The organism is Helicobacter cholecystus, from assembly GCF_003364215.1.
Taxonomy (GTDB): Bacteria; Campylobacterota; Campylobacteria; order Campylobacterales; family Helicobacteraceae; genus Helicobacter_G; species Helicobacter_G cholecystus.
Genome location: NZ_NXLU01000001.1, coordinates 112,239 through 336,604, shown reverse-complemented (window position 1 = coordinate 336,604; position 224,366 = coordinate 112,239). Strand labels below are relative to the sequence as shown.

Below are 224,366 nucleotides of genomic sequence, written 5' to 3'. Positions count from 1 at the left end.
ATATATTGTTCTTAGAGAGATAAATAGGAGAAAAGAGAGTTAGGTTGCTGGATAAGTGCAACGTTTGCATTGCTCTTCTACTGCTGTGTTTGTTTTAAAGCCTTCAATAATTTTTAATGCCCTAGGAGAATTTAAGATTTCTTGCAAACTTTGGGTTTTTACATTTCCCAATTCAATCCCGCCATCACAATCAATACAACAAGGTACCACAACTCCATTTGCCAAGATTCCAATTTGAGAGAGGAGTCCATGGCATTTCTTTCTCACCTCTGTATTCCTGCTCTCTTCTTTTGCCCTCACCCATTTAAAGCTTTTGGTAAGAATTAAAAATACTTTATAAGCCAATCGCACTCTCTTTCTTTGCACTAAATCATTTTCTACACCAAAATGTCTCACCAATCTTTGAGCTAGAAGAGGGTTAAGTTTATCAGCATGCATACGTAAATTAATGTATGTCTGAGAGGAAAGTTCTTGATGAGTTGCGATAAGTTCTAAACACTCTTGCACGATTCTCTCTTGTGTCTGTTTGTTCAATACTTCTAAAGCACTTAATGAAATGCTTATTTGCTTAATAGGGGAGGAGAGGAGCAAGGATTTTTCAAATTTTGAAAGGTATACCCCACTTGTAACAATCTCAACATCTAAATTATAATTTTGCGCAATCTGCAAATATAAAGGAAAATTTGAAAGATAAAGAGGATCACCTAAAAGATGGAAGGTTACACTTTGAGTGAGTAAAGCTACCTCAGAACATACTCGCTCAAAAAGCTTCAATCCCATCTCCCCCCTTCTCCCTTTGGGAGCTGGACAAAAAGGACAAGAAAGTCCACAGAAATCACTAATTTCTATATAAGTGCGGATAAATCTCTTAGACATTGAAACGAAAATGCATGATATCACCATCTTTAACAATATACTCTTTACCCTCTACACGCATTGCTCCAGCCTCTTTAGCTTTGGCTTCTCCACCATATTTGATAAAATCCTCATAAGCAATGGTTTCTGCTCGAATAAAGCCTTTTTCAAAATCCTTATGAATCACCCCTGCTGCTACAGGAGCACTATCTCCACGATGGATTGTCCAAGCTCTTACTTCTTTTACTCCTGCAGTAAAGTAACTAATCAATCCAAGCTTCTCAAATCCTGTTTGGATAATTTGCTCTAAACCACTCATCTTGCAGCCCAAAGATTCTAAAAACTCAGTCCTCTCCACTTTATCCATTCCCACCATTTCTTCTTCTAATTTTGAACAAAGCTTAATCACTTCGCACCCATTCTGTCTTGCATACTCTTTGAGTGCCTTGACATAAGCGTTATCTTCTATAAGTCCTTCTTCTCCTACATTGGCTCCAAAGATTACTTCTTTATAGGTTAAAAATCTCAATTCTTTGTTGATCTGTAAAAACCCCTCATTCTCTTGATCTGCAAAAGTTCTAGCCGGTTTACCTTCTTCAAAATGCTCTTTTAAACATAAGGCAATATCAAGCATAGTCTTAGCATTTTTATCTGTCTTACTTTGACGCTCAAGTCGTTCGATTCGTTTTTGCAAGGTTTGTAAATCCGCAAACAAAAGCTCTAACTCAATAATTTCTACATCACTCACAGGATCTACTCTTCCTTCTACATGTGTGACATTCTCATCATCAAAGCATCTGACAATATGTAAAATCACATCTGTTTCTTTAATATTCCCTAAAAACTGATTCCCAAGTCCCTCACCTTTGCTTGCTCCTCGCACAAGTCCAGCAATATCTACAAATTCTACAACAGAGTGTTGAATTCTCTCAGGATGAACAATCTTTGCCAACTCATCAAGACGTTTATCAGGCACGGGCACCACAGCACGATTAGGCTCAATTGTGCAAAATGGATAGTTTGCCGCTTGGGCATTTTGGGTTTGACTCAATGCGTTAAAAGTTGTCGATTTTCCAACATTGGGCAATCCTACAATTCCAATTGAAAGTCCCATTACTTCTCCTCACACAAAGATAGAGCGAATTCAACACAAGCTCTCACTCCTGCACCACTTGCCCCATAAGGATTGATATCCCACTCTTTCTCTATATATGCTGGACCTGCGATATCAAGATGAAGCCATTTTTGCTCATTTTCTTTTCTAATAAATTCACCCAAAAACATTCCCGCACTAATCGCTCCACCATAGCGTGAAGAGGCAATATTACAAACATCTGCAATTTTTGAATCAATGAGTTTCTTAATGTGGGAATTAAAAGGCAGTTGTGCCACAAGTTCACCACTCTTAAGCGCTTCTCTCTCAAAAGAATTCTTTAATTCAGCATTATGTCCCATAATTCCAAAAGTATATTCTCCAAGTCCTACAACACACGCACCTGTCAAAGTTGCCAAATCAATTAAATAATCAGGCTTAAGGTCTTGGGCATAGCTAAGACAATCAATCAAAACAAGTCTTCCTTCTGCATCTGTATTTCTTACTTCAATACTTTTACCCTCTCGTGAGCTTAACACATCATCAGGCTTATAGGCATTCCCTCCAATCATATTCTCTACAGCCCCAATAATTGCATGCACCTCTAAGGGGAGCTTGAGTTTAGCAATTGCCAAGATGATGCCCAAAACTGCACAACCTCCACTTTTATCTGCTTTCATTGTAACCATAAAATCTGAAGGTTTTAGGCTTAAACCTCCACTATCATAGGTTAAACCCTTACCTACAAATACAAGCTTTGCTTTTGTATCTTCCCCCTTATAGCTAAGATGAATGACTTTTGGCTCTTGACTTGAAGCTTTTGAAACTGCAAGCAAAGAGTTCATGCCTTCTTTTTCAATCTCTCCTTTTGAGAGAATTTTGCATTCAATTCCAAGCTTTTGAGCTTCATCCCTACAACATTGAGCCAAGAAACTTGGCGTAGCCTTACAGGGTGGAGTATTCACCAAATCTCTAACTAAAGTTAAACTCTCATTTAAAACCTCTGCCTTTCTTAAAAGTTCTTTAGAGATATTGCTCAAATGCAATGTTTGTAGAGTCAAAGGTTTCTTCTCACTCTTATAGGCATCAAAGCAATAGGCTCCACTTAAAGCTCCAAGTAAGATTGCATAGTCTTCTTGTTCATTGCCAAGGGTTTGAATTTTTATACTCTTATATGTAAAATTTGTAAAAAATTTAATCGCTCTGCATGCAGCTTCACGTAAGAGATCACTTTGTTGCTTTGCAAGATTAATATAGAGGGTTTTACTTCCTTGGATAAAACACATCTCTTTGAAATTAAGCTCTTGTAATGTTTCTTTGTCTGCAAGCTTACTTATATCTTTATCCCATACCCATACCACAGAACAATCAGCTTGAATATTTTCAAAACTTTCTTTAAAAATTTCTATCTTCATCTTTTCTCCTTACTTTTTAGTTTTGTAGTGAAAATATGCCAAAATCCCTCCACCAAAAGCAATTGCTAATGGGATCAGTAAATAAGGATGAGTTTTAAACCATCCCAAAATATGCCAAACTACTCCTCCAAAATACCATACAAAGATAATCGTTATCCCTGCCCATACCCAAGCGCTTAAAAGATTGATGAATGCAAATTTAAAGGCATTGTAGCGAGTTAATCCAATGCTAACTGGGATAATCGTTCGCATTCCATACATATAACGCTGAATAAAAATAATAGGCCATCCATATTTCTTAAGCAACAAGTGAGCTAGGGCAAATTTTCTTCTTTGAGAGTGAAGCATTTTTCCCAAAGAACGTTTATTAAGCCTTCCAATATAAAAATAAATCTGATCTCCAACAAATCCTCCAAGTCCAGCAATAAAGATTGCTAAAAAAAGATTCATATGTCCATCATGACTTGCAAGTCCTGCGAAAATCAACCCAATCTCCCCTTCTAAAATGCTCCAACAAAACAAAATCAAATAGCCCCAAGTTCCTGCATGGTTATTCCAAAGCTCTATTAACCAAGCCTCCATCAATCAATCTCCAATATACTATACACCTTCACTCTTTTACTCAATTGTTGAGATCCATTTAAGGCAACAAGATCAAGCAAGAAACACGCTTCAACGCACTCTCCTCCAATTGCCTCAATTAATTCTACCCCAGCTCTAGCAGTCCCACCTGTAGCAATCAAATCATCAATAAGCACAACTCTTGCTCCTTTTTTATAACCAAAAGCATCAATATGAATTTCTACGCTATCTTCTCCATATTCAAGCGCATAACTTTTACAAATAGTTTTATAGGGGAGCTTTCCCTTTTTTCTAATAGGAACAAATCCTGCACCCACAGCATAAGCTAAAGCACTCCCAAAAATAAAGCCTCTTGATTCCAGTCCTACAATATAGTCAATATTCTGATTTTTATAGCGCTGACAAAGATGAGAGATAAACTCCGAAAAAACCTCTGCATTACCAATAAGAGTAGTAATATCTTTAAATAAGATTCCCTCTTTAGGGTAATTTGGAATCTCACGAATGCTTGAGAGTATTTTTTGCTTTAACATAGCTTATCCTTATAATAATGATTCAATTTTTTGTTCTAACTCTTTAATCCTTGCTTTATAGCGATCAGCCTCAATTTTATATTGAGAATTTCTTTGTTTGAGTGAACGAATATCACCCTTAAGAGCTGTGAGTTCTTGAGTAAGAATATCAATATCTCCCAAAGCTCTTTGGAGTTGGACTTGATGTTTTCTAATTAAAATTTCGGCATCTTGTAGAGTAAGTTTCATATTGACAGAATTTTTTTCTTCTCTTTGGGCAACTGAACGATAGTAAAAAGTTTTAATGACCATATAAAGTACAAAAATAATAAAGCCTGTGAGAAAAAACCACTGCCCCAATATTGACCAACTCATTGATCCATCTCCTCAATTTTGCAGATTCTTTGATAATGTCGTCCACCTTCAAACTCTGTATGAATAAAAGCCTCTAGGATTGATTCCATCTCTCCTAAACCACTAATTCTCTCACCCATACATAAAATATTTGCATCATTATGCGCACGTGTCATTTTTGCCATATATGCATCAGTGCAAAGTCCTGCACGGATACCTTTAAAACGATTGGCTGCAATACTCATTCCAATCCCACTTCCACAAACTAAAATCCCTCTTGAATCTGGATTTTTAAGTACCTGCACACAAACCTTTTTCGCAAAATCTGGATAATCTACTTTTTGTATTATATTTGGAGAAAGATCGATAAGTTCAATTCTATTTTTGGCAAAATACTCAACAATAAAATCCCTAGCATTCATTCCTGCATGATCTGTTCCTAAAAAATATTTCATTCCTCTCTCCTTATAATAAAAATCCTATGACAAAAAGTGCAGGATAAAGAATAAGATTATTTAATGGCGTAAAAAATACAATCAAAAGCACAAAAATCTGATAGGGTGCGAGAAAAGAATACAATCTTGCAAATAAATCACTTTGAAACTTCAATCCAATGTAGCTCAGAATACGTAACCCCTCATAAGGCAAAATTGGACAAAGTTTAATAAAGGCAAAAAAGATATTAAAAAGAATAATATATTGCAAAAAACTAGTGATTTGTGAATTGGGTGAAATATCTAAAAAAAGTGAAGAAAGAAATGCGATAAAAAAATGGAAAAAGATTCCAGAGCTTTCAAGTAAAATTGCCGAGTTAAATCCATAAGAAGAAATGACACGTGAGTAATCTACAAAAATATTTTTACTCCAACCAAACATAATGGGCGCTTGTAAGAGAATCATAATCGCAGGAAATAAACCACTTCCTATAGGATCAAAATAACGTGAGGGATTAAAACTTATTTTCGCTCCTGAGATGCTGCTTGTATCTACACAATCTTGTGCATAGCGATAAGCCACATACGCATACACAATTGCACAGCCCAAAATTGTAACAAGCAGTGCAAAATAACGTAAAAGAGCATCAATAAAATCAAAAGAATCAAACATTACCGCCCCTCCCTCATTTCACTCTCTAATTCCTCAACACTTTTAAATACCCTATTCCATCGCACTGTATATTTCCACCAATTTTCACTTTTTCCAAGCTCTATAGCCTCCTGCTGTGCTTCAACAGAATTTCCTAAATTAATAGAGAAATAAATAAGCCAAGGAGTTCCAATGATTCTGGAATAAGGCACACTCCCCCAATAGCGAGAATCAAGACTATTGTCACGATTATCTCCAATCATAAAAAACTCATCAGGAGCAATTTTTTTATAAAACACAATCTCTTCACCTCTATAAGTTTGATTAGGTTCAATAGCACTGCCATCAACCCCCATGGGCTTCATTGCAAAGCCTTGTCCTCCAAGCACTTTCCACTCTCTACCATCAAAGACAAGACTTGAAAGAGCTTCTTGGAATCTTAGATTATTAAGCGCATAATGGATTCCTGCATGCTCTTGCATATAAGGGTTTTTTACAAAAGTTTTTCCAAAAAATTGCTTAGTCTCAATGTTGGGAAAATGTTGTTTGATATAAAGATCTCCCTCGCTAGGACGCAAATAAAATCCATCATAAGCATAAATTACCTCATCTCCACCTATAGCAAAATTTCTCTTCACATAATAGGTTTTTTCAATATGAGGGGGAATAAAAACTACAATATCTCCTCTTTTTGGACGCTCCCCTTCAAAAATATGGCCATTCCCCTTAAAATCAGGAAGTACAGGAATTTCAAGCCAAGGGATTCTGGGTATAGGAATTCCATAAGAAAATTTTTTTACAAAAAGCATATCTCCTTCATACAATGTACTCACCATTGATCTTGAAGGGATGACAAAAGCTTGTGCAATAAAAAAAATGACAAAAGCAACAATAAGGATTGTTCCTGTCCAAGAAGATGAAAATCTATAAAGCTTTTTTAAAAATTCCATTTTTTACCTTTTATTTTAAAATTAGATTTTTCGTTTTGCGGATTTGAGTGTATTTTGAATCAATGAAGCAATTGTCATAGGCCCAACTCCCCCAGGAACAGGGGTAATAAAATCGCATTTTTGAGCAACATTTTCAAAATCCACATCACCTACAAGTCTTCCATCACTCAAACGATTAATTCCAATATCCACCACAATGGCATTCTCTTTAATCATATCTGCTGTGATGAGATTAGGTTTACCCACACCTACAAAAATAATATCCGCTATTTTTGTATAAACACAAACATCTTTTGTATCAATATGGCATACACTTACTGTTGCCCCAGCATTAAGAAGCAGGGTTGCCAAAGGCTTGCCTACGATATTACTTGCTCCAACAACTACGCAATCTTTTCCACGTAACTGGATTTGATACTCTTTTAATAAATGCATAATCCCCAAAGGAGTAGCGGGCACAAAACAATCAAGTCCCAAAGTCGCGCGTCCAACATTAAGCGCATGAAATCCATCAACATCTTTATTTGGATCAATTGCATCAAGAATCTTAGTGGCATTAATATGTTTGGGCAAAGGAAGTTGGACTAAGATTCCATCTATTTTATCATCTTCATTAAGTTTTGCAATTTTTGCAAGCAATCTATCTTCTTGTGTTTCTTCAGGCATTGCAAAAGTAAGCGTATTCATTCCCACGCGCTCACAAGCTCTTGATTTCATTTTGACATATGATGCACTTGCTGGATTATCTCCAACCAAAATCACGGCCAAAGTCGGATAAACAAATTTTGCATTAAGTTCTCGAACCTCTTTTTGAATCTGCTCTTCTAATTTGAAGGCAAGTGCCTTCCCATCAAGGAGTTTCATCTCTGTATCCCTTATATCCATTTGTGATATTTAATAAGCAAATATTATAGAATATATTTTCTCTGAATTAAATCCATTACCCCTAAATCTTTAGGAGGTTTCATTCTTTTTGCTTGAAATTCTTCAAAAAGTTGCTTTTCTGATAGAATAGCACATCTAAAAACCATTTTCATAAGGAAAACTGATGGGATTTGAAGATTTTTTTAAAAAAATCGGAATCAAAGGTTCAAATAAGTCATCTAAAGAAAGAGCCTCTAAAGACGAAGCTCCCAGTCATTGGGTCAAATGCCCAAACTGTAATGCAATTGTCTATTACAAAGAAGTTTTAGGACAAAATAATGTCTGTCCTAAATGCTCCTATCACTTTAAGATTAGTGCACAAGAGAGAATTGAATTGCTTTGTGATGAATTTATAGAATTTGATAAAAATTTAGCCCCCATAGATCCTCTCAATTTTGTTGACAAGAAAAGTTATAAGAAAAGAATTGAAGAAGGGGTTGCCAAGACTGGAAGAGCAAGTTCTGTGATCAGTGGTGAGGCAAAAATTCAAAATATTGGTGTTCAACTTGTTGTATTTGACTTTGCTTTTATGGGAGGAAGTTTAGGAAGTGTAGAAGGAGAGAAAATTTTACGCGCAATCAGACGAGCCATTGATCAAAAGCAAGCATTAATCATTGCTTCTACAAGTGGAGGAGCAAGAATGCAAGAATCAACCTATTCCCTTATGCAAATGGCTAAAACAAGTGCTGCACTTAATGTTTTAGCTGAACATAAACTTCCTTTTATCTCTTTGCTCACAGATCCAACTTTTGGTGGAGTAAGTGCAAGTTTTGCATTTCTAGGGGATGTCATTATTGCTGAACCTGGTGCTACAATTGGTTTTGCAGGTCCAAGAGTGATTAAACAAACAATTGGCACAGATTTGCCACAGGGTTTCCAAACAGCAGAATTCTTACTTGAACATGGACTGATTGATATGGTTATTGAAAGAAAACATCTTAAACAAACCCTCTATAACCTCATAAGAATCCTTAACCCTCACTATGAAAATCAATGTGTTCTCAATCGTTAAAAACGATCCATACCAAAGCCTCTACAATGAATTTATCAAACAATGCAGGGGTCTTGGGGCAAACTTAAATCTCAAGAATATTTTTAATCATCAAATTGCCAAAGCACAAAAAAATTTATCCAAAGAAGCCCAATCTTCTTATACTCAAGCTTTTAAGCCCTATCTTACATCTTGGAGTTTCTCACTTCATCCTCAGGGTAAAATACTTGATAGTTTTAAATTTGCCAAACTTTTTGAAGGGAGGCTTGAGGTCAATTTTTTTATTGGTGGGGCCTATGGATTTGATGAGGAATTTCTTTCTTTAACTCAACCCATTTCGCTCAGCCCCCTAACCTTTAGTCATAAAATTGTAAAAATTATTTTATGTGAACAAATCTATCGTGCATTAAGCATTAATGCTAATCATCCCTATCACAAGTAAGGAGTAAAAAATGAATAAAAAAATTTTAGAGAGATTTAAAAAGATTTTAGAGAAAAGAAAAGATATGATTCTTGCTCATATCAATACTGCCAATCACTCCATTGCTCAAATTCGAGAAGAATCCCTTATTGATCATGCAGATATCACTTCAGCAACTTCTCAAGAAATGCTCAACAATTCCTTGCTCATGCAGTATGAGACCGAACTTAAGCACATTGATCTCTCACTTGAACGTATTAAAAATAAAAGTTTTGGAATCTGCCAAATGTGTGGGGATGAGATTGATGAAGCACGACTAGAAATTAAACCTCATGCAAGATATTGTATCATTTGCCGTGAAATTTATGAGAAAAATCAAAAATAAGGAAGAAAAATGAAAGTCAAATATTATTTTGCATTTTTTATTGTTTTTATTATTATTTTTTGTGGAGGCTTTTATGCCCTTAATCCCGTATCTTCAAATATTACGCTTTCTATTTTTGGACATACAATCACTCAACATCCAGTCATTTGGATTGCTTTTTCGCTAAGTGTTTTCTTTCTTTTTACACTTTTATTCTTTGCAGGCAATTGGCTTTCAAATTTTGCAAATTCTTATCGCAATGATAAGGATTTTGATGATTTGCTCAATCAAATCTATACTCAAGCACTTTATAAAAAAGCTGAGCATTTTCACTTCAAAACTAAACACTATCAAACTCTCTCACAAATCCTTAAACGCTTTGATTTGCAAGCAAAACTTGACACCCAACCCTCCTCTTATGCAAAGATTGATGCTCTTTTTAATGCATTTACAGAAGTGCAAAAAGGTGGAATCTCCTCAATTAAGATTCCTGAAGAAAATGAGTTTTGGAATTTAAATGCAAAAAATACAATCCGATCAGATTATAAATTCGCTCAAAAAATCCTTGAGGGGGAATATGATGAAAGTCTTAAAATTTTGGCAATCCAAGAATTAGCGAAAAATAATCATTTAGGGGAAAAAACTCTTCATAAATTCCTTATCTCCTCTTCCACCCCCCTACTTGCAAGAACAATGTTAGACAGTCTTTTAGAGGCTGGTTATAAACTTCCACAAGAAGATATCAAAGCACTTTTACTCTCCTCAAATCTTTCCAATAAAGATTACCTTAAAAAACTCCAAATCTTTAAGACCCTCTTATCTCCTGATGAATGCATTGCTCTTTTTGAAAATTTAAGTATTCAAGATAAAGAAGCAAGAGAAGCTTATGTTTTTTTACTTCTTGATTTTTCAATGATGGAGAAAGCACAAGAATTTCTTAGAGATAATGAAGATCTTATCTTGGCACAAGTCTTTATCGATCTCAAAAAAATAGGAAAAAACTACTCTTTAGAGAAATTTTTTTAGTAGGGGATAAAGGATTGGACAAGGTACTTCAAGGCGCACTCAAATTTCAAGAAAAAGATTTTTTAGAACATAAAGAACTTTATGAGAAACTTAAAAAAACTCAAAATCCTGATACACTTTTTATTGGTTGCGCGGATTCAAGGGTCGTGCCTAGCCGTATTACAGGCACACTCCCTGGAGAACTTTTTGTTGTGCGAAATGTGGGGAATATTATTCCCCCCTTTACAAATAAAAACGACTCTTATCTCTCTACAACCTCTGCAATTGAATATGCCGTAGTTGTGCTTAAGGTTACAAATATTATTGTTTGTGGACATAGTAATTGTGGAGCCTGTCAGGCTCTTTATGACAATAATCTTGGACAAAACACCAAACATCTTCAAAAATGGATTGAACTTTTAAAGCCTGTTAAAGAGCAGGTTGCTCTTCTCTCTCCTAAAACTAAAGCTAAACGCACTTGGCTAACAGAACAAATTAATATTGAAGTGCAAATTAATAATTTACTTACTTATCCTTTTGTTAAAGAGAAAATTAATACTGGGGAGCTTAAGATTTTTGGTTGGTATTATATAATTGAGAGTGGAGAGATTATGAATTATGACTTAAAAAGCAAAGAATTTAGAGTAATCCAAAAAACAAAGGAGAAAGAATGATATTAATGAGTGGACCTTGTGTAATAGAAAGCTATGATAATTTAGCCAAAATTGCCTCAATGCTAGAACCTATTGCAAATCATCCAAAAATTGATTTTTATTTTAAATCAAGCTTTGATAAAGCCAATCGCACAAGCTTAGATAGCTATCGAGGGCCAGGACTTCAAGAGGGATTAAAAATCCTAGAGAAAATCAAAAATGAATTTGGATACAAACTCATTACTGATATTCACGAAAGTCATCAGGCTCAAGCTTTGGCACAAGTTGTGGATGTGATTCAGATCCCTGCTTTTCTCTGCCGTCAAACTGACCTTATTGTTGCAGTTGCACAGACAAAACAAATTATCAACATCAAAAAAGGGCAATTTATGAGTCCTAAAGATATGAAATACAGTGTGCTCAAAGCGATAAAAACTCGGGGGGGAAATAGTGCAAACTATGAAGAGAGTCAAAAATATGGAATCTGGCTTACTGAGAGGGGAAGCACTTTTGGATATGGAAATCTTGTGGTTGATATGAGAAGCTTAGAGATTATGAGGGAGTTTGCACCTGTTATTTTTGATGCAACACACAGTGTGCAAATGCCTGGGGCTGGAGATGGAAAAAGTGGGGGAGACAGTCGTTTTGTTCCTACACTCGCAAGAGCTGCAGCTGCTGTAGGTGTAGATGGATTTTTTATGGAAACACATTTTGATCCAAGCATTGCTTTAAGTGATGGACCCAATATGATTAAAACTCAAAAAATCCAAACTCTTGTTAACCAACTTTTGATAATAGAAGAAACATTAAAACAAGGATAAACAATGCAAGTTATTGAAGGAAAACTTAAGCTAGAAGGAAATGAGAAGATTGCAATTCTCTCTAGCCGTTTTAACCATATCATTACAGATCGATTAATTGAAGGGGCAAAGGATTGTTTTTTACGACACGGAGGAGAAGAGGATAAACTCTCATTAATCCTCGCTCCTGGTGCATATGAGATTCCTTTTGTTCTTCAAAGACTTCTTGCAAGCAAAGTTTATGATGGAGTCTGCTGTGTAGGAGCAATTATTCGCGGTGGAACCCCACATTTTGACTATGTTTCAGCAGAAGCAACTAAGGGGATTGCAAATATGGCATTACAATACAACCAAGCTGTAAGTTTTGGTGTGCTTACAACCGACAATATAGAACAAGCGATTGAGCGTGCAGGAAGTAAGGCTGGAAATAAAGGTTTTGAAGCAATGAGCTCGGTCATTGAACTCATCAATCTCTACAAAACTCTAAAGGTATAAAATGGCAACACGAACACAGGCTAGGGAAGCAGTAGTGAGTTTACTTTATGCATATGACAGCGGGAATCAAGAAATTACTACACTAGCACCTGAAATTCTTGATGAAAAAAAGATCAAGAATAAACAACAAGAATTTGCCCTCTCTCTTTTTAATGGTACACTCAAGGAGCTTTGCAATGTGGATGAACGAATTAGCGAACATCTTAAAGAATGGGATATACAAAGAATTGGAGGGATTGAGAGAGCAATTTTAAGACTTGGTGTTTATGAGCTCTGTTTTACTCCTATAGATGCTCCAATCGTTATTAATGAAGCCATTGAACTTGCCAAGCTTTATGGAAGTGACAATGCTCCAAGATTTATCAATGGTGTTTTGGATGCAATTATAAAGGAGGAAAAATAATGCAGCTTTGCATTGCGCTTGATATGAGTTCAAAGAATGAAAATCTTGCCTTACTCAAAGTATTACAAGAATTTAATTTATGGGTAAAAATTGGATTAAGAAGTTTTATTCGTGATGGAAAAGAATTTTTAAAAGAAATTAAAGCCATTAATCCTAATTTTAAAATTTTTCTTGATCTTAAACTCTATGATATCCCCAATACAATGGCAACTGCAACAAGCGAATGCATTGCTTTAGGGGTAGATATGCTGACAATTCATGCAAGTTCAGGAATTGAGGGAATGCAAGCAGTGAGTGCAGTGGCAAAAGATAGCTCACTTCTTGTATTCGCGGTTACAGCTCTCACAAGCTTTGAAGACAATACTTTTGTTCCTATTTACAATACTCCTATTGCTTTACATACCAAGACCTTGGCACTTTTAGCACAAGAGGGGGGATGCAATGGCGTAGTCTGCTCTGCCCATGAAAGCAAAGAAATTAAAGCTTGCACCTCACTTCTCACACTCACTCCAGGTATTCGTTTTAATGACAATCTAGCCCAAGATCAAAAACGTATTGCCACTCCAAAGAGTGCAAAAGAAGCAAACGCTGATTTCATTGTTGTAGGTCGTCCGATTTATCAAGCCCAAAATCCAAAATCCATTGTAGAAAAAATTTACAAAGAGATTCAATGAAATCCCCAATCATTTTAAAAACCACCCAAGAGTTACTAGACTGGAGAAAAGAGATCAAGAATTCTCTTGGTTTTGTCCCTACAATGGGGGCATTACATGCAGGACATCTGAGCCTATTGAAAGCTTCAATAGCCAAAAACTCCCACACCCTACTCTCAATCTTTGTTAATCCCACACAATTTGGAGGCAATGAAGATTTTGACAAATACCCTAGAACCTTACAAGCAGATATTATGTTGGCTAAAGGAGTAGACGCGATCTTTGCCCCAGAGATTTCTGAAATTTATTGCGGGGATGAGGAAACCACTCTTAATCCTCCAAAATCTATGGCAAATGTTTATGAGGGGTTTCATAGAAGGGGACATTTTGAGGGGGTTTTACAAATTGTACTCAAGCTCTTCAATCTTATTCGCCCCAATTATGCATACTTTGGACAAAAAGATGCCCAACAACTTCTTATCCTGCAAAAAATGGTCAAAGATTTTTTCTTACCTCTAGAGATTATTCCCTGCCCCATTGTACGAGATTATGATGGATTGGCATTAAGCTCAAGAAATATTTATCTTTCAAAGAATGAACGTGCTTTAGCACTTAAAATTCCTCAAACACTCCAAAAAATTTTTTCTCTCATCTCTCAAGGAGAAGATGATGTACAAACGCTTTATCATGTTGGAATCAGTGAGCTCGAGGGGATAGAAGTGGATTATTTGGCATTTTGTGATCACTCACTTAAGCCACTTAAACAAATTCTTCCCTCTCAAACCCTTGTCCTACTGACTTGCAAAGTAGGAAATACACGACTATTGGATAACTTATGGATATGAAAAAAACTTCTATGGCATTTTTGGCCTCTTGTTTAACTCTTAGTACATATGACAATATTGACGAAGCCCTTAAGAATGGGATTGCAAAAGGAGATGTAGGATTTTTTACAGATTACTATGATCCTTTTGCAACTCATATTGCAAATGATTTTGAAATGAAAGATGAGAGCTATGTAGCCTTAACTATGGGATTGCAGTATCGCTCAGCCTTCTATAAGAATATGCGACTTTCTGTAGGTTTTAGAGCCGCTTATCCTTTATGGCAATGGCATAAAGGTGATATCAATCTTGATTTTGATAGCTCTAATCCTATTTTGCTTAATAATACATTTTTGGAATATTTTGATGGAGATACCAGTGTCAAAATAGGAAGATTCTTTCTTGAAAATGAATGGACTTGCAACCAAGTTGATGGATTTTGGGTAAGAAATGCTTCATTAGAAAATCTACTTTTAGAAATGTATTGGATTAATGCCTATGGTGATGTCACCTCTACCTTAATGTCAGCTTTCACTCGTTATAACCCAAATTGGAGTGGCCTTACCCACGCAGCAGCAAAATACAATTTCACAATAAAGGACTGGATGCTTTGGGCAAAGCTTTATACAGGATTTGCTTATTCTGTCAATTATATATTAGGGGGAGGAACAGGTCTTGAGTATAAATTTGGTGAAAGCAAACTTGGTCTATCACTTAATACTGCAGGAAGTTTTGAGTTTAGCAATGGGGAAAGTGGAGGAAATGGTGTAGATTTTAATATGGAATTTTATGTAGAGGGAGGGGGCATTAAATTTAATCTTGGCTATATCCAAACAGGCAAAGAGGTTGGCTGGGGAAGCTTAGATCGTATCAATAACACTATTTCTCCTCTTGGAGTGGAAAATGTTTTGGATTCTTCTTATGCACTCAACACAAGTGTAATTTATACAGGAATCAGTGGTGAATTTAATGAAGTAATTCTTGGAATACTTTATGGCGTAGGACTTTTTACTTCCCCCCTTGTAGGAGGAAGACATATACAAAATGAAGTTAATCTTGCACTTGAAGTTAATTTCACTAACAATGTCACAATGTTTGCCAATTTCTATAATACTCATCTTGGCAATGATGCGATTCCCAATGTCATTCAAGTACAAGGAGGACTTACACTCTCCTTCTAATCTTTGCCCCTCTTTTTTGAAATCTTCAAAAATATAACGATTATCATATACAAAATGATAATCGTTATTATTTTATTGACAGAAAACAAAAAAATAAGTAAAATTTGTAGTTTAACATCTTCAAAAAAGGGTAAAGGGTAAAATGACAAAACATATCACCATTGTTCTTGCAGGACAGCCAAATGTAGGGAAAAGCTCCATTATTAACAAAATGAGTGGATCTAATCTTAAGGTAGGAAATTTTACAGGTGTTACTGTAGAAAAGGCTTATTCAAGCTTTGAATATGAAGATTATTCTATTACAATTATTGACCTTCCTGGAACCTATTCACTCAATCAATACTCGCAAGAAGAAAAAATTACTCAAGACTTTTTACTTAATGAAAAATATGACATTATTCTTAACATCGTAGATTCTACAAACTTGGAGCGAAATCTTGCACTAACAGCACAAATTCTTGAACTTGATAAAAAAACAATTGTTGCCCTTAATATGAATGATGAAGCACAAAAAGAGGGGATCGAAATTGATGAAAAACAGCTTTCAAATATTTTGGGTGTCCCTGCAATTAAGGTAACCTCGTCTAATGCATCCGATATGCAAACGCTCCTAGAAGCAATCATTAATCTTCATAAAAGACCTTTTTGTCCTTCAAAACGGACCTATTCTGAATGTATAGAAGAAGAAATCAAAATCTTAAGTGATCATTTCTATACCAAACAATACCCTAGTGTTCAACAGCTCCTCAAAGATGGGGTAGTCATTAACTATCGCAAACTTGCCATCTCTCTTTTACAGCAAAATGAAGACATCTATCAAATGCTTAGCACAAAACCTTGTTGGGTTGAGATTGCGCCTGTTTTAAATCAAAGCATTGCTCGTATTTGTAAAATTTTAGAAGATGAAAATTTAAGAAATATTTTTAAACTTGAACATTATGCCTATGCCAAAGGAGCAAGCTTAGAGGTTCAAAAGCAAAAACCTCGGCCCACTGATCGAACTCAAAAGATAGACAGTATTTTGCTTAACAAATATTTAGGTATCCCTATTTTCCTCTTTTTCATGTGGCTTTTATTCCAAGCTACTTTTACTTTGGGTGCAATTCCAAAAGATTGGATTGATGCGCAATTGAGCGATCTTAGCGATTTTGCTAGAAACTATATTCCCTCTGAAGCCCTTGCATCCTTAATCTGTGATGGAATTATTGGTGGAGTAGGCGCGGTGCTTAGCTTCTTGCCTGATATTTTAATTCTTTTCCTTGGGATTGTAATTTTAGAGGGAACTGGATATATGGCAAGAATTGCATTCTTGCTTGATGGACTATTCCATCGTTTTGGATTGCATGGAAAGAGCTTTATCCCCCTTGTAACTGGTTTTGGATGCAGTTTACCAGCATTTATGAGCACAAGAATGCTCAAAAATCGTGGAGATAAAATGCTCACGCTCTTTATCATCAATTTTATGAGTTGTGGAGCTAGGCTTCCTGTATATGTGCTATTCATCAATGCATTTTTCCCACAAGAGCAATCTGGAAATATCCTTTTTGCCATTTATATCTTTGGTGCATTAGTGGGGCTTGTGATGGCAAAGATTCTTAAACTCACTGCCTTTAAAGGGGTGGATGAGCCCTTTGTTATGGAAATGCCCAAATATCGCTTTCCTTCTTTAAAACTCATTGCCTATAGTGTATGGAATAAGGCAAAAATGTATATTAAAAAAGCTGGAACCTTTATCTTGGCCGCTTCAATGCTTATTTGGTTTTCCACTCAATATCCAAAACATCCTGAAATTGAAGAAAGATTTGATACCCAAATCAGCATACTTGAAGAAAAAGGTGGAAATGAAGAGGAAATTGTCAAACTTCAAAATGACAAAAACTCTCTTTTACTAGAAAAAAGTTATTTAGGATACTTTGGGGAAGCAATTTCGCCATTTTTTGCACCATTTGGTTTTGATTGGAAGCTCTCAGTTGCTATTGTTAGTGGGCTCGCTGCAAAAGAAACAATGATTTCTACGCTAGGAGTACTCTACTCTCTTGGGGAAGATTTAGATGAAGAAAGCCAATCACTCCGAGATACACTAGCTAAGCAGATCTCTATTCCTACAGCTGTCGCCTTTATTCTTTTTGTTATGTTTTATAACCCTTGCTTGGCTGCAACCGTAGTCTTTGGTAAAGAGGCTGGAGGGAAAAAATATATCCTTTATCTCTTCTTGCTCACAACACTTGTTGCCTATATTTTTTCACTTCTTGGTTTTTATACAACAAAACTCTTTATTTAATTTTGATGGGTTTTATCCATCAAAATTAGATTTTTATCTTTTAAGCACCTATTTGATAGTAAAATATAAGCTTTTTAATCCATCAAAATAAGGTTATATATGTTTGGAATGGGATTCTTTGAGATCTGTATGGTTTTAATCGTAGCAGTCATCTTCCTTGGTCCAGAAAAACTCCCTAAAGCAATGGTTGATTTGGCAAAATTCTTTAAGGCTGTTAAAAAAACAATGGATGAAGCAAAATCTAGCCTTGATGAAGAACTTAAGATTGAGGAACTTAAACAAGAAGCCTTAGAGTATAAAAATACTTTCACACAAGGCATTGATAATCTCAAAAAAGATAGCGGTCTTGATGATTTCCACTCTATTCTTGATGACACTCCCACACTCAAAACTCAAGAAAAAGCTACCCTGCAAAATGAGCTTAACGCGCAAAGTCTTAAAGATAAAGAACAAACTATAAAAGAGCAAAACCCTATCCCTCTCTCCTCTACGCAAGAAGTTGGATATAAAAAGGAGCAATAATGCTAGAAGATTTTAAGCCCCATATTCAGGAACTTCGAAAACGTCTTATCATTTCCTTTAGTGTTCTTGGTATTGTTTTTATGATTTGTTTCTCCTTTTGGGAGCATATTTTTATGGTAATTAAAGAACCCATTGAGCTTGCCTTTGCTCAAGATATCAAAGGCGAACTTGTCCAACTCTCTCCTGCCGAAGGCGTTTTTACGGCAATGAAAGTGAGCTTTTTAAGTGCTATTGTCATCTCTCTACCTGTCATTTTCTGGCAAATATGGCTTTTCATCGCACCAGGATTGTATAAACATGAAAAGATGATTGTCATTCCTTTTGTGCTATTTGCCACAATTATGTTCTCGCTAGGCGCAGGTTTTGCTTATTTTGTTGTTTTTCCTTTCATCATCAAATACATTCTAACATTTGGAAATGCACAATTTAGCTCAAGTATTAGCGTAGAGAGTTATGTAACTTTTTTTACGCGTCTTATTCTAGGCTTTGGCCTAGCCTTTGAGCTTCCTGTGATTAGCTATTTTCTTGGAAAAGTAGGATTAATTACAGATGCAACACTTAAAAGCTTTTTTAAATATGCAATTGTTATTATCTTTATTCTTGCGGCTATCCTTACTCCTCCAGATATCCTCTCTCAATTCCTTATGGCAATCCCATTAATTGGGCTTTATGGACTTTCAATCCTAATTTTAATTTTTGTCAATCCTGCCAAAGAGGAGGAGAGGGAGGAGTAATGTCTGACCTTTATTTGCAGAACTATGACTATATTCTTCCTCCAGAAAGGATTGCCACCTTTCCCGCTTCTCCAAGAGAGAGTGCGAAGCTTTTGGTGTATTTACGCCAAGAAGATAGAGTGATTCATAGTGATTTTTTTCACTTTTATGATTTTTTACCCAAAGATTATCTTGTTGTTTTAAATAACACAAAAGTGATTAAGGCAAGAATGTTTGGGCATAAAATCTTAGAGGAATCGATAGGAAAAAAGGTGAAAATGGGGGGAAAAGTAGAAGTACTTTATCATCGTTACCTTAAAGATGTAGAATTTTTAGTTCAGATTAAAGGACGAGTAAAAGTAGGAACACTTATCTCTCTTTCCCATAATTTTACTCTTGAGGTTTTAAGGCTTTTAGATAATGGTTTTAGGGTGGTGAGATTTTACGATCATCACTCTTTGCTTGGGATAAATGAGGTTCTTACTCGAGTGCAAGAAATTGGCCATATTCCCCTACCTCCTTATATTAAGAGAGAGGATCAAGGCAGTGATGAGAGTGAATATCAAAGCGTTTTTGCCCAAAAACTTGGTGCGGTTGCTGCCCCTACAGCCTCCCTACACTTTAGCGATATCTCTTATCTTAAATCTCATTATGAGCATTGTTTTTTGACTTTGCATGTTGGGGCTGGAACATTTTTAAGTGTTGAGAGTGAAAACATTACACATCATCAAATTCATACGGAATCTTTTGAGATTTCCCGCTCTTCTTGGGAAAAAATTTGTAATGCAAAACACACCCTCTGCGTTGGAACCACTTCTGCAAGAGTAGTAGAGTATCTCTATCGCAATCCTTTAGAATTTAAAGAGGAAATCTATAAAGGAGAATGCAATCTTTTTTTACATCCCCTTAATCCCCCCCAAAAACTTGATGCACTTCTGACTAATTTTCACCTACCCAAATCCACACTTATTATGCTTGTGAGCTCACTGGTAGGAAGACAGAAGTGTTTGGAACTCTATGATTTAGCCATTAAAAATCATTATCGATTTTACTCCTATGGTGATGGGATGCTGATCTTATGAATCCAAAACTCCTCCAATATGCCTCTTCGCTTTTAAAATGGAATCAAACCCATAATCTTAGTGGGGCTAAAACCATACAAGAGATCAACTCTCATATCCAAAATTGTCTCTTTCCTTTGGAATTTATCGCCCCCTTCTCTCATGCAATCGATATTGGTTCTGGCGCAGGGTTTCCTGCTATTCCTCTTGCGATTCTCCTCCCTCAAAGTCAATTCTCTCTCACAGAGCCAAGAAAAAAACGTGCAAGTTTTTTAAAAATACTTTGCATTGAGCTTGAACTTCATAATGTTAAGGTTTATCCCTCTCTTATTCAAGATGCCCCCATTAAAGATAGGGCCGATTTGATCACAAGCAAAGCTGTGGCTTCTACCTCTACACTCCTAGAGCTTGCCAAGCCTTTTATTGCACCTAATGGTGCATATCTTTTTTACAAAGGTTCTAATCTTTTCAATGAGGGGGAGGAAATCAAAGAAGAGGAAATTTATCGCTCTACTGGAGAACAAATTTATTTTTATCGGAGGTGCATATGCTAAAAACTGTGATGATATTGGCAATCCTAGCTTTAGTTATTTGGTTTTTCTTCATTAAAAAGCGTCCAAGCAAAAAGGGAGAAGAAACAATGGTGGAATGTAAGGAGTGCGGAACTTTTGTGACACAAAAAGAATGTATTTATAGCAATGGAGCTTATTACTGCTCTTATAAATGTCTCAAAAAGGGGGAATAATGAAAATTTTTGGCTTCCCTCCCATTACTTGCCCGACTTTTAAAAAAATCAACTCAATTAAAGAGGTGCAAAATACAAGTGCAAAAGATATACTTTATTTCCCACAAATCCTATCTCATAGTCTAGATCTTGGAGCATTTTTACAAGAAAATCATACACAATATGCCGTGCAGATACAAGATGTCCAAGGCTTTATCCTCTTTGCCAATCTCGGTGCAAAATATGCTTTAATCGCACAAGATCCTTTGGTGTATCAAACTTTGGCAAAGGAATATGTACTTGATATTGAAGTGCTTAAAATCATTACTTCCCAAGAAGAGATTCAAACCTATGCACTCAAAGGAATTGATGGGGTTGTATTCAAAAATCTTCTTGCAGAAAAATAAGAAATATTTTTATTATTAAACTTTGCCCTATAATGATGCCCAAATTAATCAAAAGGATATCTTATGGGTTCATGTTGCAGTTGTTCAAAGTCTACTTCTAAATCTTACAAAGAAATAAGCTTTTTACTCTCTTTAATTATATGTTATTTGATCTGCATTGCACTCTTGCATTTTGGATTTTTATGGGCATATTTAGGTCTAGCTGGAGTTTATATCAGTGCTGCAATCCCAGTTTTTAAGGGAACTTATGAAAACCTCAAATCAAAAGAATTTTTCACCGAAAATACTTTGATGCTCACTGCCACTCTTGCAGCTATTGGAATTGGAGCATATTATGAGGCTGTGGCTGTAATGATTTTCTTAAGGATTGGAGAATATTTTGAAGGTCTAGCACTCAAAACCTCAAACCGCAATATTCAAGCTCTTTTTGACATTACTCCTCAAATTGCAAGAAAAAAAGTGCAAGAAGAATGGATTGAGGTGCTTCCTAGCGAGCTAAAAAAGGGGGATATTGTTTTGGTGAGAGCTGGAGAGAAAGTCCCTAGTGATGCAATTGTCTTGAGAGGGGAAAGTGAGGTGGATTATCAAGCCATTAGTGGAGAAAGTCTTCCGATTTTTAAAAAAGAGGGTGATGAAATTTTGGCCGGAAGCATTAATCTTACCCACTCTTTGGAAATTACAATTTGTACATCTTATGAACAAAGTTCCATCACTCAGCTTGTTTCTTTAGTTCAAGAAGCTTCTAAGAAAAAAAGTAAGGTTGAAAAATTTATCACCTCTTTTGCAAAAGTTTATACTCCTAGTGTTTTTGCTTTTGCACTCTTGATTGCAATTCTCCCCCCATTATTTGGTTTTGGAGAATGGAAAGAGTGGGTTTATCGCTCTTTGGTTATTTTGATGGTGAGTTGTCCTTGTGCTTTGGTTTTAAGTGTGCCTTTGGGATATTTTGGGGGGATTGGCGGGGCTTCAAAAAGAGGGATTTTGATTAAAGGGGGAAATTTTATTGAGGCATTGGCAAAGCTTGAAAAAATCTTTTTTGATAAAACAGGAACGCTCACTCAAGGGAAATTTGAAATTGAAGGAATCTTTCCAGTCCAAGGAGTGAGCAAAGAGGAGCTCTTATCTCTTGCCTCCTGCGCTGAACACCTCTCCTCTCACCCAATTGCACAGGCACTCACCCAGCCCAACCTCTCCCACACGCCGCTCTCTCATCATCAAATTGGCGGTATGGGAATGGAGGCAAATTGCTGTGGGCAAGAAATTTTGGTAGGAAATTCAAAGCTTATGGAACAACATGCAATCCCCATAGAAGAAAAAGAAGACAGTGAGAGCATTGTGCATATTGCAAAAAATGGAATCTATCAAGGTTATATCCTCATACAAGATAAGGTAAGAGAAAATGCAAAAGAAGCACTGCAACAGCTTCAAGATATGCATATTGATCTTGCCCTTCTCTCAGGGGATAGGCCAAGTAGTGTGGAAAAGTTTGCTCAAAAAATGGGGATTAAAGAGTTTTTTGGAGGGCTATTGCCTCAAGAAAAGCTAGAGAAGTTTTTGGCAAACAAAAAAAGATTTAATGCATTTGTTGGGGATGGCATCAATGATGCTCCTGTTCTCTCTAGTGCAGAGGTAGGGATTTCTTTAGCAGATGCTGGAAGTGATTTAAGCAAAGAGAGTGCGGATGTAATTATCCTCAATGATGATTTAAGCAAGATTCCTCAAGCCATCACATATTCAAAAAAAGTTCAAAATATCATCAAGCAAAATATAGCCTTTGCACTGTTGGTTAAGGGGCTTTTTGTTATTTTGGGAATGATGGGAGTTGCAAATATGTGGGAGGCTATTTTTGGAGATGTTGGGGTATCCCTCATTGCCTTACTTAATGCAATGAGGGTGCTAAGAGATTAAAAGAATCCTAGTTTTTCAAAGACTGGGATCCATTCTTTGATTTTTTCTTCTTGAGAAGCAAGTTCTGCTTTAGTTTCATTCTCATTAAGTTCCTTGCCTTCTTTGATGATTTTTTCCTTATGAGAAGAGAGAAGTTCATAAACATAATCAGCCCATCCCGCTTTTTTTCCTTTATTTAAATAAGCATATACAAAAAGTAATTCAAAGCGATTGAGTACAACCCCCTCTCCTGTAACTGGTGAAATAAGGTGATGGATATAATCTGGAGTTTTCAAAGCTTCTTGCAAAATATGAGCATTTAATCTTTGCGTATAGGGCTTAGAGTTTGCAATCACTTCATCATCTTGAGCAAGTTTAATACATTCCTTAGAGGTTAAAGCAATAAGGGCTTCAACTAGCTCGTTATATACAATTTCTCTTTTGAGTTTTTTGCTCAAATGTTCTTTAATTTGGACAACTTCTACCGGAACATTCTCCTTGAGAAGCTCAAAAATTGGAGCATAGAAATTTTCATTAAGATTAAGCACGCCTCTTCGAGTATTAAGAGTGTAATTGATTTGTGAATAAGGGACAGTAAGCACCACGCGAAGCTTGAGAAGTTCTTCCATACATTGCGGAATACTTAATGAAACAGCCCCTCTCACCCAATAATCACTTCTAAAACTTGTTGCAAACATCAAATCTTTAAGCATTTCATACACAGGGCGAGAGTAACTCACTCGCTGAAGCATCTCTCTTTCTTGCTCAGAAAGCTGAATATTGCTTAAATGATCTGAAAAACTTGCATAAGTCCCAAACTGTAATTTTGCCCTTTCCATCTCCTCACCTATTTGCAAGAAGTTAAAGGCAACTTGATTTTCATTACAAAGTTCATGAGCTAGATAAGTATTATCCATTTTATTAAGCGTTTGAAGCATTGATGAGATTTGAGGATTAGTAATTGTTTCTGCACTAGGCAATTTCATAAATTCCTCAATAAATTCTAAGCCCTCTCTTGTCCTTACAGAACTTGTTTGGCCCACAGGTGTAATATAATTTGAATATGCCCTAATAAGATCTCTAAGCGGAGAGATTGCTGCCCAGCCACCTTGGGTATTGTAACTTACCATCACAACTCCTCCATACCGCAATTTCTTAGAAATAAACTCTGCAATCTGTTCTCTAACCTTATACGATACCCAGCTATAAATTCCATGCAAGCAAATAAAATCAAATTCTGGAAGATCACGATTTAAAAATTCTTCAAAACTATCATCATAAACATTAAGAGAAGTTTGAGAAATCTCAGAGAGATGGCGTGCAAAAGCTGCTTGAGATGGATTAAAATCTGTCCCATACCAAGTAATTGTAGGATTTGTAGCATTAAAGTTTAAGCTAATGCCTTGACCAAAACCAAGCTCACATGCATTTTTAATCTTTGGTGGCATCAAACCTTGGGCTAAGAAGCAAAGCTTAATTCTTAAAGGGTTAAGTGTAGAATAGTATCCTTTAGTGTAACTGATATCTGTAACATATCCTTGACTCCAACTGTGCATTTTTTCTCCTTAAATAGTTTTAAAGCCCAAAAATTGTATCTTAAATCCGGGGGGGGGGGGTGAAATTTGATTTATTTTATACTTTTTGAAATTTCATCACCCCAAACTGCAAATCTTTTTATTCTTTGATTTGAAGTTCTACTGGGCAATGATCGCTACCAAAAACTTCAGGATAGATTTTTGCACTCACTAAAGAATCTTGCAGTGCTTTTGAAGCTAAAAAATAATCAATTCTCCACCCCGTATTATTCTCTCTTGCCTTCCCCATATAACTCCACCAAGTATATGCTCCCTCTAATGTAGGATAAAAATATCTAAAAGTATCAATAAACCCACTCTCTAACAAAGTGCTAAATTTTGCTCTCTCTTCATCTGTAAATCCTGCATTTCTGCGATTAGTTTTTGGATTTTTAAGATCAATCTCTTTATGGGCAACATTAAGATCTCCACACACAATGACAGGTTTAGTTTTCTCCAAATCTTTTAGATACGCTCTAAAGTCATCTTCCCACTCCATACGATACTCTAGTCGTAATAGCTCCCTTTGAGAATTTGGGGTATAGACTGTAACAAGATAAAATTTTTCATATTCTGCACAAATGATTCTTCCCTCTTTATCGTGATGTTCAATTCCCATGCCATAAGCTATATTTAATGGCTCTCTTTTAGAGAAGATTGCTACACCTGAGTAACCTTTTTTTTGGGCTGAATTCCAATACTCTTCATAACCATAAAAATCAAAAGTTGCTTGATCTCTGTGCATCTTACTTTCTTGGATACAAAACACATCTGCATCAACATTTTTGAAGAAATTCATAAACCCTTTGTTCATACAGGCCCTTAAACCATTAACATTCCATGAAATTAATTTCATTATCCACTCCATTTTTTGTATGATTAAAAATCTACCATTTTACCTAACAGGATGGATTGATTTGATAAAATCGCGAGATTAAAACCTCAAAACAAAGAAGAAATGATGCAATACTATTTGGACTTTATCAACACTCAAGATATTACAAAATCTCAAATTTTCTCCTCTTTAAAATGTGATGAAGATGAGGCAAAGATCCTACAATATATGGCAAAAGCCTTGCTTAACTCTGAAGTAGAGATAATGGTGTTAGGCCTGATAGAAAATCTCTTTGGCCTTAAGGGTGAAGCCACTCTCTCCTATCTACCTAAAATCAAAAATCTTCTAGAGCTTGGCTGGATTTCTCAAAGCAATTTCTCACGTCCTACCAATACCCTACTTCTTGAACTTTTAAATGAAAACATCTATTTAACCCATAGTTTTTTAAGACTGCTTGAAGATGGTACATTAGAAGTCAAACTTCCCCAAGCCTATCCCTATCAAGATCATCTTGAATACCTCAAAGATCAGTTTTTAAGGATTGATCTCATTGTGCAAATCAATCACCTTAAACTCTCCTATAAACTTGACTCTCCCTCACTCTCTAGAATCCAATACCGCCTAAGCACCCTAGAGCAACAAATCAAATATCGCGTTGAACTCACACAAGCCCCTCTTCAAATCGTTTCCCTCATCAATGATGCACAATTAAGCAATAAGGAACAAATTCTCTTTTTTGCCCTCCTTAAAGAGGAATATTCTGGGGGAGAGGGCAATTTAAGAGAGATGAATGCACTCATAGACTTAATCAGTGAAGATGAATATGACAAAATCAAGAATCGCTCTTTGCTTGATGAAAAAAGCAATTTGATTGAAAAAAATTTAGTGGATTATGATGAGATACTTAGTCCATTTGGAGGAATTGCAAGGACATTTTTTATCAATGAGGAGATTTTACAAAAAATCATTTACCCCAACAAGAAAAACAAAAAAAGTAAAAACACCCTGACAAACCTCATCAAAGAGCAAGAAACCTTCCAGATTCTAGAGCCCAAAAAAGATCTTAAAGATATTGTACTTCCTCCTTCTACAAGAGAGACTTTAGAAGCACTGCTTAAGCAAATGGATATAAAAGTCCTTTCTCAGCTTAAGGCTTGGGGCATCAAAGAGAAAAAAAGTGGAATTGAAAGCAAGATTATTTTCTATGGTTGCGCGGGGACGGGAAAAACACTTACAGCCCTAGCACTCGCCAAAAGTCTAAAAAAACAAATCCTCAATTTTGACTGCTCTAAGATCCTCTCTATGTATGTAGGAGAGAGTGAAAAAAATGTAAGAAAAATCTTTGATAGCTATCGTGAAATCTCACAAAAAAGTAAAAGTGAGCCCATTTTACTCCTTGATGAAGCAGATCAATTCCTCAGTGCTAGAAGCACAGGGGGGAGTGGAGCAGATAAAATGCACAATCAGATGCAAAATATTTTTTTAGAACAGATTGAAAAATTTGACGGCATTCTCATTGCTACAACAAATTTGCTTGAAAGCTTAGATAGCGCATTTTCTAGAAGATTTAATTATAAAATTGAATTCAAACGTCCTACAAAAGAGCAAAGAAAAGAGCTTTGGGAGCTTCATTTACCCAAGAATGCAGAGTTTAAAGAAAATAGGGAGATTTTGTTAGAAAAACTCTCTATCTTTGATCTTAGCGGTGGACAAATCGCACTGATAGTCAAAAATACAGCCTACAAAGTTGCGACACAAAAGCACCCCATTTTTACCTTCGAAGACTTTAGCAAAGAAATTGCAAGAGAAAAAGATGGGAGCTTTGATGGGGAGAAGAGCATGGGGTTTGTGGTATAAGGGATTCAATAAGGGGCTTCTTAGGAAATGTCCACACCCCTATGCTCACCCCTCCTTCCTCTCAAACACTGAACTAGAGATACTATAAAATCTCTCAAAAAATCTCTGCAAGATTTCTGATATTTTTTCTTTTATCTCCCCACGATTGGAGGTTTTACTGAAAAATGAAGATTTTTCTTTAGGGAGAAGTTTAGGAAAGTCTGTCCCATTGAACTCCATTTGTCCATATTCAAACGCCCTTTGAATAAACTCATAGGCCTCATCTTCTTTGAGATTATTATCTCTAATAATCGCCTCAAACTCCTCACTACGCTTTTGCTTGATATACTCTTCAAAATCTTTGAATACATTCTCACTTTGATTATTGACACGCTCCACAAACTCCATAATCAAATCTTTTTTATTGCGCATCTCAAGACTTGAATTAATGCTTGTTTCAATCTCTTTTTTGATTCCCTGCCTCTCTTCATTGCAAGATTTTGCATATTTTTCAATCAGGGCTAAAATGTAGTCAATATTGATCTCCACCTGCTTAATCAGCTCAATCTCAAAAACTAAGTCATCATTGATTTCTTCTTTTTCTGCATTCCTTTCTCCCCTAAGCTCGCCATAGAGATCAAGATACATTCCCTGATAGTCTTGCAAATCCCTTGGTTCAATGATTTGATGATTTTTAAACTCATCAAAACACCCCAAAATATTTCTGATTTTTAAAATCTCTCCAAAAAGCTTAATGAATTCTTTTTGCTTAGCTTCAGAGAGGATTCTCTCCCCTAGAGGAAACTTCTTGAGAAGCTTCTCAATCAAGGTTTTATATCCCTCATATTCTTTGCCCTTTTCATCAGTATAGCCATAGAAGTAGTCCTCAAACTTTCTAAGCAACACAATCCCCCCAGCATCTTTGTTTCCAAAGAGTGCAAGGGCCTTATTAAGGTCCTCTTCCAAATCTCTAAAACACACAATATTTCCAAAAGTCTTAACACTATTGAGGATAGCGATAAATCTTTATAGTAGTTTTGAAACTTTACATCTGTTGTATCATAGCTTTTGCTATAGATGTCTTTTTTTTTGGGGGGGGGGGGGGATTAAAAACCTAGATTTTATCAGAAATCAAAGCTTAAAATTCACATATCTTAAGCACTCAAAGTCTATATTCCTTTGCTAGTGCAATATAGTGTTGAGCAGATTGATGAATAAAGCTAATCTCCTCTTCATTGAGTTCTCGCACGACCTTTGCAGGATTTCCCATAATCAAAGAGCGTGGGGGAAAGATTTTATTCTTAGTAATCAATGAATTTGCCCCCACAATACTTTGAGCCCCTATGATAGCCCCATCCATTATAATGCTTCCCATTCCTACTAGCACCTCATCGCTAATTTCACAGGCGTGAATAATGCAACGATGTCCTACTGTAACATTTTTTCCTATTCTCACCCCTTGGGTATAATCCACATGAATATTAGTGAGTTCTTGGATATTACTCCCCTCATCAATAAAAATACTGGCAATATCCCCTCTTATCACACTTCCAAACCAAATACTGCAATGCTTTGCAATCTTAACATCGCCGATGATTGAAGTTTGTGGGAAAATAAAAGTCTCTGCGTGAATGGCTGGAACTTTGTCCTTAAAGGGAAGAATAAGTGCCTTCATATTGCTCCTTTATATTTTGTAAAATGAAAATTCTTAATAAGAATAAAACTAGATTAGCGTATTTTAAACTTGATATAATCCAAATGAGTGCTAAAGAAGGACGCTTCCTTGTGAGAGGAGGTGGTAGCTATGGAGATAATAATCCTAGTTATAAAGCTCTTAGTCGCTTTGGTCGAGCTTCTAAGAGCTTTTCTTGAGCTTGTAATATAGCTCCGTATGATTAGACAAGAGGCATTATACTCAATCTAGCTCAAGTTTAGTAAATGCTTTAGCACCTCACAAAAAATACAAGGAAGAAAGTCCATAAATGGAGGCTAGATTGGGTTGGAGTTTTCTCCTGCCTCCCCTTGTATTATTTTTTATATAAAATTTTAATCAGTATTTATAGTTTAATTCTTTTTAATCTCAATGCATTAAGCACAACCACCAAAGAGCTTATGCTCATACTTAGGGCTGCAAAAATAGGAGCAATAAACCCTAAAACTGCCAAGGGAATAGTCGTAGCATTATAAAAAAGAGAGAAGAAAATATTTTGTTTAATATTTTTAAGTGTTTTTTGTGCAATACAGAATGTTTTAGAGAGAGTGTGTAAATCAGAATACAGCAAGACCACATCACTGCTCTCAATAGCCAAATCATTACGATTGGCCATTGAGATTCCCACCTCACTTTGCGTAAGGGCCAAAACATCATTAATCCCATCACCAATCATTGCAATTTTATACCCCCTCTCTCTTAAAGATTTGATCACTTCAGCCTTTTGAGTAGGAGAATGTTTAAAATAATACTGCTCCACATCAAGCTCTTGGGCAATCCTTTCTACTTCGCTTTGGGCATCACCACTTAAAATACACATCTCTAATCCAAAGCCTCTAAGTAAAGCAAGTGCTTCTTTTGCATAAGGTTTTAGAGAGTCTTGAAGAAAAAAGATACTTTGAAGCTCTCCATCAACACTCCAAGCAAATACACTCCCCTCTCCAGATATTTCCCCCACCTCTACACCTCTTTGCCTCAAAAACTCAACACTTCCTCCAAGTAAAATTTTTCCCTCACACTCTCCCTCTAATCCTTGGTGATTATGCACAATGACTTCACTGATTTCAAGGCTTGAGGGAATATGTAAATAAGAGAGAATTCCTTTAGCAATGGGATGGATATTTTTCTGCATCAAAGCCTCAAGCAAGGCAGGATTATAAGAGTGAAATTTTTGCTCACGAACTACTTGAGGCATTCCTTGGGTTAAAGTTCCTGTTTTATCAAAACAAAGATAATTCACCTTTGCCAAAGTTTCTAAAAACTTGCTTTGCTTAAAAAGTATGCCCTCTTGATAGGCTCGACTTAGCCCCACAATGCTTGAAATCGGAGTTGCAAGAGCTAGGGCACAAGGACAAGCAATGATAATCACACTTATAGCAACCCTTAAAGCCTCATTAAAAGGATGATGCAAGAAGAGATAAGCACAAAAAGTACAAATTGCACATATAAGGACAAATTGAGAAAATCTTGCAGAAATTTTATTTGCCAAAGCCTCAATGGCGGGTTTTTTTGCTGTAGCATTTTGCATAAGTTTAATCAGAGAATTTAGTGAGCTTTCTTCAAAACTTTTAGTTGCTCTGTAAGTGATAGAACGCATAAGATTAATACTCCCTGAGATTAAAAACTCTCCCTTAGTTTTACTGATAGGGTTTGATTCTCCACTGAGCGCTACTTCATCTAAAAGTGCCTCTTCACTCTCTAGTATTCCATCAATAACAATTCTCTCTCCTACAAGCACTTCAATTCTCTCTCCTACAAGCACTTCTTGAGGAGCAATTTCACAAATCCCCCCTTCTCTGAAAACCCTTAAACTTTGGGGAATTTGAGCACTCAAAGATTCTAAAACCTCTCCCGCTAAGTTCTTGCTTTTAAGCTCTAAGAATTTTCCAATCATCACAAATGTTAAAATCATACTTACAGACTCAAAATAAGTCTCCGCCCCACTTAAAGAGGCATAAATGGAATAGCAATAAGTGATCAACCCTCCACTAAAAACAAGTAAATCCATTCCTACAACCCCCCTCTTTAAACCCCAATATGCACTTTTATAAAAAATACTTCCACTATAAAAAAGCACAGGAGTACAAAGAAGAAAAGAAGCGATATTTAAAAGTAGGGAATACTCTTTTGTAATTCCCTGAAAATATCCAGAATACTGGGCAATTGCTAGCCACATAATATTCATCGAGCAAAAAATAGCCACAGTGAGCTTAATGAAGAAATTTCTTTTTTCCTCTTGACTTTTTTGCTCCATTTCCTCCCCTACACTCACCCCATAACCAAGACTTTCAATAAGTGCGACAATTTGAGCAACACTAAGCTTACTCTCATCAAAAGTAATCACAGCCTTATGATTGGTATAGTGGATATTTGCCTCAATGATTCCATCAAGCTTATTAAGCATAGTCTCATTGAGCCAAATACACGCAGAGCAGTGAATATTATGAATTAAAAAGAGCGTTTGAGAGTATCCGTCTTTAGTTTTACGAATGTATTTTTCTTTGAAAGATTGGGATTGATAATAGGCTGGAGAAAAGGTTTGAATCTTGTCTTTTGGGGTGAGAGCAGAACCTTGGAGCTTGTCATAAAAGCTTTGGACATGATGGTCTTTAAGAATAAAATACACACTTTTGCAACCATTGCAACAAAAATACAGCTCTTTCCCCTCATCATTGCAAACAAGCAATGAATCTTTGGGAAAAGTATTTTGGCAATGACTACATTTCATTGCCTATTCCAAAAAAGCTATTTATTGATTGTATGTTCAAATGGAACTCCCTGAATTCCCACTTTGGCAACATCTTCATTGTTTTGCTTTACAGCTTTTGTAGAGAGTTTTTTATCCTTTGGAGTGATTTTATAATCAGGATCATAGACTTCTCTTAGGATTTTTAATTTTTTAGCATTATCTTTAACACCAATAAGTTTTTCATAAATCACACTTGCTTTAGTGGCTGATTCTTCGCCCAAAAAAGCAACAAGTAGGATTTTTACATCACCTTCTTTAAGTTTATTTTCAATCTCTCCCAACTCTTTTCTACATCCTGGACATCTTGGATCTGAAACCATATAAATTGTTTTTTTAGACTCTTTGTTCTCTGATTTTAAAGAGATATAGCGAGTTTGTTTGAGTGAGGAGAAAAACTTATCCAAGGCCTTTGGGTCAGGATCTTTAATCCCCTCAATCTTTTTATATGTATCTTGAATAAGCTCTAAGTCTGTACTATCACTTGGGATAAGAACATTTGAAAGTCCTAAAATCATTTTGGCATCTGAGGTGATAAATACAGGGATTTTTGTCTTACTCACACTATCTTCTAAAATTACAAATTTAATACTGGGTGTGGATTTGAGATCATAAGCCTCAGTAGCGATAATTTTTTGTCCTGTTTTTTGACTGATATACGCTGATGCCTTATCCAAAAATGCTTTATCTGCAAATGCAAAACTTGCAAGTGCAAAAATAAGTGTGAGTAGTTTTTTCATTTTCCTTCCTTTTTGTTTGATTTAAAGATTAGCCTCAATGAGTGCATTGAGTTGATGGCAAAAATCCTGAGCATTGCCAAGATGACCACTTTCAAGCAATTTTGCATTTCCATACAAAAGTGTAATCATACCCTTAAGCTTCTCTTCATCATCAAGACTTTTAAGTTTTGTAATAATGGGGTGTGTGATATTAAGCTCCAAAATTCTCTCCTGTGGCATACTTTGCCCCATTTGAGCCATCAAGTTTGCCATCATAGGATTTTGAGCTTGAGTAAGCAAACAAAGTGGAGAATCTAAGTCTTTAGAGAGCTTAAACTCACTGATTGAATCTGTAATGCAGGTTTTAAACTTTTCAATTAAAGCCTCAAATTCTTTCCTTGTATTCTCATCAATCTCTTCTTGCACTTCTCCTAAAGCCTCTTTACTTGTAATATCTTTTAGAGGAGTTTTATCAAACTCACCTACATTTGGCATCACAAAACCATCAATCTCATCACTCAAAAGTAATACATCATATCCCTTTTTGGTGTATTTCTCAAGTGTTGGAGAGTTTTTAAGTACCTCAAGATTTTCACCCAAAAGAAAATAAATACTCTTTTGATCTTTGCCCATTGCATCTTTGTATTCTTTTAAAGAGATGTTCTTTGCTTCTTTGTAAGAGTAAAATCTTAAAAGCTCTAAAATTTTTTCTTTATTTTCAAAATCCCCATAAAGTCCTTCTTTAAGAACATTTCCAAATTGTGAATAAAAATCTTTATATTTCGCTTCATCTTTGCTTAAAGCTGTAATCTCACCTAAAATCTTCTTAGTAGAGGCAGATTTGATTGTGGAGAGAATTTTATTTTGTTGAATAATTTCACGGCTAACATTTAGGGGTAAATCCTCTGTATCTACAATCCCTCGAACAAATCGCAAATAAGAGGGGAGCAATTCTTTATCATCATCAGTGATAAAGACACGCTTGACATAAAGCTTTACACCTGATTTATAATCTACGCGATAGAGGTCAAAAGGGGCTTTGCTTGGAATATAAAAGAGGGTGGTATATTCTAGTGTTCCCTCAACTTTTGTATGAATCCAAGCTAAAGGATCGGAATTATCATGTGTTAAAGACTTATAAAACTCTTTATAATCCTCATCTTTAAGTTCTGCTTTACTGATTTTCCAAAGGGCTTTTGCAGAGTTGATTTGCTCATTTTTTTCTTCTTTGATTTCTTCTGTCTTACCCTCTTTTTCTTCTGTTTTTGTTTGTGTATATTCCAAGAAAATAGGGAAGGCAATATGATCAGAATATTTATCAATAATACTTTTTAACTCCCAAGTAGAAGCAAAATTTTTATCTTCATCTTTTAAATAGAGGGTAATATCTGTCCCATAGCCCTCTTTAGAGCATTCTGTAATTTCAAATTCACCTTTTCCATCACTTACCCAAGCATAGGCTTTATCTTCTGTGGCTTTTTTACTCTGAACAACAATTTTATCAGCCACCATAAAAGCTGAGTAAAATCCAACACCAAATTGTCCAATTAAAGCAGAATCTTTCTTTTTATCCCCGCTTAAAGCTTCCAAGAAACTCTTTGTTCCTGATTTTGCAATTGTCCCTAAATGCTCAATTAAATCTTTCTCATTCATTCCAATTCCATTATCACTAATAGTGATGCTTTTGTTTTCTTCAAATTTAATTGAGATTTTTGGAGAAAAGGAGAGAGTTTTGTATTTATCATCTGTGAGAGTAAGATAATTAAGCTTATCAAGAGCATCTGAAGCATTGCTGATAAGTTCTCTTAAAAAAATTTCTTTATTTGAATAAAGTGAATGAATCATCAAGTCAAGAAGTTGATTGATTTGGGTTTGAAATGTATGTTTTGCCATATTCATTTTCCTTTTGTGCTAAAGTCATTAAAGACTGCAATTATAGCAAAACTAAAAAATCAAGAACCAATCAGGGGGAGAGAGAAGGAATTTAGGGGAGTTCCAATAAGCTTAAGAACAATCAATATATTTTCTTGTTTTAAATTATTTTTGAAAATCTTTTTCTTCATCAATATCTAAGCTCACCTCTTTATCCATAACATAAGAGAGGGGATTATCATTAAAGCTTGTGAGAGGGTGAAGTCTTGAGGTGGCATTAATATAAATTGCACCATTGAGAATATAGTATTGTTGCAAATCCTGGCGACGCACAGAACTTGAGAGGGGCAGGAGATGCTCTAATCGCTCATTTTTAATTTTTCTCATTAATAATGGATTTTCCACACTCTCACATACACTGGCCAAATCCTCTTGATACTCTAAAAACTTAGCAAAAGCTTCTTGAATATGGATTTCATTTCTTAGAGGTGAAGTGGGTTGAAGCAAAATGATAGCTTCAAACTCCTCTCCTCTTTGTTTATACCCTTCCAATGCCTCAAGCACACACTCAATACTCTTGCTCTCATCCCTTGCACTCTGTTTGCTTCTAAGAAAGGGAACATGTGCTCCATACTCTTTAGCAATGCAAGCATACTCCTCACTATCAGTGCTCACAAAAACCTCATTGCACACTCCGCTCTTTAAGGCACTCTCTATGCTATAAGCCATAAGAGGCTTGCCACGAAAATTTTTGATATTTTTATTCTTTACTCCTTTACTTCCGCTTCTAGCCGGAATAATACCTAGCACCCTCATAATATATCCATAAATTTTTTTTGAAGCTTTTTGCTCCAAATCTTCTCGGTTTCTAATACCTTAATAAATTCCTGCGCACTTTTTCCTTTACCAAACTCCAAGCAAGGGGGGAGCTTAAGTCCTTGTACTTTTTTAATTGCTTGTAAAATCTCTTTTTCGCTCTCCTTAATACTAACAATCCCCCTACCTTCTTTATATCTTCCCTCTTGTCTTGAACCAAGGTTGATACAGGGGATTCCATAAATAGGTGCTTCTCTAATCCCTGCAGAACTATTTCCAATGATAAATTTACTGTGCTTTAACAAAGTAAGAAATGCTTCAAATTTAAGTGATTTAAAAAGTGCAAAATGAGTATCTGTTTGCAAGATTTTAAAAGCCTTTAAAATAGTTTTTGATCCAAGATCATTATTAGGATAAATCACAATGTAATTTTCTTTGCTTTTTTGTAGAGCCTTGAGAGTTTGAGTAATATGTTTATGCAAAAATTTTTCCTCAGTTGTCACAGGGTGGTATAAAAAAAGAGCATACTCTCCTTTAAAAGGCTTAATCTGATAGTAATGCTCTTGCACTTCTTGTATACTGGGCAGACTTCCAAGCATTAAATCAATATCAGGAGAACCTATAATAAAAATATCCTCTTCTTTTTCTCCTAATTGCATCAAACGCTTTTTAGCTTCAGCATTTGCCACAAAATGTAAATGAGAGAGTTTAGAGATACTGTGACGAATAGATTCATCAATCGTTCCACTCACCTCTCCCCCTTCAATATGTGCAACTAGAATATTATTAAAAGCTCCTACAACAGCTCCTGCAAACGCCTCAATCCTATCTCCATGCACTACAATCATATCGGGTTGATAGGCTTTAACAAAACTAGAGAATTGCTTAATGATATCACTGAGGGCTAGATCCATTCTTTCTTGATGACGATAGGCTTTGGCTAAAAAAACCTCATCAAATCCATCTTTGTAAATTTCAATAAAAGTCTTTCCATACAACTCTAAGAGATGCATTCCACAAGCAAAAATTTTATAATCAAACTTTTTGCTCTCTTTGACCCTTTGCACCAAGGCTTTGATTTTCCCCCAATCCGCTCTCGTTCCTGAAAGAAAAACTATTTTTTTCACTCAACCATCTCCCAAGTGAGATGTTCATCATTCCCAATATCACATCTTGCCCTCTTCCCTAAAATTTCTTCATAAAACTCTGCTCTAATTTCTCCTATACCTGGACGTTTTACCCATAAATTTTTTGCACTAAATACTTCCCCCTTTTTAATAGGAGCAATACTCACACAAGTAGAAAATGCAAAATCAATAGTAACCTGCTCCTCTTGTGTTGCTTCCTTTCTCCCTCCCCTCATCATAAAAATTTCTTTTGCAGAGAGAATTAAATCTCTTGCCTCCTCTTCATCCATAGAGCAAATGATATCAGGACCTCTACGATCTTTTCTATCTGTAAAATGCCTTTCTACAATGCTTGCTCCTAGTGCAATGGCACTTTTGCAAGCATTATTATTTAAAGTATGATCACTCAACCCAATCACAATAGAGGGAAAAGCATCCATCATCTCCTGCATCGCTCCAAGCCGCACAAGATTGGGAGGGGTAGGATAGAGATTTGTAGTATGAAGGAGTGCAAAAGGAACTTGATACTCTTGCAAAATCTCTACAGCCTTTTTGACACTTTGCATACTATTCATTCCTGTAGAAACAATCATTGGCTTACCAAAACTTGCAACATGTTTAAGCAAGGGATAATTATTCATCTCCCCTGAACCAATTTTATAGGCACTCACACCCATTTTTTCTAGCCTATCTGCTCCTGCACGAGAAAAAGGGGTAGAGAGAAAAATCATTCCCTGCTCTTGCACAAAATCCTTAAGCTCTCTCTCCTCTTCTTCGCTCAAAGCACACTCTTGCATAATGTCATAGATACTTTTTTGACTATTTCCTGGAATTGTTTTTTTAGCCAAAGAACTCATTTCATCACTGACGATATGAGTTTGATGTTTAAGAATCTCAACCCCTGCTCTTTTAGCCGAGAGAACCATTTCTTTTGCTACACTTAAAGATCCATTGTGATTAATTCCAAGTTCGGCAATCACTAAAGGTTCATACATATAACCAATTTTGCGATGCTGGATTTGAATAAAATTTGACATATAACGCCCTAAATCTATAGAATTTTCAAGTTTGATTGTAACAAATTATCTTTTTGCATATAATAGAAAGTGCAAAATGCCCTATGGCTTACTTAAGGAGGTTTTATGGAAAAGATGATAGGAATTCTAAGTAACATTAATGGTTTTGCTTATACTTACTATTTAGTGGGCTTACTCATCTTAGTAAGCATATTTTACAGCTTCAAACTTAGGTTTGTTCAAATCAGTATGCTCAAAGAAGCATTCCGTGTGATCACAGAAAAACCTGATGGCAAAAGTGATGCACTCAGTTCATTTCAAGCTCTTACAATCTCAGTAGCTTCTCGTGTAGGAATTGGAAATATTGCAGGAATTGCTGTGGCTGTCGCTACTGGAGGAAGTGGAGCCATCTTTTGGATGTGGGTAATGGCATTTTTTGGAGGAGCAAGTGCATTTGCAGAAAGCACACTAGCCCAAATCTATAAAAGTCATGATGGGGATGGATTTAAAGGGGGGCCTGCATATTATATGAAAAAAGCCCTACATCAGCCATGGATGGGGTCTTTATTCGCTGTAGTACTCATCTTAACCTATGCATTTGGATTTAATGGCCTACAATCTTATACAATGACCTCTTCTTTTGCTCTGTATTATCCTAATCCAAGCGAGTTTGAAAAAAGTCATTGGACCATTCTTATTGGTCTAATCTCATCTGCAATTTCAGCAATTCTATTTTTCGGTAAGGGGAATTTAATTGGAAAGGTTAATGCCTATGTTGTTCCTGCAATGGCGATCTTTTATATTGCTTTAGCACTTATAGCGACTGTATTGAATATTTCTTCTCTTCCTACTATTATCTTAGATATTTTTAAGAATGCTTTTGATTTTAAAGCAATTTTTGGAGGATTTGCTGGAAGTGCAGTAGTGATTGGAATTAAACGTGGCTTATTTGCCACCGAAGCTGGAATGGGTTCAGCTCCAAATGCTGCTGCTTCAGCTCATACCACTCACCCCGTTAAACAAGGTTTAGTTCAAGCCCTAAGCGTACTTATTGGTGTAATGATTTGCACAAGCACAGCCTTTTTAGTGCTTTTCTCACAAGCCTATGTGGAGAAAAAAGCCACAGCCCTACCTTTAGTGCAGATGGCAATGAGCGAATACTTTGGGCCATTGGGAATGCATTTTGTCAGCATTGCTGTTGTATGCTTTGCACTGACATCTCTTATTGGAAATTACTATTATGCACAGGCTAATATTAAGTATCTTACAAACTCTAAGAATGTCATGCTCATCTTTAATATTTGTGCTGTTGCAATGGTGTTTATTGGATCTCAAATGAATCTGAAGTTAGCTTGGGAACTTGCAGATGTACTTATGGCCATTATGACTACACTCAATATTATTGCAATTTTCTTCCTCTCTCGTATTGTCACAAAAACACTCAAAGATTATCTTGATCAAAGAAAATTAGGAAAAAATCCTGTCTTTGATCCCAAGAAGCTTAATATTCAAAATACTGAATGTTGGGAAGATGGTAAATATTAAAAATCCTCCTCTAAAAGAGGAGGAGAAAATCAAACCTATTATTATCGCGGGTAATGGTCCATCACTTGCACAAATTGACTACTCGCTTCTTCCTAAAGATTTCGATGTTTTTCGTTGTAATCAATTCTATTTTGAAAATTATTATTTTTTAGGCAAGAAGATTAAAGGTGTGTTTTATAATCCTTTTATTCTTAAAGAACAATTTTTTACCCTCCATCATCTCAAAGAAAGAGGGGAATATGAAGTAGAAGATGTATATTGCAATATCACAATGGGGATTTGGGATCGGCAAACCTGGGATGGAAAACCCAAAAATTTAGAACAAGAGCTTAGGTATGATTTTCCAAGTGTGCAAAGCACTTATCCTTTTTTAGAACAAATGAAAGAATTTAATGCTTTGCATAAATTTTATGCCCTTTATTATGAGAAACGCTTTACTGCAGGAATAATCATGCTCATTGTTGCACTGGCTCAAGGGTATAGAGAGTTTTATCTTACAGGAATTGATTTTTATGAAAATGGGGGATTAAGCTATGCGTTTAACACCACTCAAAAACCCCATCTGCTAGAAAAAATGCCCACCTTTGGGGAAGAAAATTTTCAAGATGGAGTTCATGAAAAAAATATTGATCTACAGGCCCTTAAACTTGCACTCCAAATCCCCAACATCAAACTTTACTCTCTCAATCCAGGAAGCTCAATAAGTCAAATTATTCCACTAGCTCCAAAACAAAATCACCCTTTTATTCTTCTGCACAAACCAAAAGATTATATTGATGATCTTCTTCCTTTGCCCCTATCCTCTCATTAATAAGGGGGATTTTCTTCTCCTGCAAATTTAAGCATCCACTCTCCACACCATGCCACAAATGCAAAAGCAAAAAAGCAATATCTTCCCACAAAATCTGCTTCCTCAATGACTTTTGAAGAAAAAGCAAAGAAGATAATACCCATACACAATAAAATAAGATTAACCCTCTGATAGAAACCAAATAAATACTTATGCTGCCTATAAAGCATAAGCAATGCAACAAAGGCTAAAAGAAACAGCACTAAATCAAGATAATAAATTCCCCTTGCTTTAGTAAAAAACCCCTGCAAGGCAAATCCCATCATAGCATAAATCACAACATTGATTGAGGGCATCAAATCAATCAAAAACTCTCCAAAAGAATTTCTTTTTACTCTTATCCCCAAAAGCAAGTAAAGTAATGGCAAAAAAACAAAACATAAATACACAACTCCTAAAATCAAGGGTGCATAAGGATCTTTTTCAAATCCACCGCCCCCCTTATCATTAAAAATCAAATCCAATAAATCCATATTATTTCTAAGCCCTGAGAGACTAAAACATAAAATAAAAGCAAAAATAAGACAAAGGGAGATAATACTTCCTTTATAATAAAATTGATATTTTTGATTCCAGCTTGAAAGGATCAAGGCCGCAATACAAAAAGCAAAACCCAAAAAAGAAAAACCATATAAAAATAAATCAAAAATTCTGCCACTTTGTGTAAGTAATAAATAAAGTTGAGAAAATGTTTCTGAAAAGGTTGAAACCAATACAGCCAAACTTACAAACACAAATAAAAAAAAGAAAACATATGAGAAGATAGGTTCTACTTTTATTTTCATATATTCTCCCTACAAATTCTTTGCAAAATACCCATCAATCCCATCTGCAATCCCATTAGCAAGCAAACTTTGGAAATCTCTATGATTAATTCTTCTTCCCTCATTGGGGTGGGAGATATAGCCAATCTCAATGAGGACTGAAGGCATTAAAGCCCCTGCAAGAACCCAAAAAGGTCCTTCTCTCACACCACCATCAATCAGATTAGGATAACGCTCTTTGAGCTCTCTGAGCATTCCACTTTGAATATCAATTGCAAGTTTATTGGATGCGATGATTCTATGAGTATTGACAGAATTAAGAAAGGAGAGCTTAGAGAAGTAATTCATAGAATCTATATCATCTTTATTTTCTTTTTCTGCAACCATCCTTGCTCTTTCACTTCGAGCAGTGGAAAGAAAGTAGGTTTCTATTCCATTGGCTGTTTTTGCAGATTTTTTAGGGACTGAGTTAGCATGGATGGAGATAAATAGATCCGCATCCTTAGCATTGGCAAAATCCGTTCTCTCTCTTAAGCCTAAATATATATCTTGGCTTCGTGTCATATAAACAATATAACCTCGTTTTTTTAACTCTGTTTGTAAAAGTTTTGCCACATTCAAAGTGATCACTTTCTCGCATATTTTCAAAATTCCTATTGCACCGCAATCTTTTCCCCCATGCCCCGCATCAATAACAATGCGTTTTTTATAGATTTTTTTTTGCTCTTTTTTTTCTTTTTTCACCACTTTTTGTGGGGTTTTACTTTTTTCGCCAAGAATGGGAAATTCAGAATCATGGGGATCAATATCAATATAAAGGTGTCGATCTACAAATCTAAGTCCATAATCTACTCTTTTAGTAGATGTAATGAGTACTCGTGTAATTTTTGGATTAAACTGCAAAATTTGTACTTGTGTTTTATTGGGAAAATGATAGGTTTTTTTATTAGTAGTTAAAATTGCTTGAATTTCTAATAATCCCTTATTGGGAGATAGAGTTTTTTGGGTGAGATCATCAAGTTGGATTTTACGATTAAAAGTGATTTTGACATTACTCTTGCCAAAGGGAACAATTTGAATAATGCGCAATGGTTGGGGTTTGCTTGCTGGATAAAGCCAACAAGCAATAAGCAATAAGAGTGCAAGAAATCTTGCCATTAGACCTACTTGGTCAACTCTTCAAAAATAGCTTTTACTGTGGTAATTTCATTGATCCTATAACCATTTGCCCCTGTAAAGAATAATCCATTCACGCTATCCCCCCTATACCCGGCACTTAAAGAATCAGCAATACAATATCCCACTGCCTTTGCCTCAACACCTCTATGACAAGGTGATACGCAATTACTCACACATCTAATCTTTGGAGCAGTACCTTCTTTAATACGTGCAAGCACCCCTGTTTGGATTACTCTTGCAGGATAACCTACAGGGGATTTAACCAATGTAATATCTTCTTTTCTAACCTTTGGCATAAGTTCACGATAATAGGTTGCATCACATTCATAAGTCCCCAAAAACCTAGTTGCCATCTGCACACCACTTGCACCTAAAGAAATCATTTTATTAATATCTTCTCTATCCCAGATTCCTCCTGCAGCAATAATAGGAATCTCTCCCCACTTTTTCGCCTCTTCAAGCATTTGAGGGACAAGATTTTCAAGTTGATTTTCTTCCTTAAAACAATCCTCATAGCTAAAGCCTTGATGCCCTCCACTTAATGGTCCCTCCACCACAACTGCATCAGGGATTTTTGCATAACGTTCGCTCCAACGTTTGCAAATAATTCGCAATGCTCTCGCAGAAGATACGATAGGAATGAGTGCAACATCAGGAAAATTTTTAGTAAATTCAGGCATATTTGTAGGAAGTCCTGCGCCCGTAACAATAAGATTTGCTCCTGCTTCACATGCATCTTTAACCACCCTGCCATATTCATTAATCGCATACATAATATTTGCGCCCAATGGATTTTCACCACAAATTTTTCTTGCATTTTTAAAAATCTCATTAAGAGCTTTCTTAGAATAAAAATTGATTGCTTCAAAAGGTTTAGAATTAACAATTTTTTCAACAAATTCAAGATTTTTATAGTAACCTGTCCCCACACAGCTAATAATCCCCAATCCCCCCTCTTTACTTACATTTCCTGCTAGATTATCCCAGCTAATCCCCACTCCCATTCCCCCTTGAAAGATGGGATGTTTGATGATATGTTTTCCAATTTTTAGTGGCTTGAGTTTAATCATTATTTCACCTTATTTAATTATTATCTTTGCAAATTTTCTCTTGCCGATTTGAAACACATATTCTCCTTCTTGGAGTTTAAGGTTTTCATCGTTATTTTTTTCTTGATTGATTCTAAAAGCTCCTGCTTTAATCTCACGGCGTGCCTGAGAAGTCGAATCACACATCCCACTTTCCTTAAGAATGAGACAAACCCACTCTCCAGCTCCAAAAGTAAAACTTGGCATATCAATTGGAATTTCATTTTTGCCAAACACACGATCAAAAGCATCTTTTGCATCTTTTGCATCTTTTGCATTATGATAACGTTCCACAATCTCTAATGCAAGATTTTCTTTTGCAACCTTAGGATGTAAAATACCTTTTAACACATTTTGTTTAATTTCTTCAATTTCTGCAAGAGTTTTTGAGCTTAATAGCTCAAAATATTTCCACATCAAATCATCAGAGATACTTAAAATCTTAGCATACATTTGTTTGGGCTCTTCTGTAATTCCCACATAATTCCCCAAACTCTTGCTCATTTTAGCTACCCCATCAAGCCCTTCTAACAAAGGCATCATTATCACAGATTGTTCCTTTCCAATCCCATAGACTCTCTGCAATGTCCTTCCCATTAAAAGATTAAATTTCTGATCGTTTCCACCTAGCTCAATATCACTTTTAAGTGCCACAGAATCATAACCTTGGAGTAAAGGATATATAAACTCTACAATAGAAATAGGCTGATTGCTTTTAAATCGCTTTGTAAAATCATCCCTCTCTAGCATCCTAGCCACAGAAAATTTTGAAGTAAGCTCAATCATTCCTATACTGCCCAAGCCATTAAGCCATGTTGAGTTAAACACTACCTCACAAAGTGAAGGATCTAAAATCTTAAATACTTGTTCTTTGTAAGTTTGAGCATTTTGCTCAACCTGCTGTGGAGTTAAAGGTTTTCGTGTTTCACTCTTTCCTGTAGGATCTCCAATACAAGCTGTAAAATCACCAATTAAAAACTTAATCATTGCTCCATATTTTTGAAAAGTTGCAAGTTTTTGGATAAGCACAGTATGTCCTAAGTGCAAATCAGGTGCAGTTGGATCAAATCCAGCCTTGAGAATATAGCGCTCACCTGTAGCAAAAAATCTCCTTACAAGCTCTTCTATTCTCTCAAGCCCAATAATCTCAACACTACCACGCTGAATTTCTGCCAATGCTTCTTGAATCTTTTCTTGCATAACTTCTCCTAAGCCTTAATGATAGACATCTTTTAGATTTTGAAATTCTACAATTTTATATTTGTTTGTTAAGTTGTTTTTGAGCTCTTTGTTACTTTTGCTCCCAGTTTCAAATACAATTTCAAAATGGGTAAGAAATTGATCTTTATGTCCGCCATAAGAAATTCCTAACAGATTGCAATCTTGTTTAGCCAAATCTAATAAGAACTTTGCAAGAGATCCTTTACTATCTTCAAGCAAAACAATGACACGATATTTCTCATACACTTCTCCCACCCAATCCACAAAAACCATCTTTGTTTTTTCTTCAAGCTTAATTTTTTCACATAAACGATGATGTAAGATAACCTTATCATTTTCCAAAACACCCATGACCTCATCTCCTTGTTTTGGATAACAACAATAATCGTATAAAATACCATCAACATGCTTATGCGAAAGGATTCTAAAATTCTCAAATACATATTCATTAAGTTTCCAATTTAAATAGCGTAAGCGTGTAAAAATTCTTCCTTCTTGTCTAAAAAATTCAACAAGATTTAAAGCATTTTCTTTGATGCACTCATAATTGAGATTCCATGATGCATTACCTATATTTTCAATTGCCCATAAAACTTCATCATAAGTTTTATTAAAAAAAGTTTTATAAATTTGCAAGGCAATATTTTTATTAACTTCTTTTAGACGATTTTGGCATTTTAATTTAATTTTATTCTTTGCCTTAGAAGTTTTTACAATATCAATCCAAGAGGATCTAAGCCCCCTGTTCTCTCCTGTTACAATCCTCACAATATCCCCACTTTTCAATCTCTCAAGCAAACTTACTTTCTGGTTGTTCACATAAGCCCCAATAGCATTGTCTCCAAGCTCTGTATGCACAGCATAAGCAAAATCTAGTGCTACAGCTCCTGCAGGAAGAGAGAATACATCTCCTCTTGGAGAAAAAACTGCAATATCCTCTTTATACAAATCACTCTTAATCAGTTCATAAAACTCTTCAATATTTTGATCTTTATATTCAATATTGCTAAGCCAATCGAGTGAAACCTGATTCCCCATTTTATATTTCCAGTGAGCAGCAAGTCCATATTCTGCACTCTTTTGCATATCAAATGTTCGAATCTGTACTTCAAAAATTGTACGCTCATCAAAAAGCGTAGTATGAATTGTTTGATAGCCATTTTCTTTAGGAAGTGCAATGTAATCTTTAAATCTTGCTACAATGGGCTTAAAATATAAGTGCACAATACCCAGTACCTTATAGCAATCAATTTCGTTTTTTACAATCACCCTCACAGCAAGTAAATCTAAAATTTCCCTAACACCCACGCCCTTTCTTTGCATTTTAAGATAGATAGAATAAGGGCGTTTGAGACGAGATTGAATGATAAAATCATCATCACCATATCCCTCTTGATACAAGAAGACTTTAAGTTTTTCGACAAATTCCTTAAGCTTCCCCTCAAGTGCTAAACGATTTTCCCCAAGAAAAGATTGAATCTTTTGATACTCTTCTTTAAAAAGAAAATAAAAACTACGATCCTCAAGTTCATTTTTAATACTTGAAATTCCAAGGCGATAAGCAATGGGTGCATAGACAACAAGTGTTTCTTCTGAAATCTTTTTTTGCTTTTCTTCTCTTAAAGATTCCAAGGTTAGCATATTATGCAGTCGATCACAGATTTTAATAAAAATTGCTCGTATATCTTTAATTGAGGCAAGAAGTACTTTACGGAAAGAGAGGGCTGAAGAGAGCATCTTGGTATTGCTCGCTCCTTGGGGGATATTCTCTTCTCTGAGTTCAACAATTTTTGTAAGGGCATCGACGATTTGTGCCACCTCATAGCCAAATTCCACCTCTACTTCTTGAAGAGAGAAATGCGTATCCTCTACCACATCATGTAAGAGTGAGGAGCAAATCATCGCCTCATCTCCTCCATAAAAAGCTACAATGCTTGCCACACAAAGGGGATGAACAATATAGGGTTCTCCGCTTTTACGACACTGTTCTTGATGAGCTTCCGTTGCAAAGTTAATAGCTTTTTGAATCTTTGGAGTAATTTGAATATAAGAAGAGAGGAGTGCCTGAGACTCTTGGATACTTTTACACCTTTTAAGAGTCTCAAAAAAATCCATATCTTACCTTGGTTGAATGTCTTGGATTGAAGTGAGTGTGATCTTTCCTTCTGCAATTTCCATCATTGCAATATCTGCAAGTTTATGCACCTTTAAATCCATGTCTACAAGAGGTTTTGCACCATTGCTGAGTTCTTTTGTACGTGCAAAAACAAGATTAGATAAAATATAGCGATCATTTCCAGTTTTTTCTAATGCCCTAGCAGCAATTTCTTCAGTTCTCATTTTCTCTATCCTTTTTATTTTTTATTTTACTATAAATTCTTATTTCACAGTAGAGCAGATTCCCTCTTCCCCATTAACAATCCTCATCAAATTGCCCTCTTTAAACATATTGCATACAATAATAGGAAGCTTATTGTCTTTTGCTAGTGCAATTGCTGTATCATCCATAACTTTAATATGATCTTTGAGCGCATCATCATAACTAAGAGATTGGAGCATGGTTGCATCTGAATACTTTTTAGGGTCTTTGTCATAGATACCATCAACTTTTGTAGCTTTAATAATCATATCTGCTTCAATTTCAACAGCCCTAAGTGTCGCGGCAGTATCAGTTGTAAAATAAGGATTCCCCGTCCCTGCACTAAAGATGACAACACGTCCTTTTTGTAAATGTCTAATAGCACGACGATAGATGTAGGGCTCACAAACCTCTTTAATTTCCATTGCACTTTGAACCCTTGTGCTAATTCCAATATGCTCCAATGCTTCTTGCATTGCAATTGCATTAATGACAGTAGCCAGCATCCCCATATAATCCCCACTTGTTCTCTTGATGACTCCGCCTGCACTTGCACTCATTCCTCGGATAATATTTCCTCCTCCAATAACAATTCCAACCTCAATCCCTCTTTCTATAAGAAGCTTAATTTCTTGTGCAATGAAGCTTAGAATCTGACTGTCAATTCCAAAGCCCTCTTCACCTGCCAAAGCTTCTCCTGAAAATTTGACCAAAACTCTTTTTGCCATCTATCCACTCCTTTTTCCATAAACATAACTTGTAATTCTAAAATAAAAAACTTAAAAACTCCACGCAAGTATAAACTCACTACCCTTTTTTAATTCACTTTTGCACTCAATTTGCACCCCAAATTCATCACAAATTTTCTTCACGATACTCAACCCCAATCCAAATCCCCCCTTAGAGCTATCAAATCGTGTATAACGCTTAAAAATATGCTCAATATCCCTAGGGGCAATCCCACAACCATTGTCTTGGATAGAGAGAAAATTCTTTTGCCCCTCCTTCCAAATCTTTATTGTTATAGTCCCATTTTTTTGGGTGTATTTATAGGCATTGCTCAATAAATTATCAATGACAAGCGTAATGCTTTTGAGATTAGCCCTAAGCAATACATCTTGAAAATCCGTTGAGATACAAAGATTTTTTTGTGCAAAAAGCATTTCAAAATAATCTAGCCTCTCCTTGATAAGATTTGATAGATTGATCTCTTCAATCTTATTTTCAAGACGCCCAAAAGAAGTATAAATCAAGGAATGATAAATACTCTCCAGTGTGCGTGCTGCAACTTGGATAGATTTAAATTTTTTTAAATCTTTTTCTTGAATAAGGGATTTATCAATTTGATCTACGCTCATTTGCAACACACTTAAAGGTGTATTAATTTCATGGGTTGCATCTTTGATAAACAGATTGAGTTCTTCAATTTTTTGATTAAGAGGTTTGAGTGCAAGGCGCACAAGGAAAAAACCAACAATTCCCATCATCACAAGCAGAACCCCAAAAATCCCCCAAATTCTAATTCTAAGTTTCCATAGCAAATTCCCCACATCCCCTCCATCAATAATAATTCTAAAATCATTTTCAGGCCTATAATGCATCATTTCGCGCTCACCAAAATTTCTCTTATATAAAAAATCAGGTCGTCCATAAGAACTTAAAATAGCGTGATTGTCAATGATATACACTCCATTTTCTTTGGGGACTGCAAAAGGATTGATCTTCATATTGCTATAAACAATCTCACCTTTTTGATTGAAAGCTGCAATAAGATAGCCCGATTCTAATGAAATAGATTGTAAGATTGCCTTTTGTCCTTCAAGTGATTGCACAAAAAAACCATATTTTTCTTTTTTAGCTAAAACATAAATAATACGTTTGCTTAGATTTTTAACTTCGTGAAAAGAACGTGTTTTAAGCAAATCCAATTCTCCGTAATACCATATTCCAAAAATAATACTCAAAAAAACTATAGTGCTGATCATATACAAAGCAAGAATACTTAGAATTGTCTTTTTTGCCTCATTCATAGCAATATCCTAGCCCTCTTTTTGTGTGAATACAGTCCTTTCCAATTTGTTGGCGAATATTTTTAATATACACACGTAAAGAGGTGAAACTCGGCTCTTCATATCCCCAAAGTCGATAAGAAATTTCCTCAAGTGTAAGATATTGACCCTTGTTTTCTATAAGCATGGCTAAGAGTTCATTCTCCTTATTTGTCAGTGGTAAAAGCGCATCATCTTTATATAAAAGCTTTTGAGACATATCAAATCTCACTCCATTTCCAAAATCTACACTCTCTTTCTTACTTCTGCCCAAAAGTTTTTCAACCCTTAAATACAGTTCTTCAAGTTCAAAAGGTTTTTTTAGATAATCATCACACCCACTCTCATATCCTTCTTGCAAATCTGCAATAGTATTGAGTGAGGTTGTAAAAATTGCAGGGGTTTGAATTTTGTGACTTCTAAGTTCTTGAAGAATAGAAAAACCATTTCCTAAAGGCACCTTAACATCAAAAATAAAAAGCTTATACTTCCCACTCATCGCCTCTTCAAGTGTATCATCAGCATTATCTACGCTATATACTTCAAATCCCTTAGAAATCAGAAATTCTTCGACCATCTCGCAAAGCACAATCTCATCTTCTAACAATAAAATCATCATTTCTCCTTGGATCAGATTAAGGTTTGCAATAAATTTCAAGCTCTCTGAAAATCTCTTTATGATAATGAGCGGAGTTTTAACCTTTAAGTTTTGGCTTACTGCATCTTTTCTAGATAGGGTTAGATGAATAGACTATTTAAAACTAATCTTTCCTAGCAAAAAAATCCAACGGATAATTCCATAGAGTACATATCCACTCATTGCAAAGGCAAGTGCTTCAATTGGACGATAGATAAGAATTCCACCAAGCACAAGCAAAACAATAAAAGTTCTTAAATCCCATTTAATTTTTTTAAATGAGGGATAACGAATATTGCTCACCATTAAAATTCCTGCAAGAAGCACTAAACAGAGCAATCCATATCCAAAAGTGCCTTCAAGGACAAGTTTATTATCCAATGCATCAAGTTTTGCACCTGAGGGAAGATGAAGGAGCTCATAAGTTTCATTAAATAAAATCCAAGCCACTAAAAAGATTGCTGCTGAGGGGATGGGAAGGCCTATAAAAGAGTTTGGTTCAGAGCTTGTGGTGATATTAAATCTCGCCAATCTGATTGCACCAAAAACTACAAACAACGCGCAGACTACTACACCCAATCGCCCATAATATTGCCCAATATAAAAATACACCAACATTGCAGGAGCTACACCAAAGGCTATAACATCTGCTAAAGAATCAAATTCCACACCAAATTTTGAACTCGTTCCTGTAAGTCTTGCCACGCGCCCATCAAGACCATCCAAAATCATTGAAGCTACAATCGCCCAACATGCTGATACAAAGCTCTCTTGAGAAGCCCAGATTAAACTTAAAATTGCTAAAAAAATACTCCCTGCCGTAAACGCATTAGGAAGCACATATAAAGGATTGATTTTCATTGCAAATACCCCAAAACGCTCTCACCCCCCTTAACCCTATCTCCTACATTAACCTTGGTTTCAATTCCCTCAATTTCAAGAATTATTTCACCTTTCATAAACCCCATCCTCTCTCCTCGCTCAAGTTCATTGAGATTTAAATTTAAAGGATAAAATTTGAAGATTTGTGGGTAGAAGATCATTTTATTTTCTCCAAAGCTAAAAACAATCTCTGAGTTAAAAAGACTTTTTTTGTTAGAAAAAAAAAGAGGTATCCCATGAATTTCTGAAAGTGTATATGCTTGGATATGCCGAGGAGAACGTATGACGCCCACATCAAAAAGTTGATTTTTGATTTTAATCTGACATCGGTTAGCTGTTGAAGAAATTTCTGTAACCACTCCATCAATAGGGGCAAGAAATGCATTTTCTGAAAGATGGAGTGCATTTCTCTCGGGATTTCTAAAAAGTATAAGCCAAAAAATAAGAAAAATAAGAAAAATAAAACACAAACTCCCTAGTCCAAAAAGCAATGAAACTCCAAGAAGAGCAACAAGCCAAACCGTCCCCTTGTAACCACTTTTAGCCAGAAAATTTATTTGCGAACCCATAATCCCTCCTTTATTCCTCCTCAACAGAAGTGAGTCTTGTAGGTAAATTATTTTTTTCTTCAAACTCCCTAATGATTTCACGAACACGCTCACCATCAATCACTTCTTTTTCTAAAAGTTCAGCAGTTATAGTTTCTACAGCTTGTGCATATTCTTTAAGTGTTTGTTTCACAACTTCAAACCGCTCTTGAAGAGTTTCTTGCACAAATTTATCAAGTTTTTCAGAAGTTTTTTCACTATATTCTCCACCACTTCCCCCACCATTAAGAAAAGAGTTGCGTTGTTTCTCTAAGACCATCAATCCACTAACTTCTGTCATCCCATAATAGCTTGCCATTGCCTTAAGAATATCTGTGGCACGCTCTAAATCATTACTTGCACCTGTAGAAATTTCACCCAAGAATACATCTTCTGCTCCTCTACCTCCAAGTAATACATCTATATCAGCGATAAGTTCGTGTTTTTGCACAAGATACTTATTTTCTTGTGGGGTATTAAGTGTATATCCAAGAGCTGCCATTCCACGAGGAATAATAGAAACTTTATTGACTTTATCCGCACCCTTTGTGAGCTCACTAATGAGTGCATGCCCACTCTCATGATAGGCTACGATTCTTTTTTCTTTTTTACTGATACGTCTTGATTTTTTCTCAAGTCCAGCAATTCCTCGCTCTACAGCTTCTTTAAGATCGCTTTGGGTGACTTCTTTTTTATTGACCCTTCCTGCAAGAAGTGCGGCTTCATTAATAATATTTGCCAAATCTGCTCCTGCAAGCCCTGCAGTCATTTTTGCAATTTCAGGCAAATCTACATCTTTTGCGGGTTTAATTCCTTTAATATGGACTTTAAGAATATCAAGCCTTCCTTTATAATCTGGTTTATCAACAAGCACCTGGCGATCAAATCTTCCTGGACGAAGTAATGCAGGATCCAAAATCTCAGGACGATTTGTGGCTGCAAGCACAATGACTGGTGCAGATTCACTTCCAAAACCATCCATTTCAGCTAAAAGTTGATTAAGCGTCTGTTCTCTTTCATCATTTCCACTAACAATCCCACCAGCTGCACGACTTTTACCAATTGCATCAATTTCATCAATAAAAATAATACTTGGAGCCTCTTTTTTTGCCATATCAAAAAGATCTCTTACTCGGCTTGCACCCATTCCTACAAACATTTCAATAAAACTGCTCCCACTCATTGAGAAAAAAGGAACATTTGCTTCTCCTGCTACAGCCTTAGCAAGAAGTGTTTTACCTGTCCCTGGAGGACCTACAAGAAGGACACCTCGAGGAATTTTTGCACCCAAAAGAGTATAGCGATCAGGATGCTTGAGAAAATCCACAATTTCTACAACCTCTTCTTTTGCCTCATCATTTCCTGCCATATCATCAAACTTAACCTTTGGTTTTTCTGCATTAACAAGGCGTTTGGCACTCCCCATACCAAAAATTCCATTACCCATATTTTTTTGCATACGACTTGCCATAAACATCCAAAAGATAATTAGTACAAAAACAGGAAGTAACCAACTCAAAATTTCTGAGAAAATATTGCTTTCACTGAAACCGCTGTATTTAATGCCATTTTCATCCAAAATTGGCACAAGGGTAGAATCTGGAACTTTTTTGGCAACATACAATGTCCTTCCATCACTTGAGATGGCTCTAAGCATAGTTTGTCCAATTTCAACATTTTCTAATTCTTTATTTTTTGCCATTTGTTTAAGTTCAAAATAGCTTACCTCTTTTTTTTCACTGACTTTGTTATCAAAAAATCCACCCTCGCGTGGGGACATAAAGCGAAAAACAATCATCGCAACTAAAACCAGAAGCGCAAAAAGAAGAATAGGATTTTTATTAAAAGATTTATTAGGAGATTGTTGATTCATTATTTAACCTTTAATTTTTAGTGTTATTTCTGTAATCTTACTTAACTTTGGCAAGTTTTATGGCTATCCATTCATCTTTTTGTAAGATTTTCTCTACTTCCCAATTTTTGAATTTTTCTAAAACTTGCTCTTGATACTCCTGCAAGATTCCTGAGAGGATAAGCTTTCCTCCAATCAATAAACGATCTAAAAAATCGCTTTGGAAGGCAATAAGGATATGTGCCAAAATATTTGCCACAATAATCTCATAGCTCTCTTGGGTATCCCCAATTGAACCTACCCAACTTTTTTCAAAAGTTTGAGAATTAAGTGCAAAATTTTTTTCACTCTCTTTAATGGCAAATTCATCAGTATCACAAATTTCTACCTTTGCACCCAAACTTGCCGCACAAATACTTAAAATCCCACTTCCACACCCTACATCAAGAAGTTTTTTTCCTTTAAGATTCATTTCACAAAGAAGTTCAATACACATCCAAGTTGTTGCATGATGCCCTGATCCAAAGGCAAGTGCGGGATCAATAATGATATCTTTTTGAGGATATCCAAGTTCTTGGGCATTTTTATGCCAAGAGGGGCGAATATAAAAATCTTTCACACAGATGGGTATAATTGATTGTCGATAAGCCTCTATCCAATCTTGATTTTTACAAATCTTGTACCCAAAACCAAAATCTACACTCATTCCTACTCTTTGAGAAAGAATTTTTGCAAATTCAGATAAAAGGGGCAAGATATTCAGTGGACTTTGGGTTGTACGGATAATAATCTGATTGTATTGTTGCTCATTCATTGGAAAAAAACAAGAGAGATCATAGGCAGAAAGATCATTTGTATACCCCTCAAAAGAATAAGGGGTTGAAATTTCTTCAAGTGTATCTTGGATATTTTGAGTAATAAAATCTAAAAAAATCTCATAAAAGCTTTGGGGTTGAACAAGAATTTCAAAATATTCCTCATCTAAGCTATTCTTCATTGACACCCAAAACAACTTCAAGTTTTTCTTTGAGAACTTGGGGAGTAAAAGGCTTAACAATATAATTATTTACCCCTGCCTTAATAGCAGTAATGACCTCAACCTTACCTCCTTCGGTGGTGATCATAATAATTGGAATATCTACAAATCGCTCATCAGCTCTAGTTTTTTTAACAAGCTCCAAGCCATTCATTTCAGGCATATTCCAATCTGTAATTAGCACGCCCATATCGCTATTTTTATCTAAGATATCCCAAGCTTCAATCCCATTTTCTGCCTCATAAATATCCTCATAGCCAAGTCGTTGAAGTGTATTTTTAATAATTCTTCGCATTGTTGAGCTATCATCGACGACAAGTAGTCTCAAATTTACTCCTCCTTAATACATAGTTGAACAAAGGTCATTTAATAATTATAACCTATCTCTTTAATTATCTACAAGACCAAAAAGCCATTCTTGATTGTTGATAATTTCTTTTCCACTTTTTTGAAATAGGCCCTCATAGATAGAACCAAGTGTTTTCATATCGACTTCTCTCATCATCTCTTTAGAAAGAATACTGGGATGTTTATCATCAATACGATTAAGTAAAGATTCAATCTCTTCTAAGATCTCTTCTCTCTCCCAAACTACACCATTGCTGTCTATGTATTGCATTTTTGTATTTCCTTAGTGATTGCATCAGAAAAAACAGAACTATAACTTTTATTTTGCGGAAGCTTTTCTCTCCAATCCCGCAAGATATTCACATAATCTTGCAAATTCATATTTCCTTTGAGAATCTCATATTTAAGATAAACCCAATAGGTATTCAACACATCACTTTGACAATATTCATCAATTTTAACTAAATCTCTTTCTTTATAATAGAGCTCAAAAACATTCTCACCACTAATATCATATTTCCCTGGCAAACCACACATAGAGGCAACATCATCAAGCTTGATCCCTCTTACACTTCCATAATGTCCCAAGCTATCAAGTAGGTCTGTATGAAACCTCTCACTGTAGCGTTGGCGATAATTGTCCCATTTATTTTTATTAAAGCTAGGATTGTCTTGCTCATAATAAGCTAAAGATTCAAGATTGTATTTCATTGCCCTAAGCATCATTACAGGAATATCATACCCTCTTCCATTAAAGCTCACAAGTTTGGGTTGGGTTTTATTAAACCATTTTAAAAACTCTTCTAAAGTCACTTTTTCTATCTCATCATCACTAGGTATCCCAGCTCTTCTACCAAATACACCTACTTTTTGAAATCTCCCAAACTCATCGCACATGACACTAGCTATTGAGATAATTTTATGAAAAGCAATGGGCAAAAAATTATTTCCACTAACCTCATTTTGTGCCTTAAAAGCTTGTAAACTCACTTCATAATCATCTCCACTATAAGAATATTTTTCTCTTAAGAATTCAACATCAGGGACACTTTCGATATCAAAAACACAAATCATTTTTACTCTTTCATATTGTAAGATTGACTGATAAGAATCATACCAAAAGGAGAGAATAATGTTTGCCTTACTTAGTGTGAGTGACAAGAGTGGGATTGTGGAATTTGCCAAGGGGCTAAGAGAGTGTGGATATGAAATTTTAAGCACAAGTGGGACATTAAAAATCTTGCAAGAGAATAATATTCCTGCTCTTGATATTGCAATGTATACTGGAGTAAAGGAAATGTTTGATGGAAGAGTTAAAACCCTCAACCCCAAAATTGCAGGAGGGATCCTTTATCGCAGAAGTATGGAAAATCACATTAAAGACGCACAAGAGAATGACATTAAGCCTATTGATTTACTCTGTGTCAATCTCTATCCTTTTAAGGATACCATTGAGAGAACAGATAATTTTGAGGAAATTATAGAAAATATTGATATTGGGGGGCCAAGCATGATTAGAGCAGGGGCAAAAAACTTTGAAAGCGTTCTTGTCCTTACAGATCCCAATGATTACTCTAAGATCTTAAAGAAGCTTAAACATAAAGAAAACACCCTAGAACTCAGAAGAGAGATGATGATTAAAGCTTATGAGCATACTGCAGGATATGATTGTTTGATAGCTAATTATATGAATGAGCGATTTAATGAAGGTTTTGGAGAACATACATTTATTATGGGTAAAAAGGTTATGAATACCCGCTATGGAGAAAATCCTCATCAAAAAGGTGCTCTGTATGCTCAAAATGAATATTTCTTTAAAGATTTTAAAGTCCTCAAAGGTGAGCCAAGTTTCAATAATTTTGCAGATATCGATTCTGCAATTAAAATTGCTGCCCAATTTAAAAATAGTGCCTGCATCATCAAACATGGCAATCCCTGTGGATTTGCACTTAAAGATAATGCATTTCTCTCCTATATCTCCGCCCTCTCTTGTGACAGCCTCTCAGCATATGGTGGGGTTGTGGCCATTAATGCAAAAGTGGATTTAAAACTTGCCCAAAAGATTGGAGAAACTTTTATTGAGGTGCTCATTGCTCCCTCCCTTACTTCTGAAGCCCTAGAATTTCTTAGTGCCAAGAAAACGCTTAAAATATTTTGTATGACTTCAGAAATGCAATATTTCTCACTGCCCCACAGTCAAAAAAGTTTTAAATCAATTTTGGGAGGATTTTTACTTCAAGAAAGCGATAGTGTAAATGAAGAAGAAGTTAAAGAAGCCAAAAAAATGGGAGATTATGAGGCAAGTGAAAGTCAAAAAAGAGACCTTGAAATTGCCTATAAAATTGTTGCACTCACAAAATCAAATTGTGTAGCTTATGTTAAAGATGGGGCATTGGTAGGGATTGGAATGGGAATGACAAGTCGAGTAGATGCTTCAAGAAATGCAATGCTCAAAGCTAAAGATATGAGATTAGACCTAAGGGGTTGTTCTCTTGCAAGTGAGGCATTTTTTCCTTTCAAAGACAGCATTGAGTTAGCCGTATCAATGGGGGTAAGCGCGATTATTGAACCAGGAGGAAGTATTAGGGATAATGAGGTTATTGAATGTGCAAATTCTCATAAAATCCCAATATACTTTACTTTTAAACGACATTTTTTACACTAACAATTTATAATAATTCTAAGGGGTAGATTTAAATTGGAGGAATTTATAATGAAAAAACTTATTTTAAGTGCATTTGTATCAATGGGGCTTTGTTTTGGAGCTAGTATTGATGCAAGCAAAATTGAAATGTATTGGGCAGGTTATAAATTTGCCAATAAAACTGCTGTGAAAGGAACATTCAAGGATATTTCTTACAAACTAAAGAAAAATCAAGGAAGCATTAAGGATATGCTTGAAGGTGCAACAGCAACAATTGCTTTAAGCAATCTTCATACAGGAAATCCTACTTCTGAAAAAAATCTTACTCAAGGATTTTTTTCAAATTTTGCATCTCCTGAAATTAAGGTAAAAATTACACAAGTCATGGAAGGTGATAATCAAGGGACACTACTTGCTAAAGTAACAATGAATAAAACATCTCAATCTATTCCAATGCAATATACAATTATGGATGGGAAGATTCAGGCAAAGGGTGTCCTTGATATTTTAAACTTCAAGCTTAATAAAGCATTAGAAGGTTTGATTCAAACTTGTGGACAACTTCACAAAGGATATACTTGGACACAAGTAGAAATTGGTTTTTCTGCTCCTATTCAATAACCTCTCCCTTCAGTAGGGAGGGAATGTAAAATATTTCTTTATCTTTTTTAGAAAATTTTTAAAAATTAAGAAAAACTTCATTCTTAAAATCACCAAGAAAATAAAAATTTGTTAGAATATCCTTAATGCTTAAGAATTAAGATTTCTTTCGTACAAACACAGAGGATTCTTTATTCTGCAGACAAATCTTTAGGAGGCTACATGTCAAATATAAATCGTCGTGATTTTCTAAAAAGTGCTGCGGTTGCAAGTGCGGCAGTAAGTGCTGGAATCTCTTTGCCTTCTAGTTTGGAAGCACAAGCCAAACAAGGAGAGCAAAACTGGAGATGGGATAAAGCAACTTGTCGTTTCTGTGGAACAGGTTGTGGGATTATGATTGCAACAAAAAATAATAAAATTGTTGCTGTTAAGGGAGATCCAGAAGCCCCTGTAAATAAAGGACTTAACTGTATCAAAGGATATTTTTGTGCAAAAATTATGTACGCACAAGATCGATTAACTCAGCCCTTGCTTAGAGTAAATTCTAAAGGTGAGTTTGACAAAAAAGGAAAATTCCAACCCGTAAGCTGGAAAAAAGCCTTTGATGTTATGGAAGAGCAATTCAAAAAAGTTTATAATCAATATGGTCCAACTGCAACAATGGTTTTTGGTTCTGGACAATACACTATCCCTGAAGGGTATGCGGCTGTTAAACTTTTTAAAGCAGGTTTTAGAAGCAATAATATTGATCCAAATGCTCGCCATTGTATGGCAAGTGCAGTTGCAGGATTTATGCAAACTTTTGGAATTGATGAGCCTGCAGGATGCTATAACGATATTGAAATTACAGACACTGTAGTCACTTGGGGAGCCAATATGGCCGAAATGCACCCAATCCTTTGGAGTCGTGTAACAGATAGAAAACTTACAAACAAAGATAAAGTCAAAGTCATCAATCTTTCAACTTATCGCAATAGAACTTCGGATCTAGCAGATATTGAAATTATCTTTAAACCTCAAACAGATTTAGCAATCTGGAATTACATTGCAAGAGAGATTGTATACAACAATCCCCAAGCAATCAATCAAGAATTTGTGCAAAAACACTGTGTATTTACAACAGGATTTGTCAATATTGGTTATGGACTAAGAAATAATCCTGATTCTCCTTATGTAGGACAAGCAGAAAAAGATACTGTTGCAAAAGAAGTAAGCAAAAAAGTCAGTGCTACTGAAGGTGTAACACTTCAATATCTTGGCCTAAAGGCTGGAGATGATCTTGAAATGAGCAATAACACAAAAGCTGGGGTCCACTGGGAAATTAGCTTTGAAGACTTTAAGAAAGGCCTTGAACCCTATACACTTGATTTTGTAGCAAAAATTGCAAAGGGTGATGATGATGAGAGTATTGAAGATTTTAAGAAAAAACTTCAAGCTCTAGCAAACTACTATATGGAAAAAGATCGCAAGGTAGTAAGCTTCTGGACTATGGGAATGAATCAGCACCAAAGAGGAACTTGGGTCAATGAACAAAGCTATATGGTACATATGCTTCTTGGAAAACAAAGTCAGCCTGGAAACGGTGCATTCTCTCTTACAGGTCAACCTAGCGCATGTGGAACAGCAAGAGAAGTTGGTGTTTTCTGCCACAGACTCCCTGCAGATATGGTTGTAGATAATCCCAAGCATCGAGAAATTACTGAAAAGATTTGGAATATCCCTGCTGGCACACTCAATGGAAAAGTAGGTGCACATTTTCTAGAGGGAATGAGACAAATTGAGGAAGGAAAAATCAAATGGGTTTGGGTAGCTGTAAACAACCCATGGCAAAACACTGCAAACCTTAACCACTGGATTAAAGCTGCAAGAGAAATGGACAACTTTATTGTCACAAGTGATTGCTATCCTGGGATTTCTGCAAAGATTGCTGATTTGATTTTACCTAGTGCAATGATGTATGAGAAATGGGGTGCTTATGGAAATGCTGAGAGAAGAACACAACATTGGCGACAACAAGTTGTTGCTCCAGGTGAGGCAATGCCAGATATTTGGCAAATGATGGAGTTCTCTAAACGCTTTACACTCAAAGAAGTTTGGGGTAAAGACTATCCTGAACTTGGCATAAAGTCTGTTTTGGCAGAAGCTAAGGCTATGGGATACAAAGAGAGTGATACACTCTATGATGTGATTTTTGCAAATACACAAGCTAAGAAAATCCCTTATGGAAAAGATGCTGTTACAAAAGGATTTGAAAATACTGAAGTTCTTGGAGATTTTAGAAAGGTTAAAGGTGGGGATGGAAAAGTGTATCAAGGCTGTGGATTCTTTGTACAAAAATATCTTTGGGAAGAGTATAGAAAATTTGGAACAGGACATGGACATGATCTAGCTCCATTTGAAGTTTATCATTATGTTAGAGGTTTAAGATGGCCTGTAATTGAAGACAAGAATGAAAAGCTTGGTTGGAGAGAGACTAAGTGGAGATTTAATACAGAGTATGATGTCTATGCTAAAAAAGCTGCAACAGAGGGTGAGAAGTTTGCATTTTATGGAAACAAAGGAAAATCTATCCCAACAGGAAGCCTATCAGCTCCAAGCAGTGAGAAAGTCGACATCAACAATAAGGCTAAAATCTTTTTAAGACCTTATATGGATCCTTGTGAAATGCCAAGCAGTGAATATCCAATGTGGTTATGCACAGGTCGTGTATTAGAGCATTGGCATAGTGGAACAATGACAATGCGTGTGCCTGAGCTTTATCGAGCTGTGCCTGAAGCGCTTTGCTATATGAATGATAAAGATGCTCAAGCAAGAGGCTTAAAGCAAGGGGATGTAATTTGGGTTGAAAGTCGAAGAGGAAAAGTTAAAGCAAGAATTGATGTGCGTGGAAGAAATAAGCCACCAAGAGGACTCATTTATATTCCTTGGTTTGATGAAAATGTGCTTATCAATAAGGTATGTCTTGATTCAACTTGTCCAATTTCCAAACAAACAGACTATAAAAAGTGTGCTGTAAAAATCTATAAGGCATAAATTTAAGTGAAAAAGTTCAATCCCGAGCGAAGAAAAACCATCCTTAAATGGGTGGGCAGTGTTGGAACATTAGGTGTAGGGGCAATGGTGTGGAGCATGTATCTTAAGGGTGCTAGCAAAACCGATGCCCTCCGTCCACCTGGGGCAGGAAGTGAGGAAGATTTTCTTTCAAGCTGTATTCGTTGTGGTTTGTGTGTAGAGGCTTGTCCTTATCTTACCCTCAAGCTTGCAACTCCTGGGAGTGGTATTAGCGCTGGAACACCTTATTTTGAGCCAAGGAAAATTCCTTGTTATATGTGCAAAGACATTCCTTGCACTTTTGCTTGTCCAAGCGGAGCCTTGGATATCAAACGTTTGGTCAAAGAAACTCAGGAACCAAGCATTAATGAGGCAAAAATGGGTGTAGCAGTGATTGACACTACTCATTGTATTGCTTATGGTGGGATTCAATGTGATGCGTGCTATCGTGCGTGTCCTTTAATCGGTAAAGCTATTTACCTAGAACTTCGTCATAGCAAATTCACAAATGAGCATTCTGAACTTTTACCAATGGTGAATGCTGAAATTTGTACAGGATGTGGAATGTGTGAGAGAGCATGTGTAACACAAAAACCTACCATTAGAGTTTTAAGAAGAGAAAGAGTGCTAGGAAGTGTAGGAGAGCATTATATCCGAAGCTGGAAGGCTGGTGATGAGGAAAGAATCCAAGAAAATACTGCCCCCTCAAGTCCAAGACAAAATGCACTGGATTATCTAAATAATGGAGGATTTTGATGGCTAAGGTATGGAAAGCAAAATACCTCTTTTTGCGTCGAATTGTACAAATAGGGATTTTGGCGTTATTTGTTCTAGGGAACTATGCTCTTTTAGAGTTAAAAACCCCCAATGGAATCATTGGCTCCAGTATGCTTAATACTGAGAATTCAAACTTTGAGGGAGTATTGGTTAATAGAGAAAACTTCAGTCATATCCTCAGTGGAGATTTAAGTTTTAGCAGAGTCCTCGATTCTATCCCCCTAAGCGATCCTTTTGCAACATTGCAACTCTTTGTTGCTGGAGGGGGATTGGCTTTTGATGTATGGCTTGGAGCTTTAATTGTAAGTCTTTTTTATGGCATTTTTGCTGGAAGGGCTTATTGTGGCTGGGTATGCCCAATAAATCTAATTACAGATTTAAGTGCATGGCTAAGGAGAAAATTCTCTATTACAACCTTATTTTTAAATATTCCTAGAGGATTTAAATATTTGCTTCTAGCCTTGAGTCTATTTCTATCTATGCTCTTTGGTGTAGGTGCTTTTGAAATGATCAATCCTGTAAGCATGTTCTCTCGTGGCATTGTCTTTGGGATGGGGTTTGGAATCTTAGGCATAGTGATGATTTTTTTATTTGATCTCTTTGTGCTGAAAAATGGATTTTGTGGGCATATTTGCCCTATTGGTGCAACTTTTTCACTGATTGGAAAATTTTCACTCCTCAAAATCAAGCATAAGGTACAAAATTGTACCAAGTGTATGAAATGTATTGAGGTGTGCCCTGAAAAACAGGTCTTAGATATGATTGGAAAAAAAGATGCAAGAGTCACACAAATGGCATGCATTAAATGTGGAAGATGTGTTGATGTTTGTAATGATGATGCATTAAGCTTTAGTATTTTAGGAGGAAAAAAATGAAAATGCATAAAATTGCAATTTTAGGAAGTGTATTGTTGAGTTTTGCTTTTGGTGCAAAAGCTATAAGTGACACAGATATTGGACTAAGAAATGTACCATTAAATAATGAGGAAAAAGTGCGGCTTCAAGATTTTAAATATGGAGATAAGGCTCCAGGAGAGAGTAAAGTTTTTGACCGAGCCTATGAGAATGCTCCTCCAATGATTCCCCATGATGTAGAAGGAATGACAGATTTTACTCAAAGTACAAATGCATGTCTTGATTGTCATTCTCCAGAAGTTGCAAAAGACGTGGGTGCAACTGCAGTTCCAAAATCTCATCTTTATGATTTAAGAAATGCAAAGGCAATTTCAGATGGAATTTCAGACAGTCGATGGAATTGTACTCAATGCCATGCTCCACAGGCTCAATTAAAACCACTTGTAGGAAATACATTTAAACCTGAATATCGCAATAAAAATAGCAAAAATAAATCAAATCTTTTAGATGTGATTAATGAGGGTGTGAAGTAATTGACATTTTTAAAACGCTTTGCAAGAGAGGGGGTCTTGCAAAATATGCCTTATGCAACCTCTGCCCTTTCAGAAATCTGTATTCATTGTAAAGATCAACCCTGTATAGCTCATTGTCCTGAAAATATTATCACTCTTAATCCTGACAACCTTCCCACGCTTGATTTTTCAGAGAATGGATGTGTGTTTTGTGGCAAGTGTGTAGAAATATGTTTTGAGCACAATGGGGAACATACAGGATTCCAAAGAGAAAGAGAGCAAACACAGGTGATCATGAAAATTTCTGTAAATGCCTGTTTAGCGTGGAATAAATCAATTTGCTACTCCTGCAAAGATGTTTGTCCTAAAGAAATCAAATATCTAGGAATGTTTTATCCTGAAATTATTTCTTGCAATGGTTGTGGTCTCTGTCTTTCGCGCTGTCCCAATGGAGCAATTAAAATAGAGAGGATGAAAGATCTTTTGTAATAGAAAAATTTTGGGTGAAGAATACTCAAGCCAACTCCCCCTCTTTAAGAGAGAAGAGGGGTATAAAATTATATTATTTGCGATTTTTTCCTGCAATAATAAATCTTAAAGCATTAAGTTTAATAAACCCTTGTGCATCACTTTGATTGTAAACACTATCTTCTTCAAAGGTTGAATATGCCTCATCAAAAAGAGATTTGGGTGATTTTCTTCCTACAACAATAACATTGCCTTTATAAAGTTTCAAACGCACCTCACCCTCAACATTCTCTTGGGTTTTGTCAATCAAAGCTTGAAGAGCCTCTCTCTCACGAGAAAACCAATAGCCATTATAAATCAATGAAGCATAACGTGGCATCAATTCATCTTTAAGATGCGCCTCCTCACGATCAAGAGTAATACTCTCAATAGCTCGATGTGCTTTAAGCAAGATTGTTCCACCAGGAGTTTCATAGCATCCACGAGATTTCATTCCCACATAACGATTTTCCACAATATCAAGGCGACCAATTCCATGTTTTCCTCCTAGAATATTGAGTTTTTCAAGTAGTCTTGCCGGACTTAGAGCTTCTCCATTGATCCTGACTGCATCACCACCCTTAAATCCAATAGTAATCTCCTCTGCACTATCAGGTGCATCTAAGGGGGAGGTTGTCCATCTCCACATACTCTCTTCAGGTTCAATATTTGGATCTTCTAAAATTTGTCCCTCATAAGAGATATGCAAAAGATTTGCATCCATAGAGTAGGGAGATTGATTGGGCTTTTTCTCAATAGGAATCCCTGCACTTTGTGCATAAGCTAAAAGTTTCTCTCTACTATTAAGATCCCATTCTCTCCAAGGGGCAATAACCCTTATAGAAGGGTTGAGTGCATAAGCCCCTAACTCAAATCTTACTTGATCATTCCCCTTTCCCGTTGCTCCATGAGCAATTGCATCAGCCCCTACCTCCTTGGCAATTTCTACAAGGCGCTTAGCAATAAGAGGCCGAGCAATACTTGTCCCCAATAAATACTCTCCCTCATAGATTGTATTTGCCCTAAACATAGGAAATACAAAGTCTCTTACAAACTCTTCTTTCAAGTCCTCAATAAAAATATTTGAAGGCTTAATGCCCAGTAATTGTGCTTTTGCTCTTGCAGGCTCAACCTCCTCACCCTGACCAATATCAGCAGTAAAGGTCACAACCTCACAACCATAAGCATCTGCAAGCCATTTAAGAATCACACTTGTATCGAGTCCGCCTGAATAAGCTAGAACCACCTTTTTAATCTCTTTCTTCATTTATTCCTCCTTAACTTATGATGAAAATATTATTCACAACAACTTGGAGCTTGTAGGGTTGTAGGATAACCCTGCTCTTTCCACGCCTTAAATCCACCTACAAGTAAGTAGACTTTCTCAAACCCTAGCTTTTTTGCCCAAAGACACGCCGTATCTGCACTTGAGCTCAAATAATGTGATCCACTGCCACTGTCATAAATTACAACAACTCCTCTTTTATCTCCCCCCATTTTTTCAGCAAATTGCTCTTGACTTCCCAATTGGTTATCCCATTGTAAGATCCCATTAGCATTTTTATTTGAAGCAGAAATCTCAAAATTTTTGGCCTTTGGAATCATTCCTAGTAAATACTCTCCCTTTGGAGAAACACTTAAAATTGAGAAAGCAGAATTTAAATCCATAAGCTTTTTTAACTCTTTGGGTGTAATAAGGGAGTAATGTCCTATATCTGCACGATTAATCATAATTTCTGCATCATCAATGAGTGCTTGAGGAGCATTAGGCTTTTCTCCAACCTGAAGCTTTTCTATAACTGCATCAATGCTCACACCAGTATCCTTTTTTTTCTCCCCACAACCTCCAAGAATTAAAAAAGAAATAAACAAAGCAAAAAGAGTTTTTTTCATAATCTATCCTTTAAGTGTCTCAAGTTCACAAAGCACTTTTTCTAGCTTTTCTTGTGCATTTTTTAATCCCTCTTGATGAGTTTTAATCACAGTTTGAGGAGCATTTTTAACAAAATTTTCATTTCCTAATATTGCACTGAGTTTCATCACTTCAGATTCTAACTTTGTTTTTTGATTTTCTAAGCGTTTTTTTATCCCACTTAAATCAATATTTTCAAGTGAAAGAAAACACTCACAGCTCTCTCCCACATCCCCAATACTATTTTGAGGTTTACTCTGCACAAATTCACAAACTTCAACTTTTGCAAGCTTTGTGACGAAAGTTTTAAATAGCTCTTGATTTTGACTTTGAGCCTTGATTGCTATGCTATGAATACTTTGATTTCCTAACTCAAGCAAGATTTTTAATCGTCTAATGGAAGTAATTGCATCTTTAATTAAAGTAAATTCTTTTTCTATGTTTTCATCTCTTTGTTTTGCATGTGGGAATGGGGCAATCATAATACTCTCCTCATTCTCCAAACTTGTGCCCAAAAGCTTATGATAGAGATATTCGCTTAAAAATGGCATATAAGGGTGCAAAAGTTTCATAGAGGTGATAAAAATACTTCCCAACTCTCTAATACTCTCTTTGCTTGCCTTAGCCAACTCAATTCCCCAGTCACAAAACTCTCCCCATAAAAAGCGGTAAAGCACACTTGCCCCATCATTAAAGCGATAATTCTCAAGTGCATCTCTAAATTCTTTAATCGTGTGTTGAAGTCTTGAGTTTAAATAAATCCCTAAAGGTGTGCTAAAACTCTCCAGCTCTTCAAACCTCTCTTTGCCTGTTTGATCCAAATACATCATCAAGAAATTATTTGCATTAAAAAGCTTATTTGCAAAGTTTTTAGAGAGATCTAATTCTTTTTCAGAAAGTTTGATATCTCTTCCTTGTGCACAAAGGGATGCAAGAGTAAATCTTAGGGCATCAGCTCCATGGGTCTTGATTTTTTCAAGGGGGTCAATGACATTGCCCTTGCTCTTACTCATTTTTTGCCCATGTTCATCTCTGACAAGTGCATGCAAATAAATATCTTTAAAGGGCACTTCTTTAAAAACAGATTCACCACTTAAAAGCATCCTAGCTACCCAAAAGAAGAGAATATCAAACCCTGTAATCAGTAGAGAGTTTGGGTAAAAATCTTTTAAATCACTCTCTCTCCATTTCTCTCCTTCTCCCCACCTGCCATTACCCCAACCAAGAGTACTAAATGCCCAAAGCCCTGAGCTAAACCAGGTATCAAGCACATCAGGATCTTGAACAACCTTAGAACTTCCACATTTTGGACAAGTTGGTTTGTCTTCAAGAGCGACAAATTGCTCTGTGCATTCACAATAAAATACAGGGATTTGATGCCCCCACCAAAGCTGACGAGAGATACACCACGGACGTAATTCCCTCATCCATGCATCATAATTATTCTTCCATTGTGCTGGAAAAAATTTACTCTCACCTCTATCCACTGCCTCTATAGCTCCACGAGCAACTTTTGGAGAAACAAACCACTGCTTAGAAATATAGGGCTCAACAATATTTCCACACCGATAACATTTACCAACTTGATTTTTATAATCCTCAATCTTCTCTACAAATCCCCCTTCTTGAAGCTTTTGCACAATCACATCTCTTGCCTCAAGCCTCTCCATTCCCCTAAACTCCCCAGCATATTCATTCAAGATTCCATTTTTATCAAAAATGGTGATAAATTCAAGATTATGACGTTTGCCCACCTCATAATCATTGACATCATGAGCAGGAGTGACTTTCACACAACCTGTTGCAAACTCCATGTCTACTGCTTCATCAGCAATAATTGGAATTTCACGATTAAGCAATGGCAAAACAACACTTTTTCCTAGTAAATGAGCATAACGCGCATCATTGGGATTAATCATCACCGCACTGTCACCAAAGAATGTTTCAGGTCGAGTTGTTGCAACAATAATAAATTCAGAACTATCTTTAATAGGATATTTGAGATGATAAAGCTTTGTGGTATTTTCTTCATACTCTACTTCAATATCTGAGAGAGCCCCATCATGTGTGCACCAATTAATCATATAATTTCCCTGATAAATAAGCCCCTGTTCATACCAAGATTTAAAAGCAAGCTTAACTGCACTCTTAAGCCCCTCATCCATTGTAAATCGTGTTCTACTCCACGCAGGGGTAATCCCTAAATGCTCCATTTGAGAGAGAATCATTCCTCCACTCTTCTCTTTCCACTCCCATACTTTTTCAATAAATTTTTCTCTCCCCAAATCTTCCTTTTTAATTCCCTGAGCAAGAAGTTGTTTTTCTACTACATTTTGGGTAGCAATCCCTGCATGATCCATTCCAGGCTGGTAAAGTGTGCGATAGCCATCCATTCTTTTATAACGTGTGATGATATCTTGGAGAGTAAAGGTGAGGGCATGTCCAATATGAAGGACTCCCGTAACATTGGGTGGTGGCATCATGATGGCAAAATTTTTTCCCTCTTGGGCAATTTTTGCATTCCCTTCTATTTCAAAATATCCCCTATTTTTAGTAATTTGATAAATAGTTTGCTCAATTTCTTGGGGATTATAAGTTTTCATTTTTTAACTTCCTTAAAGTAGCTTTTTTGTAAAATTATATCACTTGACAAAGACAAAGCTGTCCCTCCAGAATTAATAAACTAGGAAATTTGATGCCATTATCTAATCTTAATCCCGAACAAAAGCAAGCTGCTACTGCTTTACTGGGACATAACCTTATCATTGCCTCAGCAGGAACAGGTAAAACTTCTACAATTGTTGGACGTATTGCACACTTACTTTCTATTGGGATTAAACCTAATGAAATCTTACTTTTAACTTTTACCAATAAAGCAAGCAATGAAATGATTGAGCGCGTAGGAAAATATTTTGGTAAAGAAGTGGCCCAAAATATTGAAGCAGGGACATTTCATTCCGTAGCCTATCGTTACCTTAAAGAGCATTTTTCTGTTCTTCTTAAGCAACCCCGGGAACTCAAAATCCTTTTTAAAAGCATCTATGAGCGTCGGACATTCTTGCAAAAAGATCCTACGCCCTACTCCTCTCAATACCTCTATGATCTCTACTCTCTGTTTTTAAACTCTTCTCAAGAAAGTTTTGAACACTATTTAGAAAAAAAAACTCCTGCACAACTTGTATATCTCCCTATTTATGAGGGAATTTTTGAAGAATTTAATGCACTCAAAAGAGAGTATCACTATGTGGACTATAATGACTTGCTCCTGCTTTATAAAGAAGAAATGTGCAAGCTTACCAGCCATTCCCAATGCCCTTATGCTGAGATTTTATGCGATGAATATCAAGATACAAATCCTCTCCAAGAATCTATTCTCCATGCCCTAAAGCCTCAAAGTCTCTTTTGTGTAGGGGATTATGATCAAAGTATTTATGCCTTTAATGGTGCGGATATTTCCATTATTGCCAACTTTACTCAAACCTATCCTAGCGCACAAGTTTTTACTCTTGTCAAAAACTACCGCTCCACTGCTGCTATACTTGATTTAGCTAATCGTGTTATCAGTAAAAATCAAAGAATCTATCCTAAGAATCTAGAGGTCTTTAAACAAGGAGAAGCTCAAGAACCCAAACTTTTAGAATACAATGAGCTTTTTGAACAATATCAGGGTATTGCCAAAAAAATTGCTATGGGAAGATGTAATTATTCAGATATTGCCATTATTTTTCGCAACAATTCAAGTGCCGATGGGATTGAGGCAAGTCTAAGGGAAATGGGAGTAAATTCTAAACGTAAAGGGGGGAGTAGTTTTTTTGAGAGTAAGGAAATTGTGCTTTTACTCGATTTGCTCTCATGTTTTTTTAATCCTAAGGATATGATGGCCTACATTCACGCGCTCAGTTATGGCAAGGGAATAGGAAACTCGATTGCTAAAGATATTTATGAAGGCCTTGCAGTTTTAGGAGAGGGTAATATTATTCAAGGTTTGCTTTCTCCTAATGATAGACCTCCCTATACCCCTAAAGCCAAACAGAGTCAGGCCGGACTTTTTGATGATCTCTTTATGCTAGAAAATCGTGCAAGATTTGATTTTGCTTTAAGCAAAGAATTTGCTTCACATCCCATTTTAGAACATCCCAAGCTCAATATTGAAGGATGTAAATTTCTTAATGAATTCTACATCTTATTTAAACAATCCAAAATGCTTAAAAACCCTACAAAACTTATTGATGCAATCAGCACAAGCACTTTTTTTAAAGAAATTATCCAAACCTTGGCCAAAGAGCGTTCAAAAAACAAAGATGGAAGCTTTGATGAAAATCGTAAAAATGAGGCTTTGGAACGAATCTATCGTAAAATTGAACTTCTTAAAAACTTAAGCACCCCCTATGAAAACTTGGGAAGATTCCTTAATGCTATGATTTTAGGAGGAGCTGAAGCAAGTGAGGGGAGCGGGGTCAATCTTCTTTCCATTCATGCAAGCAAGGGACTAGAATTTGAAGAAGTGTATGTGATTGATCTTATGGATGGACGTTTCCCCAATACTAAACTTATGAGTAAAGGGGGGAGTTTAGATGAGGAAAGAAGGCTTTTTTATGTGGCAGTAACACGGGCAAAAGAGAAACTTTATCTAAGTTATGCCAAAAAAGATGCAATTAAAGATATTGAATATACCCCCTCTATTTTCCTCTATGAAGCAGGAATGATCAAGGGGAGAATTACTCCCCTGGAAAATAATTAGGATTTTTCCAAGGACCATATTTGGCCTTGAGATACTCTTGTGGATTTAATTGCTGTTGTGGAGAAGAAAAATACTCTGGCTTAAGAGATGGGGATTTGCTATAGGCCTTATCCAATCCTGCCCTATTTTCTGTACTCATCATAGGCATACGTAAAAATCCAGTATTAAGATAAGCAGCTAAATCAATTGCTTCTAAAGGTGTAAGTTCAGGATGATCTGCACTTGCGCCAAGTGGCATTGCAGATCTTAAAAATCTTGCCAAAACTGGAATCATTGCCATATGCCCTCCATCTGGCCAAATGAGCAATGAAGGGTACATATGGCCTCCCCCTTGTGCATAATCCTCATTTAAAACACCTTTTCCATCTTCTCCATGGCAAAATGAGCATTTTTGTCCATAGAGCTCTTTCCCCCTAACCGGACTTGCTGCTTGATTAGGAAATTTCATTTCTGCAAGATAAGTTCCTTCAAGTCTGACACCATCTTTAATTTCATAAGCCTTCTTAAGCCATTGAAAATAAGCGATAATGGCCTGCATCTCTTTAGAATCATCTGGAAATTTATGTGTATCAGTACCCCCCATACCACGGATACGATCTTGCAAAGAAATAATTTTCATTGTTTCAATATCAAGCTTGGGGTAATTATTAATTGCATTAATCAAAGGAAGCACATATTTTTTTGTTCCAGGAAGACCATTATCATCTTCCATATGGCAAGCCTTGCAATTGACTTCATTATTTGTCATTTTTAATTTACTCTTGGGACCAACTACCCCTTCTGTATTAGAGAGGATCTCAATCCCATAACGGATTAAATCTCCCTCTTTACCCTTAGGCACATCATCTATGCTTAAGTTTTTTGTCGGCCATTTCTGAACAGGACGTTTAGCATAGTTTTTGAAAAACTCTACACCCTCAACATCACTTAAACTATCTCCAACCTTATAATCTTTTGCACCTAAACAAAGAATGCTTATAAACACAATACTAAATAGTTTCCTCATCATATTCTCCTTGTATTTTATTTTGATTATACTCTCGCTTATTAAAGAAATAAATATTTTGTGACTTAATATAAAATCTTTTTATATTCTTTAAAATTGTAAATTTGTTCTCATAACTGAGGGATTTTTACGTATAATTATGCTCTTCTTGGTCGCGTAGCTCAGTTGGTAGAGCACTACCTTGACATGGTAGTGGTCGTTGGTTCGAGTCCAATCGTGGCCACCATAATTTTCCCTCTCTTTATTTATTTTTTACAATCTCATATTATTATCTATCTTTTATCTTGAATATTCTTGAATTCTCTTCAATCTTTCTATCATAAAACTTTAGTGTATATGAATAAAGCTTTATGATAGAATAACACTTAAATAGTATGGAATATTTTCTAAAATAACCAACAAATCTTTCAAGTTTTAGGAGTTTAAAAATGGCAAAAAGTCTTTATAGCACACTAGAAGTTAGTGAAAATGCAAGTATGGATGAAATCAAAAAAGCATACCGTCGTCTTGCCAGAAAATACCACCCTGATATCAATAAAGAATCTGGAGCAGAGGAAAAATTTAAAGAAATTAATGCAGCTTATGAAATCCTAAGTGATGAAAGTAAAAAAGCTCAATACGATCAATTTGGTGATGGAATGTTTGGGGGGCAAAATTTTAGTGATTTCACACGTGGAGCGGGAGCTAATGGAGTAAATCTTGATGATATTCTCTCTCAAATTTTTGGCAGTGGTGGGGGATTTAGTTCAAGAGGGGGAAGAGGGGGATTTAGTGGGTTTGAAGGGTTTGGAGGAGGATTTGGTGGGTTTGGTTCTCCAAATTTAGACCTACAAGACAGTATCACTATTCCTTTCTCTACAGCAATTTTAGGAGGAAAGTACCATTATAATAATTTTGATATTAAAATCCCAGCAGGAATTAAAGATGCTGAAACCATTCGGCTTAAGGGAAAGGGGAGAAGTAGTGGAGGATATAATGGGGATTTGCTCCTTAAAGTTAGAGTTGCAAATGATGAGAATTATGAGCGAGATGGGGATAATTTGATAAAAACTATTGATATTCCACTCAAGACTGCACTTTTTGGTGGTAGCATAGAGGTGCAAACTCTCTATAAAGATGTTAAACTCAAAATCCCTCAAGGGGTTAAAAATGCTCAAAAATTTCGTCTCAAGGAACTTGGAGCAATGAATAGAAAAAGTGGAGTTAAAGGTGATCTTTACCTTAAAGCTAATATTGTTATGCCAAGTGTGAGTTCATTCTCACCAGAGCTTATTGAACTATTACAAAAGGAGCTATAACGATGTACAGTTATGATGAACCTGTTTATCTTATTAGTGTTGTAGCAAAAATCTTAGAAATTCACCCTCAAACCCTACGTCAATATGAAAAAGAAGGCTTGATTCAACCTGGGCGAACTGATGGGAAAATGCGTCTTTACTCTCAAAGAGATATTGATAAGATTAAAACCATTTTACGCCTTACAAGAGATTTAGGCGTTAATCTTGCGGGTGTAGATATTATTTTACGCCTTAAAGAACGACTTGATGAGCTTGATGCTCTTACAGAAGAGCTTAGAGCCCAAACCCAACGTCCTAAACCCAAATCCGTCACTCTTAAACAAAGCTCTTATGAAATTATTTTAAAAAAATGAGAAACCTCTCCAATCTCCTGCGCCCTAATAAATTAGAAAATTTTGTAGGGCAAAGTCATATCATTGGTAAGGAAACACCTTTATACAATGCACTTTCTGCTAGAGTTTTACCCCATTGTATCTTTTTTGGTCCTCCAGGGTGTGGAAAAACAACACTTGCTCGAATCTTAGCCCAAAGCATTGGGAGTGAATTTTATGAGTTCAATGCCACGCACTTTAAACTTGAAGATTTAAGGAAGATCATTGCTCCAAATTCCTTGCTTAAACCTGCAATCTTTATTGATGAAGTCCATCGTCTCAGTAAAACCCAACAAGAAGCCCTACTTCCTATTATGGAGGAAAATCAAGCCTATATTTTTGCCTCAAGCACACTTAATCCTATATTCTCATTGACTAATGCAATCCGCTCTAGAAGTTTTATTTTTGAATTCCTCCCTCTCAGAAAGGAGGAAATGCAAAAACTCATAGACAAGGCATTAGAACTCTTAAAAATAGACATTACCCATGAAGCAAGGGAATATCTCATCTCTTCAAGTGGTGGGGATGCAAGAGCAATGCTTAACCTTCTTGATCTTGCTTCGTTGAGTGCTCCAATTACCCTTAAAACACTCAAATCTTTACGACCTACTCCAATGAAAGAGGGAGTAAGTGAAGAGGATACACACTACAATCTCTCAAGTGCGCTGATTAAATCTATTCGTGGAAGTGATGAGAATGCAGGAATTTATTATCTTGCTAGAATCATTGAGAGCGGAGAGAGTGCAGAGTTTATTGCTAGAAGATTGGTTATTTTAGCAAGTGAGGATATTGGTAATGCCAATCCCAATGCGCTCAATCTTGCTGTAAGCACACTTCAAGCAGTAAGAAAAATCGGTTATCCAGAAGCTAGAATCATCCTTGCACAATGTGTGATTTATCTTGCCTCAAGCCCCAAGAGTAATACAGCTTATGAAGCTATTAATCGTGCAATGGAATATCTTCAGAACAATCCTCCTCTACCTATTGTAGAAAATATTTTACCCACAAGTCCAAATTATCGCTATCCTCATGATTTTGGAGGATGGGTGGAACAGAGATATTTAGAAGCTCCTTTAGAGTTTGTTAAAAAGACTTCCAAAGGATTTGAAAAAACACTCAATGAGTGGTTGGAAAAAATTAGGAATAAACATTAGATTTTCTCAAAACAATTAAATTTACTCTTATTTTTTATTATAGGGACTTTGATTTTGATGTGCATGCTTCTCAACCTATTCAAACCCTAAGTGGTAAGAAACACTAATATTCCTAATGATAAGCATCAAAACATTAAGGAGTTTGCATTGGGACTAAATGCTAGTGAAGTAGCCAGTCTAATGGGGATAACTATTTCTGCAATGGGAGTCTTTATTGCAATAACCACAATTGTTGTAAGCTGTGTTGCTATCTATATTCAAAAATCATCAATCAAGAAAAATGAGCAAGAGTTTAAAGAACATTTTGACAAAATGCTTGATACAGTTTCACAAAATCCAATGGTTTTGGAAAATTTTATAAAATGTATTGTTGAAAAAGATGAGTTTAAAAAGAGATTTTTGGATTTAATACGCACAGAAACAGAAAATATTCTAGATTCTAGACAAACTATTAAATCAAAAGAACAAAATAACGTAGATTATGAGTTATCACAAGAAGAGTTAAAAGTGCAAAGCCAATTCCAAGGAAAGGAGTAAAAATGAATATAGAAGAATTAAAAAGTATCCTTTTGGGAAAAAGTGCAGAAGAAATTCTAGATATCTTAAAAATCAACAATGCTCCTGTAGATATAAAAACTATTCTAAGAGAAAAGCTTAATATCACTATTAGCGAAAAAATGGAGTGGGACAAACTTGCACTCGATGGCAGTGTATATCTTAAAAATGGCTATCCTGAAATTTGGCTTAACACCTCTTTTTCTGAGAATAGACAAAATTTTACACTTGCTCATGAATTGGGGCATATCGTTAATGATATTCTCCCTAATCTTGATCAAGAAAATATGTCAATAAATGATGATTACAACACGCTTTATCGCAGTGAATCGGAAGATCCAAGAGAATCAAGGGCAAATAGCTTTGCGGCAAAATTCCTAATGCCTCTAAGACTAATAGCACAGGAAGCAAAAAGGCTTACAGAAACTCCCGAGTTTAAAAATCTCAATCTGCAACAGGTTATCCAAAGAATGGCGGATAGATTTAGAGTATCTTATGATGCTATGAAATGGCGGCTTGTAAATTTAAAATATATTGATAAGTCAAAACTCTAATAAAAAATAGGGAGTATTTACAATAATAGAATTAAAAAACCTAAGAAGTGGTACGCCCAAGAGGATTCGAACCTCTGACCTACGGCTTAGAAGGCCGTTGCTCTATCCAGCTGAGCTATGAGCGCATATCAATAAGAGCTATGGTACGCCCGAAGGGAGTCGAACCCCTAACCCCCAGATCCGAAGTCTGGTGCTCTATCCAGTTGAGCTACGAACGCACGAAAAGCTTTTATGGGGTGGGTGATGGGGATCGAACCCACGACCCTCAGGACCACAATCTGATGCTCTAACCAACTGAGCTACACCCACCATAAAATCAAGAAGAATGGTCGGGGCGAAAGGATTCGAACCTTCGACCCCTTGGTCCCAAACCAAGTGCGCTAACCAGACTGCGCTACGCCCCGACAAGAAAATAAACATAAAACTTGCGATTATATCTCAACTCCCTTTTGTTGTCAAGAGATTTTCAAAAAACATAGGTATAACTCAACCCCAACATCCAAGTGGAGAATTCTGCACGATACACTCCTTCAAGTATGCCTTGTCTAAGTGGTGCTTTAACTTCTAGCTCAAAACGATTATTAAGATAAAGAGTATAGGCAAATCCTGCTGATATCATAGGCATTACAAAATAATCACTCACCACATCTGTGCCATCATTACCAAATTCATAACTTCCTACCCCCACACCAAATCCTCCAAAAATCCCAAAACTATGATTTTCTAGCACTACAAAATCATAAAGCATCTCAATATATCCACTATAATTAAGATTAGAGGTGGCAAAAATTTCTGTGCGCCTGCCTTGTTGAGCATCCCAAAAATTATCACTAAGCCTATCACTCCAATCTCCCAAATGCACATAAGAGCGAAGTCCAAGATAAGGGGTAAAATAATACTGGTATCCCAATCTAAAATACCATGTAAAATCATTATCATAGAATCGATGATTATCCCCGCTCCCCCCTATCCATACACGATTAAACATACCGCCTATACCAACACCTATCATCACTCCATTGCGATTGCGTATAAATAATGGCTCACTCTCATCATCGTCATACTGTTCTTGATAGATGGGTTGTGGCGGTGGGGAGAGTGGTTTTTTACTCTTTCGCGGGGGAAGTTTCATCTTAGGACGAGATTGGGGATAAAACATCATCTCCTGCGTAATAGGACGCGATTGCTCTACATCAACCTTGAGTTCGTGATTGTCTTTACGTGTTGTATTCCCTATTGTAGGGGGATAGACCTTAACCTTAAGTTCAGGAATTTGCACATTTTGCGCTCTTTCTTGTGTAGGGGGAATGACTTGGACAGGGATCTGTGTTGAAGCCATAGATTGAGAGAGGTGGCTGGGTATAGGAGTAATTTGCACAGGAAGAGATTGTGCTCTTCCTTGTGATTGCATTTGAGGCGCTGGCCGAATCTGAGTGGCAATTTGAGAATTTCCCACAACTTTCCTTGGTGCCAAAGAGGGTTGAATATTGATAGGAATATCACTTTTGGCTGTATAGCCATAACTTTTATTTGCCACAACTTTAGGTTGTAATTTCCCCCGATATTCTATTAAACCCTTATTTGTATCTCCACGATTATTGGCAGAGGTTACAGAATAAGAAATGGCTTCATTCCACCCAACAAGTAAAAGAACAAAAAAGATTATTCGCATATTCTTTTTGCCATTTCCACAATTCTATTAGCATACCCCCACTCATTGTCATACCATGCCATAATCTTAAGATGTTTCTCTTGAAGTATAAAAGTTAAATCCTTGGCAATAATTGCACTGAGTGGATTTCCTATAAAATCACTAGAAACTTTATATTTTTCATCAAATCCAATAATCCCTTTCATTTCTTTATGCATATATTCTTCAAAAATTTCATTTAATCTCTCTATCTCCAAAACTTTTTTTACCCTTACCCCTAAATCCACCATAGACACATCAGCTACAGGAACTCTTAGACTATGTCCATGCATTTTTCCCTTAAGATTGGGGAGAACGCGATAAAGAGCCTTAGCAGAACCTGTGCTTGTAGGAATAATGTTTAATCCTGCACATCTTGAACGACGAAAATCACTGCGATGCGCATTATCAAGTAAATTTTGATCATTGGTATAGGAGTGAATTGTGCTAAGTATTCCGCTCTCAATCCCAAAATGAGCATCTAAGATCTTGCAAATTGGGGCTAGAGCATTTGTTGTGCAAGATGCATTTGAGATAATAGATTCACCCCTGTATTCTTGATCATTCACCCCTAAAACAAAGGTATGAGTATCATCAAGTGCGGGAGCTGAGAGAATGACTTTTTTTGCTCCTTTTCGCAAATAATGAGAGGCGAACTCTTGGGTAAGAAATTTCCCCGTAGATTCAACTACCACATCAACAGATCCAAAATCAATATCACAAGGATTCTCAAAGTTAGAGAGGATAATTTTTCTACCCCCCACTCCAAAATACCCCTCATTAAATTCTACTTCATAAGGCAAGGCTTTGTGGATTGTATCATTGCAAAAAAGATAATGCAACACTTTCCAATTACTCACATCATTAAGAGCGACAAGCTCTACATTTTTGCTTTGTAAAATTACTCTTGCAATGCTTCTCCCCAATCTTCCAAAACCATTGATTGCGATTTTAATACTCAAAATTTCCCTCTTCTTTTTTAATTTTTTATAACTTTAAAGCAATTTTCAATCCAATTTCTTATCTCCCTACTTCAAGCAGTAATTAACTCAGTATTAGATAAAAGTAGTGTATGATTTTGTTGTATTTTAAAATTAAGGAGATGTTATGAGTCTTTATGACAGAGAATATACCCAATCATTTAACTATACACAAGCTAGTGACAATGCACTTGTAAGCTTTGTAAAAACAACTTATAAATTTTTTGCAGGAAGCCTTTTACTCGCAACTTTGGGGGCAATTATAGGTTTTATGTTTTTTGAAACTGTAATAACTTATAGATGGGCATTCTTTATTGCTGAGATTGCAGCATTTTTTGGATTAATGTTTAGTAGAGGAAAGGTAGGGATTAATCTTTTAATGCTGTTTGCTTTCACAACTTTGAGTGGAATCACTCTTGTTCCTCTCCTTGGCTTTGTCATTGCAAAAAGTGGTATTTGGGCAGTAGCTAATGCACTTGGAATGACAACAATTATTTTTGGTGCGATGAGCCTTTATGCCATCAAGACAAAAAGTGACTTAGCCAATATGGGAAAAATGCTTTTTATTGCATTAATTGTTGTTGTAGTTTGCTCACTGATTAATATCTTTCTTGGTTCTTCAATGTTCCAAATTATCATTTCTGGAGTCAGTGCAATTCTTTTTAGTCTTTATATTGCTTATGACACACAAAATATTCTTAGAGGTGCATACGAAAGCCCTATTGATGCAGCTATTTCACTCTATTTAGATTTTCTCAATCTTTTTATTTCCATCTTACAACTTATTGGACTTACAAGCAATAAGGAATAATCCTTTTCCTGCCCTTTTAAGGGCAGGAAAATTCCTCAACATTTCTAAGCCTGAAGAAAGAAACAAGGCCCCTTTTTTAATTTCAAGGAGTTTTGGTTATAATACTTAGTATTTCCTAATTCTTATTTTTCTAAGGTAAAAGAATGAAGCGCTATATTACAACTCCTATTTATTATGTTAATGATATCCCTCATATCGGACACGCCTATACAACAATTATTGCTGATTTTCTTAAGCGATTTTATGCTCTCAAAGGAGATGAGACTTTTTTACTTACCGGCACAGACGAACATGGGCAAAAGATTGAACAATCTGCAAGTGCAAGAGGAAAAACACCTATGGAGTATGCCACAGAAGTCAGTACAAAATTTAGACATCTATGGGATGAGTTTGGAATTGATTACGATCACTTTATAAGAACAACTGATGATTATCATATCAAGTCTGTCCAACTTGCATTTGAAAAAATGTTGCAGAAGGGGGATATCTATAAGGGTGAGTATGAAGGGCAGTATTGTGTGAGCTGTGAGAGTTTTTTTACTTCTACTCAGCTTAAAGAAGGAAAATTCTGCCCTGATTGTGGAAAACCAACAAATCAAGTCAAGGAGGAAAGCTACTTCTTTGCTCTCTCAAAATATCAAGATCAACTTTTAGCATGGTATGAGAGTAACCCTATCTTGCCAAGTTATCGTCAAAATGAAGTCATTAACTTTGTAAAACAAGGACTCAATGATCTCTCTATTACTCGAACAACCTTTGAGTGGGGAATTGAAATTCCTAAACAAAATGGAGAAAAAAAACATATTGTCTATGTTTGGCTAGATGCATTACTTAATTATATAAGTGCTTTAGGGTATGGGGGAAATGAAGAGAAAATGCATCTTTGGGAAGGGGCAATTCATCTTGTAGGGAAAGACATCTTACGATTCCATGCAATTTATTGGCCAGCATTCTTGCTCTCTTTGGGGATACCTTTGCCTCAAAAAATCTATGCTCACGGCTGGTGGCTTAATGAAGGTCAAAAAATGAGCAAGAGTATTGGTAATGTCATTAACCCCAAAGAAGTTAGTGATGAGTTTGGTAATGATATTTTCAGATTTTTCCTCTTACGTGAAGTACCTTTTGGGCAAGATGGGGACTTTTGTATCAATGCCCTTATTGAGCGTATTAACTCTGAATTGAGCAATGATTTAGGAAACCTACTCAATCGCCTTATAGGAATGAGCGAGAAATATTTTTCCCTCTCTCTAGCTTCCTCTGAGGCTCAAAAGTTCTTTCCTCAAGAAAGTCAAGAATTGCAAAATCTTATTGTTCAAGCGCTCTCTTTTGTAGAAAATGCACAATTTCATCGCTATCTTGAAGAAGTATGGAAAATCTTTTCTTTAGCCAATGCAATGATCACACGCTATGAACCTTGGAATCTCATGAAAAATGAGGAAAACCATAAAACGCAAGCCTTGCTCGTCTTTTTATGCAACGCCCTATATAAAGGGGCCTTGCTTTTTGCACCTATTATGCCAATCACTGCTAGAAAAATTGCCGATGCTCTAGGAATGAAAATTGCTCCATCAAACTTTCAACAAATGATCTTGAACCATCATTTTCAAAATCATTTTAAATTAGAAAAAATTGCTCCACTTTTTCCAAAAGTAGAAAAAAGAAAAAAGGAAGAGATACTGCAAGAAAATAAAAAAGAAGAGCCAAAACAACAAGAGAATAAAACCCCTCAAATTAAAATTGATGACTTTTTGCTCTCAGATTTAAGAGTAGGAGAAATTCTAGAGGCAAAAAATGTAGAAGGCAGTGAGAAACTTTTGCTTTTTAAGGTGGATTTGGGCGAAGAAAAGCCTAGACAAATCATTTCAGGAATTGCTCAATATTACAATCCTCAAGATTTAATTGGCACTCAAGTTTGTGTTGTAGCAAATCTCAAACCAGCTAAGCTTATGGGTCTTTTAAGTGAGGGAATGATCCTTTCTGTCAAAGATGCAAATGGTTTAAAACTTATTATTCCTCAAGAGAAAAGAAAAAATGGAAGCAAAATTGGCTAAGGAAAAAAATGAGAGTTAATGAAATTGTAGAAATCTTTCATGGAAATCTGCTGAATAATCCACCGCTTTCTATATTTGAAAATGTGACTACAAATCTTGCAAAAGTGCAAAGGGGAAGTCTTTTTATAGCAACTACCCCAAAGAGTGCCAAAGAAGCGATTGCTCTTGGGGCATATGGAATCGTATTTGAAGATGGTGATATGCCTATGATTGATAATGAAGTGGCATGGATTAGAGTGGATTTACTCCAAGATGCAATCACACGCTTTATTCGTTTTCATTTATTGATGAGAAATATCTCCTTGCTCTATCTCTCAAATATTGAATTTGATATTGCAAAAGAAATTATTGATGATGAAAGCACTTGTATTTTAGAAGGAGGATATGGGGATCTCTTAGAAGTGATCCAAAGAGAAAATCTTAAAAACCTCATTCTTAAAAACTCCACACTTCTTGAACTTTCTTTGGAAAATATTCCTATCCATCGTCCAGAAAATATCCCTTTTAGAGTGATTTCTTGCACACTTTTTGATAGCAAAATTTATTTTAATTCACAACGCAATACTCTCTCTCTTCCAAGTATTTTTCTCAATGAACTTGCAGCAGTGATTACAATGTGCCAAGCCCAAAATATTCACATTTCACTTGAAAAATTCCAAAGCATTCCACATCTTAAGCCCAATTTTGTAGATTCTAAAAATCATCTTTGTAAATATGGACAAACAGGCAGAGTCATTATTGCTGAGGAAGATTTAAATGCATTCAAAGAATACAGTGGTTACATTCTTGCCAATGCAAAATGGGCAAAAATTGCCCTCTTTATTCCTCAAGCATATTATGAGATTTTCTCAACAGTTGCCACCTGTTATGCCTATAACAGTCCTCAAAATCTTCTCAAAGAACTTCAGCGACCTTATAATTTTGCCATTATCTTGGGTGTTAATGATGATTTCTTACTCCAAAACCTCCAACCTCAACCTCAAAGTGGGAGCCTTTTTGATGATTGATTCTTTAAGGCAAGAAGCCCAAAAAAAGCTTCTTGCTAAGAATATTGTCCCCTTAATTGAGAAAATCAGTGCCCTTCCCTCACTACAAGCTTCTTTAGAGCTTAATGAAAGTATAAAAATCAATTTTACATCTTTAAATCAAAAGGAAAAAAAGCAGATTTTAGAATGTGCCTTGGCTTTAAAACCTTGGCGAAAAGGTCCTTTTGAGCTTGGAGATCTAAGAATTGAGAGTGAGTGGAATAGTTCAATCAAATGGAATCTTCTCACCCCTTATCTTAATCTAAGGGACAAAGATATTGCAGATATTGGATGCAATAATGGTTATTATATGTTTCAAATGCTCTCCCACTCCCCTAAAAGCATTACAGGTTTTGATCCCTATGCTCTATTTAAATGCCAATTTGACTTTATCAATCATTTTATTAAAACTTCTATTGTTTATGAAATGCTGGGGATTGAACATCTAGAGAAATATGGTAAAAAATTTGATATGATTTTTTGTATGGGCGTGCTCTATCATCGCACAGATCCTATAACTACACTTAAGACTCTTGCAAAATCTCTTAAAAACGGGGGGGAAGTAATTTTAGATACATTAATTTTGCAAACTCAAGAAGATCTTGCTCTCTGTCCTAGAGCAAGCTATGCAAAAATGAGTAATGCCTATTTTATCCCTTCCCCTTCTGCACTGCAAGGATGGTGTGAAAGGGCTGGATTTGAGAGCGTGGAATTGCTAGAAATTAAACAAACCCAAAATAATGAACAAAGAAAGACCCCATGGATAGATACAATGAGTTTGGAGGATTTTCTCTCTCCATATGATCTAAATTTAACAATTGAAGGTTATCAAGCTCCTATTCGTGGATATTTTAAACTTAAAAGGAAGTAATTATGGAAGAAAATTTTGAACAAAATAATATTGAGCTTCAAACCTGCACTGCTCTTAAATCTGAACTTTGTGGAAGTATTGTAAAAATGACTTATGAAGAAGTGATCACTAAATTTGTCCCTACAAAACAAATGATTAGTGATGAGAGCAATCTTATTCATTCTGGCTTTATTTTTAATGCTGCAAATTATGCTGCAATGTGTCTAGCCAATCAACCTCATGCTATTACCATTGGTTCAGAAGTGGAATTCTTAGCTCCTGTCGAGTTTGAACAAGAAATGATGTTTTTAGCCACAATCAAACAATCTAATAGCAAAAAATTTGAAATTAGCGTTAAGGGAACATTACTAGATATTAAGATTTTTGAAGGCACCTTCCATATTGCAGTTTTTGAAAAACAGCTATTCAAGCTTAATTTCAAAGATTAGATTAAATATTTTTTAACTTTTTTATATATATAAATTTTAACAAGAATATCTAAAAAGTTAAGATTTTAATTCTTTGTATTTATTTTGTAACATTTTGTATCATACCCCCACAATCTTTGAGAAAAATTTTCATTTTTTTGCTATTTAGAGTATTGTAGAGGGTTACTATCCTATTTACATCAATTCACAAATACGTAAAAAGGAGAAAAAATGAAACGAATTGAACATGATTTTCTAGGAGATCTAGAAATTGCTGAAAATGTCTACTATGGAGTACAAACCTTTAGAGCAATGGAGAACTTTAATATCTCTCATGATCGACTCCAAAACTTTCCAGGATTTATTATTGCACTTGCACAAGTTAAAAAAGCAGCTGCTTTAGCAAATAATGAATTAGGACTTTTGAGCAATGAGCTTAAGAACTATATTTGTCAGGCCTGTGATTTAGTAATAAGTGGAAAATATAATGACCAATTTGTTGTGGATATGATTCAAGGAGGTGCTGGAACAAGCACAAATATGAATGCAAATGAAGTAATTGCAAACATTGCCCTTGAGCTTATGGGACATAAAAAAGGTGAGTATAAATATTGTCATCCAAATGATCATGTTAATCTAAGCCAAAGCACAAATGATGCATACCCAACTGCAATAAGGATTGCAATCTATGATAAGCTTACAGAACTTGCTGAGAGTATGAAATTTCTTCAAGCTTCTTATGACAAAAAGGCTGAAGAGTTTAAAGATATTCTTAAAATGGGAAGAACTCAACTTCAAGATGCTGTTCCTATGACTCTAGGAGCCGAATTTAAAACCTTCTCCGTGATGATTGGAGAAGATATTGACAGAGTGCTTGAAGCAAGAAATCTTATTAGAGAAATGAATCTTGGCGGAACTGCAATTGGAACAGGTATGAATTCTCATCCTGATTATGCAAAGGTTGTAGAACAAAAACTCCAAGAAGTGACTGGAAAACCATTTATTACTGCTGGAAACCTGATTGAAGCAACGCAGGACAATGGCGCATATGTCCAAGTTAGCGGTGTACTTAAACGTGTGGCCGTTAAGCTCTCAAAAGTATGCAATGACCTACGACTTCTAAGCTCTGGGCCAAGAGCAGGGATCGGTGAAATTGTATTGCCTAAAATGCAGCCTGGAAGCACAATTATGCCTGGTAAGGTCAATCCTGTAATCCCAGAGGTCGCTAATCAAGTATGCTTTATGGTTATTGGAAATGATGTAACTGTCTCCTTTGCAGCTGAAGCTGGGCAACTCCAACTCAATGTCATGGAGCCAGTATTAGCCTATGCACTCTTTAACTCAATGGAAATGCTCTCAAAAGCAATGCGAACTCTTGCAAGCAAATGCGTAGATGGAATCATTGCTAATGCAGATGTGTGCAGGAGCTATGTCTTTAACTCGATTGGCATTGTAACAGCACTCAATCCTTATATTGGATATGAAAATTCAGCCTCTATTGCAACTGAAGCACTTAAGAGCGGAAGGGGTGTAAGTGAGATTGTATTAGAGAGAGGGTTACTCACTCAAGCTCAACTTGATGAAATTTTTAAACCCGAAAATATGTTGAAACCTCATATGACCAGTGAGGACAAAGCTAAAATGCAATGCTGATTTTAAAAGACAAGGAGAAAAAATGCTCGCCTTAGAAATTATTGTCCTCTTGGGGACAATTTTTATAGGAGTAAGACTAGGAGGGATTGGAATAGGCTATGCTGGAGGGCTTGGTGTAGTTATCCTAACTCTAATCTTTGGACTAAAACCGGGTGCAATTCCTACTGATGTCATTTTAATTATCGCTTCAGTGATTGCTGCAATTTCAGCAATGCAGGTTGCGGGGGGAATGGATTACTTAGTTGATTTAGCAGAAAAAATTTTGAGAAAAAATCCAAAATATATTAATTATCTGGCCCCATTAATCACTTATGCTTTAACACTTTTTGCAGGAACTGGACATACAGCATTTTCAATGATGCCTGTGATTGTCGATGTTGCAAAGAGTGCAAATATTAAACCCTCAGCACCTCTAAGTATTTCTGTTGTAGCCTCTCAAATTGCCATTACTGCCTCACCTATTTCAGCAGCAGTTGTATATATGACAGGAGTATTAGAGTCTTTTGGAATGAGTTATTTAACACTTTTAGGAATCTGGATTATTACAACCTTTAGTGCATGTATGCTCACAGCCTTTATCATCAGCACTTTTAGCTCACTGGATTTAAGCAAGGATAAAATCTATCAAGAGAGATTAGCAAAAGGACTTGTCAGCAAACCCAAACCTCAAAATGAACGTCATATCAGTGTTGAAGCAAAGCGCTCTGTCTATTTCTTTGCGCTAGGGGTTGTGTGTGTTGTCATTTATGCATGTGCAATCTCAAAAAATATTGGACTGATTGATCCTGTTGTTTTACCAAGAGATGGGGCAATTATGAGTTTTATGCTTACTGTAGCAACCCTGATTGTCTTTTTCTGCAAAGTTCCTCCTGCAAAAATCCCTGATAGCAGTGTTTTTAAAAGTGGAATGGTTGCTTGCATCTGTGTTCTTGGGATTGCTTGGCTTGGAGATACATTTGTAAAAGCTCATATTGAAGAGATCAAAACTTATGCTTCAGCCATTGTAACCGATTATCCTTATTTGCTTTCTGTTGGACTTGTCTTTGGTTCAATGCTCCTTTATTCTCAAGCTGCAACTTCAAAGGCTCTAATGCCTGCAGTTATTGCGGCACTTGGAATCAATGCAGGACACACAGAAAATATTTATATTATCGTGGCTTCATTCGCAGCTGTAAGCGCACTTTTTGTCCTCCCTACTTATCCCACACTTTTAGGGGCTGTGCAAATGGATGATACGGGAAGCACAAAGATTGGAAAATATATCTTTAATCACTCTTTTATGATTCCAGGATTGCTTGCTATTGCACTGAGTGTATTATTTGGCTTTATTCTTGCACCCATAATGCTCTAATGGAGGAAACCTCCTCCATTTTGGCTCTACTTTTTTGGGTATAGAAAGATTTTTGGATATTTTTGATTAGAAATTGACTAAAATTTAATTTTCAAGGGGTGCTTAGAGTTTTCTAGGCTGAGATCATACCCTCATAACTTGTCGGATAATGCCGTCGTAAGGAAAGAAAATATGGAATTTCTTAAACTCCAATTTACAAATCTCTCTTTGAGATTCTACACTTTGCTTTTTCTCACCTGCTCTTTTGTTGTTATGCTCTCTGTTTTAAATCATGGAGGAGTATTGAGTATCGTTGTGGCAGTATTGGGAATTATTTATGTATTTTTTGCAGGAGAAGGAAAATTTATTTGCTTCTTTTTTGGCATCCCCTATTCACTTTTATATGCCTATATTGCCTATGAAAATAAACTTTATGGCGATATGATGCTCAATATTTTATATCTACCCATCAATTTTGCTGGAATCTTTATGTGGAAAAATCACCAAAATCAAGCAAAAACAAAAATTACAATCACCTCTTTAAACATAAAAGAAATCATATTTTATAGCCTATTAATCACCTTTGCAACTTATATTTATGGAATGTATCTACAAAGTCTTAATGCCTCTTTTGCCTACCTCAATGCCTTTAGTGTAATGGCTCAGATCCTTTCTTTTTATCTACAAGTCAAACGCTATGTGCAAAGCTATCTTTTAGTCACCTTAGCCAATATCGCTACAATTATCATGTGGTGGCTTATTTATGATACAAGCAAAGAACAAATTGCACAATTACTTAATATCATCATTTTCTTTATAGCGGGGGTGTATTACTATTTTGTGTGGAGGGGAGAAATGAAGAAACAAGAGGTGGAAAATCAATGAAAGCTACAATTCTTGCCAATGGTGATTTTCCAACATTAAATTCGCTCATTAATGAGCTAAGAGAGGCAGAGTTTTTAGTTGCTTGTGATGGGGCCGTATGTCATCTTGAACAATTAGAGATTCAACCAGATATTATTATTGGTGATCTAGACAGCATTACAGAGAGACTCAAAGAAAAATACTCCCAAAAAATTATCCACATCAAAGAACAAGAAAGCAATGACTTATCTAAAGCTTTTTTTTACTGCGTGGATTTAGGATATGATGATTTTAGTATTCTTGGGGCCACAGGAAAAAGAGAGGACCATACGATTGCAAATATTTCTTTACTCTCTATCTATATTCATCATTGCAAAAGTGTTGTGATTAAAAGTGATTTTGGCACCTTTAGTGTCCATAAAACTCCTTGTAAAATTTCAAGCCAAAAAGGTCAGCAAATCTCAATTTTTACCCCCAATCCCAACACTCTACTTACCTCTAAAGGACTCAAATATCCCCTTCATCATCTTGCCCTACCCCTTTGGGCAAAGGGTACTCTTAATGAAGCAAGAGGAGAATATTTTACACTTCATTCTCAAAAAGAAGGAGAATGTGTCATCCTTTATCATGCATTGATTCATTAAAAATATTCCATTGGTTTTTTATTTTATAGATTTTTATCGCACGTCACCTGTAGAGTTTAAATCACAAAATATCAACTAAATATTAATTATTTTTTATAAGAATAGTAGAGTAACTTTAATTTCAAGGAACATTTAATGATTACACCCCAAGACCTATTTTTACAAAGACGAAAATTTCTATCTCTAGGGATAGGAGCAATGGTTAGCCCATTCTTAATCGATGAACTTATGGCACAAACTCCTTATGGCAAACCGCTTGATTATCTCAAAGATACAAATCCCTCACTCAAACCCACAAAAGAAAATGATGCAACAAGCTATAACAATTTTTATGAATTTGGTTTTGGTAAAGATGATCCAAAAGCTAGAAGCAAAGGATTTCAACCCACTTCTTGGGAGCTTACAATCAGCGGAGAAGTCCAAAATCCCCTCACAATTGAACTTGAGGATCTGCTTAAGCGAGTTAAGCTACAAGAGAGAATCTATCGTATGCGATGTGTAGAAGCCTGGAGTATGGTAATCCCTTGGATAGGTTTTGAGCTTAGAGAACTTATCAATCAAGTCAAACCCACCTCAAAAGCTAAATATATTCAATTTACAACCCTGTATGATCCTAATATATTCCCCATGCAAAGAAGCCTGTTTTCTGGGATTGACTTCCCCTATGTAGAGGGATTAAGATTAGATGAGGCCAATCATCCCCTAACCTTACTTGCTGTTGGAATGTATGGTAAACCTCTTTTGCCTCAAAATGGAGCGCCTATCCGCCTAGTTGTACCTTGGAAATATGGCTTTAAATATATCAAATCAATTAACAAAATAGAATTTACCTCAACCCAACCCCTTAGCACTTGGGAGAAGCAAAATTCTAGAGAATATGGATTCTATGCCAATGTCGATCCTCAAACCCCACACCCTCGATGGTCGCAAGCAAGTGAGCGCTTAATTGGAGAGCGTGGAAGAAAGCCCACCCTTTATCTCAATGGTTATGAAAAAGAGGTGGGGCATTTATATGAGGGAATGGATAGGAGCAAACTCTATTGAAAAAACTTCTTGGAATAGGAATTTTTCTAGCCATTTTAATGGGAGGATTTTATATTCTCCTAGAGATTGAGGGGAACCTTACAGATCCCACAAAGATTTTTTATCAATGGAGTGGCTGGATAGCTTATGGGGCACTGGTTGGAGGATTAGTCCTTCCCTTTGGAAAATGGTGGGGGCTTTTTGCATTGCTTATGGGACTTTTGCACTCAAGCGTCTTTGTGTTTTTTGATTTTTATTTTGATTGGGGATTGATGCTTGCAGAAATCATTAAAAAACCCTATATCTATGCTGGAGTTTTTGGACTTATTCTTATGATAATCCTTGGAATTTTCTCTTTAGGTAAAAAATTTTATTCTATTCTAAGATATGGAGTATATGGGGCAGTGATCGGCTCACTTGTGCATATTGTTATGATTGCCAAGGTCCTCTCTTGGCAGATTTGGGGAGTTATTCTTGTAAGTGTAGGGATATTAGGAATTAAAATGAAATTCATCCCCTTTTATCTATTGACCCCCACAAAAAAGAGAGTGACTAATCAAAATAAATCTATGAAAAAAAAATTTTCACCAAAAGAACATGATTTCTAACACGATGCTGATTATCGCATCAATAGAGCAACCCACCTTTTGTAAGCCTCAATAATGAGAATCTTACAATCATCTTTAAATTAAACTCTCATCAATAAAAAGAGAATTGCTAGGAAAATTTTCACGATCAACATAATCGTATTTCTAAAGAAACAATAATTGATACAATCATCGTATTATTAAGATATGAGAAACGTTACCTTTTTATGAATATTTTAAGTTTGGAAGATGGTGTTGGGGGGGGGGGGCATTTATATCTTAAAAGAGAAATGTTGAAGTAATGGATTTCAAAAATATAAATAATTCAAAACTTAAGATATAATCTTAAAATCAAAATCTAAAAAGTGTATTTAGTATTTTTAGATTTCGAGAATTTTAAAAGTGAGATTTTTATGAAAACAAAAATACTAAGTATCGCAGTAGCAAGCCTTGTGTGTGCAAGTATGGCAGAGGCTAGATTTTTTATTGGACTTGATGTGGGCTATACATCAGCAATCAGTGAAACTAATGGGGGTGTCAGCGGAAGTGGTAATACACGATTCTTAAGTGTAAAACCTAGTTCTTGGAGCAGTGCCTTTAAAACAAAAACTTGGAGTGGAACTTTTGGAACTCCAAGTGGGACAACTTCAACTTTTACCCAAGATCCTTATTCAGGCTTTAATATTAATCTTAATTTTGGAAGTGAGCATTTTTTCTTAGACGATTATTTGGGAATCCGAGTTGGGGGACTTGTAGGCTATACAAGCTATTCAAATTCCACTCGAATTGAAACATCAGCTCAGTATGGGAGAAATCTAATTGGGATTAAAGAAACTTATGACTTTTTGGATGCTGGAATCAACTTTGATCTGATGGTGAATTTTTGGAGCAATGGATCATACAGTTTTGGTGTTTTTGGTGGTGTAGAGGTAGATTATCATTATTTGCTTGATTTCAATAATTCAAAGACACGTGAGAGTGCAAAAGATTTTCCCTCTAGGCATGCCTTCGACCTTGCTGGGCGTGTAGGGGTTAGCACACTTATGGCAAATCATCATTGACTAGATGTTCTAGCAAAACTTCCAATTGGATCTGTTATTTCAGGAACAGAGACAAAAGCCAATCTCATCTCTGTGTTTCCAACTATTAACATCAATGTAGGCTATAAATATATTTTCTAATTTTTACTCAGATTTTTTCTGAGCAAAAATTCACACTTCTCCTTTTACCATCTGTAACAACATTACCTTTTATTTACTTTTTTCACTCTCTTTTCTTGACTTATGCTCAATAATCTAGATAAAATTTGAAAGTTGGGTTTCAGGGACTTTCTTTAAAGTCTTCTGAACTCTGCAGAAAACTTAAAGATAAGGAATCCCTATGTTAAGCCCTAAACAGAGAGTTTCTCTTGCACTCTCTTCACTACTGATTTCCTCACAAGTTTACGCTATTGATGTAAGTTATCAATCTCATATCAAGCCCTCTGCAGTGGCACTTGATGCACTAAGACACAAAGGAAATAATACTCCTAAAATTAAAGAATCTTCTAATGGTATCTCTGTTATAGATATTGCAGATGCAAATAATGCAGGAATTTCTAATAACTATTTCACAGATTTTAATGTGGGCAAAGAGGGCTTAATCTTTAATAATTCTAAGGATTTGTTTGTAAATACCACTCTTGCAGGTTATATCAATGGAAATTCTAATCTTAGTAATGAAGCTTCTCTTATTCTTACACAAGTCACAGGCTCAAATCCCTCCTCACTCCTAGGGGTAATGGAGATAGCTGGAAAAAGAGCTGATTTAATCATTGCTAATCCTAATGGAATCACTTGCAATGGCTGTGGGGTTTTAAATGCTAAATCTTTTACACTCTCCACAGGTGTAATTTCTCAAGAAGAAATCAATAGGGTTGATCATATTAATGAGCTTAACAAAACTCTAACAATGATGACTCAAAGAGGACATATCAATATTGAAGCTTTGAATACAAGCAATACAGCAAAGCTCAATATCATTGCTAAAAGTGCATCAGTCAAGGGAAACCTTATAGCAAATGATTTGCGGTTGATTTTGGGGGAGAATAAAGTCTTCTTTGATTTAAGCAATAAAAGTGATGCTTCCCTCCTCCTGTATGAAGCAATCACTACAAAGAATGCCAAGGGAGAAGAGCAAAAAGCCCTAGCTCTTGATGTGACTCATTTAGGAAGCGTGGTTGCCAATAGCATCTATCTAGTAGCCACAGATGAGGGAGTGGGAGTAAGAAACTCAGGAACTCTAGCAACAACTGGAAGTAAGATAAAAGGGGATGGAGGATTTGTTATTGATGTTAATGGGATTGTTACAATCTCTGCTCCTGAAAATGCAAAAAGCACACTTGATCAAGAGAGTATCTCCCCTACTCTTAGCTCTAGTGCAAATTTAGATATCAGAGCAAAAGAGCTTCATAATGGCTCAATCATCTCAGCAAATACGGATGTGAATATCACCGCAGAGAAGGTGGAGAATATTTCAAGGTATGAAGTCAAAGAGGTTGTAACAAGCTATACAGAAGATTCTTGGTATGTGAATATGGGGACAAATAAGATTTTTGATAAGCGATGGAAGGTCGAAGAACAAGTGCAAAACTACTCCCCCGCCATTATTCAAGCAGGAAATAATCTCACTATTACAGCAGGCAGTATTACAAATGATATGGGCAATCTCAATGCTACAAATGAGGCAGTGTTTAAAACAAAAGAGAGCTTTATCAACAAAGCTCCAGAGCTGAAAGTAAAAGTATATCGCCATCACTATAAGAGGCGAAATATTGATACAAAAATCGTAGAGACCTACCACGAGGAGATAGAGAACTCTTGGTATGCCCAAAACAATCTCCCCCAATATAATCTCCAAAACCTCCTCCTCTGCAATCAAGAAAAAATCCTCTCCAATGCCCTAATATTTGCTTCAACTCCAAACTACACACAAGAGAGTAGAGAAGAGTATGTAAGCCTCTCTTCCTATCTTGCCTCAGACTCTTATAAAGAGTATGTCAAATCTCACTACCACAGGGATCCAAACTACTCTAATGCACTTCTGCAAAAAGAAATAGAACTTGCCGTGCTAAAAGAGACCTACAGACAACAAAACACCCAAGCGCTCAATAGTGCATTTGAAAACCTAGAGAGAAGATTGCAAGAGATAAAAGAAGCAAAGCAAAATATTGACCCTAACACTCTTACAAGTGCAGGAATTAGTGCAGAGAGTGTGAAAATTGAAGGTGGAGAAATTACAAATAGCGCTCTCATAGAGGCGGGGTATATCGCAATCATCGGAGATAAGGTATTCAATGAGAATGGAGAGATTACCTCACGAGGAGATCTCAATATCCAAGCAGGAGATTTTAAAAACTTTGGAGCTGACTTAATTGCGGGGAATGATTTAACTATCAATGCTGATAATGTAGAAATTGGGACAATTCGTTTCAAAACTAGTGATCTTGGGAGTGTGGGCAATAAAACCTCAGATCTCTTTGGAAACAACATCACAATCACTTCAAACTCTGATGCAACATTCACATCAGTCAATATGGAAGCAAATAATAATCTCTCAATCAATGCAAAAGATAATATTCTCTTTGATACTGCCCAAAATATCTCAATCACTCAAACTTCAAGCTCAAAAACAAAGATTGGGTGGTTTAAAACGACAAAAACCACTATCACCACCACAACCACAACAAAAACAAATATTGCCAATTCCCTAAAAGGCAATAATATTTCTATCTCTGCAGGAAATAACTTAAAGGGCTTTAATATCAAAACAGATGCAAAAGAAAATCTAGCTCTAAATGCAGGAGGTGATCTCACTCTAAGCACTAAGGAAGATGAAAAAAATATTGAGGAGCATAAAGTAGAAAAGAGCTTTGGCTTTAAAACACATAAAGAAAGTAATCCTATTAGAAAAAGTGTGGGGATTTCTTTAGGCTATACACAAACAACAACGGATACAAACACAACAATCACTACTCATAATAATCAAACTCTAAGTGCAAAGAATATTAGCCTTACATCAGGAAAGACAGCAAGATTAGAATCTATTGATACAAAATCAGAAAATATCTCCATACAAGCAAAAGATATAACCATTACAGCTAAAGAAGATAAGTTTGAGGAAACGATTGATAAAAAAGAAGAGTTCTGGGGATTAGGAGTGAGTGTAGGGGTCAATACTTATATTCCTAGCTTAGAAGTTGGAGGAGGCTTTGCCAATACAGAGATTTCATCTCAAGACTCTCTGTATCGCACAAGTGCTTCAAGTGCCAATATCAATGCAAAAAATATCACAATCACTACAGCAGATAAAAAGGGTAATCCGCAAGGGGATATTAATATCATAGGCTCTAATCTTAAGGGTGATGAAATGGCTCTTTTGGGAAAAAATATAAGAATCAAAGCATATGAAACAAAATACAAGCAAACTCATACAAGCACTTCTAAAACTAAATTCCAACTAGGTATGTAAGCTGGGATAGGGGTAAATGGACTGACTGTAGGGGTTGAAGGGTATCAAATTGTAGGACAGCCTATTGTCGCAATCTTAAATGCAAGAAATGATACAAATACAAAACTCCCCCCTCAAAAACTCAACACTAGCTATGAGCAAACAAGTGGAACTTCTCACACAGGAAGCACTCTAGCAGGAAAGAATATTACTATCACTTCAGAGAGAAACACGGGCATTATTGGCTCTTCTATTCACGCCACAGCAGACACTACAATCACAGCTAAAAATCTCAATGCCATTGCAAGTATTGATACAAAAACAGGATATGCCTATAATCTAGACTATGGGATTAATAGTAATGTTGGCTACTCTTTTCCTTTTTATGCAGATTTACGAGCAGATGCCTATGCACAAGGAGGCGCTGTAGGCTCTGCTTCTACACATGTCAATAATGCCTCAATCCAATCAGCCAATCTCACAATCCACACAACAAAAACTCCAATCAATCTTTCTCAAGCAGAAGAAAATCATAAAAAAATAGGAAATAATCTTAAAAAGCTTGGCGAAAATATTAAGAAATATCTCCAAGCACAAAAAACAGGCAATAAATTCCAACAAACTATCGCTCTAGCAGGGATCACTTCAAATGCAGCAATAGCACTAAACAATATAAAAAAGAGTATAGCTCTTGATAAACAAAACCTTAGTGCCTATGTGGATAATCTCTTATTTGGCAATGTCAATCTATTGGGAGGAAATCTTAAAGCCAACAATATCAAGATGAATGTCGCAGGAGATCTCAATATTTCAAGCATACAATCCCACTCTGCAAGTGGGAGAGCTGATATTGAAGCAAAAACAGGAAGCATTATTTCTGCCCCACTTCTTCAACCCCTTGAAGCAGAAGGAAAACTCCAAGGCAATCTTAGTGCCACCATTCAAGAGCAAGCAGGGATAAAAGCTGATAAAGTTGAGATTACAACCAATCGCAATATAGGACTAACCAATGCTTATATCTCTGCTACAAATAAAGATTCTTCTATCAAATCTCATTCAATGACAAAATTAGATCTTAAAGATGTGAGTCTGGATATTCAGCAAGATGTTGGCGTTAAGGGAATTCTAACCCTTGACCAATGGTTGATACAAGGAATAATTATGGGAGGATTTGGAGATATTAAGGATAATTTTAATAATAGGAAAATAATTCCTGCATTTAAAAAGCTTAGCGATATAGCCCACCTTAAATTTGGAGACAATAGCTCTTCTCTCTCAGGCTCTATCACTTCTCGCCCCTCTAGCATCTCTAAAGATATCAAAGTAGAAATAGGAGATGATAAAAGAGAACCAAAGAATATCTTTAGAGGAGAAGCTCAAGAAGCAGTAAAAACACAATCAATCAAATTTAGCCATTCTAATAATGAAAAATTTTGGACTAAAAAATAAGGATAAACAATGAAAAAACTATTACTTACTCTATGTTTAATTTTTGGAATTGTAAATGCAGAAGACATTACATCAAATTCAGATATTGGGCAGTGGAGGACTTTTATAGGAGTTGAAGGGGGAGTGGGGTTGTATAGTATTATGACTTCAGCTTTTTTTGCGCACTTCAATACTTACTTAGGAGGAAAAAAGCCCTATGCTGATTCTTTGGGGTATAACCTTGCTCTGCAAGTGGGGTGGCAGAAGTATTACTCTGAGCATTTTGGGAAACGTTTTATTCTCTCTTTGCGTGGAGATTATATGCAAAATTATGGAAAGTATGATGATGGGGATAAGCAATTTCCTCTAGGCAATGGCTATGGCTTTATGTTCTCTTTTATTACCGATTGGCTTTTTGATTTCTCTGTGCAAGATAAGAAACGATATGGAATGTTTGTGGGGTTAGGGATTGATGTGTTGGGATTAGATTGGATTCAAAAAGCTTCTAATAGATTGGGAGTCGCCCTTTCTTTTGTGGCAAGATTTGGATTTAAAGCTCAAATTGAAAATGATGTATTTGATATTACTCTTAATATTCCAACTTTTGGGCTAGCTTCAGGACCTAGCCTTGATCCTAATTGGAAATTTGGAGACTTTCTTAATGTCCCTATCAACTCCACTCTAACTCTAGGCTACAAACACCTCTTCTAGGAGAAACAATGAAAAAAGTTATTTTATGCGCATTGCTTTTCACACAAAGTTTTGCAGTAGGGTTTATAGATAGTCTTTTTATGAGTGATGCAGAAAAAAGAGAACAAGCAAGAATTGAAGCAGAACAAAAGAAACGCACAAAGCACTTCTTTGGAGTTGAGGGGGGAGTAGGATACTATGATTTTGCATATGCTCTTTTTGCTACAGGCAATCCACTTCTTGCTGGTAAAACACTAGCATCGACTTTAGGTTATTCTGTAGGGATTTTAGGAGGTTGGCAACGCTATGATTATGAAAAAGTAGGGATTCGCCATACTTTTGGGGTTAAATATGATTGGGGATATGATATGGGGAAATTTGGAGGGAATGAGCAATTAGATTATAGAGGGAATGATTTTTATATTTTTGGACTCTTGTATTATGCAATAGATGGTTTATTTGATCTTGTAAAAACCAGTGGGAATAGATTTGGAATAAATTTGGGAATATCCTTTGATTTTAATATGAACTACAGCAAAAACGAGAAAGAGGGAAACAAACTAATTGGTGGAGGTGGCATTATCGGGCGATTAAGACTAGGGGTTTATACACAAGTAGAGAATAATATATTTGATTGTATTCTTAGCTTCCCAACACTTGGTGTTGGTTTTGGAGAAATGATGATGCCCTCCACCCTCACCCTTGGCTACAAACATCTCTTCTAACGAAATGATAGGGAACTAAGAAATAAGGAAAAACGATGAAAAAGCCATCACTCTCTAAGCAATTGGTAAATCTCTATGCTCTCACTCCCTAGATTTCTCTCCTTTGTTTTTATAGGATTCTCTTTAGGTCTTGCCTCTTGTTTTCCTATTAGCACCATTGAGTTTGTCCCCTCAGAGACTTCACTAAAAGTCATTGAAAAAGAAAAGATCTTTGATGAGCTTACTTTTTTAAACTCTTATCTCTCTTCCTTTGCTCACTCTTGCCTAAGTGTTTCAGAGATTTCTCTTCTTTTAGAAGAACTCAATAAGAGTGCGATTAAAGAGGGGTATATCACTACAAAATTTGGGCTTATTCCTCAAGATCTTAAAAGCGGGGTTTTAAAGATTGGCATAGAGGTGGGAATCATCGATGAATTAGAATTTAGAGATAACTCCACTTTAATGTTTTTCTCCAAAGATTTTGCAATTAAAAAAGGAGATATTCTTAATAATAAAGAAATTGAATTTGGATTAAGCAATATTAGAAGAAATAAATACCTAGACCCTAAAGTCATCATCACTCCCTTAGGAGAAGGAAGCCGAGTAGAGATTGTAGTGAATAAGAAAGCTTTGCCTCTCTTCTTTAGTGCCACACTTGATAATGGGGGAAGCACAGGAGTGAGAGACTATGGCTCAAGCTCTTTGGATAAATTTAAAAGCTTTTTGACTAGCAATATCCAATCAAGTTTTCTTTTTGGGATAGAAAATCCTACTTATCTAGGGGATACTCTCTCTTTTTTTATCAACAATTCCATTCCTTTTACTCAAGGAGCTCATTGCTTATATGCTTCTGCAAGTTATGCCCTACCCATTAGAAGAGCTCTTCTTGAGTTGAGTGGCTCTTACTCTCAAAGTGCCTCTACTTTAGAGCTTGATTTTAGCTCACCAATTAACTCTAGCAAATCTTGGAGCTTTAGCTCAAAGCTAAGTTATTTACTTCTAAGCAATGTATTTCACTCTTTGTCTTTAGGCATAGGGTGGAATATCAAAGATACTAAAAACTTCTTAGACAAAGTTGAGTTAGAAGTGCAAAGAAAATTTTTAAGTGATGTGTCTTTGTTTTTAAACTATAAGCATTACTTTGGGATTTCTGAGTTTATGATGACTCTCTCACTTCTTCAGGGAATCTCTGCCTTTGGAAGTAATAAAATTTTAGGAGATCATAACCCCTATCTCTATACGATCCCCACTCTTGATTTCTATCTCAATATCCCCTTTACTCTTGCAAATCAAAGCTTTAACTTTAGCTCAATGCTTAAAACTCAAATCTCTCAGAGTGATTTGTATGCCAGTGAGAAAATGAATATTGGAGGGAGAGCAAGTGTGAGAGGATTTGATGGATTATCTTTAAGTGAACAGATTGGAGTGATTTATAGAAATGATCTAGTGATTTATCTCCCAAGTGTTGCAGGAGTTATCTTTGCCCCCTCCCTAGGACTTGATGCAGGATATGTGCAAGATTTTAAAGAAAGTGTAGATCAATATAATTTTCTCTCAGGGGGAGGGGTGGGAATTAAGATGTTTGCATCTTATTTTAATATGGAGTTTTGGTGGTATTATCCAATCTATAACCCCTATAAGGTGCAAACACAGAGTTTTTATCTAAGCTTTGGGGTGAATGTGTGAAATGCTAGATTAAACACTGACCCTATCTCTTATTAAAAACTTAGCCATAGAAACAAATCACACAAACTCCCCCTAAATTTTAATCTTCACTCCACTTCTTTTCTAGCTCCAAAAGCCCTCTCTTTTTCTCCTCCCCTAGCACATAGTTTCCTATTTTTCCATTTTTGCAAATCACCCGATGACAGGGAATAAGAAGCAAGAGAGGATTCTTACCCAAAGCATTGCCTAGAGCTCTTGCAGAGTTTGGAGCATTGATTTTAAGTGCTAAGTCTTGATAACTCAAGGTCTGTGCATAGGGGAAAGAAGAGAGTGTTTGATAAATTTTTCTCTCAAACTCACTCCCACTCAAAGCAAAGGGGAGGGAAAAAGTCTTTAACTCTCCTTTAAAATAAGCCCTAAGCTCACTCATTGCCTCTTGAAGCAGCGGGGTTGGAGAGGCAGAAGCATTAGAGGGGAGAAGTGAGAAGTTTTGATGAAGTGCAATAATCCTCTCCTCTTGCTCTAAGATAAAAAACTCTCCTATAAAACTATGAAAAACTCCATAATTCACTCATTACTCCAAAGCTAGGTTTGTTAAAATCTTGAATCTGATTTTTTCTAAAGGATTTTACAATGGATTATAAAGAAAGTATGAAACTTCCTCAAACAGATTTTCCAATGCGTGGAAATCTTCCAAATAACGAGCCTCTTACCTATAAAAAATGGCAGGAGCAAAAAGCATTTTTACAAATGCAAAACCAAAGAGATCCGCTAAGAAGCTTCACACTCCACGATGGCCCACCTTATGCCAATGGACATCTTCATGTCGGACATGCTATTAATAAAATCCTTAAAGACATCATCATAAAATTTCATTATTTTCAAGGGGAATATCCCTACTATACCCCTGGCTGGGACTGCCATGGGCTTCCTATTGAACAACAGGTAGAGAAAAAAATTGGAAAAGAAAAAAAAGATTCTCTGCCCAAAGCAAAAATTCGTGAACTTTGCAGAGAGTGGGCAAGAAACTTTGTTGATATCCAAAGTCAAGAATTTCAATCCTTAGGGGTTTTGGGAGATTTTGAAAATCCCTATAAAACAATGGATTTTGACTTTGAGGCTGATATTTATCAAGTGCTTTGTCAAATTGCACAAAATGGACTTCTAGCCCAACGCTATAAGCCCATCTATTGGAGCTGGGCAGCTAAAAGTGCGCTTGCAGAAGCAGAGGTAGAGTATCAAGAAAAAATTAGCGATTCTATTTATGTCGCCTTTGCTCTTAGCCCTAAAAGTCTTGAAAAACTTGGTGTGCAAAAAGCCTCATTTGTGATTTGGACAACCACTCCTTGGACACTCCCTGCAAATGTAGCCATTGCCCTCAAACCTGATGAATGTTATGTGCTTACAAGTGAGGGATACATTATTGCAAAAGCATTGCTAGAAACCCTGCTTCAAAAAGATGTTTTAAAGGAGGGGAAAATCATCAAAGAGTGGAATTCAAGTGAGCTAGAAAAACTTGTTGCACTCAATCCTCTCAATGGCAGAGAAAGTCTCATCATCCTTGGAGATCATGTTGTGATGAGCGATGGAACAGGCTGTGTGCATACAGCTACAGGACATGGAGAAGATGACTATAGGGTGGGATTAAAATATGGCCTACCTGTATTTGTTCCTGTGGATGATGGGGGGAATTATAATGAGCTCATTATTCTTGAGGGGCTATTGGATAAGGAATTTTTAGGCAAAAATATCTTTGAATCTCAAGAGAAGATTATGACTCTTCTTGGTGCTTCATTGCTTAAGGCCCAAAAGATTAAGCACTCCTACCCTCATTGCTGGAGAACACACCAACCTGTGATTTTTAGAGCCACAACACAATGGTTTATCTTAATGGACAAGCCTTTTTATCAGGGCAAAACATTAAGAGAAATTGCATTAGAGCAGATAGAAAAAGTTGCCTTCTATCCTGAAAGTGGAAAAAATCGCCTTAAAACAATGATTGAAAATCGCCCTGATTGGTGTATTTCAAGACAGAGAGACTGGGGGGTTCCTATTGCCTTTTTTATTGATAAAAAAAGTGGGGAAGCCTTGCTAGATGCTGAAGTGATGAAACATCTTCAAAATATCTTTAGGACTGAAGGATGTGATGCGTGGTGGAGTAAGAGCATACAAGAGCTTCTGCCCTCAAATCTCAAACATAGGGCAGAAGAATTTGAGAAAAATTTAGATATTTTAGATGTCTGGTTTGATAGTGGAAGCACTTGGAAAGCAGTTTTACAATCTAGCAAATATAATAGCGGAAACTATCCCGCAAACCTCTATCTTGAAGGGAGTGATCAGCATCGAGGATGGTTTCAAAGCTCACTCTTGCTCTCTTGTGCACTTAATGGCAAAGCTCCTTTTTCTATGGTGCTTACTCATGGCTTTAGTGTCGATGAAAATGGAGAGAAAATGAGCAAAAGCAAGGGAAATGTTATTGCCCCTGAAGAAATACTCAAAGAGTTTGGGAGTGAAATTCTTAGACTTTTTATAGCAAGCAGTGATTATCAAAATGACTTAAAAATTTCAAAATCTATCCTTAAACAAGTCGCAGAGTCTTACCGAAAAATTAGAAATACTTTAAGATTTTTACTTGCAAATACCAATGATTGTAAAGAAATTTTAGGACTTGAACATTTCTCAAAAATTGATAAATGGGCATATCAAGTGGCGATGCAAACCTTTGATAGAATCCAAGAATGCTTTAGAGAATTTGACTTTGTCAAAGGAATTGCACTCTTGCAAAATTTCATCACCAATGAGCTCAGTGGAATCTATCTTGAACTCTGTAAGGATAGTTTGTATTGTGATGAGGTGGGAAGCAAAAAAAGAGAAGCGAGCCTTAGTGTGATGGCAATCATTGCAAGAGAGATGCTCTATTGTATCGCCCCAATCCTCACCTATACTGCCAATGAGGCTCTAGGCTACGCAAGTGAGGCTATCACAGAGGGGAAAATCAAAGATGTTTTCTCTCTTTCAAGAAGTCCCTATCGCTATGAAGTCAATGAAGACTTTAAGGAATTATTAGAGATTAAAAATGCTTTTGAATCTGCACTCAACACGCTTAAGCAAGAGGGAGAAATCAAAAGTTCCCTTGAACTTGCTGTAGTAAGTGAATATGAGTTTGAGGCCCTTGATGTATGGCTCATTGTCTCTGAAAGTCTTAAAGAGGGTTCTGGGGAGAAGGTCGCAGAGTTTGAAGTTAATGGCAAGATTTTCAATCTTCATAAAAGCACAAAACACAAATGTCCAAGGTGTTGGAGATATCTTTCTTTAGAGGAGAATACTCCTTGTAAGCGATGTGCTGACGTGCTAGAAAAAATGTGCTGAAGCTTTAGTGGGGGGGGGGGCTATAAATTAGCTCCCCTAGAAAACATATTTATAGCTCACAAGAGCTTGAATGTTTTGGTAAGTGAAGATGAATGTGTCATCAACTTTTATTTGTGTAGTGTTATTGAGCACATCTTCATAATCATAGTGTTTAGAGTTTATTGTTTTTGCCATAGGGATTTTTGCCATAACCTCAACCCGATGATTCTTATTCACCAAAGTGCTAAATCCTGCACGTAAAAATGCATCTTGAGCCACTATCTTATTACCCACATAAACATCAGTTGAGACATTATTGACAGTATATGTCAATCCCATGACACTTTGTTTTTTTGGGTTAAGATCTGTTATGGCATATTCGACACCTACAAAAAATCCACTTGTGAGTTTCTCTTCCACAAGAAAATTGACTAAGAAATCTGTGTTGAACCCATAATGTATAGTATTAAGCTGAGTTTTTCTACTTTCAACTTTGCCCCAACTTATTCCATATCCTCCAAAAATTCCCCATCTCCAGCCAAAATACTGCGATTGGATAAAATGTTCAGTCCCTAAAACAAGATTTCCCACCACTCCATTTTCTCTCAAATTTACTCTCTTGTTTTCTTGAACTGGACCATTGGGTGTTAGATTTATTGAATAATGATATATTTTGTTCTCAAATTGTGAAAGATTTCTAAGATACCCTCCCTCAACTCCTATGTAAAACCTAGCTTCTGCCACACCTACACACAATAAAGAAGATATAAAAACCCCTAATAATTTTGTTTTCATCTTTCGCTCCTTTAAAAAAGTCTCTCTATTGTAAGGAAAAAATACAGAAAATATAAGACAAAATTTACTTTTTGACAAGATTTTTTAAAAATTTCTTCTATCATTTGGATTTTTCTATTTTAAAATCATGATTTTATTTTGGAGTAAGTGTGTGAAAAATATTGCAATTTTATGTGACAGCAATCCAATGACCAAGCCACGTCCTGCACGACTTATTAGAATGCTTCAGGGCTTTTATCATCTTTTTGTGTTTGGCAAAGAATGCCCCTTAATTCAAGGAGTGAAAACCTTTTCTTTTCCCCCTAGCAAGAGTGCAGCCCAAAGAACCCCCCAAGAGCAAGAAGAATTACTCCAAGCTTGCAGAAATAAAAACTTTGACAAACTTCTCTATACTCCTAATCGTTTGATACTAAAAGATGCTCTTCTTAGCACTAAGGGGCTGGATTTATTGATTGTTGAAGATATCACTCTTTTGCCCTTTGCCTTAGAATATAAAAAAAATAATTTGAGAGCCAAGGTGATGATTGATTTAAGAGAATATTATCCCCTAGAGTATGAAAATGATGCAAAATGGTTAGAGAGTTTTGGGGCATTTTTTAAATATCTCTGCGATACATTTCTACCCCAAGTTGATCGTGCTCTTTGTGTAAGTGAAGGGATTGCACACAAGTATCAAGAAGTATATAACATTTGCCCCACACTCTTTCTCTCTCTTCCTCCATACAGCCCACTCACCCCCTCAAAAAATACTCATTTAGAGCTTATCTACCATGGACTAATCAGTCCTGATCGCGAGAGTTTCAATCTCTTAGAAATTGCTAAAGGGCTTAAAGAGGGGATAAGATTAAACCTCATCACCCTTAGCAATCACCCCTCTTTTTTAAAAGATTTTCACTCCCAAGCCCAAACAATCCCCACAATTAAAATTCATACACCAAAAAAGCTAGAGGAGATTATCCCCTTTACAAATGCCTTTGATCTTGGAGTCATTACACTTAAACCCAATGGATTTAATAACACTCATGCTCTGCCTAATAAATTCTTTGAGTATATTCAAGCTCGTCTTGGAGTGATGAGCACACCCCTACCTTCAATCACTCCACTGATAGAAAAATATGGAATTGGAAAAGTCTCAAAAGATTTTCAAACCTCTTCTTTAATTGCTTTAATTAACTCTTTGACCCTACAAGATGTTATCCACTTTAAATCCAATGCCCATAAAGTAAGCCCACTTTTAAGCACACAAGAAAACCAAAAAAAGATTTTACATCTCATTGCAGAGCTATTGGGAGAAAAAAATGATTTGGCTTGATATTACAGATCCAAAATATGTCCTTTTTTTTAAAGGCATGCTTCCTCTACTTAAAAAAATAGATGAAGTGATAATCACAACAAGAGGGAATGAGGACTATAGTGAAACTCATCGACTTTTAGAACTTTTTAAGATTGAGGCATACTGTATAGGGGGTTATGGAGGGGCGAGTAAGTTGGGGAAGCTCCAAGCAAGACTGCAAAGGCAAAATGGGTTCTTATCTCTTTTTAAGCGTTTGGGTAAAACCCCTCAAATATTTATTACAGGAGCAAGTGTTGAGGGAGTCCAAACAGCTTATGGGCTAGGAATTCCTGTGATTAACTTTGCTGACACCCCTATTGCAGGGCATATCTTCTCTCTACAGGCCCTCACCATTCTCTCTCGTCTTACCCTCCCTCTCTCCTCCCTTGTTTTTCATCCCTTTGTTGTCCCCGCTCAATGCTATGAAGCACTAGGTGTTGCAAAAGAAAATATTATTGCTTATGAATTTATTGATGTGGCTCTATGGCTTAGAGATCTTAAGAAAGGAAAAGATTTTAGAGAAGAGCTAGGGCTTGACTCCTCCTTGCCTTGTATCTTAATTAGAGAAGAGGAGTATAAAGCTCACTATGTCAAAGAAAAACTTCCTATTATTTATGAGAGTGTTCATCTACTCTCTTCCTCACTCAATGCTAATTTGGTGATTATGCCACGCTATGGAAGTGAGGGGCTTATTAAAGAATTTGGTGGTTTAAACAATGTCCATATTTTGGAGAAAAAGTTAGATCCTAGCGAGTTCTATCCCTATATTGATTTGCTTATTGGTGGAGGGGGGACAATGAATCTTGAGAGCTGTTATCTTGGGATTCCTACTATTTCTACACGCTCACTTTTTCTTTATCATGATATCTATCTTCTTGAAAATAGGTTAATGCATCATGCCAAAACTCCACAAGAAGTGCTATTTTTTGCACGCAATATCCTCAGCAAACTCACCCCACCTGTCCCAAATGCACATTTATTTGAAAAAGAAAAAGCAGGATTTGAAAAGATTGTAGAAACCCTTAAACAAAGATTTTTCACTCCCAACTAAATCACTCACTTTTCACTGATTGCCAAGCACAAAAAAGAATACTCCTTGGTGCATAAAACACAACAAAATCAATAGCTCTTTGTCATACCAATAGAATCTTACTCTCCTATTATCTTTCCCTTATTTTTTAACTTCAAACAAAACTCTCATCTCTTGGTTTTTTCTCAAACTCTGAGTAAAATCATCTCAAGCAAATTAATCAATATAAATTTTCAAAGAAAAGATTAAAGGAGAAAAAATGAGTGAGAGCAAACAACTTGTTTGTTTTGAAGCCTCTGCAGGAAGTGGAAAAACCTATAGCTTAGCAATGCGATATGTTTATTTGCTTTTTGAGGGTGCAAAAGTAGAAGAAATTCTCACTCTTACCTTTACAAAAAAAGCAGTCAAAGAAATGGGGGAGAGGATTGCAAGATTTCTAGAAATCCTTGCAGGAGAAGAATGTGAAGAAAAAAGCAATCTGATTAAAAATCTCAATCAACACTACGCTCTTCATCAAACCATAGTGCAAGAAAATGCAAAAAGGCTTCTTAAAAATTTCTATATCTCAACTCCCAAAATTATGACGATTGATGCATTTTTTAATTCCATTGCAAAACGCTTTTGTTGGTATATGGGTATTCCTTATAATTTTTCACCTCAAAAACTTGAAACTAAAGAAATCTATGAGCATTTTCTCTCCACTCTTCAAGACAAACAAAAAGAATTCTTGCTTGAGTTCTGCCTCTCTCACGACCAATCTCTCTCTCAGATTCTTAATATGATTGATCAAGTCAATGCAAACTATCCCAATAGTTTAAAACAATTGTTGCAAGGGGATCTTGAAAAGATTAAAGCAAAAATTCTACAAGAGGCTAAGAGCATTGCAGATCGAATTCTTAATCACCCTCAAGCCTCAGATACAGCAAAGAAAAATGTTAGTTTTAAAAATTTTGATGATCTTCTTTCAAAAAATTGGATTCTTAAAAGAGAGCAATACCATTATTTTAAAAACCTCAAACTCTCCCCTAGTGATTTTAATGAACTTACTCAAGCTTTAAAAGAGTATTTTTGCCTAAAAGAAAGCATCTCTCTAGGCTTTATTGAACAATTTCGTTTCCACTACAGCCAAAGCAAAAGCCATATGATTAAAAAACACAATGCGCTTGATTTCTCCGATATTACGCAAAAATGTTATAGCCTATTATGTGAGAACAAAATTTCCTCAGATTTTTTCTATTTCCGATTAGATGAGAAAATCTCACATATTCTTCTTGATGAATTTCAAGACACCAGTGTTTTGCAGTATAAAATTCTCTACCCATTAATTGTAGAGATTTGCTCTGGGAATGGAAGAATCAAGGAAAGAAGTTTTTTTGTTGTAGGGGATCAGAAGCAAAGTATTTATAGTTTTAGAGGGGGTGAGGGGAGATTGATGAGAGATGTGAGGGAAAATTTCTCACTCAAAGATTATGCACTTAATACAAATTATCGCAGTGGAGAGGTAATCGTAGAATTTGTCAATCAAGTTTTTGAGCAATGCATGAGCGACTATACCAAGCAAAATTCACAAAAAAGTGGAGGGTATGTTAAGATTTTCCCACAGATTCTCTTTGAAAAAGATACAGATAACAAATCTATTGTTTTTGATCAAATTCACTCTACCTTAGAGGAACTTTTACAAAAAGGCGCAAGACTTGATGAGATTGCAATACTCTGTTTTAACAATCAAGAAGTTCTAGAAATAGGTGATTTTCTTAAAAAATACTATCAACACATTACCACAGAAGAAAGTATTTCTTTAGATAAAAAAAGAGATGCACAAATCCTCTTAAATGCATTGCAATACTCTCTTAATCCTCAAGAGACAAATTCTCTAGCTCCCTATAATCTTGCAAAGCTTTTGGGTCAAGATATTGACTCTCCTCCTCCCTATATTGCTTGGAAAGATCAAAGCATTGAAGAGTTTATTTATCAAAGTATCAAACTCTATGCTCTTAATTCCTTGGAAGCACAAAAGATGCTTGAGTTGGCTTGTGAGAGTAAAAATATTGAAGAGTTTATTTGCAATGTCAAGAATTTTAATGGACTTGAAGAAGAAAAACAAGGATTAAGAATCCTTACAATCCACAAATCAAAAGGACTTGAATTTCCTCATCTTATTGTAGTGGATAAAATGAGTAAGGGAGGTAATGATAAAGATCCTCTTTTTTACCACTACGACCAAGAACTCAAAGCAACCCTCTTTTTAAAACAAAAAAATCGTGAAGAATTTGATGAAATCTATGCATATGCTAAACAAGTCAAAAAAGAGAAAGAACGGAAAGAGAAGCAAAATTTGCTTTATGTTGCACTCACACGAGCAGTGGAGAGTCTCTGGATTATGCCCATTCATCCCTATCGAGGAAATAGTGCATTTGAGAATATTGGTCTTGTTGATAAAGATGGGGTATTGCTTCTTAAGAGTGAATATGGAAAACTTGAAAATATCACAAGCATCAAGAATGAAAAAAATCAGCCTCTTTTAGAAGTCGTTACCCAAAAAGACTTTGGACGCCAAGAGAGCTTTATTAAAGTCAAAGAAAAAATTTATAAACCTAATCATATCCCAGCAATTAAGCGTGGAGATGCCTTTCATAAGGCTTTAGAGCTTTATCTTGGATACAAATGTCCTATCCTAAAAATAGGAAAATATCTAAAAAATCATTATGGAATCTACCTCAATATGGAGGAAGAGGGTAAAATTCTAGAGTCTTTGCAAAAAATCTCATCACTTTTTGTTGAAAAATTTCATTTTAGTGAATTAAAAACAGAAGTTTCTTTTATGGTTGAAGATAAACTTTATAGAATAGATTGTCTTTTACTTTGTAAGGATGAAAATCAGACAATCAAAAAAGCAATTGTCATTGATTATAAAAGTGGTGGGGAAAACAAAACTTATGAAGATCAAATCAGACGTTATGCAAATTTTGTCAAGATTATATACCCTCAAGCTGAGGTTAGAGGCTATTTGATGTATCAGCACAATCTTGACTTGCATCAAGTCATATGTGAAGGAGTATAAATGTTTGCATTAGTAAAAAAAATTATCCATATGGAGAGTTTTGGAGGAATCTTTTTATTTTTCTGTGCTCTTCTTGCAATGGTGGTAGCAAATAGTCCTATCGCCTCTTGGTATTTTGATTTATGGAATCAAAAACTAGGCCTTAGCTATGGAGATCACTTTTTGGGTTTTAGTCTCCATCTTTGGATCAATGATGTTTTAATGAGCTTTTTCTTTTTAATGGTGGGGTTAGAGATTAAAAGAGAATTCCTCTATGGAGGATTGTCAGGATTTAAAAAAGCAGCCTTTCCTGCAATCGCAGCCGTTGGAGGAATGATCTTCCCTGCAATCATTTATTTGATTTTTAATCTTGGTACTCCCACAGAACATGGGTTTGGGATTCCCATGGCCACAGATATTGCTTTTGCTCTAGGTGTTATCTTGCTTTTAGGAAAGAGAGTCCCCTCTTCACTTAAGCTTTTTTTAGTCACTCTTGCTGTTGTTGATGATTTGGGTGCAATTGTTGTGATCGCAATTTTTTATAGTTCAGGCATTGCATCTTTTTGGCTTCTTTGCTCAGTCTTTTTAGTAGGAATTCTTGTTGCACTCAATTATGCAGGAGTCCGATCTTTGACCCCCTATTTGCTTATTGGTATTGTGCTTTGGTTTTGTATACATGAAAGCGGAATTCACGCAACAATCTCAGCAGTAATCCTTGCCTTCTGTATTCCTATCGAACCTAAAATACAAACCAAGATCTTTATGGAAAAGATGAATAAAGAGCTAGAGCATTTCAGCAATAAAGACAAGGGGAGAAAAAATGTCCTCTTAAATCATGAGCAAATTCATCACATTGAAACTATGCACAAAGTAATGAGTGAAGTTCAAAGCCCTCTCTCTAAACTTGAACACTTTCTACACTCCTACTCTACTTATTTAATTATGCCTCTTTTTGCCTTTGCCAATGCGGGAGTTGCAATTAATGGAGGAAATATTGATCCAACAGCAAGCCATATTGTTTATGGTATAGGACTTGGCCTAATTGTGGGAAAACCTCTAGGAATCTTAATTCTTACTTATTTATGCGAAAAGTTTGGCATTGCCTCACGCCCAAGTCATCTCTCTTGGGGGTGTATTTTAGGAGCAGGAATGCTTGCAGGAATTGGATTTACAATGTCAATGTTTGTGACAAATCTAGCTTTTGAGAATGCAGGACATATTGATATTGCAAAAATTTCCATTCTTTGTTCATCACTTTTAGCAGGGATTTTAGGAAGTTTGACACTTTTGTTTTTATGTAAAAAAACTAATATGCTAAAATCTCAAGCTTAATTTTTAAATAAAAGGATACACAATGCAAGATGCAAATAGCCTTACAGGGATTCTAACTTCTCTTGTTCCATTTATCGCAATTTTTGCGATTTTTTATTTTTTATTTATTCGTCCCCAAAAAAATCAACAAAAAAAACATAAACAGATGCTTGAAGCACTACAGGTGGGAGATAAGGTTGTTTCTTATGGTGGGATTATGTGTGAGATTATTAAAAAGGAAGACAATCATTTTCTTGTAAGATCGGGTGAAAGCACAATGAAGCTTGTAAAGGAATACATCGCTTACAAAGTTGAGCAATAAGCCACAATGAACTTTCGACTTTTAATTTTTATTGCTTGCTCCATTTTTGGACTGCTACTCTCAATTCCTTCTTTTACAAATCTTCAAGGTCCCAAGATTAATCTTGGGCTTGATTTGCAAGGAGGATTGACAATGCTTTTAGAAATCAAAACTTCTGAAGCTATAAAATCTCGCTACAACTCTCTTGCAACTAGCCTTAATTATGAAGCCAAGAAACAAAAAATTCTCATTAGAAATCTTAAAACAAATGATCACTCTCTTTCTTTTAAATTGCTAGATATTGATGAAAAACCCAAAATTGATCAATTTCTCAAAGATTTTGGGGGACTAGAGATTAATTATTCTGATGGAGAATATTCTTTAAGTTTTACACAAGAGCAAATTACACAAATTACTCAAAATGCCATTGATCAAGCTATTGGAACAATCCGTAATCGCTTAGATTTATTTGGACTAAGTGAGCCTAGCGTTACACGACAAGGAAAAGAAAATATTCTTGTTGCTCTTCCAGGGATTAAAAATGCTCAAGAAGAAAAAAGGGCGATTGATTTAATTTCAAAATCTGCACATCTGCAGATGATGGCTGTTGATGAAGAAAGAGCAAGTAGAGCCAATATGATGAGTGAGAGTGAAGCACATAGACTAGGCGATGTGCTTTTACCCTTTGTGAATTCTCAAGAGAAAATTTTACTTAAAGCTGTGCCAATTATTGATGGAGAAATGATTACTGATGCAAAAGTTTCTTACGATCAAAACTCCCAACCTGTTGTAGCTTTCAACCTTGATTCAAAAGGGGCTAAGATTTTTGGAGATTTCTCTGGTGCAAATATTGGAAAAAGAATGGCAATTGTGCTTGATGGAAAAGTTTATTCAGCCCCTGTCATTCGCGAAAGAATTGGAGGCGGGAGCGGACAAATTAGTGGAAATTTTACTTCTGAGGAAGCGAGTGATTTAGCGATTGCTCTTAGGAGTGGTGCACTCTCAGCTCCAGTAGAAGTGATTGAGAAACGAAGTGTTGGGCCAAGCTTAGGAGCTGAGAGTATCAAGGCTTCGATGATTGCACTCTTTAGTGGTTTTGCCTTGGTGCTTATTTTTATGATTATGTATTATCATTTTGCAGGTGTCATTGCTGTAGGAGCTCTTCTTATAAATATCTTACTCATTATTGCGATTATGGCACTCTTTAATGCAACACTCACCCTCCCAGGAATGGCAGGAATTGTACTTACTGTAGGTATGGCAGTCGATGCAAATATCATTATCAATGAGCGTATTAGAGAGTGTTTTTATGAGGGAAAAAGCATTGCTCAATCTATTGAAGAAGGTTATGCCAATGCTTCAAGAGCAATTTTTGATTCTAACCTTACAACAATCATTGCAGCTATCCTGCTCTATGCCTATGGAACAGGAGCAATTAAGGGATTTGCCATCACAATGATTATTGGGATTGTCGTTTCTGTGGTTACAGCTATTTTTGGAACACATGGAATTTATCTTGCTATTCTTAAAAAAATTAACCCTAATCGCAAAAAGTTTTGGTTTGGGATTAAAGGATAAATATGCAATGGATTAAAAATCACACTGCCTTTAATTTTGTCAAATATAATTATTACAGCTTTTATCTTTCCTTATTTCTTCTTCTTGCTTCTTTGGGCCTGATTTTCATTAAAGGCTTTAACTATGGGGTGGATTTTGCAGGGGGGACTTTGGTGCAAATCAAATACAATTCCCCAGCTCCAATCACACAAATTCGCTCTATTCTTGATTTAAATGCAAACTTTAAAGGATCGCAAGTGAGTGAATTTGGGAGCAAGGAAGAAATTTTGATTAAAATTCCCTACTCTCCCTCTCTCTCTGCAGGAAAACTCAATGATGAAGTGAAAAGCATTCTTCAAAATACAGGGGAATTTGAAATTCGTCGCGTAGATTTAGTTGGTCCTAAAGTGGGGGCCGAGCTTAAAGAAAGAGGATTGACTGCTTTACTTTTGGCATTGATTGCAATTTTAATTTATGTTTCTTATCGTTATGAATGGAAGTTTGCTCTCTCTGCTGTTATTGCTCTTTTTCATGATGTGCTCATTAGTTCTGCATGCATCATTCTCTTTAAAGTTGATCTCAATCTTGAGGTAATCGCTGCACTCTTAACCATTATTGGATATTCCATCAATGACACAATTATTATTTTTGATCGTATTCGAGAACAAATCATTGCAAGAAGAGCAGGAAATCTTGATGATGTCATTAATGAGGCACTCAATTCTACACTCTCAAGAACCTCGCTCACTTCTTTAACAGTGCTTTTTGTAGTAGCCACTCTTTATATTTTTGGAGGTGAGATTATTGTTGGATTTTCACTGCCTATGCTTGTAGGTGTAATTGTGGGAACATATAGCTCAATGTTTTTGGCTCCAAGATTAATCGTATTATTTGGTTTTAATCTTGATGCTTATCGCCAAAAGCTCACCGACAAACAAAAAAAAGAAAAAGAGCGAGAAAAAATGCGTGAAATGTATCAAAATGGACAAATTTAAAATTTAAGGAGGAAAAAATGGATTGGGGTAGAGTATTTTTTATATTTTTTAGCCTAATGAGTTTAACATCAATTATTGGTTTTCTTTATGATCCAAGTCTCATCATGCTTTTTATTGCAGCAGCAGTAAATTTCATTTCTACAACACTTAAAATTGGAGTAAAAAATTTACTCTCTTCAGAGATGCTTGCAAGCTCTTTGGTCGTGGATTTGCATCTTATTCCTGCATTTTTAGTTCTTCAAATTTATCATAATCAAAAAGTTGCCAATGCCCTTGCAGTAGGTGCTTTAGCTGCATGTATATTTTCTGTGGCACTCATGTTGATTGAATGTGCAAAGAGCAAAGAATCTAATTTTTAGGAAAAACAATGAGTGAATACAATCCACGAGAAATAGAAAAAAAATGGCAGCAAACTTGGCTAGAGAAAAATACCTTTGAGCCTAAAGAAGACCATAGCCTTCCTAAAAAATACATTCTCTCTATGTTCCCCTATCCAAGTGGATCAATTCATATGGGACATGTGAGAAATTATTGTATTGGTGACGCACTTGCTAGATATTATCGCAAGAGTGGGTTTAATGTTTTACACCCCATTGGTTGGGATGCTTTTGGAATGCCTGCAGAAAATGCCGCAATCAAGCATAAACTTCACCCTAAAGATTGGACCTATTGCAATATTGCAAATATGAAAAAAGAGTTGATGAGCTTAGGACTCTCTTTCTCTCAAGAAAGAGAGCTTGCAACAAGTGATGAAGACTACACGCAATTTGAGCAAGAGATCTTTACAAAAATGTGGGAAAGTGGTTTAGTTTATAAAAAAAGTGCAAAACTCAATTGGTGCCCCCATGATCAAACTGTTTTAGCTAATGAACAAGTCATTGATGGGAAATGTTGGCGATGTGATACACCCGTAGTCCAAAAAGAGATGGATCAGTACTACATCAAGATCACACAATATGCCCAAGAACTTTTGGATGATTTGGATACTTTAGAGAATAAATGGCCTTCTCAAGTACTTAATATGCAAAGAAACTGGATTGGAAAATCAACAGGGTTAGAATTTGAATTTAAACTTTCTTCTCCCGTAGACAAAATCCAAACACTCAAAGTCTTTACAACACGACCTGACACAATCTATGGTGTCACTTATTGTGCAATCAGTGCAGAGCATCCTCTTACCCAAGCACTCCTCCCCTCACTCTGCCTTGAAGCACAAGAACAGATCAAAGCAATTGAAAATATGACTGCAAGAGAGCGTTCTATTGCCCCAAAAAGTGGTGTGCCTCTAGGGGTAAATGTCATCCATCCTTTAAGTGGAGAAAGTCTTCCTGTATGGGTAGCTAATTTTGTTTTGAATGATTATGGTTGTGGAGCTGTGATGAGTGTTCCTGCACATGATGGCAGAGATTTTGAATTTGCCTCTCTCTATAACTTACCCATTAAAAAAGTCATAGAATGTTCTGAGATTCCCTACACCCTTGAAGGAAAGCTTATCCAAAGTGGAGAATTCAATGGAATGTCCAACACTCAAGCCAAAGAAGCAGTAATTGAGTATTTTGAAAAAAATGCACTAGGAAAAAGAGTCACAAATTACAAAATCCGTGATTGGGGAATTTCACGTCAGCGTTATTGGGGAACCCCTATTCCACTTATTCATTGTCCAACCTGTGGAATTGTGTCTGAAACTCGCCTTCCTGTCACACTTCCCTATGATGTTGTGATTGATGGTGAGGGCAATCCCTTAGAAAAGCATCCAACTTGGAAGAAATGCACCTGTCCAAAATGTGGAATTGAGGCTAGTAGAGAAACAGATACAATGGATACTTTCATGGAATCAAGCTGGTATTTCTTGCGCTATGCTACACCTAAGAAATTACGCACCTTAAAGGCTTTAGATGAAGAAAGCACACGCTATTGGCTTAATGTTGATGAATACATTGGGGGAGTAGAACATGCTATTTTGCATTTACTTTATGCAAGATTCTTTACAAAAATGCTCAAAACTCTAGGCTATGTGCATATTAGTGAACCCTTTGAACATCTCCTCACTCAAGGAATGGTGCTTAAAGATGGTGCAAAGATGAGTAAAAGTAAGGGTAATGTGATAGATCCAAATTGCATTGTCTCAAAATATGGTGCTGATAGTGCAAGACTTTTTATTCTTTTTGCAGCACCTCCCACAAAAGAGTTAGAGTGGAATGATGATGCACTTGAGGGAGCCTATAGATTCATTAAACGCCTTTGGGATCGAAGCAAAAATGTTATTCCTTGCCAAACTCTTCCTCAAATCAACCCTCAATCACTCAGCAAAGAAAGCAAATTTGCAAGAAAAAAAGTTTATGAAGCACTTAAAAAAAGCAATGAAATTTTTAATAAAAAAATTGCAGGCTACCCCTTTAATACTCTTATTAGCTCATGTATGGAGGCACTCAATGCCTTAAGCAATCAAGATAATGCAGATGTGTGGAGTGAGGGATATTTTATTTTACTTAATCTTTTAGAGCCCATAATTCCACATATAAGTTATGAACTCTCCCAAGAACTTTTTTCTCTTAAGAATTTCATTCCTTTGGAAATTGATCAAAATGCCTTAGCAGATGAGACTTTAAACTTAGTTGTGAGTGTCAATGGCAAAAAAAGAGCTGATATTACAATCCCTTTAAATCTAGATAAACATGAAATCTTAAAACTTGCAAAAGAGAGTGTAAGCAAATGGCTAGAAGGGGAGATCAATAAAGAAATTTATATCCCTAATAAACTAGTAAATTTTGTCTTAAAATGAGAAAATTTTTTATTCTGGTTTTACTCTTCTTTCTTATGGGGTGTGGATATCGCCCCATTGGACATTTTGCTAAAGAGATTTTTGGTGAAAGTATTTATGTAGAAGTGGTGATTAATCCTAAATTTCCAAAATCTGGAATCTTTGCAAAAGATATGCTTAATAAAGCCTTTCTTGCTAGATTTCATCTCAATGTTGTTCCAAAAGACCAAGCCCAAAGTAATATTTTAATGGATTTAAGAAAGATTGACTTTACCTCAATTGCCCAAGATGATCAGGGCTTTAGCACGCATTACAGAATTACAGTGGATATTGATTTTAAATACAAAAGTATTTATGGGCAAGATTATGCGATCACTACAAGTGGAAGCAGTGATTATGCCTCAACAGACAATATGACCTCTATTGCCACAGAAAAAGCCCAGCTTGATGCAATTAATCTTGCAGTAGAGCAAGCAATCAATAAATTTGTTTCTCAAACCTTCTATCAAGGTGCAACTTATCTCAAAAAGCGTGGCAATGAATCTCGCTAAATTTTTAGAGAAAAAAGGGGCTGAATATGCCCCCTTTGATCCCAATCGTGCACCTCAAATCTTTGAACTTTTTGTAAAAGATTTTCTTCCCTATTTTCACCCTAAAGTCATTCATATTGTCGGCACTAATGGCAAAGGAAGCACAGGAAGAATGATTGCAAGGGGATTAAAAAATGTTCTGCATTTCACCTCTCCTCATCTCTTTTGCATCAATGAACGTTTTTATCTTAATGGAGAAAATATTGCACTCCAAGCACTTGAAGATGCACATACAAAGCTTTATGAAAAAAAATACATGCATAGGGCTAGTTATTTTGAATACTTGACATTTTTATGCTTATATTTGGCAAAAGATTGTGGATATTTAATTCTTGAGGCAGGGCTTGGAGGAGAGTTTGATAGCACCAATGTTATTAGGGAAAAAATTTCAGTCTTTACCCAAATTGGCCTAGATCATTGTGAGATCTTAGGGGAGAGTTTAGAACAAATTGCTACAACCAAGCTTAATTCTATGGGAAGAGTTGCATTTTTAGGAATTCAAAAATACCCTCAAGTGCAACATATTGCTAAAAATATTGCACAAAGTAAAAAAGCTCAAATTACAATCTTAAAAGACCTTATCACTCCCCCTTTTGCTATGCCTGAATTTTTAGTAGAAAATCTCACCCTTGCCTCAGAAGTATTAGATTTTCTGAATATTCAATACAATTTGGCACAAATTGCTACACTTGATTTGCAAGGGCGTATGCAAAAATACTCCTCCCTTATTACTTTAGATGTAGGCCATAATCCTGATGGTGCAAGAGCTATACTCAAAGAGTTTATGGGTAAAAAAATAATTTTAATTTATAATGCTTACAAACAAAAAGATGTCGCTCAAGTCCTCTGTATCCTCTCCCCTATTATCAAAGAAGTTCAAATCATTCCAATTAATGATCCTAGAGCAATAAGCAAAGAGGAGCTAAAAAGAATTTTAAAAGAACTTGGGCTAAAATTTTCAGATTTTAAAGAGGTTAAGAGGGGGGAAGAAATTCTTGTATTTGGTTCTTTTAGCGTTGTAAAAGCATTTTTGGAGAGTGTGGGTGAGAGATAGAATCTATATTAGCATCGTTGATGAAGAGGGATCAAAGCAGTTCAATCTGCATAAAGTTGCAAAAAAAATCTTTCTCTACTCGCTCATTGCTCTATTGATCACGATTGTGAGTGGATTTTTTTTAATGACTTATTTAATGAAGCAGATTCGAGATATTTCTGCTACAAAAATACAAATAACACAAAATTACAAAGACACTTTTTATCAAAATCAAGAGCTTAAAACAAAAATTAGCTCTAAATCCCAAGAGCTTATTGATATTACAAAAAGAGTGGATGATTTAGAGGAGATTGTCAATCTCTCCAAAAACACTGATGATCCAATCCAATACAATATCTCAAACCTTCAAACCACACAGGAGCAAAAAAAGATTCTGCTTCAAATCATTCCCAATGGTGCACCTATTGCAATTAGTGCAAAAATCGCCTCGGTCAAACTTCGCCCTCATCCCTCTAAAGGAACTTATGGTATAAACAGTGGGATTGACTACATTGTTCCACTTAAAACCCCAATTTATGCTACCGCTGAAGGGATTGTTGATCTTTCTAGAAATGGAAAAAAAGGTTATGGAAAGTTTGTTAAACTCACGCATGCCTATGGTTTTAGCTCGATGTATGCACATCTTTCAGAGATTTTAGTTAAAAAGGGGGATTTTGTTCAGAAAGGACAACTCATTGGATACAGTGGGAATAGTGGAAACAGCAATGGTGCAAGATTATATTATGAAGTAAGATTTCTAGAAGGCTATCAAAACCCACTCGATTACACTCAATGGGGTGAGGAAAATTTTGACAGTATTTTTGAAAAACAAACCCATGTGCATTGGGATAAGCTTTTATGGGCAATTGATGAGTTAAGACAAATTAAAAATCGTCTCAACAATAAGGGCTAAATATGTTTGATCATCGCTTAGTTTTAATGATTACAGATTCAAGAGGAAGCCGTATTTTCAATATCAAAGCCTTTTTTAAGCGGATTGCCTTTTATGTAGCAATTTTTATATTTACACTTATTTTTTTCTCTTTAATTTCAATCAGTATTTTCAGACAAGAACTCTTAGAGATTGAACAAAGCAATCAAACTCTCTTTAATGAGTATCAAAAACTTTTAGAAAAAAATACTCTCTTAAATGACAAAATTGAACAACGTATTGAAGAACTTGCACTTGTAGGTGATAGAGTGGAGCATTTAGAAGGGATGGTTGGAATCCCCTCAGACAGTGAAGAGTATGAGAAAATTAATTATGGACTCCAAGATAGACTTGAAATTGCCTCACTTGCAGGGGCACAAAAAGCCTTTGTTATGAAATTCATCCCCAATGGTTATCCTATGGATTATTACAGAAGAATATCAGATTTTTTTGGATATCGCTATCACCCAATTTTACAAAGAAAACACCTACATGCTGGGGTAGACTTTAGCGCAGAGATTGGAACACCGATTTATGCTACTGCTGATGGTGTTGTAGAATTTGCAAGGAAACATTATAATGGCGGATATGGAAATCTCATTAAGATTGATCACTCTTTTGGTTTTAAAACTTATTATGCACATTTAGATGAACTACTTGTAAAAAGAGGGGATTTCATTAGAAAGGGACAGATTATTGCTTATAGTGGCAATTCAGGAATGAGTACTGGTCCTCACCTACACTATGAAATAAGATTTTTGGGAGCTTATGTAGATCCTCAAATTTTTATTGAGTGGAATATGCGAGATTTTGATTCTATTTTTAAAAAGGAGACAAATATACCATGGCAGTCTTTGCTAACAACGATAAACAACTTGATGGAGCAAATGGAGCTACCATTATCTCAAGTGGCACAAAAATAAAAGGAGAAATTCATACTCATTGTCATTTACATATTGATGGTGATTTTGAAGGAGTGATTCACTCCAATAGCACTGTTAATATTGGCAAGAATGGTGTTGTCAATGGTGAGGTTTTCTCAGAAAAATTAATTGTAAGTGGCAAGCTCTTTGGAACTGTAAAATCTAAAATTGTTGAGATTATGCCTTATGGAAAAATTGATGGAAAAGTCTCAAGTCATGAGTTAGTGATTGAAAGAAAGGGGAATCTTACAGGGGAGAGTATTGTTGAGGATGGGGAGCAATTAGATTGATTTGTAGCATTTTATATGCCTTAACTCAAAATAAAGCTCTTAATTTTGAGCTTTTACTCACCCAAAACTATAAAGAAGCACAAATGGCTTTTGAAACCCTTGACTATCTTAGCCCTCAAAGTCAAATCAAGCCATTTTTACTTCCAGAATTACGTATAGTTTTTGGTGATGATTTGCGTTCCTACTTTCAAGAATTGAGTGCGCTGAGTCATACTCTTAGAAATTATTATGCCTTTGAAGGCAAAAAAATTCTCATTGCTCCAATTTTGAGCGTGATGTATGCACTTCCAAGCGCTCAGCATCTCCAATCTTTTTGGATACAAAAAGAACAAAACTACTCTATCCAAGAGCTTAAAGAAAAACTTTCTCTTTATGGTTATGAATTTGTAGATTTTGTAGAAACAGAGGGAGAGGTGAGCATTAGAGGGGATATTATGGATATTTTTATCCCTCATCACCCCAATCCTTATCGAATCTCCTTTTTTGATGTTTTTGTAGAAGAAATTAAAGAATTTGAATTAGAAAGTCAGTTGTGTTTAGAGGGAGAAGTGCAGAGTATTGAGATCACTCCCCCTTTCTTCTCTCTTTCAGAAGATGAGGAAAAAACTATCCAAGAGACAATACAAAAGCAAGACTTCCAATCTCTCAGTCAAGATGTTCAGGGTCTAGGATTTTGGTTTCTTCCACATAAAATCCTCCTTCCACAAGTTCTTAGCACAGCCCTGACACAAGAAGCAAAAAGTGAAGCTATAGAGTTTTTCTCTTTCCAAGAACAAAGCGATTTAGGAGAAAATGATCTTGAAAAGTGCAGAGTTTTAGAACCTATTGAAGGGTATAGTGATATTCTTTTTGATATTAAAAATCTTGAACTTCTTCTTGCTCATCAAGATAAACAAATCACTCTTCTTTGCAATAACTCCTCTGTCTTTGAAAATCTTAAATTTCACTACAATCTTGAGGGGGTTACACTCAAAACCTCTCCACACATCATCAATATCTTAACTCCAACAGAACTCATTCTCTCACTCAATACTTTTAGCTCTAAAACAAAAACCAAAAAACCCAAAATCTTGCTTGATGAACTAAAAATTGGAGAGTATATTGTCCATCAAGACTATGGTATTGGGATTTTTAGAGGGATTGTGCAAACTGAAATTATTGGAAGTGTAAGAGACTTTATCCAAATTGATTACCAAGGAGAAGATAAGCTCTTACTGCCTGTAGAAAATCTCCACCTCATTGATCGCTATATTGCTAATTCTGGAAATGTTCCCATTTTAGATCGGCTTGGTAAGGGGGCTTTCATCAAACTTAGGGACAAGGTTAAAACAAAGCTTTTTGAAATTGCTCAAGGCATTATTGCTCTTGCAGCAAAAAGAGATTTACTAGAGGGTTGCAAGATTGATATTACAAATCCAGAAATAAAAGTTTTTCAAAATGCCTGCAACTTTATACTTACCCAAGATCAAGAGAGAAGTATTTGTGAAATTTTTAACGATCTGTGTAGTGGGAAGGTAATGGATCGCCTCTTAAGTGGTGATGTAGGATTTGGAAAAACAGAAGTGGCGATGAATGCAATATTTGCTGTATGCAAAAGTGGCTATCAATGCGCACTCATTGCTCCTACTACCCTGCTCTCTTCTCAACATTTTGCCTCTCTACAAGCTCGTTTTGAAGGCTTTAATATTACATTAGCCAAGCTTGATAGCACGATTAAAAATAAATCTGCTGTGCTTAAAAATCTTGCTGAGGGCAATATTAATGTAATTGTAGGCACCCAAGCACTTTTAAATGCAACTTTTAAAAACCTAGGGCTTGTTGTTGTAGATGAAGAGCATAAGTTTGGTGTAAAGCAAAAAGAAAAAATCAAAGAGCTAAGTTCTAATGTTCACCTCCTCTCAATGTCTGCCACTCCAATCCCCAGAACACTCAATATGGCACTCTCACAAATTAAGGGTATGAGTTCGCTTCTCACTCCACCTAATGAAAGAGAGGGGGTGAGGACTTTTGTAAAAAATTACAGCGACTCATTGCTAAAAGAAGCTATCAGTCGAGAGCTAAGACGAGGAGGACAAGTCTTTTTCATTCACAATCACATTGCAAGCATTCAAAAGAGAAAAGAAAAGCTCTTAGAACTTATGCCTAGCCTAAAAATTGCACTTTTGCACTCTCAGATTCAAAACAGTGAGGAAATTATGGAGGATTTTTTCAATAAAAAATACAATCTCTTGCTTTGCACCTCAATTGTTGAATCAGGAATTCACCTCAGCAATGCCAATACAATGATTGTAGAAGGTGCGGATCGTTTTGGAATCGCTGATTTGCACCAGCTTAGAGGAAGAGTAGGAAGAGGGAATAAGGAAGGATTTTGCTATTTTCTTATAGAAGATAGAGAGTCTTTAGGTGAGGAGGCAAAGAAGCGGCTTTTAGCCTTGGAGCAAAATTCCTATCTTGGTAGCGGTGCTAGCCTTGCATATCATGATTTAGAGATTAGGGGAGGAGGGAATCTTTTGGGTGAAGCACAAAGCGGACATATTAAAAATATTGGATATGGACTCTATCTTAGAATGCTTGAAGAATGTATTAATGCCCTAAGTGGCAAAGAAAAACTACAGGCTAAAAGTGTTGAGCTCAAACTCAATGTCTCTGCTTATCTCAATCCCGAGCTTATCGCCTCTGATCGATTAAGGCTAGAGCTTTATCGCCGTCTCTCACTTTGCAAAAGTGTTGAAGAAGTTTTTAAAATCCAAGCAGAGATTGAAGATCGATTCGGCAAACCTGATATATATACTAAACAATTTTTAGATCTCATTATTATTAAGATTTTGGGCAGTCTGTGTAACCTCAAAATGATCTCAAACTATGGACAAAACATTACATTCCTTTATAATGATGGCACCAAAGAAACCTTAAAATCTGCAAGTAAAGATGACGATGATGTGATTGCGATGATTTTACAAACCCTAAGAAAAAAACAAAAAGCACTCTAAATTTTGCACCCCTACTCTCTTGCATTGCAGAGTGTGAGAGCAAAAAGAATCTCATTACTCTTTTCTTCAAGCACCTTTTTGGCTTCAAGCAAACTTGTTCCTGTAGTGAGAATATCATCAAAGATGATTAAATCTTTGCACCCCTTAAGAGAAGTATCAAACCCTTTGGGATGATCTTGGCGATACTTGAGTGTTTTTCCAGCATAACTCACCTTATTCTTAGCTAAAAGCTCTCCATAAATAGGCCTAATCCCACATTTTTTAAAAGTATGCAAAAAAATTCCATTATGTGAATATCCCCTTTTAATACAATCATCTATCCCCACACCCCAAGCTTGGAGAGAGAAATTCTCCCTAAAATATTCTTGTGCAAGATTGCATAAGATTTGATAAACCCTAGAGCCAATGGGGGTATATTTATAATAAAGTAAGGTTTCAATCTCACTATAAGCAAAAAAACTATAAACTTTAAGATCTCCCAATAAACGAATTGTAGGTTTAAAAACAATACATTCTTGGCATTTCTTACAAATTATCCTTAAACTCCATGCTCCACACACTAAGCATTTCAACTCAATGCCTTTTTAATCCTTGTATGAATTTCCTCAATCTCCAAAGTTGCATCAATTCTCTCCAATCTTATGCCTAACTTTTGAGCTGCTAACACCATTCTATTTTGAATCTCAAGCAAATACTCTAACCCTCTAAGCTCAATATTATCTTGCTTTTTGGCCTGTAATCTTTTACTTAATTCTTCTTTTTGAAGCTCTAAGAGAATGACTAAATCTGGCTTTATATTTTGTGTCGCAAAGAGATTAAGAGCAATGCTTTGCTCAAAAGACAAGGTTTGAGCATAAGCAATCCCTGAAATTAAAGAGCGATCAGAGATAATAAACTCATTGCTATGGGGAAGTAAAACCTTATGGGTATGTTCTGCTCGATCTGATAAAAAAAGCAAAAATTCTGCCCGATCACTTAAGTGCATTTCACTCTCTAATAAAATCTCTCTCAACCTTTTGCCAAGCTCACTTCCTCCTGGTTCTAAAGTAAAAAATGCTTGAGGAAATGCTTTTTGAAGCAGTGAAATTTGCGTGCTTTTACCTGCAGTATCAATCCCTTCAATTGCTACATACATTTATAACCCTTTGCTTTGAGATATTCTACTACACCCCTAGGAACAAGATGGGAAATTTTTCCTCCATAGCTTAAAATATTTCTTACAATTGAGGAGCTCACAAAAGCATTTTGCAATGTTGGCATCAAGTATAATGTTTCAAGCTTAGGATTTAAAGATTGATTAGCATAACCCATTTGAAGCTCATATTCAAAATCACTCACAGCTCTTAACCCTCTTAAAATCACACTCGCCCCTTCCTTTTTGGCAAAATCAGCCAAAAGTGTATCAAAAGCTTGCACCCGCACTCTTGCTAAATCTTTTAAGCATAATTCTAAAATTTCACAACGTGCCTTAAGGGTAAATAGGGGAGATTTTGAAGTATTTTTTGCTACTGCGACAATCACCTCATCAAAAATTTCAATACTGCGATACAAAATATCAAAATGCCCATTTGTGAGTGGATCAAAAGTTCCTGGATAAATTGCAATTTTTCTCATTTCTTATCTTCCCATCTTTGATATAAACTATTTTGTATTCCCAATACATCTAGCCATTTTCCTACCAAAAAATCTTCCATCAACTCTAAGCTCTTAACCTCTGAATAATATCCTAAAACTGGAGGTGCGATAATGACCCCCAAAGAAGCAAGTTTACTCATATTCTCTAGAGCGATAGCAGAAAAAGGCATTTCTCTAGGGGCTAAAAGTAGAGTTTTTTTTTCTTTGAGCATCACAGCCGCACAACGCGAGATAAGATCATCACTCATTCCACAAGCAATCTTTGCTAAAGTATTCATACTTGTAGGAATAATTGCCATGGCATTAACTCCAAAACTCCCTGAAGCAATTCCTGCCCATATTTCACTCTCTTGATAGACTTTTATCCCCATATCTTCAATCTTTTTTTGTAGATCCTCTCCTCTTTCTTTAAATGCGACGATTTTGGCACTTTCTGAGAGAATAGCATAGCAGTGTTGAGTTTTTTGAACCTCCTTGAGGAATTTTAATGCCAAAGTTGTTGCACTTGCCCCACTGATAGCAATCACAAGCTTTTTCATAAAACCTCCCCCTTACCCTCAGCAATCACCTTGATTTTTAAATTTTTTTTACTTGTGGGGTTTCTTGCGGGAATCACTTCGCCCAAAGAACCACTCTTTAAAGCTTCTACTCTCATCTCAACCCTTACTCCCCCCTCTTGCAACACCACATCAATCATCCCTCCTTTTTCAATCAAGGTTCTAGGGGAGAGTTTATTGCGCGTGATGATTTGAGCTTTTTTGATAAAACCTTTAGCTTGAGAATTCATTAAATCTTCATACAATGCGGGCTCTTGTAAAAATCCTTTAAAAGCAATATTTTGTTTTTGGATATTGCTTGGGTTAAATATTTGACGTGAACGAATATCCTCACTGGCTAAATAGACTTCAATCTCCCCTACAATTTCACAGGCAAAAATAATCCCCCCCTCTTTGGGGGTGCTTTTTGCTAAAAATTCAAATTTTGACTTTTTAAGCACAGAGGGGGTAAGTAAGGCCTCAAAAGAAGTGTCTGAAGCCTTACTTAAGGGTTTGAGATAAATTGTTTTAATTTTAAGTGAAGGATAGGCCTGTAAAAAAAACTTTTTCACCTGCTTTTGAAGATTTGCAAATGCTTTTGGAGTTTGATAAATAAACTTTGTCATATCTTTTGTTGCCTCAAGTTTTATTCCATAACGTTTAAAAAGAGCAATAAGATCAGCAGAGGGAATTTCAAATTCAAAAGTATCTCCAAAGCGAGCAATAAAAAATCTTGGAGCATCAGCAATAAGATCATTAGAATAAATCTCATTGCCTTTGACTTTGTATTCTTCTTGCAAATTCACCCCAAAAGCAAAAAATACAAATAAAAAAAATAAAGACAATCTCATAATAATTCCAAAAATGAGGCAAGGATCATTCTCTCACTGCCCCCAAAACTTACCCTCACTTTCATCTCTTTGCCCTTCCCACTCACCTCAAGAACTCTTCCAATTCCAAAAATCTTATGCCTTACCATTGCACCTACACTCATAATCTCTCCTCCCAAAGAGAAGACTTCTTGACAATCATCACTTAAGAGATTAGATTCATAGAGAAATCTTGAGGGGGGTAGATTTGAGGCTTTTCCACGATAATAGCGGGTGTGTGCATAACTAAGATAAAGCTCTTTTTTAGCTCGTGTAAAGGCCACATAACCCAAACGCCTTTCCTCTTCCATATCTCCACTCTCGCCTAAAAGTGGGAAAAATCCATTTTCACACCCTATAACAAAAACATAATCAAACTCCAATCCCTTGCTTAGATGAATACTCATACAAGAGATACTATTGGACATTTCTTTATCTGCATCAGAGCTTAAAGAAAGCTCATTAAGAAAATCTTCTAAGCTCTTGCCCTCTTTTATTTCCTCTTTTAAAGAAGTAAAAAGCTCCTTAAGATTACTTCCCCTCTCTTCTCTCTCTGCTAAAGGATATTCATTTAAAATATTAATCCTTTGACTAAAAAAATCTTCAAATTTTTCAAAAGATTCCAAAAGAGCATCTTTAAGCTCAGCAATTAGAATAAAAAACTCTTTAAGAATCTTGTAGTTTTTCTCTCCAATACAAGACTTGCACTCATTTTCATTTGCAAAAAATTCACTGATTTTTCTTCCCCTTGCCCCTGCAAGAAGTTTTTCTTCAGAAGCTTTGCCAAAACCTCTTTTAGGACGATTAAGCACTCTGAGCAAAGAAAAATCATCATCAATATTGACCATCACTCTGAGATAGCTCACCACATCTTTAATCTCTGCTCTCTCATAAAATCTCACAGTGCCTATCATCTTATAAGGAAGCCTAGCCTTAAGCAATCCATCTTCCACACCCTTTGACATTCCATTAAGGCGGTAGAGAATGGCAATATCTCCAAACTCTACCCCCTCTTGATGCAGGGCTTTAATTTTCTTGCTGATTGCCTCCATCTCAATTCGATCACTCTTATAAGAATTGACCTGCACCTCTCTTCCACTCTCAAGCATTGGCTCTAGCACTTTTCCCAAACGTTCAGAATTCTTCTCAATGAGTGCATTAGCAACTTTTAAAATCTCAGGAGTAGAGCGATAGTTTTGCTCAAGTTTAATCATCTTGGCATCTCTAAAATCTTGGGTGAATTCTAAAATATTACGAATATCTGCACCCCTCCAACCATAAATACTCTGATCATCATCGCCTACAACACATAGATTTTGATGAGTACAAGTAAGAAGCTTTAAGATTTTGTATTGCAAGGGATTGGTGTCTTGATACTCATCAACCATAATGTAGGAATATTTTTTAGAATAATCTTGTGCTAAGGAGGGATTTTGTTCTAAAACTAAATAAGTCAGATAGAGTAAATCATCAAAATCTACAAGATTATTGCGCTTAAGATAGTCTTGGTATTGTTCATAAATTTTAGCTATTTGTCTCTCTTGAGTATCTGAAACATTTTGTAAAACTTCAGAAGGTGAGAGTGTGGCATTTTTATAAAATGAAATTGCACTCAAGAGTGTTGAGGTTGCAATCTTACTCTCAAAACTCTTGATAATCTTTTTTGCATCATCACTATCAATAAGCACAAAATTGCATTCTCTATCCAAATAAGAAATCGAGTGTTTTAAAAATAAAAGTCCAAATTTATGAAATGTGCAAAGTAGAGGAGGATTTTTTACTCCCATTCCCTCATTTCTTAGAAGTCCTATTGCCCTCTCTCTCATTTCTACACTTGCTTTATTGGTAAAGGTAAGGCATAAGATACTGCTAGGATCAATCCCCACCACACCAATAAGATAAGCTAGACGGGAAATAAGAGTTTTGGTTTTACCACTTCCCGCACCCGCAAGAAGCAATAATGCCCCATCAATATATTCAACTGCTTCTCTTTGTTTAGAGTTCAACCCTTCCAAAAAAATCACTTCTGCTCTGCCTCTAATAAATCACTTGAATCAATTTGAAAATCAAAAAACTCAGATCTAAAATTTTTATTTGCAATCCCATCAAAGAGCATTATTGCACTTTTAATATTCCCTGCTTGTTGATAAAGAAGCCCAAGTGCATAACGACTCTCTAAAGATGCAATAGAATCAAGCTTTGAGATCTGGAGCAGGGCTACAGCATTATTGTAATGCTCTGCGCCAATTGCACTCACTGCTCCTAAGAATTTCGTTCTTGCATCATCTTCTCCAAGATTATCAATCAATGTATTATAAGTTGCAAAAGCCTTTTCAAAATCTTGATGATAAATATAGGCTAAACCAAGGGCTTGCATTGTTCCATTAGGAGATTTATCCTCAGAAATAAGCCTGTTTTGCAATTCTTCAATTATATAAGAAAGACTTCCTGTAACAAAGGCTAAATAAATATAAAGCTCTCTCACTAATGCTCCGCCATAATAGAGTGAATGCAAGTTGGAGAAATTTCCCTCTCGAAAGTTTTGTGAGAAATTCAAAGAAATATCTTTAAGATTTTTTCCAAAGTTTTTAGAAATTTCATACAAGATATTTGTGACCAAGTCATTGGGTTGTATTTCTCTCAGTTTTGAAAAACATTCTATAAGTTTTGGGCCATCCACTCTCCCCATTGCACTCACTGCACCAAAGGCATAGTATATAGGGTGATTTGCCACTGTTACATTATTTGAAAAGCTCAAGAAAGAGGTTTTTCCGCTTTTACTGTATTCAAAAAGCTCAAATAAAAAAGTCTTCTCCTCATCATTTTTAAAATCAAGATTTGCAAAATCTACACTAATTGAACTCTCAATCCTTGAAGTATCCTGATAAACAAGCTGACCGCTCATCACTGCAAAGATTCCTGAGAGGATATCTTTATTATTAAGATAATAAGCCCTAGAGAAATACGTAAAGGCTTTTTCAAAATCTCCTAACTGGGCATAAATAAGCCCAATATCATAAAACAACACGGAGTGTTGAGAATAAGTTTTGGCATTTTTAAGGAAGATTTTTAATGCATTTCTTAAATCTCCATTGTAGATCTCCTTTAATCCATTAGCAATATCACGATTGATTTTTGAGATTGTTTTGCTTCGAATGTAAGAATCCGAGCTTTCATCAATTCTCCCTGCACCCCACTCAAAATTCCCCTCAGAGAGGATTCGAAACACTTCTTGACTATCAAAAACTTTATAAGGCGCATAATAAAATAAAATCTTATACTGCAATGATTGGCGGTGTTCAAATTTGCGATTCCAAAAAGTTTGTTGAGCAATATTAATATCAAATAAATCTTCATTTAATCCTGTTTTAATTTTAAAGGGCATCTTTTTTTCAAGAAAGGAATCTAATAGTCTTGCAGCCTCTGTATAATTTCTAAGTTTAAGATTGACTAGCTCAAGAGCATTAATCGCTTGAAGATCGCGAGGTTTGTTAAGAAGATATTCTTCAATCTTATCTCTTGCTTTCTGATAATCTCCATTACGTGCATACAGCATACCAAGAGCTAAGAAATCTTCCTTATTTGCAGACTTCTCTAAATGTTTTAATGCATTAACATCATCATTAAAAATAAGAAAAATCTTTGAAGCTAAGAGATTGTTTTGTTGTTCATAGTCTTGAGTATTAGGGTGAAGAAGAGGAGAGAGGCTTTCAAAATAATGTCTATTGTAATAAGAAGTTATCCCATAGAGATAAGAATAAAAAGGAGCATTTCTTGAATCAATTAATTTAGAGTTTGCAAGTTGCAAATAATCAGAAAATGCCTGCTGATTTCCAAGTTTATAAGCAACATAAGCAGCATTAATTGCAGAGAGTGATACATCATCCCCCCCATCAATTGCACGATTAAAAATTTCTTCTGCTTCTTTATAACGTCCTTCGACAATTTTAATCACACCAAGATTATAATTTGCCAAAGATTGAGAATACAGAGCAAGTTTATTAAAGATTTCTAATGCGTCCTCCACTCTTCCATTGTTATAAAGAATATTTGCTTTTGCAATCATCTCTGAGAGTTCATTATTAGGGGGAGAATAGACCAAATCTCTTTGCAAAAGTTGCCCTTCTTGCACCTTTTCTTCTGATTCTTTTGTTTCTTTTTCTAATTGGATTTGCACTTCTTTAGAAGTTAATCCCCCTGCTCTTGTATCTGCAATGAGGGTATAGAAAAGATAAAAAATAAAAAGTCCACCCAATAGAGCTAAAACTACATAAGAAGAAGTTCTATTTTCTTTAGTGTGAATATTTCGTTTAAAAAACTCTCCAATTGCTTTAATCATAGAGAAAAAACTATCTTTAAATTGCGTAACCTTCATCTTAGAGATACTTTCTTAAAACCTCGGGAATACTAATACTTCCATCTGCATTTTGATAATTTTCCATAATAGCAACAAGTGTTCTACCTACTGCAAGTGAAGAACCATTGAGCGTATGCACTAAGGCATTCTTCTTATTCTCTTTGTAGCGAATTTTTGCCCTTCTAGCTTGAAAATCTCGAGTATTGGATACAGAACTAATCTCACGATATTTTCCTTGACCTGGAAGCCACACTTCAATATCTACAGTATTGCTTGCACTAAATCCTAAATCTCCACCACAAAGCTGGATCATTCTATGAGGCAATCCAAGCTCTTTAAGAATTCCTGATGCAGTCTCTATCATATATTCTTGCATTGCCTCACTTTCATTAGGATGAGTGAGCGCAACAAGCTCAACTTTATCAAATTGATGTTGGCGAATCATTCCTCTTGTATCTCTCCCCGCACTTCCTGCTTCTTTTCTAAAACAGGGGGTGCAAGCTGTCATTTTAATCGGGAGATTTTCTACAGGAATAATCTCATCACTGTAAAGATTTGTGAGTGTAATCTCAGAGGTTGAAATTAAAAATAAATCATTCTCGCATTCACTCCCATCAAGCTCTTCAACTTTTGAGGTGATTTTAAACATATCCTCTTCAAATTTTGGAAGTTGCCCTGTCCCAAAAAGACAAGTTCGATTAACAATAACAGGTGTGGCAATAATTTCAAATCCTCTGCGCTGATTATAATCAAGCATAAAATTCATTAATGCCCTATTCAATCTTGCCCCCTCACCTCTAAGCACACTGAAACGACTTTTTGCAAGTTTTACTCCCGCCAAAAAATCAATCCAACCATTTTTTTGGGCTAATTCCCAATGCTCTTTTGGAGTGAAGTCAAATTCTCTAGGAGTAAGAATCTTTTTAAGCTCTATATTGTCATTTTCATCCTCACCCTCAGGAGTTTTCTCATCAGGAATATTAGGAATATTATGAAGTAAGGAGTAAAGAGCATTTTCAAGCTCATCAACACTTTGAGTAAGGATTTGTATATTTTGCTTATTGGCCTCTAGCTTCTCTTTAAGTTCTACAATGTTTTTTCCCTCTCTTTGATATTGGGCAAAGAGTTTAGAATTGGCATTTTGACTTGCTTGAAGTTCTTCAAGTTTTTGCTTATTCTCTTTATAAGCAAGTGCGCTTTCTTTAAGTTTTGCAAGAACAATACTGTCAACTTTTTTGATTCTGAGTTTTTGTGCAACTGCATCAAAATCTGCAATTAAGGCTTTAGTGTCAATCATTTTTTCCCCTTTAAAACATCTCTTTATTGATTGTAATAATCTTCTAGATTGGTGATGCTGTTTTTTATTATATCTTATCTCGCCCCAATACATATCTTTGGCTTTTTAAAGAAAAGAGAGCAAAATTTAAACAGGGCCAACACAAAAACCAAAAAAAGCTATAATACCAAAGTTCTGGGGCTGACTTGGCTTTCGACAGGAGCCAAATAACTTAGACTGCATGTCGGATGGCATTCCGTAATCCTGCCAGTTTAAAATTAAACGCAAACAACAAAAATTTTGCTCCAGCTTACGCAGCGGCGTAAGTCTTAACTAACCTTTCGGAGCCGATTGGGTAGATGATACTAGCTAATCTATCTAATCGTCATCTTAGCTAGTTGCTTCTGTATTCAACCTAGGGATACAGACTAAGAAAATAGGTTGCGATATAGGGTGTTTTGGGGGTTGAGCCTCTATGTTTAAGTTTTTCAACCCTATCTAAACATGTAGAGGTCTTTGTGGGTTTGGTTTTTGGACTGGGGTTCGATCCCCCACAGCTCCACCAAATGATGATTTTCTCCTTAAATCTCTTAAACATTATGAGAAAATATTCTCAAAGACATAAATCAACTAAGCAATCTATTGAATACAAATCCTTAATGACTTCAATTTGTGAAATTCCTTAAAGAATTTCTTTGCTTTTGAAGCAATAATAAAAAATCTTTTTGTGATATATTTTCACATCAAAAATCAAAATTTTTAATACAAAAAAATCTTAAGTATCGTTGCATATCGATATTTTATGAGTTGTAGGGTATAGCATAATTCTATAGCTCCATCAGTTTTGTATTCTCAATTCTTAATGGATAAAAATAATGAAACGCTTTATATTCTTAGCCATCTTGGCAGAAGCCTTTATCATCTATGCAAGTGTATTGGTTAAAGTTGTCAATCTCTCACCTATTATTGCAGGTTTTTATCGCATATTATTTGCCTTGCCTATCTTTATGCTCTTTGCTAATCGCAGACTGTTACAAGCCAAAGCAAAAGACATGCTTCTTATGCTAGGAGCTGGAGTATTTTTTGGTCTTGATCTTGTCTTTTTTAATCTTGCCTTACATAAAACAAGTATTGCCAATGTCAATCTTTTTGCCTCACTTGTATGCTTTATCCTCGTGCCTATTGGTGCAATCTTTTTTAAAGAAAAGATCCATCTCGATTTTATTTTGGGTTCGTTGATCTCTTTAGTAGGAGTATTTATTCTCATTAAAGGACGCGGTGGAGAGAGCGTAGCTACACCACTGGGAGATTTTTTGGCATTTTTAAGTATGGTGTGTTATGGAATCTTTCTCTCTCTTGTCTATGGATTACGTAAACGTTATGACACACTCACTTTGATGAGTTTTGCTTCTTTAGGCTCAATCATTGTTCTTTTAAGCATTGGCATTCCGATGGAGGGCTTTAGCACTCCTCAAGATTGGCATACCCTAGGAATGCTTATTGCCATTTCACTCTTTGGTCAAGTGCTTGGGCAAGGATGCTTTGGATATATTATGGGAAAACTAGATGCCCAAGTATCTTCTCTGATTTTACTTTTTACACCCATGATCGCTGGACTTATGGGGTATTTTCTACTAGGGGAAAAACTAGGGGTTTATGAGATTCTTGGAATGGTTATTATTGTTTTGGGAATATATATTGCAAAAATAAGAGAGAAGAAAAAGAAAAAATAAACTCTTATTCCTCCACTTTCCTATCCCCCATTTTGTTACTTTATCTTACTTTTATCTCTTAAGCTGATTGACTGTTTGAAGCATTGCATCTGCTGTTTGAATACTCTTTGAATTTGCCTCATAAGCTCTTTGTCCAGTAATAAGATCTGTCATTTCTTCTACAAGCTTAACATTGCTTAGCTCAATGAATCCTTGTCTAAGTTGTCCTAGACCATTTTGACCTGCCACTCCCGCGATGGCATCACCAGAGGCATTTGTGCTTGCATAGAGATTGTCTCCTAAAGAATGAAGACCTGCAGGATTAATGAAATTTACTATCTCAATTTGTCCAAGCACTGCAATATCCCCTTGATTACCCTGTAATGCACTTACAGTTCCATCAGTCCCGATACTAATTTGTGTAGTATCCTCAGGAATTGTAATCTCGGGAATAAGCCTATATCCATCAGAATTAACAAGCGCACCCGTAGAATCAATCTTAAAACTTCCGCTTCGAGTATATCCCACATTCCCATCAGGGAGTTGGATTTGAAAAAATCCTTTTCCAGCAATGGCAACATCAAGGTTATTATCCGTCTCCTTAAGACTTCCTTGGGAAAACATTTTTGCTACTGAAATGGGGCGGACACCAAGACCTACTTCAATCCCTGTAGGAGAAACTGTTGTATCACTCGTATTTGTCCCTGCATATTGCATTGTTTGATAAAGCAAATCACTAAATTCTGCTCTTTGTTTCTTATACCCAATCGTATTGACATTGGCAATATTATTTGAAGTGGTGTCAATCTGCATCTGCTGTCCCAACATTCCTGTTGTGGCTGTATGTAATGCTCTAATCATTTTTTACTCCTTATGCTCTGACTGCTAATTTTTGAATGGCTTCTGTGTTGAGATCATCCATATGGGTTTTCATCACTTTTTGATACATATCTACAAGTCGATTTGTTTCAATAAGACCTGTCATCTCAAGAACTGCATTGACATTACTTTTCTCTAAATACCCTTGTCGCAATACATCATCATTAAGTGAATATAAACTTCGATCTTTTGTCAAATCTTTACCCTTATACTCATAAAGCCCGTTACTTGTTTTACTCAAATACTCTGGACTTGCAAAAAACACAATCGCCACTGCACCCGCCTCAACAATCTCTCCATCTGCATTTCTAAAAGAAATTTTCCCACTAGGACTAAAAATGGGTTGCATTCTTTCATCAAGCGTGATTCCCCCCTCATGATCAATCCAATTGCGAGAAAGCACTTTAAATCCTTCTTTTGTGACTAAAGTTCCCTCTGCATCAAGATTAAAACTTCCATCTCGTGTATATCTTACGCCATTTGGGGTTTGGATTGCAAAATACGCATTTTCATTCTTGAGGGCAAAGTCAAGTACATTTCCTGTTTGCGATAACGCACCTAAACTTCTATCTGTATATTCCTCTGTCACCACAGGAACCTTATCCATTGCCCGATTCCAAAACTTAGCTGCCTCCCGTGTGTTATCTTCCAAAGGTAGCTCATCGCGAGTTTCTTTAAAAAGACGCTCAAAATCACCAATAGCCACATCATCCCTTTTATAGCCATTAGTATTAAGATTGGCAAGATTATTAGCAATCACATCAAGTCGATTAAACTGAGTGACCATCCCCCCTGTCGCACTATAATATCCGCTTTGCATTCCTTTGCTCCAAAAATAAATTTAGAGAATAACTAGCAAGAAATGTTCCAAAATAATAATCTTCTCCGTTTCAAAAAGAATGCATATAAGCCACCTTTCATTGACTATATATTTACAATATTTACCCCCCCCCCCCACAAAAAAATTAGATACAATATAAACTTCTTTAAAATTAGACTTAAAGGAATTAAAAAGTTTTGAAGGAGAAAGAATGAAAAAAGAATTAAAGAAAACCAGAAAAACTCTTGAAGGGGGGGGGGCAGAGTAAAAAATCCTCTACATTGCTTGTAAGCTTGGCACTAAGCTCATTTCTTCCTACTCTTGCATTTGCTACTATTCAAATTAATAGAAATCAGGTAGAAGAAATCTTTAACCAATCCACTATCACAATTGATCAAAACACAACGATTGGCTCTTTTGATGCTCGCTATAATGTGCAAACAAATGAGATGACAACAAAACTAAGCAAAGATATCACAATCAATAACATGGCGACTTTAGAGATATTTGCAACAAATACTACAGGTTATGGATATGTATTTGCAAGTAGTGTTAATGCAGGCACTCAGCGGAGTTGGACAGGAGGGACAATCAAGATTAATTTTCTTTCTAGTGGTTGGGGAGGGGTGGATTTAGCAAGAGGAGGGATTTTGACAGATGTGAAGGGAAAATTTGAAATCTCTTCAAATCTTGATTTTACATATAGAGAGGATGATGATCAAGCCACTTGGAGAACACTAGGGGTTTCTGCCATTGGATCACATGATAGCGGTGTTGTTAAACTCTTAGGTAATTATATAAAAATTAATACTATCGGTCATCCTATACATAATCAACAAAGAGGTATCATTGCTCTAATGGCTTCTCAAAATGGATCCATCTATCTCAATGCAAATGATGATGGAACAATTAAAAATAAAGATGCCATCATTCAAATAAAAGGATCCATCTCAACAGGTCTCAAAAGTTTAAATACAGAAGAGGGTTCAGGAAAGATCTATGCTCACTTCAGTGGCAAGGACTCTTATCTTATGGGAAATGTCTATGCAGGCCTTTATGGTGGAGAATCTCAGACAAATCTTTCTTTCTCCAACAATGCTCATATGATTGGAGATATTTATGCACTGGATAATAAAACTCACGACATTACTTTTGATAATGCCAATCTTACTGGAAAAGCAAGTTACTCGAGTAACAGTGGAGCCACTACTACACTTACCTTTAAGAACAATGCTCAATGGCTCATAACTGAGAATTCAAGGGTCACAAACCTCTCTTTAACTAACAATGGAAACACTCTTAATCTCGATCTTTATTCTGCCCCTAGGGTGCAAAACTCTTCAACTGTAACTAGAGGTACTTCTAACCCTAATAATAACCTTAGAACACTAGAAATTAAAAACCTCAAAGGTGATGAGGGAAGAGTGCTTCTTGGGATAGATGGCAATAAGAGTGATAGGCTTGAAATTGGGACCTTAGAAACTACAAATTTATATATCAGTGTTAAAGATGTCAATCTTACTCCAAGAAACTTTGATTCTAATCCTGAAGCTATCGTGCTTGTGAGTGCTGATAGTGTTAATAATGGTGTAGTGAGAGGAAGCATAAGAAAAGAGGGACTTAGCTATGTGACTACAACCTTAGAGCATCAAGTCAGTGAGAATCCTTCTACTCTCACTCCTAGTTCTACAACACCTCAAAGCAGAACTGCAAATAACACTCAAACCACTGCAGAGATTTGGAGTAAGGCAGAGGATGAAGGGAGTGCAAATTATGCCAATAAAAAACATCGTTGGGTTCTCTCTGGACTTAGCAGTGAAATCAATGAAGAGCTAGTCAATGAGAGTGGTTTTTTAATCTCCAATCCTTATAGAATGCTTATGATTGAGAGTAATAATCTGAATAAAAGAATGGGGGATTTAAGAGGGATTCCTTACAATCAAGGGGCATGGTTAAGAATCTTTAATGGGAGTGATAGCGGCGAGGGAGTGAAAAATCTCTATACCAATATCCAGCTAGGGTATGACTATGGCATTGGGGTTATAGGTGCAAAAAACTATAGTGGCGTAGCCTTCTCTACTTCAATGGTAAATATCTCTGCAAATCAATACAATGGCAAAGCCAACACTTATAGCCTTGCAGCTTATCATGCCTATATTGCTGATAGTGGCTTATATGTAGATACGATTGCAAAATATCTCTATATAGATCAAAAACTCGATCTCAATACAGACTCTCGCTCTAATTTTGGCAATCACGCACTCTCTTTGGGAGCAGAAGTGGGCTATAGGGCTTATATGGGGAAGAGTAATTTCTACTTTGAGCCCCAAGTAGAGCTTATAGGCGGGTTAATCCTTGGAGTAAAGGATATTAATCTAGGCATCATTCATGGACAATCTGTAAAGGGGGAGCTTAAAATGACAACGGCTCTGAATGCAAGAGTGGGAGTGGTGCAAGGTTATTCTCTTAAAACTCAAAATGGCTTGAGGGCTGATTTTAGACTAGGAGCTAATTTAGTGAATGAAACTGTGAGCGATAATACTCCTATTAGACTTTATGATGGGATTACAGAGGCTCAAAGAAATATTGGCAACAATATAAAGGCCGTGTTTAATGTCGGAACTAATCTTGTTCTTACAGAGCAATGGAGAATGTATATTGATGCTGAGAGAAGTTTTGGTGGAAGAAATAGAAATACAGACTATCAAGCCAATATTGGAGCGAGATTTAGCTTTGGGGATAAAATAACCTCATTGCCCAAACCTCAAAAAATACTCCCTCAAAAACTCGAAAATAATCAATAATTCACTAGGATAGGCAATCCCTATCCTAACAATGCACAAAGCATTATCGGGGGCGTGAGGGAAGCAACCTCGCCATTTAAACCCTCTGCCTCCTCAATAAAGAAACTTTAAAAATACAAAACCCATAAAAGCAATCAAAAAGAGTAGCTTTCAATTATTCCCTAAAAACTTTTTACAAACAAAAGTAAGAATCTTAAAAATAGCCTTGCAGGATTTTTGAATATCAAGTTTTTTGCGTATGGTTTTATCAAAGTAGCAAAGTTTCTCGCTTGGGTAAATTTAAAACCCTTATAATTTTACTTTGTCTGTTTAGGAGGTTGTATGGAAGAAACACTGAGTAATCTTCAAACTTATGGATATATTGCACTCTTTATTTATTCTATGGGTGGGGGTTTTATTGGCCTTGTAGCTGCAAGCATACTCTCTGCCCTTGGAAAGCTTGATCTCACTCTCTGTATTATCATTGCTTGTTGTGGAAATATTGTTGGAAGCACTCTTTTAGCCTATCTATCAAGATATCAAAAACAAGATTTTATGCGTTACCTTGCTAAACATAAACGCAAAATTGCCCTTGCCCATCTGTATCTTAGACGCTATGGGGTGGGACTGATTTTTATCAATAAATATATCTATGGTTTTAAGACTATTCTTCCTTTGGCTATTGGCCTCTCTTCTTATTCACTCAAAAAGTTTATACTCTTTAATGCTCTTGCTTGTATGTTTTGGGCTGTAGGGATTGGGATCTGTGCATACCTTCTAAGCGATTGGGTGAAAGATATATTTGAAAAACTCCAAAGCTATCCCTATGTGATGCCCGCTTTTCTAGTTATTTTAATAGGGGGGATTTATGCAATACTCAAAATTGGGGAGAGGAGAAAATAATTACTCCTCTTTAAGCCTTTGGACTTTGGCTCCAAGTCCAATCAATTTATTTTCTAAATTTTCATATCCTCGATCAAGATGATAAATTCTGTGAATATTTGTCTCCCCCTTAGCTACAAGCCCCGCAAGCACAAGTGCTGATGATGCTCGCAAATCTGTAGCCATCACATCTGCACCATTGAGCTCTACTCCTCCGCTAACATTAGCAGTATTTCCTCTTAAGGCAATATTTGCCCCTAATCTTTGAAGTTCACTGACATGCATAAAACGATTTTCAAATAGCCTCTCCTCAATACTGCTTACACCCTCACACATCATTGCTAGTGCCATAAATTGCGCCTGCATATCTGTAGGAAATGCAGGATATTCTGCAGTTCTAACCTCAAAAGCTTGCATTTTTTTTGCAGGAAGAAGTGTAAGAGAATCTTGTGTGCTATTAAAAGTAAAACCAATCTCTTCAAGTTTTTCAATGATGGCTTGAAGATGATGAGGAATAATAGAGGTGAGCGTAATAGAAGAATTTGTCATTGCACCTGCACAAAGATAAGTTCCTGCTTCAATCCTATCTGCAATCACACTGATAGGCTTCATGGCTAAAAGCTCCCTATCACTTCCTATAATTTCTAGCTCATTTGTGCCTATCCCTTGTATTTGCACACCTGCTTCTTGAAGAATTTGGCATAACTGGATGACTTCAGGTTCTTTAGCAGCATTGATAATTGTTGTTTTTCCCTTAGCAAGGGCTGCTGCCATAAGAACATTTTCAGTTCCCGTCACTGTAATTTTGTCAAAAACAATATTTGCCCCATTTAATCCTTGAGGAGCTTTAGCGACGATATAACCATTTTCTATAATCACCTCAGCCCCCATTTTTTCCATTGCCTTAATATGCAAATCCACAGGTCGCGCACCAATAGCACACCCCCCTGGAAGACTTACCTCACAATGTCCAAATCTAGCCAAAAGTGGTCCAAGCACAAGAATAGAAGCCCTCATCTTTCGCACAATATCATAGGTCGCTTTTGTTTCTTTTACTCCAAGCGTATCAATACAAATATGATTAGAAGAGAAGCGCTCATAATTTGCACCTAAGATCTCCAAAAGTTTAAGTAGAGTAATCACATCTGCAACATTGGGGAGATTAGTGATATCAACAGGATTTTTAGAAAGCAGTGTAGCGGTGAGAATGGGAAGTGCTGAATTTTTTGCTCCAGAAATCTCAACTTCTCCTTGAAGCTTTGAGCTTTGAGAAATGCGTAAAAAATCCATATTAATCCTTTTTTTTAAATTGTTTCATAAATTGGTGCAAGGCCTTATATTCATCCTTACTAAAAAAACGACTTTTTCCACAAGGCAAGGCATTAAGAGAGGCAAATCCATAGGAGATTCTCTTCAAATCCAATATTTCTCGTCCAAAGTGGGCAAAGAAGCGTCTAAGTTCTCGGTTTTTTCCCTCAGTGATGCACACTTTAATCTTAGAGTAGTTTCTTGTATTTTTGATCACAGCAAAATCAATAAAAGGTGCAAATTCCATTGAGGTGATAATGCTTTTTTGATGCCCTCCCTCTCTTGCATCCTCTAAAGTCATTCCCTCTTGCATTGCCTTCATCATCTCTTGAGTGATGCTTCCATTAAGTTTAAGCAAATATACTCTCTCTAACTCACTCTCCATAAGCTTTGTAGCTACTTTTTTACTATCTGTAAGAATAAGCAAACCCTCAGATGCATAATCCAATCTCCCTACTGGAATAAAATGAGAATATTGAGAGCTAAGTGAATGATAAATGGTTTTTCTGCCTCGATCATCTTTTTTACTTACAAGCTCACCTTTGGGTTTATGGTAGATAAGAAGAGTATAATTTTCTTCATCTTTGGGCTTAAGAAATTTTCCATCAATAAACACTCTCTCCCCTTCTTGTAAAACACTTATAGGGGTAGCTTTTCTTTTTTCAATATTTACCCTTCCCTCTAAGATCAGTCTATCTGCCTCACGGCGAGAATATTTACTATTATGGGAGATATATTGATTAAGCCTCATAGATCTACCCATTGGAGTTGTGAGAGCTTTCTTCTAGCCTCAGTGCTCACTTTTAGGTTTGAAGAAAAAAGATAGCTTTGATTATCTTCTTCAACAATAATTTTTAACTCACGTTCTCCTTGATATTTTTTCACCTCTTGGGCAATACTTTTAATGAAATTCTTATCGCTCTTTGAAGAGATGATAATTGCAAGAGGACAGGTAGGCTCATGAGTGCTTGCCAATATACTTTGAGGAGTTTCTTTAGAGGCTTGTAATTTTTGTTTTTTAGGTTTTGAGATTTTGACTTCTTTGGCTTCTTCAAGGCTAAGAATCTCTTTAATGGCAAGTTGATTCTTGCCCTCTCTTGTTTCAATACTGCATTTAAACACTAAGGGCTCTTTATTGTAATCCATCTTTTCAAAAGCTTCAAAAAGTTGGGAGAAAAGCATAAAAGTGACTTTCCCCCAACGATCCAAAATCTCAATACTTCCATAAGGATTTCCACTCTTTTTACTGATTCTTCTGACGCATTCAATCACTTTTCCTACAAGCAACAAACTTTCTCCATCTTTATATTCTGGAATTTCCACACTCTTTCCAATCCCTTTAATCTCATCAATTTGTGCCTTATAAGCATCAAGCGGATGTCCAGAAATATAAAGCCCCAAACATTCATATTCTCCTTCTAAAGATGCGCTCTCATCTACTGAAGTATGTGTATCAATAAAATTAAACTTCACTTCACTAGAGAGCTCATCTTCAAATCCTGCAAATAATGAAGCTTCTAAAGATTGAGAAAGTCGATTATTGTTACGTCCAGTCTCACAAATCTCATCAAGATGCTCTAACATACATGCACGACTGTATCCAAGATTGTCCAAACTTCCTGATTTAATTAATGGTTCTAATACACGCTTAGAGATTTTACTCCAATCTACTCTCCCTACAAAATCTTCCAAACTCTTAAATTCACCATTTTTCATTCTCTCATTGACAATATTTTCAATTGGAGCTTCTCCAACTCCTTTAATTGCACTCAAACCAAAGACAATTGCTTTGTGTTCACCTTCTCCATTCACACCAAAATCATTTTCTGAAAGATTGACATGAGGGGGTAAGATTTTTATTCCCATTGCTGTAACTTCATCAATATATTTAGCAACAGCTTCAACTTTACTTGTCTCGCTTGTAAGCATTGCTGCCATAAACTCATGTTCATAATAAGTTTTAAGATAGGCTGTTTGAAAAGTAACCATAGCATAAGCTGCAGAGTGAGATTTATTAAATCCATATCCTGCAAACTTAACAATAAGATCCCATAGTTCTCCTCCTTTTTCTCCATCAAAACCATTATTGATCGCCCCTTTGACAAAACTATCTTTAAGGCGATCCATCTCTTCTTTGATCTTTTTCCCCATTGCTCTTCGTACCAAATCTGCTCCACCCAGTGAAAAACCGCCAATAGTTTGAACAATTTGCATTACCTGCTCCTGATAGACAATCACACCATAGGTAGGCTTAAGAATTGGCTCAAGCTCGGGAAACATATATTCAATAGGCTTTAATCCATGCTTTCTATCAATAAAATCATCAAGCATTCCTGATTCCATTGGACCTGGGCGATAGAGTGCTAAAACCGCAATCACATCTTCAAATGTGCTTGGCTTTAAACGCTTGTTAAGATCTTGCATTCCCCCTGATTCAATTTGGAATAGCCCTAAAGTATTTCCACTTTGCATTGTCTCATATACCTTAGGATCTTCTATATTGACACTTAAAAAGTCAATCTCCTCTCCATAACGCTTTTTAATAAGCTTAAGCGCATCATCAATCACGGTTAAAGTTTTTAGTCCCAAGAAGTCAAATTTAATTAAATCCACAGGTTCTAGCCATTTCATAGAATACTGGGTAACACTTCCCCCATTTTTTGCCACAGCTAAAGGCGTTTTATACCAAAGCTCTCTTTCACTATCAATGACAATTGCTGCTGCATGCACCCCAGTATTTCGCTTAAAGTTTTCAAGCTTAAGTGAATATTCCCATACCTCTTTTGCAAGAGAATCGCTTTCTATCATTTCCCTAAGTTTTGGTTCTTTTTCATAAGCATCTTGGAGCGTGATTTTAAGCTCTTCAGGAACAAGTTTTGCCATCGCATCTGCATTTTTAAGTGGCATATCCAAAACTCTTGCAACATCTCTAATCACCCCCTTGGCTTTAAGCTCACCAAAGGTAACGACTTGAGCAACATTATATTTGCCATAAAGATTACTCACATACTCAATAATCTCCCCCCTTCTTCTTTGACAAAAATCCATATCAATATCGGGCATACTGACACGTTCAGGATTTAAAAACCTCTCAAAAAGAAGATCATATTTGATGGGATCGATATTTGTAATTTTTAAACAAAATGCCACCAAACTTCCCGCTGCACTCCCCCTTCCAGGACCAACAGGGATTCCATTTTTTTTAGCAAAATTCACAAAATCCCAAACAATAAGCATATAGCCTGGAAAATTCATTTTAGTGATAATTTCTATTTCTTGATTAAGTCTTTCTTCATAAAGACTATGTTTCTCTTGGGGTACAAGTTTTAATCTTTCTTTTAATCCCTCTCTACACTTATAAGCAAAATAATTTGCATCATCACTAAAATCCAAACCCTCATTTTTAGCGTATTGAGCTGTAAATCGAAATGAAGGAGGAGTAGCAGGGGTGAAATTTAAAATCTTCTCTCCACTCTCCTTATTGACAATCTCAGTATTTTTTAAGGGGAGAGTGAGATTACATTTCTCTACAATCTCTTGAGTATTTGCAAGAGCTTCAGGAATATCTGCAAACAAAACTGCCATTTCCTGTGGGGATTTAATATAAAACTCATTGACTGAATGTTTTAAGCGATCTTTGTCATTAAGAATTTTTCCCATAGCTACACACATTGCTACTTCTTGGGTTTTTGCATCATCTTGGGTGAGATAGTGTGAATCATTTGTTGCAATGATTTTAATCCCTGTTTCAAGTGAGAGCTTAATCAGAAGATTATCAATATGTTCTTGTTCTTGGATTCCGTGACGCATAATCTCTAAATAAAAATCATCACCAAAAATATCTTGATACTCCAATGCTGCTTCTTTAGCAAATGCATATCCATAGGCATTGTAAGGGCGATTCTTTTTTGCACCTGCATCTAATCGCTTAGGGTTGGTGCTATTAAGATGATAACTCACCTCACCTGCCAAACAAGCTGAAGAGCATACAAGTCCCTTACTATGCTCTCTTAGAAGTTTTTTATTAATTCTTGGATAATAATAAAAACCATTGATAAAAGCCTGTGAACTTAGGGCTAGAAGATTATGATACCCCTCAAGGTCTTTAGCATACAAACAAAGGTGATATCGCTGTTTGATTGATTTGTCACTGATATCTTCTTGATTGTGAATATAGGCCTCCATTCCGATGATAGGTTTGATGCCATTCTCTAGCATTACCGTATAAAACTCCATAGCTCCATACATATTGCCATGATCGGTCATTGCAACACTATCCATGCCTAATTCTTTAAGCTTCTTAGCAAGAAGCTTAATCTTATTTGCACCATCAAGGAGTGAGTATTCAGTATGCAAGTGTAAATGTGTAAATTTCATTCTTAACCCCTATTATCAAGTTGGTGCCATGATTTTACACTATTTGAGTTTGCAGAATGCTTAGAGTTTATAGCTTTGAGAGAATTTTTGCAAAGACAAAGTCCTCTTTAACATCACTGATTTCTAAAGTATAGTAGCCTGCTTGTAGCTCCTCTAACCCTTCTATCTGTATTTCATTCACTAAAATTTCTCCATCAATTTGTGGTGCCCAAGGGAGAAGTCGTGCTGAATAAAAATATTCACTCTCCTCACTTCTTCCCTCTACAATGCCCTCAAATCTCTTGCCCAACATTTGCTTTTTTTGCTCTTTTTGCTGGGCTGTAATAATTTTATTAAGCTTAGTAATTCTTGAGTTGATCACTTTTGTAGAAATATGCCCATCCATTGCATGTGCTTTTGTTCCCTCTTCACTAGAATATGCAAAGACATTGATTGCATCAAATTGAAATTCACTGATAAATTGGCATAATTCTTCAAATTCCTCTTCACTCTCCTGAGGATGTCCTACGATCACAGTCGTTCTTACAAATGAATGAGGCACCGCCCTCATAGCTCTAAGAAGCTCTATATGCCTCTCTCTTCCTACTCCTCTATGCATTCTCTTAAGCATACTCTCACTAATATGTTGAATAGGCATATCAAAATAATTTTGCACAATCTTTGAATCTGCAATTCTTTGTATAAGCTCCAAGGTTGTAGTGCTTGGATAAAGATAAAGAATCCTCGCACTTTTAGCCTTACTTTGGGTCTCAAGTGCATCAATAAAATCTATTAATCCTCTCTTCTGCCCCCAATCTCTAAGATAAGAACTTGAATCTTGGGCAACAAAAGAGAAGTCCTTATATCCTCTCTCCACAAGTGCATTTACCTCTTTAAGGGCAGATTCTATACTCCGTGAATGAAGTTTTCCCTTAAAACTTGGGATAGAACAGAAACTACAAGTTTGATTACACCCCTCAGAAAGTTTGACATAAGCGTGAATACTTGATCCAGTAATCACTCTCTCGGCATTTTCAGAGAGGAAAACTTTATGGGAAAGAAATCCTTTTTTTTGATTGATCATCTCATTGATTTTGTCATAATCCCCCACACCTGTGATGATATCAATCTCAGGCATTTCTTGTAATAATTCTTTATGATAGCGTTCAGAAAGGCACCCACTTGCTACAAGCAATGCTCCTTTTTTTCTTCTTGAACTTACTTCTAAAATTGTATTAATGCTCTCTTGCTTAGCTGCTGAGATAAATCCACAAGTATTGACAATAATTACATCTGCTTCACTGACCTCATCAGTGATGTGATATTCCCTTAAAGCTCCTAGCATCACTTCACTATCTATAAGATTTTTAGTGCATCCTAAAGAAATTAAATGTAGTTTTTTCCCCACTCTTACTTCTCCATATTGTCCCATCTAAGCACCATTTTTCCATCCACCTCTTCAGTTGCGCACATCCCCATAATATTGTATCCACAATCTACATAATGCACTTCGCCTGTTACTGCACTTGAGAGTGAAGAGAGTAAATACATTGCAGAATTTCCTACCTCCTCAATGCCCACATTCTTCCGCAATGGAGAATTAATTTCATTCCACTTAAGCATTGTCTTAAAATCTCCAATCCCACTTGCTGCTAAAGTTTTAATAGGTCCAGCAGAAATTGCATTCACACGAATATTTTCTTTTCCTAAATCATAAGCCAAATAGCGCACAGCAGATTCTAATCCCGCCTTTGCCACGCCCATAACATTGTAATGTGCTACATGTTTAAGCGCTCCAAGATAACTAAGGGTGAGAATACTTGATCCCCTTTTAAGTAAGGGTTTAAGCTCTCTAATAAGCTCAATAAGTGAATACACAGAAATTTCCATTGCAATATTAAATGCTTCTTTACTTGTATTTAAAAACTCACCATCGAGTGCTTCTTTTGGAGCAAATGCAACAGAATGCACAATAAAATCGAGTTCTCCAAAATCTTCAGTAAGTTTTTCTCTAAGTGTTTTGAAATGTTCAGCATTACTCACATCAAGCTCATAAACATATTTTTCACTTCCAAACTCTTTGGCAATAGGTTCCACACGTTTTTGAAGTGCTTCATTAAGAAAGGTAAAAGCAATCTCTGCACCCTGTTCTTTACATGCTTTAGCAATCCCATAAGCAATTGATTTATTATTAGCCACCCCAACAATAAGCCCCTTTTTTCCTTGCATCAACATTCTAGCTCCTTAAAATTAAAATATAAATTCTAACCAATAATAGAACAAAAACTTTCTAGCTCTAAACTTGCACCGCCTACAAGCACACCATCTACACTCTTTAAGTCCATAATCTCTTTAGCATTATTGGGCTTAACACTTCCTCCATATACAGAGGTTTTCACACCATTTTCTCTTAAAAAGCTATGAATAAGCTCAATCTGCTCCAAACTTGCACTTTCTCCTGTGCCAATTGCCCAAATTGGCTCATAAGCAATAATAAGTTTTGGATAATCCAGATCAATTCCTTGCAATTGAGAGAGAAGAAAATCTTTTGTTCTTCTATTTTGATAAGTGGATAAATCTTCTCCAATGCAAAAAAAGATTTCAAACCCCTCCTGTGAATAAAACTCAAACTTTGCTTTCACCAACCTATTGTCCTCTGCAAAGATCAGTCTTCTCTCACTGTGTCCAATCAGCAAAGTGTTTATTCCTAACTCTTGGAGTTGTTCTAATCCTACCTCTCCACTATAAGCACCATTTCTTGCACTATAAGCATTTTGGGCTCCGATTTTTAGATTTGCAAAATCATTATAAGGCAAAGAGGCAAGGGTAGGAAAAATCCTCACTTCTTTATTTTGTTTTTTTGCCAATCTTTTATCAAGTTCTGTGCAAAATTTTAATGTTGAAGCACGTGTATGATGAGTTTTAAAATTTCCAGCAATAATCATTTTTCTCTCCTTATAAGCAATACAAAGAATTTTATCTAAAGATCAAAGAAGTAAAACCCATCTCTTTTTTCAATCTATACTCCTACAAATCCTTAAGAGATGGGGAGGAGAGAGCAGAGAGCAAAGAAAGAATCTTTTGCTGATTTTGAGAATTATTGAGTTTCTTATGAGCCTTATAGGAGGCAAGTTTATAAGAGTTGATCTGCTCTATACTCAAAGATTGCAATGCCTTGGCCACGGATTGGATACTAAAATCCTCGCTTACCACTCCAAGATTATATTCTCTAACAATAGGCACTAAATCTGTATTTGGCGTGATTACAAGAGCAAGAGAGGAGCCAATATATTCAAAAAATTTATTAGGAATGGTTGAGCGCAAATTATAGGTATTGGGAGGCATAAAATAAAGTCCTATATCATACTTTGAACCAAAGGGAATAATCTCATCAAAAGGGACAGGGGGCAAAAGAGAAATTTTTACCCCCTGTTTTTGAGCTTTGCTAATGAGTGAGAGAATTTTTTCTCTATACTTCCTCTCTCCTCCCACCAAAATCAAATCTAAAGAAAAATTTGAGGGTAGATACTGCATTAAAGTAATAAGAGTATCTATCCCACGATTATTTGAAAGTGAGCCATGATAAAGTATTTTTATATTATTCACATCACAGGGTTTAGGAGCTATATCATAGTAATAGGGCAAAGAAAGATACAAATAGGGGGAGATTCCATAATTTTGAGCATATTTTTTCACAAAACTTGGAGAAACGCTTAAAACTGCATCACACTGAGGAAGAAAAGTTTGACACAAGAAGTGATTAAATCTTTGAAAAAGAATTCTCCATCTTAAACTTGAAGTAAGCCACAGGGGAAAATACTCTTGGGCATCAAAAATCACTTTTGCATTTTTTTTATATTTGAGCGCAATGGGCAAAAGAGGTAAATCAAAACAAACAATAAAATCAAACTCTTTTTCTTGTAAAAATGGGGCAATCTCTAGACGATTTTGTGTCCAAATCAACTTCTCCCAATTGCAGAGAAAAACATCAATATACAATCTTAATTCTTGAAGTTTTGTTCGCTTCGTATATGCAGGGAAGCAAAAAGTTTTTACACCTTCTATTGCTTTTGTATGAATCCCCATTGCATAAAGATCATAAGATCCTCTAAGATTTTCTATCATTCTTCTTGGACGAGGATTTGAGGCAGGGTCTGAAGCCGTGAGAATTAGGAGTTTTTGCATAAGGAGTGTAAAAATTGCATCATTGTGGTTACGCCCAACTCTTCTCTTTTTTGGTTATAGCGAGAAAGCCCACCTAAGATATCAGTCATGAGTTCATCTTTTTGCTTTTTATCCAAAGAAAGAAGATGGAGTGCTTTTTGATAATAATCCTCTTCATCCACTGCCATTGTAATCCACTCTTTTTGTGCTTTGCTTGGATCTTTAAGCAACACAAGCGAGAGCTTTCCTTTTGCAACATATTCTATTCTACTCTCACCTTGTTCCATAGGAAAACTATCGGGCCAAAAGTCAATCAAGTGTCCAAAAATAATATTATTGACATATCCACAAAAAAAGAAGCGTTGCATAAACTCTTCATATTCAGCCCCTAAAATACTCTTAAGTTTTTGCTTAATCTCCTCAGTATTTCCACTCCCACAAGCTAAATAAATGGTGCGAGGAAAGGCTTTCATAATCCTTACAAGCATTGAGAGATAGGGTAAACTATCAATTTTTGTTAGCCTACCAATTGTTCCTAAAATCACCTTATCTTTTGGGAATTTTGAACGATTAAGGGAGATAAGTTCAGAAGAAATAGGAGGATTATAAAAAGCATTATCCATCACTACAGGAATGCCTACAAACTCATACCCCTCTCTCTTAAATCTCGTTTCATTGCCACAAATATGTGTAATCCTGCCATCAAGCTTTGCAACATTATAAACAAAATTTCCATGTGACCAAAAAATCTGACTTTGTGCAACTCTAGAAGCAATCAGAAAATCACTAATGCCATAGCCATTATTAGGAGAGAGAAGAATTTGAACTTTGTCTTTAATCATCATTTCTCGTAAAAGCATTGCTTTTTGTAAATGTGAATTATAAAATCCCCTTTGATTGCAATAAGGAGCAACATCACAAATCTCAATGCCAAGATTTTGATAACTCTCTAAAGCACTTTGAGAATTTTCACTCTTCTCCAATAAACTCATAAGATAGATTTTTATTGTATATTTTTCCTTAAATTCTTGATGGGATAAAAGTTGTTTTAAAAAGCTATATTCCACCTTATAGGGAGAATTCTCCACAATCCTATCTCTAAGAAGTGCGATTGTGATTTTTCCCTCATTCCTTGGAGTGAATGAAGGAAGATGTTCAGAAGAAGCAAAGGAGGCATAATAGGAAGAAGCAAATTCATCAATTTCTGCGCTAAAAACCCTCCATTGCTCTTGAGAAGAGAAACTATTACCGCACATATGATAGATGAAAAACTGCATATAAAGGGCATGATCCATATTTTCTACACCACCATTTTGTAAATGCCAATAAAATAGCTCTTTCCACAATGGATACATTAAGAGCCATGAGCGATGATTAAAAAATGTCGAAACATTCCAAAAACAGTGGAGTTGCCAGTTTAAAATCGATCGTCTTTGCTCAAGAGAAAGGGAGCAATAATAATCCTTTTGTAATACTCCGCTGATTGCTTCTAAAAAAGAATTCATAGAAATGTTCATTTTAGGAAAATATGTTCTAATTAATTCTGCTGATGATCCAGAAGAAGGGGAGTGAATATTAAGATGGGAAATACCTTGAATATAGACCTTGATTGCTTCATCGCATTGAGCATTCAAAAGTAAGCAAAGCACTTCAAGCTCAAGGAGCATTTGGTTTTCAAAATCTCCCAATCCTTGAGTAAGAAAATGACTTTTTGCTGTCTGAATAAAAGGATTTAAGCTTTCTTCTTGTGGAATTTTTCCCTGAAGTGGCGCATAAAGAAAATAAAGTAAAAGATATGTACTCTCACCAACATCACCATTTTTTAAGATATTCTCCAAAATACTTTGACGCAAAGAAAGAGCAAAAGAAATATACTCTTTTTCATCTTGCTGATATAGATTTAACATTTGTTCTAAACTTGAGGATTCTAGGCTTTTAATATATTTTTCTATTTCACTTTTACTTTGCATTCTCACTCCTATCAAGCAACCACATATATCCTAAATTCACTTTTGGTGCATAAGTCTTAATTTTTGCTTTGAGATAGCCATTCCCCTCAATAATTTCACTCACTTCTCCTACAGGAATATTTTCAAAAAAGATATTATCCATTCCATTTGTTGCAATTTTATCCCCCACTTTTATTTTGCTCTCCATAGGAATATAACTAATCTCTACTTGCCCATCCACGCTTCTAAAAATTCCAGAAACCTTTCCCTCTCCAATATACACTCCATAAGAACAAAGTGGATCACCATTAAGCAATCCCATCAAACGTCCATTCTCTCCTAACTTAGCTATCCCAACCACAGCTCCATCAAGCACAAGTCCATAAATTTTTCCCTCTACTCCACTCTCAAATCCACTTAACCATAAACGTTCATAATTGCCAAATTCACAATAAGAAATAGCTCTTACAGGAACAATGTTTACAAGTGCTAAAGAGGGCATATTATAAAAGGTTGTTAGTCTTTGTAATTCCTCTTTGAGCTGGATATTTTGGAGTTCAATCTTTTGGATTATTGCTAATTTCTTATTAAGCTCTTGGATATTTTGAGCTTGATTAAAATATTTTAAATATGTCTCTTTCCCCCATTCTTTAAAATCAAAAACTGCATTTTTAACCTCATCACCCAAAGAAAGAATCATTCCTCTTAAAGAATGGTCAAGTTTAAAAAAAATTGTAATCGCTACAAACAAAAAAACAAGGATAAAAAAAGGTTTGATCCTCATTGTTCAAAACTGAGTTGCTCCAAAAGATCCATCTCCTCTATTGCTCGACTAGTCCCTTTGGCAACACAAAGCAGAGGTTCTTCTGCAACATAAACTGGAAGCTTAACAAGCTCAGAGAGATATTTATCAAGCCCACGAATAAGTGCTCCACCTCCTGTAAGTACAACACCATTTTCAACAATATCTCCTGCTAAATCTGGTGGCATAGATTCTAAGACGCTCTTTAATGCATTTCCAATCTCTTTAAGTTGGGATTTAATTGCCTCTCTTACATCCTCGCTTGTAAGCTCAATAGTATTAAGCAAACCACTCACCTGATCCTTTCCTTTAACCTGCATTTTAAGGGGTTGATCTAAAGAAATCGCTGCACCAATTTCAATCTTAATCTCCTCTCCTGTTCGCTCTCCAATATAAAGGTTATAATTTGCTCTCACATAATCTACAATTGCTGTATCTAGTTTATCTCCTGCAACTCTCAGTGATTTAGCAATGACAAGTCCCCCTAAAGAAATCACACCAATTTCTGTTGTTCCTCCACCAATATCTACAACTAAACTTCCTTGAGGCTCACGCACAGGAAGTCCTGCACCAATAGCTGCTGCCATAGGTTCTTCAATCAAAAAAACCTCTCTTGCTCCTGCACTCATGGCCGATTCTCTTACAGCCTTTCGTTCAACTCCTGTAAGCCCATAAGGCACACACACCATAATTCTTGGACGCATCAGTGATTTTCTTTTGTGAGCTTTTTCTACAAAATAGCGAATCATCTTCTCAGTCATATCAAAATCTGCAATAACTCCATCTTTCATTGGACGAATTGCATAAATACTTCCTGGGGTTTTTCCCACCATTTCTTTTGCTGAGTTTCCTACAGCAAGAAGTTTTCCCCTAGCCCCATAGCGATCATTTTGCACTGCAATGATTGAGGGTTCATTAATGATAATTCCCTGCCCTTTGGCAGAGACAACAGTATTTGCTGTTCCTAAGTCAATCGCAATATCATGCGAAAAAATCCCAATAAAACGATCAAGTATCATCTTTTCTCTCCTTGAATTTTTTGAATATCCTCATCTTTAATCACAACTTCCTTTCCACTTAATGATGGAAGATCAAACATCATGGGATTAAGCACTTCTTCTAAAATACTTCTCAATCCTCTTGCACCTGTTTTTCTTGCAATTGCAAGTTTTGCAATTGCATCTAATGCATTACTCTGAAAACTCAGTTTTACCCCATCCATATCAAAGAGTTTTTGATATTGTTTGATGAGTGAATTTTTGGGCTTTATAAGAATCTCTACCATTGCTTCTTGTGTGATCTCATCAAGTGTGGCAATCACAGGCAAACGTCCAATAAGTTCAGGAATCAGTCCATATGAAACCAAATCTTCTGGTTGCACAAAATGCAAAACATCACTTTCATCTTGATTGTTTTTCTCTTGATTAAATCCTAAAGTATTTCCTCCAAGACGACGCTTGATTATCTCTTGCAACCCATCAAAAGCTCCCCCACATAAGAAAAGGATATTGCTTGTATCAATTTGAATGAATTCTTGATGAGGGTGTTTTCTTCCTCCCTTGGGTGGAATATTTACCAAGCTTCCTTCAATAATTTTAAGCAATGCTTGTTGCACTCCCTCACCTGAAACATCCCTTGTAATGCTTCGATTTTCTGAAAGTCTAGAAATTTTATCTACCTCATCAATAAAAACAATCCCTTTTTGAGCTCTTTGAACATCGCCATCAGAGGCTTGGAGAAGACGAGTGAGAATATTTTCTACATCCTCTCCTACATAGCCTGCTTCTGTAAGTGAGGTAGCATCAGAGATTGCAATAGGTACTCCTAAGGTTTTTGCTAGAGTTTGAGCCATAAGAGTTTTTCCGCTTCCTGTTGGCCCAATAAAAAGCACATTACTTTTCCCCACCTCAACATCTTCAAACTCTCCTTTATAGTCCTCTCTATAGATTCTCTTATAGTGGTTATACACTGCAACACTTAAAACTTTTTTTGCCTCATCTTGACCGATAACATACTCATCAAGAGCATCTTTTAATTCTTTTGGAGTAGGAAGTTTTATTTCCTTACAAGCATTTCCCTCTCCTGTAAAATAACTCCCTTCTTCAATATCCGCAAGACGATTAATGGCTGCAATACAATGCACACAAATCCCTACATCTTCTCCTGAAATTTCCCTATCACTTTTAATGAGCATCTCATCAGGATAATTTTTTCCACAAAAACTACATCTATTCACTAACACTTCCTTTTTTAAGTGGGATTCCTCGCGTTGAGTTCAAAATAAAATTACAAATATTTTGAGTATGTGTATCATTTGGATTTTTTTCTAATTGCTCTTGAGCTAATTCTTTAATTGGGGCTACACGAGAGAAAAGAACTTTATAGAGTGTGCAAATGCTATCCACTTCTTCATGAGAGAAAAGCAATCTCATTCTATGGCGATTAAATCCGCGAATTACCGCCCTATTTCCCTCGGCCATACAATAAGGAGGGATATCTTGAGAAAGGGCTGATGCTCCTGCAATCATCGCACCATCTCCAACTTTACAAAATTGATGGATTGGAGTGAGTCCTCCGACATTAACATAATTTCCTAATTCAATATGACCAGCCAATGTTGCACCATTTGCAAGAATACAGTGATTTCCAATCAAACAATCATGTGCCACATGCACATAAGCCATTAAAAGATTATTATTCCCAATCTTTGTAATTCCTCCACCTCCCTCAGTCCCAGGGTTAAGTGTAGTAAATTCTCGAATAAGATTATTATCCCCAATAATGAGTTCAGTTTTTTCTCCAGAAAATTTGAGATCTTGAGGAGGAATTCCTACAGCTGCGTAAGAAAAGATTTTGTTGTTTTTCCCAATCTTTGTATAGCCCTCAATACAAGCATGATGAAAAACCTTGCTCCCTTCGCCAATCTCAACATTCTCTCCAATAATACAAAACTCGCCAATCTCAACATTCTCTCCAATTTTTGCACCCTCAGCAATAATGGCGGTCTTTGCAATTTTTGCACTTGAGGCAATCATTTTACTTCTCCACATCAGCAATCATGGCTTTAAGCTCTGCTTCAGAGACAAGCTTGTCATCAACATAGGCCTTGGCCTCCATTTGCCAAATTGCTCCTTTATTTTTGATGACATCTACCTTATAAATCAGTCTATCTCCAGGGACAACAGGGATTCTGAATTTCACTCGATCAATTGTCATAAAATAAACAATCTTATTTTCTGCTATAGAATAATTATCCCCAAACATACTTATAAATGCCAAAAGTCCACCTGCTTGCGCCATTCCCTCAATAATCATTACTCCTGGATAAATAGGTTGCTTTGGAAAATGCCCTAAAAATACTTCTTCATTAATTGTGACATTTTTATAAGCTTCAATGCTCTCATTGGGTTTAATGTCTACTACACGATCTACAAGGAGCATCGGATAGCGATGTGGCAGAATTTTTTTGATAATATTGACATCCATCATTTTGTATTCCCTTATTATTTTAGTTCATAAATCTTTAAGATCGCTCATTTTACCAAAACTAAACTTCTAACACTTCAAAAACTGCCTCTTCTTGGAAAATGCTTTGAATATTTACTCTTGCGTCTTCTTTAAACTCATGTTCTACAACCAAGATTGGATTGATCGATTGAGGGAAACCAATCTTTTCACGCAAAGAAAGCTCAAGCATATAAGGGGGTGGAAAGAGAAGCAAATCATCAAGATTTTTATAATCTAATTTTAAGATTTCATTAAAAGCCTTAAGGGTAAAAATCAGCGTATCATCTCTTTTACTTATCCCCACTCTCCCGATCTTAAGGGGAAAATTCTTTGGAATGACCCAAGAGAGTGCGCCTAATCTAATATTTTTTTTACTTTGAGAATGAGTCACCACATAGCTTTTTGCACACGCTCCAAAAACCTCCAATTTAGCCTGGAAGCATCGCCAAATAAGTTGTTTTTGTTGCACGAGAATATAAGATTTTTTCTCCTCTTCAAGCCTCATTCTTTTGTTAAAAACCTCATTACGATATTCAATGCTCCCTTTCATCACTTGCTGATGAATAGGGGAAATAAATTCTAAGGGAAATCTTCCTTGCTTTTCTCTTTGTTTTTGAAGTGCAAACTTGCATCCACAATAATTTTGACGATAAAGTTTGTCTTTTTTACTGAGTTCATTTTGTTTTTGTGTCCCACCTTGGCTTCTGACATCAATCTTGATAAATTCTAATCCAAAATCTTGAGCAATTTTTTCTCCTTGAGAAAAGAGAATGTCTTGGGTTTTCATCGGAGAGGAAAGAAGAGTTGTTGTAAAAACCTTCTCTCCTAACTTTCTAGCAAGTTTGGCACTCTGTATCAATCTCACATCAAAACATACATTGCATCTTGCCCCTTTTTCTGGTTCATCTTCTAAACCTCTAACTTCTTTATTCCAAACCTCATCATCATATTGTCCCTCAATAAGTTCTACTCCAAGCATTTGACAACTTCGCTTCACATCAAGCAATCTTAGATCATGTTCTGAGCGGGGATGAATATTGGGGTTATAAAAAAAACCAATCATTTTCTCATCAGGATAGATTTTTTTTAATTCACTCAAAAAATAATGACTATCTACACTACAACAAATATGCACCAACATTGCTTCATCCTACTTGAAATATTTTATAAACATTACTCCACCCACTAAAACAACAATGCTCAAAATAATTAATAAAATCACATCAACAACACCCATCTTATTGTCCTTTTGTTTCACATGAAACATTTTTTCTTTTTTCTTTCTCACGGAGTTGACCACATGCTGCTGAAATATCCAATCCCTTAGATTCTCTAATTGTACAAAGCAATCCTCTTTGTACTAAAAAATCAGCAAAAGCTTTGACTTTCTCGACTTCTGGACGTTCAAATTCACTCTCTTCATGAGGATTAAAGAAAATTAAATTAACTTTAGATTTAATTCCATCAAGAAGTTTAAGAAGTTTTTTTGCACTTGCTAGATCATCATTGAGATCTTTTATCACAAGATATTCAAACATAATTCTCTTTCTTGTATCTACAGGAAATGATCTCACAGCATCAAGAATTGCTCTAATATTATAAGCTTTATTCATAGGAATAAGCTTACTCCTTAACTCATCATCTACAGCATGAAGTGAAATTGCAAGTTGCACTCCTAAATCCATTTCTCCTAGTTTTTTAATTTTTGGAGCTATACCACTAGTAGAAATGGTTTGGCGTCTTGGAGAAATGGAGAGTCCATTGAGTTCAGCAATAATTGAGATGGCCTTAGAAACATTATCTAAATTATCTAATGGTTCTCCCATACCCATATAAACAATATTGACCCTCTTCTCTGGAGCCAAATCATTGTCTTTTTTAAGCCTTACAACCTGCTCTACAATCTCTCCTGCACTTAAATTCCTCACAAATCCCCCTTTAGCAGTAGAGCAAAATGCACACCCAACCTTGCATCCCACCTGAGAAGAAAGACAGAAGGTATATTTTTCCCCCTCAACAATTCTTCCAGTTTCATCAATTTTTTTATCTCTCATCTTGATAAAAACACTCTCAAAACTTAGACCTTCTTTTGTCTGAAAAAGATATTTTTTACTTCCATCAATGCTATTTTCAATAGTAATAATTTTTAGATTTTGGGCACAGAATTTTTCATTTAATTCTTCTTGTAAGGTCTTGGGAAGATTTTGCATTTGATTAAAATTTTCTTCATACTTGACATAAAGCCAATGATAAATTTGCTTAGCTCTAAAACTAGGAGAAAACATTTCTTCCATTTCTTTAAGGGTATAGTCATAAATATTTTTTTTCATTTTGGAATACTCTTTATTGGGTTTTGGAATAAAGGGGGGATTGTAGCAAAAAACACTATAATCCTAGCTTTTGTTTAATTCTCTCTAAGTTTAAATTTCTTCTCCACTCTCTCATTAACATCAAAAGCCATAAATCTAAATACAAAATTTTATTTTTTAAGTAGATTTTAAGGAAGGGGGGGGGGTATAGTTAAATACTTAATTAGATTAAAAAGAAAGAAAAAAGTAATGTGGACATTTTTAGTTATTTTAATTTTAGGTTTTTGGGAGCTTTGGCTAAGTCTTGCACTTGTTGCAATTTTTTATATTTTTTTATTAGGAATCCCTCTTATTGTTTCAGTCTTTAGTTATATAATTACTCAAAACCTTGGGGTTAGTTTTCTTGTATTTTTTATCTCTCTTTATAGCTTGTATAGAATGATTAAACACTAGATATTTGAGACATCATTAAAAAATCAAACCTCTTTTTAAGTCTCTAGAGGTTATCTCTCAAACCTTCAATCTCTCCACCACGCTTTTTAATTTTTCTATCACTTTTCCCCGATTTTTCAAAAACTCCTGATGAGCATTTTCTCCACAATAATTGCTTACACAAAACACTCCCAAAGCAGGAAGATTAAAACGTCTAGCCACAGAAAGCACAGAGAAAAATTCCATATTCTCTAGCAAGATTCCTTTCTTTTTCATATTCAGCGCATAATTTGAATCTACACAAATATAATTACTAGAATTAACAATAGCTTGAGGCAAATCAAGAGAAAAAATCTTTTGAATTGTTTCACATGAAACATTTTGAGTGAGTTTAATTTCTTGTGGGATAGGGGTATAACTCTTATCTTGCAAAAATGAATTTTCTATTTGAGTAGCATAATCGCTCACAAACAAATCCAGTAATTTTACCTCTTTGTCATAGCTTCCTGCACTTCCAATAAAAACTAGACTTTCTATATTTTTACAAGAGCAAAGTTGGCTTAAAGTCATCGCACTTTCTACTAATCCTACACCTATACTCTTTGCAAATTCAAACTCTTCACCATTTCCAGCACATACAAACATTTTTCCTCCCAACATTTCCAAAAACAAGATACAATCAAAATCAAAAGGAAACTTAAAGAGTGCATTATAAAGCAAAAAAGAAATTTGGACAAAATTTCTTAAAAGATGGTTATTTTTTACGCCAAATTGTCCAAGCGATTCCCAATATTTCCTCACAACTCATTGAGATTGGGATTGGCTTGGGTGATTTGACTGATGAGCTAATCAAAATCCACAATTTGATAGCTTATGAGGTAGATGAAGACTTATGTTCTTTGCTTATTAAAAGACACTCTAGGTTGCTAGAAACGCAAAAACTTAAATTGGTCTTATGTGATGTGTTGGAGCTCAAAGATTCCACAGGTTGGCTACACCCAGAGCCATATTTTTTGGTTTCTAATCTCCCTTATTACATTGCAACGCTGATCGTCTTAAAACTGCTTAGAGATGAAAAGTGTGAGGGATTTGTCGTAATGACTCAAAAAGAAGTTGCGGAAAAATTTTGTGCCCGTGTGGGAGAAAAAGAGTTTTGTGCTCTGAGTGTTATAGCTCAAAGTGTGGGAGAAATAGAATTTCTTTTTGAAGTTCCTGCAAGTGCTTTTGAACCTGCTCCAAAAGTAACTTCAGCAGTATTTCGAATGATAAAAAAACCCAACCACCCTAGAGTTGAAGAGATAGAAAAACTTGAGACTTTACTTAAAATTGCATTTTCTGCACCACGCAAAAAACTAGCCAAAAATCTAGTAAAGTTCTATCCTAAGCAAGAAATTGAGGAGATTTTCTCTAAATTAGGATTACAAGAAAATCTAAGACCTCACGAAGTTGACACTACACTCTATCACCAAATTTTAGAAAATAAGGAAAAAAATGGAAAACAACGAACAAAAGATAGCAGTTCACCAAAATAAAGAACAAAATAATAAAGAACGTCGAGTTAGTCATACCCATAAGAATAATGAAAATAAAGAACATAAGCGAACACAAAATCGTCGATGGAGTGGGAAGAATAATTATGCTCATAATAAAAATACCAAAGAAGAAGTTCAGAATCACGATGGTGTAAGAGAAATTAAAAGCACCAATGAAAAAGGTAATCTTAATCTGCATAGAGAACTTAAACGTAATGTAGATAACAATACAAGAATTCAAAAAAATAGTCTTAATCCTCACTATAAACTTAATCTCAATACAAAATCTAAAGTAAGAATCACTCCACTTGGGGGATTGGGAGAAATTGGAGGAAATATGACAGTCATTGAGACTGAAAAATCTGCAATTATCATTGATGTAGGTATGAGTTTCCCTGATGAAAGTATGCCAGGGGTAGATATTTTAGTCCCTGATTTTAGTTATCTACAAACCATTAAAGATAAAATTGAAGCAGTCATTATCACCCATGCACACGAAGATCATATTGGGGCAGTCCCTTATCTTTATAAAGTGATGCAATTTCCACTTTATGGAACTCCACTACCCTTGGGAATGATTAGTGCAAAATTTGATGAACATGGGTTAAAAAAATATCGCTCACTTTTTAGAAGTGTAGAGAAAAGAAAGCCTATTAAAATTGGAGAATTTGAAATTGAGTGGATTCATATCACTCACTCAGTGATTGATGCTTCAGCTCTTGCTATCCGCACAGAAGCGGGTGTAATTTTACATACAGGAGATTTTAAAATTGACCATACACCTGTAGATGGATTACCTACAGATTTGCATCGATTAGCTTACTATGGAGAAGAAGGGGTGATGGTATTACTTAGCGATAGCACAAATTCTCACAAAAGTGGCGTCACTCCTAGTGAGGCAGTTGTAGGGCCAACATTTGATGCACTCTTTAAACAAGCTGAAGGTAGGGTAATTATGAGCACATTTAGCTCAAATATTCATCGAGTGTATCAAGCCATTAACTATGCAATCAAGTACAATAGAAAAGTTGCAGTAATTGGGCGATCGATGGAAAAAAACCTAGAAATTGCAAGAGAATTAGGATATATCAATATCCCTCAAGGAATCTTTATTGAAGCTCATGAGGTAGAAAAATATCCTGATGAAGAAGTGCTTATAGTCACCACAGGCTCCCAAGGTGAAACAATGAGTGCACTTTACAGAATGGCCACTGATGAGCATCGCCACATCAAAATGAAACCCAGTGATTTAGTCATTATCTCTGCTAAAGCTATCCCAGGAAATGAGGGATCAGTCTCTGCTGTGATTAATTTCTTACAAAAAAGTGGGGCAAGAGTAGTGTATCAAGACTTTAGTGAAATTCATGTGAGTGGGCATGCTGCACAAGAAGAACAAAAGCTTATGCTTCGTCTGATTAAACCTAAATTCTTCCTTCCTGTGCATGGAGAATATAATCATATTGCAAAGCACAAAGAAACGGCAATTAAATGTGGAGTGCCTGAGAAAAATATTTATCTTATGGAAGATGGTGATCAAATTGAAGTCAATCCAAATTATATTCGTAAAGTTCGCTCTGTAAAAACTGGAAAGACTTTTATTGATAATCAAGCAGATCGACAGATTGATTACAATACAATTCTTGATCGTCAAAACCTTGCAAATGATGGGGTTGTAACTTTAAGTGCAAAAGTGAGTAAGAAAAATATGGATTTTGATGGAGAGGTGAGAATCTCTAGTTTTGGTCTGACTAATCCAAAAGATGAAAAAGCACTCAGTAAGGAAATTGCAGATGCACTTACTTTAATGCTTAAGGCATTTAAAAAAGAGTTCAATTCTAAAAATATTGAAATAGAGGCTAGAAATATTCTTAAAAAACTTATTTTTAAGCAATACAAAAAATATCCTCTACTCTCTTTAAATTTCTTTGTGGATTAAACTATGTTAGAAATTGCTAAAAAAGTCTTAAGAGATGAAGCGCAAGCATTGATTAAGGCTAGCCAAAGAATTAATGAAAAAGAATTAAAAGAAATTATTAAAAATATTCTTGCTTTAGAAGGAAAATTCATTGTTATGGGTGTGGGAAAAAGTGGACATATTGGGGCTAAAATTGCAGCAACCTTAGCAAGCACAGGCACTCCTAGCTTTTTTATCCATCCCACAGAAGCACTCCATGGTGATTTGGGAATGATTGAAAACAAAGATATGGTTTTAGCAATTAGTTATAGTGGGGAGAGTGATGAGCTTAAAATGGTTCTCCCTCATATCAAACGCATTGGAGCAAAGATCATGACAATGACCAAAAGCCCTACAAGTTCAGTTTCTCTTCTTGGGGATTATTTTCTAAGTCTTGAAATTGATGCAGAAGCTTGTCCTCTTAACACTGCTCCCACTACCTCCACTACGCTTACTTTAGCTCTTGGAGATATGCTTGCAGTATGTTTAATGAAAGAGAGAAATTTCACTCATGAAGATTTTGCATCTTTTCATCCTGGAGGAGCATTGGGCAAAAGACTTTTTGTCAGAATCAAAGATTTAATGCAAAGAGAAAATCTTCCTTTCATCGATCCAAAACTCTCTTTAAAAGATGCTGTTGTAGTGATGAGTGAAGCAAGACTTGGCAGTGCCATTGTAGTAGAAGATCACAAGCTAATAGGAATATTAAGTGATGGGGATTTAAGGAGGGCAATGATGAGGAATGATTTTGATTTTCAACGCCCTGCAATAGATTTCTGCACACTTGACCCTAAAACTTGTCAAGATGAAAATCTTTTAGCTTATGAGGCTTTAAAAATAATGGAAGAGAATAAAATTCAACTTCTCATCATTGTAGATAAAGAAAAAAGAGTTCTGGGGGTTTTACATCTCCATACACTCATTGAGGCAGGTATTCAATGACATTTGATCCATTACTCCAACGCATTGATCAAATCTATGGAGAGATAGAAACAGCAAAAGAAGAGCTTCAAATCGCACTTAATCTTGCTTGTATTTCTATGCAAGACTATATTCTGATTAAAAGAGGTTCAAAGGATATGCCTGAGGATTTAAGTGATTGGGCATTTGAAGAAATCAATACTTCTGCCCAGAAACTCAAACAAGCATTAGATCAGATGAATAAATTAAGGAAAGAATTTTTTGTAGTTTAGAAAATCAATCTATCTTTGAGTGTTCTAGAACTTAATACTTTACTTATAATAATATCTGAATTATAAAAGTAGATGAGCATTCTCTTGAATAAAATTTGCTATTTCACAATCTAAAAATTAATAAAAGCCAACTCGTATTAGATGGCAATTCTAAAATAATAAGTAAAGAATTTCTTACTATCCCTATTTTAATACTTTTCTAGTTACACTTTTCTCAATACTCTTTTACATTCTCAAAAGCTTTGAGCCAATAGACTAGATGTTCCACTCTCAACAATAAATTCTTAATCCTAATTCACTTTTTCACCAATTATTTTTATCATAGTAAGGATTAGTTTCTATGATGTATAAATCCATCTCTATTCCCTCTTTTACAAATTCAGAGCGAAAAATTGTATATGCTCTTAAAGTATGAAAAGAATCTGTAAGAATCAAAACTTTCTTAATATCTTGATTTTTAGCAAATCTTATAAAGTCTTTAGCTTCTTCTAGTGTGCTTATTGCTCCACTTTTTAGATTTTATACAACTTCATAAGAGATTTTAAGTGAGTTAAACACTATTGAGAGCTTTTCAAATTCACTTTATAAAATTCCATTGTAGCTTTGGATATGATTTTTTGGCTGAGTGATATAGATTTTTTGATAATTCTATTTTTATAAAGAGCAATTGCTCTACTAAGCCTTATAAGAGGATTCCCACCAAGGATTAAAACTCCTTCATAGTTTTAAAAATTTTCTTGTTTTTTACAGGAGAATAAAAAAGTATTATCTTGAAAAATTGTTTTTATTGGCTCTTTAAACACTTCTATTTCAAACATTTTGATAAGAGCTCAACAAGCTCTCTTTATTTATATCCTACTAAACACACTAAAATATACATACATAAGAAAATAATCTTTTTCATATACTGATTTTCACCCCCACCACACAATCACTCAAAATCTCAGGCTTTTTGATTGAGAGGGTATAGTGTGTAATAGAGGGAAAAGAGATTGCAATTTTAACTTTGAGATCTTCTAGGGCTTCTTCAAGCAGTCCATAGGCATTATTTTGAAATTCTGTCTTTAAAAACTCTACAATCTCCACATAATTGAGATATTCTCCCTTATATTCATAGCTAAATTCTGCATTAATAATAATATTTTGCTCTTTTACTCTCTCACTCGGTAAAATTCCAACAATAGCTTTAAATGAAAGATTTTCAATCAATAAAGTCATTAAAAAATCTTTTTTTCTTCTCTTTTAATCAGACGAATAATATTTGGAATATGTGTATAAATAATCAATGCTCCAATTAACAATACTGGGGCATGGGAGTGGACTTGGGAATTAATATTGATACACTCTGGCAAAGGAAAAATATAAGGAATTACAAAACTCAGAGCAATCCCACTTAAAACCCCAATGAGTGAAGAGAGTGAAGAGATTTTAAAAACTTTCCCTACAATAAACCATACAAGAAGTCCTAAACTCCCTTCAACAGGCATCAATAAAAAAACTGAACCAATAGAAGTCGCCACTCCCTTACCCCCTGAAAAATTTAAGAATGGACTATAACAATGTCCAATGACTGAAAGAAGTGCAATCATCCATTGTGTTTCATAACTTAAGCCAAAAATCTTAGCTAATGCCACCACAACCATTCCTTTGATCGCATCAAGAAAAATTGTTAAGATTGAGTAGAATTTGGCTTTATTAGGATCAATCTCTTTAATTGCACGATAAACATTAGTTGCACCAATACTTCCTGAACCAATCTCTCTAAGATTGATTTTATAAATACTTTTGCAGATTAAAAGCCCAAAAGGAATCCCTCCTACAACATAGGCTAAAATATAAAATATGACATTAATATTGCTTAAAATTTCAAACATTTACTTCCTCCTCTTTATCATTAATTGCCCAAAGTAAAATAATAAACCAAGAAATCAATGTCCAACCTAAAAATAAATTAGATAGAAGAATCTTTCTTTTATTTCTTGTATTTTTAGAGTGTGCAATTCTTGCAGGTAAAAAGAAAATTCTAATCAGTAATATAAGAAATAATAAACCTAATAAAATAAAAATCCATTCCATTTTAATCTTTCTTACCCAATGCCCAAGCTAAAGAAACTACCCAGAAAACAAATGTCCAACCTAAGAAAAAATTAAGCACAAAAATCCCAAATCTACTTTTATGTCCTCTTGCAAAAGCAATGATTGTAGGCAGAAAAACAAGAGGAATGATAAAGATAAAGAGAAAAGTAATTTGCCAAATTGAAATCTCCATTTATACATCCAGATGCTTCACATTTTTAGCATTTTCTTGGATATAAGCTCTTCTTGGCTCAACTTCATCTCCCATAAAGAGAGTAAAGATTTCATCAGCACTCTGCATATCTTCAAGTTTTACTCTTAAGAGTGTCCGATTTTGTGGAGTCATTGTTGTTTCCCATAATTGCTCAGGATTCATCTCTCCAAGACCTTTATAACGTTGGATATAAGTTCCTTTTTTTGCACTCTCTTCAATATTCTCTAAAACCTCTAATAAATCTTTTCCTTCTAAGAATGCTAAATCTCTTTCTTGAATCTTATTGTAAATATAATAAGCCTCTTCAAAATGTTTATCAATAAAGAGATCTTCATTTAAAACAAGTTCCACTAATCCTGTTTTTGTTTGAATATAAAATAAAATTTCATCTTCACTAACAATTTTATTGAGGATATTGCAATCAATATTTTTTAAATATTCCTCAATTTTTTCACTCATTGCTGAAAATTCTAACCCTACATAATCACGATTTTCAATCAAAAATCTAATCACTTCAATCATTGCATAACGTTTTTCAAGCTCTTTAAGCACACTGCGATAAGCTGAAATAAATTTAAGAATTTCTAGAAGTTCTTTATTCCCAATCCCCTTAAAACTAAAATTTTCAATTCCATTTTCAATCAAATATTCGCTTAAAGCTCTCTCATCTTTGAGATAAATTTCTTTCTTTCCTTTTTTGAAGCGATAAAGGGGTGGCTGAGCAATATAAATATGACCATTTTCAATCAATGGTCTTAAATAGCGATAAAAAAATGTCATCAAAAGTGTTTGGATATGACTGCCATCAACATCAGCATCAGTCATAATAATAATTTTGTGGTAGCGAAGTTTTTCAAGATTAAATTCTTCTCCAATCCCACAGCCAAAAGCTGTAATCATATTTTTAATCTCTTCACTTTTTAAAATTTTATCAAGGCGAGATTTTTCAACATTAAGAATCTTTCCTCTAAGGGGTAAAATTGCTTGATAAGCTCTATCTCTTCCTTGTTTTGCAGATCCTCCTGCACTATCTCCCTCAACAAGATAAATTTCTGATTCACTAGGATCTTTACTTTGACAATCTGCTAATTTTCCGGGTAAAGTTCCTACTGAAAGTGTTTCTTTTTTTCGTGTAAGTTCCCTAGCCTTTTTAGCTGCTTCTCTTCCGCGAGCTGCTAAAAGTGCTTTTTGCATAATTGCTTTGGCTTGAATAGGATTTTCTTCAAAGAATTTTGTAAGTTTTTCATAAGTAAGTTTTTGAATAATGGGTTTAACAAAGGAACTTCCAAGCTTTCCTTTAGTTTGTCCTTCAAATTGAGGTTCCATTACCTTTGTAGAGATAATTGCTACAAGCCCCTCTCGCACATCATCTCCTGTAACTTTTGAATCTTTTTCTCTAGTATTGGCATTTGCATCAATATAATTAATAATTGCTCGACTAAGTCCTGCTCTAAAACCTGCTTCATGCGTTCCACCATCAGGAGTGCGAATATTATTAACAAAACTTAAGACTTTTTCATCATAACCCTCATTATATGCAAGTGCAATTTCTGCTTCAAGTTCTTCATCACTCACTTCAAAACTGATAATTTCAGAAAGAAGGGGTTTTTTATTAATATCTTCTACAAATTGTTTTAGTCCCCCTTCAAAATGATATTTTTCTCTTCTTCCATTTTTTTCATCAGTAAAAGAAATAATAATATTACGATTAAGATAGGCCATTTCTTTAAAGCGTTTAATGAGAATTTCACTATCAAATTCAAGAACTTCCATCACTTCACCATCAGGATAAAACTCAATAGTTGTTCCATGTTCTTTTGTTTTTCCAATGATTTCTAGTGCAGTTGTGGGAACACCTTTTTGAAATTCTTGGCGATAGATATTTCCATCTCTTTTAATTGTCATAATCAATTTACGTGAGAGAGCATTAACAACACTTACTCCTACTCCGTGCAAACCTCCAGAAACTTTATAAGTATCTTTATCAAATTTTCCTCCAGCATGTAATACTGTAAGAACTACAGTTGCAGCAGGAAGATTTTCAGTAGGATGCATATCTACAGGAATTCCACGGCCATTATCCTCAATGATCGCACTCCCTTCACTTGTAAGGGTGATAGAAATAGCATTACAATGTCCTGCCATTGCCTCATCAATAGAATTATCTACTACTTCATAAACCATATGATGTAATCCATTGATATTTGTATCCCCAATATACATTCCTGGACGTTTTCTTACAGCTTCAAGTCCTTTAAGGACTTTAATATTTCCTGCTCCGTAGTCTTTGACTTCGTTCATTTTTACTTCCTATTTTTATAGATTAATTGGCATGACAATGGTTAAAAAATTATTATCTCTTAGTAAAAAAGGTGTTGTTTTTTCAGTAATACATAATTCAAAAGTTTCATTATCAATTTGTCCTAAAAAGTCTAATAAACTCTTTAAATTTGCAGCAATTTCAATAGGCTCAGAAATTGTAATCTCAGCTTCAAATCCATCCTCTGCTTGAGAATTGTTATTTCCAAAGCTTTCAAAAAGAACTTCATTTTGATTAAAAGTGATTTTTACTTCTTGAGAAACTGATTGAATCATTTTTAAAGATGCAATCATTTTATTCTTTTGGAGTGTAAAAGAATGTTTAAATGTTTTTGGGATGATTCTTTCATAATCAGGGAATCTTCCATTTGTCAATTTTGTAAAGAATGAATAATTTTCAGTCACAAGAATAAGTTGGCTTGTGTTGTAATAAATTTCAAAATCATTTAAAAAGAGTTTTGGAATTTCAATGAGAGCTCTTTTAGGAATGATGACTGAGAGAGTTGAGATAGATTGAGTTTCCATCTTTACAAGTGCAAGACGCTTTGTATCAGTAGAAACAAAATTAATTACATATTCTTTAATATCTAAATTTGCACCATTGAGTTCTATTTTTGTATTATTGTTTGCAACTGCTGGAGAAATTTTTTTAATGGCTTCAATAAAATTTTCAGTAGGAATATTGATTTTATTTTCTGCTGTATATGAAGGAAATTGTGGAAATTCTTCTGAGTTAAACATGGGGAGTTTAAAGTTTGTTCTTCCTTGCTTAATGATAAATTCATCATTTTTTGTTTCAAAAGTAATTTCTTTATCTTCTTTGAGTTGTTTAATAATCCCTAAAATCTCTTTTCCATTAACAGTTCCCTCTCCTTCTTCTTGAATAGAATTAATATTAATAAAAGCTTTAATTCCCATTTCAAAATCAGTAGCTTTAAGTAAAAGTTGGTTATCTTGAACTTTGAAGTAAATATGGGAGGTAATATTACTTTGATCTCTTTTATCTAAAAAAGCTTGAAAATTATTAAGGACGTTTTCAAGAGGGCTTTTATAAATTTGTATTTTCATTATGACTCCTAAGGATGAGATATTTAATAAAAATAGAGGAGAAGTTGTAGAGTAATGTGAAATGTGAAACAACTCTCTCTAAATCCCTTTTTTTGGGATGCTGCCTATGTGAAAAACCTCCAATATTTTTTTCACATTTTTTCACATTCAAATTGTATCTAAAAATCCCTATATCAAGAAAGTTTATCATTTTGTTCTTCTTGGATCTGATTTTTCATATCTTCAATGATTATTTTAAGTGCACTTGATTGTTCAATTTCTTCTTCCATTTTTTTCTGGGCTTTAGAAACTGCACTATGATCTTTCATATTAAGTTCTTTTGCAAGTGCTGACATTGAGTTTGGGATCAGTTCTCTGGCTAAAAAGATTACATAGCGTCTTGCTGTAGCGATATTTTTTGTCCGTGTTTTACTTCGAATTTCAGAGGGTTTAATATTAAGAAATCGCGCAACTTTATTAATAATACTCTCTAAGGTAATATTTTTATTATTGACATTAATATTATCTCTAATGGCATTTTCTACCATTTTACGTGAAATATCTACTCCCATAATATTTGCCATTGCATTAAGACGTGTAAGAATCCCTTCAATCTGTCTAACATTGCTCACATTTGTTGCTAAAAATGCAATACTCTCATTATCAATACTGATATGATTAATTTGGCATTTTTGCTTCACAATAGCAATTTTTAATTCAATTTCTGGAGGAATAATTTCTACACACATTCCTCCCTCAAAACGACTTTTTAATCTTTCTTCAAGTCCTACAATTTTTCTAGGGGGTTTATCACTGGTCATTACAATTTGTTTTTGATTATTATGAAGTTCATTAAAAGTATGAAAAAATTCTTCTTGTGTGCGATCTTTTCCTCCAAAAAATTGAATATCATCAATCAATAAATAATCACATTGTCTATATTTTTCACGAAATCTATCCATAGTATTATTATTAATTCGATTTGTATATTCATTAAGAAATTGTTCAGAACTTACATACACAACAATTTTTCCTTGCTTTTGAGCTTCATTACCAATGGCATTAAGAAGGTGAGTTTTTCCAAGTCCAGTGTTTCCATAAATCAATACAGGATTAAAATGTTTGGCTTGATTTTGTGAAACATTTTTAGCAATATCAAAAGCAATTTTATTACTTTCACCCCTAACAAATGAGTCAAAGATAAGATCAGGATTAAGAAAAGTTTGAGTGCGAATAACTTTAATAATTTCTTGAGTAGAATTATTCACATTTTGTTTTTGACTTTGTGTGAGAATCTGTATTTTTGGCAGAACTCCATAAATATCTTCCCAAAGTGAGGCAATATGAGCACTATATTTTGTCTCAATCCAAGAAGCAATGAATCTATTAGGAACTTTAAAAACCAAAAGATCTGATTTTGAGGTTTCTGCATCATATTCTATCTTAGAAAAATATCGCTCAAATTCATCAGATGGAACTTGTGATTTTAAATTTTCAAAAATAATTTGAATACTCATTTTTTCTCCATTTTTATAAGTTTTCACAATGTGAATAAAAATGTGAATAAGTTATAATTCTTTGGTTTTTAATATGAATTATAAGGTAGTTTTTGGATGAATATTATGGGAATTGATCCAGGAAGTAGGAATTGTGGATATTCAATATTAAATTATGAAAATTCCAAAATTAAATTGATTGAAGCAGGATTAATTAAAATTAAAGAAAGAGAATTACAAGCACAAATTTTAGAGTTTGTAGAAGGAATTGATTTAGTTTTAAAATCTCATAGTATTCAGGAAGTTGCAATAGAAAATATTTTTTATGCTTATAATCCTCAAAGTGTGATTAAACTTGCTCAATTTCGTGGAGCATTAAGTCTTAAAATTCTTCAAGAAATTGGATATTTTTATGAGTACACTCCTTTGCAAATAAAAAAGGCTCTTACAGGTAAGGGAAAAGCAGATAAAATTCAAGTTGCTTTTATGGTTAAAAAACTTTTAGGGATTACTAAAGAAATTAAACCTTTAGATATTACTGATGCCATTGCTGTAGGAATCACTCATATTCAAAGAATCAAACTTAATATTAGGAGATAAAATGGAAGTCAAATTACTTTTTCACACTCCACTCTCAATTTGTGTAAGCGCTGGAAGAACTTGTTGGCAATCTCAAGATAGAGGAGGATGCTATCCACAACCCACAGATGAAATTCTTGAAGTTGATCAAGATTTTTTGGATCGAATTTTAAATAAACATAAACATGGCTCAGTCGCTGAACATCTTACTTATAATTTTGCAATTGATGGAATTTCTAGAGCATGTTTACAAGAGCTTGCGCGCCATCGTCATGCTTCTCTTTCTGTAAAATCTTCCCGTTATACTCTCAAAGAACTTAAATCTGAAGAGAATATTAAAGCAGTAGCTCAAAAATATCTTGTTCTTACAGGTAATGAGGCTGTAGATCAGAGTTCAATTCTTGCACTTGAAAATCTTCAAAAGCTTTTATTTGAAGGGATTATAGGGGATTATGTTAAGTATGCAATGCCTGAGAATTATAAGACGGCTCTTGCTTGGAGTGTGAATGCAAGAGCATTAAAAAACTTCCTAATCTTAAGAAGTTCAAAAGCAGCATTATGGGAGATTAGAAGACTTGCTTATGCACTTTATGAAGCACTGCCAGAAAAACATAAGTTTTTGTTTGAATCTTGCTTGAGTGAAGAGCATTAAAAGAGCATTTTCTGATGCTTTTAATCCTACTTTTTAAAAGGATAAAAACTTCAAAATGCAAACTAAAGATTTTTTAAAACAACTCTGTGGGGGATTGAGAGAAATTCCTAAAAAGCATCACTCCCTTTTTTATGCTTTGCAAAAACTTGATGCAATCAGTAAAAAAGGAAAAATCTTTATCCTTAAAGAGGGTTATGCAATTGGTGAGCTTGATGTAATTAGGAAGGATTTAATTTTTCTTAAATCTTTTTGTCCAACTCATCAAAAAGATTTTAAGCTTATGAAAGCTTTTAAGGGTATAGTGAGTGGAGATATTGTATTAGTCAAAATAATTTCAAAAAGTACAAGAGTAAGATTAATAAGTATTTTATATTGTCCTTTAACATATACTTTAGTTTATCTTGAAAAAATCAAAGGAAAAATTTGTGCACTTGAGCTTAAAAGTACACAGGAAAAACCCTTACAAATTCCACTAAAAGCTAGGCAGAAAGCTCTAAATTCTCTCCCACCTCACACAGTGATGAAAGTAGATGTAAGAAATGGAGAAATTCTTGAAATTTTAGGAGTACTTGAAGATGAGAGAATTGATGAAAAAATTATCCTTTGCTCTTATAACTTTAAAGAAGAATTTTCTTCTTCATCCATTGCTTTAGCACAGAGTTTTGGAGAGGATGTATATACTGAATTTTATCCCCATCGTAGAGATCTAACACATTTACCCTTTTGTACAATTGATCCAAGTGATGCAAAAGATCATGATGATGCAATTTATTTTAATTCTAAAGAAAAAAAACTTTATGTTGCTATTGCAGATGTGAGTGAGTATGTGAGTAAGGAAAGTTCTATTGATAGAGAAGCAAGAGAGCGTGGGTTTAGTCTTTATCTCCCTCATAAAAGTATTCCGATGCTCCCTAGAGAATTAAGTGAAAATATTTGCTCACTTAAGGAAGGAAAAATAAGACTTGCTTTTGTATGGGAGATCACACTCACTTCTGAAGCTAAAATTAAAGAAACTTCACTTTTTGAAGCAGTGATTCTTAATCATTACAATCTTTCTTATGAGCAAGTTGATGCATTTATTGAAGAAAATAAGACAGAAAATATTCCACAAAATATAAGGGAAAGTATTAAGAGTTTTTATCCTTATGCTATTAAACTTTTTACAGAGAGATTGAAAAAAGGCTATACATTTTTTGGAGATGAAATTAAACTTGAACTTGATGAATATACAAGTCTTAAAAAGGTTAAAGTTAATTTAGAGAAAGTTAGCCATCATATTGTAGAAGAAGCCATGTTGCTTGCCAATATTCAAAGTGCTAAGCTTATGGAAAGTCTTAATATACAAGGAATTTTTAGAATTCATGAAGCAATGAAGGAGGAAAAAGTTTTTGAACTGCTTTCTTCTGTACAAAGTTTGGGATTTGAGGGAAAAAATAAAGATATTCACTCTCTCATTACTTCTATTCAAACTTGGGCTAAAAATAAAGGAATAGAAAAGGAAGTGGATAAAATGATTATTAAATCTCAAAATCAGGCACTGTATAGCAGTGAAAATCGAGGGCATTTTGGTTTAGGTTTTGAAAGTTATACTCATTTTACTTCTCCTATTCGGCGTTATAGTGATTTACTTTTGCATCGTTTGCTTAAAGATCATTTAAGAGGGGGTAAAAAACTTGTTTATTTGAGTGAGGGAATCGAATCACTTTGTAAGAATTTGAATGAGAGTGAAAAAAAAATTGCAAGAGCTGAAATGGAATATAAAGATAGAAAATTTGCTCATTGGGCAAAGGTACATTTAGGGGAAAGTCTAAAAGTGAGTGTGATTGATACACAATTTCCTATCCTTACCCAAGCCTTAGAAAAAATTAATAGTGCAAGAATAGTTTTAAGAGATAAGATAATGTGTGAAAAATTTGATATTTTTGACATTATTATTGAAGAAGTTAATCTTGCTCATGCAAAAATTTATGGGAGAATTAATGACTAAAAAAGACTTAGATCAATACCTTAAAACTCTTATTCCTCAAGCGAGTTTATTTTATGGAGAAGGAGAGTTTTGGATTGGGTATTACTCTAAAATTATTGCCCCAAAACTTGCACAAAAAGAAGATACAACAATCTTTTATTATGATGAATATCATTTTCAGCAAGTCTATGAACTACTCAATCAATCCTCACTTTTTGGTGATCGTTTGCTTGCAATCTTAAAAGTGGAAAAAAAAATTTCTAAAAAAGAAATCCAAGCACTTTTAGAAGCACTTTCTAGAAATCCAGATAATTCTTTAATCATTGAATTTTATAAAAATGAAAAAAAGAGCGCAGGAGAATATTCAAGAGATTGTAAAGAAATGGCAGGAGTGTTTAAGGCACAAAGAGCTATTGAAGTGAGGTTTTATGAACCTAGTGCAAGTGAATGTATAGGATTGTTAGTTCAAAGAGCCAATGAGCTTGGAGTGCAGATTCATCCTAGATTACTCTCTATTCTTTTAGATCTCCAAAATGGGGATATTGCTATTGTCTTACAAGAGTTAGAAAAATTCACTCTTTATCCAAGAGAAATTACAGAGAAAGATCTCATGTTTCTTTGCTCATCTCTAGGAGGAGTGGAAAGTGATGACTTACTTGAGGCATTGCTTAAGAGAAAGGGGTTTGAAGTGCTTAAACTCTATAATAGACTTGAAGAAGAGGGAATAGGAGAGATGGAACTCTTAGCAAGAATGGAAAATTATTTTTATCGCTTATTTTTAGTTTTTGTGTATATGAGAGCATTTGGAAAATTTGATGCAAAAGAAGTTTTAGGTTATGCTCCCCCATCTTTTATACAGAATAAACTTATTCAAGAGGCACAAAGTATGCGTGAAAAACAATATCAAAAAATATTTCAAACACTCATTGAGTGGAGAGAAAAAATCTTCTCAGGTAAAGGCAAAGAAAGTAATGCAATTTATGCTTTAAATAAACTTCAAGAAATTTTACGCTAGAATCAAGAGCTTTTTATTTTTTAAAAAGAACCTTGCTTGACACACAATTGTGAGTTAGGCTAAAACCATAAGGAGTTTTTATGAAGCATTATGAAACGATGTTTATCGTTAAACCTACTCTTGTAGAAGATGAGATCAAATCAAAAATTGAGTTCTACAAAGAAGCAATTATTAAAAATGGTGGTGAGATTGAAACCTGCTTAGATATGGGCATGAGACATCTTGCTTATGAAATTAAAAAAAATAAAAGAGGCTATTATTTTGTTATTTATTTCAAAGCCGAGCCTTCTTTGATTTTAGAACTTGAGAGACTTTATCGAATCAACGAAGATATTTTAAGATTTATCGTTGTAAAGTATGAGAATAAAAAAGAACAAAAAGCTTGGGAAACATTGGTAGATAAAGCAAAAAATCCTTCTAAGTATGTCAAAAAACCTACTAAGAAAGAAGAGACACCCAAAGTGAAAGAAGAAGTTGCTGAAGAAGCGAATAAGGAAGAAGAATAAACTAAGGTTTGAGTAATGTTTAATAAAGTGGTAATGATAGGGAATTTGACAAGAGATGTAGAGTTACGCTATCTTCCTAATAGCGGAAGTGCAATTGCAACAATTGGCTTAGCTTGTAATCGTAGATTTAAGCGACAAGATGGAAGTATGGGAGATGAAACTTGTTTCATTGATGTTAAATTTATTGGTCGGACTGCTGAGGTTGTGAATCAATATTTGAGAAAAGGAAGCAAAGTTCTTGTTGAGGGACGTTTAGTTTATGAAACTTGGACAGATCAAACAGGTGCAAAGAAAAGTCGCCATAGTATTATGGGTGAGAATATGCAAATGCTTGATACTCGTCAAGATACTCAAAACTCTCAAAATTATGAGCAATACAATACTTCTGCTTCACAACAAGCAGCTCTACAAAATAATTATCAAACACCACAACAAAATACATATCAGCCTCAACAACAGGCTTATTCCGAAACCTACACGCAAAATATTCCTGAAATCAATATTGATGATGATGAAATACCATTCTAGGAGAAATTAAAATGGAAAAGAAAAAATATTCAAAAAGATACTGCCGATATACAGAGGCAAAAATCGATTTTATTGATTATAAAGATGTAGAAATGCTTAAGCATTCTCTCTCAGAGCGATATAAAATTATGCCCAGACGCCTTACAGGTAATACAAAAAAATGGCAAGAGAGAGTGGAGAAAGCAATCAAAAGAGCTAGACATATGGCTTTGATTCCTTATATTATTGATAGAAAAAGAGTTGTAGAGCATCCTTTCAAACTCTCTTAATTTTTTCCTCCCTTAGGGAGGAGGAATATTTATGAATCCACTATTGAGTGTAGTTATTCCTATTTATAATGTTGCCCCTTATTTAAAACAATGTCTTGACAGTGTTATTTCTCAAACATATTCAAATTTACAAATTATTTTAGTTAATGATGGAAGTACAGATGAGAGTGAAATCATTGCAAAAGAATATTTAAGCAATCAACAAGTTGAACTCATAAGTGTACAAAATGGAGGATTAAGTCAGGCTAGAAATATTGGATTAAGTCGAGCTAGGGGAGAATATATTTACTTTATAGACAGTGATGATTATATTGCCGCAGGATTTTTACAAGAAATGATAGAGATTGCTCAAAGTTTTGGGGTAGAGTTTGTGTGTAATGATCATATTGTACCTTTTGACTTAGATGAGCCAAAACTAAAACCAAGAGTCAAACCAAGAGAATTAGAAGTAGATTCTCAAAGTATTATTTTAGGAGGTGCAGTGTGGAGATGTCTTTTTGCCAAAAGTTTGCTTAATAGGAGTGGGGTAAAATTTTTAGAGGGCAAAATTTATGAAGATGAGGGATTTTTATATATGGTCTTACCCTTTGTGAGCAAATTTGTGCGATATTGTGGAGAACCTTATTATTATCGTCAGAGAGAAAAGAGCATTATGAGCAATCACAAAAAATTTAGAAGCTATGATTTGCTTGATATCTTTAAGGCTATTTATCGTTTCTATGAGACAAATGGATTTTTACATAGATTAAACCCACCCTACTATTTCCTCTCCTCTTGTGCATATGGATATGAGAATGAAAAAGAGTATTTGCAAAAAGCCAAAAGTCTTGCAAAAGAGTTAGAAATCCCTCCAATTCATTTAAAAAAGATATACAAATAACACCCCCCCCTTTTTTTTGTTTTTCCCAAGTTGTACAAAAGTAAAAAAATATTGAAATTTTAGTTACTTTTTGTAATACAGCCATCCTTACAAGACTCTTATATTGAAGCAGCCCCAGAATAAAAATGAAAATAAGTCATACTCAAAGTAATATTTTTATGGAAGGATTGAATATGTCAAATTTTAAAAATTTTCTATTAGGTTGCCAAGATGCTATGGATAAGAGTGCAATCCTCACTTCTTATATCCAACGTTTTGCTTATGGGATTGATGCTTCTTGCTATCGTTATATTCCCAAGCTTGTTCTTAAACCGAGCAATGAGCTAGAAGTGCAGAAAATTATTAAGCTTGCAAAAGCTTATTGTATCCCTTTAACTTTTAGAGGTTCAGGAACTTCTTTAAGTGGTCAGGCTTGTGGGGATAGTGTGCTTGTTGTATGCGGAAGTGATTGGCAAGAGATAAAAGTAGGTAAGGAGAGTGAGAGCATTTGGCTTGAGTGTGGAGTGATAGGAGCCAATGCTAATGAGACTCTTAAGCCATTTGGTAAAAAAATTGGTCCAGATCCTGCAACAATTAATAATGCAAGTATTGGAGGAATTTTTTCAAATAATTCAAGTGGAATGTGCTGTGGGACAAAGCAAAATAGCTATCAAACGATCAAATCCATTCGCGTAATTTTAGAAGATGGAAGTATTTTAGATACCTCAGATTCTCAAAATATTCAAAATTTTATCCAAACTCATCCTCAGCTTATTGAACAATTGCAAAAACTCAGAAAGGAAATTAATGAGGATATAGAGCTAAAAAATGAAATTACAAGAAAATTTAGTATCAAAAATACTACGGGCTATTCTTTGAATACCTTTGTCGATTTTACACAAATTAAAGATATTCTCAATCATATCTTTGTCGGAGCAGAGGGGACATTGGGCTTTATTTCAAGAGTGGAATATCATACTGTGGAAGATAAAGCTTATAAAGCCTGTGCTTTGCTTTTTTATGAGAATCTTCCCCTTATCTCTAAAGCGATTGAACTTCTCTCAAAATATCAAGAGATTGTCAGTGCAGCTGAGATTATGGATTACTTCTGTCTTAAGGCAACACAAGGAATTCAAGGGATTACTCAGCTTAAAAACATTAAAGAAGGAAATTGTGCTTTACTTATCCAACTTGAGAGCAATGAGAAAGAAGAAATGCACTCGTATATTCAAACCATTACCTCCTTACTTGAAAATATTCCTACACTCTTTCCAATTCACTTTAGTCTTGATCCAGACATTCAGGCCTCTTGGTGGAAAATTCGTAAAGCTATTTTACCTCTTGCTGCTTCAAGAAGAAGAGATGGAAGCACAGTGATTACTGAGGATATTTGTTTTGAGATTGCAAATTTTGCAAAGGGGATTGAGGAAATTGGAAAACTTTTTGATAAGTTTAACTTTGAGGGAATGATTTTTGGCCATGCTTTAAGTGGAAATGTACATTTTATTATTTGTCCAATTTTAAGCCTTTCAGAGGAGAGGGAGCGATTTGGTCAATTTATGGAAGAAATGATTGAGATTGTCATTTTACTTAAAGGCAGTACAAAAGCAGAACATGGCACTGGAAGAATGATTGCTCCATTTGTAGAGAAAGAGTGGGGGGAGAAGGCTTATAAAATTAATCGTAAAATCAAAAAAATTTTTGATCCTGATCATATTTTTAATCCTGATGTCATCATCAGTGATGATCCTCAGATCCATCTTAAAAATCTCAAGCCCAGTAATACAATTTGTGATGATTTCAATCAGTGTATGGAGTGTGGATTTTGTGAGAGATTTTGTCCAAGCACAAACCTTACTCTTACACCACGTCAAAGAATTGTAGTTTTTAGAGAGATTGAGAGATTAAAAGGCCTAGATAATCCCACACAAGAAGAAAAACAAGAGTTGGAGCAATTACAGAGAGATTATAAGTATTTTGGAGTGCAAACTTGTGCGACTTGTGGAATGTGTGCAATGGCTTGTCCTTTGCAAATCTCAGTAGGAAAAGTAAGTATTATGTGTAATCACCCCTCAAAAATGGCTCTAAGTATTGCAAAAAAAGCTTCACAAAATATTTCTCAAACTATTAAGTTCGCACGTTTTGGTGTAGCAAGCTCAAATCTTATCTCTAAAGTCATTGGAAAGAAAAATCTTAAATCTTTAAGTTTTGCGATGAATAAAAGATTAAAGACCCCTATTTCTCCTATTTTTATGCCTAATGTCAATACTTATAAACTCCAAAGCAAAATCTCTGGAAATGTTCAAAAAGTGATTTATTTTACTTCCTGTCTTAATCGTGTTTTTTCTCCAAATGAACAAGCAAGGGACAGGAGAAGTATTCAAGAAGTTTTTGAGAGTTTGTGTGCAAAAAGTAAAATTGATGTAATTTATCCAGATGGAATTAATAAAATGTGCTGTGGAAAGGCTTTTAGAGATTTCACACCCAAAGACCCTAGTATTACTCCACTTCAAGAAACATTAAAAATTTTACTTAATGCTTCAAATTTTGGAGAGATTCCTATTGTGCTTGATCATAGTGCTTGCAGTGCAGAACTCATCGCCCAGATCCAAAGACCCGCAAAAGCTCAATGTTTAAAAGTCTATGATTTATCCACCTTTGCTCAAAAATTTATTCTTCCCTATCTTTCTATCACACCCATTAATGATCCTGTGGGATTACATATTATTTGTTCTACAAGAAAGGGGGGTTATATGGATGATGTCCTTAGAATTGCAAAGTCTTGCACCACCCATCAAGTTTATATTGATGAGAATACCCAGTGTTGTGGTTTTGCGGGAAATAAAGGCTTTTTTTATCCAGAACTCAACTCTATGGCACTGCAAAGTCTTAAAAAATACTTCCAAAATAATCCTACAAATCGCTTGTATTCTACCTCAAGCACCTGTGAAATAGGATTAAGTGAGAATACGGGCAAAGTATGGCAGCATATTATTTATTTACTTGATGAGGTGAGCAAATAGAAAAATATTTGTGGATATACTTAGGATTTTTCTTTAAGGAGTTTTAATGAGGAAGAATCTAAAGTTTAAGAGTGATTTTGGAGAGATTGCTTACTTGCTCTATGAGTGTGAAAATCCTAATGGCTTTATTGTGCAAATTGCTCATGGAATGATTGAAGAGAAGAGCAAATATGAAGAACTTGCTTTAGCGCTTTGTCAAAGTGGTTATATTGTAGCAATTAATGATCATCGAGGACATGGCGAGAGTATTGGTGGAAAAAGCGGGAAGCATGAAGTGGTATGGGGGGAAATGGGAGAAAATGGTTTTGAGAGAGCTGTAGAAGATATGCACACCCTTACTCTTATTCTTAAAGATCGCTTTAAGGGATATTCTCTTTTTTTATTGGGCCATTCTATGGGGAGTTTACTCTCAAGAGTGTATTTGCAAAAATATGAAAATGAACTTTCAGGACTTATTCTTATGGGTACACCCTCGCCAAATTCTCTTGCAGGTGTAGGAATGATTCTTTGTGATATGCTTAATTTTTTTGGGATGAAATCCCTTGGATCAAAGGGAATGAATTTTGCCACTCTTATAAGCTTTAATCAAAAATTTATAAAAGAAAATCGCCATAACCCTTCCTATGCATGGCTAACACGTGAATTGAAAAATGCAGAAGGATTTAAGAGTAGGGCAGATTATCAATTTAGCTTTACGCTCAATTCTTTTAAAAATTTATTTAGTGGATTAAAGCAGGTTTTCTCCCCCTATTCTAATGTTCAAAATCCTTTTTTACCCATAATGTTTATGAGTGGAGATGATGACCCTTGTGGAGAGTTTGGCAAGGGAGTTTTTAAGGCTTATAAACACCTTACTTCTCAAGGATATTGCAATGTTGAGCTTAGAATGTATAGTGGGGCAAGGCATGAATTATTGCTTGAGAGTAATAAGAGAGTTGTCATAGAAGAGATTGTAGAGTTTTTTAATCGTTTAAAAGAAAAATGATGATTTGTTATACATTCTTTAAAGCTTTTTCTCAAGTGAAAATTTTATAAAGTGTAATTCCCATAGAAGCAAGATAAATCCCTCCTAAAACCAGTTTGTGGGTTTGTGCTGAGATTAAAGAGAGGATTTTTTGTCCAAATATAACTCCTATCATAGAAAATACTCCCACAATTACCCCTGATTGAATATGGATAAACCCTGCTTCATAGAGGCTAAGTGCTCCAGAAGTTGAGGAGAAACAGATAAAAAAGAGTGCCAAGGGAACGGTTTCTTTAGAATTTAATCCCAAAAAATATCCTAAAAGTGGGGTGAGCAAAAGTCCGCCACCAATACCAAGAGAAGAGGCAAAAATTCCTACAATACACCCTGAGAGTAGAAGAATAATTGAACGCTTTAGAGGTGTAGAATCTTGATAGATATAGTGTTTGGAGGAACTAAAAAAGTATTTATAAAAACTAAGAAAAGTAAAGAGAAAAAATGTAATATGCAAACTCTGAGCGCTTAGATGTGTGAGAATTGCACCACTGAAACTAGATCCTATTAAACCTCCTATACCTAGCACAACACCATTTTTAAGATCAATAAGATTTTTTTTGTAATTAAGATAAGAACTGAAAAAGCTTGCAAAAATCATTTGCAAAATTGAAATTCCTACAGCATAGGGCATATCATAACCCATCAACAACAAGATAGGGATGATAACTGTTCCTCCACCAATTCCAAAGAGAGCAGAAGAGATTCCAGAAAAAAAGCCAAGTAAGGCAAGATAAAAAAAATCCATAAAAACCCCAAAAACCTGCTAAGAATTTTCATCTTAATTGTAAAATAATACCAATATTTAAGAGAAGGAAAGAGTTTGATTTTTATCGAGATATATCCAAAATACATCGAAATTTCTGTCAAAGAATATTGCCCGTTTTTGGAAAAAATTTTGAGTGATGCTAATAAATTTTTTTCTAGCATTCATAAGCTCTCAAAATCCATTCTTATTCTTGATGATAGTAAAAAAATTAAAAAACAATATTTTCTTAATTCTATTTTCCATTTACCCGATAGTTACTCTCCTTACAATCTGCAAAAGCTTTTTTCGCTCTGTCATCTCCCTTTACGTATTAAGATTGTAGGAAAAAATCAAGCAGTTTATAAGGTGTGTGTGCAAGCTAGGGTGCAAAATGCTAGGGAGATTCAATTAATTATGCAAAAGCAAGATTATCGCACAAAGCGTTGCCTTATCCAACTTTTTGGTGGATTTGTAAAATCAATCAAAGGTTTTGAGCTTGTGCTTGATAGCACTAAAGAGGGATTTTGGGATAAATTTATGAATCTGATTGAACAAAGAATTGTGGGCAATCTTTTATTGAGTTTTGATTTTTTCAGAAGAAACTCATTGTTTGCAACAAAAGAGGAAAGGGCAATGGAACAAAATTATTTAATTTTAGATTCTAGAGTGGGAGATGATTTTGCCCTTGTGCGTAAAAAATATTTAGAGCTTGTGCGAAAATATCATCCAGACAATGTATTTTTAGCCGATTTTGAAGTTAAGCAAATCTATCATCAGAAATTTTTACAGGTTCAAAATGCTTTTAATGCAATTAGGGCAAGTCAGTTTTAAGGAGTAAGTATGGATAATACAGTCATCAATCCACAATCAAAGCGACAAAAAAAAGGTGTAGTAACATTTTTGCTAGGTTTTTTTAGTGTTATGATTTTATTGGGAGCTTTAGGAGGTGTAGGGTATTACTATCTTATGATTAAAGGAAATCAAATTGATGCTCTGCCTATTGCCCAGACATTAAAAAGCAATATGACTCATGACACAAATGCAAAAGAGATGGATGAGCTTATTAAGCAAATTGGAATTAAAAACAATCAAATTAAAGTCCTTACAGAGGAAAATACAGCTCTTAAAAAACAGGCTTCAAGCATGACCCAAAGGCTTAGTTATATTATTAAGCCAAAGACTCAATTAGTTGTAGAGTGCTATAAATCTAAAACAGGAAAATGGCAACTTCCCCAAGAGTGTGTAAAAACTTTGATTGAGAATGTTGAAATGATGCTTAAAGAGGATAAAAAAATAGTAGCACTTGAAGTAAGTGGTGTAGTTGATGAGCAAAAATACGGAGGTTCTAGCCCTGAACTCAAGCAAGAGGGATTAGCATCTTTTAGAGCAAAGAGCGTGATTAAATATCTTAAAAAATCTCTCCAAACAATCACAGTTTTTGAAGGTTTAAGCGTTCAAGAAAAAGGAAAAAGAGGCTACTTTATCCGTGCTTATTATGTGGAGTAGTCTGTATGAGTGGGTATGTTGGTGTTTTTTTAAGAGCTCATATCCCTCAAATTCATACGATTCTTCATACTCTCTCACAAGCACTCTCTCCTAAAAATATTATTTTTGAAATGAACAATCCTTATGGTTTTGAGGGTGAGGACTTAGCAGTGATTGAACAAGAATGTGATTTTCTTATTTCTTTAGGAGGTGATGGAACCTTGATTTCAACATTGGGTAAAATCCACTCTCTTCCTATTTTGGGGATTAATGCAGGAAGATTGGGATTTCTTACAGGGATTGGAATTTCGCAAATCCAAAGTTTTTTTTCTTCAGAAAATGATTATAGAATTGAAAAACATGCAATGCTCAGTCTCTATCTTGATGATCACTTGATCTCTTATTGCCTTAATGAAGTCGTCATTTCTAAAAAATCTCTTCCAACAATGGTACAAATTGAGGCAAGAATTGATGGAAAATCACTCAATCATTATCGTTGTGATGGTCTAATTGTCGCCACTCCAACAGGCTCAACGGCATACAATATTTCAGCAGGAGGCAGTGTGGTTTATCCCTATTGCAAAAATATTCTTCTTACTCCTTTGGCTCCACATTCTTTGACACAAAGAGCAATGGTATTGAGTGATGAGGTGAAATTGGAGTTTAAAGTATTAGAAGATTCAAAGATTATTATTGATGGGCAAAGAGAATTTAGTTTTTCTCCCTCACAAGTTTTAAGAGTGTGTTTTGAAGAACAATATGCACATCTTATTTATCCTAAGCAGAGAGATTATTTTGAAGTGCTTAGAGAAAAATTTCATTGGGGAGAGCAATAGTGTATCTTGAACATATTCTCATCAAACATTCTCCCGCATTTGATACGGTTAAAATCACACCTTCTAAGGGATTAAATATTATTAGTGGGGCAAGTGGGGCTGGAAAATCTGTATTTTTCCATTCCCTTCTTGCGCTTATGGGGATTAAAGAGAGCAATGCAAGTACATTGGAGGCGAAAGTAGGGGGGGAAATTGATGTTAAAGAATATCCTCAAGAAGAAGAAGTGCTCATTCAGATTCTTAAAAAAGATAAGGCACGCTATTATTTTAATGAGCAATCAAGTTCAAAAAAAAGATTTCATGATATTTTTTTCCCCTATACCAAGCTTTTAACCCATAAGAATTCCAATGAACTTACAAGTGAGTATCTTATAAATGTTTTAGATACTTTGATTTCTTCGTCAGAGCATCAAGAAACCTTAAAGAAATTTCAAGAAGATTTTTTGCATCATCAAGCCTTACAAAAAAAACTAAAAGAGCTATTAGATGAGAAAAGAAAACTTGCAGAGCTTAAAGAATTTACACTCTTTGAAATTGAAAGAATTGAGAAAATTTCTCCAAAAGTTGGAGAATATGAAGAACTTTTAGCCCTTAAGAAGCGTCTCTCTAAAAAAGAAAAGTTACAAACTCTAGCCAATGACGCCCTTAACGCTTTAGAAAATATGAGCAGTGTGAGTGCTTTTTTGGAAAATGCAGAGATTAAGATTGAGGGATTTGCATCAACTATCCTAGAAGCAAGGACTATGATTGAGAGTGAGTGTGAGAAGCTTGATATTCTCCAAGAGATCAATCCTGAGGAAATTTTAGATAGGCTTTCTGCTCTTAATTCATTAATTTCTCGTTATGGTGGGATAGAGGAGGCATTACAAAAACTCCAAGAACAAAAGATGAAACTTAGGGGATATGAGAGGATTGATGAGGATTCTTCTTATATTCAAGAAGAAATCACTTTTATCTCTTCCTCTTTAAGTGCTCTTGCACATACACTCACCCAAGAGAGAAAAAAGGCTCTTGCAATCTTTAAAGATAGACTTGATTCTTACTCTAAACTCCTTTTACTCTCCAAAATCAATCTTACTCTTGAGGAAGGAGAAATGAGTATTTTGGGGAAAGATGAGTTAAGAATTGGACTTAAAGAGAGTGGGGTACAGACTCTTAGTTCTGGAGAATACAATCGATTGAGGCTTGCAGTTTTGGCAGTAGAGAATAAAAATGATGGAGGGATATTGTTTTTAGATGAGATTGATGCAAATCTGAGTGGAGAGGAAAGCGAGGGTGTGGCCAAAGTGCTTAAAGCACTTTCAAGCTCTTATCAGGTCTTTGCAATCTCTCATCAACCTCATCTTCCTTCTTATGCAGATATGCATTTTTTGATCAAAAAAGGTGAAAATAAAAGTGAGATGATCGCTCTTGATAGGGAGGGCAGGATTAAAGAAATTGCAAGAATGATCAGTGGTGCCACACTCACACAAGAAGCTTTAGAGTTTGCAAGTAAAAAGTTAGGACTATGAAACTTTCTGTTCTTAAAGCAATCAGTGAATTATTCTCAACCTATAAGAGTATTTTTTCACTCAGACGTTTAGAAGATAATCTCTTTTTACTGATTTTGGATTTTAATGAGTTTTATTTGGATATGACTAAAGGAAATTCTAGAATCTTTATAAGCAAGGAGAGAATTTTGGGCTCCCCTTACCGCGCACCCTTTGATGTGGCTTTGAATAGATATTGCTCAAGGGCCAAACTTCTTTCCTGTGCTCTTGATGGAAATAATCGTATTTTAATTTTTGAATTTCTGCACCAAAGTCAATATAAAGAGCAGAAATTTTCTTTACATTTTGAATTTACAGGCAAGCATACTAATGTGATTTTAGTTGATACTCAAGGAGTGGTAATCGAGGCTTTGAGGCATGTTGGAGAGGGCAAAAGTATAAGAGTAGTCAAACCTCAAAAACCCTTTACTCCTCTACCTCAGCCTACTTGCTCTAAGCAAATAGAAAAAATAGCCAATATTAAAGAGCTCCTAGAGCAAGAATACCACCTCTTGCATACCCATAAGCTTGAGCAAAAACGAGCAGTGGTGCTTAGAAGTCTAGAAAAAAAGCTCTCCTCACTCCAAGAGAGGCTTCATTCATTGCCAAAGCTTGAAGAACTTAAAACAGAGGGAGAGAACTATAGTCAGTATGCAAATCTTATTCTCCGCTATCTTCATACTCTAAAGTATTTTCACTCTCCTTTATTTTTGCAGGATGATAATCAAAGAGAGGTAAAAATTGAGTTTCCTCATAAGATTCGTAGTTTTTCGCAAGGAGCAAATTATTTCTTTACTCAAAATAAAAAGATTAAAAAAAAGATTGCAAATCTTCATTTACAGTCTGAAAATCTTCAGTCAAAAATTGATTTTATTCACTCTCAAATTTCTTTTGTAAGACAAACAGAATATCTGGAAGATTTACAAATCTTTTCTCAAAAGCTTCAAAAGAATAAGGAAATTAAAAAAGACTATGAGAGTTTTTTTATCGATGGTTTTAAAGTTTCAATTGGTAGAAATGCAAAAGAAAATGTCAAGCTACTTCAAGACGCTAAAGCCGATGATTTATGGTTACACTTACAAAATATTCCTTCTTCGCATATGATTATTCATTGTGGAAAGAGACAACCACGAGAGGAAATGATTTATAAAAGTGCAAAAATTCTAGCTGGGTTAAATGGAATTTCAAATCAAAGGGTGCTTGTCGATTATACTCAACGGAGATTTGTTAAAATCATTCAAGACGCAATAGTTAATTATGCCAAACAGAAAACTCTTAGGCTTTAAGGAGGATAAAATGGCAGTCAGTTCAATTGGAAATTTAACCTTTATCAATCAAAATGCTCAAGTAAGTTCAGCTCATCAAGCAGGAACACAACATAAAGGGGATATTGCAAATATTGCCAATATGCAAGATTTTCAAGACAAGCTTAATGGCACCCAAGAAGTTAGAAAGTTAGAAGAAAATGAGGCAATTAATCCTGATAGAGATTCACAAAAAAAACGACATGATCAAGAAGAAGATCAGAAGCAAAGAGCAAGAAGCCATCACCAAGAAGAGCAAGAAGGTAAAACTCCTCAAGTTCATCTTTTAGACATTAAGGCATAAAATGAAAATCAGTGGCTTTACTTTTTTAAAAAATGGCTCAATTTTGGGCTATCCCTTTATACAATCCATACAATCTCTTCTTCCTTTAGTTGATGAGTTTATTGTTAATGTGGGGATAAGCGAAGATAACACATTAGAGCAACTTCAAGAGCTTCAAAAAAGTGAAGAAGGACAAAAAATTAAGATCATTCAAAGCACTTGGTGTGAAAAAATGGTAAATAAGGGCTATGTCTATGGGCAGCAGAAAATGATTGCTCAGTTTCAATGCAGTGGAGATTGGGCATTTTATCTTGAGGCTGATGAGGTTTTACACCAACAAGATTTGCCCCACATCAAAGAAGTAATGCAAACTTATCTCAAAGATCCTCAAGTAGAAGCCTTGGCATTTAACTATATACATTTTTATGGCAATGCTCATACCTATGCTTATTCTCCTGGATGGTATCGGACAGAAGTTAGGGCAATTAAAACGAGTGTGAGAAGTTATGCGCCTGATGGACTCTTTTGGGTGGTGTTAGATGGAAATAATAAAGTGGGTCGCTATCCTCAAGCGATCCTAACTCAAGCACATATTTATCACTATGGCTGGATTCGCTCTGAAGAAAAAATGACGCTTAAACATTCTAAAGTTGCTAAATATTGGAAACATAATCCCAATATTTATAACTATTCAGAGATTGATTTTGAAGTATTAAAGAGATTTCAAGGCACTCATCCTAAAGTTATATTAGAGTGGTTGGAGGACAACACAATTGATTTTTCTATCCCTAAGCTTTATGAAGCTAATCGTGCTCACAAACTTACAAAACGAGAAAAACGTCATAGAATCTTAGGCAAGATAGAAAAGCTTTTTGGCTATGATTTTTCAAAAAATCATTACAAATTAATTAAGAAACTTTGATATTTCAAGGCTCAAATCCTCAAGAGTGGCGGAAAAGAGGATCAGTGAGTTTGAGTAATAAAGCTTTTAAGAGTTGTAAAAAAGAGCTTAGCCTTGCCCCCCCCCCCTATCTTTAAGAGATCATAGAAATTATAGATAAATCTATAAAGGTGAGGATTGCCTATATATTCTGTGAGGATAATAAAAGCGTGAAATTTGGTTTGATTTGATATAAGAAAGTGCAATATGGGATCTATGGGTTTGGAGAGATTGAATTATTTTAAATTATAGAACCTAAGCTCCTCTGCATTTTCCCACTATCTTATGAATAAAATTAGGATATTCATTCCTGATTATAAAAAATAATTTTAATTTTATATGTTAAGAAGGATAATAAATAAAAAGCAATAAGCCTGAAAAGAAACCCTGCATCTTAGTATGCAGAGTTTTTAACACATTTAATTTTGATTTTTTCCGCAACCATTTCAGTAGAGTTTTTTGCTAAATTAATTTTTACAATATCACCTTCTTTGAGATCTACAAATTTTTTGGCACTACTCCAGCTCATTCCACAGGATTCTTGTTTGATCTTTGTATAGGGCATAACTTTAATTGTATTGTTGTTCACTCGGATGGTTTTATTGGCATTATCAATACTTTCAATTACTCCTTTAAAATCCATAGCCATTAAAACTCCCACATTTAAAATCAATGCCATTATGCTTGTTAAGAATGTTTTCATCATTTTCTCCCGAACTTAGATTTCTCTTTTTTAAAGAGGAAGTAGAATTATAGAAGTCAAAAATAAAATTTATATAAATTGTGTTGGAGAGTTTGAAAGGAAATAAGAAACTAAAATTGTAATTCAAATCTTTTTCTTTAATTGATTAAAAAGTTAATTTCTAGAAATTCTATAATTATTTTATTTCTTTAAAAATAAATTATGATAACTCCAAGCCTATATAAAAATAAATTTTAGAAAAACCCAATAAAAATAGATTCTTTTCGTTATATTTACAAAAATATAATGCCTTGAAATACTAAAGTGGAGGTTTGATGCTAGTAGATACTTTTGGGAGAAAGATTGAATATATTCGCATTTCTGTGACAAAGCAATGCAATTTTAGATGTCAGTATTGTATGCCAGATACTCCTGATGATTTTAAGGACAATTCTCTTATCCCTCTGAATAAGACTTTAGAATTTTTAAAAGTTGCAATTGATGAGGGCGTAAAGAAGATTAGAATTACAGGGGGAGAGCCACTGCTTCGAGATGATTTAAGTGAGTTTATCGCCTTGCTTAGAGCCTATAGCCCCACTCTTGAAATTGCATTAACTACAAATGGATTTTTTCTTAAAAAATATGCCCAAAGTCTCAAAGATGCGGGACTTAATCGCCTTAATGTTTCTTTAGATACGCTCAACCCCCAAAAACTTCGGCTTATTTCTAAACGTGATGCACTCCATCAAATTCTCGAAGGATTAGAAGAAGCCAAAAGAATAGGTTTTCCTATTAAGATTAATATGGTGCCTTTAAAAACAATCAATGATAATGAGGTGCTCAGTATGCTTGATTATTGTTTAGAGAATGGATTTTTCCTTAGATATATTGAGTTTATGGAAAATTCGCATGCTAATCAAAAAATACAGGGAATGAGTGAACAAGAGATTTTGGAACTCATTGCAAAGAAATATGCATTTGAGCAAGTAGAGAAAAAGACTATTGGGCCTGCAAAGGAATTTGCAATACAGGCAGGGAGATTTGGAATCATTGCACCCCATAATGATGATTTTTGTAAAAGTTGTAATCGTGTTAGACTGACGAGTGAAGGGACAATTTGTCCTTGTCTCTATTACCAAGAGGCAGTGAATGCTAGAGATGTGATTTTGCAGGGGGATGTAGAGGGAATGCGTAAAGCTCTTAAACTCTCCGTGTATAATAAACCTGAAAAAAATCAATGGGATCATGAACAAAATCAACATAGCTCAAGAGCTTTTTATTATACAGGTGGCTAAAAAGAAGCTAAAATTTTATCCTTTAATTTATCGAGGAAGAAAATGGAAATTTTAGAGCGTGTTTTAGAGGGTGAAGCACTCCCTGTAAATGAACTAACAAAGCTATATGATTATGATCTTTATACTTTAGGTGAAGCTGCAGATAAAATTCGAAGAGAAAAATTCAGTAATCAGGTTTTTTTTAATATTAATCGCCATATTAATCCTAGCAATATTTGTGCAGATGTATGTAAGTTTTGTGCATTTTCTGCAAGCCGTAAAAACCCAAATAGTTATGAGATGAATCTTGATGAAATTCTTACAATTGCCCAAAATGCAGTCCATAAAGGGGCAAAAGAGGTACATATTGTTAGCTCACATTCTCCAAACTATACGTATGAGTGGTATATGGGAATGTTTAAAGAGATTAAAAGTGCTTTTCCTGCCTTGCACATTAAGGCAATGACGGCAGCTGAAGTAGATTACTTTTCCCGACGTTTTGCCAAAAGCTATGAGCAAGTATTAGAGGATATGGCAAATGCAGGGGTAGATTCTATGCCTGGAGGTGGTGCTGAAATTTTTGATGAGGGGGTGAGAAAAATCATTTGCCAAGGCAAGGTTAAATCTAATGAATGGTTACATATTCATTCCCTTTGGCATAAGATGGGGCGCTATAGTAATGCAACAATGCTTTTTGGTCATATAGAAGAGAGGAAGCATAGAATTGATCATATTTTGCGATTAAAGGCAATGCAAAATACCCAAAATCATGGAGGTTACAATGCCTTCATTCCTCTGCTTTATCAAAAAGAAAATAATTTTTTAAATGTTAAATCTTTCCCCACTTCTCAAGAAATTTTAAAAACCCTAAGCATTGCGAGAATCTTGCTGGATAATATTTCTCATATTAAAGCTTATTGGGCAACTTTGGGATTAAATCTTGCACTTGTGGCTCAAGAATTTGGAGCTGATGATATTGATGGAACGATTGAAGTAGAAAGTATTCAATCACGTGCAGGAGCAAAAAGTGCTCATGGAGTAGAGCTTGAAGATTTGGTTTATAAAATCAAAGATGCGGGTTTTATTCCTGTGGAACGCGATAGTCTTTATCATATTATCAAGACCTACTAAAAGGAGTGCAGATGAAATATTATTCTTATGAAGAGTTTTTACAAGATTTAAAAGATCTCTATAATAAGATTGATAATGAAATTGGAAAACCTGATGCAATCATCGCAATTTCAAGAGGTGGGCTAACTATGGCACATTTACTCTCATTAAGATGGGATCTTAGGGAAGTTTATACTCTTAATGCCATCTCTTATCAAGGTGATAAGCAAGGTGACCTTATTATTAAAAATATCCCCAGTATTCCCGAAGAGTTTGATAAAGTTCTGATTGTTGATGAGATTGTGGATAGTGGTAAGAGTTTAATAAAAATTGTAGATATGCTTAAATCACTCAATCCTTGTATTAATTTTTATACTTCTGCAATTTTCCAAAAATCTACAGCAATTTTCCAAGCAGATTTTTTTCTCAAAGAGCCTATGGATTGGATTGATTTCTTTTGGGAAAAAGATATGTTTGAATAAGGAGAAAGAATGGCTTTAAAACTCTATACCCAAGATGATATTCATACACATTTGCTCTCTAATAAAAAAATTGCAATCTTAGGTTTTGGTGCTCAAGGTAAGGCCCAAGCCCAAAACCTTAAAGATAGTGGACTAGATGTAAAAATTGCTTTAAGAGAAGATTCTCCTTCAATTAAGAGTGCACAGGAATTAGGTTTTGAGGTATTGAATATAGAGCAATCAGTAAAAGAGTGTGACATTTTAGCTTTTTTGCTCCCTGATGAGTGGCATAAAGAAGTGTTTTGTAGTATTTCTCCTTATTTACAGGAGGGTCAAGTTCTTCTTTTCTCTCATGGCTTTAGTATTGTGGTGGGTGAAATTATTCCTCCAAGTTTTGTTGATGTTATTTTGGTTGCTCCTAAGGGAGCAGGAAGAGCTGTGAGGAGTGAATATCTTGAGGGTAGAGGAGTGGTTAGCCTTATAGGAGTGCATCAAGATTTCTCGCATCATGCTCAAGACATTGCACTTGAGTATGCTTGTGCTTTGGGAAGCGGAAAAAGTGCAATTTTTCAGAGTAGTTTTAAAGATGAGTATGAATGTGATCTTTTCTCAGAGCAAAGTGTGATTTGTGGAGGATTGGAAGCATTGATTAGGGCTGGCTTTGAGACACTTACACAGGCAGGATATCCCCAAGAGGTAGCATATTTTGAATGTTTGCATGAAGCAAAGATTGTAATGGATCTTATTTACGCCAAAGGGATTGCTTATATGCGGGAGCATATTTCAAATACTGCTGAATATGGAGATATTCTTGCAGGAGAACGTATTATTAATGCGCAAGTTAAAGAAGAAATGAAGGCGATTTTGCGTGATATTCAAGAAGGCAAATTTGCTAAAAAGTTTATACAAGAGAGGGAAGAGGGGTTTTCTACACTTCAAAAAGAGCGTAAAATTCTTCAAGATTCTCAAATTGAGAAAACTGGGAAACAGATGAGAGGATTAATGCCATGGGTTACGCAATTTTAGGATGTTTATTTGCAATTTTATTTTTAGGATGTTCATCTGACCAAGCTTCTATTCAAATAATCCAATCTCCCACTTCAGCACCCTCAAGATTTACTCAAGAGCAAGAGTTAGAAGCAATAAAAGAAGATTCTCTTAAGCTTGAAGATATTCCCTTAGTCCCCCAAGAGCAAATAATTCAGATTCAATGAAGATTATCCCCACTCCCTTGGAGTTTAATCTCTTAAAAAATCCTCCTAAAAAGATTTTTGCCAAGGGTGATACAGGATTATTATCTTCTAAGAGAAAAATTGCAATTGTAGGGACACGCAAGCCCAATCCTTATGCAAGAGTTTATACTCAAACTTTAGCTAAGATGATTGCAAAGAATGGGGGAGTGGTTGTAAGTGGTGGAGCCTTGGGGATAGACATCATCGCTCATAGTGGAGCTTTTCCTCGCACGATTATGATTGCCCCAACCGATCTAGAACATATTTATCCTTCAAGCAATGCAAAAATCATTTCCACGATTTATTCTGAAGCTCTAGCATTGAGTGAATATGAAAATATTAGCTTACCTAGAGGGTATCATTTCTTACAAAGAAATCGCCTTGTGATTGCTTTAAGCGATTGTGTGATTATCCCACAAGCCGACTTGTGTAGTGGATCTATGCAGAGTGCAAGAATTGCCATAGAGTTGAAAAAGCCTCTTTATGTTTTGCCTCATCGCCTAGGAGAGAGCGAGGGAACAAATGCCTTGCTTGCAGATAGAGAGGCCAAGGCAATTTATTGTGTGAATGAATGGATTAAAGAATGGTTTGAGGATTCATTTGCTCCAGTGAATGATGAGGTTTTGAAGTTTTGTAAGAGAATGCCTAGTTTTGAGGAAGCATATGAGCGTTTTGGAGAGAAAATTTATGAATATGAGTTTGAGGGAAAAATCAAAAGAAATAATGGAATCCTTTATGTGCTCTAATCTTCTTGCTTGTGATATTGGATTAAAACGTATTGGCATAGCGCTTTATTGCAATCATATTATTTTGCCCCTCCAACCCATTCTTAGAAAAAACCGTAAACAAGCCTCACAAGCATTTAAAACTTTATTAGAAGAAAAGCAAATCCATACGCTTATTGTGGGGATTCCAAAAAGTGAGCTTAATGAAGAAGAACACATAATGGAACGTAGAATCAAGCATTTTATTTCTCTTGTAGATTTTAAGGGTCAGATTATTTATGTTGATGAGAGTTATAGTTCAATAGAAGCTCAGGAGCGATTATTTTTGTTGAAAAAAAAAGAACGAAGTGAAAAAATTAAAAACGGTGAGCTTGATAGTCTTGCGGCAATGATTATATTGGAGAGATATCTTTTAAACCCAACTTTATAATCACTTTACCCCTCCTTGCTTTTGCTCTTTTGTAAATTTAGGGGTTGGATTTGAGGAAATATAAGTATAAGAGCTCAGCGGTGTAATGACAATGCTTTTTTGTGCTTTTGCCTTTTTTAAGGTAATGATAAAAGGCTCAGTAAGAGGCGTAGGGTTTTTCCCACAATAAGGTTTTCCTAATTGATCAAAATACACTCTTCCCCCTCCTTTTTCTTTGCAGGATTTTTGAGCAAAGATTTGTATTTCCTCAATCCCAAATCGTTCTTTTAATCTCACATTAGGATGGGTATTGTTTTTGCAAAAATCAGAAATATTGGTATTGTTGTATCCACTTAGGCATTGGGAGTTGCTTGGACTTACTGCAATAAAATCTCCACTCATTGGACGGCCATCATAATTTGTTGTTGTAGAGATTCTGGGAGTATCGTTGTAGATGCTATAACTATTTTGTGTATAAATACCACTTGTGTGAAATTGGATTTGCCACATATTTTTTTGGGGTTGAGCAAGAAGGATTTGAGTATCAATAGAGGGAGAGAGGAGTTTAAAAGGGTGTGTAAAAGAAATTTGTAAATAAAATCTATCATCACTGAGTGCTAGGTTTTGAGTAAGAAGAATATCAGAGAGCAAGATTTTACTTGCCTGCTCAATCCCTTCATCTACTTTTGGGATTGTTAAAGTGAGCATAATACTAGCAATAATAAAAACAATCATAACCTCTAAGAGTCCAAAACCTTTTGAGCTTTTATAAACCTGTAATTTCATATTCTCTGATATTGCGGTGGAGATATTCAACCTTGATTGAGCCATTTTCTTTTGGAATAAGAGAAAGGGGGGAGAAAGGAGAAATACCATAGAATTTTAAAGGAAGTGCAAGTTTGGCATGAGTTTTGATGGCATAAATGTTTTTAGCTTTGAGTTCTTTGGCAATTTCTTTGGAATAATAAAAGTTATCTAGGAAATGGTGCTTATCAAAAAGAAAGAAGATTTTGTTACAAAATAGAAGTGAAATTTCTAATAAAAGAGGAATAATGATGAAATAAAAGCGTCTAAGATAGGAGATTCTAAAAGGTTTAAGTCGGATTCTTAAATCATGCATAAAAACTTTAATCATTACAGGTAGTCCTACAGCACTTAGGGGAAGGAAAGTGTATAAATCAATCTCCTGTCTTAAAGAAAGCACAATGGTAAAAACAATGCTTGTTGCACTCACATACAGAATAAAAGAATGTTCTTTTCTTAAAAGTGAGTGATAAAGTGTGTAGAAAAAATAAACAAATAACATGGGTGAATACAATAAAGAGAGTAATCCAAGTGTGTCAAGAAAGTGTCCTTGAGGAATCCCTTTAATATGAAGATTAAAAAGATACATGTTTGCACTAAAGCAAAAGAGTGAAAAGAAGAGAGTTTTATTGTGCTTGTGTTTGAGTGAATATAGAAAAAGAGCAAGAAAGATAATGCTAAAAGCAGGATCTAAAAAACTTGCTGTCGCACAAAGAGGGTAGAAAAGTATACGATAGCGCTTGATATGTAAGAAGCAAAGTAGAAGTGTTAAGAATAGAACAAAAACACTTTTATGAACAAAAATTGAAATGAGATTAATTCCAGGTAAAAGTGCAAAGATTCCTACACATAAAAGCCTGTCAATAGGATGTTTAAGATAGTATTTGCAAATCTCATAAAGTAAATAGAGATTGCATAGATGAGTAAGTAAAAAGGGGAGTCTCAGTCCAAAGTCATTGCGTCCAAAAATTTGTGTGCTTAGATATGCAATATTTCCAGCAACTGTGTTTTGAGAGAAATAAATCAATGCTTCTTTATAGCTGATACTGATCTCATCAATCATGAGACAAAGCATTAAAGCATCAAGACAAACAATCAGGAAAAAATAAATATTTGCTTTTCTCTCACTCATACTTTTTTGCATTCATACTTTTCTCTTTCAATTTTGATACAACAATCTTGCACAAACATCACTCCTTTTTGAACAGCCAGAGCTTTTGCTTCTTGATTGCAGATTCCAAGTTGAAGCCAAATTACTTTGGGTTTAAAAGATGAGAGAATCTCTTGGGTGATTGTATAGCATTTTTCCCCATTTCTAAAGATGAGAAAAATATCCATTTCTTCTTGAAGCTCATCGAGATCTTTATAGACCTTCTCTCCTAAAATCTCTTCACCCCTAGGGTAAATAGGAAAAATTTTATACCCTTTTGTTTGTAGATATGAGGCTACTTGAAAGCTTGGCTTTGAGGGCAGAGGAGAAAGTCCAATAATGGCAATATTTTTACTGATTTTTAGAAGTTCTTGAATTTGCATTTCTCTTATAGTCCTTGATAAAAATAGGTAGGGCAATCATTACTCCTGAAACAATGACAAACATCATACCCATTAAGCTTGTCAAATTTGGCAATTGATCTCCTAAATAAATTCCAAAAATCAGACTAAAAATAATTTTTGTGTAATCAATAGGGGAAATGATTCCTGCAGGAGCAAGGATAAAAGCTTTGGTCATAAAGTATTGCCCCAAAGTTCCACAAATCCCCATAATGAGTATCACCCACCATAAATCTCCCTCAATACTCCGCCAAACAAAAATTTCAATAGGATAAAACTCTCCAATCATCAAGCACCCCAAACTTAAAAGTGTAGCTACAATCCCAAAGGCTAGAATAATCACTCTTTCTTCAAAATATTTTTTACATTCCCTTACACTCACAAGTGCTATTGCAGCCCCAAGTCCACTAAGAATACCTACAATAATATTAACAAAGGGAATATGAGAGCTAGGTGAGCTAATTAATAAGATCCCTACAAACCCTAATGCTGTGGCAATAAAAACAAGAGGAGAGAGAGTTTCTTTGAGAAAGAAATAGGCTAGAAATACTGCATATAATGGAGTGGTTTGAGCAAATGTGGAGGCGATTCCTAAAGGGATAGTTGCAATATTATAGAATGTAAGAAGCATACTCACTCCTCCAAAGCAGGTGCGTATCAGTAAAGGGAGATATCCACCTTGAGAGTTGCTGCGTTTAAGTGGAGTAATTAAAAAAAGTAAAAGAATAAAACCGCTCATTAAGAGTGAGCGAAAAAACATGGATTGCATAATGGAGATATCTTGAGAGAGGATTTTAATTAAGGCATTCATCAAGGAAAAAAATAGGCACGCCAAAAGCATAGAGAGAATACCTAGAGAATCTTGATTTTTCATACTTTGCCCTAAAGATTTCAAATATAACTTTGAATCATAACATCAAAACCATCAAAAAATCTTTTTAGGAGTGCTTGTCAATACAAATGAATATTGTGGAGAAAAAAGAGTAGATTTTTCTTTTTTGCACTTATGATCTTTGATGGCTTAATGATTGTGACTTGTTGTCTAAATAAATCGTCAAAATTGCCATTAAAACGTATAGGATGGGCATTTAAAAATCTGGATTAGAAATTAAAAAGTTTAAAAACTTTTAAAAGAGAAATGGGTAAAAAACTAAAAGCAAAGAGGGAGTTAGATAAAATACAAACTTTATTTCTTTAAAAAGGTAAAGAATGTGTGGGATTGTTGGCTATATTGGAAATAATGAAAAGAAAGACTTTATTCTTAATGGCTTAAAAGAGTTGGAATATAGGGGCTATGATAGCGCAGGGATTGCGACCTTAAGCAATGATGAGCTCATTACTTATAAAGCAGTGGGAAAACTTGTAAATTTAGAGCAAAAATGCAAAGATTTTAGCTCAAATGGTTTTGGTGTGGCTATCGGTCATACACGTTGGGCAACACATGGAAAGCCCACAGAGGCTAATGCCCACCCTCATGTTGCAGAGTTTAGTAATGTCATTCATAATGGAATTATTGAAAATTATAAAGAACTCAAAGAGAAATTAGAAAAAAAGGGGCATGACTTTCTTTCCCAAACTGACACAGAAGTGATTGTTCATCTTTTTGAGGAGCATCTTAATGAGGGATTAGAATGCTTTGAAGCATTTAAAAAAACAATCTCTGAACTTAGGGGTGCATATGCAATTTTACTGATTACTAAAAAAGATCCTGAAAAAATCTTTTATGCCAAAAATGCTTCTCCTTTGATTATTGGTAGGGGGGAGGGTGGAATCTATCTTGCAAGCTCTGATGCACCACTAATAGGATATGCCAAAGAGGTAAGTTATCTTGAAGATGGATCTTTGGGTTATATCTGTATGGATAATTTCTCCTCTCTTCCCAATATTAAGCAACTCCCACAAAATAAGGGCTATGCTCAAAAAGAGGGATTTAGATATTTTATGGAAAAAGAAATTTATGAGCAAAGTAGTGTTTTGCTTGAAACAATGATGGGGAGAGTAAGTGAAGGAAAAATTAATTTTGAAAATCTTGATGCTAACTTTTTTGAGGGAGTAGGAGAAATTACAATTTGTGCATGTGGGACAAGTTATCATGCAGGTATGGTAGGAAAATATCTTTTAGAGCGTTATGCAGGGATTAAAACAAATGTTGTGATCGCAAGTGAATATCGCTACGCTTCCCCAGTACTTAGAGGCGATGAATTGTTTATTGCAATTTCACAGAGTGGAGAAACTCTTGATACATTAGAGGCAATTAAATTTGTTAAATCTTATGGGAATAAGACCTTGGCTATTTGTAATGTTGATAATAGCTCAATTGTAAGAGAATGCGATGAGGTGCTTCTCACTCGTGCAGGAATTGAGAAGGGTGTGGCATCAACTAAAGCTTTTGCGACGCAAGTTATGGTACTTTGGATGCTTGCTACTTATATTGGCCATATTACAGATAAGTTAAGTGCAGTAGATGTGCAAAACCATATAGCAGATATGGTGGAGAGTGCTAAAAAAACGGAGATTTCAGTTAAAATGCATGAAAAAATTAAACGTCTCTCTAAGCGATATTTACATGGACATGGCTTTTTCTTTATTGGAAGAGATGTATTCTATCCCTTAGCTTTAGAATCCGCCCTTAAACTCAAAGAGATTAGCTATTTACATGCTGAAGGGTATCCCAGTGGAGAGATGAAACATGGTCCTATTGCACTTGCAGATACTGGACTTTTTACTGTGGCTTTGATGCCCGAGCATTTGTTGTATGAAAAAATTAAAAGTAATGTCGAAGAATTAAGTGCAAGAGACGCCACAATTTGTGCTCTAAGCTCTCTGGAATTTGAGAGTGCAGATGATATGCTCTATATCCCTTCTTGTTCATCTTATATGCAAGAGTTTTTTTCTATGATGTGTGCCCTCCAACTTTTTGCCCTAGAGATTGCAATGAGGCTTGGAAATGATATAGATATGCCAAGAAATCTAGCCAAGAGTGTAACAGTAGAGTGATGAGTATTGAAATTCAGGGGATGTTCTTAGGCTGAGTGGAGAATGTAATTATCAAAGTTTCAGGCAACATTACTTCCTAGATCTTCCCTCACTTCCTCATCTTAAGATTGAATGCAAAAATCTTAAAAAAATAGATTTTTCTTTTGCTATTTTTTTGGATGAAATTTTAAAACAGAAGAATATTACTTATGAATTAATAGATGCTCATTGTGAGGTGCTTGAAATATTCTCTCTTATTCAAAGACGCTCCGAATTTCAAATCATCCCCCACTCCTCATCATTTTTAGCAAAACTAGGAATTTGGGTTTATCAACAGGCCAAAGGTTTTTTAGATTTTTTTAATTTTTTTGGATATTTTATTGTTTCATTATTTCAAATATTTCTTCATCCCAAACTCTTAAGATTTTCTTCCTTGCTTTTTCATATGAATCATTCAGGATTTAAAGCTCTTCCTGTAGGACTTGTAACTTGTGCAATTGTGAGTTGTGCAATCAGTATTCAAGGAGTAATACAACTTCAAAAAATGGGTGTGCCATTAGCAAGCGTTGAGACAATGGCAAAACTTGCTTTACGTGAAATGGGACCTTTTATTTTAGCACTTGTTGTTGCAGGAAGAAGTGCATCAAGTTTTACAGCAGAAATTGGTGTAATGAGAATTACAGAGGAGTTGGATGCAATGAGAGTGATGGGCTTTGATTGGTATCGCTTTATTGTTTTGCCTAGATTCTTGGCCCTTGTGATTGTAATGCCCTTGCTTGTGTTTGTGGCTGATAGTGTTTCACTTTTTGCGAGTGCATTAGTGATTAAAGTGCAAACAGATATTACTTTTATACAATATATTGAAAGATTTTATGAATATGTTGGTATTTCTCATATGTGGGTAGGTGTGATTAAGGCTCCATTTTTTGGAGCAGTGATCGCATTAGTGGGGTGTTATAGAGGATTAGAAATACAGGGCAATACCCAATCAGTTGGAAAATATACTACACTGAGTGTTGTGAGTGCACTTTTTTGGATTATTGTTGTGAATGCGATCTTTTCTTTTGTTTTTACAAGGTTTGATCTATGAATCTTATACAGGTTAAAGATCTTATAACTCAATATGATGGCATTACTATTCATGACAAAATCAGTTTTTGCGTTAAAAAAAGTGAAATTTTTGGGATTTTAGGAGGGAGTGGGAGCGGAAAATCCACCTTGCTCAGAACTCTTTTAATGCTCAATCCTATAAGTGGGGGAGAAGTAAGAATTTTTGGAGAAAATCTCTGCAAACTTTCATCAAGAAAAAAAGAGCTTTTGCTTAGACGTTGTGGTGTACTTTTTCAATTTGGTGCACTTTTTAGCTCAATGAATGTTTTAGAAAATGTGGGGATTTTACTCAGTGAATATTCAGATTATCCAAAGCATATTATTGAAGAGAATTCTAAGATGTGGCTTTCTCTTGTGGGACTTTCTCAAAAGGTTTGCAATCTTTACCCCTATGAGCTTAGTGGGGGGATGAAAAAGCGCGTAGCCTTGGCAAGAGCACTTTCACTCTCTCCAGAAATTTTATTTTTAGATGAACCAACAAGTGGATTAGATCCTGCAAGTAGTGAAAAGTTTGATGAACTTATCTTAAAATTACGAGAGATTTTAGGAATTACAATTGTAATGGTTACACATGATCTTGATTCTGTTAGAGATTGTATGGATCGTTTTGTTGTTTTAGAGAAAGGCAAGATTATTTTTGATGGAAATTTAAAAGAAATGGTGCATTCAAAAGAAATTGGAGAACTCTTTTTGAGTAAGCGAGGAGAGAGGGTATGGAAAGGAATGTAAATTTTGTTTTAATTGGTGGAATCTTTTTAGCCATCATTGTGGCAATGGTTGCATTTATTTTTTGGATTGGTGGGAAATATTTGGATGAGGAAAAATACCAAGAGTATGTTGTATATTCTCCAGAGAGTATTTCAGGGCTTAGCATGGGGAGTGCAGTGCGTTATAAGGGGATTTTGGTGGGTAAGATTAAAAGTATTGGATTTAAAAAAGGGGATATGGAGAAAATAGAGATTAGACTTAATATTCTCTCAGAAATTAAACTAAAAGAAGGAGCATGTGTAATGCCAGAAAGCCAAGGCCTTGCAGGAACAACATTTTTACAAGTGATTCAAGGAAGTGGCGAGATTTTGAAAAATAAAAATGAGCTTTGTTATGAAAAAGGATTTATAGGCAAACTCTTTGAGGATGTTCAAACAAGTGGAGAAGATGTGAAAAAAATTATTGTAGGCATTAAAAAAATACTTGATGATCAAAATAGTAATAATATTAGAGAAATTATTGCCTCTTTAAAGGATGTGACAAAGAACTTAGAGCAAACTCGCAAAAATATTGATGCTCTAAGTATGAGTACAAAAGAAGCTATCGATGAGATTAATCTTGGTGTCAAAAGAGGAGATTATAATCTAAGAGCTATTGTTTCTCCTGCAATGTTGGGATTAGAATCCACAATAGGAGAAATCAATCGATTTTTTTCAAAAGCTAATTTTTTACTTGATCGATTAGAAAAAAGCCCTTATGACACTCTCTTTGGACAAAGAAAACAAAAGCAGGAAAATCAATGAAAAAGCTTATTATTTTAGGTTTATGTCTCTTTTTAAGTGGATGTTTTGAATTAAAAACCCCATTGCCACAAGTGAGTTATTTTGATCTTGATGAAAACTTTAAAGAGAAAAAATGCAAAAAGAGCATCAATCTTGGGATCAGTGAGATTCGATCTGTAGCTGTTTATGAAAATCCTTCAATGATTTTAAGAAAAGCAAATGGAGAAATTGTCGCTTCTCAAACACAAGTATGGATAGATTTGCCAAAAAATCTTTTTAAAAAAATGCTTCTAAAAAAATTTAATGCAGAGTGTATACATACTTCAATTCCCCCATTTAGTGGAATTAAGAATGATTTTCTTTTAAAAATGGAGATTTTAAATTTTGACATACTTGCGAGTGGAGAGGTAGAAATTAGTGTTTTTTATGAACTCTCAAGTCTAAAGAATTTTGAAGTGCTCAAAAGTGGAATTATTTCCCAAAAAGAAAAAGGCACCAATGTTGAATCTTTTAAAAAATCCCTTCTTGCCGTGCTTTCTAATCTTGTAAGCAAGATTAGAAATAACTCTTAAAATGTATCAAACAAAAAAAGTTACAATCTTGCCTTTATTTTTTTATAGAGTTTCCGATATAGGGAATTGAGTAAAAAATCTAGGAGGAAAATATGAAAAGATTACTCACTTTAGTATTTGCAACTTTAAGCTTTGCTTCTGTAGCATCGGCAAAATTCTATATTGGTATTGAAGGAGGGTATCTCGGACAGACAGTAACTTCCGCATATCCAGATAAAGGCGGATTTAGAACTATTTCAGCAGGGACTCTTGGTGATATTATTAAAGGATCTACTGCTTATTATGGAAGAGGCTTTGCTGTAGCTGGTATTCTTGGACAAGAAGCAAATTTTGGTGTTCTTGGTTTAAGATGGGGATTGGGTCTTGGATATTCATCAGTTGATTTTGATGATGGTTCAAGCTGGAAACAAGAAGTATTTTCAACAGAAGTTAGCTTTGATATGATTCTTAACCTTGTTAATAAGGGAAGTTTTAGTTTGGGTCTATTTGGAGGTATTGGAACTCAATATCAACTTGCACTTAACTCTTATTCACGTTTAGATAATGTTCATACTCTTGGGTTTGATGGTCGTGTAGGTTTGACAACTTTGCTTGCAAGACATCATAGAGTAGAAGTTTATGCGAAACTCCCTTTTGCACAAGTCACAAAACAGTGGCATGAAGGTGATAAGCAATCACTTGGTGGTGGTGCTAAGTCATTTATTGGTGCAGGCTATAAATATGTATTTTAAAACACCAAGCAAGAATTTTATTCTTGCTTACAGTTTTAATTGATTTTTCCAGTCTAAAATTTGATGGCTTGCTATTAAGCAAGCTCCTTTTTTTTCTAAAATAATTTCTTTAACAATCTCACATCGTTTTTGATCAAGTTCATTGAACGGTTCATCAAGTAAATATAAATCACATTCACATACAAGTACCCCTGCGAGCGCAATAAGGCGTTTTTCACCCCCCGAGAGAGAAAAAATAGAGTTTTGGGCAAGGTGAGGAATCTCTAATCTTTTAAGAATCTCTCTAGCTTGATTGAGTGCATTTTCTTGAGTATATTTTTCTTTAGCAATAAGAGAAAAAGCAACATCCTCTAGCACAATCGGTGCAATAAATTGATTGAGCGTATCTTGAAAAAGATAGGTGCTTTTAAGCTCTTTGGGCTTTAAAACCTCTCCTTCACTTGGAGATAAAAATCCTTGCAAAATTCCTAAGAGCGAGCTTTTTCCACTTCCATTTTTCCCAACTAAAAGTTTTTTCTCTCCTGACTCAATTTTAAAATCTAAGCTAGAAAAAACCTCTTTTCCATCAATTCTATAAGCAAGATTTCTTGCCTCAACCATAGAGCTCTCCTAAAAGTATGCTGATAAGCAAAAGTCCTAATGCAAAATAATCTTTGATTGTAGCAAACTCACTTAAGATACCAAGCCTACTTCCATCATATCCTCGAACTTTGAGTGTCACAGAGAGTTGCTCTGCTCGTAATAATCCATGACAGATGAGCTTACCAATTAAATAGCCATAAGCCTTGCAAGTGATGATTAGATTTGAATGAGAGGGGAGACGAATTTGGAATGTGTGTTTGCTTATTTTAAGTTCATGTTTAAGTTCATCAATCAGTTTTGCACTTAAAAAAACTAAAATATTCATTTTTTTTGGAGAAAAATTTTGTAAGGATTGAGTGATAAACATTGCTCCTCTATGGCAATAAAGTCCAAGTGCAAAAGTAATAAAAAGATTAGAAACCCAGAGGATTTTAAAACCTTTTTTCCATTCTCCTCCTAAAATAAGGAAGCTTAGCCAAAAAAGCATAAGGAGATTAAAAATTCCCAACCAAAATAAAGATTTCCTTAATGTGTGTGATAAATAGATGAATACATATAAAGCAGGTAAAAAAAGCCAATAGGAGGGAAAAAGAAAAATACATCCATATGCACAAAGTAAGAGTAAAAAATAAAAATTAGGGCGTGTCATAGAGCCCTAGGCATATATTGAAGAATAAATTTAACACTAAAAACACAAATCAAACCCTCTATACCCAATAAGGGAAGATTATAAAGAAAGATGGCCATAACACCATATTCAAGCTTAATGTGATTAGAGAGCAAGATAGCGCTCAATAATATAAGGCTAAAAAGTGCGGGAAGCGCCCCACCTAAAAACAGTTCATAGGTTTTGAGTGTTGTGATTCTAGGTTTAAGGAAATACCAAATGATAATAGTAGGTATGGAGAGTACAAGAATGTTGATACCTAAAACCCCCAATCCTCCAAAACCAAAAAGCAGGGCTTGAAAAACTAGTGCAATCGTAATAGAAAGGATTGCATAAACTCCACCAATTGCACCTATAAGACCACTAAGAATGAGATGGAAGCTTGTTGGGCCAAAGGGAATATGGATAAAAGAGCCTACAAAAAATAGTGCAGAGAGTAAGGCAACTTTTGGAATCTCTTTTTGAGGGATTTTATAGAGTGTATAAGCAAATAAGGGTGCAGAAATAGCCCATCCAGCTACAAGTGTTGGTGTATTTAAAATCCCCTCAGAAATATGCATTAATTTTTCTTTCTGCTTTTAAGTAAAGCAAGGATTCCAAAAAGTCCAAAAAGCAATCCAATGGCACTCAAAACACCAGAGTACCTCTCATAAAGAGGTTGTTGATATGTAGAGAGTGAAAAATCTTTCCCTACCTCAAAACTAAATTCTTGCGTATGTTCCCCATGATCACTTGTACCACTTACATATGCCCTATAAGTCCCTTCTTTTGGGGGAATAAAGGCAAATACACCTCTCTCATCACAATTTGCTTCCAAATAGGGAATTGCAGAATCCCCCTTATAGATTATGACTTTTGCATAGCTTGCAGGAGTAGTCTGAGAGAAATTGATATGAAAAACAAGTGCTTTATCTTCTTTGAGATCATAAAAAATTCCATGAGCCCAGATACTGCTCATGCATAGCAATGATAAATAAAATAACCGAACCATTATTTCAATTCAAATGTTAGAGAAGATTGCACAAAAAGTGTAGTAGCTTTGGGATCATCAAGCAAGGTTTTCTCAAAACTTGCAACAATGATTTGAAGCCCTTTGCTTTTAATAGGGATAAGCACTTTTCCTTGGGCATCTGTCTTAATTTGTAATTGATCATGATTTGCAATTTCCATATTTACATTCACAGCAGGTTTTCCATTTTCTAACACAAGTACAGGTAGGGTGTCCCCTACTTTTAGAGTAAAAGGATTCCTAAGAGGCACGATTTCATAGATTTCTCCTACAGGCTTAGTCATAGCATCCTGCCAAGAAAATAGGGTTTTTGTCATTTTAATGGAGTGAATTGAGCTAAAAACAATACCCTTTGCATTCATTCTATCACCTTGCACAAAGCCTTTGTGGGTTTCTACCCAATAGCCTGCATCAAAAATTGCACTCATCATTGCTGCAGTTTTTTCGCTTAAAACCAAGGCATTTTTGTGATAGTCGATTCCAGCTTTAATGGGTGTAAGATCACTATCAAAGGCTTTAACACTTAGAAGTTGAGCAGGATTGTATTTTTCAAATCCCTGATGTGTCCAAAATGCGATTTCATATTGATTTTTTCCTAAAGGCTTAGCTACAATTTGATGAGAAAAGGCTCCAACACATAATAATCCAATGATTGCAATGATTTTAAACATCAAAAACCTCCTAGAGATAAAAATGCTATTTTATACCAAAAGCAAGAGAAACAAAATTAAATTCCAAGCAAAATAAAAAATAGTTTTAATAACTTCACTAACAAAATTTATAATAAAAATTATTTTCTATTTTTATAGATATATAGGGCAATAAGAATAATTAAAGCTCCTAAAATATAGAACGTCCATTGCCAAAGAGAATCTTTAAAGAATTGTGCATTTTCCCCTTGGAGTAAATCAATAGTTTGAGGATCTTGAACGAGATAAGCTAGAGAGTAGCCTATCCAAGTGAGAATACATACCCATATTCCTGCGCCAAAAGTGGTAAAAATACAGAATTTACCTAGATTCATTTTTGCAATTCCAGCAGGGAGAGAAATGTATTGACGCACTCCAGGAAGCAGTCTCCCTACAAAAGTGCTGATATGGCCATGCTTTTTAAAAAAGACTTCTATTTTTCGCATACTCTCAGGGGTAAAAAATACATATTTTCCATACCTAAGAATAAAGGCTCTCCCCATTTTTAAAGCAAGATAATAGTTCAGCAAAGCTCCACAAAGACTGCCTCCTACTCCGCAAACAATTGCCAAATATACATTCATCTCCCCTTTGTAAATCAGCACACCTACAGGGATCATTACTACTTCGCTGGGAAAAGGAAAAAAGCTAGATTCTAAAAACATCATCATAAAAATACCCAGATAGCCCAAATTTCCAACAGTATCAACGATGAAATTAATAAGATTATGCACAATATTCCTTTGAAGAATGTCGAGTGACTGCTTTGTGTATAAGAACTATTTTCTACTTGCAATGACTTCGATTTCTACCTTCGCTCCTTTGGGTAAATCACGCACTGCAAAAGCACTTCTTGCAGGATAGGGATATGAGAAAAATGAGCTATACACTTCATTCATTTGCGCAAAATCAGAGATATCAGAGAGTAAAACTGTAGTTTTAATGACACAATCCATTCCTAATCCAAGCTCTTTTAATATTGCTTTAATATTGTTTAGGGATTGATGGGTTTGTGTTTTAATATCTTTCCCAGCAAATTCCATAGTTTCTGGATCAAGTGGAAGTTGTCCTGAGATAAAAACCAAATCTCCTGCTACTGTATATGCGCTATAAGGCCCGATTGCTTTAGGGTATGACATAATATTCTCCTTGAATCATGAAAATTTATATAATTATAGAAAAAATCAAAACCAAAAAGAAGCGGAAATGATTGAAATTGAAACATTACCAAAGGGAAGGTATTTGCTTGGTTTTTCAGGAGGGGTAGATAGCAGTGCATTATTTTTTTTGCTATTGGATTTGGGAGTAGAGTTTGATATTGCAATTGTAGATTACGGTTTAAGAGAGCAGAGTAAAGAAGAGGTGGTTTATGCTAAAAAGCTTGCACGGTTACATCAAAAGCTTTGTTTTTGCACTCAAGCCCCACAATTTATGAATAATTTTGAATCTCAAGCACGGGAGTTTCGCTATGAGTTTTTCTCACAGATCATTAAAAGAGGATACGATGGTTTGATCTTGGCTCATCAACTTGATGATCGATTTGAGTGGACCATGATGCAAATGTGCAAAGGTGCAGGGTTAAATACTTTGCTTGGATTTGATTTTGTGCAAAGTTATAGAGAATATTTAATTTATCGCCCATTGTGGAAAGTACCCAAGGCAAGTTTGTATCAGTATTGCAAGCAAAAAGGGATTGCTTATTTTGAGGATTTGAGCAATCAAGAGGAAAAATATACACGTAACATTTTTAGACAGTATTTACAACCTTTAATTTTAAAATATTCAAGAGGGATAGAGAAGAGCCTAGAATATTTAAATCAAGAAAAAAAAAGGCTTTATAAAAAAAAAGAAATTACAGAATTTGGGGATATAGCTAGTTTTCAAAGAGGAGATCAAGAAGACGATTTGCATCAGATTGACTTATTACTTAAAAAAAGGGGATATCTTCTGAGTGCACTGCAAAAAAAGGAAATTATTAAAGAGAATTTTGTTTGTGAAATTGGTGGGAAATGGATTATTGAGAGTGATGAGGGAAGAATTTATCTTTGTTCAAAGGTAAAAATAATAATGGATAAAGATTTTAGAGATTTGTGTAGAAAATTAAGAATCCCTAGAAATATCCGAGCTAATGTATTTGCTTTAGGTAAAAAACATCAAGAAATAAAAGAATTTTTTCTTAAAAACTAAAATTGATTTTCTTATTTTTTAGAAGGTAAAAGATAATTTTCTTTATAGAAAGTTTGGAGAGTTTTTAAACTTTGAATATCTGCATTTTAGGAGACATCTTTGAAAATATTCAATTTAAGAATATATTTATCTTGTAAGGTAGTATAATTTTAGAATTCTACGAAAAAATGAATAGTGAAAATATATATAGGAGGAATTATGCAAGACAATGTAAAAAGTGTCGAGTATGACTATACAATTGCTAAATTGTTTATGTTCTCAACATTACTTTTTGGTTTTGTAGGAATGCTAATAGGTGTAATTATCGCATTGCAAATGGCATTTCCTGAACTCAACTATCTCGCTGGAGAGTATGGAACTTTTGGGCGACTTCGCCCTATCCATACAAATGGTGTAATTTTTGGTTTCACTTTGAGTGGAATATGGGCTGGATGGTATTATCTTGGACAAAGAGTGCTTAAGATCTCTTATGCTGAGCATCCATTCTTAAAATTTATTGGATTGGCACATTTTTATGTCTATATGCTTGTAATGATTTTGGCTGTTATTACTTTGCTTGGTGGACTTACACAGTCTAAAGAATATGCAGAGCTTATTTGGCCTATTGATATTCTTGTTGTTCTAGCTTGGGTACTTTGGGGCGTGAGTCTTTTTGGAAGTATGGGAGTAAGACGCGAGAAGACAATCTATGCATCTTTGTGGTATTTTATTGCAACATTTATTGGAATTGCAACTCTTTATATTTTCAATAATCTTGCTATCCCAACATATTTTGTAGCAAATATGGGCAGTATTTGGCATTCGATTTCTCTATATTCAGGGACAAATGATGCAATGATTCAGTGGTGGTGGGGACATAATGCAGTAGCTTTTGTTTTAACAACTGGAATTATTGGTTTAATCTATTATTTTCTACCCAAAGAATCAGGCCAACCTATTTTCTCTTATAAACTTACACTTTTCTCATTCTGGGCATTGATGTTTGTATATATTTGGGCGGGAGGTCACCATCTCATCTATTCAACTACACCTGATTGGGTGCAAACTCTGGGTTCAGTATTCTCGGTAATTCTGATTTTACCTTCTTGGGGAACAGGAATTAATATGCTTCTGACAATGAGAGGGCAATGGCAACAGCTCAGAGAATCCCCAATCATTAAATTTATGGTTTTAGCCTCAACTTTCTATATGCTTACAACTCTTGAAGGGCCAATTCAATCCATTAAATCAGTCAATGCTCTAGCACACTTTACAGATTGGATTATTGGACATGTTCATGATGCGGCTCTTGGGTGGGTAGGATTTACGATTATTGGTATGGTTTACCATATAACACCAAGACTTTTTAAGCGTGAAATTTACTCTAAAAAAATTATTGATGCACAGTTTTGGATTATGGCCATTGGGATTATTCTTTACTTTTCAAGTATGTGGATTTCTGGAATTACACAAGGTATGATGTGGAGAGATACTGATGCTTATGGAGTATTGAGCTATCAATTTATTGATACTGTTGCGGCACTTATTCCTTATTACATCATTAGAGGAATTGGTGGAACAATGTATTTGATTGGTTTTGTGATGTTTGTTTATAACATTTTAATGACAATTAATTCAGGACGCGTTTTGGAAAAAGAACCACAATACGCAACACCTATGGCGGACTAAGGAGGAATTATGTTTCATTGGTTGGAGAAAAATCCATTCTTTTTTTCACTTGCATTTGTAGGTGTGTTTTCAATCGCTGGTCTTGTAGAAATTTTGCCTGGATTTGCAAAAACTGCAAGACCCTTAGAAGGATTGAGACCTTATACAGTTCTTGAGACGGCAGGTCGTCAAGTTTACATTGAAGAGGGATGCTATAACTGCCACTCTCAACTTATTCGTCCATTTAAATCTGAGACCGACCGTTATGGACCTTATAGCTTAAGTGGAGAGTATGCTTATGATCGCCCATTTCTTTGGGGATCAAAAAGAACAGGTCCTGATTTGCATCGTGTAGGAGATGTAAGAACTACAGATTGGCATGCTCACCATATGTGGGAGCCTACAAGTGTGGTTCCAGGATCAATTATGCCTTCATATAAACCACTTTATAAAATAAATACAGACTTTGATACAGCTTATGCTGAAGCTTATACTCAAAAAGTTGTATTTGGTGTGCCTTATGATACACAAGGTGGTGTAGAGCTAGGAAGTGTGGAGCAAGCTAGAGCAAACTATCTTAAAGAAGCTGAGCAAATTGCACAAGATATGAATGATCCAAAAATGGTTGAGGCTGTTAAAAAGGGCGAAGTTCCAAAAATTGTTGCTTTAATTGCTTATCTTAATAGCTTGGGGCAATCAAGAAGAGTGGCTCAAGGACAATAAAATGGATTTGAGCATAATATTGGCGCTACAAAAGATCGCCTATCTTGTAGTTACGCTTCTTTTGTGTGTCTTTCTCTATTCTTATATTTTTAAAATGTTTAGAGATGAAAAAAAGGGAGTCAGAGATTATGAGAGATATTCTCGTTTAGCATTAGATGATGGGCTAAATGATGAAATTATTGAAAAAAGAAAATAAGCTTAGGAGAGAGCAATGAAATGGTTAAACTTGGGCGACGAAATTAACTTAATGGCTTTTATCGCTGCAATTGTGATTTTATCTTTGACAGCTTTTGTTGTCAATCTATACACCAAGCAAATGAGAAATAAAACCCCAAAAGGAAAACTTTTAGATGAGAATTGGGATGGAATTGGTGAGTTTGCCAATAATATTCCTTTTGGATGGGGGATTTGTTTTTGTTTTGTGATTTTATGGGGATTTTGGTACATTTTTGTAGGTTATCCGCTTAAATCTTTTTCACAAATTGGACAATACAATCAAGAGGTTGCAAAATATAATGCAAAATATGAAGAGAAGTGGAAAAATCTTTCGCAAAACCAACTTGTGCAAATGGGTGAGAGTATGTTTTTGGTTCAATGCTCCCAATGTCATGGAATTACAGCAGATGGTATGAGCGGAAAGGCTCAAAATCTCACCGCTTGGGGTAAAGAAGAGGGAATTATTTATACAATTAATCATGGATCAAAGGGTTTGCTTGGACCTGATTCTGAGATGCCTTCTATGCCTTCTATGGGAGTAGAACTGAGTGCTGATGATGCAAGAGCAGTATCTGCTTATATCATGGCTGATATTTCTGAAGTTAAGCATACAAAATATCCTGCAGATGTTGCTAAGGGGAAAGAAGTGTATAACACAGCTGGATGCAATAGTTGTCATGGAGATGATGGAAAAGGAATGGATGGTGTTGCTGCAGATTTAAGTAGCTATGGGACATCAAAATTCTTAGCTGTTGTACTAAAAAATGGAAAGAAAGGCTTGATTGGTCGTATGCCTTCCTTTGATCATGCAAATTTCAATGAGGTTCAAATTAAAGCACTCTCTGCTTATATTGAATCTTTAGAGCCACAAAATTAAGGAGAGAAAGATGAATAAAATGTTTGGACTTAATGGAATTGCTGGGCTTTTACTTTTAATTATAGTGCTTTTGAGTGTGGCAATAGGTCTTGGAATTCAGGCTTGGAGAACTCAAAAAGCTCAAGCAAGTAATGCTTATATTATTCAAACAAAAGAGGTTAAGGTAAATAGTGCACAAAATTCTCAGTATTATGAGCTTATTAAATAAGGAGGAGAGAATGGAACATACAATGTTGGAGAAAATTCTTTTTGTGTTAATTATTGCAATGATTTGTATGGCAATTGTGATTCCTTTTATTCCTAATTTCTTACTCAATCTAAGTTAACATGAAGATTTTGCAATGGCTTTTACTTTTGGGGATTAATCTTGTCCCCCTAAGTGCAAAGTCCTATGTGCTTTCAAATGCTTTTTTAAATTCTAGAAGTGTTGATTTTATACAAAAGGTCTCTACCCAACTCTACGAAAAAACAGGTGTAAGTCTTTATGTAGTCTTGGTGGATCATTTAAAGGGAGAGAAAGAAGAGCGTGAAAAATATAAGCACACTATTCTTGCAGGCTTAAAAGAGCCTTATGGAGTGATCTTTTTTATTAAATCACATAAAAAAATTGATATTGTCTTAAAACCAAAAATTAATTCAATTAATCCAGATACAATTATTACAGAATATATGGTACCCATTTTAATCCAAGATAAAAAGCTCACAGATTCAACGCTCTCAGCTGCCACATTAAATGGTTATGCACAACTTGCAGATGAGATAGCAACTCACTTTCATCAAGAGTTACCTGATAACATTATCGTAGATAAAAGTGGTGCAAAAAATTTTGTGCATTATTCTTTTCTTACAATGCTAGGATTGACATTTATTCTGGTTTTAAGAATTTATTTATTGAGGAGAAAAAAAGGATGAAGAAGAATTTATGGCCCTTGGCTATTTTTGGCTTTTTAACCTTGATGGTGTGTGCAGTTATTGCAACAGTTGTTATTGCAGTCAATCATCCAGTAAGAGAAGATGATAGTTATTTCTCATCAAAGAAAATCATTGATGAAAGCATTAATGAGATCATCAAGGATCAAAATCGTTTTTGCAAGCAGTATACACTTTACTTAGGTGTAAATAAATCCCCCAAAGTCGATGGATATGCTAAATTGCTTCCTGTTTATCTTGCACAAAGTAATGCGCAAAATGTACGTCAGCTCTATCTTGAGAATCAAGACAACAATCACCTGTATGTCAAAGCACTTTGCAAGCAACCCCAAAATCTTTCTATTAAGCTGTATATGGAGAAAATTAATGCCAGACAGAGGAAAATTGACTTAGGTGAAATGCATTATGAAGAAAATAAAGGCTATTTTGCCAGTGAAGCTTTTGGAACTCTTAAAGAAGGACGCTATAAAGCAATTTTTGAGGTGAGTTATCTTGAAAATGATCGTCCTAAAAAAATCTTTTTTGAGAGAGAGGTGTATGCACGCTAGAAAGGGCTTTATGCTCCTTGAAGCACTTGTTTCCCTGCTTATTTTTACTCTGATTGTTTCTCTTTCTTTCTTTTTGATTTCACTCAAAAAACCCTCAGTCTTTTCTCCTACTTTAGCACAACAACGTCAAATCCATACCCTTAAGACTCAGCAACTTCAAAGTGGAGAAATTAAACTTGAATTTAAAATTGGGGAGTGGTATTTGAAAAATGAGCGGTATTTATTGATTCAGGATGTGTTGTGAAGAGGGGGTTTGCACTCCTTGAAACCTTAATTGCCTTAATCATATTTTCGCTTTTATTCATTGGGGGAGCAAGATTATTTTTAATGCTTTATAAGCAAGAGCATGCATATCAAAAGAGTTTTCAAGAGGGGATGCGTGTACAAAATGTTTTTTTCCTCTTGCAAAATTACCTCTATAATTCTTTTTTTATCCAAACCTCTGCCATAGGATTAAATTTTTATCCCTTAGATTTAGAAGCCTATCACTCCACCTCTTTCTCTCCTCTTGTGCATTTTCTTACAGATAAAAAACTCACCCTCTCATATCTTCCTACTCATTCTGCTTTTTTACTCTCTTTACCACAGCAAGAGCTTTATCCTATCGCATCAGCACATAAACGAACACTAGAATTTTTCAAAAAAGTAGAGGGAAAATATTTTCTCCCCTTACAAAAGCAATTCATTCTTAGTTTTCATCACTCTGCACTTTATCTCAATGAACAAATTCTTTTAGAAAGAGTGAGGGATTTTTCTATTAAAGAAAATCAAGTTTGGATAGAAATAAAAATTTGTCTTATACAATGTTATGAGTATGGGTTAAAAAAGGGGAAAGTGTATGAGATATTATAAAAGGGGCTTTTATAGTGTATTTTTTCTCACTTTACTTGTGGGAGTGGGAATCATGATAGGAATATTTTATGAGCTGGGTGCGCGCAGTTTTAAGAGCAGGGAACATTATTATCTTCAGCTAAGATTTTATGATGAGGGTGTGCCTATGATCGCAAGAGCTTGTCTTAAACATTATTCGCTCAAAGAGTGCAAAAGTATGAGTTTTGTTTTTGGCGATTATACGATTGCTATTGAGATGATTGCTCAAGATGCTGAGGCAATTTTACTTGATAGTATGGTGCAAACTCAAGATTTGCTTAGTGGGCAAATCTTGAGAAAAGTTTCTAGAAGAATCCTTATTTCTCATTCGCCCTAGTTTTAGCATAAATAAGAATTGCAATTGAGGCAAGAGTCATAATAAGGCTAAGAATCTGGCCCATACTCAAAATCCCATAATAGCCCATTTGTTCATCAGGTTCTCTATAAAATTCAGCAATAAAACGCATCAGTGAGTAACTGAGTGCATAGACTCCAATCAGTGCTCCATCAAATTTAAAAAACTTTTTACAAATCCATACAATAATAAAAACACAAATTCCCTCTAAAAATGCCTCAATGAGTTGACTGGGGTAGCGTAATGCTCCATTAATATAGATCCCAAAAGGTTTCCACAATACATCATTTTCTGGAATAATACGTCCGTAAAGTTCATGATTAAGGAAGTTTCCAATACGACCAAAGACATATGCAAGAGGAATGCTTAAAGCCATTAGGTCAAGGTACTTGAATAAATTAAGATTTTTAATTTTTGCATAGATATAACTTGCAAGTAAAAATCCAATAATAGCTCCATGGTAACTCATTCCTGAGATTCCTACAAAATCACCTCGAGCATTAAAGGGGTTAAAAATTTGCCAAGGAGCAGAGAGATATTCCCATCTTTGGGGAGAATAAATTAGAATATATCCAAGCCTTGCTCCCAAAATCACACCAAGTTCTGCGAATAAAAAATAGTTCTCTAAATCTTTTTTGTCAATCTCACTAAAACGAGGATCTTTCCTAAAAAGACTTGCAAACCATAAGGCACTAATAAGTGCTAAAACATAGGCAATTCCATACCAATGGACTTTCATTGAGAAAATTTCAAAAGCTATAGGGTTAAACTGTGAATACCAATCATTCATCATCGCACCTTTTGATATTTAACATTGAATTTTTCAAGTAAAAGCAATTCCTCTAATGCTCTAAAGCAAGAATAATGCAAGATAAGCAAATGGATTTCATAGCCATCAATATTGATATATTTAAGCAATAAACCCAAAATACTCAAATCAATTTTAGGTTGCTCAAAGCTGATCGTCACTCGCTTAATATCTGAATTTTGAGCCAAGGTTGAACAAAAATAATCTTTAAAATTTATCCAATCCCTTTGTGCTCTAAATTTATCTGCACAAGTAATTCTAATTATTCCTTCTTCAAGTGTATGATGCAATCTCATTGCATAAGATCCTTGAAGATTTTTGGCATTTTTGAACTGATTTCATAGTTAAAGAGTTTGATTTTGTGTGCATGAAGCATCAATCGCTTAGCATTGCTTCCACCATAAAGGGTGTCTCCAAATATGGGGTGATTAATACTTTGAGCATGTACGCGGATTTGATGTGTACGTCCTGTTTTAATCACGGCTTGGATTAAAGTTTTTTTTCCACTGATTTGTAGAGGTGAGATTAATGTGAGTGCAGGAAGCCCATCTTTGCTGATTTTACTCTTTGCAAAGCCTTTTTTGATAGTGAGAATGGGGCGGTTAATTTGCACCTCTTCACTTAAAATCCCATTGACAATGGCTAAATATTCTTTATAGACATTTTGTTTTTTAAATTCTTCTTTAGCCCTCTTGTGAAACTCACTTCCCTCTTTGATCAGTAAAATCACACCACTGGTTTCTTTGTCTAAGCGGTGCAATAAACTCCAATCTTTAAAAAACTTACACAAATCATAGCTCTCAATAAATGCAGGTTTTTCCACTGCAAGAAGATTTGTATCTTGGAATAAAATCTCAGGTTTATTCACTTTTTCAATTACAAAAATACTTTTTTCACTTAATTCTCCTCTAGCAATACTCAGACGCTTGCCATTGACACTTACAAGTCCTCTATCTATAAGTGTTTTAGCTTGAGCATTTGAGATTCTTTCTTGGAGAGCTAGGAGTTTATAAGCCTTTTCCATTTTTCCTCTTTTGCAGATCTAGATTATAGATTTAAAATTTTATCTTTTTTGGTTTGGATAGATTTTTTAAATTTTATTATAGTTAACCCTAAGAGAGACATTCTTAAGCAAATGTCTTCTATCTTGGTTGAGTTGGATTAAAAATTTCTTTGAACAATATAGTGAATATCTCCACCCTTCTGGACAATATCAAGCAAATCGTAGCCATAGTTTTTTACATCAATAGGAATCGTGTGCATGGTTTGAGGGCAATCACTCACAATCTCTAAAATCTCTCCCTTTTTTAATTCCTTGAGTGCTTCAACTCCTTTAATTGCAGGATATGGACAAGACTCGCCTTTTAAATTAATATGATAGGTAATTTCATAATTTTTCATCTTAAAAAACTCCTTGCCTAATCTTTGCTTGCACTCTTTTTTCAATAAGTAAAATTATAAGCAATAGCACCATGAGGAGAGTGTAATTTATAAGTAATCCTCCATAATTCCCAAAACTCTCTAAAAGATTGATCTTTGGAAAACTTGTTGCCAAAGCCTTGTCATAAAATTTCCATGTATAAGCCAATATTACAGAGCCAATAAGATTGCCTACTCCTACAATAATATATTGCATTTGCCCCCTTGTTGCACGATAGAGCCAGCCACATTCACAGCCACCAGCAAGAGTGATTCCTAGACCAAATAAAAAACCACCTATAATAACATTTAATCCTACCCAAGTGACTTTGGGATGTACCCCAAGCATAATAAAAGCAAAAATACCAAGAGTGGAGATAAACATTCCCAAAACAATAGCCTTGGCAACCATTCCGCGACCTAGAAGGAATAAATCTCTAAAAGCAGAAGTGAAGCAGACTTGTCCTTTAGCAATTACAAACCCAAAAGCCAGACCAAAAAGACCTGCAATGCCTAGGACTGATTTTTTTTCTCCAAAGCTATCACTTTGCATCAACCAAACAATAGTCCCCAAGCTTATAATGAGGAGCAACACTCCCCATATAAAAGTATCTTTGTTTTTTTGAGGTTGACCTTTATAAGCTCCTTTTACAAGTTTTGCCCTAGATTGTAAAAAAGGCATTTGAATGATTTTTATTCCTGTATAAATCCCTATAATGCTCATAAGCGTAAAAAACCAAGCATGCAGACTAAATTGAGGAATTCCTGTAAAAAAACTTGCCAAGTTGCACCCCATTCCAAGTCTTGCACCAAATCCAGAAATGATCCCTCCAATGAGTGCTTGAATCATCCTTATTTTATTTGCAGGCATTGTTAAGTGAAATCGGCTGGCAAAAAGTGTTGCAATGAAAGCTCCTACAAACATCATCATCAGCATAATCCCATCCACTCTTTCCCACCAATGCCCCTTAAAACCAATGACATGAAAATATTCCCAATTCTTAACATCTACTCCAAATAACTCTAAAATTCCCCCTCCCCAACGTGTAAATTCCCCAGTTACTGCCCAATGTTTGCCTGTGATACCAAAAAAATAAGTTGAAAGGACAGCTAAGAACAAAATAGAATAAAAGGGATTCCAAAATTTGATTAAATAAGTTTCCTTGAAATGTTTCCACATAGAATATCCTTGTTGCAGTATTTAAAGGATTTTTTAGAAAGTAAGAAGAAGTCTAAAAAATGCTATTGTCAATCCTTGACACTAAGAGGCGCATTATATCACAATTAAGATATAAGGGATGATTTTAGTCTTGAATGAATGAAACCAATTCATCAAGCTTATTTTGGTATTGTTTGATTGAGGAGTGGGGGAGGGATTTATAATTTTTGAGCTTCTCTCCCAAACTTTCGCCCTCTATTAATTCGTATCCTTCTATAAGAGAGAATAGAGCATGTTGGTTATGGATATGTTTTCCACTTAAGATTGGGGCATGAAAGAATGCGGGTTCAAGTGGATTATGTCCTCCTACAGGAATAAAACTTCCACAAAGAATCACGCAATCTGCAATACGGTAGAAATTATTCAGTTCCCCTATTGCATTCACAAGCACCACATCCCCCCAAGATTGTTTATAGGTTGAGAAGGTTTTGGTATATTTTTTACACTCTTGTTTGCAGATATTTTGAACTTCAGTAAATCTTTCAGGGTGGCGTGGAACAATGATGAGTGTAGCATCGAGATTAAGAGGCAGAAAGGCTTGAAGAACAAGTTTTTCCTCATCTTTATGACTAGAAGCACAAAGGATAATGTCACGCTCTTTTGTGTAGTGGTGTGTGATTTGAGGTGTAGAGAATATTTTAAGATTGCCAAAAGATTCTACATTTTTTGCCCCCAAACTCTCCAACCTGTCTTTATCTGTTTGACTTTGAGCAAAGACCTTATCAACATATTTAAACACTGAAGTGTAAAACCATTTCATTTTTTGATAGTTTTTAAGTGAATGATTAGAGATTCTGGCATTGACAAGCAGAGTCTTTGCCCCCATACTTTTTCCTATCCAAAAGAGCATTTTCCATAGTTCTGCTTCTGTAACAATAAGTGTTTTGAGATGTTTGAGATAAGGACGATAAAAGGGGAGAAAAATCTCAAAGGGAAGATAGTGGATAATAAAATTATGAGGATTATTCTCTTTAAAGGTGTGCAAATAGGAGTAACCCGTATTCGTGGTACAGGTCAGCAAAATTTTAGCATAGGGTTCTTTTTGTATTAGGGTTTTTAAAATAGGTTCATAAGATTTACTTTCCCCAAAAGAGCAGGAATGGAACCAATATGTAGGAGAAAACTCTAGGGCAAAGTTTTTAAGAAAGAATCGTGCAGGGATAGAGTGAGAATATTTTTTTTTAAAAGACAATAGGAAAAGAAAAGGAAATACAAAAATATAGGTAAGAATAAGTAAAGAATAATAGCCAAGAGGAAAAGATTTTTCCATCCTGTGCATTTTAATCTTCTTGGATATAAAGGATTCTTCCGCAATGTGGACAGGTGATAATATCATCACCTTTGAGTATCTCGCTATAAACACGATCACTGATTCTAATAAAACATCCACCACAAGCTTGTTTATATACAGGCACAACACTTGTATTTTTTGCCCATTTGCGGATTTTTTCATAGAAGAGGACAATTTTTTGATCCATTTTTTCTACGATAATGGCTTTTTTCTTTGAGATTGCCTCTTGCTCTTTATGGATTTCTGCAAGTTGGACAGAAATAGTTTTTTCAATTTCTACAATTTCAGTATCAATTTTTGTGATCTCTTCTTGGATTGCATTGATTTTTTCATCAACGTTATCTTTAAGGGCATCAAGACGATTGAGTTCAGAGTTTTGGTAAGTGATTTGCTCTCTTGCTAATTCCTCTTCAATATTTAAGGCTTTGAGTTCCTTTTCGGTTTTAACTTCACTCATTTTCTTACCGAGTTCTTCAAGTCTTGTATTTTGAATTTCAAGAGATTCATTACTCTTTTGAATTTGAAGTTCATAGGTCTCTTTTTGTTCTTCTAGATTGACAATCTCTAGTTTTTTTGCCTCTTTTTGATAGAGTTTAAGGTTGAGCTCTTTTTTGATTTGTTTAATTTTTGGCTCCATCAAATCAATTTCTTTGTCCAACAAAGAAACATCAATGAGCTCTTTTAAATATTTATTCATTGTCTTTCCTTAGGTTTAGAAAATTCTAGAGGATTTTTTAAAGGGCTTATTATAGCCTCATAGCCAAAATTTTTCAAATTCTTATGCAAAATTTGTGCAAAATATTTTTCACTCTCATAATGTCCCACATCAATGAGTGAGATTCCAAGACTTTGTGCAAGCATTGCATCATGGTGTTTGATGTCTCCTGTAATAAGACAACTATGCGGGGGAAGATGTGCAATCAGTGAAGCACCACTTCCGCAGCAAAAATATAGCTGCCTAATTTCTTGGTGGGCTTGAACAAATTTATAATCTGAAATTTGCATTTTCTCCTCAATTTTTTTGCAAAGGAGATTAAAAGTGATCTTTTGATTGCATTTAAGGGCGTAAAGATAGGGTTCTAAAGGAAAAAATTCTAAAAGCTCTTGAGCGAAAAAGGGATTAAGATGTGTGAGATCAAAGTTTGTATGCATTGCAATAAGCGCACAATTTTTAGCAATAAGAGTATAGAGAATATTGCTTGGATAAGTTTGAGGATCTAGGTTTTTTGTTGGAGAAAAAATCAAAGGGTGATGAGTGATAATGAGTGAGTTTGCTTGAATACTTTGTGCTATATTTTTATCAACTTCAAGACAGAGATAGATTTCTTGAAATTCTTGCTCAAAATTTCCAAGATTTAACCCACTATTATCCCATTTTTCTTGCAGAGAAAAAGGAGAGAGTTCATCACAAATTTGATAAATATCTTTGACTTTTGGCATAAAAAACTCGCTTGTTAATAAATCTGATATTATGCCAAAGAGTTTTTATTTTTAGGAAAGGTAATGGTTGGAAGTTATGTAAATTTGGAGGTAAGAAAGATTTTACCCTTTGGCGCAATCTTGGGAGAAAAAGAAATTCTACTCCCTAAAAAATATATGCCACAAGACTGCCAGATTGGAGACACTCTTGAGGTATTTGTTTATACAGACAGTGAGGATAGAATTATTGCCACTACACTTAAACCTTATGGGGTTTTAGATGAAATTGTGGCATTGGAGATTGTGGATATTGTAAACAATGGTGTTTATCTTGATCTTGGGATTGCTAAAGATATCTTTATGCCTCATCAATTTCCCTATTCTCTTAAACGTGGAGAGAAGAGAGTGGTAAAAATCCAAAAAGATAAAGAAGGGAGATTAATTGCTAATCCGATTTTAAAATTTATCCCTTGCAGGGATAAAAGCAAGCTCAGAACAAAATCTTTTGCTAAAGTATATCGCAAGACCCCTTTAGGCTTTGAGTGTGTAGTGGAAGAGAAATATCAAGGAATGCTTTATGATAATGAACTCTTTTCTGTTTTGTCTATTGCTCAAGAAGTGGAAGTTGTGATAAAAAATATTCGTCCTGATGGGAAGTTGGATTTAAAGCTTGTGCAAGAAGATGAAGTACAAAGCTTGCTTAAGACTCTTAGAGCTAATGCAAATACTTTAAAACTTACAAAAGATAGTGATCCACAAGAGATTTATAAAATTGCAAAAATGAGTAAAAAAGCTTTTAAAAGAGCATTAGTAAAATTAGCGGATCGAATAAATCAATCCCAAGAGGGGATTACCCTCTTAAGATAGCTATTTAAAAAGTGGCACAAGTGCAATAACCGCAATCACAATAGGTGCAATAAAGGCAATGATGATATACCAAATTTCAAAAAGAATAGGTGAGAGATAACTTTGAGTGAACTCTCTAAGTCTTTTCTTGCCAATAACATAAGCACTGAATATAAGGATAAAAAATCCTCCCGCAGGCATTATGAATTTAGAAGTAAGAACATCCATCCAATCAAAGAGATTTTTTCCTCCAATACTTAAGCTTGCCTCATATTCTTTTGTAATAGAAAGAACTACAAAAACAGCCACAATGCTGATGAGAGCACAGCAAATCCATGTTGCTTTTGCCTGCCCCCAATTGAAGCGATCTTTAAGGTAGGATACTGCAGGTTCAACGATAGAAACAGTAGAAGTGATTCCTGCAAATGCTACACAGAGCATAAAAAGAAAAGAAATAATATTTCCCCAAATTCCCATTTTTCCAAATACAAGGGGGAGGGAAATAAAGAGCAATCCTGGTCCAGCACTTGCCTCACCATTAAACTGAAAAATAAAAGCAAAGATCATTAATCCTGCAACAATAGAGATAAATAATCCTGAAATTACAACCCAAATTGAGCTTGAAAGTAAATTTTCATTACTGTCAGCATAGGCTCCATATATAAGGATTGTTCCAAGTCCAAGAGAGAGGGCAAAGAAGACTTGCCCCAAAGCACTTAAAACTACATCACTTGTAAGTTTTTCAGGTTGGAAAGCAAACATAAATTCCCATGCTCTTGGAAATGAATCAAGTGTACAAGCATAGGCAAGTAGTCCAATGAAGATAATAAAAAGTAGGGGCATTAAAATAAGATTAAGCTTCTCAATTCCTGCTTTTACTCCTTTGGAAACAATATAGCCTGTGAGAATCATACAAGCAAGCATTCCTGCAATTTGAGTAGAGATTGAACCTGTAGCAAGAGTTTCAAAAGAATTTTTAGCACTCTGTAAATCTTGAGGCAATGAAAAACTCCCAACAAAGAGATAATAAAGTACCCAACCAAGCACAACTGCATAAAAAGTCATAATCATTGGTCCACCAATCGTGATAATACCAATAAATTTCCAAGTACTTTTTTTATTTGGCTCTAAAATTACGAAACTATCTACAGGGTTTGATTTGGCTTTATTTCCAATAAGCATTTCGGCAATCAACATTGAGACACCAATAACAAGTGCTAGAACAAGATAGAAAAGTACAAATGCCCCTCCTCCGTTCTGTCCAGCCATATAAGGGAATTTCCAAATATGACCTAGACCAATAGAGCTACCCAAAGTAGCAAGAATAAAGCCTAGTTTGCTGAAGTTATTCATTACTTCCTCCTTAATTTGAAAATTCTTAAAAGGTTTCGATTGTATCTAATATTTTAAAAAAGTATCATTAAATTTGCCTTCTGCGACAAAAAATAGTGTATAAATTGCCTTCAGTAAAATTAAAGCAATGAGGAAAAGATGCAAATTAGAGTTTATTATGAAGATACAGATTGTGGAGGTATTGTTTATCATAGTAATTACTTAAAATTTTGTGAGAGAGCAAGAAGTGAAATGTTCTTTAATAGAGGAAAAATGCCTTATAATCAAAGTTTGAGTTTTGTTGTAAGAAGTCTGAATGCAAGCTTTATTAAAAGTGCAAAGTTAGGCGATATTCTTGAAATTAAAAATTTAATTCTTGAATTAAAGAAAGTGCAACTTACTCTTAAACAAGAAATTTATAAAGAAAAAGAAAAAATCTTTGAAATGGAAGTTAAGCTTGGCTGTATTAACCTTAAAAGCGGAAAACCATGTGAGATTACAAAAGATTTTTTGGAGGTTTTAGAATGCAACAAATAGAGGGAAAACCACAAATTGATTATCCAACGCAGTGGGAATATCGAATTATTGGAAAAGACAAACAAGAATTGCAAAAGATTGTTGAAGAAATTTTTCCCCCAGATTATAATCTAAAAGATGGACAAGCTTCAAGTAGTGGAAAGTTTGTCAGTATTGTTGTAAGTGTTGAAGTATCTACTCAAGAGCAGAGAAATGATTTTTTTGCCAAGCTCAAAAATCATCCGCAAATTTTAATGGTTTTATAAATGCTAAAAATTGGAAAGATTGATTATCTCAATCTTTTGCCCTTTGATATTTATCTTAAAAAATCATCCTTAAGCTTTCAACAAAAGAAAATGATTACTTATAGAAAATCTTATCCTGCAAAGCTCAATAGTGATTTTTTATTTTCTAGACTTGATGGGGGGTTTGTTTCTTCTATTATGGCTTTAGGAAAAAAAAATATAACAACAAATATAGGAATCATTGCAAAGGGTGAGGTTTGGAGTGTGATTGTATTGCCCAAAGAAAATCAAGATGATTATCAATCAGCTACCTCCAATGCTCTTGCTAAAGTTTTAAAGGTGAGTGGAGAAGTGAGGATAGGAGATAGGGCATTGCACTATAAAATTCAAGGAGGAGAATATCAGGATTTGGGGCTTTTATGGTGGAAGAAACACAGACTTCCTTTTGTATTTGGATTATTTTGCCTAAAAAAAAGAAGTGAGAAAATCCAAAGTATGCTTGAAGGATTTTCACGCACAAAGCCTAAAATTCCCTATTATATTCTTATCCAAAGCTCTTATTCTTCCAAGATTCCACCCAAAGAGATTAGGGCATATTTGCAAAAAATTTATTATGCTCTTAAAAGCAAAGAAAAAAGAGCTTTAGAGCATTTTCATCGAGAACTAAGAATTTTGGGGATTAAAAAACCTAAGAGAATCGAGTGATTTTTAGCCAATAAATTCTGCAGAATTTGCATAATCATTTTTTAAGCTAATCACTTGCTGAATTTTTCCAAGATTAAAAAATGTGCAAGATATAATAAGCGTTAGTGTCCCCCCCCCCTTTTTTTTGTAAGAATGATTGATGTTGTAAGCTAGAGCATAATTCATTTCCACAAAGCAATAAGATAGGCAATAAAATAATTACGGGGCAAAAGCATAAAAGGCAAAAATAAAGATGTAAGAGTTAAAGAGCGTGAAAGAGAACCTTGATTGTTTTATAATGTTCTTTTTTAGAATTCAGCAATTGCAATAAAAAAGGAGAGTAATGTGCAAGAAGTGATGAGTCATTTCAGAGACTTGAGCAAGATTCCACATTGCAGTTTTGAAACTGAGCAAATGAGAGAGTTTTTAGTAGAGTATGCTAAAGAATGTGGATGTGAAGTCAAAGTGGATAAAGTGGGCAATATTCATGCCTATAAGGGAGATCCAAAAGTATGTCTACAAAGTCATTATGATATGGTATGCATGGGAAAGGCTCCAGATATAGAAATTTATGAGCAAGAAGGCTATCTTAGGGCAAAAGATTCAAGTCTTGGGGCAGATAATGGCATTGGATGTGCAATTATGATGGAGGCAATGAGAAAATTTAAGAATATTGAGTGTCTCTTTACAATTGATGAAGAAGTAGGACTAATTGGTGCCAATGGTTTAGAGCATCAAATTAAGTCAAAAAAACTTCTTAATCTTGATCATGAAAATGATAGTCAAGTTACTATTGGTTGTGCTGGAGGTGTGGATATTTTTGTGAAAATACCCTATGAGACAAAGACCCTACAAGGAGAGGTGTATGAAGTAGAGGTGTATGGGTTTAAGGGGGGTCACTCAGGTGTAGATATTCTTAATCATCCAACAAGTTCAATTAAAACCCTTGCCTCTTTTATTAAAAGAAATCAAGGAGAAATCATTAGTTTTAATGGGGGTGAGAGGATTAATTCTATTCCCAAATATGCTAAAGCAAGAGTTATTTTTCCTCAACCCCCAAAGGAAGAGAAACAAATTAGTTTCAAATCCTTGGGAGTGAGAGAGGAGAAAATATCATTAAAAAGTGCAGAATTTTTATATTTACTCAATAGCTTTCCACAAGGATTACGCACTTATAATAGCGAACTTAAGATTGCACAAACAAGCATTAATCTTGCAATAGCAAAGCTTGAGAGAGGGGAGATTAATATTGAACTTTTTGCACGTTCAAATGATGAGAGTGAGTTAAGAGCAATTGAATTTGAGAGTGTAGAATTTTTTTCTTATTTCACTCAAGATGTGAGAAGTGATAATTTTTATTTGCCATGGGAGCCAAAAAAGAGTGTGTTTTCTGAGGAAGTTTTAGGGGTGATGAAAGCATACAATCCTTCTGCAAGTTATTATGCAATCCATGCAGGGCTTGAATGTGGGATCATTGGAGCAAAAATCAGAGATTTACAGTGTTGTTCGATTGGACCTAATATTTATAACCCCCACTCTACAGATGAGCGGTGTGAAATTAGCTCTATAGAAAAGATTTCAAAAGTAGTGTTTGAGATCATTGGAGCAAATCAGTAATGCCTATCCCTTGTGTGATTTTATGTGGAGGAAAAAGTTCAAGAATGGGAAGAGATAAGGCACTTTTACCTTTTCCCAGTGAGCCTTTGGCTGTTTTTATGTTTAAAAAAATGAAGAAGATTTTTTCTAGTGTGTATCTTTCTTTGAAAAATACAACCCCTTTACTTTCTTATGATGTGAGATTGATTCAAGAAAAAACAGGAGAGTTTGCACCAATGATTGGGATAAGGGAGGCTTTTGAGACATTGCAAAGCCAGAAAATCTTTTTTTTAAGTGTAGATACGCCTTTTATCACAGAAGAAGTGATCTATACTTTGCTTGCAGAGTGCATTGAGGGGGTGACTTATGCTAAAGATAGTCAAAAAGAACACTATCTTTGTGGAATTTATTCAAAAACAATTTATTCTATACTTTTAGATCTTATACAAAAACAGGACTATAAAATGTCTCATTTTATAGATTTGGTTCCTCACAAAAGTATGGATTTTAAGAATCCTGAGATTTTTAGTAATCTTAATACTCAAGAACACTATTTAAAAGCGTTGGAGAGATTGGGGCAACATGGCTGATGAAGAAAAGACCGAAGCCCCCTCTTCGCGTAAAATCGCCAAAGCAAGAGAAGAAGGCAATGTTGCCAAGAGTCCAGAGGTCGTTGGGTTTTTGGGATTAATTATTGGACTTTCTCTTATTTTTTTACTGTTTGGCTATTGGGTTGATGGATGCTCAAGAGTGTATATGCAGGTGATAAAATTTTTCAATCAAGAAATGAGTGTGGAAGATGGACTTAATCTTTGGTTTACCTTGCTTTTGGAGATTTTTTTTATGGTTGCCCCGATTTTTATAGGGTTGATGATCGGGGGGATATTGGGAAATGTAGGACAGTTTGGTTTGCTTTTTAGTCCAAAAGCCATAATGCCCAAGCTCTCAAAAATCAATCCTATTACAGGATTAAAAAATGTTTTTTCTCTGAAAAAACTTTTAGAAGGAATGTTTATCACCTTTAAGGTTTTTCTCTCTTTTGGTGTAGGGATTGGAGTATTTATTGGGTTTTTAGGAGAAATACCAACCGTTGGACGTCTTGGAATCTTTGATCAGATGATTTGGTTTAGAGATAAGGCACTGATTTTAATTGGAATTTTACTTCTTTTATTTTTTGTGTTGGCAAGTATTGATTTTATGATTAAAAAGTATCAGTACACCAAATCATTAAAAATGAGCAAAAAAGAAGTTAAAGATGAACATAAGCAACAAGAAGGAAGTCCTGAAATCAAGCAAAAGATTCGACAAATGCAAATGAAAGTGGCAATGAGTAGAATGATGAAAAATATTCCAAGTGCTTCTGTGGTTGTGACTAATCCTACGCATTATGCTGTTGCAATTCGTTTTGCAAAGGAAGATAGAGATCGTTTTGGTGTTCCTGTTGTCGTAGCAAAGGGAATTGATCATTTGGCTATTAGGATTAAGGCTATTGCTAGGGAAAATGAAATTCAAATTATAGAAAACCCCCCATTAGCACGAGAGCTTTATGCTAGAGTGGAAATTGATGCACCCATCAGTGATGATATGTTTGCAGCAGTTGCAACTTTACTCAAAGAGGTAATTAGAATTGAAAATCTGCAAGGAAGGGGAAATCGTTTTAATTTTGATGATTGATTTTGATATGATTTTCAAAGAAGAAAAAATATAAGGTTTAAGCAGTGGCACAGATTCGAGGATACAGAAGAAAAACAAATTATAAAGGTTTTTTGATTGTTTTGTTTTTGGTAGTTATTGGGGCTCTAGTGTATTTTGCAAGCCAATCAGAAATTTTTGAAAAAAAATCTCCCGAAATTATTATTGAGAATGCAGGGAATTTTTGGAATCCAAAAACCCAAACCCAAATCATTCTTAAGGACAGCAGTTCTATTAAATCTTACTCAATCCTTGCAACCCTTGAGAGCGGGGAGAAAGTCTTAGATATTCAAGAAGTTGTGCTTGATAAGCCAAAAGAGCTTAAAATTTTGTTGCCTATTCCCCAAAGAAAGCTTCCTGAAGGGGCTAAGATTAGCTATGAAATCAGTGCGACAGATTGGAGTAATTCAAATTTTTTTAGTGGAAATACAACTTTAAAACGAATG

The 224,366-nt window shown here is 35.2% G+C and carries 225 protein-coding genes, 5 tRNA genes, 1 other RNA gene, 1 pseudogene and 1 riboswitch (1 of these 233 only partly in view); of the genes and pseudogenes, 129 read left to right on the top strand and 103 right to left on the bottom strand.

Annotated elements, in window-relative coordinates; all coding sequences use genetic code 11:
• Window positions 1-39: 39 nt before the first annotated feature.
• The 10 genes from CQA62_RS01830 to folD form a co-directional block, all read right to left on the bottom strand.
• Window positions 40-780, bottom strand: a complete 741-nt coding sequence (locus CQA62_RS01830) for an SPASM domain-containing protein (protein WP_164752728.1) — start codon at window positions 778-780, stop codon at window positions 40-42.
• Window positions 781-868: 88 nt separating this feature from the next.
• Window positions 869-1,969 carry a redox-regulated ATPase YchF gene (ychF, locus tag CQA62_RS01825; RefSeq protein WP_104724182.1) on the bottom strand — a complete coding sequence of 367 codons (1,101 nt, stop codon included), beginning with the start codon at window positions 1,967-1,969 and terminating at the stop codon, window positions 869-871.
• Window positions 1,969-3,363: a leucyl aminopeptidase gene (locus tag CQA62_RS01820; RefSeq protein WP_104724180.1), complete on the bottom strand. Its 1,395-nt coding sequence runs from the start codon at window positions 3,361-3,363 to the stop codon at window positions 1,969-1,971. Before CQA62_RS01820 ends, ychF begins: the two co-directional genes overlap by 1 nt.
• A 9-nt stretch (window positions 3,364-3,372) precedes the next feature.
• Window positions 3,373-3,945 carry a DedA family protein gene (locus CQA62_RS01815; RefSeq protein ID WP_104724178.1) on the bottom strand — a complete coding sequence of 191 codons (573 nt, stop codon included), beginning with the start codon at window positions 3,943-3,945 and terminating at the stop codon, window positions 3,373-3,375.
• Window positions 3,945-4,478, bottom strand: coding sequence for an adenine phosphoribosyltransferase (gene apt, locus CQA62_RS01810; RefSeq protein WP_104724176.1), 534 nt, complete (start codon window positions 4,476-4,478; stop codon window positions 3,945-3,947). The genes CQA62_RS01815 and apt overlap by 1 nt, the downstream gene beginning before the upstream one ends.
• A gap of 9 nt (window positions 4,479-4,487) precedes the next feature.
• Complete coding sequence (locus tag CQA62_RS01805) at window positions 4,488-4,820, bottom strand: hypothetical protein (protein WP_197720409.1); 333 nt, start codon at window positions 4,818-4,820, stop codon at window positions 4,488-4,490.
• Between the two features lie 8 nt (window positions 4,821-4,828).
• A complete protein-coding gene (gene rpiB, locus CQA62_RS01800) occupies window positions 4,829-5,266 on the bottom strand; it encodes a ribose 5-phosphate isomerase B (protein ID WP_104724172.1) in 438 nt (145 codons plus the stop codon).
• A 10-nt stretch (window positions 5,267-5,276) separates the two neighbouring features.
• Window positions 5,277-5,918 carry a zinc metalloprotease gene (locus tag CQA62_RS01795; RefSeq protein WP_104724170.1) on the bottom strand — a complete coding sequence of 214 codons (642 nt, stop codon included), beginning with the start codon at window positions 5,916-5,918 and terminating at the stop codon, window positions 5,277-5,279.
• On the bottom strand, window positions 5,918-6,847 hold the full coding sequence (gene lepB / locus CQA62_RS01790; RefSeq protein WP_104724168.1) for a signal peptidase I: 930 nt from the start codon (window positions 6,845-6,847) through the stop codon (window positions 5,918-5,920). The genes CQA62_RS01795 and lepB overlap by 1 nt, the downstream gene beginning before the upstream one ends.
• A gap of 21 nt (window positions 6,848-6,868) precedes the next feature.
• The gene (gene folD, locus CQA62_RS01785; protein WP_104724166.1) at window positions 6,869-7,711 is read right to left on the bottom strand and encodes a bifunctional methylenetetrahydrofolate dehydrogenase/methenyltetrahydrofolate cyclohydrolase FolD; all 843 of its coding nucleotides are present in this window, start codon (window positions 7,709-7,711) and stop codon (window positions 6,869-6,871) included.
• Between the two features lie 184 nt (window positions 7,712-7,895).
• Between folD and accD the strand changes: the two genes are divergently transcribed.
• The 19 genes from accD to CQA62_RS01690 all read left to right on the top strand — a co-directional run bounded on the left by accD (window position 7,896) and on the right by CQA62_RS01690 (window position 23,177).
• Window positions 7,896-8,783 carry an acetyl-CoA carboxylase, carboxyltransferase subunit beta gene (gene accD, locus CQA62_RS01780; protein WP_104724164.1) on the top strand — a complete coding sequence of 296 codons (888 nt, stop codon included), beginning with the start codon at window positions 7,896-7,898 and terminating at the stop codon, window positions 8,781-8,783.
• Complete coding sequence (locus tag CQA62_RS01775) at window positions 8,755-9,204, top strand: 23S rRNA (pseudouridine(1915)-N(3))-methyltransferase RlmH (protein WP_104724162.1); 450 nt, start codon at window positions 8,755-8,757, stop codon at window positions 9,202-9,204. The genes accD and CQA62_RS01775 overlap by 29 nt, the downstream gene beginning before the upstream one ends.
• A gap of 10 nt (window positions 9,205-9,214) precedes the next feature.
• Window positions 9,215-9,568: an RNA polymerase-binding protein DksA gene (dksA, locus tag CQA62_RS01770; protein ID WP_104724160.1), complete on the top strand. Its 354-nt coding sequence runs from the start codon at window positions 9,215-9,217 to the stop codon at window positions 9,566-9,568.
• Window positions 9,569-9,577: 9 nt separating this feature from the next.
• Window positions 9,578-10,573: a hypothetical protein gene (locus CQA62_RS01765; protein ID WP_104724158.1), complete on the top strand. Its 996-nt coding sequence runs from the start codon at window positions 9,578-9,580 to the stop codon at window positions 10,571-10,573.
• A 14-nt stretch (window positions 10,574-10,587) separates the two neighbouring features.
• Window positions 10,588-11,226 carry a carbonic anhydrase gene (locus CQA62_RS01760; RefSeq protein WP_104724156.1) on the top strand — a complete coding sequence of 213 codons (639 nt, stop codon included), beginning with the start codon at window positions 10,588-10,590 and terminating at the stop codon, window positions 11,224-11,226.
• Window positions 11,223-12,026: a 3-deoxy-8-phosphooctulonate synthase gene (gene kdsA, locus CQA62_RS01755; RefSeq protein WP_104724154.1), complete on the top strand. Its 804-nt coding sequence runs from the start codon at window positions 11,223-11,225 to the stop codon at window positions 12,024-12,026. The genes CQA62_RS01760 and kdsA overlap by 4 nt, the downstream gene beginning before the upstream one ends.
• A gap of 3 nt (window positions 12,027-12,029) precedes the next feature.
• Entirely contained in the window at window positions 12,030-12,500 is a 471-nt protein-coding gene (gene ribH / locus CQA62_RS01750) for a 6,7-dimethyl-8-ribityllumazine synthase (RefSeq protein WP_104724152.1), read from the top strand.
• Between the two features lies 1 nt (window position 12,501).
• Window positions 12,502-12,903 carry a transcription antitermination factor NusB gene (gene nusB / locus CQA62_RS01745; protein ID WP_104724150.1) on the top strand — a complete coding sequence of 134 codons (402 nt, stop codon included), beginning with the start codon at window positions 12,502-12,504 and terminating at the stop codon, window positions 12,901-12,903.
• Window positions 12,903-13,577: an orotidine-5'-phosphate decarboxylase gene (gene pyrF, locus CQA62_RS01740; RefSeq protein ID WP_104724148.1), complete on the top strand. Its 675-nt coding sequence runs from the start codon at window positions 12,903-12,905 to the stop codon at window positions 13,575-13,577. Before nusB ends, pyrF begins: the two co-directional genes overlap by 1 nt.
• Window positions 13,574-14,401, top strand: coding sequence for a pantoate--beta-alanine ligase (panC, locus tag CQA62_RS01735; RefSeq protein WP_104724146.1), 828 nt, complete (start codon window positions 13,574-13,576; stop codon window positions 14,399-14,401). Before pyrF ends, panC begins: the two co-directional genes overlap by 4 nt.
• Entirely contained in the window at window positions 14,392-15,561 is a 1,170-nt protein-coding gene (locus CQA62_RS01730; protein WP_115585104.1) for a hypothetical protein, read from the top strand. The genes panC and CQA62_RS01730 overlap by 10 nt, the downstream gene beginning before the upstream one ends.
• Before the next feature lie 142 nt (window positions 15,562-15,703).
• Window positions 15,704-17,842 carry a ferrous iron transport protein B gene (gene feoB / locus CQA62_RS01725; RefSeq protein WP_104724142.1) on the top strand — a complete coding sequence of 713 codons (2,139 nt, stop codon included), beginning with the start codon at window positions 15,704-15,706 and terminating at the stop codon, window positions 17,840-17,842.
• Between the two features lie 99 nt (window positions 17,843-17,941).
• Window positions 17,942-18,364: a Sec-independent protein translocase protein TatB gene (gene tatB / locus CQA62_RS07065; protein ID WP_104724140.1), complete on the top strand. Its 423-nt coding sequence runs from the start codon at window positions 17,942-17,944 to the stop codon at window positions 18,362-18,364.
• Window positions 18,364-19,098 (top strand): twin-arginine translocase subunit TatC, encoded by a 735-nt coding sequence (tatC, locus tag CQA62_RS01715; protein WP_104724138.1) that lies wholly within the window; start codon window positions 18,364-18,366, stop codon window positions 19,096-19,098. Before tatB ends, tatC begins: the two co-directional genes overlap by 1 nt.
• Window positions 19,098-20,159: a tRNA preQ1(34) S-adenosylmethionine ribosyltransferase-isomerase QueA gene (gene queA / locus CQA62_RS01710; protein WP_104724136.1), complete on the top strand. Its 1,062-nt coding sequence runs from the start codon at window positions 19,098-19,100 to the stop codon at window positions 20,157-20,159. The genes tatC and queA overlap by 1 nt, the downstream gene beginning before the upstream one ends.
• Entirely contained in the window at window positions 20,156-20,692 is a 537-nt protein-coding gene (rsmG, locus tag CQA62_RS01705) for a 16S rRNA (guanine(527)-N(7))-methyltransferase RsmG (protein ID WP_104724134.1), read from the top strand. Before queA ends, rsmG begins: the two co-directional genes overlap by 4 nt.
• Window positions 20,686-20,883, top strand: coding sequence for a PP0621 family protein (locus CQA62_RS01700; RefSeq protein WP_104724132.1), 198 nt, complete (start codon window positions 20,686-20,688; stop codon window positions 20,881-20,883). The genes rsmG and CQA62_RS01700 overlap by 7 nt, the downstream gene beginning before the upstream one ends.
• Complete coding sequence (locus tag CQA62_RS01695; protein WP_104724130.1) at window positions 20,883-21,269, top strand: hypothetical protein; 387 nt, start codon at window positions 20,883-20,885, stop codon at window positions 21,267-21,269. The genes CQA62_RS01700 and CQA62_RS01695 overlap by 1 nt, the downstream gene beginning before the upstream one ends.
• Window positions 21,270-21,332: 63 nt before the next feature.
• On the top strand, window positions 21,333-23,177 hold the full coding sequence (locus CQA62_RS01690; protein ID WP_104724128.1) for a heavy metal translocating P-type ATPase: 1,845 nt from the start codon (window positions 21,333-21,335) through the stop codon (window positions 23,175-23,177).
• Here CQA62_RS01690 and CQA62_RS01685 read toward each other — a convergent pair.
• On the bottom strand, window positions 23,174-24,712 hold the full coding sequence (locus CQA62_RS01685; RefSeq protein WP_104724126.1) for a class I SAM-dependent methyltransferase: 1,539 nt from the start codon (window positions 24,710-24,712) through the stop codon (window positions 23,174-23,176). The two genes, CQA62_RS01690 and CQA62_RS01685, sit on opposite strands and share 4 nt — an antisense overlap.
• Window positions 24,713-24,830: 118 nt before the next feature.
• On the bottom strand, window positions 24,831-25,586 hold the full coding sequence (locus CQA62_RS01680) for an exodeoxyribonuclease III (protein ID WP_104724124.1): 756 nt from the start codon (window positions 25,584-25,586) through the stop codon (window positions 24,831-24,833).
• Between the two features lie 105 nt (window positions 25,587-25,691).
• Between CQA62_RS01680 and CQA62_RS01675 the strand changes: the two genes are divergently transcribed.
• A complete protein-coding gene (locus CQA62_RS01675; protein WP_104724122.1) occupies window positions 25,692-27,422 on the top strand; it encodes an ATP-binding protein in 1,731 nt (576 codons plus the stop codon).
• Window positions 27,423-27,467: 45 nt separating this feature from the next.
• On the opposite strand, the gene CQA62_RS01670 is transcribed toward CQA62_RS01675, so the two are convergent.
• Window positions 27,468-28,382 carry a type I restriction endonuclease subunit R, EcoR124 family gene (locus tag CQA62_RS01670; protein ID WP_232006733.1) on the bottom strand — a complete coding sequence of 305 codons (915 nt, stop codon included), beginning with the start codon at window positions 28,380-28,382 and terminating at the stop codon, window positions 27,468-27,470.
• 181 nt (window positions 28,383-28,563) lie between these two features.
• Window positions 28,564-29,076, bottom strand: a complete 513-nt coding sequence (locus tag CQA62_RS01665) for a gamma carbonic anhydrase family protein (RefSeq protein WP_104724120.1) — start codon at window positions 29,074-29,076, stop codon at window positions 28,564-28,566.
• Here CQA62_RS01665 and CQA62_RS01660 point away from each other — a divergent pair.
• Window positions 29,067-29,273, top strand: coding sequence for a hypothetical protein (locus CQA62_RS01660; RefSeq protein WP_104724118.1), 207 nt, complete (start codon window positions 29,067-29,069; stop codon window positions 29,271-29,273). The two genes, CQA62_RS01665 and CQA62_RS01660, sit on opposite strands and share 10 nt — an antisense overlap.
• Before the next feature lie 185 nt (window positions 29,274-29,458).
• On the opposite strand, the gene CQA62_RS01655 is transcribed toward CQA62_RS01660, so the two are convergent.
• The 6 genes from CQA62_RS01655 to CQA62_RS01630 all read right to left on the bottom strand — a co-directional run bounded on the left by CQA62_RS01655 (window position 29,459) and on the right by CQA62_RS01630 (window position 37,429).
• Entirely contained in the window at window positions 29,459-31,840 is a 2,382-nt protein-coding gene (locus CQA62_RS01655) for a heavy metal translocating P-type ATPase (protein ID WP_104724116.1), read from the bottom strand.
• Between the two features lie 17 nt (window positions 31,841-31,857).
• On the bottom strand, window positions 31,858-32,598 hold the full coding sequence (locus CQA62_RS01650) for a thioredoxin domain-containing protein (protein ID WP_104724114.1): 741 nt from the start codon (window positions 32,596-32,598) through the stop codon (window positions 31,858-31,860).
• Between the two features lie 21 nt (window positions 32,599-32,619).
• Window positions 32,620-34,476 carry a molecular chaperone HtpG gene (gene htpG, locus CQA62_RS01645; RefSeq protein ID WP_104724112.1) on the bottom strand — a complete coding sequence of 619 codons (1,857 nt, stop codon included), beginning with the start codon at window positions 34,474-34,476 and terminating at the stop codon, window positions 32,620-32,622.
• A gap of 138 nt (window positions 34,477-34,614) precedes the next feature.
• The gene (locus tag CQA62_RS01640) at window positions 34,615-35,265 is read right to left on the bottom strand and encodes an acylneuraminate cytidylyltransferase family protein (RefSeq protein ID WP_104724210.1); all 651 of its coding nucleotides are present in this window, start codon (window positions 35,263-35,265) and stop codon (window positions 34,615-34,617) included.
• A complete protein-coding gene (gene neuC / locus CQA62_RS01635) occupies window positions 35,262-36,392 on the bottom strand; it encodes a UDP-N-acetylglucosamine 2-epimerase (protein WP_104724110.1) in 1,131 nt (376 codons plus the stop codon). Before neuC ends, CQA62_RS01640 begins: the two co-directional genes overlap by 4 nt.
• Window positions 36,389-37,429, bottom strand: a complete 1,041-nt coding sequence (locus CQA62_RS01630; protein ID WP_104724108.1) for an N-acetylneuraminate synthase family protein — start codon at window positions 37,427-37,429, stop codon at window positions 36,389-36,391. The genes neuC and CQA62_RS01630 overlap by 4 nt, the downstream gene beginning before the upstream one ends.
• A gap of 105 nt (window positions 37,430-37,534) precedes the next feature.
• Here CQA62_RS01630 and CQA62_RS01625 point away from each other — a divergent pair, with 105 nt between their 5' ends.
• Window positions 37,535-38,953, top strand: coding sequence for an alanine/glycine:cation symporter family protein (locus CQA62_RS01625; RefSeq protein ID WP_104724106.1), 1,419 nt, complete (start codon window positions 37,535-37,537; stop codon window positions 38,951-38,953).
• Window positions 38,940-39,764 (top strand): alpha-2,3-sialyltransferase, encoded by an 825-nt coding sequence (locus CQA62_RS01620; protein WP_104724104.1) that lies wholly within the window; start codon window positions 38,940-38,942, stop codon window positions 39,762-39,764. The genes CQA62_RS01625 and CQA62_RS01620 overlap by 14 nt, the downstream gene beginning before the upstream one ends.
• On the opposite strand, the gene CQA62_RS01615 is transcribed toward CQA62_RS01620, so the two are convergent.
• From CQA62_RS01615 to CQA62_RS01540, 16 genes are all read right to left on the bottom strand, one after another.
• Window positions 39,761-40,588, bottom strand: coding sequence for a hypothetical protein (locus tag CQA62_RS01615; RefSeq protein WP_104724101.1), 828 nt, complete (start codon window positions 40,586-40,588; stop codon window positions 39,761-39,763). The two genes, CQA62_RS01620 and CQA62_RS01615, sit on opposite strands and share 4 nt — an antisense overlap.
• Window positions 40,589-40,597: 9 nt before the next feature.
• Window positions 40,598-41,725, bottom strand: coding sequence for an N-acetylmuramoyl-L-alanine amidase family protein (locus CQA62_RS01610; protein ID WP_104724097.1), 1,128 nt, complete (start codon window positions 41,723-41,725; stop codon window positions 40,598-40,600).
• Between the two features lie 5 nt (window positions 41,726-41,730).
• On the bottom strand, window positions 41,731-42,816 hold the full coding sequence (locus CQA62_RS01605) for a nitronate monooxygenase (protein ID WP_115585103.1): 1,086 nt from the start codon (window positions 42,814-42,816) through the stop codon (window positions 41,731-41,733).
• A 9-nt stretch (window positions 42,817-42,825) separates the two neighbouring features.
• Window positions 42,826-44,034 carry a tyrosine--tRNA ligase gene (gene tyrS, locus CQA62_RS01600; RefSeq protein ID WP_104724091.1) on the bottom strand — a complete coding sequence of 403 codons (1,209 nt, stop codon included), beginning with the start codon at window positions 44,032-44,034 and terminating at the stop codon, window positions 42,826-42,828.
• A gap of 15 nt (window positions 44,035-44,049) precedes the next feature.
• The gene (locus CQA62_RS01595; RefSeq protein WP_104724089.1) at window positions 44,050-46,170 is read right to left on the bottom strand and encodes a RelA/SpoT family protein; all 2,121 of its coding nucleotides are present in this window, start codon (window positions 46,168-46,170) and stop codon (window positions 44,050-44,052) included.
• A 3-nt stretch (window positions 46,171-46,173) separates the two neighbouring features.
• Complete coding sequence (locus CQA62_RS01590; RefSeq protein WP_104724087.1) at window positions 46,174-46,395, bottom strand: DNA-directed RNA polymerase subunit omega; 222 nt, start codon at window positions 46,393-46,395, stop codon at window positions 46,174-46,176.
• 39 nt (window positions 46,396-46,434) lie between these two features.
• A complete protein-coding gene (pyrH, locus tag CQA62_RS01585; protein WP_104724084.1) occupies window positions 46,435-47,142 on the bottom strand; it encodes a UMP kinase in 708 nt (235 codons plus the stop codon).
• Window positions 47,143-47,193: 51 nt separating this feature from the next.
• A complete protein-coding gene (locus CQA62_RS01580) occupies window positions 47,194-48,444 on the bottom strand; it encodes a sensor histidine kinase (protein ID WP_104724082.1) in 1,251 nt (416 codons plus the stop codon).
• Window positions 48,437-49,078: a response regulator transcription factor gene (locus CQA62_RS01575; RefSeq protein ID WP_269471023.1), complete on the bottom strand. Its 642-nt coding sequence runs from the start codon at window positions 49,076-49,078 to the stop codon at window positions 48,437-48,439. Before CQA62_RS01575 ends, CQA62_RS01580 begins: the two co-directional genes overlap by 8 nt.
• Before the next feature lie 135 nt (window positions 49,079-49,213).
• Complete coding sequence (gene pssA / locus CQA62_RS01570; RefSeq protein WP_104724076.1) at window positions 49,214-49,960, bottom strand: CDP-diacylglycerol--serine O-phosphatidyltransferase; 747 nt, start codon at window positions 49,958-49,960, stop codon at window positions 49,214-49,216.
• The gene (locus tag CQA62_RS01565) at window positions 49,957-50,550 is read right to left on the bottom strand and encodes a phosphatidylserine decarboxylase (RefSeq protein WP_104724073.1); all 594 of its coding nucleotides are present in this window, start codon (window positions 50,548-50,550) and stop codon (window positions 49,957-49,959) included. Before CQA62_RS01565 ends, pssA begins: the two co-directional genes overlap by 4 nt.
• A gap of 10 nt (window positions 50,551-50,560) precedes the next feature.
• On the bottom strand, window positions 50,561-52,444 hold the full coding sequence (gene ftsH, locus CQA62_RS01560; RefSeq protein ID WP_408609844.1) for an ATP-dependent zinc metalloprotease FtsH: 1,884 nt from the start codon (window positions 52,442-52,444) through the stop codon (window positions 50,561-50,563).
• A 34-nt stretch (window positions 52,445-52,478) separates the two neighbouring features.
• Window positions 52,479-53,417 (bottom strand): 50S ribosomal protein L11 methyltransferase, encoded by a 939-nt coding sequence (gene prmA, locus CQA62_RS01555; protein WP_104724067.1) that lies wholly within the window; start codon window positions 53,415-53,417, stop codon window positions 52,479-52,481.
• Window positions 53,407-53,784 carry a chemotaxis response regulator CheY gene (locus CQA62_RS01550; protein WP_104724063.1) on the bottom strand — a complete coding sequence of 126 codons (378 nt, stop codon included), beginning with the start codon at window positions 53,782-53,784 and terminating at the stop codon, window positions 53,407-53,409. The genes prmA and CQA62_RS01550 overlap by 11 nt, the downstream gene beginning before the upstream one ends.
• Before the next feature lie 60 nt (window positions 53,785-53,844).
• Complete coding sequence (locus tag CQA62_RS01545) at window positions 53,845-54,075, bottom strand: hypothetical protein (protein ID WP_104724060.1); 231 nt, start codon at window positions 54,073-54,075, stop codon at window positions 53,845-53,847.
• Entirely contained in the window at window positions 54,063-54,878 is an 816-nt protein-coding gene (locus CQA62_RS01540; protein ID WP_104724056.1) for a 3'-5' exonuclease, read from the bottom strand. The genes CQA62_RS01545 and CQA62_RS01540 overlap by 13 nt, the downstream gene beginning before the upstream one ends.
• A 58-nt stretch (window positions 54,879-54,936) precedes the next feature.
• Here CQA62_RS01540 and purH point away from each other — a divergent pair, with 58 nt between their 5' ends.
• The 7 genes from purH to CQA62_RS01505 all read left to right on the top strand — a co-directional run bounded on the left by purH (window position 54,937) and on the right by CQA62_RS01505 (window position 62,731).
• The gene (gene purH, locus CQA62_RS01535) at window positions 54,937-56,469 is read left to right on the top strand and encodes a bifunctional phosphoribosylaminoimidazolecarboxamide formyltransferase/IMP cyclohydrolase (RefSeq protein WP_104724052.1); all 1,533 of its coding nucleotides are present in this window, start codon (window positions 54,937-54,939) and stop codon (window positions 56,467-56,469) included.
• A 48-nt stretch (window positions 56,470-56,517) separates the two neighbouring features.
• On the top strand, window positions 56,518-57,069 hold the full coding sequence (locus CQA62_RS01530; protein WP_104724050.1) for a YceI family protein: 552 nt from the start codon (window positions 56,518-56,520) through the stop codon (window positions 57,067-57,069).
• Between the two features lie 210 nt (window positions 57,070-57,279).
• Window positions 57,280-60,081 (top strand): nitrate reductase catalytic subunit NapA, encoded by a 2,802-nt coding sequence (gene napA / locus CQA62_RS01525; protein ID WP_197720411.1) that lies wholly within the window; start codon window positions 57,280-57,282, stop codon window positions 60,079-60,081.
• Between the two features lie 6 nt (window positions 60,082-60,087).
• The gene (gene napG / locus CQA62_RS01520) at window positions 60,088-60,855 is read left to right on the top strand and encodes a ferredoxin-type protein NapG (RefSeq protein ID WP_104724046.1); all 768 of its coding nucleotides are present in this window, start codon (window positions 60,088-60,090) and stop codon (window positions 60,853-60,855) included.
• Window positions 60,855-61,751 (top strand): quinol dehydrogenase ferredoxin subunit NapH, encoded by an 897-nt coding sequence (gene napH / locus CQA62_RS01515; protein ID WP_104724044.1) that lies wholly within the window; start codon window positions 60,855-60,857, stop codon window positions 61,749-61,751. Before napG ends, napH begins: the two co-directional genes overlap by 1 nt.
• Window positions 61,748-62,263 carry a nitrate reductase cytochrome c-type subunit gene (locus CQA62_RS01510; RefSeq protein WP_104724042.1) on the top strand — a complete coding sequence of 172 codons (516 nt, stop codon included), beginning with the start codon at window positions 61,748-61,750 and terminating at the stop codon, window positions 62,261-62,263. The genes napH and CQA62_RS01510 overlap by 4 nt, the downstream gene beginning before the upstream one ends.
• Window positions 62,264-62,731, top strand: coding sequence for a 4Fe-4S dicluster domain-containing protein (locus CQA62_RS01505; protein WP_104724039.1), 468 nt, complete (start codon window positions 62,264-62,266; stop codon window positions 62,729-62,731). It begins immediately after the preceding gene.
• Window positions 62,732-62,804: 73 nt separating this feature from the next.
• Here CQA62_RS01505 and CQA62_RS01500 read toward each other — a convergent pair whose 3' ends face one another.
• From CQA62_RS01500 to CQA62_RS01490, 3 genes are read right to left on the bottom strand one after another with little or no spacing between them, the layout of a single operon-like run.
• Entirely contained in the window at window positions 62,805-64,016 is a 1,212-nt protein-coding gene (locus CQA62_RS01500) for an argininosuccinate synthase (protein WP_104724036.1), read from the bottom strand.
• Between the two features lie 29 nt (window positions 64,017-64,045).
• Complete coding sequence (locus tag CQA62_RS01495; RefSeq protein ID WP_104724033.1) at window positions 64,046-64,642, bottom strand: rhodanese-like domain-containing protein; 597 nt, start codon at window positions 64,640-64,642, stop codon at window positions 64,046-64,048.
• Between the two features lie 3 nt (window positions 64,643-64,645).
• Entirely contained in the window at window positions 64,646-67,264 is a 2,619-nt protein-coding gene (locus tag CQA62_RS01490; protein WP_104724030.1) for a valine--tRNA ligase, read from the bottom strand.
• 92 nt (window positions 67,265-67,356) lie between these two features.
• On the opposite strand from CQA62_RS01490, the gene CQA62_RS01485 reads away from it, so the two are divergent.
• Window positions 67,357-69,402, top strand: a complete 2,046-nt coding sequence (locus CQA62_RS01485) for an ATP-dependent helicase (protein WP_104724027.1) — start codon at window positions 67,357-67,359, stop codon at window positions 69,400-69,402.
• Here CQA62_RS01485 and CQA62_RS01480 read toward each other — a convergent pair.
• The gene (locus CQA62_RS01480) at window positions 69,380-70,408 is read right to left on the bottom strand and encodes a c-type cytochrome (protein ID WP_104724024.1); all 1,029 of its coding nucleotides are present in this window, start codon (window positions 70,406-70,408) and stop codon (window positions 69,380-69,382) included. The two genes, CQA62_RS01485 and CQA62_RS01480, sit on opposite strands and share 23 nt — an antisense overlap.
• 150 nt (window positions 70,409-70,558) lie before the next feature.
• Between CQA62_RS01480 and CQA62_RS01475 the strand changes: the two genes are divergently transcribed.
• The 6 genes from CQA62_RS01475 (at window position 70,559) to CQA62_RS01450 (ending at window position 74,340) form a co-directional block, all read left to right on the top strand.
• Window positions 70,559-70,634: transfer RNA gene (locus CQA62_RS01475), tRNA-Val, on the top strand.
• A gap of 202 nt (window positions 70,635-70,836) precedes the next feature.
• Complete coding sequence (locus CQA62_RS01470; protein WP_104724021.1) at window positions 70,837-71,706, top strand: DnaJ C-terminal domain-containing protein; 870 nt, start codon at window positions 70,837-70,839, stop codon at window positions 71,704-71,706.
• Between the two features lie 2 nt (window positions 71,707-71,708).
• On the top strand, window positions 71,709-72,059 hold the full coding sequence (locus CQA62_RS01465) for a heat shock protein transcriptional repressor HspR (protein WP_104724017.1): 351 nt from the start codon (window positions 71,709-71,711) through the stop codon (window positions 72,057-72,059).
• A complete protein-coding gene (locus tag CQA62_RS01460; RefSeq protein ID WP_104724013.1) occupies window positions 72,056-73,231 on the top strand; it encodes a replication-associated recombination protein A in 1,176 nt (391 codons plus the stop codon). The genes CQA62_RS01465 and CQA62_RS01460 overlap by 4 nt, the downstream gene beginning before the upstream one ends.
• Window positions 73,232-73,378: 147 nt before the next feature.
• Complete coding sequence (locus CQA62_RS01455) at window positions 73,379-73,768, top strand: hypothetical protein (RefSeq protein WP_104724010.1); 390 nt, start codon at window positions 73,379-73,381, stop codon at window positions 73,766-73,768.
• A gap of 2 nt (window positions 73,769-73,770) precedes the next feature.
• Entirely contained in the window at window positions 73,771-74,340 is a 570-nt protein-coding gene (locus CQA62_RS01450; protein WP_104724006.1) for an ImmA/IrrE family metallo-endopeptidase, read from the top strand.
• 48 nt (window positions 74,341-74,388) lie between these two features.
• Here the strand turns inward: CQA62_RS01450 and CQA62_RS01445 are convergent.
• The 6 genes from CQA62_RS01445 to gap all read right to left on the bottom strand — a co-directional run bounded on the left by CQA62_RS01445 (window position 74,389) and on the right by gap (window position 76,992).
• Window positions 74,389-74,465 (bottom strand) — tRNA-Arg (locus CQA62_RS01445).
• A 16-nt stretch (window positions 74,466-74,481) separates the two neighbouring features.
• Window positions 74,482-74,558 (bottom strand) — tRNA-Arg (locus CQA62_RS01440).
• Between the two features lie 14 nt (window positions 74,559-74,572).
• Window positions 74,573-74,649: transfer RNA gene (locus CQA62_RS01435), tRNA-His, on the bottom strand.
• A 17-nt stretch (window positions 74,650-74,666) separates the two neighbouring features.
• Window positions 74,667-74,744: transfer RNA gene (locus CQA62_RS01430), tRNA-Pro, on the bottom strand.
• Window positions 74,745-74,806: 62 nt separating this feature from the next.
• Window positions 74,807-76,012: an outer membrane beta-barrel protein gene (locus CQA62_RS01425; protein ID WP_104724004.1), complete on the bottom strand. Its 1,206-nt coding sequence runs from the start codon at window positions 76,010-76,012 to the stop codon at window positions 74,807-74,809.
• Window positions 76,003-76,992 (bottom strand): type I glyceraldehyde-3-phosphate dehydrogenase, encoded by a 990-nt coding sequence (gap, locus tag CQA62_RS01420; protein WP_324753852.1) that lies wholly within the window; start codon window positions 76,990-76,992, stop codon window positions 76,003-76,005. The genes CQA62_RS01425 and gap overlap by 10 nt, the downstream gene beginning before the upstream one ends.
• 145 nt (window positions 76,993-77,137) lie before the next feature.
• On the opposite strand from gap, the gene CQA62_RS01415 reads away from it, so the two are divergent.
• The 18 genes and pseudogenes from CQA62_RS01415 (at window position 77,138) to CQA62_RS01335 (ending at window position 97,272) form a co-directional block, all read left to right on the top strand.
• A complete protein-coding gene (locus CQA62_RS01415; RefSeq protein ID WP_104724000.1) occupies window positions 77,138-77,821 on the top strand; it encodes a Bax inhibitor-1/YccA family protein in 684 nt (227 codons plus the stop codon).
• A 143-nt stretch (window positions 77,822-77,964) separates the two neighbouring features.
• Window positions 77,965-79,872, top strand: a complete 1,908-nt coding sequence (metG, locus tag CQA62_RS01410) for a methionine--tRNA ligase (protein WP_104723998.1) — start codon at window positions 77,965-77,967, stop codon at window positions 79,870-79,872.
• A gap of 8 nt (window positions 79,873-79,880) precedes the next feature.
• The gene (locus CQA62_RS01405; protein ID WP_104723996.1) at window positions 79,881-80,879 is read left to right on the top strand and encodes a hypothetical protein; all 999 of its coding nucleotides are present in this window, start codon (window positions 79,881-79,883) and stop codon (window positions 80,877-80,879) included.
• Window positions 80,872-81,768 (top strand): tRNA 5-methoxyuridine(34)/uridine 5-oxyacetic acid(34) synthase CmoB, encoded by an 897-nt coding sequence (cmoB, locus tag CQA62_RS01400; RefSeq protein ID WP_104723993.1) that lies wholly within the window; start codon window positions 80,872-80,874, stop codon window positions 81,766-81,768. Before CQA62_RS01405 ends, cmoB begins: the two co-directional genes overlap by 8 nt.
• A 2-nt stretch (window positions 81,769-81,770) precedes the next feature.
• Window positions 81,771-82,196 (top strand): thioesterase, encoded by a 426-nt coding sequence (locus CQA62_RS01395; protein WP_104723990.1) that lies wholly within the window; start codon window positions 81,771-81,773, stop codon window positions 82,194-82,196.
• 210 nt (window positions 82,197-82,406) lie between these two features.
• On the top strand, window positions 82,407-83,828 hold the full coding sequence (gene aspA, locus CQA62_RS01390) for an aspartate ammonia-lyase (protein ID WP_104723987.1): 1,422 nt from the start codon (window positions 82,407-82,409) through the stop codon (window positions 83,826-83,828).
• Between the two features lie 22 nt (window positions 83,829-83,850).
• Entirely contained in the window at window positions 83,851-85,179 is a 1,329-nt protein-coding gene (locus tag CQA62_RS01385) for an anaerobic C4-dicarboxylate transporter (protein ID WP_104723983.1), read from the top strand.
• 84 nt (window positions 85,180-85,263) lie between these two features.
• Window positions 85,264-85,360, top strand: a riboswitch (TPP riboswitch).
• Window positions 85,351-86,043 (top strand): nicotinamide riboside transporter PnuC, encoded by a 693-nt coding sequence (gene pnuC / locus CQA62_RS01380; RefSeq protein ID WP_104724208.1) that lies wholly within the window; start codon window positions 85,351-85,353, stop codon window positions 86,041-86,043. It overlaps the preceding riboswitch by 10 nt.
• On the top strand, window positions 86,040-86,666 hold the full coding sequence (locus CQA62_RS01375; protein ID WP_104723980.1) for a thiamine diphosphokinase: 627 nt from the start codon (window positions 86,040-86,042) through the stop codon (window positions 86,664-86,666). Before pnuC ends, CQA62_RS01375 begins: the two co-directional genes overlap by 4 nt.
• A gap of 135 nt (window positions 86,667-86,801) precedes the next feature.
• Window positions 86,802-87,710 carry a protein-methionine-sulfoxide reductase catalytic subunit MsrP gene (msrP, locus tag CQA62_RS01370; RefSeq protein WP_104723978.1) on the top strand — a complete coding sequence of 303 codons (909 nt, stop codon included), beginning with the start codon at window positions 86,802-86,804 and terminating at the stop codon, window positions 87,708-87,710.
• Entirely contained in the window at window positions 87,707-88,297 is a 591-nt protein-coding gene (locus tag CQA62_RS01365; RefSeq protein WP_104723975.1) for a ferric reductase-like transmembrane domain-containing protein, read from the top strand. The genes msrP and CQA62_RS01365 overlap by 4 nt, the downstream gene beginning before the upstream one ends.
• A gap of 392 nt (window positions 88,298-88,689) precedes the next feature.
• Complete coding sequence (locus tag CQA62_RS01360; RefSeq protein WP_104723972.1) at window positions 88,690-89,337, top strand: outer membrane beta-barrel protein; 648 nt, start codon at window positions 88,690-88,692, stop codon at window positions 89,335-89,337.
• A 319-nt stretch (window positions 89,338-89,656) separates the two neighbouring features.
• Window positions 89,657-92,785: a filamentous hemagglutinin N-terminal domain-containing protein gene (locus CQA62_RS01355; RefSeq protein ID WP_115585102.1), complete on the top strand. Its 3,129-nt coding sequence runs from the start codon at window positions 89,657-89,659 to the stop codon at window positions 92,783-92,785.
• A 6-nt stretch (window positions 92,786-92,791) separates the two neighbouring features.
• A pseudogene (locus CQA62_RS07070) lies at window positions 92,792-93,196 on the top strand (hemagglutinin repeat-containing protein); the annotation flags it as partial.
• 285 nt (window positions 93,197-93,481) lie between these two features.
• On the top strand, window positions 93,482-94,213 hold the full coding sequence (locus CQA62_RS01350; protein ID WP_428839055.1) for a hypothetical protein: 732 nt from the start codon (window positions 93,482-93,484) through the stop codon (window positions 94,211-94,213).
• Between the two features lie 9 nt (window positions 94,214-94,222).
• The gene (locus tag CQA62_RS01345) at window positions 94,223-94,903 is read left to right on the top strand and encodes an outer membrane beta-barrel protein (RefSeq protein ID WP_115585100.1); all 681 of its coding nucleotides are present in this window, start codon (window positions 94,223-94,225) and stop codon (window positions 94,901-94,903) included.
• Window positions 94,904-94,911: 8 nt separating this feature from the next.
• A complete protein-coding gene (locus tag CQA62_RS01340) occupies window positions 94,912-95,607 on the top strand; it encodes a hypothetical protein (protein WP_104723952.1) in 696 nt (231 codons plus the stop codon).
• Window positions 95,608-95,682: 75 nt separating this feature from the next.
• The gene (locus CQA62_RS01335) at window positions 95,683-97,272 is read left to right on the top strand and encodes a ShlB/FhaC/HecB family hemolysin secretion/activation protein (protein ID WP_104723950.1); all 1,590 of its coding nucleotides are present in this window, start codon (window positions 95,683-95,685) and stop codon (window positions 97,270-97,272) included.
• A gap of 79 nt (window positions 97,273-97,351) precedes the next feature.
• Here CQA62_RS01335 and CQA62_RS01330 read toward each other — a convergent pair whose 3' ends face one another.
• Window positions 97,352-97,822, bottom strand: a complete 471-nt coding sequence (locus CQA62_RS01330; RefSeq protein ID WP_104723948.1) for a methylated-DNA--[protein]-cysteine S-methyltransferase — start codon at window positions 97,820-97,822, stop codon at window positions 97,352-97,354.
• Window positions 97,823-97,884: 62 nt separating this feature from the next.
• On the opposite strand from CQA62_RS01330, the gene ileS reads away from it, so the two are divergent.
• Window positions 97,885-100,620, top strand: a complete 2,736-nt coding sequence (gene ileS, locus CQA62_RS01325) for an isoleucine--tRNA ligase (protein WP_104723946.1) — start codon at window positions 97,885-97,887, stop codon at window positions 100,618-100,620.
• A gap of 36 nt (window positions 100,621-100,656) precedes the next feature.
• Here the strand turns inward: ileS and CQA62_RS01320 are convergent, their stop codons facing one another.
• A complete protein-coding gene (locus tag CQA62_RS01320) occupies window positions 100,657-101,394 on the bottom strand; it encodes an outer membrane beta-barrel protein (RefSeq protein ID WP_104723944.1) in 738 nt (245 codons plus the stop codon).
• 151 nt (window positions 101,395-101,545) lie between these two features.
• On the opposite strand from CQA62_RS01320, the gene CQA62_RS01315 reads away from it, so the two are divergent.
• The 15 genes from CQA62_RS01315 (at window position 101,546) to mfd (ending at window position 120,479) form a co-directional block, all read left to right on the top strand.
• Complete coding sequence (locus tag CQA62_RS01315; RefSeq protein ID WP_115585099.1) at window positions 101,546-102,706, top strand: glycosyltransferase family protein; 1,161 nt, start codon at window positions 101,546-101,548, stop codon at window positions 102,704-102,706.
• Window positions 102,693-103,778 carry a DUF354 domain-containing protein gene (locus CQA62_RS01310; protein WP_104723940.1) on the top strand — a complete coding sequence of 362 codons (1,086 nt, stop codon included), beginning with the start codon at window positions 102,693-102,695 and terminating at the stop codon, window positions 103,776-103,778. Before CQA62_RS01315 ends, CQA62_RS01310 begins: the two co-directional genes overlap by 14 nt.
• Window positions 103,779-104,016: 238 nt before the next feature.
• Window positions 104,017-106,818, top strand: a complete 2,802-nt coding sequence (locus CQA62_RS01305) for a RecB-like helicase (protein ID WP_104723938.1) — start codon at window positions 104,017-104,019, stop codon at window positions 106,816-106,818.
• The gene (gene nhaA, locus CQA62_RS01300; protein WP_104723936.1) at window positions 106,819-108,129 is read left to right on the top strand and encodes a Na+/H+ antiporter NhaA; all 1,311 of its coding nucleotides are present in this window, start codon (window positions 106,819-106,821) and stop codon (window positions 108,127-108,129) included. It abuts the gene before it with no gap.
• A 22-nt stretch (window positions 108,130-108,151) separates the two neighbouring features.
• Window positions 108,152-108,430 (top strand): preprotein translocase subunit YajC, encoded by a 279-nt coding sequence (gene yajC, locus CQA62_RS01295; RefSeq protein WP_104723934.1) that lies wholly within the window; start codon window positions 108,152-108,154, stop codon window positions 108,428-108,430.
• 6 nt (window positions 108,431-108,436) lie between these two features.
• Window positions 108,437-109,987 (top strand): protein translocase subunit SecD, encoded by a 1,551-nt coding sequence (secD, locus tag CQA62_RS01290; RefSeq protein ID WP_104723932.1) that lies wholly within the window; start codon window positions 108,437-108,439, stop codon window positions 109,985-109,987.
• Between the two features lie 2 nt (window positions 109,988-109,989).
• Window positions 109,990-110,961: a protein translocase subunit SecF gene (gene secF, locus CQA62_RS01285; RefSeq protein WP_104723930.1), complete on the top strand. Its 972-nt coding sequence runs from the start codon at window positions 109,990-109,992 to the stop codon at window positions 110,959-110,961.
• 17 nt (window positions 110,962-110,978) lie between these two features.
• Window positions 110,979-111,320: a DUF6394 family protein gene (locus CQA62_RS01280; RefSeq protein ID WP_115585098.1), complete on the top strand. Its 342-nt coding sequence runs from the start codon at window positions 110,979-110,981 to the stop codon at window positions 111,318-111,320.
• 8 nt (window positions 111,321-111,328) lie between these two features.
• Window positions 111,329-113,743 (top strand): leucine--tRNA ligase, encoded by a 2,415-nt coding sequence (gene leuS / locus CQA62_RS01275; RefSeq protein WP_104723926.1) that lies wholly within the window; start codon window positions 111,329-111,331, stop codon window positions 113,741-113,743.
• Window positions 113,740-114,273: an LPS assembly lipoprotein LptE gene (gene lptE / locus CQA62_RS01270; RefSeq protein WP_104723924.1), complete on the top strand. Its 534-nt coding sequence runs from the start codon at window positions 113,740-113,742 to the stop codon at window positions 114,271-114,273. Before leuS ends, lptE begins: the two co-directional genes overlap by 4 nt.
• On the top strand, window positions 114,260-115,366 hold the full coding sequence (locus tag CQA62_RS01265) for a Mur ligase family protein (protein ID WP_104723922.1): 1,107 nt from the start codon (window positions 114,260-114,262) through the stop codon (window positions 115,364-115,366). The genes lptE and CQA62_RS01265 overlap by 14 nt, the downstream gene beginning before the upstream one ends.
• Window positions 115,356-116,258, top strand: a complete 903-nt coding sequence (locus tag CQA62_RS01260; RefSeq protein WP_104723920.1) for a M23 family metallopeptidase — start codon at window positions 115,356-115,358, stop codon at window positions 116,256-116,258. Before CQA62_RS01265 ends, CQA62_RS01260 begins: the two co-directional genes overlap by 11 nt.
• Window positions 116,259-116,260: 2 nt before the next feature.
• The gene (locus CQA62_RS01255; protein WP_232006740.1) at window positions 116,261-117,199 is read left to right on the top strand and encodes a M23 family metallopeptidase; all 939 of its coding nucleotides are present in this window, start codon (window positions 116,261-116,263) and stop codon (window positions 117,197-117,199) included.
• Entirely contained in the window at window positions 117,121-117,489 is a 369-nt protein-coding gene (locus CQA62_RS01250; RefSeq protein WP_104723918.1) for a bactofilin family protein, read from the top strand. The genes CQA62_RS01255 and CQA62_RS01250 overlap by 79 nt, the downstream gene beginning before the upstream one ends.
• Window positions 117,486-120,479 carry a transcription-repair coupling factor gene (gene mfd, locus CQA62_RS01245; protein ID WP_232006741.1) on the top strand — a complete coding sequence of 998 codons (2,994 nt, stop codon included), beginning with the start codon at window positions 117,486-117,488 and terminating at the stop codon, window positions 120,477-120,479. The genes CQA62_RS01250 and mfd overlap by 4 nt, the downstream gene beginning before the upstream one ends.
• An 11-nt stretch (window positions 120,480-120,490) precedes the next feature.
• Here mfd and CQA62_RS01240 read toward each other — a convergent pair whose 3' ends face one another.
• From CQA62_RS01240 to serS, 8 genes are read right to left on the bottom strand one after another with little or no spacing between them, the layout of a single operon-like run.
• Complete coding sequence (locus CQA62_RS01240; protein WP_104723916.1) at window positions 120,491-121,051, bottom strand: transformation system protein; 561 nt, start codon at window positions 121,049-121,051, stop codon at window positions 120,491-120,493.
• Entirely contained in the window at window positions 121,048-121,614 is a 567-nt protein-coding gene (tmk, locus tag CQA62_RS01235) for a dTMP kinase (RefSeq protein ID WP_104723914.1), read from the bottom strand. The genes CQA62_RS01240 and tmk overlap by 4 nt, the downstream gene beginning before the upstream one ends.
• Window positions 121,605-122,093, bottom strand: a complete 489-nt coding sequence (gene coaD / locus CQA62_RS01230) for a pantetheine-phosphate adenylyltransferase (RefSeq protein WP_104723912.1) — start codon at window positions 122,091-122,093, stop codon at window positions 121,605-121,607. The genes tmk and coaD overlap by 10 nt, the downstream gene beginning before the upstream one ends.
• On the bottom strand, window positions 122,090-122,653 hold the full coding sequence (locus CQA62_RS01225) for a UbiX family flavin prenyltransferase (protein ID WP_104723910.1): 564 nt from the start codon (window positions 122,651-122,653) through the stop codon (window positions 122,090-122,092). The genes coaD and CQA62_RS01225 overlap by 4 nt, the downstream gene beginning before the upstream one ends.
• Window positions 122,650-123,501 (bottom strand): flagellar basal body P-ring formation chaperone FlgA, encoded by an 852-nt coding sequence (flgA, locus tag CQA62_RS01220; RefSeq protein WP_104723908.1) that lies wholly within the window; start codon window positions 123,499-123,501, stop codon window positions 122,650-122,652. The genes CQA62_RS01225 and flgA overlap by 4 nt, the downstream gene beginning before the upstream one ends.
• Window positions 123,498-125,543, bottom strand: coding sequence for an ATP-dependent helicase (locus tag CQA62_RS01215; protein WP_197720396.1), 2,046 nt, complete (start codon window positions 125,541-125,543; stop codon window positions 123,498-123,500). Before CQA62_RS01215 ends, flgA begins: the two co-directional genes overlap by 4 nt.
• Window positions 125,540-127,894, bottom strand: a complete 2,355-nt coding sequence (locus CQA62_RS01210; RefSeq protein ID WP_115585097.1) for a tetratricopeptide repeat protein — start codon at window positions 127,892-127,894, stop codon at window positions 125,540-125,542. The genes CQA62_RS01215 and CQA62_RS01210 overlap by 4 nt, the downstream gene beginning before the upstream one ends.
• Before the next feature lies 1 nt (window position 127,895).
• Window positions 127,896-129,173: a serine--tRNA ligase gene (gene serS / locus CQA62_RS01205; protein WP_104723902.1), complete on the bottom strand. Its 1,278-nt coding sequence runs from the start codon at window positions 129,171-129,173 to the stop codon at window positions 127,896-127,898.
• A 176-nt stretch (window positions 129,174-129,349) separates the two neighbouring features.
• Between serS and ssrA the strand changes: the two genes are divergently transcribed.
• Window positions 129,350-129,717: a transfer-messenger RNA gene (ssrA, locus tag CQA62_RS01200) on the top strand.
• A gap of 310 nt (window positions 129,718-130,027) precedes the next feature.
• The gene (locus CQA62_RS01195) at window positions 130,028-130,885 is read left to right on the top strand and encodes a DMT family transporter (protein ID WP_104723900.1); all 858 of its coding nucleotides are present in this window, start codon (window positions 130,028-130,030) and stop codon (window positions 130,883-130,885) included.
• A 51-nt stretch (window positions 130,886-130,936) separates the two neighbouring features.
• Here CQA62_RS01195 and flgG read toward each other — a convergent pair whose 3' ends face one another.
• Window positions 130,937-131,725 carry a flagellar basal-body rod protein FlgG gene (gene flgG, locus CQA62_RS01190; RefSeq protein ID WP_104723898.1) on the bottom strand — a complete coding sequence of 263 codons (789 nt, stop codon included), beginning with the start codon at window positions 131,723-131,725 and terminating at the stop codon, window positions 130,937-130,939.
• A 10-nt stretch (window positions 131,726-131,735) separates the two neighbouring features.
• The gene (locus CQA62_RS01185) at window positions 131,736-132,563 is read right to left on the bottom strand and encodes a flagellar hook-basal body protein (protein WP_104723896.1); all 828 of its coding nucleotides are present in this window, start codon (window positions 132,561-132,563) and stop codon (window positions 131,736-131,738) included.
• Between the two features lie 245 nt (window positions 132,564-132,808).
• Here CQA62_RS01185 and CQA62_RS01180 point away from each other — a divergent pair, with 245 nt between their 5' ends.
• Window positions 132,809-135,367: an autotransporter outer membrane beta-barrel domain-containing protein gene (locus CQA62_RS01180; protein ID WP_104723894.1), complete on the top strand. Its 2,559-nt coding sequence runs from the start codon at window positions 132,809-132,811 to the stop codon at window positions 135,365-135,367.
• A 321-nt stretch (window positions 135,368-135,688) separates the two neighbouring features.
• Window positions 135,689-136,249 (top strand): DedA family protein, encoded by a 561-nt coding sequence (locus tag CQA62_RS01175; protein WP_104723892.1) that lies wholly within the window; start codon window positions 135,689-135,691, stop codon window positions 136,247-136,249.
• On the opposite strand, the gene murA is transcribed toward CQA62_RS01175, so the two are convergent.
• The 15 genes from murA to rlmN form a co-directional block, all read right to left on the bottom strand.
• On the bottom strand, window positions 136,250-137,518 hold the full coding sequence (gene murA, locus CQA62_RS01170) for a UDP-N-acetylglucosamine 1-carboxyvinyltransferase (RefSeq protein WP_104723890.1): 1,269 nt from the start codon (window positions 137,516-137,518) through the stop codon (window positions 136,250-136,252).
• A gap of 1 nt (window position 137,519) precedes the next feature.
• The gene (locus tag CQA62_RS01165; RefSeq protein WP_104723888.1) at window positions 137,520-138,287 is read right to left on the bottom strand and encodes a pseudouridine synthase; all 768 of its coding nucleotides are present in this window, start codon (window positions 138,285-138,287) and stop codon (window positions 137,520-137,522) included.
• Window positions 138,284-141,913, bottom strand: a complete 3,630-nt coding sequence (dnaE, locus tag CQA62_RS01160) for a DNA polymerase III subunit alpha (protein WP_104723886.1) — start codon at window positions 141,911-141,913, stop codon at window positions 138,284-138,286. The genes CQA62_RS01165 and dnaE overlap by 4 nt, the downstream gene beginning before the upstream one ends.
• A gap of 67 nt (window positions 141,914-141,980) precedes the next feature.
• A complete protein-coding gene (gene rimO, locus CQA62_RS01155) occupies window positions 141,981-143,324 on the bottom strand; it encodes a 30S ribosomal protein S12 methylthiotransferase RimO (protein WP_104723884.1) in 1,344 nt (447 codons plus the stop codon).
• Window positions 143,303-144,127, bottom strand: a complete 825-nt coding sequence (gene fabI, locus CQA62_RS01150; protein WP_104723882.1) for an enoyl-ACP reductase FabI — start codon at window positions 144,125-144,127, stop codon at window positions 143,303-143,305. Before fabI ends, rimO begins: the two co-directional genes overlap by 22 nt.
• Before the next feature lie 29 nt (window positions 144,128-144,156).
• On the bottom strand, window positions 144,157-144,837 hold the full coding sequence (locus CQA62_RS01145; protein ID WP_104723880.1) for a triose-phosphate isomerase: 681 nt from the start codon (window positions 144,835-144,837) through the stop codon (window positions 144,157-144,159).
• An 82-nt stretch (window positions 144,838-144,919) separates the two neighbouring features.
• Window positions 144,920-146,077: a glycosyltransferase family protein gene (locus tag CQA62_RS01140; protein ID WP_104723878.1), complete on the bottom strand. Its 1,158-nt coding sequence runs from the start codon at window positions 146,075-146,077 to the stop codon at window positions 144,920-144,922.
• Complete coding sequence (locus CQA62_RS01135; protein WP_104723876.1) at window positions 146,062-148,026, bottom strand: hypothetical protein; 1,965 nt, start codon at window positions 148,024-148,026, stop codon at window positions 146,062-146,064. The genes CQA62_RS01140 and CQA62_RS01135 overlap by 16 nt, the downstream gene beginning before the upstream one ends.
• Window positions 148,016-148,789, bottom strand: a complete 774-nt coding sequence (gene mreC, locus CQA62_RS01130; protein WP_104723874.1) for a rod shape-determining protein MreC — start codon at window positions 148,787-148,789, stop codon at window positions 148,016-148,018. Before mreC ends, CQA62_RS01135 begins: the two co-directional genes overlap by 11 nt.
• Window positions 148,786-149,826 (bottom strand): rod shape-determining protein, encoded by a 1,041-nt coding sequence (locus CQA62_RS01125; RefSeq protein ID WP_104723872.1) that lies wholly within the window; start codon window positions 149,824-149,826, stop codon window positions 148,786-148,788. The genes mreC and CQA62_RS01125 overlap by 4 nt, the downstream gene beginning before the upstream one ends.
• Window positions 149,823-151,001, bottom strand: coding sequence for an ATP-dependent protease ATP-binding subunit ClpX (gene clpX, locus CQA62_RS01120; RefSeq protein WP_104724202.1), 1,179 nt, complete (start codon window positions 150,999-151,001; stop codon window positions 149,823-149,825). Before clpX ends, CQA62_RS01125 begins: the two co-directional genes overlap by 4 nt.
• A gap of 34 nt (window positions 151,002-151,035) precedes the next feature.
• Entirely contained in the window at window positions 151,036-151,842 is an 807-nt protein-coding gene (lpxA, locus tag CQA62_RS01115) for an acyl-ACP--UDP-N-acetylglucosamine O-acyltransferase (protein WP_104723870.1), read from the bottom strand.
• A gap of 1 nt (window position 151,843) precedes the next feature.
• Window positions 151,844-152,296: a 3-hydroxyacyl-ACP dehydratase FabZ gene (fabZ, locus tag CQA62_RS01110; RefSeq protein ID WP_104723868.1), complete on the bottom strand. Its 453-nt coding sequence runs from the start codon at window positions 152,294-152,296 to the stop codon at window positions 151,844-151,846.
• Between the two features lie 58 nt (window positions 152,297-152,354).
• Window positions 152,355-153,455: an epoxyqueuosine reductase QueH gene (locus CQA62_RS01105; protein ID WP_104723866.1), complete on the bottom strand. Its 1,101-nt coding sequence runs from the start codon at window positions 153,453-153,455 to the stop codon at window positions 152,355-152,357.
• A gap of 97 nt (window positions 153,456-153,552) precedes the next feature.
• On the bottom strand, window positions 153,553-154,644 hold the full coding sequence (rlmN, locus tag CQA62_RS01100) for a dual-specificity RNA methyltransferase RlmN (RefSeq protein WP_104723864.1): 1,092 nt from the start codon (window positions 154,642-154,644) through the stop codon (window positions 153,553-153,555).
• Between the two features lie 228 nt (window positions 154,645-154,872).
• On the opposite strand from rlmN, the gene CQA62_RS06860 reads away from it, so the two are divergent.
• Complete coding sequence (locus tag CQA62_RS06860; RefSeq protein WP_104723862.1) at window positions 154,873-155,076, top strand: hypothetical protein; 204 nt, start codon at window positions 154,873-154,875, stop codon at window positions 155,074-155,076.
• 57 nt (window positions 155,077-155,133) lie between these two features.
• Here CQA62_RS06860 and CQA62_RS01090 read toward each other — a convergent pair whose 3' ends face one another.
• A complete protein-coding gene (locus CQA62_RS01090; RefSeq protein ID WP_104724200.1) occupies window positions 155,134-155,700 on the bottom strand; it encodes a 5'-methylthioadenosine/S-adenosylhomocysteine nucleosidase family protein in 567 nt (188 codons plus the stop codon).
• 59 nt (window positions 155,701-155,759) lie between these two features.
• On the opposite strand from CQA62_RS01090, the gene rsmA reads away from it, so the two are divergent.
• The 4 genes from rsmA to CQA62_RS01070 are packed head-to-tail and all read left to right on the top strand — an operon-like array spanning window position 155,760 to window position 159,734.
• Window positions 155,760-156,587 carry a 16S rRNA (adenine(1518)-N(6)/adenine(1519)-N(6))-dimethyltransferase RsmA gene (gene rsmA, locus CQA62_RS01085; RefSeq protein WP_115585095.1) on the top strand — a complete coding sequence of 276 codons (828 nt, stop codon included), beginning with the start codon at window positions 155,760-155,762 and terminating at the stop codon, window positions 156,585-156,587.
• Window positions 156,547-158,523 carry a ribonuclease J gene (locus CQA62_RS01080; protein WP_104723860.1) on the top strand — a complete coding sequence of 659 codons (1,977 nt, stop codon included), beginning with the start codon at window positions 156,547-156,549 and terminating at the stop codon, window positions 158,521-158,523. Before rsmA ends, CQA62_RS01080 begins: the two co-directional genes overlap by 41 nt.
• Window positions 158,524-158,526: 3 nt before the next feature.
• Entirely contained in the window at window positions 158,527-159,483 is a 957-nt protein-coding gene (locus CQA62_RS01075) for a KpsF/GutQ family sugar-phosphate isomerase (protein ID WP_104723858.1), read from the top strand.
• Window positions 159,480-159,734 (top strand): DUF2443 family protein, encoded by a 255-nt coding sequence (locus CQA62_RS01070; RefSeq protein ID WP_104723856.1) that lies wholly within the window; start codon window positions 159,480-159,482, stop codon window positions 159,732-159,734. The genes CQA62_RS01075 and CQA62_RS01070 overlap by 4 nt, the downstream gene beginning before the upstream one ends.
• A gap of 900 nt (window positions 159,735-160,634) precedes the next feature.
• Here CQA62_RS01070 and CQA62_RS01065 read toward each other — a convergent pair.
• The 7 genes from CQA62_RS01065 to dnaA all read right to left on the bottom strand — a co-directional run bounded on the left by CQA62_RS01065 (window position 160,635) and on the right by dnaA (window position 166,907).
• On the bottom strand, window positions 160,635-160,952 hold the full coding sequence (locus tag CQA62_RS01065; protein WP_104723854.1) for a dihydroneopterin aldolase: 318 nt from the start codon (window positions 160,950-160,952) through the stop codon (window positions 160,635-160,637).
• Window positions 160,952-161,608, bottom strand: coding sequence for a glycerol-3-phosphate 1-O-acyltransferase PlsY (plsY, locus tag CQA62_RS01060; protein WP_104723852.1), 657 nt, complete (start codon window positions 161,606-161,608; stop codon window positions 160,952-160,954). Before plsY ends, CQA62_RS01065 begins: the two co-directional genes overlap by 1 nt.
• Complete coding sequence (locus tag CQA62_RS01055; RefSeq protein ID WP_104723850.1) at window positions 161,601-161,810, bottom strand: superinfection immunity protein; 210 nt, start codon at window positions 161,808-161,810, stop codon at window positions 161,601-161,603. The genes plsY and CQA62_RS01055 overlap by 8 nt, the downstream gene beginning before the upstream one ends.
• Before the next feature lies 1 nt (window position 161,811).
• Window positions 161,812-162,003, bottom strand: a complete 192-nt coding sequence (locus CQA62_RS01050; RefSeq protein WP_104723848.1) for a superinfection immunity protein — start codon at window positions 162,001-162,003, stop codon at window positions 161,812-161,814.
• Window positions 162,004-164,325 (bottom strand): DNA topoisomerase (ATP-hydrolyzing) subunit B, encoded by a 2,322-nt coding sequence (gyrB, locus tag CQA62_RS01045; RefSeq protein WP_104723846.1) that lies wholly within the window; start codon window positions 164,323-164,325, stop codon window positions 162,004-162,006.
• A gap of 15 nt (window positions 164,326-164,340) precedes the next feature.
• Window positions 164,341-165,411 carry a DNA polymerase III subunit beta gene (gene dnaN, locus CQA62_RS01040; RefSeq protein WP_104723844.1) on the bottom strand — a complete coding sequence of 357 codons (1,071 nt, stop codon included), beginning with the start codon at window positions 165,409-165,411 and terminating at the stop codon, window positions 164,341-164,343.
• Between the two features lie 173 nt (window positions 165,412-165,584).
• Window positions 165,585-166,907, bottom strand: coding sequence for a chromosomal replication initiator protein DnaA (gene dnaA, locus CQA62_RS01030; RefSeq protein WP_104723840.1), 1,323 nt, complete (start codon window positions 166,905-166,907; stop codon window positions 165,585-165,587).
• Window positions 166,908-167,003: 96 nt separating this feature from the next.
• Between dnaA and ruvC the strand changes: the two genes are divergently transcribed.
• The 10 genes from ruvC (at window position 167,004) to CQA62_RS00980 (ending at window position 177,268) form a co-directional block, all read left to right on the top strand.
• Complete coding sequence (ruvC, locus tag CQA62_RS01025) at window positions 167,004-167,486, top strand: crossover junction endodeoxyribonuclease RuvC (protein ID WP_104723838.1); 483 nt, start codon at window positions 167,004-167,006, stop codon at window positions 167,484-167,486.
• 1 nt (window position 167,487) lies between these two features.
• Window positions 167,488-168,117 (top strand): FAD-dependent thymidylate synthase, encoded by a 630-nt coding sequence (gene thyX, locus CQA62_RS01020; protein ID WP_104723836.1) that lies wholly within the window; start codon window positions 167,488-167,490, stop codon window positions 168,115-168,117.
• Between the two features lie 55 nt (window positions 168,118-168,172).
• Window positions 168,173-170,104 carry an RNB domain-containing ribonuclease gene (locus CQA62_RS01015; RefSeq protein WP_104723834.1) on the top strand — a complete coding sequence of 644 codons (1,932 nt, stop codon included), beginning with the start codon at window positions 168,173-168,175 and terminating at the stop codon, window positions 170,102-170,104.
• Entirely contained in the window at window positions 170,097-171,098 is a 1,002-nt protein-coding gene (holA, locus tag CQA62_RS01010) for a DNA polymerase III subunit delta (RefSeq protein WP_158653676.1), read from the top strand. The genes CQA62_RS01015 and holA overlap by 8 nt, the downstream gene beginning before the upstream one ends.
• Window positions 171,099-171,178: 80 nt before the next feature.
• Complete coding sequence (gene rpsF / locus CQA62_RS01005; protein WP_104723830.1) at window positions 171,179-171,604, top strand: 30S ribosomal protein S6; 426 nt, start codon at window positions 171,179-171,181, stop codon at window positions 171,602-171,604.
• A 15-nt stretch (window positions 171,605-171,619) separates the two neighbouring features.
• The gene (locus CQA62_RS01000; RefSeq protein WP_104723828.1) at window positions 171,620-172,132 is read left to right on the top strand and encodes a single-stranded DNA-binding protein; all 513 of its coding nucleotides are present in this window, start codon (window positions 171,620-171,622) and stop codon (window positions 172,130-172,132) included.
• Between the two features lie 11 nt (window positions 172,133-172,143).
• On the top strand, window positions 172,144-172,401 hold the full coding sequence (gene rpsR / locus CQA62_RS00995; RefSeq protein WP_104723826.1) for a 30S ribosomal protein S18: 258 nt from the start codon (window positions 172,144-172,146) through the stop codon (window positions 172,399-172,401).
• A gap of 31 nt (window positions 172,402-172,432) precedes the next feature.
• On the top strand, window positions 172,433-173,281 hold the full coding sequence (locus CQA62_RS00990; protein ID WP_104723824.1) for a glycosyltransferase family 2 protein: 849 nt from the start codon (window positions 172,433-172,435) through the stop codon (window positions 173,279-173,281).
• A 173-nt stretch (window positions 173,282-173,454) separates the two neighbouring features.
• Window positions 173,455-176,283, top strand: coding sequence for an FAD-binding and (Fe-S)-binding domain-containing protein (locus tag CQA62_RS00985; RefSeq protein WP_104723822.1), 2,829 nt, complete (start codon window positions 173,455-173,457; stop codon window positions 176,281-176,283).
• A gap of 46 nt (window positions 176,284-176,329) precedes the next feature.
• Complete coding sequence (locus CQA62_RS00980; RefSeq protein ID WP_104723820.1) at window positions 176,330-177,268, top strand: alpha/beta fold hydrolase; 939 nt, start codon at window positions 176,330-176,332, stop codon at window positions 177,266-177,268.
• Between the two features lie 31 nt (window positions 177,269-177,299).
• Here CQA62_RS00980 and CQA62_RS00975 read toward each other — a convergent pair whose 3' ends face one another.
• On the bottom strand, window positions 177,300-178,049 hold the full coding sequence (locus CQA62_RS00975) for a sulfite exporter TauE/SafE family protein (protein WP_104723818.1): 750 nt from the start codon (window positions 178,047-178,049) through the stop codon (window positions 177,300-177,302).
• Window positions 178,050-178,124: 75 nt separating this feature from the next.
• Here CQA62_RS00975 and CQA62_RS00970 point away from each other — a divergent pair, with 75 nt between their 5' ends.
• From CQA62_RS00970 to CQA62_RS00940, 7 genes are read left to right on the top strand one after another with little or no spacing between them, the layout of a single operon-like run.
• A complete protein-coding gene (locus CQA62_RS00970; protein ID WP_104723816.1) occupies window positions 178,125-178,880 on the top strand; it encodes a J domain-containing protein in 756 nt (251 codons plus the stop codon).
• Between the two features lie 9 nt (window positions 178,881-178,889).
• Window positions 178,890-179,555 carry a hypothetical protein gene (locus tag CQA62_RS00965; protein WP_104723814.1) on the top strand — a complete coding sequence of 222 codons (666 nt, stop codon included), beginning with the start codon at window positions 178,890-178,892 and terminating at the stop codon, window positions 179,553-179,555.
• Window positions 179,556-179,560: 5 nt separating this feature from the next.
• A complete protein-coding gene (locus CQA62_RS00960) occupies window positions 179,561-180,370 on the top strand; it encodes an NAD(+)/NADH kinase (protein ID WP_104723812.1) in 810 nt (269 codons plus the stop codon).
• Window positions 180,370-181,881 carry an AAA family ATPase gene (locus CQA62_RS00955; RefSeq protein WP_158653675.1) on the top strand — a complete coding sequence of 504 codons (1,512 nt, stop codon included), beginning with the start codon at window positions 180,370-180,372 and terminating at the stop codon, window positions 181,879-181,881. Before CQA62_RS00960 ends, CQA62_RS00955 begins: the two co-directional genes overlap by 1 nt.
• Entirely contained in the window at window positions 181,878-183,185 is a 1,308-nt protein-coding gene (locus CQA62_RS00950) for an NFACT family protein (protein WP_104723808.1), read from the top strand. The genes CQA62_RS00955 and CQA62_RS00950 overlap by 4 nt, the downstream gene beginning before the upstream one ends.
• 10 nt (window positions 183,186-183,195) lie before the next feature.
• The gene (locus CQA62_RS00945; protein WP_104723806.1) at window positions 183,196-183,507 is read left to right on the top strand and encodes a hypothetical protein; all 312 of its coding nucleotides are present in this window, start codon (window positions 183,196-183,198) and stop codon (window positions 183,505-183,507) included.
• A gap of 1 nt (window position 183,508) precedes the next feature.
• Complete coding sequence (locus CQA62_RS00940; protein ID WP_104723804.1) at window positions 183,509-184,408, top strand: glycosyltransferase family protein; 900 nt, start codon at window positions 183,509-183,511, stop codon at window positions 184,406-184,408.
• 412 nt (window positions 184,409-184,820) lie between these two features.
• Here the strand turns inward: CQA62_RS00940 and CQA62_RS00935 are convergent, their stop codons facing one another.
• Window positions 184,821-185,129 (bottom strand): DUF5666 domain-containing protein, encoded by a 309-nt coding sequence (locus tag CQA62_RS00935; protein WP_126498354.1) that lies wholly within the window; start codon window positions 185,127-185,129, stop codon window positions 184,821-184,823.
• Window positions 185,130-185,443: 314 nt separating this feature from the next.
• On the opposite strand from CQA62_RS00935, the gene moaA reads away from it, so the two are divergent.
• The 7 genes from moaA to ruvX are packed head-to-tail and all read left to right on the top strand — an operon-like array spanning window position 185,444 to window position 190,340.
• Window positions 185,444-186,403, top strand: coding sequence for a GTP 3',8-cyclase MoaA (gene moaA / locus CQA62_RS00925; RefSeq protein WP_104723796.1), 960 nt, complete (start codon window positions 185,444-185,446; stop codon window positions 186,401-186,403).
• A 42-nt stretch (window positions 186,404-186,445) separates the two neighbouring features.
• Window positions 186,446-187,513: an aminofutalosine synthase MqnE gene (gene mqnE / locus CQA62_RS00920; RefSeq protein ID WP_104723794.1), complete on the top strand. Its 1,068-nt coding sequence runs from the start codon at window positions 186,446-186,448 to the stop codon at window positions 187,511-187,513.
• Window positions 187,514-187,524: 11 nt separating this feature from the next.
• Window positions 187,525-187,974: a phosphoribosyltransferase gene (locus CQA62_RS00915; protein ID WP_104723792.1), complete on the top strand. Its 450-nt coding sequence runs from the start codon at window positions 187,525-187,527 to the stop codon at window positions 187,972-187,974.
• Window positions 187,975-187,983: 9 nt separating this feature from the next.
• Window positions 187,984-188,979 carry a ketol-acid reductoisomerase gene (gene ilvC, locus CQA62_RS00910; RefSeq protein WP_104723790.1) on the top strand — a complete coding sequence of 332 codons (996 nt, stop codon included), beginning with the start codon at window positions 187,984-187,986 and terminating at the stop codon, window positions 188,977-188,979.
• Window positions 188,961-189,167, top strand: coding sequence for a hypothetical protein (locus CQA62_RS00905; RefSeq protein WP_104723788.1), 207 nt, complete (start codon window positions 188,961-188,963; stop codon window positions 189,165-189,167). Before ilvC ends, CQA62_RS00905 begins: the two co-directional genes overlap by 19 nt.
• A complete protein-coding gene (locus tag CQA62_RS00900; RefSeq protein ID WP_104723786.1) occupies window positions 189,164-189,931 on the top strand; it encodes a DNA-processing protein DprA in 768 nt (255 codons plus the stop codon). The genes CQA62_RS00905 and CQA62_RS00900 overlap by 4 nt, the downstream gene beginning before the upstream one ends.
• Complete coding sequence (gene ruvX, locus CQA62_RS00895; protein WP_104723784.1) at window positions 189,921-190,340, top strand: Holliday junction resolvase RuvX; 420 nt, start codon at window positions 189,921-189,923, stop codon at window positions 190,338-190,340. The genes CQA62_RS00900 and ruvX overlap by 11 nt, the downstream gene beginning before the upstream one ends.
• Here the strand turns inward: ruvX and CQA62_RS00890 are convergent, their stop codons facing one another.
• The 4 genes from CQA62_RS00890 to CQA62_RS00875 are packed head-to-tail and all read right to left on the bottom strand — an operon-like array spanning window position 190,341 to window position 193,548.
• Complete coding sequence (locus CQA62_RS00890) at window positions 190,341-191,105, bottom strand: pilus assembly FimT family protein (protein ID WP_158653674.1); 765 nt, start codon at window positions 191,103-191,105, stop codon at window positions 190,341-190,343.
• Window positions 191,086-192,267, bottom strand: a complete 1,182-nt coding sequence (locus CQA62_RS00885; RefSeq protein WP_104723782.1) for a hypothetical protein — start codon at window positions 192,265-192,267, stop codon at window positions 191,086-191,088. Before CQA62_RS00885 ends, CQA62_RS00890 begins: the two co-directional genes overlap by 20 nt.
• Window positions 192,252-192,656 carry a CoA-binding protein gene (locus CQA62_RS00880; protein ID WP_104723780.1) on the bottom strand — a complete coding sequence of 135 codons (405 nt, stop codon included), beginning with the start codon at window positions 192,654-192,656 and terminating at the stop codon, window positions 192,252-192,254. Before CQA62_RS00880 ends, CQA62_RS00885 begins: the two co-directional genes overlap by 16 nt.
• Entirely contained in the window at window positions 192,625-193,548 is a 924-nt protein-coding gene (locus CQA62_RS00875; protein ID WP_104723778.1) for a DMT family transporter, read from the bottom strand. The genes CQA62_RS00880 and CQA62_RS00875 overlap by 32 nt, the downstream gene beginning before the upstream one ends.
• Window positions 193,549-193,883: 335 nt before the next feature.
• Here CQA62_RS00875 and glmS point away from each other — a divergent pair, with 335 nt between their 5' ends.
• The 6 genes from glmS (at window position 193,884) to CQA62_RS00845 (ending at window position 199,553) form a co-directional block, all read left to right on the top strand.
• A complete protein-coding gene (glmS, locus tag CQA62_RS00870; protein WP_104723776.1) occupies window positions 193,884-195,671 on the top strand; it encodes a glutamine--fructose-6-phosphate transaminase (isomerizing) in 1,788 nt (595 codons plus the stop codon).
• A gap of 106 nt (window positions 195,672-195,777) precedes the next feature.
• Window positions 195,778-196,740, top strand: a complete 963-nt coding sequence (locus CQA62_RS00865) for an MlaE family ABC transporter permease (RefSeq protein WP_428839056.1) — start codon at window positions 195,778-195,780, stop codon at window positions 196,738-196,740.
• Window positions 196,737-197,489 (top strand): ABC transporter ATP-binding protein, encoded by a 753-nt coding sequence (locus CQA62_RS00860; RefSeq protein WP_104723772.1) that lies wholly within the window; start codon window positions 196,737-196,739, stop codon window positions 197,487-197,489. Before CQA62_RS00865 ends, CQA62_RS00860 begins: the two co-directional genes overlap by 4 nt.
• The gene (locus CQA62_RS00855) at window positions 197,474-198,271 is read left to right on the top strand and encodes an MlaD family protein (RefSeq protein WP_104723770.1); all 798 of its coding nucleotides are present in this window, start codon (window positions 197,474-197,476) and stop codon (window positions 198,269-198,271) included. The genes CQA62_RS00860 and CQA62_RS00855 overlap by 16 nt, the downstream gene beginning before the upstream one ends.
• Window positions 198,268-198,822 (top strand): ABC-type transport auxiliary lipoprotein family protein, encoded by a 555-nt coding sequence (locus CQA62_RS00850; RefSeq protein ID WP_104723768.1) that lies wholly within the window; start codon window positions 198,268-198,270, stop codon window positions 198,820-198,822. Before CQA62_RS00855 ends, CQA62_RS00850 begins: the two co-directional genes overlap by 4 nt.
• A 92-nt stretch (window positions 198,823-198,914) precedes the next feature.
• Window positions 198,915-199,553: an outer membrane beta-barrel protein gene (locus tag CQA62_RS00845; RefSeq protein ID WP_104723766.1), complete on the top strand. Its 639-nt coding sequence runs from the start codon at window positions 198,915-198,917 to the stop codon at window positions 199,551-199,553.
• Between the two features lie 27 nt (window positions 199,554-199,580).
• Here CQA62_RS00845 and CQA62_RS00840 read toward each other — a convergent pair whose 3' ends face one another.
• From CQA62_RS00840 to CQA62_RS00810, 7 genes are all read right to left on the bottom strand, one after another.
• The gene (locus CQA62_RS00840; protein ID WP_104723764.1) at window positions 199,581-200,153 is read right to left on the bottom strand and encodes an energy-coupling factor ABC transporter ATP-binding protein; all 573 of its coding nucleotides are present in this window, start codon (window positions 200,151-200,153) and stop codon (window positions 199,581-199,583) included.
• The gene (locus CQA62_RS00835) at window positions 200,146-200,643 is read right to left on the bottom strand and encodes an energy-coupling factor transporter transmembrane component T family protein (protein WP_126498355.1); all 498 of its coding nucleotides are present in this window, start codon (window positions 200,641-200,643) and stop codon (window positions 200,146-200,148) included. Before CQA62_RS00835 ends, CQA62_RS00840 begins: the two co-directional genes overlap by 8 nt.
• Window positions 200,644-200,780: 137 nt before the next feature.
• Window positions 200,781-201,362, bottom strand: coding sequence for a cobalt transporter CbiM (cbiM, locus tag CQA62_RS00830; RefSeq protein ID WP_104723760.1), 582 nt, complete (start codon window positions 201,360-201,362; stop codon window positions 200,781-200,783).
• Window positions 201,362-201,760, bottom strand: a complete 399-nt coding sequence (locus tag CQA62_RS00825; RefSeq protein WP_104723758.1) for a hypothetical protein — start codon at window positions 201,758-201,760, stop codon at window positions 201,362-201,364. Before CQA62_RS00825 ends, cbiM begins: the two co-directional genes overlap by 1 nt.
• A 32-nt stretch (window positions 201,761-201,792) precedes the next feature.
• Window positions 201,793-202,482: a DUF4198 domain-containing protein gene (locus CQA62_RS00820; RefSeq protein ID WP_104723756.1), complete on the bottom strand. Its 690-nt coding sequence runs from the start codon at window positions 202,480-202,482 to the stop codon at window positions 201,793-201,795.
• A 119-nt stretch (window positions 202,483-202,601) separates the two neighbouring features.
• On the bottom strand, window positions 202,602-203,237 hold the full coding sequence (locus tag CQA62_RS00815; RefSeq protein WP_408609845.1) for a DedA family protein: 636 nt from the start codon (window positions 203,235-203,237) through the stop codon (window positions 202,602-202,604).
• 42 nt (window positions 203,238-203,279) lie between these two features.
• On the bottom strand, window positions 203,280-203,642 hold the full coding sequence (locus CQA62_RS00810; RefSeq protein WP_104723754.1) for a RidA family protein: 363 nt from the start codon (window positions 203,640-203,642) through the stop codon (window positions 203,280-203,282).
• 64 nt (window positions 203,643-203,706) lie between these two features.
• Between CQA62_RS00810 and tilS the strand changes: the two genes are divergently transcribed.
• The 11 genes from tilS to CQA62_RS00755 all read left to right on the top strand — a co-directional run bounded on the left by tilS (window position 203,707) and on the right by CQA62_RS00755 (window position 210,835).
• Window positions 203,707-204,687, top strand: a complete 981-nt coding sequence (tilS, locus tag CQA62_RS00805; RefSeq protein ID WP_104723752.1) for a tRNA lysidine(34) synthetase TilS — start codon at window positions 203,707-203,709, stop codon at window positions 204,685-204,687.
• Window positions 204,688-204,885: 198 nt separating this feature from the next.
• Window positions 204,886-206,355, top strand: a complete 1,470-nt coding sequence (ccoN, locus tag CQA62_RS00800; protein ID WP_104723750.1) for a cytochrome-c oxidase, cbb3-type subunit I — start codon at window positions 204,886-204,888, stop codon at window positions 206,353-206,355.
• 9 nt (window positions 206,356-206,364) lie between these two features.
• Complete coding sequence (ccoO, locus tag CQA62_RS00795) at window positions 206,365-207,057, top strand: cytochrome-c oxidase, cbb3-type subunit II (protein ID WP_104723748.1); 693 nt, start codon at window positions 206,365-206,367, stop codon at window positions 207,055-207,057.
• A gap of 1 nt (window position 207,058) precedes the next feature.
• On the top strand, window positions 207,059-207,253 hold the full coding sequence (locus CQA62_RS00790) for a cytochrome c oxidase, cbb3-type, CcoQ subunit (RefSeq protein WP_104723746.1): 195 nt from the start codon (window positions 207,059-207,061) through the stop codon (window positions 207,251-207,253).
• Between the two features lie 15 nt (window positions 207,254-207,268).
• Complete coding sequence (ccoP, locus tag CQA62_RS00785) at window positions 207,269-208,150, top strand: cytochrome-c oxidase, cbb3-type subunit III (protein ID WP_104723744.1); 882 nt, start codon at window positions 207,269-207,271, stop codon at window positions 208,148-208,150.
• A gap of 10 nt (window positions 208,151-208,160) precedes the next feature.
• Window positions 208,161-208,358, top strand: a complete 198-nt coding sequence (locus CQA62_RS00780; RefSeq protein ID WP_104723742.1) for a DUF4006 family protein — start codon at window positions 208,161-208,163, stop codon at window positions 208,356-208,358.
• A 128-nt stretch (window positions 208,359-208,486) separates the two neighbouring features.
• Window positions 208,487-209,062, top strand: a complete 576-nt coding sequence (locus CQA62_RS00775) for a TPM domain-containing protein (RefSeq protein ID WP_170125567.1) — start codon at window positions 208,487-208,489, stop codon at window positions 209,060-209,062.
• Window positions 209,059-209,628, top strand: a complete 570-nt coding sequence (locus tag CQA62_RS00770; protein WP_104723738.1) for a hypothetical protein — start codon at window positions 209,059-209,061, stop codon at window positions 209,626-209,628. The genes CQA62_RS00775 and CQA62_RS00770 overlap by 4 nt, the downstream gene beginning before the upstream one ends.
• Complete coding sequence (locus CQA62_RS00765; RefSeq protein WP_104723736.1) at window positions 209,618-209,872, top strand: hypothetical protein; 255 nt, start codon at window positions 209,618-209,620, stop codon at window positions 209,870-209,872. The genes CQA62_RS00770 and CQA62_RS00765 overlap by 11 nt, the downstream gene beginning before the upstream one ends.
• Window positions 209,869-210,480: a PulJ/GspJ family protein gene (locus CQA62_RS00760; protein WP_104723734.1), complete on the top strand. Its 612-nt coding sequence runs from the start codon at window positions 209,869-209,871 to the stop codon at window positions 210,478-210,480. The genes CQA62_RS00765 and CQA62_RS00760 overlap by 4 nt, the downstream gene beginning before the upstream one ends.
• On the top strand, window positions 210,467-210,835 hold the full coding sequence (locus tag CQA62_RS00755) for a hypothetical protein (RefSeq protein ID WP_104723732.1): 369 nt from the start codon (window positions 210,467-210,469) through the stop codon (window positions 210,833-210,835). Before CQA62_RS00760 ends, CQA62_RS00755 begins: the two co-directional genes overlap by 14 nt.
• Here the strand turns inward: CQA62_RS00755 and lgt are convergent.
• The 8 genes from lgt to CQA62_RS00715 all read right to left on the bottom strand — a co-directional run bounded on the left by lgt (window position 210,816) and on the right by CQA62_RS00715 (window position 217,030).
• Entirely contained in the window at window positions 210,816-211,643 is an 828-nt protein-coding gene (gene lgt / locus CQA62_RS00750; protein ID WP_104723730.1) for a prolipoprotein diacylglyceryl transferase, read from the bottom strand. The genes CQA62_RS00755 and lgt overlap by 20 nt on opposite strands.
• The gene (locus CQA62_RS00745) at window positions 211,643-211,957 is read right to left on the bottom strand and encodes a hypothetical protein (protein ID WP_104723728.1); all 315 of its coding nucleotides are present in this window, start codon (window positions 211,955-211,957) and stop codon (window positions 211,643-211,645) included. Before CQA62_RS00745 ends, lgt begins: the two co-directional genes overlap by 1 nt.
• Entirely contained in the window at window positions 211,954-212,685 is a 732-nt protein-coding gene (locus CQA62_RS00740) for a pseudouridine synthase family protein (protein WP_104723726.1), read from the bottom strand. Before CQA62_RS00740 ends, CQA62_RS00745 begins: the two co-directional genes overlap by 4 nt.
• A 137-nt stretch (window positions 212,686-212,822) precedes the next feature.
• Window positions 212,823-213,062 carry a sulfurtransferase-like selenium metabolism protein YedF gene (yedF, locus tag CQA62_RS00735; protein WP_104723724.1) on the bottom strand — a complete coding sequence of 80 codons (240 nt, stop codon included), beginning with the start codon at window positions 213,060-213,062 and terminating at the stop codon, window positions 212,823-212,825.
• A gap of 1 nt (window position 213,063) precedes the next feature.
• Window positions 213,064-214,260: a selenium metabolism membrane protein YedE/FdhT gene (yedE, locus tag CQA62_RS00730; RefSeq protein ID WP_104723722.1), complete on the bottom strand. Its 1,197-nt coding sequence runs from the start codon at window positions 214,258-214,260 to the stop codon at window positions 213,064-213,066.
• A gap of 124 nt (window positions 214,261-214,384) precedes the next feature.
• Window positions 214,385-215,578, bottom strand: a complete 1,194-nt coding sequence (waaA, locus tag CQA62_RS00725; protein ID WP_232006747.1) for a lipid IV(A) 3-deoxy-D-manno-octulosonic acid transferase — start codon at window positions 215,576-215,578, stop codon at window positions 214,385-214,387.
• A 1-nt stretch (window position 215,579) separates the two neighbouring features.
• Complete coding sequence (locus tag CQA62_RS00720) at window positions 215,580-216,287, bottom strand: zinc ribbon domain-containing protein (RefSeq protein ID WP_104723720.1); 708 nt, start codon at window positions 216,285-216,287, stop codon at window positions 215,580-215,582.
• Window positions 216,284-217,030 carry a Nif3-like dinuclear metal center hexameric protein gene (locus tag CQA62_RS00715; RefSeq protein ID WP_104723718.1) on the bottom strand — a complete coding sequence of 249 codons (747 nt, stop codon included), beginning with the start codon at window positions 217,028-217,030 and terminating at the stop codon, window positions 216,284-216,286. Before CQA62_RS00715 ends, CQA62_RS00720 begins: the two co-directional genes overlap by 4 nt.
• Window positions 217,031-217,093: 63 nt before the next feature.
• Between CQA62_RS00715 and CQA62_RS00710 the strand changes: the two genes are divergently transcribed.
• The gene (locus tag CQA62_RS00710) at window positions 217,094-217,876 is read left to right on the top strand and encodes a CvfB family protein (RefSeq protein WP_104723716.1); all 783 of its coding nucleotides are present in this window, start codon (window positions 217,094-217,096) and stop codon (window positions 217,874-217,876) included.
• On the opposite strand, the gene CQA62_RS00705 is transcribed toward CQA62_RS00710, so the two are convergent.
• Window positions 217,877-219,208 (bottom strand): sodium-dependent transporter, encoded by a 1,332-nt coding sequence (locus CQA62_RS00705; RefSeq protein ID WP_104723714.1) that lies wholly within the window; start codon window positions 219,206-219,208, stop codon window positions 217,877-217,879.
• A gap of 138 nt (window positions 219,209-219,346) precedes the next feature.
• Between CQA62_RS00705 and CQA62_RS00700 the strand changes: the two genes are divergently transcribed.
• The 7 genes from CQA62_RS00700 to CQA62_RS00670 form a co-directional block, all read left to right on the top strand.
• The gene (locus CQA62_RS00700; RefSeq protein ID WP_104723712.1) at window positions 219,347-219,724 is read left to right on the top strand and encodes a YbgC/FadM family acyl-CoA thioesterase; all 378 of its coding nucleotides are present in this window, start codon (window positions 219,347-219,349) and stop codon (window positions 219,722-219,724) included.
• On the top strand, window positions 219,712-219,969 hold the full coding sequence (locus CQA62_RS00695) for an HP0495 family protein (RefSeq protein ID WP_104723710.1): 258 nt from the start codon (window positions 219,712-219,714) through the stop codon (window positions 219,967-219,969). The genes CQA62_RS00700 and CQA62_RS00695 overlap by 13 nt, the downstream gene beginning before the upstream one ends.
• Window positions 219,970-220,653, top strand: coding sequence for an MqnA/MqnD/SBP family protein (locus tag CQA62_RS00690; RefSeq protein WP_104723708.1), 684 nt, complete (start codon window positions 219,970-219,972; stop codon window positions 220,651-220,653).
• Window positions 220,654-220,977: 324 nt separating this feature from the next.
• Complete coding sequence (locus tag CQA62_RS00685) at window positions 220,978-222,249, top strand: M20/M25/M40 family metallo-hydrolase (RefSeq protein WP_197720399.1); 1,272 nt, start codon at window positions 220,978-220,980, stop codon at window positions 222,247-222,249.
• Window positions 222,249-222,818, top strand: a complete 570-nt coding sequence (locus CQA62_RS00680; protein WP_104723706.1) for an NTP transferase domain-containing protein — start codon at window positions 222,249-222,251, stop codon at window positions 222,816-222,818. Before CQA62_RS00685 ends, CQA62_RS00680 begins: the two co-directional genes overlap by 1 nt.
• On the top strand, window positions 222,811-223,902 hold the full coding sequence (gene flhB, locus CQA62_RS00675; protein WP_104723704.1) for a flagellar biosynthesis protein FlhB: 1,092 nt from the start codon (window positions 222,811-222,813) through the stop codon (window positions 223,900-223,902). Before CQA62_RS00680 ends, flhB begins: the two co-directional genes overlap by 8 nt.
• Before the next feature lie 44 nt (window positions 223,903-223,946).
• Window positions 223,947-224,366 carry the start of a M23 family metallopeptidase gene (locus CQA62_RS00670; protein WP_104723702.1) on the top strand. Its footprint extends 972 nt past the window's final position, so the window shows 420 of its 1,392 coding nt (coding positions 1-420); its start codon is at window positions 223,947-223,949; the stop codon falls past the right edge of the window.

Coding starts and splice junctions, on each gene's coding strand:
- CQA62_RS01830 (WP_164752728.1), bottom strand. CDS start 780: ATGGGATTGAAGCTTTTTGAGCGAGTATGTTCTGAGGTAGCTTTACTC.
- ychF (WP_104724182.1), bottom strand. CDS start 1,969: ATGGGACTTTCAATTGGAATTGTAGGATTGCCCAATGTTGGAAAATCG.
- CQA62_RS01820 (WP_104724180.1), bottom strand. CDS start 3,363: ATGAAGATAGAAATTTTTAAAGAAAGTTTTGAAAATATTCAAGCTGAT.
- CQA62_RS01815 (WP_104724178.1), bottom strand. CDS start 3,945: ATGGAGGCTTGGTTAATAGAGCTTTGGAATAACCATGCAGGAACTTGG.
- apt (WP_104724176.1), bottom strand. CDS start 4,478: ATGTTAAAGCAAAAAATACTCTCAAGCATTCGTGAGATTCCAAATTAC.
- rpiB (WP_104724172.1), bottom strand. CDS start 5,266: ATGAAATATTTTTTAGGAACAGATCATGCAGGAATGAATGCTAGGGAT.
- CQA62_RS01795 (WP_104724170.1), bottom strand. CDS start 5,918: ATGTTTGATTCTTTTGATTTTATTGATGCTCTTTTACGTTATTTTGCA.
- lepB (WP_104724168.1), bottom strand. CDS start 6,847: ATGGAATTTTTAAAAAAGCTTTATAGATTTTCATCTTCTTGGACAGGA.
- folD (WP_104724166.1), bottom strand. CDS start 7,711: ATGAAACTCCTTGATGGGAAGGCACTTGCCTTCAAATTAGAAGAGCAG.
- accD (WP_104724164.1), top strand. CDS start 7,896: ATGGGATTTGAAGATTTTTTTAAAAAAATCGGAATCAAAGGTTCAAAT.
- CQA62_RS01775 (WP_104724162.1), top strand. CDS start 8,755: ATGAAAATCAATGTGTTCTCAATCGTTAAAAACGATCCATACCAAAGC.
- dksA (WP_104724160.1), top strand. CDS start 9,215: ATGAATAAAAAAATTTTAGAGAGATTTAAAAAGATTTTAGAGAAAAGA.
- CQA62_RS01765 (WP_104724158.1), top strand. CDS start 9,578: ATGAAAGTCAAATATTATTTTGCATTTTTTATTGTTTTTATTATTATT.
- kdsA (WP_104724154.1), top strand. CDS start 11,223: ATGATATTAATGAGTGGACCTTGTGTAATAGAAAGCTATGATAATTTA.
- ribH (WP_104724152.1), top strand. CDS start 12,030: ATGCAAGTTATTGAAGGAAAACTTAAGCTAGAAGGAAATGAGAAGATT.
- nusB (WP_104724150.1), top strand. CDS start 12,502: ATGGCAACACGAACACAGGCTAGGGAAGCAGTAGTGAGTTTACTTTAT.
- pyrF (WP_104724148.1), top strand. CDS start 12,903: ATGCAGCTTTGCATTGCGCTTGATATGAGTTCAAAGAATGAAAATCTT.
- panC (WP_104724146.1), top strand. CDS start 13,574: ATGAAATCCCCAATCATTTTAAAAACCACCCAAGAGTTACTAGACTGG.
- CQA62_RS01730 (WP_115585104.1), top strand. CDS start 14,392: ATGGATATGAAAAAAACTTCTATGGCATTTTTGGCCTCTTGTTTAACT.
- feoB (WP_104724142.1), top strand. CDS start 15,704: ATGACAAAACATATCACCATTGTTCTTGCAGGACAGCCAAATGTAGGG.
- tatB (WP_104724140.1), top strand. CDS start 17,942: ATGTTTGGAATGGGATTCTTTGAGATCTGTATGGTTTTAATCGTAGCA.
- tatC (WP_104724138.1), top strand. CDS start 18,364: ATGCTAGAAGATTTTAAGCCCCATATTCAGGAACTTCGAAAACGTCTT.
- queA (WP_104724136.1), top strand. CDS start 19,098: ATGTCTGACCTTTATTTGCAGAACTATGACTATATTCTTCCTCCAGAA.
- rsmG (WP_104724134.1), top strand. CDS start 20,156: ATGAATCCAAAACTCCTCCAATATGCCTCTTCGCTTTTAAAATGGAAT.
- CQA62_RS01700 (WP_104724132.1), top strand. CDS start 20,686: ATGCTAAAAACTGTGATGATATTGGCAATCCTAGCTTTAGTTATTTGG.
- CQA62_RS01695 (WP_104724130.1), top strand. CDS start 20,883: ATGAAAATTTTTGGCTTCCCTCCCATTACTTGCCCGACTTTTAAAAAA.
- CQA62_RS01690 (WP_104724128.1), top strand. CDS start 21,333: ATGGGTTCATGTTGCAGTTGTTCAAAGTCTACTTCTAAATCTTACAAA.
- CQA62_RS01685 (WP_104724126.1), bottom strand. CDS start 24,712: ATGCACAGTTGGAGTCAAGGATATGTTACAGATATCAGTTACACTAAA.
- CQA62_RS01680 (WP_104724124.1), bottom strand. CDS start 25,586: ATGAAATTAATTTCATGGAATGTTAATGGTTTAAGGGCCTGTATGAAC.
- CQA62_RS01675 (WP_104724122.1), top strand. CDS start 25,692: ATGCAATACTATTTGGACTTTATCAACACTCAAGATATTACAAAATCT.
- CQA62_RS01665 (WP_104724120.1), bottom strand. CDS start 29,076: ATGAAGGCACTTATTCTTCCCTTTAAGGACAAAGTTCCAGCCATTCAC.
- CQA62_RS01655 (WP_104724116.1), bottom strand. CDS start 31,840: ATGAAATGTAGTCATTGCCAAAATACTTTTCCCAAAGATTCATTGCTT.
- CQA62_RS01650 (WP_104724114.1), bottom strand. CDS start 32,598: ATGAAAAAACTACTCACACTTATTTTTGCACTTGCAAGTTTTGCATTT.
- htpG (WP_104724112.1), bottom strand. CDS start 34,476: ATGAATATGGCAAAACATACATTTCAAACCCAAATCAATCAACTTCTT.
- CQA62_RS01640 (WP_104724210.1), bottom strand. CDS start 35,265: ATGAGGGTGCTAGGTATTATTCCGGCTAGAAGCGGAAGTAAAGGAGTA.
- CQA62_RS01630 (WP_104724108.1), bottom strand. CDS start 37,429: ATGTCAAATTTTATTCAAATCCAGCATCGCAAAATTGGTTATATGTAT.
- CQA62_RS01625 (WP_104724106.1), top strand. CDS start 37,535: ATGGAAAAGATGATAGGAATTCTAAGTAACATTAATGGTTTTGCTTAT.
- CQA62_RS01620 (WP_104724104.1), top strand. CDS start 38,940: ATGGTAAATATTAAAAATCCTCCTCTAAAAGAGGAGGAGAAAATCAAA.
- CQA62_RS01615 (WP_104724101.1), bottom strand. CDS start 40,588: ATGAAAATAAAAGTAGAACCTATCTTCTCATATGTTTTCTTTTTTTTA.
- CQA62_RS01610 (WP_104724097.1), bottom strand. CDS start 41,725: ATGGCAAGATTTCTTGCACTCTTATTGCTTATTGCTTGTTGGCTTTAT.
- CQA62_RS01605 (WP_115585103.1), bottom strand. CDS start 42,816: ATGATTAAACTCAAGCCACTAAAAATTGGAAAACATATCATCAAACAT.
- tyrS (WP_104724091.1), bottom strand. CDS start 44,034: ATGCAAGAAAAGATTCAAGAAGCATTGGCAGAAATTCAGCGTGGTAGT.
- CQA62_RS01595 (WP_104724089.1), bottom strand. CDS start 46,170: ATGGATTTTTTTGAGACTCTTAAAAGGTGTAAAAGTATCCAAGAGTCT.
- CQA62_RS01590 (WP_104724087.1), bottom strand. CDS start 46,395: ATGAGAACTGAAGAAATTGCTGCTAGGGCATTAGAAAAAACTGGAAAT.
- pyrH (WP_104724084.1), bottom strand. CDS start 47,142: ATGGCAAAAAGAGTTTTGGTCAAATTTTCAGGAGAAGCTTTGGCAGGT.
- CQA62_RS01580 (WP_104724082.1), bottom strand. CDS start 48,444: ATGAATGAGGCAAAAAAGACAATTCTAAGTATTCTTGCTTTGTATATG.
- CQA62_RS01575 (WP_269471023.1), bottom strand. CDS start 49,078: ATGATTTTATTGTTAGAAGATGAGATTGTGCTTTGCGAGATGGTCGAA.
- pssA (WP_104724076.1), bottom strand. CDS start 49,960: ATGAAAATCAATCCTTTATATGTGCTTCCTAATGCGTTTACGGCAGGG.
- CQA62_RS01565 (WP_104724073.1), bottom strand. CDS start 50,550: ATGGGTTCGCAAATAAATTTTCTGGCTAAAAGTGGTTACAAGGGGACG.
- prmA (WP_104724067.1), bottom strand. CDS start 53,417: ATGAAGAATAGCTTAGATGAGGAATATTTTGAAATTCTTGTTCAACCC.
- CQA62_RS01545 (WP_104724060.1), bottom strand. CDS start 54,075: ATGCAATACATAGACAGCAATGGTGTAGTTTGGGAGAGAGAAGAGATC.
- CQA62_RS01540 (WP_104724056.1), bottom strand. CDS start 54,878: ATGATTTGTGTTTTTGATATCGAAAGTGTCCCTGATGTTGAATTCTTA.
- purH (WP_104724052.1), top strand. CDS start 54,937: ATGTTTGCCTTACTTAGTGTGAGTGACAAGAGTGGGATTGTGGAATTT.
- CQA62_RS01530 (WP_104724050.1), top strand. CDS start 56,518: ATGAAAAAACTTATTTTAAGTGCATTTGTATCAATGGGGCTTTGTTTT.
- napH (WP_104724044.1), top strand. CDS start 60,855: ATGGCTAAGGTATGGAAAGCAAAATACCTCTTTTTGCGTCGAATTGTA.
- CQA62_RS01510 (WP_104724042.1), top strand. CDS start 61,748: ATGAAAATGCATAAAATTGCAATTTTAGGAAGTGTATTGTTGAGTTTT.
- CQA62_RS01500 (WP_104724036.1), bottom strand. CDS start 64,016: ATGAAGAAAGAGATTAAAAAGGTGGTTCTAGCTTATTCAGGCGGACTC.
- CQA62_RS01495 (WP_104724033.1), bottom strand. CDS start 64,642: ATGAAAAAAACTCTTTTTGCTTTGTTTATTTCTTTTTTAATTCTTGGA.
- CQA62_RS01490 (WP_104724030.1), bottom strand. CDS start 67,264: ATGAAAACTTATAATCCCCAAGAAATTGAGCAAACTATTTATCAAATT.
- CQA62_RS01485 (WP_104724027.1), top strand. CDS start 67,357: ATGCCATTATCTAATCTTAATCCCGAACAAAAGCAAGCTGCTACTGCT.
- CQA62_RS01480 (WP_104724024.1), bottom strand. CDS start 70,408: ATGAGGAAACTATTTAGTATTGTGTTTATAAGCATTCTTTGTTTAGGT.
- CQA62_RS01470 (WP_104724021.1), top strand. CDS start 70,837: ATGGCAAAAAGTCTTTATAGCACACTAGAAGTTAGTGAAAATGCAAGT.
- CQA62_RS01465 (WP_104724017.1), top strand. CDS start 71,709: ATGTACAGTTATGATGAACCTGTTTATCTTATTAGTGTTGTAGCAAAA.
- CQA62_RS01460 (WP_104724013.1), top strand. CDS start 72,056: ATGAGAAACCTCTCCAATCTCCTGCGCCCTAATAAATTAGAAAATTTT.
- CQA62_RS01450 (WP_104724006.1), top strand. CDS start 73,771: ATGAATATAGAAGAATTAAAAAGTATCCTTTTGGGAAAAAGTGCAGAA.
- CQA62_RS01425 (WP_104724004.1), bottom strand. CDS start 76,012: ATGCGAATAATCTTTTTTGTTCTTTTACTTGTTGGGTGGAATGAAGCC.
- CQA62_RS01415 (WP_104724000.1), top strand. CDS start 77,138: ATGAGTCTTTATGACAGAGAATATACCCAATCATTTAACTATACACAA.
- metG (WP_104723998.1), top strand. CDS start 77,965: ATGAAGCGCTATATTACAACTCCTATTTATTATGTTAATGATATCCCT.
- CQA62_RS01405 (WP_104723996.1), top strand. CDS start 79,881: ATGAGAGTTAATGAAATTGTAGAAATCTTTCATGGAAATCTGCTGAAT.
- cmoB (WP_104723993.1), top strand. CDS start 80,872: ATGATTGATTCTTTAAGGCAAGAAGCCCAAAAAAAGCTTCTTGCTAAG.
- CQA62_RS01395 (WP_104723990.1), top strand. CDS start 81,771: ATGGAAGAAAATTTTGAACAAAATAATATTGAGCTTCAAACCTGCACT.
- aspA (WP_104723987.1), top strand. CDS start 82,407: ATGAAACGAATTGAACATGATTTTCTAGGAGATCTAGAAATTGCTGAA.
- CQA62_RS01385 (WP_104723983.1), top strand. CDS start 83,851: ATGCTCGCCTTAGAAATTATTGTCCTCTTGGGGACAATTTTTATAGGA.
- pnuC (WP_104724208.1), top strand. CDS start 85,351: ATGGAATTTCTTAAACTCCAATTTACAAATCTCTCTTTGAGATTCTAC.
- CQA62_RS01375 (WP_104723980.1), top strand. CDS start 86,040: ATGAAAGCTACAATTCTTGCCAATGGTGATTTTCCAACATTAAATTCG.
- msrP (WP_104723978.1), top strand. CDS start 86,802: ATGATTACACCCCAAGACCTATTTTTACAAAGACGAAAATTTCTATCT.
- CQA62_RS01360 (WP_104723972.1), top strand. CDS start 88,690: ATGAAAACAAAAATACTAAGTATCGCAGTAGCAAGCCTTGTGTGTGCA.
- CQA62_RS01355 (WP_115585102.1), top strand. CDS start 89,657: ATGTTAAGCCCTAAACAGAGAGTTTCTCTTGCACTCTCTTCACTACTG.
- CQA62_RS01345 (WP_115585100.1), top strand. CDS start 94,223: ATGAAAAAACTATTACTTACTCTATGTTTAATTTTTGGAATTGTAAAT.
- CQA62_RS01340 (WP_104723952.1), top strand. CDS start 94,912: ATGAAAAAAGTTATTTTATGCGCATTGCTTTTCACACAAAGTTTTGCA.
- CQA62_RS01335 (WP_104723950.1), top strand. CDS start 95,683: ATGCTCTCACTCCCTAGATTTCTCTCCTTTGTTTTTATAGGATTCTCT.
- ileS (WP_104723946.1), top strand. CDS start 97,885: ATGGATTATAAAGAAAGTATGAAACTTCCTCAAACAGATTTTCCAATG.
- CQA62_RS01320 (WP_104723944.1), bottom strand. CDS start 101,394: ATGAAAACAAAATTATTAGGGGTTTTTATATCTTCTTTATTGTGTGTA.
- CQA62_RS01310 (WP_104723940.1), top strand. CDS start 102,693: ATGATTTGGCTTGATATTACAGATCCAAAATATGTCCTTTTTTTTAAA.
- CQA62_RS01305 (WP_104723938.1), top strand. CDS start 104,017: ATGAGTGAGAGCAAACAACTTGTTTGTTTTGAAGCCTCTGCAGGAAGT.
- nhaA (WP_104723936.1), top strand. CDS start 106,819: ATGTTTGCATTAGTAAAAAAAATTATCCATATGGAGAGTTTTGGAGGA.
- yajC (WP_104723934.1), top strand. CDS start 108,152: ATGCAAGATGCAAATAGCCTTACAGGGATTCTAACTTCTCTTGTTCCA.
- secD (WP_104723932.1), top strand. CDS start 108,437: ATGAACTTTCGACTTTTAATTTTTATTGCTTGCTCCATTTTTGGACTG.
- secF (WP_104723930.1), top strand. CDS start 109,990: ATGCAATGGATTAAAAATCACACTGCCTTTAATTTTGTCAAATATAAT.
- CQA62_RS01280 (WP_115585098.1), top strand. CDS start 110,979: ATGGATTGGGGTAGAGTATTTTTTATATTTTTTAGCCTAATGAGTTTA.
- leuS (WP_104723926.1), top strand. CDS start 111,329: ATGAGTGAATACAATCCACGAGAAATAGAAAAAAAATGGCAGCAAACT.
- lptE (WP_104723924.1), top strand. CDS start 113,740: ATGAGAAAATTTTTTATTCTGGTTTTACTCTTCTTTCTTATGGGGTGT.
- CQA62_RS01265 (WP_104723922.1), top strand. CDS start 114,260: ATGAATCTCGCTAAATTTTTAGAGAAAAAAGGGGCTGAATATGCCCCC.
- CQA62_RS01255 (WP_232006740.1), top strand. CDS start 116,261: ATGTTTGATCATCGCTTAGTTTTAATGATTACAGATTCAAGAGGAAGC.
- CQA62_RS01250 (WP_104723918.1), top strand. CDS start 117,121: ATGGCAGTCTTTGCTAACAACGATAAACAACTTGATGGAGCAAATGGA.
- tmk (WP_104723914.1), bottom strand. CDS start 121,614: ATGTATGTAGCAATTGAAGGGATTGATACTGCAGGTAAAAGCACGCAA.
- coaD (WP_104723912.1), bottom strand. CDS start 122,093: ATGAGAAAAATTGCAATTTATCCAGGAACTTTTGATCCACTCACAAAT.
- CQA62_RS01225 (WP_104723910.1), bottom strand. CDS start 122,653: ATGAAAAAGCTTGTGATTGCTATCAGTGGGGCAAGTGCAACAACTTTG.
- flgA (WP_104723908.1), bottom strand. CDS start 123,501: ATGAGATTGTCTTTATTTTTTTTATTTGTATTTTTTGCTTTTGGGGTG.
- CQA62_RS01210 (WP_115585097.1), bottom strand. CDS start 127,894: ATGAAGGTTACGCAATTTAAAGATAGTTTTTTCTCTATGATTAAAGCA.
- serS (WP_104723902.1), bottom strand. CDS start 129,173: ATGATTGACACTAAAGCCTTAATTGCAGATTTTGATGCAGTTGCACAA.
- CQA62_RS01195 (WP_104723900.1), top strand. CDS start 130,028: ATGAAACGCTTTATATTCTTAGCCATCTTGGCAGAAGCCTTTATCATC.
- flgG (WP_104723898.1), bottom strand. CDS start 131,725: ATGATTAGAGCATTACATACAGCCACAACAGGAATGTTGGGACAGCAG.
- CQA62_RS01185 (WP_104723896.1), bottom strand. CDS start 132,563: ATGCAAAGCGGATATTATAGTGCGACAGGGGGGATGGTCACTCAGTTT.
- CQA62_RS01175 (WP_104723892.1), top strand. CDS start 135,689: ATGGAAGAAACACTGAGTAATCTTCAAACTTATGGATATATTGCACTC.
- murA (WP_104723890.1), bottom strand. CDS start 137,518: ATGGATTTTTTACGCATTTCTCAAAGCTCAAAGCTTCAAGGAGAAGTT.
- CQA62_RS01165 (WP_104723888.1), bottom strand. CDS start 138,287: ATGAGGCTTAATCAATATATCTCCCATAATAGTAAATATTCTCGCCGT.
- dnaE (WP_104723886.1), bottom strand. CDS start 141,913: ATGAAATTTACACATTTACACTTGCATACTGAATACTCACTCCTTGAT.
- rimO (WP_104723884.1), bottom strand. CDS start 143,324: ATGGGACAATATGGAGAAGTAAGAGTGGGGAAAAAACTACATTTAATT.
- fabI (WP_104723882.1), bottom strand. CDS start 144,127: ATGTTGATGCAAGGAAAAAAGGGGCTTATTGTTGGGGTGGCTAATAAT.
- CQA62_RS01145 (WP_104723880.1), bottom strand. CDS start 144,837: ATGATTATTGCTGGAAATTTTAAAACTCATCATACACGTGCTTCAACA.
- CQA62_RS01140 (WP_104723878.1), bottom strand. CDS start 146,077: ATGCAAAAACTCCTAATTCTCACGGCTTCAGACCCTGCCTCAAATCCT.
- CQA62_RS01135 (WP_104723876.1), bottom strand. CDS start 148,026: ATGCAAAGTAAAAGTGAAATAGAAAAATATATTAAAAGCCTAGAATCC.
- mreC (WP_104723874.1), bottom strand. CDS start 148,789: ATGAGGATCAAACCTTTTTTTATCCTTGTTTTTTTGTTTGTAGCGATT.
- CQA62_RS01125 (WP_104723872.1), bottom strand. CDS start 149,826: ATGATACTTGATCGTTTTATTGGGATTTTTTCGCATGATATTGCGATT.
- clpX (WP_104724202.1), bottom strand. CDS start 151,001: ATGCTCATTAAAAGTGATAGGGAAATTTCAGGAGAAGATGTAGGGATT.
- lpxA (WP_104723870.1), bottom strand. CDS start 151,842: ATGATTGCCTCAAGTGCAAAAATTGCAAAGACCGCCATTATTGCTGAG.
- fabZ (WP_104723868.1), bottom strand. CDS start 152,296: ATGATGGATGTCAATATTATCAAAAAAATTCTGCCACATCGCTATCCG.
- CQA62_RS01105 (WP_104723866.1), bottom strand. CDS start 153,455: ATGTTGGTGCATATTTGTTGTAGTGTAGATAGTCATTATTTTTTGAGT.
- rlmN (WP_104723864.1), bottom strand. CDS start 154,644: ATGAAAAAAAATATTTATGACTATACCCTTAAAGAAATGGAAGAAATG.
- CQA62_RS06860 (WP_104723862.1), top strand. CDS start 154,873: ATGTGGACATTTTTAGTTATTTTAATTTTAGGTTTTTGGGAGCTTTGG.
- CQA62_RS01090 (WP_104724200.1), bottom strand. CDS start 155,700: ATGTTTGTATGTGCTGGAAATGGTGAAGAGTTTGAATTTGCAAAGAGT.
- CQA62_RS01080 (WP_104723860.1), top strand. CDS start 156,547: ATGGAAAACAACGAACAAAAGATAGCAGTTCACCAAAATAAAGAACAA.
- CQA62_RS01075 (WP_104723858.1), top strand. CDS start 158,527: ATGTTAGAAATTGCTAAAAAAGTCTTAAGAGATGAAGCGCAAGCATTG.
- CQA62_RS01070 (WP_104723856.1), top strand. CDS start 159,480: ATGACATTTGATCCATTACTCCAACGCATTGATCAAATCTATGGAGAG.
- CQA62_RS01065 (WP_104723854.1), bottom strand. CDS start 160,952: ATGACTTTATTGATTGAAAATCTTTCATTTAAAGCTATTGTTGGAATT.
- plsY (WP_104723852.1), bottom strand. CDS start 161,608: ATGTTTGAAATTTTAAGCAATATTAATGTCATATTTTATATTTTAGCC.
- CQA62_RS01055 (WP_104723850.1), bottom strand. CDS start 161,810: ATGGAATGGATTTTTATTTTATTAGGTTTATTATTTCTTATATTACTG.
- CQA62_RS01050 (WP_104723848.1), bottom strand. CDS start 162,003: ATGGAGATTTCAATTTGGCAAATTACTTTTCTCTTTATCTTTATCATT.
- gyrB (WP_104723846.1), bottom strand. CDS start 164,325: ATGAACGAAGTCAAAGACTACGGAGCAGGAAATATTAAAGTCCTTAAA.
- dnaN (WP_104723844.1), bottom strand. CDS start 165,411: ATGAAAATACAAATTTATAAAAGCCCTCTTGAAAACGTCCTTAATAAT.
- dnaA (WP_104723840.1), bottom strand. CDS start 166,907: ATGAGTATTCAAATTATTTTTGAAAATTTAAAATCACAAGTTCCATCT.
- ruvC (WP_104723838.1), top strand. CDS start 167,004: ATGAATATTATGGGAATTGATCCAGGAAGTAGGAATTGTGGATATTCA.
- thyX (WP_104723836.1), top strand. CDS start 167,488: ATGGAAGTCAAATTACTTTTTCACACTCCACTCTCAATTTGTGTAAGC.
- CQA62_RS01015 (WP_104723834.1), top strand. CDS start 168,173: ATGCAAACTAAAGATTTTTTAAAACAACTCTGTGGGGGATTGAGAGAA.
- holA (WP_158653676.1), top strand. CDS start 170,097: ATGACTAAAAAAGACTTAGATCAATACCTTAAAACTCTTATTCCTCAA.
- rpsF (WP_104723830.1), top strand. CDS start 171,179: ATGAAGCATTATGAAACGATGTTTATCGTTAAACCTACTCTTGTAGAA.
- CQA62_RS01000 (WP_104723828.1), top strand. CDS start 171,620: ATGTTTAATAAAGTGGTAATGATAGGGAATTTGACAAGAGATGTAGAG.
- rpsR (WP_104723826.1), top strand. CDS start 172,144: ATGGAAAAGAAAAAATATTCAAAAAGATACTGCCGATATACAGAGGCA.
- CQA62_RS00990 (WP_104723824.1), top strand. CDS start 172,433: ATGAATCCACTATTGAGTGTAGTTATTCCTATTTATAATGTTGCCCCT.
- CQA62_RS00985 (WP_104723822.1), top strand. CDS start 173,455: ATGTCAAATTTTAAAAATTTTCTATTAGGTTGCCAAGATGCTATGGAT.
- CQA62_RS00980 (WP_104723820.1), top strand. CDS start 176,330: ATGAGGAAGAATCTAAAGTTTAAGAGTGATTTTGGAGAGATTGCTTAC.
- CQA62_RS00975 (WP_104723818.1), bottom strand. CDS start 178,049: ATGGATTTTTTTTATCTTGCCTTACTTGGCTTTTTTTCTGGAATCTCT.
- CQA62_RS00965 (WP_104723814.1), top strand. CDS start 178,890: ATGGATAATACAGTCATCAATCCACAATCAAAGCGACAAAAAAAAGGT.
- CQA62_RS00960 (WP_104723812.1), top strand. CDS start 179,561: ATGAGTGGGTATGTTGGTGTTTTTTTAAGAGCTCATATCCCTCAAATT.
- CQA62_RS00950 (WP_104723808.1), top strand. CDS start 181,878: ATGAAACTTTCTGTTCTTAAAGCAATCAGTGAATTATTCTCAACCTAT.
- CQA62_RS00945 (WP_104723806.1), top strand. CDS start 183,196: ATGGCAGTCAGTTCAATTGGAAATTTAACCTTTATCAATCAAAATGCT.
- CQA62_RS00940 (WP_104723804.1), top strand. CDS start 183,509: ATGAAAATCAGTGGCTTTACTTTTTTAAAAAATGGCTCAATTTTGGGC.
- CQA62_RS00935 (WP_126498354.1), bottom strand. CDS start 185,129: ATGAAAACATTCTTAACAAGCATAATGGCATTGATTTTAAATGTGGGA.
- moaA (WP_104723796.1), top strand. CDS start 185,444: ATGCTAGTAGATACTTTTGGGAGAAAGATTGAATATATTCGCATTTCT.
- mqnE (WP_104723794.1), top strand. CDS start 186,446: ATGGAAATTTTAGAGCGTGTTTTAGAGGGTGAAGCACTCCCTGTAAAT.
- CQA62_RS00915 (WP_104723792.1), top strand. CDS start 187,525: ATGAAATATTATTCTTATGAAGAGTTTTTACAAGATTTAAAAGATCTC.
- ilvC (WP_104723790.1), top strand. CDS start 187,984: ATGGCTTTAAAACTCTATACCCAAGATGATATTCATACACATTTGCTC.
- CQA62_RS00905 (WP_104723788.1), top strand. CDS start 188,961: ATGGGTTACGCAATTTTAGGATGTTTATTTGCAATTTTATTTTTAGGA.
- CQA62_RS00900 (WP_104723786.1), top strand. CDS start 189,164: ATGAAGATTATCCCCACTCCCTTGGAGTTTAATCTCTTAAAAAATCCT.
- ruvX (WP_104723784.1), top strand. CDS start 189,921: ATGTGCTCTAATCTTCTTGCTTGTGATATTGGATTAAAACGTATTGGC.
- CQA62_RS00890 (WP_158653674.1), bottom strand. CDS start 191,105: ATGAAATTACAGGTTTATAAAAGCTCAAAAGGTTTTGGACTCTTAGAG.
- CQA62_RS00885 (WP_104723782.1), bottom strand. CDS start 192,267: ATGCAAAAAAGTATGAGTGAGAGAAAAGCAAATATTTATTTTTTCCTG.
- CQA62_RS00880 (WP_104723780.1), bottom strand. CDS start 192,656: ATGCAAATTCAAGAACTTCTAAAAATCAGTAAAAATATTGCCATTATT.
- CQA62_RS00875 (WP_104723778.1), bottom strand. CDS start 193,548: ATGAAAAATCAAGATTCTCTAGGTATTCTCTCTATGCTTTTGGCGTGC.
- glmS (WP_104723776.1), top strand. CDS start 193,884: ATGTGTGGGATTGTTGGCTATATTGGAAATAATGAAAAGAAAGACTTT.
- CQA62_RS00860 (WP_104723772.1), top strand. CDS start 196,737: ATGAATCTTATACAGGTTAAAGATCTTATAACTCAATATGATGGCATT.
- CQA62_RS00855 (WP_104723770.1), top strand. CDS start 197,474: ATGGAAAGGAATGTAAATTTTGTTTTAATTGGTGGAATCTTTTTAGCC.
- CQA62_RS00850 (WP_104723768.1), top strand. CDS start 198,268: ATGAAAAAGCTTATTATTTTAGGTTTATGTCTCTTTTTAAGTGGATGT.
- CQA62_RS00845 (WP_104723766.1), top strand. CDS start 198,915: ATGAAAAGATTACTCACTTTAGTATTTGCAACTTTAAGCTTTGCTTCT.
- CQA62_RS00840 (WP_104723764.1), bottom strand. CDS start 200,153: ATGGTTGAGGCAAGAAATCTTGCTTATAGAATTGATGGAAAAGAGGTT.
- cbiM (WP_104723760.1), bottom strand. CDS start 201,362: ATGCATATTTCTGAGGGGATTTTAAATACACCAACACTTGTAGCTGGA.
- CQA62_RS00825 (WP_104723758.1), bottom strand. CDS start 201,760: ATGAGCAGTATCTGGGCTCATGGAATTTTTTATGATCTCAAAGAAGAT.
- CQA62_RS00820 (WP_104723756.1), bottom strand. CDS start 202,482: ATGTTTAAAATCATTGCAATCATTGGATTATTATGTGTTGGAGCCTTT.
- tilS (WP_104723752.1), top strand. CDS start 203,707: ATGATTGAAATTGAAACATTACCAAAGGGAAGGTATTTGCTTGGTTTT.
- ccoN (WP_104723750.1), top strand. CDS start 204,886: ATGCAAGACAATGTAAAAAGTGTCGAGTATGACTATACAATTGCTAAA.
- ccoO (WP_104723748.1), top strand. CDS start 206,365: ATGTTTCATTGGTTGGAGAAAAATCCATTCTTTTTTTCACTTGCATTT.
- CQA62_RS00790 (WP_104723746.1), top strand. CDS start 207,059: ATGGATTTGAGCATAATATTGGCGCTACAAAAGATCGCCTATCTTGTA.
- ccoP (WP_104723744.1), top strand. CDS start 207,269: ATGAAATGGTTAAACTTGGGCGACGAAATTAACTTAATGGCTTTTATC.
- CQA62_RS00780 (WP_104723742.1), top strand. CDS start 208,161: ATGAATAAAATGTTTGGACTTAATGGAATTGCTGGGCTTTTACTTTTA.
- CQA62_RS00770 (WP_104723738.1), top strand. CDS start 209,059: ATGAAGAAGAATTTATGGCCCTTGGCTATTTTTGGCTTTTTAACCTTG.
- CQA62_RS00765 (WP_104723736.1), top strand. CDS start 209,618: ATGCACGCTAGAAAGGGCTTTATGCTCCTTGAAGCACTTGTTTCCCTG.
- CQA62_RS00755 (WP_104723732.1), top strand. CDS start 210,467: ATGAGATATTATAAAAGGGGCTTTTATAGTGTATTTTTTCTCACTTTA.
- lgt (WP_104723730.1), bottom strand. CDS start 211,643: ATGAATGATTGGTATTCACAGTTTAACCCTATAGCTTTTGAAATTTTC.
- CQA62_RS00745 (WP_104723728.1), bottom strand. CDS start 211,957: ATGAGATTGCATCATACACTTGAAGAAGGAATAATTAGAATTACTTGT.
- CQA62_RS00740 (WP_104723726.1), bottom strand. CDS start 212,685: ATGGAAAAGGCTTATAAACTCCTAGCTCTCCAAGAAAGAATCTCAAAT.
- yedF (WP_104723724.1), bottom strand. CDS start 213,062: ATGAAAAATTATGAAATTACCTATCATATTAATTTAAAAGGCGAGTCT.
- yedE (WP_104723722.1), bottom strand. CDS start 214,260: ATGTGGAAACATTTCAAGGAAACTTATTTAATCAAATTTTGGAATCCC.
- waaA (WP_232006747.1), bottom strand. CDS start 215,578: ATGCACAGGATGGAAAAATCTTTTCCTCTTGGCTATTATTCTTTACTT.
- CQA62_RS00720 (WP_104723720.1), bottom strand. CDS start 216,287: ATGAATAAATATTTAAAAGAGCTCATTGATGTTTCTTTGTTGGACAAA.
- CQA62_RS00715 (WP_104723718.1), bottom strand. CDS start 217,030: ATGCCAAAAGTCAAAGATATTTATCAAATTTGTGATGAACTCTCTCCT.
- CQA62_RS00710 (WP_104723716.1), top strand. CDS start 217,094: ATGGTTGGAAGTTATGTAAATTTGGAGGTAAGAAAGATTTTACCCTTT.
- CQA62_RS00705 (WP_104723714.1), bottom strand. CDS start 219,208: ATGAATAACTTCAGCAAACTAGGCTTTATTCTTGCTACTTTGGGTAGC.
- CQA62_RS00700 (WP_104723712.1), top strand. CDS start 219,347: ATGCAAATTAGAGTTTATTATGAAGATACAGATTGTGGAGGTATTGTT.
- CQA62_RS00695 (WP_104723710.1), top strand. CDS start 219,712: ATGCAACAAATAGAGGGAAAACCACAAATTGATTATCCAACGCAGTGG.
- CQA62_RS00690 (WP_104723708.1), top strand. CDS start 219,970: ATGCTAAAAATTGGAAAGATTGATTATCTCAATCTTTTGCCCTTTGAT.
- CQA62_RS00680 (WP_104723706.1), top strand. CDS start 222,249: ATGCCTATCCCTTGTGTGATTTTATGTGGAGGAAAAAGTTCAAGAATG.
- flhB (WP_104723704.1), top strand. CDS start 222,811: ATGGCTGATGAAGAAAAGACCGAAGCCCCCTCTTCGCGTAAAATCGCC.